This is a genomic window from Sphaerothrix gracilis Ecp01 (assembly GCF_030405905.1).
Taxonomy (GTDB): Bacteria; Cyanobacteriota; Cyanobacteriia; order Phormidesmidales; family Phormidesmidaceae; genus Sphaerothrix; species Sphaerothrix gracilis.
The window spans coordinates 1-207487 of the sequence record NZ_JASATW010000009.1; the positions used below are offsets into that span (position 1 = coordinate 1).

162 protein-coding genes, 9 pseudogenes and 3 CRISPR repeat arrays are annotated in these 207487 nt (G+C 51.6%); of the genes and pseudogenes, 83 read left to right on the plus strand and 88 right to left on the minus strand.

Annotation, left to right across the window (positions count from 1 at the left end; translation table 11 throughout):
- From QJQ48_RS11375 to QJQ48_RS11390, 4 genes and pseudogenes are all read right to left on the minus strand, one after another.
- Positions 1–107, minus strand: a pseudogene (locus tag QJQ48_RS11375) (IS701 family transposase); the annotation flags it as partial.
- Positions 108–236: 129 nt separating this feature from the next.
- Positions 237–1460, minus strand: a complete 1224-nt coding sequence (locus tag QJQ48_RS11380) for a permease (RefSeq protein WP_346291356.1) — start codon at positions 1458–1460, stop codon at positions 237–239.
- 755 nt (positions 1461–2215) lie between these two features.
- Positions 2216–2878 (minus strand): glutathione S-transferase family protein, encoded by a 663-nt coding sequence (locus tag QJQ48_RS11385; protein ID WP_346291357.1) that lies wholly within the window; start codon positions 2876–2878, stop codon positions 2216–2218.
- Between the two features lie 199 nt (positions 2879–3077).
- Positions 3078–4535, minus strand: a complete 1458-nt coding sequence (locus tag QJQ48_RS11390; RefSeq protein WP_346291358.1) for a thioredoxin-like domain-containing protein — start codon at positions 4533–4535, stop codon at positions 3078–3080.
- A 114-nt stretch (positions 4536–4649) separates the two neighbouring features.
- Here QJQ48_RS11390 and QJQ48_RS11395 point away from each other — a divergent pair, with 114 nt between their 5' ends.
- Positions 4650–5123 carry a hypothetical protein gene (locus tag QJQ48_RS11395; protein WP_346291359.1) on the plus strand — a complete coding sequence of 158 codons (474 nt, stop codon included), beginning with the start codon at positions 4650–4652 and terminating at the stop codon, positions 5121–5123.
- Positions 5124–5477: 354 nt separating this feature from the next.
- Here the strand turns inward: QJQ48_RS11395 and QJQ48_RS11400 are convergent, their stop codons facing one another.
- Complete coding sequence (locus tag QJQ48_RS11400) at positions 5478–6080, minus strand: hypothetical protein (protein WP_346291360.1); 603 nt, start codon at positions 6078–6080, stop codon at positions 5478–5480.
- A 355-nt stretch (positions 6081–6435) separates the two neighbouring features.
- On the opposite strand from QJQ48_RS11400, the gene QJQ48_RS11405 reads away from it, so the two are divergent.
- Positions 6436–7113 carry a response regulator transcription factor gene (locus QJQ48_RS11405; protein ID WP_346291361.1) on the plus strand — a complete coding sequence of 226 codons (678 nt, stop codon included), beginning with the start codon at positions 6436–6438 and terminating at the stop codon, positions 7111–7113.
- Between the two features lie 6 nt (positions 7114–7119).
- Here QJQ48_RS11405 and QJQ48_RS11410 read toward each other — a convergent pair whose 3' ends face one another.
- Entirely contained in the window at positions 7120–8862 is a 1743-nt protein-coding gene (locus QJQ48_RS11410) for a CHASE domain-containing sensor histidine kinase (protein ID WP_346291362.1), read from the minus strand.
- Positions 8863–8923: 61 nt separating this feature from the next.
- On the minus strand, positions 8924–9085 hold the full coding sequence (locus tag QJQ48_RS11415; protein WP_346291363.1) for a hypothetical protein: 162 nt from the start codon (positions 9083–9085) through the stop codon (positions 8924–8926).
- Positions 9086–9133: 48 nt separating this feature from the next.
- Between QJQ48_RS11415 and QJQ48_RS11420 the strand changes: the two genes are divergently transcribed.
- The 10 genes from QJQ48_RS11420 (at position 9134) to QJQ48_RS11465 (ending at position 20398) form a co-directional block, all read left to right on the plus strand.
- Positions 9134–10810: an ABC transporter substrate-binding protein gene (locus QJQ48_RS11420; protein ID WP_346291364.1), complete on the plus strand. Its 1677-nt coding sequence runs from the start codon at positions 9134–9136 to the stop codon at positions 10808–10810.
- Between the two features lie 15 nt (positions 10811–10825).
- Positions 10826–11842 (plus strand): ABC transporter permease, encoded by a 1017-nt coding sequence (locus tag QJQ48_RS11425; RefSeq protein ID WP_346291545.1) that lies wholly within the window; start codon positions 10826–10828, stop codon positions 11840–11842.
- Positions 11839–12684, plus strand: a complete 846-nt coding sequence (locus QJQ48_RS11430; RefSeq protein ID WP_346291365.1) for an ABC transporter permease — start codon at positions 11839–11841, stop codon at positions 12682–12684. The genes QJQ48_RS11425 and QJQ48_RS11430 overlap by 4 nt, the downstream gene beginning before the upstream one ends.
- Positions 12685–12688: 4 nt before the next feature.
- Positions 12689–13717: an ABC transporter ATP-binding protein gene (locus QJQ48_RS11435; RefSeq protein WP_346291366.1), complete on the plus strand. Its 1029-nt coding sequence runs from the start codon at positions 12689–12691 to the stop codon at positions 13715–13717.
- A 20-nt stretch (positions 13718–13737) separates the two neighbouring features.
- Complete coding sequence (locus QJQ48_RS11440) at positions 13738–14742, plus strand: ABC transporter ATP-binding protein (protein ID WP_346291367.1); 1005 nt, start codon at positions 13738–13740, stop codon at positions 14740–14742.
- Between the two features lie 206 nt (positions 14743–14948).
- Entirely contained in the window at positions 14949–16820 is a 1872-nt protein-coding gene (locus QJQ48_RS11445) for an NAD(P)H-quinone oxidoreductase subunit F (protein WP_346291368.1), read from the plus strand.
- Positions 16821–16898: 78 nt separating this feature from the next.
- Entirely contained in the window at positions 16899–18422 is a 1524-nt protein-coding gene (locus QJQ48_RS11450; RefSeq protein WP_346291369.1) for an NADH-quinone oxidoreductase subunit M, read from the plus strand.
- A 101-nt stretch (positions 18423–18523) separates the two neighbouring features.
- Entirely contained in the window at positions 18524–19810 is a 1287-nt protein-coding gene (locus QJQ48_RS11455) for a CO2 hydration protein (RefSeq protein WP_346291370.1), read from the plus strand.
- Positions 19811–19819: 9 nt separating this feature from the next.
- Entirely contained in the window at positions 19820–19975 is a 156-nt protein-coding gene (locus tag QJQ48_RS11460) for a hypothetical protein (RefSeq protein ID WP_346291371.1), read from the plus strand.
- Positions 19976–19996: 21 nt separating this feature from the next.
- Positions 19997–20398: a fasciclin domain-containing protein gene (locus tag QJQ48_RS11465; RefSeq protein ID WP_346291372.1), complete on the plus strand. Its 402-nt coding sequence runs from the start codon at positions 19997–19999 to the stop codon at positions 20396–20398.
- 143 nt (positions 20399–20541) lie between these two features.
- Here QJQ48_RS11465 and QJQ48_RS11470 read toward each other — a convergent pair whose 3' ends face one another.
- Entirely contained in the window at positions 20542–20799 is a 258-nt protein-coding gene (locus QJQ48_RS11470; RefSeq protein WP_346291373.1) for a hypothetical protein, read from the minus strand.
- A gap of 270 nt (positions 20800–21069) precedes the next feature.
- Here QJQ48_RS11470 and QJQ48_RS11475 point away from each other — a divergent pair.
- A pseudogene (locus QJQ48_RS11475) lies at positions 21070–21150 on the plus strand (DNA starvation/stationary phase protection protein); the annotation flags it as partial.
- Between the two features lie 204 nt (positions 21151–21354).
- On the opposite strand, the gene QJQ48_RS11480 reads toward QJQ48_RS11475, so the two are convergent.
- From QJQ48_RS11480 to QJQ48_RS11495, 5 genes and pseudogenes are all read right to left on the minus strand, one after another.
- On the minus strand, positions 21355–23250 hold the full coding sequence (locus QJQ48_RS11480; protein ID WP_346291374.1) for a hybrid sensor histidine kinase/response regulator: 1896 nt from the start codon (positions 23248–23250) through the stop codon (positions 21355–21357).
- A gap of 3 nt (positions 23251–23253) precedes the next feature.
- Positions 23254–23682: a response regulator gene (locus tag QJQ48_RS11485; RefSeq protein ID WP_346291375.1), complete on the minus strand. Its 429-nt coding sequence runs from the start codon at positions 23680–23682 to the stop codon at positions 23254–23256.
- Between the two features lie 20 nt (positions 23683–23702).
- Positions 23703–24965 (minus strand): annotated as a pseudogene (locus QJQ48_RS11490) (sensor histidine kinase); the annotation flags it as partial.
- A gap of 78 nt (positions 24966–25043) precedes the next feature.
- A pseudogene (locus QJQ48_RS28380) lies at positions 25044–25397 on the minus strand (response regulator); the annotation flags it as partial.
- On the minus strand, positions 25394–31111 hold the full coding sequence (locus tag QJQ48_RS11495) for an AAA family ATPase (protein WP_346291377.1): 5718 nt from the start codon (positions 31109–31111) through the stop codon (positions 25394–25396). The pseudogene QJQ48_RS28380 and the gene QJQ48_RS11495, both read right to left, overlap by 4 nt.
- A 276-nt stretch (positions 31112–31387) precedes the next feature.
- Here QJQ48_RS11495 and QJQ48_RS11500 point away from each other — a divergent pair, with 276 nt between their 5' ends.
- Both QJQ48_RS11500 and QJQ48_RS11505 read left to right on the plus strand, forming a co-directional pair.
- Entirely contained in the window at positions 31388–33016 is a 1629-nt protein-coding gene (locus QJQ48_RS11500; RefSeq protein WP_346291378.1) for an efflux RND transporter periplasmic adaptor subunit, read from the plus strand.
- On the plus strand, positions 33013–36234 hold the full coding sequence (locus QJQ48_RS11505; RefSeq protein ID WP_346291379.1) for an efflux RND transporter permease subunit: 3222 nt from the start codon (positions 33013–33015) through the stop codon (positions 36232–36234). Before QJQ48_RS11500 ends, QJQ48_RS11505 begins: the two co-directional genes overlap by 4 nt.
- A 48-nt stretch (positions 36235–36282) precedes the next feature.
- Here QJQ48_RS11505 and QJQ48_RS11510 read toward each other — a convergent pair whose 3' ends face one another.
- The 6 genes from QJQ48_RS11510 to QJQ48_RS11535 form a co-directional block, all read right to left on the minus strand.
- The gene (locus tag QJQ48_RS11510; protein ID WP_346291380.1) at positions 36283–38994 is read right to left on the minus strand and encodes a cation-translocating P-type ATPase; all 2712 of its coding nucleotides are present in this window, start codon (positions 38992–38994) and stop codon (positions 36283–36285) included.
- 170 nt (positions 38995–39164) lie between these two features.
- Positions 39165–39383 carry a hypothetical protein gene (locus QJQ48_RS11515; RefSeq protein ID WP_346291381.1) on the minus strand — a complete coding sequence of 73 codons (219 nt, stop codon included), beginning with the start codon at positions 39381–39383 and terminating at the stop codon, positions 39165–39167.
- A 14-nt stretch (positions 39384–39397) separates the two neighbouring features.
- A complete protein-coding gene (locus QJQ48_RS11520) occupies positions 39398–41665 on the minus strand; it encodes a heavy metal translocating P-type ATPase (protein ID WP_346291382.1) in 2268 nt (755 codons plus the stop codon).
- A gap of 38 nt (positions 41666–41703) precedes the next feature.
- Positions 41704–41898 carry a heavy-metal-associated domain-containing protein gene (locus QJQ48_RS11525; RefSeq protein ID WP_346291383.1) on the minus strand — a complete coding sequence of 65 codons (195 nt, stop codon included), beginning with the start codon at positions 41896–41898 and terminating at the stop codon, positions 41704–41706.
- Positions 41899–42017: 119 nt separating this feature from the next.
- On the minus strand, positions 42018–42443 hold the full coding sequence (locus QJQ48_RS11530) for a heavy metal-responsive transcriptional regulator (protein ID WP_346291384.1): 426 nt from the start codon (positions 42441–42443) through the stop codon (positions 42018–42020).
- Between the two features lie 96 nt (positions 42444–42539).
- Positions 42540–43628 (minus strand): DUF362 domain-containing protein, encoded by a 1089-nt coding sequence (locus QJQ48_RS11535; RefSeq protein WP_346291385.1) that lies wholly within the window; start codon positions 43626–43628, stop codon positions 42540–42542.
- A gap of 202 nt (positions 43629–43830) precedes the next feature.
- Between QJQ48_RS11535 and QJQ48_RS11540 the strand changes: the two genes are divergently transcribed.
- Together QJQ48_RS11540 and QJQ48_RS11545 are read left to right on the plus strand one after the other, a co-directional pair.
- On the plus strand, positions 43831–44988 hold the full coding sequence (locus QJQ48_RS11540; protein WP_346291386.1) for a low temperature requirement protein A: 1158 nt from the start codon (positions 43831–43833) through the stop codon (positions 44986–44988).
- A 242-nt stretch (positions 44989–45230) separates the two neighbouring features.
- Positions 45231–48035, plus strand: coding sequence for an ATP-binding protein (locus tag QJQ48_RS11545; protein ID WP_346291387.1), 2805 nt, complete (start codon positions 45231–45233; stop codon positions 48033–48035).
- Here the strand turns inward: QJQ48_RS11545 and modB are convergent.
- From modB to QJQ48_RS11560, 3 genes are all read right to left on the minus strand, one after another.
- Positions 48024–50087: a molybdate ABC transporter permease subunit gene (gene modB / locus QJQ48_RS11550; protein ID WP_346291388.1), complete on the minus strand. Its 2064-nt coding sequence runs from the start codon at positions 50085–50087 to the stop codon at positions 48024–48026. The two genes, QJQ48_RS11545 and modB, sit on opposite strands and share 12 nt — an antisense overlap.
- Positions 50084–50905 (minus strand): molybdate ABC transporter substrate-binding protein, encoded by an 822-nt coding sequence (gene modA / locus QJQ48_RS11555; RefSeq protein ID WP_346291389.1) that lies wholly within the window; start codon positions 50903–50905, stop codon positions 50084–50086. Before modA ends, modB begins: the two co-directional genes overlap by 4 nt.
- Before the next feature lie 128 nt (positions 50906–51033).
- On the minus strand, positions 51034–51726 hold the full coding sequence (locus QJQ48_RS11560; protein ID WP_346291390.1) for a DUF1028 domain-containing protein: 693 nt from the start codon (positions 51724–51726) through the stop codon (positions 51034–51036).
- 583 nt (positions 51727–52309) lie between these two features.
- On the opposite strand from QJQ48_RS11560, the gene QJQ48_RS11565 reads away from it, so the two are divergent.
- Positions 52310–54754 carry a M10 family metallopeptidase gene (locus QJQ48_RS11565; protein WP_346291391.1) on the plus strand — a complete coding sequence of 815 codons (2445 nt, stop codon included), beginning with the start codon at positions 52310–52312 and terminating at the stop codon, positions 54752–54754.
- 269 nt (positions 54755–55023) lie between these two features.
- Positions 55024–55230: a hypothetical protein gene (locus tag QJQ48_RS11570; RefSeq protein WP_346291550.1), complete on the plus strand. Its 207-nt coding sequence runs from the start codon at positions 55024–55026 to the stop codon at positions 55228–55230.
- On the opposite strand, the pseudogene QJQ48_RS11575 reads toward QJQ48_RS11570, so the two are convergent.
- A pseudogene (locus QJQ48_RS11575) lies at positions 55155–55397 on the minus strand (ArsR/SmtB family transcription factor); the annotation flags it as partial. The gene QJQ48_RS11570 and the pseudogene QJQ48_RS11575 sit on opposite strands and share 76 nt — an antisense overlap.
- A 108-nt stretch (positions 55398–55505) precedes the next feature.
- Here QJQ48_RS11575 and QJQ48_RS11580 point away from each other — a divergent pair.
- The 3 genes and pseudogenes from QJQ48_RS11580 to QJQ48_RS11590 all read left to right on the plus strand — a co-directional run bounded on the left by QJQ48_RS11580 (position 55506) and on the right by QJQ48_RS11590 (position 56225).
- Entirely contained in the window at positions 55506–55628 is a 123-nt protein-coding gene (locus QJQ48_RS11580; RefSeq protein WP_428843045.1) for a BrnT family toxin, read from the plus strand.
- A gap of 37 nt (positions 55629–55665) precedes the next feature.
- Complete coding sequence (locus tag QJQ48_RS11585; RefSeq protein WP_346291392.1) at positions 55666–55896, plus strand: DUF433 domain-containing protein; 231 nt, start codon at positions 55666–55668, stop codon at positions 55894–55896.
- Positions 55893–56225, plus strand: a pseudogene (locus QJQ48_RS11590) (DUF5615 family PIN-like protein). The gene QJQ48_RS11585 and the pseudogene QJQ48_RS11590 overlap by 4 nt, the downstream one beginning before the upstream one ends.
- A gap of 420 nt (positions 56226–56645) precedes the next feature.
- Here QJQ48_RS11590 and QJQ48_RS11595 read toward each other — a convergent pair.
- Positions 56646–56765 (minus strand): annotated as a pseudogene (locus tag QJQ48_RS11595) (ArsR/SmtB family transcription factor); the annotation flags it as partial.
- A gap of 50 nt (positions 56766–56815) precedes the next feature.
- Positions 56816–58042: an FAD/NAD(P)-binding protein gene (locus QJQ48_RS11600; protein ID WP_346291393.1), complete on the minus strand. Its 1227-nt coding sequence runs from the start codon at positions 58040–58042 to the stop codon at positions 56816–56818.
- A gap of 72 nt (positions 58043–58114) precedes the next feature.
- Between QJQ48_RS11600 and QJQ48_RS11605 the strand changes: the two genes are divergently transcribed.
- Entirely contained in the window at positions 58115–58450 is a 336-nt protein-coding gene (locus QJQ48_RS11605; protein WP_346291394.1) for a hypothetical protein, read from the plus strand.
- An 87-nt stretch (positions 58451–58537) separates the two neighbouring features.
- On the opposite strand, the gene QJQ48_RS11610 is transcribed toward QJQ48_RS11605, so the two are convergent.
- Together QJQ48_RS11610 and QJQ48_RS11615 are read right to left on the minus strand one after the other, a co-directional pair.
- On the minus strand, positions 58538–58900 hold the full coding sequence (locus QJQ48_RS11610; RefSeq protein WP_346291395.1) for a DUF5615 family PIN-like protein: 363 nt from the start codon (positions 58898–58900) through the stop codon (positions 58538–58540).
- On the minus strand, positions 58897–59145 hold the full coding sequence (locus tag QJQ48_RS11615) for a DUF433 domain-containing protein (protein WP_346291396.1): 249 nt from the start codon (positions 59143–59145) through the stop codon (positions 58897–58899). The genes QJQ48_RS11610 and QJQ48_RS11615 overlap by 4 nt, the downstream gene beginning before the upstream one ends.
- Positions 59146–59277: 132 nt before the next feature.
- Between QJQ48_RS11615 and QJQ48_RS11620 the strand changes: the two genes are divergently transcribed.
- Positions 59278–59484 carry a DUF2283 domain-containing protein gene (locus QJQ48_RS11620; RefSeq protein ID WP_346291397.1) on the plus strand — a complete coding sequence of 69 codons (207 nt, stop codon included), beginning with the start codon at positions 59278–59280 and terminating at the stop codon, positions 59482–59484.
- Positions 59485–59901: 417 nt separating this feature from the next.
- Here the strand turns inward: QJQ48_RS11620 and QJQ48_RS11625 are convergent, their stop codons facing one another.
- The 3 genes from QJQ48_RS11625 to QJQ48_RS11635 all read right to left on the minus strand — a co-directional run bounded on the left by QJQ48_RS11625 (position 59902) and on the right by QJQ48_RS11635 (position 62073).
- Positions 59902–61194, minus strand: coding sequence for a pentapeptide repeat-containing protein (locus tag QJQ48_RS11625; RefSeq protein ID WP_346291398.1), 1293 nt, complete (start codon positions 61192–61194; stop codon positions 59902–59904).
- Between the two features lie 367 nt (positions 61195–61561).
- On the minus strand, positions 61562–61774 hold the full coding sequence (locus tag QJQ48_RS11630) for a DUF2283 domain-containing protein (protein ID WP_346291399.1): 213 nt from the start codon (positions 61772–61774) through the stop codon (positions 61562–61564).
- Positions 61762–62073, minus strand: a complete 312-nt coding sequence (locus tag QJQ48_RS11635) for a hypothetical protein (RefSeq protein WP_346291400.1) — start codon at positions 62071–62073, stop codon at positions 61762–61764. Before QJQ48_RS11635 ends, QJQ48_RS11630 begins: the two co-directional genes overlap by 13 nt.
- A 651-nt stretch (positions 62074–62724) precedes the next feature.
- Between QJQ48_RS11635 and QJQ48_RS11640 the strand changes: the two genes are divergently transcribed.
- Together QJQ48_RS11640 and QJQ48_RS11645 are read left to right on the plus strand one after the other, a co-directional pair.
- Complete coding sequence (locus tag QJQ48_RS11640) at positions 62725–63879, plus strand: metal ABC transporter solute-binding protein, Zn/Mn family (RefSeq protein WP_346291401.1); 1155 nt, start codon at positions 62725–62727, stop codon at positions 63877–63879.
- A gap of 35 nt (positions 63880–63914) precedes the next feature.
- On the plus strand, positions 63915–64679 hold the full coding sequence (locus QJQ48_RS11645) for a metal ABC transporter ATP-binding protein (RefSeq protein WP_346291546.1): 765 nt from the start codon (positions 63915–63917) through the stop codon (positions 64677–64679).
- Between the two features lie 84 nt (positions 64680–64763).
- Here QJQ48_RS11645 and QJQ48_RS11650 read toward each other — a convergent pair whose 3' ends face one another.
- Positions 64764–65138: a four helix bundle protein gene (locus QJQ48_RS11650; RefSeq protein ID WP_346291402.1), complete on the minus strand. Its 375-nt coding sequence runs from the start codon at positions 65136–65138 to the stop codon at positions 64764–64766.
- Between the two features lie 88 nt (positions 65139–65226).
- Between QJQ48_RS11650 and QJQ48_RS11655 the strand changes: the two genes are divergently transcribed.
- Positions 65227–66060 (plus strand): metal ABC transporter permease, encoded by an 834-nt coding sequence (locus QJQ48_RS11655; protein WP_346291403.1) that lies wholly within the window; start codon positions 65227–65229, stop codon positions 66058–66060.
- 329 nt (positions 66061–66389) lie between these two features.
- The gene (cas6, locus tag QJQ48_RS11660) at positions 66390–67514 is read left to right on the plus strand and encodes a CRISPR-associated endoribonuclease Cas6 (RefSeq protein WP_346291404.1); all 1125 of its coding nucleotides are present in this window, start codon (positions 66390–66392) and stop codon (positions 67512–67514) included.
- On the opposite strand, the pseudogene QJQ48_RS11665 reads toward cas6, so the two are convergent.
- Both QJQ48_RS11665 and QJQ48_RS11670 read right to left on the minus strand, forming a co-directional pair.
- Positions 67511–67804 (minus strand): annotated as a pseudogene (locus QJQ48_RS11665) (hypothetical protein); the annotation flags it as partial. The gene cas6 and the pseudogene QJQ48_RS11665 overlap by 4 nt on opposite strands.
- A 115-nt stretch (positions 67805–67919) precedes the next feature.
- Positions 67920–68153, minus strand: coding sequence for a helix-turn-helix domain-containing protein (locus QJQ48_RS11670; protein ID WP_346291405.1), 234 nt, complete (start codon positions 68151–68153; stop codon positions 67920–67922).
- A 188-nt stretch (positions 68154–68341) separates the two neighbouring features.
- Here QJQ48_RS11670 and QJQ48_RS11675 point away from each other — a divergent pair, with 188 nt between their 5' ends.
- Positions 68342–68518 carry a hypothetical protein gene (locus tag QJQ48_RS11675; RefSeq protein ID WP_346291406.1) on the plus strand — a complete coding sequence of 59 codons (177 nt, stop codon included), beginning with the start codon at positions 68342–68344 and terminating at the stop codon, positions 68516–68518.
- Positions 68519–68665: 147 nt separating this feature from the next.
- Here QJQ48_RS11675 and QJQ48_RS11680 read toward each other — a convergent pair whose 3' ends face one another.
- Together QJQ48_RS11680 and QJQ48_RS11685 are read right to left on the minus strand one after the other, a co-directional pair.
- Positions 68666–69025: a four helix bundle protein gene (locus QJQ48_RS11680; protein WP_346291407.1), complete on the minus strand. Its 360-nt coding sequence runs from the start codon at positions 69023–69025 to the stop codon at positions 68666–68668.
- Positions 69026–69544: 519 nt separating this feature from the next.
- A CRISPR array of direct repeats spans positions 69545–70153; the repeat unit is 35 nt; unit sequence GTTTCCGTCCCCTTGCGGGGTAATGAGATTGAAAC.
- A gap of 266 nt (positions 70154–70419) precedes the next feature.
- Positions 70420–70548: a hypothetical protein gene (locus QJQ48_RS11685; protein WP_346291408.1), complete on the minus strand. Its 129-nt coding sequence runs from the start codon at positions 70546–70548 to the stop codon at positions 70420–70422.
- 176 nt (positions 70549–70724) lie between these two features.
- Here QJQ48_RS11685 and cas10 point away from each other — a divergent pair, with 176 nt between their 5' ends.
- The 11 genes from cas10 to QJQ48_RS11740 all read left to right on the plus strand — a co-directional run bounded on the left by cas10 (position 70725) and on the right by QJQ48_RS11740 (position 82847).
- Positions 70725–73127 (plus strand): type III-B CRISPR-associated protein Cas10/Cmr2, encoded by a 2403-nt coding sequence (gene cas10, locus QJQ48_RS11690; RefSeq protein ID WP_346291409.1) that lies wholly within the window; start codon positions 70725–70727, stop codon positions 73125–73127.
- The gene (locus QJQ48_RS11695) at positions 73124–73915 is read left to right on the plus strand and encodes an RAMP superfamily CRISPR-associated protein (RefSeq protein WP_346291410.1); all 792 of its coding nucleotides are present in this window, start codon (positions 73124–73126) and stop codon (positions 73913–73915) included. The genes cas10 and QJQ48_RS11695 overlap by 4 nt, the downstream gene beginning before the upstream one ends.
- The gene (gene csx10 / locus QJQ48_RS11700) at positions 73912–75150 is read left to right on the plus strand and encodes a type III-D CRISPR-associated RAMP protein Csx10 (protein ID WP_346291411.1); all 1239 of its coding nucleotides are present in this window, start codon (positions 73912–73914) and stop codon (positions 75148–75150) included. Before QJQ48_RS11695 ends, csx10 begins: the two co-directional genes overlap by 4 nt.
- Positions 75147–75581, plus strand: a complete 435-nt coding sequence (locus tag QJQ48_RS11705) for a hypothetical protein (protein ID WP_346291412.1) — start codon at positions 75147–75149, stop codon at positions 75579–75581. The genes csx10 and QJQ48_RS11705 overlap by 4 nt, the downstream gene beginning before the upstream one ends.
- A gap of 5 nt (positions 75582–75586) precedes the next feature.
- A complete protein-coding gene (gene csx7, locus QJQ48_RS11710; protein WP_346291413.1) occupies positions 75587–76438 on the plus strand; it encodes a type III CRISPR-associated RAMP protein Csx7 in 852 nt (283 codons plus the stop codon).
- A gap of 229 nt (positions 76439–76667) precedes the next feature.
- Positions 76668–76856, plus strand: coding sequence for a hypothetical protein (locus QJQ48_RS11715; RefSeq protein ID WP_346291414.1), 189 nt, complete (start codon positions 76668–76670; stop codon positions 76854–76856).
- 15 nt (positions 76857–76871) lie between these two features.
- Positions 76872–77876 carry an RAMP superfamily CRISPR-associated protein gene (locus QJQ48_RS11720; RefSeq protein WP_346291415.1) on the plus strand — a complete coding sequence of 335 codons (1005 nt, stop codon included), beginning with the start codon at positions 76872–76874 and terminating at the stop codon, positions 77874–77876.
- Complete coding sequence (locus tag QJQ48_RS11725) at positions 77873–78358, plus strand: hypothetical protein (protein ID WP_346291416.1); 486 nt, start codon at positions 77873–77875, stop codon at positions 78356–78358. Before QJQ48_RS11720 ends, QJQ48_RS11725 begins: the two co-directional genes overlap by 4 nt.
- On the plus strand, positions 78348–79391 hold the full coding sequence (locus tag QJQ48_RS11730; protein WP_346291417.1) for an RAMP superfamily CRISPR-associated protein: 1044 nt from the start codon (positions 78348–78350) through the stop codon (positions 79389–79391). The genes QJQ48_RS11725 and QJQ48_RS11730 overlap by 11 nt, the downstream gene beginning before the upstream one ends.
- A gap of 77 nt (positions 79392–79468) precedes the next feature.
- Positions 79469–82114 (plus strand): COR domain-containing protein, encoded by a 2646-nt coding sequence (locus QJQ48_RS11735; RefSeq protein WP_346291418.1) that lies wholly within the window; start codon positions 79469–79471, stop codon positions 82112–82114.
- Between the two features lie 82 nt (positions 82115–82196).
- Positions 82197–82847: a hypothetical protein gene (locus tag QJQ48_RS11740; protein ID WP_346291419.1), complete on the plus strand. Its 651-nt coding sequence runs from the start codon at positions 82197–82199 to the stop codon at positions 82845–82847.
- Between the two features lie 427 nt (positions 82848–83274).
- On the opposite strand, the pseudogene QJQ48_RS11745 reads toward QJQ48_RS11740, so the two are convergent.
- Positions 83275–83730, minus strand: a pseudogene (locus tag QJQ48_RS11745) (IS5 family transposase); the annotation flags it as partial.
- A 323-nt stretch (positions 83731–84053) separates the two neighbouring features.
- On the opposite strand from QJQ48_RS11745, the gene asnB reads away from it, so the two are divergent.
- Complete coding sequence (gene asnB / locus QJQ48_RS11750) at positions 84054–86075, plus strand: asparagine synthase (glutamine-hydrolyzing) (RefSeq protein WP_346291420.1); 2022 nt, start codon at positions 84054–84056, stop codon at positions 86073–86075.
- On the opposite strand, the gene QJQ48_RS11755 is transcribed toward asnB, so the two are convergent.
- The gene (locus QJQ48_RS11755) at positions 86072–86746 is read right to left on the minus strand and encodes an HAD family hydrolase (protein WP_346291421.1); all 675 of its coding nucleotides are present in this window, start codon (positions 86744–86746) and stop codon (positions 86072–86074) included. The two genes, asnB and QJQ48_RS11755, sit on opposite strands and share 4 nt — an antisense overlap.
- 132 nt (positions 86747–86878) lie before the next feature.
- Here QJQ48_RS11755 and QJQ48_RS11760 point away from each other — a divergent pair, with 132 nt between their 5' ends.
- Positions 86879–87409 carry a hypothetical protein gene (locus QJQ48_RS11760; protein ID WP_346291422.1) on the plus strand — a complete coding sequence of 177 codons (531 nt, stop codon included), beginning with the start codon at positions 86879–86881 and terminating at the stop codon, positions 87407–87409.
- A 421-nt stretch (positions 87410–87830) separates the two neighbouring features.
- On the opposite strand, the gene QJQ48_RS11765 is transcribed toward QJQ48_RS11760, so the two are convergent.
- From QJQ48_RS11765 to QJQ48_RS11790, 6 genes are all read right to left on the minus strand, one after another.
- Entirely contained in the window at positions 87831–88859 is a 1029-nt protein-coding gene (locus QJQ48_RS11765; protein ID WP_346291423.1) for a tetratricopeptide repeat protein, read from the minus strand.
- 130 nt (positions 88860–88989) lie between these two features.
- Positions 88990–91521: a glycosyltransferase family 2 protein gene (locus tag QJQ48_RS11770; protein ID WP_346291424.1), complete on the minus strand. Its 2532-nt coding sequence runs from the start codon at positions 91519–91521 to the stop codon at positions 88990–88992.
- A complete protein-coding gene (locus QJQ48_RS11775) occupies positions 91521–94070 on the minus strand; it encodes a cellulose biosynthesis cyclic di-GMP-binding regulatory protein BcsB (protein WP_346291425.1) in 2550 nt (849 codons plus the stop codon). Before QJQ48_RS11775 ends, QJQ48_RS11770 begins: the two co-directional genes overlap by 1 nt.
- A gap of 93 nt (positions 94071–94163) precedes the next feature.
- Positions 94164–95498, minus strand: a complete 1335-nt coding sequence (locus tag QJQ48_RS11780) for a family 8 glycosyl hydrolase (protein ID WP_346291426.1) — start codon at positions 95496–95498, stop codon at positions 94164–94166.
- Between the two features lie 379 nt (positions 95499–95877).
- On the minus strand, positions 95878–98193 hold the full coding sequence (locus QJQ48_RS11785; protein WP_346291427.1) for a tetratricopeptide repeat protein: 2316 nt from the start codon (positions 98191–98193) through the stop codon (positions 95878–95880).
- A 14-nt stretch (positions 98194–98207) separates the two neighbouring features.
- Positions 98208–100085 (minus strand): carbohydrate porin, encoded by a 1878-nt coding sequence (locus QJQ48_RS11790; protein WP_346291428.1) that lies wholly within the window; start codon positions 100083–100085, stop codon positions 98208–98210.
- 255 nt (positions 100086–100340) lie between these two features.
- Here QJQ48_RS11790 and QJQ48_RS11795 point away from each other — a divergent pair, with 255 nt between their 5' ends.
- Entirely contained in the window at positions 100341–101087 is a 747-nt protein-coding gene (locus tag QJQ48_RS11795; protein WP_346291429.1) for a hypothetical protein, read from the plus strand.
- Between the two features lie 322 nt (positions 101088–101409).
- Here QJQ48_RS11795 and QJQ48_RS11800 read toward each other — a convergent pair whose 3' ends face one another.
- Complete coding sequence (locus QJQ48_RS11800) at positions 101410–103926, minus strand: glycoside hydrolase family 9 protein (RefSeq protein WP_346291430.1); 2517 nt, start codon at positions 103924–103926, stop codon at positions 101410–101412.
- A gap of 574 nt (positions 103927–104500) precedes the next feature.
- Positions 104501–105178 (minus strand): hypothetical protein, encoded by a 678-nt coding sequence (locus tag QJQ48_RS11805; RefSeq protein ID WP_346291431.1) that lies wholly within the window; start codon positions 105176–105178, stop codon positions 104501–104503.
- A 1226-nt stretch (positions 105179–106404) separates the two neighbouring features.
- Here QJQ48_RS11805 and QJQ48_RS11810 point away from each other — a divergent pair.
- The 6 genes from QJQ48_RS11810 to QJQ48_RS11835 all read left to right on the plus strand — a co-directional run bounded on the left by QJQ48_RS11810 (position 106405) and on the right by QJQ48_RS11835 (position 110137).
- Complete coding sequence (locus QJQ48_RS11810) at positions 106405–106785, plus strand: hypothetical protein (RefSeq protein WP_346291432.1); 381 nt, start codon at positions 106405–106407, stop codon at positions 106783–106785.
- A gap of 57 nt (positions 106786–106842) precedes the next feature.
- Positions 106843–107382, plus strand: coding sequence for a DUF4114 domain-containing protein (locus QJQ48_RS11815; RefSeq protein WP_346291433.1), 540 nt, complete (start codon positions 106843–106845; stop codon positions 107380–107382).
- Between the two features lie 145 nt (positions 107383–107527).
- Positions 107528–107701: a hypothetical protein gene (locus tag QJQ48_RS11820; RefSeq protein WP_346291434.1), complete on the plus strand. Its 174-nt coding sequence runs from the start codon at positions 107528–107530 to the stop codon at positions 107699–107701.
- 193 nt (positions 107702–107894) lie between these two features.
- Positions 107895–108086 carry a DUF2949 domain-containing protein gene (locus QJQ48_RS11825; protein WP_346291435.1) on the plus strand — a complete coding sequence of 64 codons (192 nt, stop codon included), beginning with the start codon at positions 107895–107897 and terminating at the stop codon, positions 108084–108086.
- Positions 108087–108118: 32 nt separating this feature from the next.
- The gene (locus tag QJQ48_RS11830) at positions 108119–108799 is read left to right on the plus strand and encodes a Uma2 family endonuclease (protein WP_346291436.1); all 681 of its coding nucleotides are present in this window, start codon (positions 108119–108121) and stop codon (positions 108797–108799) included.
- A gap of 537 nt (positions 108800–109336) precedes the next feature.
- A complete protein-coding gene (locus QJQ48_RS11835) occupies positions 109337–110137 on the plus strand; it encodes a hypothetical protein (protein WP_346291437.1) in 801 nt (266 codons plus the stop codon).
- A gap of 8 nt (positions 110138–110145) precedes the next feature.
- Here the strand turns inward: QJQ48_RS11835 and QJQ48_RS11840 are convergent, their stop codons facing one another.
- A complete protein-coding gene (locus QJQ48_RS11840) occupies positions 110146–110460 on the minus strand; it encodes a CRISPR-associated protein Cas4 (protein ID WP_346291438.1) in 315 nt (104 codons plus the stop codon).
- Positions 110415–110783: a CRISPR-associated protein Cas4 gene (locus QJQ48_RS11845; RefSeq protein ID WP_346291439.1), complete on the minus strand. Its 369-nt coding sequence runs from the start codon at positions 110781–110783 to the stop codon at positions 110415–110417. The genes QJQ48_RS11840 and QJQ48_RS11845 overlap by 46 nt, the downstream gene beginning before the upstream one ends.
- 259 nt (positions 110784–111042) lie before the next feature.
- A CRISPR array of direct repeats spans positions 111043–112027; the repeat unit is 36 nt; unit sequence GTTTCCATTAATTCAACTTCCGAAGAAGTTTAGAGG.
- A 483-nt stretch (positions 112028–112510) separates the two neighbouring features.
- Between QJQ48_RS11845 and QJQ48_RS11850 the strand changes: the two genes are divergently transcribed.
- The 5 genes from QJQ48_RS11850 (at position 112511) to QJQ48_RS11870 (ending at position 117078) form a co-directional block, all read left to right on the plus strand.
- Positions 112511–113220, plus strand: a protein-coding gene (locus QJQ48_RS11850) for an IS1 family transposase (protein ID WP_346291440.1) whose coding sequence is annotated in 2 segments (ribosomal slippage) — positions 112511–112805 and positions 112805–113220 — 711 coding nt in all. Because the reading frame shifts where the segments join, the coding sequence is not laid out codon by codon here.
- Positions 113221–113230: 10 nt separating this feature from the next.
- Entirely contained in the window at positions 113231–114040 is an 810-nt protein-coding gene (locus QJQ48_RS11855; RefSeq protein ID WP_346291547.1) for an EamA family transporter, read from the plus strand.
- Between the two features lie 4 nt (positions 114041–114044).
- Complete coding sequence (locus QJQ48_RS11860; RefSeq protein ID WP_346291441.1) at positions 114045–114539, plus strand: SixA phosphatase family protein; 495 nt, start codon at positions 114045–114047, stop codon at positions 114537–114539.
- Between the two features lie 287 nt (positions 114540–114826).
- Positions 114827–115138 carry a hypothetical protein gene (locus QJQ48_RS11865; protein ID WP_346291442.1) on the plus strand — a complete coding sequence of 104 codons (312 nt, stop codon included), beginning with the start codon at positions 114827–114829 and terminating at the stop codon, positions 115136–115138.
- Between the two features lie 71 nt (positions 115139–115209).
- Positions 115210–117078 (plus strand): tetratricopeptide repeat protein, encoded by a 1869-nt coding sequence (locus QJQ48_RS11870; RefSeq protein WP_346291443.1) that lies wholly within the window; start codon positions 115210–115212, stop codon positions 117076–117078.
- 51 nt (positions 117079–117129) lie between these two features.
- Here QJQ48_RS11870 and QJQ48_RS11875 read toward each other — a convergent pair whose 3' ends face one another.
- The 10 genes from QJQ48_RS11875 to QJQ48_RS11920 form a co-directional block, all read right to left on the minus strand.
- Complete coding sequence (locus QJQ48_RS11875) at positions 117130–118131, minus strand: acyltransferase family protein (protein WP_346291444.1); 1002 nt, start codon at positions 118129–118131, stop codon at positions 117130–117132.
- Positions 118132–118141: 10 nt separating this feature from the next.
- On the minus strand, positions 118142–119248 hold the full coding sequence (locus QJQ48_RS11880; protein ID WP_346291445.1) for a hypothetical protein: 1107 nt from the start codon (positions 119246–119248) through the stop codon (positions 118142–118144).
- A gap of 38 nt (positions 119249–119286) precedes the next feature.
- Complete coding sequence (locus tag QJQ48_RS11885) at positions 119287–120888, minus strand: MBOAT family O-acyltransferase (RefSeq protein ID WP_346291446.1); 1602 nt, start codon at positions 120886–120888, stop codon at positions 119287–119289.
- A 133-nt stretch (positions 120889–121021) separates the two neighbouring features.
- A complete protein-coding gene (locus tag QJQ48_RS11890; protein WP_346291447.1) occupies positions 121022–121267 on the minus strand; it encodes an acyl carrier protein in 246 nt (81 codons plus the stop codon).
- Between the two features lie 8 nt (positions 121268–121275).
- Complete coding sequence (locus tag QJQ48_RS11895) at positions 121276–123195, minus strand: HAD-IIIC family phosphatase (protein WP_346291448.1); 1920 nt, start codon at positions 123193–123195, stop codon at positions 121276–121278.
- 454 nt (positions 123196–123649) lie between these two features.
- Positions 123650–124744, minus strand: a complete 1095-nt coding sequence (locus tag QJQ48_RS11900; RefSeq protein ID WP_346291449.1) for a glycosyltransferase family 4 protein — start codon at positions 124742–124744, stop codon at positions 123650–123652.
- Between the two features lie 103 nt (positions 124745–124847).
- Positions 124848–125924, minus strand: a complete 1077-nt coding sequence (locus tag QJQ48_RS11905) for an O-fucosyltransferase family protein (protein ID WP_346291450.1) — start codon at positions 125922–125924, stop codon at positions 124848–124850.
- 49 nt (positions 125925–125973) lie between these two features.
- Positions 125974–127746 (minus strand): hypothetical protein, encoded by a 1773-nt coding sequence (locus tag QJQ48_RS11910; protein ID WP_346291451.1) that lies wholly within the window; start codon positions 127744–127746, stop codon positions 125974–125976.
- Between the two features lie 76 nt (positions 127747–127822).
- Positions 127823–129628 carry an ABC transporter ATP-binding protein gene (locus QJQ48_RS11915; protein ID WP_346291452.1) on the minus strand — a complete coding sequence of 602 codons (1806 nt, stop codon included), beginning with the start codon at positions 129626–129628 and terminating at the stop codon, positions 127823–127825.
- Positions 129629–129975: 347 nt separating this feature from the next.
- Positions 129976–131115: a glycosyltransferase gene (locus tag QJQ48_RS11920; RefSeq protein WP_346291453.1), complete on the minus strand. Its 1140-nt coding sequence runs from the start codon at positions 131113–131115 to the stop codon at positions 129976–129978.
- A 492-nt stretch (positions 131116–131607) separates the two neighbouring features.
- On the opposite strand from QJQ48_RS11920, the gene QJQ48_RS11925 reads away from it, so the two are divergent.
- From QJQ48_RS11925 to queC, 5 genes are all read left to right on the plus strand, one after another.
- Entirely contained in the window at positions 131608–132483 is an 876-nt protein-coding gene (locus QJQ48_RS11925) for a class I SAM-dependent methyltransferase (protein ID WP_346291454.1), read from the plus strand.
- A complete protein-coding gene (locus QJQ48_RS11930) occupies positions 132480–133805 on the plus strand; it encodes a glycosyltransferase family 4 protein (RefSeq protein ID WP_346291455.1) in 1326 nt (441 codons plus the stop codon). The genes QJQ48_RS11925 and QJQ48_RS11930 overlap by 4 nt, the downstream gene beginning before the upstream one ends.
- A 22-nt stretch (positions 133806–133827) precedes the next feature.
- Positions 133828–135780 (plus strand): ArnT family glycosyltransferase, encoded by a 1953-nt coding sequence (locus tag QJQ48_RS11935; RefSeq protein ID WP_346291456.1) that lies wholly within the window; start codon positions 133828–133830, stop codon positions 135778–135780.
- A gap of 71 nt (positions 135781–135851) precedes the next feature.
- On the plus strand, positions 135852–136742 hold the full coding sequence (locus tag QJQ48_RS11940; protein ID WP_346291457.1) for a class I SAM-dependent methyltransferase: 891 nt from the start codon (positions 135852–135854) through the stop codon (positions 136740–136742).
- Between the two features lie 127 nt (positions 136743–136869).
- On the plus strand, positions 136870–137568 hold the full coding sequence (gene queC / locus QJQ48_RS11945; protein ID WP_346291458.1) for a 7-cyano-7-deazaguanine synthase QueC: 699 nt from the start codon (positions 136870–136872) through the stop codon (positions 137566–137568).
- On the opposite strand, the gene QJQ48_RS11950 is transcribed toward queC, so the two are convergent.
- The gene (locus tag QJQ48_RS11950) at positions 137565–138443 is read right to left on the minus strand and encodes a cyanophycinase (protein WP_346291459.1); all 879 of its coding nucleotides are present in this window, start codon (positions 138441–138443) and stop codon (positions 137565–137567) included. The two genes, queC and QJQ48_RS11950, sit on opposite strands and share 4 nt — an antisense overlap.
- Before the next feature lie 345 nt (positions 138444–138788).
- Here QJQ48_RS11950 and QJQ48_RS11955 point away from each other — a divergent pair, with 345 nt between their 5' ends.
- Positions 138789–140699 carry an acetate--CoA ligase family protein gene (locus QJQ48_RS11955; RefSeq protein ID WP_346291460.1) on the plus strand — a complete coding sequence of 637 codons (1911 nt, stop codon included), beginning with the start codon at positions 138789–138791 and terminating at the stop codon, positions 140697–140699.
- A gap of 3 nt (positions 140700–140702) precedes the next feature.
- Here QJQ48_RS11955 and QJQ48_RS11960 read toward each other — a convergent pair whose 3' ends face one another.
- From QJQ48_RS11960 to QJQ48_RS12010, 11 genes are all read right to left on the minus strand, one after another.
- The gene (locus tag QJQ48_RS11960) at positions 140703–141002 is read right to left on the minus strand and encodes a hypothetical protein (RefSeq protein ID WP_346291461.1); all 300 of its coding nucleotides are present in this window, start codon (positions 141000–141002) and stop codon (positions 140703–140705) included.
- 12 nt (positions 141003–141014) lie between these two features.
- Entirely contained in the window at positions 141015–144509 is a 3495-nt protein-coding gene (locus QJQ48_RS11965; RefSeq protein WP_346291462.1) for a DUF6519 domain-containing protein, read from the minus strand.
- Between the two features lie 23 nt (positions 144510–144532).
- The gene (locus QJQ48_RS11970) at positions 144533–146797 is read right to left on the minus strand and encodes a hypothetical protein (protein ID WP_346291463.1); all 2265 of its coding nucleotides are present in this window, start codon (positions 146795–146797) and stop codon (positions 144533–144535) included.
- A complete protein-coding gene (locus QJQ48_RS11975) occupies positions 146794–149646 on the minus strand; it encodes a putative baseplate assembly protein (RefSeq protein WP_346291464.1) in 2853 nt (950 codons plus the stop codon). The genes QJQ48_RS11970 and QJQ48_RS11975 overlap by 4 nt, the downstream gene beginning before the upstream one ends.
- Positions 149643–152120, minus strand: coding sequence for a putative baseplate assembly protein (locus tag QJQ48_RS11980; protein WP_346291465.1), 2478 nt, complete (start codon positions 152118–152120; stop codon positions 149643–149645). Before QJQ48_RS11980 ends, QJQ48_RS11975 begins: the two co-directional genes overlap by 4 nt.
- A 1-nt stretch (position 152121) precedes the next feature.
- Positions 152122–152478 carry a GPW/gp25 family protein gene (locus QJQ48_RS11985; protein ID WP_346291466.1) on the minus strand — a complete coding sequence of 119 codons (357 nt, stop codon included), beginning with the start codon at positions 152476–152478 and terminating at the stop codon, positions 152122–152124.
- Entirely contained in the window at positions 152478–152801 is a 324-nt protein-coding gene (locus QJQ48_RS11990; RefSeq protein ID WP_346291548.1) for a hypothetical protein, read from the minus strand. Before QJQ48_RS11990 ends, QJQ48_RS11985 begins: the two co-directional genes overlap by 1 nt.
- A gap of 266 nt (positions 152802–153067) precedes the next feature.
- A complete protein-coding gene (locus QJQ48_RS11995) occupies positions 153068–153616 on the minus strand; it encodes a phage baseplate assembly protein V (RefSeq protein ID WP_346291467.1) in 549 nt (182 codons plus the stop codon).
- Complete coding sequence (locus QJQ48_RS12000; protein WP_346291468.1) at positions 153613–154749, minus strand: hypothetical protein; 1137 nt, start codon at positions 154747–154749, stop codon at positions 153613–153615. Before QJQ48_RS12000 ends, QJQ48_RS11995 begins: the two co-directional genes overlap by 4 nt.
- Entirely contained in the window at positions 154742–155062 is a 321-nt protein-coding gene (locus tag QJQ48_RS12005) for a LysM peptidoglycan-binding domain-containing protein (protein WP_346291469.1), read from the minus strand. Before QJQ48_RS12005 ends, QJQ48_RS12000 begins: the two co-directional genes overlap by 8 nt.
- Positions 155062–155718 carry a hypothetical protein gene (locus tag QJQ48_RS12010; RefSeq protein ID WP_346291470.1) on the minus strand — a complete coding sequence of 219 codons (657 nt, stop codon included), beginning with the start codon at positions 155716–155718 and terminating at the stop codon, positions 155062–155064. Before QJQ48_RS12010 ends, QJQ48_RS12005 begins: the two co-directional genes overlap by 1 nt.
- Before the next feature lie 451 nt (positions 155719–156169).
- Here QJQ48_RS12010 and QJQ48_RS12015 point away from each other — a divergent pair, with 451 nt between their 5' ends.
- On the plus strand, positions 156170–157237 hold the full coding sequence (locus QJQ48_RS12015; RefSeq protein ID WP_346291471.1) for a c-type heme family protein: 1068 nt from the start codon (positions 156170–156172) through the stop codon (positions 157235–157237).
- 79 nt (positions 157238–157316) lie between these two features.
- A CRISPR array of direct repeats spans positions 157317–158028; the repeat unit is 37 nt; unit sequence GTTTCAATCCCCGTGAGGGGTTTTTGGGAGTTTCGAC.
- Between the two features lie 427 nt (positions 158029–158455).
- Here QJQ48_RS12015 and rpiA read toward each other — a convergent pair.
- Complete coding sequence (rpiA, locus tag QJQ48_RS12020) at positions 158456–159160, minus strand: ribose-5-phosphate isomerase RpiA (protein WP_346291549.1); 705 nt, start codon at positions 159158–159160, stop codon at positions 158456–158458.
- 253 nt (positions 159161–159413) lie between these two features.
- Between rpiA and QJQ48_RS12025 the strand changes: the two genes are divergently transcribed.
- The 4 genes from QJQ48_RS12025 to QJQ48_RS12040 all read left to right on the plus strand — a co-directional run bounded on the left by QJQ48_RS12025 (position 159414) and on the right by QJQ48_RS12040 (position 170559).
- A complete protein-coding gene (locus QJQ48_RS12025; protein WP_346291472.1) occupies positions 159414–165056 on the plus strand; it encodes an alpha-2-macroglobulin family protein in 5643 nt (1880 codons plus the stop codon).
- 206 nt (positions 165057–165262) lie between these two features.
- Positions 165263–169021, plus strand: coding sequence for an NACHT domain-containing protein (locus QJQ48_RS12030; protein WP_346291473.1), 3759 nt, complete (start codon positions 165263–165265; stop codon positions 169019–169021).
- Between the two features lie 160 nt (positions 169022–169181).
- On the plus strand, positions 169182–169679 hold the full coding sequence (locus QJQ48_RS12035; protein WP_346291474.1) for an REP-associated tyrosine transposase: 498 nt from the start codon (positions 169182–169184) through the stop codon (positions 169677–169679).
- Positions 169680–170325: 646 nt separating this feature from the next.
- Complete coding sequence (locus tag QJQ48_RS12040; protein ID WP_346291475.1) at positions 170326–170559, plus strand: hypothetical protein; 234 nt, start codon at positions 170326–170328, stop codon at positions 170557–170559.
- A 77-nt stretch (positions 170560–170636) separates the two neighbouring features.
- On the opposite strand, the gene QJQ48_RS12045 is transcribed toward QJQ48_RS12040, so the two are convergent.
- Complete coding sequence (locus tag QJQ48_RS12045; protein WP_346291476.1) at positions 170637–171560, minus strand: hypothetical protein; 924 nt, start codon at positions 171558–171560, stop codon at positions 170637–170639.
- Between the two features lie 217 nt (positions 171561–171777).
- Complete coding sequence (locus tag QJQ48_RS12050; RefSeq protein WP_346291477.1) at positions 171778–172728, minus strand: serine hydrolase; 951 nt, start codon at positions 172726–172728, stop codon at positions 171778–171780.
- A 75-nt stretch (positions 172729–172803) separates the two neighbouring features.
- On the opposite strand from QJQ48_RS12050, the gene QJQ48_RS12055 reads away from it, so the two are divergent.
- Positions 172804–173064: a TIGR03643 family protein gene (locus tag QJQ48_RS12055; protein ID WP_346291478.1), complete on the plus strand. Its 261-nt coding sequence runs from the start codon at positions 172804–172806 to the stop codon at positions 173062–173064.
- Between the two features lie 152 nt (positions 173065–173216).
- Here QJQ48_RS12055 and QJQ48_RS12060 read toward each other — a convergent pair whose 3' ends face one another.
- A complete protein-coding gene (locus tag QJQ48_RS12060) occupies positions 173217–173720 on the minus strand; it encodes a hypothetical protein (protein WP_346291479.1) in 504 nt (167 codons plus the stop codon).
- Positions 173721–173966: 246 nt separating this feature from the next.
- Between QJQ48_RS12060 and cofH the strand changes: the two genes are divergently transcribed.
- The 4 genes from cofH (at position 173967) to QJQ48_RS12080 (ending at position 176758) form a co-directional block, all read left to right on the plus strand.
- Positions 173967–175121, plus strand: a complete 1155-nt coding sequence (gene cofH / locus QJQ48_RS12065) for a 7,8-didemethyl-8-hydroxy-5-deazariboflavin synthase subunit CofH (RefSeq protein ID WP_346291480.1) — start codon at positions 173967–173969, stop codon at positions 175119–175121.
- An 84-nt stretch (positions 175122–175205) separates the two neighbouring features.
- Complete coding sequence (locus QJQ48_RS12070; RefSeq protein ID WP_346291481.1) at positions 175206–175949, plus strand: alpha/beta fold hydrolase; 744 nt, start codon at positions 175206–175208, stop codon at positions 175947–175949.
- A 342-nt stretch (positions 175950–176291) separates the two neighbouring features.
- Complete coding sequence (locus QJQ48_RS12075) at positions 176292–176528, plus strand: DUF7219 family protein (RefSeq protein WP_346291482.1); 237 nt, start codon at positions 176292–176294, stop codon at positions 176526–176528.
- Positions 176525–176758 (plus strand): hypothetical protein, encoded by a 234-nt coding sequence (locus QJQ48_RS12080; RefSeq protein WP_346291483.1) that lies wholly within the window; start codon positions 176525–176527, stop codon positions 176756–176758. The genes QJQ48_RS12075 and QJQ48_RS12080 overlap by 4 nt, the downstream gene beginning before the upstream one ends.
- Before the next feature lie 271 nt (positions 176759–177029).
- Here the strand turns inward: QJQ48_RS12080 and QJQ48_RS12085 are convergent, their stop codons facing one another.
- Positions 177030–177758 carry an HAD family hydrolase gene (locus QJQ48_RS12085; RefSeq protein ID WP_346291484.1) on the minus strand — a complete coding sequence of 243 codons (729 nt, stop codon included), beginning with the start codon at positions 177756–177758 and terminating at the stop codon, positions 177030–177032.
- A 32-nt stretch (positions 177759–177790) separates the two neighbouring features.
- Positions 177791–178645, minus strand: a complete 855-nt coding sequence (locus tag QJQ48_RS12090; protein ID WP_346291485.1) for a class I SAM-dependent methyltransferase — start codon at positions 178643–178645, stop codon at positions 177791–177793.
- Positions 178646–178722: 77 nt separating this feature from the next.
- Here QJQ48_RS12090 and QJQ48_RS12095 point away from each other — a divergent pair, with 77 nt between their 5' ends.
- Positions 178723–179172: a hypothetical protein gene (locus QJQ48_RS12095; RefSeq protein WP_346291486.1), complete on the plus strand. Its 450-nt coding sequence runs from the start codon at positions 178723–178725 to the stop codon at positions 179170–179172.
- 3 nt (positions 179173–179175) lie between these two features.
- On the opposite strand, the gene QJQ48_RS12100 is transcribed toward QJQ48_RS12095, so the two are convergent.
- The gene (locus QJQ48_RS12100) at positions 179176–179586 is read right to left on the minus strand and encodes a hypothetical protein (protein ID WP_346291487.1); all 411 of its coding nucleotides are present in this window, start codon (positions 179584–179586) and stop codon (positions 179176–179178) included.
- A 63-nt stretch (positions 179587–179649) separates the two neighbouring features.
- On the opposite strand from QJQ48_RS12100, the gene QJQ48_RS12105 reads away from it, so the two are divergent.
- Both QJQ48_RS12105 and QJQ48_RS12110 read left to right on the plus strand, forming a co-directional pair.
- On the plus strand, positions 179650–180624 hold the full coding sequence (locus QJQ48_RS12105; RefSeq protein WP_346291488.1) for an ABC transporter ATP-binding protein: 975 nt from the start codon (positions 179650–179652) through the stop codon (positions 180622–180624).
- A gap of 108 nt (positions 180625–180732) precedes the next feature.
- Positions 180733–181506, plus strand: coding sequence for an ABC transporter permease (locus QJQ48_RS12110; protein WP_346291489.1), 774 nt, complete (start codon positions 180733–180735; stop codon positions 181504–181506).
- 1 nt (position 181507) lies between these two features.
- On the opposite strand, the gene QJQ48_RS12115 is transcribed toward QJQ48_RS12110, so the two are convergent.
- Positions 181508–181861, minus strand: coding sequence for a DUF4864 domain-containing protein (locus QJQ48_RS12115; RefSeq protein WP_346291490.1), 354 nt, complete (start codon positions 181859–181861; stop codon positions 181508–181510).
- A gap of 236 nt (positions 181862–182097) precedes the next feature.
- Between QJQ48_RS12115 and ygfZ the strand changes: the two genes are divergently transcribed.
- Positions 182098–183159 carry a CAF17-like 4Fe-4S cluster assembly/insertion protein YgfZ gene (ygfZ, locus tag QJQ48_RS12120; protein ID WP_346291491.1) on the plus strand — a complete coding sequence of 354 codons (1062 nt, stop codon included), beginning with the start codon at positions 182098–182100 and terminating at the stop codon, positions 183157–183159.
- Between the two features lie 11 nt (positions 183160–183170).
- Here the strand turns inward: ygfZ and QJQ48_RS12125 are convergent, their stop codons facing one another.
- Positions 183171–183293 (minus strand): hypothetical protein, encoded by a 123-nt coding sequence (locus tag QJQ48_RS12125; protein ID WP_346291492.1) that lies wholly within the window; start codon positions 183291–183293, stop codon positions 183171–183173.
- Positions 183294–183318: 25 nt separating this feature from the next.
- Between QJQ48_RS12125 and QJQ48_RS12130 the strand changes: the two genes are divergently transcribed.
- Positions 183319–184272: a DUF5996 family protein gene (locus tag QJQ48_RS12130; RefSeq protein ID WP_346291493.1), complete on the plus strand. Its 954-nt coding sequence runs from the start codon at positions 183319–183321 to the stop codon at positions 184270–184272.
- Between the two features lie 19 nt (positions 184273–184291).
- Here QJQ48_RS12130 and QJQ48_RS12135 read toward each other — a convergent pair whose 3' ends face one another.
- The 3 genes from QJQ48_RS12135 to QJQ48_RS12145 all read right to left on the minus strand — a co-directional run bounded on the left by QJQ48_RS12135 (position 184292) and on the right by QJQ48_RS12145 (position 186412).
- Positions 184292–184747 carry a response regulator gene (locus tag QJQ48_RS12135; RefSeq protein WP_346291494.1) on the minus strand — a complete coding sequence of 152 codons (456 nt, stop codon included), beginning with the start codon at positions 184745–184747 and terminating at the stop codon, positions 184292–184294.
- 168 nt (positions 184748–184915) lie between these two features.
- Entirely contained in the window at positions 184916–185668 is a 753-nt protein-coding gene (locus QJQ48_RS12140) for a Crp/Fnr family transcriptional regulator (RefSeq protein ID WP_346291495.1), read from the minus strand.
- Between the two features lie 3 nt (positions 185669–185671).
- Entirely contained in the window at positions 185672–186412 is a 741-nt protein-coding gene (locus QJQ48_RS12145; RefSeq protein ID WP_346291496.1) for a Crp/Fnr family transcriptional regulator, read from the minus strand.
- 448 nt (positions 186413–186860) lie between these two features.
- Here QJQ48_RS12145 and QJQ48_RS12150 point away from each other — a divergent pair, with 448 nt between their 5' ends.
- Positions 186861–187325 carry an MgtC/SapB family protein gene (locus QJQ48_RS12150; RefSeq protein WP_346291497.1) on the plus strand — a complete coding sequence of 155 codons (465 nt, stop codon included), beginning with the start codon at positions 186861–186863 and terminating at the stop codon, positions 187323–187325.
- Positions 187326–187545: 220 nt separating this feature from the next.
- Positions 187546–188667, plus strand: coding sequence for a TRAP transporter substrate-binding protein (locus QJQ48_RS12155; protein WP_346291498.1), 1122 nt, complete (start codon positions 187546–187548; stop codon positions 188665–188667).
- Positions 188668–188816: 149 nt separating this feature from the next.
- On the opposite strand, the gene QJQ48_RS12160 is transcribed toward QJQ48_RS12155, so the two are convergent.
- Entirely contained in the window at positions 188817–189839 is a 1023-nt protein-coding gene (locus QJQ48_RS12160) for a DUF6492 family protein (RefSeq protein ID WP_346291499.1), read from the minus strand.
- A gap of 11 nt (positions 189840–189850) precedes the next feature.
- Positions 189851–191338, minus strand: a complete 1488-nt coding sequence (locus QJQ48_RS12165; RefSeq protein ID WP_428843046.1) for a sedoheptulose 7-phosphate cyclase — start codon at positions 191336–191338, stop codon at positions 189851–189853.
- Positions 191339–192247: 909 nt separating this feature from the next.
- Here QJQ48_RS12165 and QJQ48_RS12170 point away from each other — a divergent pair.
- Positions 192248–194275, plus strand: a complete 2028-nt coding sequence (locus QJQ48_RS12170) for an elongation factor G (protein WP_346291501.1) — start codon at positions 192248–192250, stop codon at positions 194273–194275.
- A gap of 98 nt (positions 194276–194373) precedes the next feature.
- Here the strand turns inward: QJQ48_RS12170 and QJQ48_RS12175 are convergent, their stop codons facing one another.
- The gene (locus QJQ48_RS12175; protein WP_346291502.1) at positions 194374–195393 is read right to left on the minus strand and encodes a hypothetical protein; all 1020 of its coding nucleotides are present in this window, start codon (positions 195391–195393) and stop codon (positions 194374–194376) included.
- 671 nt (positions 195394–196064) lie between these two features.
- Between QJQ48_RS12175 and QJQ48_RS12180 the strand changes: the two genes are divergently transcribed.
- The 4 genes from QJQ48_RS12180 to QJQ48_RS12195 all read left to right on the plus strand — a co-directional run bounded on the left by QJQ48_RS12180 (position 196065) and on the right by QJQ48_RS12195 (position 199728).
- On the plus strand, positions 196065–196829 hold the full coding sequence (locus tag QJQ48_RS12180; protein WP_346291503.1) for a class I SAM-dependent methyltransferase: 765 nt from the start codon (positions 196065–196067) through the stop codon (positions 196827–196829).
- Positions 196826–197554, plus strand: coding sequence for an iron-containing redox enzyme family protein (locus QJQ48_RS12185; protein ID WP_346291504.1), 729 nt, complete (start codon positions 196826–196828; stop codon positions 197552–197554). The genes QJQ48_RS12180 and QJQ48_RS12185 overlap by 4 nt, the downstream gene beginning before the upstream one ends.
- A 150-nt stretch (positions 197555–197704) precedes the next feature.
- On the plus strand, positions 197705–198262 hold the full coding sequence (locus tag QJQ48_RS12190; RefSeq protein ID WP_346291505.1) for a heme NO-binding domain-containing protein: 558 nt from the start codon (positions 197705–197707) through the stop codon (positions 198260–198262).
- A gap of 8 nt (positions 198263–198270) precedes the next feature.
- Positions 198271–199728 carry an ATP-binding protein gene (locus tag QJQ48_RS12195; RefSeq protein ID WP_346291506.1) on the plus strand — a complete coding sequence of 486 codons (1458 nt, stop codon included), beginning with the start codon at positions 198271–198273 and terminating at the stop codon, positions 199726–199728.
- Positions 199729–199740: 12 nt separating this feature from the next.
- Here the strand turns inward: QJQ48_RS12195 and QJQ48_RS12200 are convergent, their stop codons facing one another.
- Positions 199741–200166, minus strand: coding sequence for a hypothetical protein (locus QJQ48_RS12200; RefSeq protein WP_346291507.1), 426 nt, complete (start codon positions 200164–200166; stop codon positions 199741–199743).
- A 178-nt stretch (positions 200167–200344) separates the two neighbouring features.
- Between QJQ48_RS12200 and QJQ48_RS12205 the strand changes: the two genes are divergently transcribed.
- Positions 200345–200893 carry a hypothetical protein gene (locus QJQ48_RS12205; RefSeq protein ID WP_346291508.1) on the plus strand — a complete coding sequence of 183 codons (549 nt, stop codon included), beginning with the start codon at positions 200345–200347 and terminating at the stop codon, positions 200891–200893.
- Positions 200894–201456: 563 nt separating this feature from the next.
- Here the strand turns inward: QJQ48_RS12205 and QJQ48_RS12210 are convergent.
- The 3 genes from QJQ48_RS12210 to QJQ48_RS12220 all read right to left on the minus strand — a co-directional run.
- A complete protein-coding gene (locus tag QJQ48_RS12210; RefSeq protein ID WP_346291509.1) occupies positions 201457–205812 on the minus strand; it encodes an NACHT and WD40 repeat domain-containing protein in 4356 nt (1451 codons plus the stop codon).
- A 91-nt stretch (positions 205813–205903) separates the two neighbouring features.
- The gene (locus tag QJQ48_RS12215) at positions 205904–206341 is read right to left on the minus strand and encodes a Uma2 family endonuclease (protein ID WP_346291510.1); all 438 of its coding nucleotides are present in this window, start codon (positions 206339–206341) and stop codon (positions 205904–205906) included.
- A gap of 407 nt (positions 206342–206748) precedes the next feature.
- The coding region (locus QJQ48_RS12220) for a tetratricopeptide repeat protein (protein WP_346291511.1) at positions 206749–207487 on the minus strand (739 nt) is incomplete at its 5' end.

Genomic DNA, 207487 nt, shown 5'->3' on the forward strand with positions numbered 1-207487 from the left:
ATCTCAGCCAGTTCGCAACAGCCAGACCCTTGTGGTTGGGCCAGCAGATAGCGCACATAGAGATTGAGCGTGCAATGAGCGGTGGAGGGTTTAGTGAGAATACGCAAAGGACTAAGGGATGCAACACCTTTGAATTTCAACCCACAAATTTACTCAACTGTCAATGCGTAAGTCCTGTTCATACCCAAAATAAGTTTTTTTTGTCTCTCCTGTCCTGCCCTACGCCATATCCCTAATCAGCCCAACCATACCGCCAGCAGTCCGCCGCCTAGCCAGATATAAGAAGCGATCGCCAGCCAAAATAAGACTGTCTCCACAATACTCCGCCCGCCGCCGTGATCGTGCCCTGATTTGGATTCATCGCTGAACCGTAGTCCAGCTAGAATGCCGGTGACTGCCAGAAAGGCCAGATTGAGGAAAAACGTATAGTCAATGGCAAAGCGGTTTTCCTGACCGCTGCCACCGCTAGCCCCCTGGGGCAAAATTCCCAGCAGGCTAAAGCCGTAGTGCAGCACTAAAGAAGTAGCAATCAGCGCCGCAAACAACAGCCCCAAAATATACAGCGCCATCTTCCAGCCGTAGTATTTAGCGTTGACCCGAATGACTGGAAACACCACTAGGTCACTAAAGATGAAGGCCATGACCCCGCCAAAGCTGACCCCATTGCTGTAGAGAATCGCCGCTAGGGGAATATTGCCCATTGAGCCAATGAAGGTAAAGAAAGCCGCGATAGGGCCGATGATAATATTCTCCAATACGGCTAAAAAGCTGAGGCCACCATCCTGACCTGCCCCTATAAACAGAGTTTGAAAAAAGGCCGAGGGCACAAAAGCGGAAATAATTCCGGCGATGGTGAAGCCTACCGTCACGTCTTTCCAGACCATACCCCATTCCATGAAGTATTTGCGGGCTACCTGCTCCCAGCCTTCTTGGCTTTGCAGCTTCTCTTTCCAATTGGTTTGCCCCTCTCCGCTCTCATCTTCCCCTTCCTGCTCTCGCAGTCGCCGCCGCGCTTGGCGAATCATGTCTTTGGGGCGCGTCAGCTTGTAAAACAGCCAGCCAAATAGAATCAGCAGGATGCCGCCGACATACTCACCCACCACAAACTGCCAGCCGAGAAATACGGCAATAATGATGCCCAGTTCAATTACCAGGTTGGTAGAAGCCAGCAAAAATGCCATTGCCGGAACAAAACCCGCCCCTTTTTTAAACAGAGACTTGGTGGTGGCCAGAGCGGCAAAGCTGCAGGAACTTGAAATAAAGCCAAAGAAAGTACCGAGCGCTACGCTGCCGCGTCCGGCTTCTCCCATGACCTTTTGCATCCGATCGCGGGTGACAAACACCTGAATCATGCTGCTAATGATATAGCCTAAAACAAAAGCCCACAGCGCCTGCCAAAAATAGCCCAGAGAAGTCAGAGCTGCCTCTCCGTATAGACTCCAAAAACCGCCACCATCCATATTCTTTATTACCTCTTCGTTTCTCTATTGGGCTGGGAAAGCATCGCTCTAATCAGGACAACCGATTGGGTCAATGCCGACTGACACCGTTTCAATCCCTCGCTTCGGTTGCTGCTTGAAGCCGCATCCAAATCGCGGTAGCAGCATATCTTTTGCGCTACATGGCTGTTTTCCCCGAGCGATATCCCAGATGTAGCCGCAAAGCTGTGTCTCCTACACCCTTCTTAGGAATGAACCCATCTTTGTGCCCTAGGCGTTGTAGAAGACATACTTGATGTCACGGTCACTACGATCAGCGCTACGGTCAGCGCTTGGGAACGGAGAACCCAGATCCTGGTTTGACTTTTGCCCAAGATTGAAAAGCTACTGGCAGCGTTTGAAGGTTCTGTTCGAGATTTAGTTTCGAGATTTGGTTGAAGCACCCATCAGCCCTGAAACAAAATGCAGCTTTCATGGGCTGCATTTTGCTTTTGATGCAGCTCATAGACAAGCTGAGGGCATTAAAACAACTACGACCTTGAGAATTCCGGAATTCTCAAATTCTCATAGGTTGTAACTTAACAACTGAGTGCTATCTCACAACCGATAATCTGGCTTGTGATCTGGCTTGAACTAGAAGCCGCCTGAGCCTCCCTCTCTCGCGGCGATCGCCCCTGTGGCGGCGGCCAGTGAGATTTCCTAAAGACGTTGATGCTGGATTTCGTTTAGGGCAATGAGGGGCGCGGGTGGCTCCTTTAGGAGTGGGCTGGTAGGTTTTAGGTCCGGGCCAGTTGCCGCTGTCGTCGCTTGATCATCAGCAAGATCCAGCGTTTCCAAATGGCAAAGTCTGCCTCGTCTGGTTCCGTTTGCTGCCAGGCAGGACGAGCGGTAATGCGCTCAAACCAGGCGGCAATCGCAGGATAGGTCTGCCACTCAACGCCGAGCCGCTTCAATAGGGGAAATGTTGCTCCGGCGGTAATGTCTGCTAAAGACAGGCGATCGCCGCCAAAAAAGGCTGCCCCACCGAGTTGCTGGTCAAGAAAGCTCAGCACCGTAGCCAGATGTTGGCTGAGGGGTTCATCAAAGCCAGAAGCTTCACTGGCTAAGACCAGAGCGGGCAGCTTTGTTGTCAGCTCATTGACCGTGACCATCTGCACCATACTCATGCGGGCGATCGCCCTTGGCTCTGAGGGGCTGAGCGATAGCGTTGGGTACTGAGCTTCTAAATAGGTCAAAATGGCCAAAGACTCCAAAATGCGCTGGCCGTCGTCTATCAGTACTGGTACGTGGTGAAAGGGACTAATTGCCAAAAAGTCGGCTTGGAACTGTTCCCCGGTGAGATTGACGATTACAGGTTCAAAGGGCAGAGCCTTTTCTAGCAGCGCTAGCCAGACCCGGCGGGCAATGGGCGATAGGGGATGGTAATAAAACGTCAGCATGGCGGCTCCTAGTAAATAATGTAATCTTGCCGGTATTAAAACCGATCGGTCTTTTTTGAGTCAAAAAATTAGGCTTCTATCTTTAAGCGGTTCAGAAAAGGCACCGTAAGCCACGTTTCACCTAATCGACCAGCAATTTCCGCTGATGTTCTAACATGAGCTGCCCAAAGACAGTTCTCATCTCCTACAATAGCGATTCCTAGCAAGGGGTTTCCGGTGTGCAGACAGCGGCGATCGCCAGCGTTGTCAGGGCGCCAGAGGTTAGGTCAACTCGGTGTATGGCGTGATGGTTAGTGTCAGCAATATATAGATGATCAGCGGTAAGGGCGAGGCCGGAGGGTTCCGCTAGCTGAGCTGCCTGTTGGGGCCACTGGGTTGTGCAGGCTTGGGTTTGCAGGTTGAGGCGTTTGATTTTGTGATTGTAAGTATCGGCAATCCACAGCACTCCGCCCTCAGCGGCCACTCCTAAGCAGTGCTGCAGCCGCGCCCTAGAGCCAATGCCATCGCGATCGCCAAAGCCAAAGAGCTGGCCGCTGCCGCAGAGAGTGCGCACCGTTGGCGGCTCGGTCAGCGTGACCGCGCGGATGGAGCTAGTTTCGCTATCGGCTACGAAGAGGGTCTGACCGTTGGTGGTGAGGCCACTGGGCTGGGCAAAGGCCGCCTCGGCCACGCTGCCATCGACGCAAAATTCAGCCCCAGTGCCAATCAGGGTTTGACTGGTGCTACGCGTTAGATCAATTTGCCAAATCTGATGCGCCCCAGTCATTGAGACATAAAGGCGATCGCCTACCTGAGCCAGATCCCAGGGGGAATTTAGCGGTACCTCTAGCGCCCTGCCGCCGTGGGGAAACAGGCAGGCATTCTGAACCCCCGTCCCGGCGACGGTAGCTACCTGCTGCTGGCTCAAGTCCACCCGTCGGACAAGATGATTGCCCGTATCGGCCACATAGAGCTGCTGCCCAGAAGAGTCTAGGCTCATGCCCTGGGGCGATCGCCACTGGGCTGTGGCCCAAGTCCCATCCTGCATCCCGGCAATACCGCTGCCTACAATGGCTTTGAGCTGCCCTGCCAGCGTGGTAAGCAAAAGTCGATGGTGCCCCGTATCAGCAATGAAAAGTGTGTCGCTGGACTCATCGGCCAGCACGGCCAGCGGAAAAGCTAGCAGACTGTCTGGAACCGTCTGAGCGGCTGCACCACTAGAACTAGCCGGGGTATGAGTCGGGGCCGCTGTCATCTGCTGAATTAGCGCCTCTAAAGCTGGCCGCTGTCCTTCGCCAGAACGGGTCGCTATCACGTAGCCCGCCGGATCAATCAGCACAAACGTCGGCCAGGCCCGCACCGCATACTGATCCCACAGCCAGCCATCGACATCGATCACAACTGGGTGGGTGATGCCATAGCGCTGTATTGCCTGTTGGACATTTTCTGGCTTTTGCTCGTGGTCAAACTTGGCGCTGTGAACGCCAATTATCGTCAGGTGGTCGGCGTAGCGGCTGGCTAAATAGTGCAGGTCGTCTAGGATGTGCAAACAGTTGATGCAGCTATAAGTCCAGAAGTCGAGCAGCACTACCCGGCCTCGCAGCGATCGCAGCGACCGGGGTGAACTATTGAGCCAGGGAGCCTGCTGCGGCAGCTCTGGAGCGCGAACCCGAACCATAAATATCCGTGTTTATTTCAGCTTAGAGAATATCTCTCTGTGCAGAGAATATATTTGTTTCTAAATGTAAACATGAGAACAACAAGTAAATTTTAGAACTTTAAGGAGCTATTTATGACAAGCCAAACGATGAACAAAAACAATAGCGTGATTGCTAGCTTCAGCGATCGCCAGTCAGCTATTGAAGCCAAGAGCACCATTACGGCAGCAGGCATTCCGAACGAGAAGATCGCGATTGACGACTACATCAAACCCCGCAGCCAGGTAGCAGCTATCGGTACGACGGCAGGCGGTGAAGCCGGTCTTTGGCTCGGACTGGGCTATGGCGGCGTTTTGGGCATTATTGCAGCGGCGGCTCTATCGTTTTTCAACGGTGGCACCCTAGACAACTCCCTTTTCAATCGGCTAGTGATTCTGGGCATTGCCGTCGCCGGTGGCGTTGTTGGCGGTATCTACGGCAAGCAGCTTTTCAATGCCCGCTCTCGCAAAGAACAGCAGAAAGCCGATCCTACAATTCCTCGCCAGTTTCGCATTGTGATCAACGGTTCTCAAACCGAAATTGAGCAGGCCCAGCAAGCCCTGCAGTAATCCTCTAGATTCTGCATTGGGGTGATGAACACCCGGAGTGAGATAGCACGCGGTTAGTTTTAACGAAGGTGCGTGCTATCTCAGCGACTATCGGCGCTTGACTCAAAGGTTTCTTATGCCCGATAGTCTTTCTCAGTTCGATGTTGCCGTTGCTGCTTAACAAGAGAGCTGCGATCGCAACAATCTTACTTTTCAACAGCCCAACGAAGATCCCTCTAATGGCTACGTCGCTAGGTACGACATCAAACGGCGACGAATGCTGATTTGAACTAAGGTCGGTTGAAACATAGCAAAAAGGCGGACATCACTCTGATGTCCGCCTTTTTGGCTGAGAAGCCTATCTCAAAAACTGGCCTATCTTAGACCTTCAAAGTTGTAGCCTACTCCTAGCAGAATACTGAAGCCTGTCTCATCAGCAATGCTGAGATTGGCCTGACCATTAGCCGTAAACTGGTCAGAAATTGGCACGTCCACCCCAGCACTGATTAAACCCGCCACTTCAGAATCGTCTTCTGTAGAAATGGCAACGCCACCGCCCAAGTAGGGCACAGCGACCCGATTCCCTACCCCAACGGCTCGGTTCACGAAATTGTAGGTAACAGGCACGATGAAGGTCACATCCTCATCAATTACCGCTGCGGGTCGTAGAGAAAGGCTGTCCGTCAGGGAAAGCTTGCTAATCACCGCAAAGCCGGAGTCTCCTACGGTCGCATCGTCATCAAAGCCAATATTGCCGCCGATGCCAATGAAGTTACGGCTGACGCCAGCGCGGTTGCGCGGGATCAGCTGGGAAAGTTCTGTTTGAGATACCTCTACGGGGGCAAGCTGTAGCGGTTCAGTACCCAGGTCAGCCGCCGTCGGATTTTGAGCCTGAGCTGGCAGCGCCAAGGCCGCTAGCGCAACCGGCAGCAGTGCCCAGAAACCGACAGGATTTGTCAACAGACGTAAAACAGTCATAGCAAATGCTTCTCTAAAATTTGGTAAGGGTCTCAGTCAATGTCAGTCTTGACTTGGCAATGAGACTTATCTGCTGTCATTTTGAGGGGCTTTGGTAATTCTACTTTCTACCTAAGGAAGGAAACTTAGCTGAAAATCCAGGATTCTCTCTATTTCTGGGTGACAGTAGCGCCATATTGGGTCTGCATTGAGAAATATTTATCAATCTGGCCGCTGCTGCCGGGAGCCTTAAATCTCAGCCCGGTTTATGTATCTCACCTTACATTGTCTGGCGCTAAATCAACCCATGATAGCTAAGCAGCTAGTTTGGGCTGACGCGGCTGGTACGGTGTAGGGCAGGTAGGGGAACTTGAAGATGCGTATCCTTTTGGTGGAAGATGATAGCCATTTAGCCGCCTCCCTCTCAGAAGCTCTTGTCGCCCAGCGCTACACCGTTGATATTGCCCCCGATGGGGAAATAGCCTGGCAGCAAATTCAAATTCTGCCCTACGATTTGACGCTGATGGACGTGACTTTACCCCAGCTAGATGGGCTAGCTCTGTGTCAAAGAATGCGATCGCGGGGCATAGATTCTCCGGTTCTGATGTTGACGGCCAGAGATACCAGCCGCGATAAAGTTGCGGGTTTAGATGCCGGAGCCGATGCTTACCTGGTCAAACCCTTCGACCTGCTAGAGCTAATCGCCCAGATTCGCGCCCTGCTGCGGCGTGGCCAAACCAGCAGTAGCCTAGCCCTGACCTGGGGTGCGCTTCGCCTCAACCCTGCTACCTACGAAGTCAGTTACCAAGAAACGCCGCTGCGGCTAACCCCCAAAGAATTTGCCCTCTTAGAACTGCTCATGCGTCAGGGACGCCGGGTGCTGAGTCGTCACTTTATTCTGGAATCTCTCTGGCAGCTTCAGGATCCCCCCGGTGAGGAAACGGTTAAAGCTCACCTCAAAGCGCTGCGACAAAAGCTGCGCCAAGCGGGGGCGGCTCGCAATCTGATTGAAACAATTCACGGTCTGGGCTATCGCTTAGCCAGCCTAGATTAAGCCTGCTTATTCCATACGGGGAAGAATGACAGCAATACAGGTGCCTTCATTCACCTGGCTCTGAACCGTCAGGTGGCCGCCGTGGAGGTCAGTGCAGGTTTGAACCACCGCCAGTCCCAATCCGGTTCCGGGCACCGCGCCGACATTCTGCCCTCGGTAAAAAGCTTCAAAAATTTGTGGCTGAGTTGCGGCTGGAATCCCAATGCCCCGATCGCTGACCTGAAACTGCAGGGTTTCCGCTTCTTCCTTGACCGTTAGCTCGATCGGACTGTTTGGGGGCGAATACTTGGCTGCATTGGCCAGTAAGTTACTCAAAATAGAGTGCATCAGATTTTTATCCAAATAGACCCGCTGCTGAGGATTAACCCCTTGCAAAGTGAGCGTTTGTCCTGGCTTGAGCTGCACCTGCTCCAAGAGCTGCTGGCAAAAAGGGGCAAGTTCGACAATTTCGGGCGCGAACTCTAGCTTGCCTGCTTCGGCGCGGGTCAGCGTCAGAATATCGCTGACGAGCTGGCCCATACGTTTAGCGGCTAGCTGAATTCTGGCAATGATGTTTTGCCGCTGTTGCCAGGTTAGGCTGCCTTGATTAGCCATCAGCGATTGAGCCGAAATAGCGATTACGCTCAGCGGCGTCCGTAGCTCGTGGGAGGCCATCGAAAAAAGACGAAGCTTGAGCTGGCTCAGCTCGCGGGTTTGTTTCAGTTCGCTCTGCCAGCGAGACAGATAGATCAGCAGCGTGATGGTCATCAACGAGCCAATCAATAGGGTGGCTAAGGTACTCCAGAGAGGAGTGTGAGGACGGGTGGGCAAAAAGACAATTTGCCACTGGCGCTGACCTAAAATAATCTGCTGGGTACAGTCTGAGCGCAACGGGCAGCCAGCGATCGCGCTGAGCTGAGTAGCGCCGTTTTGGGGTTTTACCTGCTGCGTTTGCGCTTCGTAGAATCCTAATAGCTGTTCTTCTGCCCTAGCGGCCTGATCAAAAATATAAAAGTCAATTTCGGAGTCAAAATCAGCCAAGGCTTCTTCAACGACATCGGCAACTCGAAAGACGCCTAGAATATAGCCCTGTAGCTGTTGCTGTCTGGTGGTTACGGTGGCTGCCGCCTGCCGATAGATGGGCACAAAAACCAGGAAGCTGTACTGATTGCCTGCGGTTTCTTGCACTAGCTGAATGCGCCCGCTGATGGCGATCGCCCCAGTGTCTCTAGCCTGCCGTAGTGCCTGACGGCGAGTGGGATCAGAGGCGAGATCGTAACCTAAAGCGGCCTCATTAGTCTGCCAGGGTTCTACAAACGTGACGGGTACATAGCTAGAACGGACGGCGGCTGTGACTAGAGAACCGCCTTGTGGCGGGCGCTCCGTAATTTGGAAGTCGGTTCGCCCCGTTTGTACCTGCAGCCTTTGCTCATAGTCGGCGCGGTCTTTGTGCAGCACCAGCGGTGCCCATTCTAAGGCTTGGATGCCGGGAAAAGTAGTGACCGCCCGCTGCACAAATTGCCTGAAGGCTAGCTGATCAACCTGATTGTCTGTCGCGGTATAGAGATCGCTGATAGAAAGCAACAGTTCGTTGTAGCGGTTGACTGTCCGCTGTAAGGCAGTGGTGAGATTGTTGATTTGTTTTTGAAATTCAGCCTGACGGGAAAGTGACTCCCAGCGCCCCACCCAGGCAGTGGCCGTCAGCGTCAGCGTCATCCCTAAGGCTAAAACTGCGCCCGCCGGCAAATAGCGAGATAAGCCAGAATTCACGGATTTCGAGAAAGTGGATCAGGTCAGTGAGCATAAACAAACAATACTGTAGGAGCTTTTCTTAGACAAAAACTAACCCGGTTTCAAAAGCAGAGAATCTTCCCGATTTCTTCCCGACTTCTTCCCGTTTTTTTGCCGCGATCGCCCCTAAGCTAACTGCAACCTGATAGGCAAAGCCCGTTATTTCTATCTCTAAACGGTAGCATTTTTTACGTTTACTCAAAATAAATTCAGCCCAACGAGTTTACTCTTCACTTAGGTTTTAGCCATGATGAAACGCCGACATCTACTGAAAACCAGCGCGGGATTTGCGGCTGGCATGACCTTAGTTAGCAGCTTGAAAGCCTGTAGCAGTAGCCCCTCTACTACTTCTGCCGCATCGGGTACAGCGGCAGACAAAGCGACAGATGCCAAGCTGACGGTGGTTCAGGGAGGTGGCTTTCCCAACAGCTTAGATCTGCACCGGGTCGGCACCAATCGCCCTGCCTATGGTGTCTCTTGGGCTATGTACGATCGCCTGATGACCTTTGGCAAGAAAGAGCTGCCGGATGGCTCCGTTTCCTATGACTACACGGTGCTGGAGCCGGAGCTGGCGGAAAGCTGGGAGCTGGCTGAAGACGGCCTCTCTGTCACGTTCACACTGCGCCCGGACGCGACTTTTCACGACGGCGCTCCGGTGACGGCTGCGGACGTGAAATGGTCTTTTGATCGAGCGGTTTCTATTGGCGGCTTTCCCACTTTTCAGATGAAGGCCGGGGCGCTGGAGAGTCCAGATCAGTTTGAGGCGGTAGACGATCGCACCTTCCGAGTGAAGTTTTTGCGGCCTGACAAGCTGACCATGATTGATCTGGCCGTCCCTATTCCCATCATTATCAATTCGGCATTGGTCAAACCTAATCTGACCGCAGACGACCCCTGGGGCGCCGAGTGGCTCAACGCCAATGACGCTGGCAGCGGGGCCTATAAGCTGGGAGAGTTTAAGCCAAATGAGCGCATTACTCTAGTGCGGTTTGAGGCGTGGAAGTCTGGGCCGCTGCCGCAAATTCAAGAAATCATTTGGCTGAATGTGCCGGAAGCGGGCAATCGGCGGGCGCTGCTGGAAAAAGGCGATGTGGATATCAACTTCAACCTGTCGGAAAAAGATCAAAAGGAACTGGCCGAAATGGGCGATTTCAGCCTGATTTCAACGCCGGTCGAAAACTGTCTCTACTCCATCGATATGCACGCCAATCCCCAGCTCAAAGGCGCAGACAATCCCTTTGCTGATACCAAAGTGCGGCAGGCAGTGGCCTATGCCACTCCCTACGACGCCATTATGGAAACGGCGCTCTACGGTCAGGCGGTGCCGATGTACGGTGCCGGTGAGTTTGACCCCGACTCCGTAGACTGGCCCCAGCCAACTCCCTACAAAACCGATTTAGAAAGGGCCAAAAAGCTCATGGCGGAGTCTGGCTATCCTGAGGGCTTTGAGACGACGATCGCGTTTGATATGGGCAATAAAGAATGGGCCGAACCGACCGTGGTTTTGATTCAGGAAGCGCTGGCCGAAATTGGCATTCAGGCCAATATTGAGAAGGTGCCGGGCGCAAATTTCCGCTCGGTGCTGGTGGAAAAGAGCCGCCCGATGATTATCAACAACTTTGGCGGCTGGCTCAACTATCCTGACTATTTCTTTTTCTACGCCTATCACGGCCAAGATGCCACCTTCAACGGCAGTTCCTATCAAAATCCGGCAATGGACAAGCTGATTGAAACAGCCCTAGCCACCGAGCCGGGTGAGCCAGCCTATGAGGAAAGCGTCAAAGCGTTTATTGGCTTAGCCTGGGAGGAAATGCCCAGGGTACCGCTGGTACAGCCAAAGCTGTCAGTAGCCATGCAGCCCAATATCAGCGGCTATCAGTACTGGTTTCACCGGCAGCTCGACTTCCGCCAGTTGGAGAAAGCTTAGATGGCCCATCATTCTATAGCTAAGATAGCGGGCCGTCGCCTTTTGGGGGCGGTGCCCAGCGTGATTGGGGTGGTGATTGTGACGTTTTTGCTGACGCGATCGCTGCCAGGAGATCCCGCCGCCTTTTTTGCCGGGCCAGCAGCGACGCCAGCGGCGATTGAGGAAGTGCGGATTAGCCTGGGTTTAGACAAGAGCCTACCGGAGCAGTTTTTGATCTACATTGGCGAACTGGTGCGGGGGGACTTAGGCGTTTCTCTGACAACCGGGCAGACCGTAGTGTACGACCTGATGACGCGCCTGCCAGCCTCTCTAGAGCTGACGCTGGCAGGCTTGGTTTTCGCGATCGCCCTGGCGATTCCCCTCGGCATCCTGGCCGCCACCCGGCCCAACTCCTGGCTGGATCACGGTGTCCGGCTGCTGGCGACAGCGGGGGTGTCGCTGCCCACATTCTTCACGGGGCTGTTTTTGGTATACGTGCTGTATTACCAGCTAGGCGTTGTTCCGGCTCCCCTGGGGCGTCTAGACCTGCTCTATAGCGCCCCGCCTCAGATTACCGGGCTATATCTGATTGATAGCCTGCTGACCGGCAATTTAGCCCTCTTTCGCGTGGCGGCGGCCCAGCTCTTTTTGCCCGCTGTCACCCTGGGACTTTTTGCCCTAGCCCCCCTGACCAGAGTGACGCGGGCCTCAATGCTGGCAATTCTCTCTAGCGACTTCATCCGCACCGCCCGCTCTAACGGTTTGCCGCCCCGGCAGATTTTGTTGGGCTATGCTTTTCGCAATGCCATGCTGCCCGTCGTCACCACGCTGGGGGTGGTCTTTTCCTTTCTCTTGGGGGCCAACATCCTGGTGGAGAAAGTGTTTGCCTGGCCGGGGATTGGCTCCTATGCCGTAGAGGCCCTAGTTGCCTCTGACTATGCGCCGATTCAGGGCTTTATTTTAACGATGGCGCTGCTCTATGTCGTTCTAAATTTGCTGATTGATTTGCTCTATGTCGTGATTGATCCCAGAGCGGGAATGAGGGCCGGATGACGACTACCTTGCAGCATACACGCTACGTGATCCGCCAAAATCCGATTACCTTTGTCGCTTTTGCCCTGTTTGCCGGGCTGGTGCTGTTGGCTGTCTTGGGCCGGGCGATCGCTCCTTATCAGCCGCTGGCAACCAACTCGGCGATCGCCCTGCAGCCTCCCTCCTTAGCCCACTGGTTTGGCACCGACCAGCTAGGGCGAGACGTGCTTAGCCGGGTGATAGTTGCCACACAGCTAGATTTGGGTATTGCCGTGGTGGCGGTAGCCCTGTCGTTCGTTGTGGGCAGCGTCTTGGGACTCTGCGCCGGCTATTTTGGTGGCTGGTGCGATCGCCTAATTTCTCGCCTGATCGACACGCTGATGGCCTTTCCCCTATTTGTGCTGGCAATGGGACTGGTTGCGGCTTTGGGCAATACCGTCACCAACATTATTTACGCCACCGCCATTATCAACTTGCCGCTGTATACGCGGGTAATTCGCTCAGAGGTGCTGGTGCGCCGCGAAGCCGGATATGTTGAAGCGGCCCGGCTGACAGGTAATCGCGACTGGCAGATTATGGCCCAGCATTTATTCCCCAACGTGCTGCCGGTGATGATGGTGCACGTATCGTTGAATATGGGCTGGGCCATTTTGAATGCAGCCGGCCTGTCCTTCATTGGCTTGGGGGTACAGCCGCCCACCCCAGAGTGGGGCATTATGGTGGCCGAAGGGGCGACCTACATTGTTTCCGGTGAGTGGTGGTTGGCGCTGTTTCCGGGGGCGGTGCTGATGCTGGCGGTGTTCTGCTTCAACCTGCTGGGCGATGGCCTGCGTGATTTAATCGACCCCCGCATGAGGACTTGACGCCATGACCCTGCCTCAACCTGCCGATGTCTTAACTCGCCCGCATCCCGGTGCTGCGCCGCTGCTGGCAGTCGATGATCTGGCGGTGGAATTTCAGACCCGCTCCGGCGTTGTCAAAGCGCTAGAAGCCGTCACCTTTACCGTGCAGCCGGGGGAAACCGTCGGCATTGTAGGGGAAAGCGGCTCTGGTAAGTCAGTGACGGCCTTCACTCTGATGGGCGTCCTCGACCGGGCCGGACAGATCACCGCCGGACGGGCGCTATTTCAGTCTGACCAAGTGGCGGTTGACCTGCTGAAAGAGTCGGAATCAACCCTACGACAGCTCCGGGGTAAGGAGCTATCGATGATCTTTCAAAATCCTCGCCTAGCGCTCAATCCCATCCGCAAAGTTGGTAAGCAAATTACCGATGTGCTGCGCTGCCACACGGATCTTGGCAAAAGCGAGCTGCAAACTAGAGCGATCGATCTCCTCACTAGCGTTCGTATTCCCGCTCCGCAGCAGCGCTATGACGCCTATCCCTACGAGCTATCGGGGGGGCTGTGCCAGCGGATTATGATTGCGCTGGCCCTGGCCTGCTCGCCCAAGCTGCTGATTGCTGATGAACCTACGACGGGCTTAGATGTCACCACTCAGGCCACGGTGATGAACCTCATTAAGGAGCTGACCCGGCAGCGGCAGATGGCGACAATTTTAATTACTCACGATTTAGCCCTGGCCTCAGAATACTGCGATCGCGTGGTGGTCATGCACGCCGGACACGTCGTCGAATCGGCCCCCACTGCCGACCTGTTTCGCCATCCCCGCCATCCCTACACCGCCAAGCTGATTGCCGCTACCCCAGAGCCGCACAAGTCCCTTGCTGACCTGACGCCCATCGGCGGTAAGCTGCCCAACCTGAAAGCGGCTCAGATACCTGTTTGTCGGTTTAGCCAGCGCTGCGATCGCTATGAAGCAAGCTTTTGCAATCAGGCGCCGCTGGCCCGCGAGTTTTTGACCGCAGAGCATCAGGTAGCCTGCTGGAAGCCACTGTAGTACTGGTATTAGCTAAAGTCATGACTGCCTTAACTCATACCCCCGCCATCCCTGACACGCTGCTGCAGGTGCGCGACCTCTGCAGGTTCTTTTCAGTGGGCCAAAATGCTCAGCTTCATGCCGTTGATCAGGTTTCATTTGCAATTTATCCAGGGGAAAGTGTCGGATTAGTGGGTGAATCCGGCTGCGGCAAATCCACGCTGATTCGTCTGATCACGCGGCTGCTGGATCCAACGGCTGGCGAAATTTGGTTTGAAGCGACCGAACTCAGCGCGATCGCCGCTCGCCAGTTTCCCCGCCACCCCGCGCGTAAAGCGGTGCAGCTAGTTTTTCAAGATGCCAGCGACAGCCTCAATCCCCGCTTTACCGCCTACGACACGATTACCGAGCCGATTAAGCGTCTAGATAATTTTCATAGCAAAGAGCAGCTACAAACCCGCGCGGCTGAGCTGGCTGAACTGGTGGGGCTGCCGCCGGATTTACTCAGTCGGTTTCCCCATCAGCTTTCAGGTGGCCAAAAGGCGCGGGTCGGCATTGCGCGGGCGATCGCGCTCAGTCCCAAGCTTTTGGTTTTAGATGAACCGACGTCGGCCTTAGACGTGTCGGTGCAGGCGGTGATCTTGCGGCTGCTGGCAGATCTAAAAACGCGGCTGGGCATGAGCTATCTGTTTGTCTCTCACGATTTGAACGTGGTACGGCTGCTGTGCGATCGCGTTTTGGTTATGTATCTCGGCCAAATTGTGGAATCTGGCCCGGTAGATCAGGTGTTTAGTCAGCCCCGCCATCCCTACACGGAAGCCCTGATTTCAGCTATTCCCAGCTTTACGGCTAAGCCCCGTCCCATTGCCCTCTGCGGCGAACCCCGTAGCCCAATCAATCCCAGTGCGCAGGTGTGTCGCCTTTATGGCCGCTGCCCTAAGGGGGAGGAGCGCTGCCAGCAGGTGATGCCCAGCCTGACTGAGATTGACCCTGCTCACCAGGTAGCCTGCCATTTTCCGGTCAACTCGCCCGCCCCGTTTGAGTGAGGCTGCCTATGCGTGCGGCAATCCAGGCTACCCATAAATTGACTTTTCTAAGGTTAACGCTGGCGATATTAGTTAAACTCTGTGGGTGTTCTAGACTCTAATCAATAGCAAAAGCTTATAAAGCAAACAATATTTGTCTATAAATAGACTGTTGACAATGATATTTTTATTGTTGTTAGACTAATGTCTATGATTTAGAGAAAGTAATGCTTCAGTTTTTGCTGCAAACCGTCTGGCTCATTCCTTGCTATCCCTTGTTGGGCATGGTGCTATCAGCCCTATGGACGCCCTCGATTATTCGCCGTACCGGGCCGCGACCTGCCGGATACGTCAACTTGATGACTACTTTAGCCGCTTTTGTTCACGCGATTGTGGCTTTTTTAGAAGTATGGCAGCAGCCCCCTGTCTACGAGGCTTTTTCTTGGCTGCAGGTGGCGGATTTGAACCTTTCTGTGTCCATTGAGATTTCAGCCGTTACCCTAGCGGCCATCATCGTCCTGACCGGGCTGAACCTGCTGGCTCAGCTCTATGCGGTGGGATATTTGGAGATGGACTGGGGCTGGGCGCGATTTTTCTCGCTGCTGGCGCTGTTTGAAGCGGGTATGAGCGGTCTGGCCCTGTGCAATTCGCTCTTTTTCAGCTACATCCTGCTGGAGATTTTGACCCTAGGCACCTACCTGATTGTGGGCGTTTGGTATAACCAGTCCCTGGTGGTAACCGGGGCGCGAGACGCCTTTTTAACCAAGCGCATAGGGGACTTGTTCTTGCTGATGGGGGTTTTGGCTATTTATCCTTTAGCAGGCACCTGGAACTTTAACGAATTGGCGCAGTGGGCCCAGACGGCGACGGTCAACCCCACCATCATGGCGCTGCTGGGGCTGGCTCTGATGGCGGGGCCAATGGGCAAGTGCGCTCAGTTTCCCCTACATCTGTGGCTAGATGAGGCGATGGAAGGCCCGGTTCCCGGAACCATTCTGCGTAACGCGGTGGTCGTCGCCACTGGAGCCTGGGTGCTGATTAAGCTGGGGCCAGTGCTGGTGCTTTCTCCCTTTGTGCTGCAGGCCATTGTGGCTGTGGGAGCGGCAACGGCGGTCGGCGCTACGCTGATTGCGATCGCCCAAATTGATATCAAGCGAGCGCTATCTTATTCCGTCAGCGCCTACATGGGACTGATCTTTATTGCGGTAGGCACGCAGCAGATTACCGTTGCTTACTTGCTGATGCTGGCTCATGCGCTGGCGATGGCGCTATTGGTCATGAGCACTGGCTCAGTTGTGCTTAACAACATTACCCAAGACCTGACACAGCTTGGCGGTTTGTGGAGTCGTCGCCCGATTTCTGGACTGAGCTACCTAGTCGGCGCAGCGGGGCTGGTGGCGATGCCGCCTCTAGGTGGCTTTTGGGCAATCTTGGCGCTAGCAGACGGCCTCTGGCCTAGCCGTCCGGGCCTGTTTGTGACGCTGCTGGCCGTCAATGCCCTGACAACTTTTAGTCTAGTGCGCGAGTTTGGCCTGATTTTCGCTGGCAGACGGCAGCAGATGACGGTGCGATCGCCCGAAAATATCTGGTTAATTACGCTGCCCATGACGGTGCTCGCCGGTTTCACCCTGCACCTGCCGCTGATCATGCAGAGCCTCAACCTGCTGCCGCAGTGGGCCAGCTTGAATCACGACGTGGCGCTGCTGCTCACCTGGTCAACAGTGACTGGGGCAACGCTGGGCGCATTTCTCTATGTGGGGCAAACCGTTGCTAAGCCCATCCAGCTACCGGGTAAAGCTCTGCAAAGCTTTTTTGCCTACGACTTTTATACGCCCAAGCTCTATCGCTCCAGCGTCGTGCTGGCCGTGGATTGGCTCTCACGCATCACCGACTGGATTGATCGTCATATTGTTGACGGCGTGGTCAATTTAGTTGGCTTTGCCTCCCTCTTTGGCGGCGAAACGCTGAAGTATGGCAACGTCGGCCAAACCCGCTTCTACGTACTGACGATTCTCTCTGGGGTGGTGCTGCTGATTTTGTTAGTGAGCTGGCCGCTGTTTGCTTCTATTTGGACGCAAAGGCTTTGGCCTGTTTCTTAAGACTAGGCTTAACCCTATGCGCCCCAACTATTTCCGACCCTTATCTTCCATTCACCTGCCGTTGCTTAGAACTAAACTATGCTGAGCGCACTTATTTGGCTCCCTTTTGTCGGCGCGATCGCCATTGGCTGCCTACCAAAGTCCATCACAGCGCCACGCCTGAAGCTGGGATCGCTGCTGATCTCAGGCGGAGTGCTGCTGTGGACGATTTGGCTCATGAGCCAGTTTGATCTGAGCAGTCCTGCCCTCCAGTTTTCAGAAACGCTGCCCTGGTTAGAAACCCTGGGGCTAAATTATGAGCTGGGGATAGATGGCCTGTCGCTGCCGCTGGTGGTGCTCAACAGCCTGCTCACCTGGATTGCCATTTACAGCAGCCGCGAGCATACCGAGCGCCCCCGGCTGTTCTATGCCCTGGTGCTGTTAGTGAGTAGCGGCGTTGCCGGGGCGCTGCTGGCCCAAAACCTGCTGCTCTTTTTCCTGTTTTATGAAATTGAGCTAATTCCCTTCTATCTGCTGGTGTCCGTGTGGGGGGGAGAAAATCGCAGCTACGCCGCTACTAAGTTTTTGCTCTATACGGCCACTTCCGGCGCGCTAATCTTAGCCGCTTTTCTGGGCCTCATCTGGCTCAGTCAAGCGACGAGCTTTTCCTACAGCGCTCTACTAGAGCAGTCATTACCCCTCGGCATTCAGTTCTTGCTGCTGGGGGCTCTGCTGGTGGGCTTTGGCATCAAGACGCCCCTAGTTCCCTTACATACCTGGCTGCCTGATACCTATGTAGCTGCTTCTACGCCCGTGGCAATTTTGCTGGGGGGCGTCTTGGCGAAGCTGGGCACCTACGGTATTTTTCGCTTTGGTATGGGCCTGTTTCCGGAAGCCTGGGCTACCATTTCTCCCTGGCTAGCTGGCTGGGCAGCGGTCAGCGTCTTGTATGGCGCAATGGCGGCGATCGCCCAAAAAGATATCAAGCGCATGGTGGCCTATAGCTCCGTCGGTCATATGGGCTATGTGCTGCTGGGCGGCGCCGCCATGACCAATCTCAGCCTAGTGGGAGCGGTAGCCCAAATGTTTGCGCACGGCCTGATTCTGGCGCTGCTGTTTCACCTGGTCGGTTTAGTCGAAGCGAAAGTCGGCACCCGTGACCTGACAACGCTCAACGGCCTGATGAACCCCGTACGAGGACTGCCACTGGTCAGTGCCCTGCTGGTACTGGGCGGCATGGCTAGCGCCGGTATTCCGGGACTGGTAGGCTTCATCGCAGAATTCGTTGTTTTTCAGGGCAGCTATGCTGTCTTCCCGGTACAAACTCTGATCTGCGTCGTGGGGACTGGTCTGACAGCGGTCTATTTCGTTATCCTGCTGAACCGCACCTGCTTTGGTAAGCTCGATAACGCGATCGCCTATTTTGGCAAAGTCGAATGGTTCGAGCGCACCCCAGCCTTGATTTTGGCCTGGCTGATTTTCCTTTTAGGCGTTCAGCCCGGCTGGCTAATGCGCTGGAGCGAAACCACAACCCAGCATATGGCCGCCATTCCTACCCCGCGACTGGTAGAACCCACTTTAGAGTCACCCCCGCATTTGGCTCAAACTGCTCCTCGGCTGTAGCAGGCATAGAAAGTAGGGAGACGTGGCGGAGCTAGCCTAAAGGCCTCGTCTTTCCCTCTCCCGCCCCGTCCCTGACCCACATTCACGACTCATCACTCACCATGACCCCTACCCTTACCCAGCTCCCGGCCTCCCAGCATCCCTTCGCTGATATCGTGCATCGTCTGGAAGCCGGCGGAGCCATGCTGCCCGACACGCCGGAAAACCTGAAGCAAATTATTGGCATTTACAAAGCTTATGCCGTGCCGATGGACTTCTACTGGCGTAACCTGCTGTACATTGCCGAGCGGGTCTTTCTCAATCCCCTGCCCCTCTTTAAATATTTTCTGCCCCAGGAGTACCTGGATCTGCCTAATCACTATGCCGGAGACAGCGCTGATCTGCGCATCTGGCGTGGTGAAGCGACGGCTCACCCAGAGCTGCAGGCTTTTATCGCAAAAGGAGAGGTTAACCGTAAGCTGCCCAAGCTGATACACCATCTCTGGCACGATCGCATCAACATGGAGTTTGCCGAAGCCTGTATGCGCGCCATGTTCTGGCACCGAGATATGGGCGGCCAGTTTGATCCGTATTTGGATACGGATGAGTACAAAGCTAATGCCGATCGCGCCATTCGGGCCTATTTCAAGGGCAATCCGGCCATGTTGGGACTGTATAAGCTGTTCCCGGAAATGTTTATTGAGCAGGTGCGACAGCTTTCCTACTACGCCAATTTGGGTTTGTTTTGGGAAGTGATGGCGCCGGTGTTTTTTGAGATGTCCGATCTCTACGATGAGGGCAAGCTGACTAGCGTCCCAGACGCGATGAATTTCTTGGTCAACGGCATTTTCGCGGTGGCAGGTCGCCCCATCTATCACCACGTTTACATTGGGGATGACTGCTACGAAATTGTGCCCAAGTCTAAGGGCTTTACCTGGCTCTATGAAGCCGCTCTGCCCTATGTGGAGGCCATTTTTTACCGTACGACCCCCTTTCGCGGCACCAAGTCTTACAACGCCCAGGCACAGGAAGTCCCAGCCGATCAGCACGACTTTCACTACGGCATCCTCTATGCAGATGTCTTCCCGGTGGGTTCAGCCGGAATTCCTCCTACGCTGCTAATGCAGGACATGCTGCATTTCTTACCGCCTTACCTGGTGGACTACTACCAGCAGCACTGCCGGGGTGAGGATGACATGCTGATTCAGCTGGGCATTTCTTTCCAGCGATCGATGTACTGCGTCACCTCAGCCGTGATTCAAGCTTTACGCGGGGCACTACTTTATCCATTGGATGACCCAAATCCTAAACACCTCAAAGCCAATCGGGCCTTTTTTGAAGCCCAGCTCGATCGCTTCAAGCGTCCCGAAGCCCGCCTCCGGGATATTCAACATCAAGACTATCGCTAGGAGAACACAATGCGACAGATTTTAGATGAGCTGAATCCGTTTTTTTGGATGACGGCAGTTTATATTTGTTTGCTGCTTGGGGTAGAGCAGTTCCCGGCAAGCAACTCGGCTTTGCTCTGGACAGAAGGGCTTGATCCAAAAGCATTTAGTCCCATCGATCAGTAATTTATTTTGACTTGCTTTAACATGGCTGACATTGTTGATATTGCTTTGGGTACCCCAGGATTTGAAACGCTAGTGGCGGCAGTGAAAGCGGCTGACTTAGTTGAGACTCTCAAGTCACCCGGCCCCTTTACCGTGTTTGCGCCCACTGACCAGGCTTTTGCCAATCTGCCACCTGGCACGGTACAAACCCTGGTGCAAAATCCGCCGCAGCTCGCCCGCATTTTAAAGTTTCATGTAGTTCCGGGGCGGCTAATGCAGGCTGATTTAGCCCAATACCAAACGGTGACTTCGGTAGAGGGATCTCCTATTCCCATTGATATGACAGATAATTTTGAAGTTAAAAACGCGACCGTCATTACCCCCGACGTTGCCGCTGATAACGGCGTGATTCACGTCATCGATCGCGTCATTTTGATGGGATAAGCCGTCGCTATCTCTCTTGAGCCAAAATCTGAATAGGTTCTACTCAGGTTGAGGCAATCGATCTGCTCTTGGTGCTTGAAACCGAGCCGCGTGGTAAAGCGGCAGATTATCAGTCCTTGAGCACCAAGAGCAGTGATAGGTTCTTAGATCCAGGGAGCATTCTCTAGCAGGACGTTCAGCATCGCTTTGAAGTTTTGGCGTAGCAAAACGGCTAGCAGGCCACAGGTCATAGCGGTAGCCGCCATTACCCATTCAAAATGAGTCACTTGCCAAATGCCGCCAAACAGAGCGAAGGCAACCAGTCCGGCCCCGGCACCGCCGACAAAGAAGGCGCTTACTTCTTTGATAGTTGACTTGGAGATAGATGAGCTTGAGTCTAGATCTGGCTTATCATTCGTCATGGTAGTGAGTAAATAAAGGCAGGTCTAGGAATAAGTTTAGGAGAAGTAAAGCGGCTTCGTCACGGTTAGCTCTAAACTATCTGAGCGGGCACAGGGGCTTGAGAATTCCGGAATTCTCAGTAGCTTGCAGGTGGATTCTCGCCTACGCAGCACCCAGGCTGTCGGCGGACCTGCCCCCGGAACTTAGTAGGTTTTATCGAACGGGTATAGCGATCGCTGTCTGCTTTATGGGTCTTTATCTGCAATATCAAAAGCATCATTTTGTAGTAGAAAATTCTGCTAAAAACAGAAGAACGGGCCTATCATTTAGATCATTTCCTAACGCGAGACAGTCTGAAGCTGAACTGGTAAATTAGTGGCCTAAATTTCTGGCCTGTAACTCCGCATTCTTTTAATTAGGATACGGAGTTTTAGTCAGCTATGGTCGGCGTGATTAGAGCCTGGCTGGGTCAGCGTGGAAGCGTTTAACAGAAAAAACTAGTTATTGATGGGCGGCATCAGGATTGCGCCATGCTGCAAAGCCTGAAAGTATTGCTGGCTGTCATCTCTGAATTTCTACAGACCCAGCTCGCTCAGGGCATGCAGTAAAGCTTCTGGCGTATAGGGTTTGGGTAAAAAGGCTGACACGCCTAAGTCCTGGGTTATTTCCTTTTGTTCATTAGAGGCAAGGCCGCTGGTGGCAATTAGCTGTACCTGGGGTTCGATTTGCCGCAAAGCGCGGATGACGGCCTCACCGCCCATTTTGGGCATCATGAGGTCAATCAAAACGGCGCTGATCTCTGGGCCATACTGCCTGTAAAGCGCAATAGCTTCTATACCATCGCAGGCCGTGAGCGCTCGGTAGTTATAAGCTTCCAAAATGGTTTTGGTGATCTCTCGAATCGGTCCTTCATCATCTACGACCAAGATCATCTGGCCCTGTCCCGTGTCGGCCTGAGGATTGACCAAAGACTGACCCGCCTCGGCATTGACTGCGGGCAAGTATATTTTGAACTGAGTGCCCTGCCCTGACTGGCTAGCTACCTGAATAAACCCTTTATGACTTTTAAGAATACCAATCACCGTGGATAGTCCCAGCCCTGTGCCCTGTCCTGCGCCCTTGGTGGTGAAAAACGGCTCGAAGACGCGATCGAGTATCTGCGGCGAAATGCCGGTGCCTGTATCTTGAACCGTGATCATCACATGAGGTCCTGCCTGAGCCTCTGGATGTCCCTGGGTGAGATTTGGCTCCACCCAGACATTTTTAGCAGTCAGGCTCAACTGACCCCCATCTGGCATGGCGTCGCGGGCGTTGACGCAAAGATTCATCAAGACCTGATGTAGGTGAGTGGTGTCCCCGGTCACCATCCACAGATCATCGGCAACGCTGGCTGAAATTTCAACTGATTTAGGAAATGTGTGCTCAATTAGCTGATTCACTTCAGAAATCAGATTTTCCACGGGTATCATCTGATATTGCCCTTCAATGCCGCGAGCAAATGTCAGTACCTGTTTGACCAGTTCTGCGCCTCGTTCGGTGCTGTGGGTCAAAATCTCTAGGAATTCGCTGGTTTTCTGATCAATGTCGGGGATGAGGTGAGGTAGGAGCTTTGCAATTCCTAGAATGGGGGTCAGCATATTGTTGAGATCGTGGGCAATGCCGCCCGCCAAGGTTCCCAAACTTTCTAGACGCTGAGCGCGATAAAACTGAGTTTCGAGCTGCTTTTTGTCGGTTATATCCGTACTCACCACCAAAATGAACTTGGGTTGTCCTTCCTCGTCTCGGACCAGTGTCCACCGGCTCTCTACGACAATGACCTGCCCGGTTTTAGTAATCTGCTGCAGTTCGCCTTGCCACTCATTTTCAACGACTAACTTTTGCTGAGCCTCCTCAGCCTGAGTTGACATATCGTCATACAAAAGATCAAAGGAGTTTTTTTCTAAAGCTTCTTCAACCGTCCAGCCGTAAAGACGTTCGGCTCCCTTATTCCAAAATAGAATTTGGTTTCGTGCATCTCGAACCAGAATGGCGTCGGTGGCAATATCTAGCAGGGCTGCCTGCTCGCGAATTTTTTGTTCCGCTCGCTTACGTTCGATCGCATAGCGGATTGATCTCACCAGCAAATCACCCGTAATTTGACCCTTGACTAAATAGTCCTGTGCCCCAGCTTGCACCGCCCGAAGCGCCAGGGTTTCATCATTCAGGCCGGTCGTGACGATGATAGGAGTTTCGCGCTCTCTTTGCTGCAGCTGCGTAAATGTGGCAAATCCCTGACTGTCGGGTAGAAAAAGGTCTAGCAAGATCAGATCGAAGTCATTTTCTCTAAGGCTGTGTATGCCTTGGCTTAGGCAGTCAGCATAGGCAAAGGTGATGGGCACAGAATCGACTTCTCGCAGCAATTCTTGCAGCAAGCGCCGATCGCCGGGGTTGTCTTCGATTAGCAAAACTTGGATGGGGGTTTGGCTATTCACGCCTTACTCCGACGGCAACTGGACGACGGAAAACCAAAAGTCTTCAATGGACTTGATGCTTTTTGTAAACTGGGCCAAGTCAATGGGCTTGGTAATGTAGCAGTTGGCATAAAGATTGTAAGCGCTCATAATATCTTCTTCCGCCTGAGAGCTAGTAAAGATAATCACTGGAATATGCTTTAAGGCTTCGCTGGTCTTGATCATTTTCAGCACTTCTAGACCGCTACGGCGGGGCAGATTCAAGTCCAGCAGGATTAGATCTGGGCAAGCAGACCGAACATAGCGGGCAGTTCGCTTCAAAAAGGTAATGGCTTTCTCGCCGTCATCCATGACGTTGAGATGGTGACAGATGCGACCTTCTTTCAGGACTTCCTGGGTGAGTCTGATATCACCTGGATTATCTTCTACTAGCAAAATTTCGATAGGTTGCATACCGCCTCCAAAAGTCACGATCAGTTCACGCCTCGCTCTGGAATTGTGAAGTAGAAAGTTGCGCCTTTATGGGGTTGAGACTGCACCCAGATACTACCGCCGTGCCGTTCTACAATCTTCTTACAAATCGCCAGTCCAATTCCAGTACCCGCATAGCTGATCCGGTTATTTAACCGCTGAAAGATGACAAAAATTCGTTCAGCATACTGGGGATCAAGGCCAATTCCATTATCCTGGACGGAAAATAGCCATCCATCTTCCCTTTGACTGGCTTTGATCTGAATCTGGATAGGGGCCTCGCTGCGAAACTTGATGGCGTTGCTGATCAGATTCTGGAACAGCCGAGTGAGCTGGGCCGGATCTGCTTGCACCTGAGGCAAATTGTCATAGGTCACAATGGCCTCACTTTCGGCGATCGCTACCTTGAGGTTAGCAATTGCCTGCCCGACTACGTCATTACAGTTAGTTAACTCAAAGGCTTGGCCCCGAGTCCCAATCCGGGAATAGGCTAGCAAATCGTTGATCAGCGATCGCATCCGCGTAGCCCCGTCTACAGCGTATTGGATAAAATCATCCGCATCCGAGTCGAGCTTACCCTGGTAGCGACGCTCTAGAATTTGCAGATAGCTAGTCACCATGCGCAGTGGCTCTTGTAGATCGTGGGAAGCAACATAGGCAAACTGCTGCAGCTCCTCATTGGAACGCATCAGCTCCTGCCGCTGCAGCCTTTCCTGCTCTAAGAGCTGAGCCTGGGTCAGAGCGATCGCCATTTGGTTGGCGAGCTGCTGCAACAGTTCGGTTTCAAAGTCAGTCCACTGCCGGGGGCCAGCACACTGGTGGGCAATCAGCAGGCCCCACAGGTCTGCTTGGGTGAGAATGGGCACAACCAGCTTGGCTCGCACCTGTAGCTTTTGCAAAAAGCTGACCAAACAGGGCGGCACCTGCTGATCTGAATTAACATCGGCTAGCCTGCGAATCCGACCCTGCCGATACTCTGCTTTAATCTCTTCTGGAAACACCTCTTCTGGAAAGACCACTCCCATCACCTGAGGCAAATTAGGCGATACCGCTTCGGCGACGCTGCTGCCGGTGCCGTCGGGCCAGAGACGATAGATCAGCACCCGATCGGTCTGCAGAATTTTTTTGACCTCAGTGACAGCGGTTTGCAGAATGTCATCAATCTGTAGGGACTGGCGGATTTTGAGGGTGACTTCGGCAAATAGATGCGATCGCTGATTTTGGCGCTGCAGCGCCGCCTCTGCCTGCTGACGTTCCTGCACTTCCTGGGCTAGCTCAGCATTTTGGGTCTGCAGCTGCTGCGTCAGCTCCTGCAGCCGCAGATGGGTTTTAACCCGGGCGAGGACTTCTTCATACTGCAGCGGTTTAGTAATGAAATCTACCGCTCCCAAAGCAAATCCCTGCACCTTGTCCGAGGTATCCGTGAGGGCGCTGAGAAAGATGACTGGAATAGCGGCGGTGGCCTCGTTCTGCTTCAGCCGGCGGCAGGTTTCAAAGCCATCGATGCCTGGCATGAGGATATCTAACAGAATCAAATCCGGCTTGGCATAGTTAGCTTTGGCGATCGCGCTTTCTCCCTCTTCGGCAAACAGCACTTTAAATCCGGCGTTGCTCAAAAAGTCGAACAGCACGTCTAAGTTCGTTGGCGTATCATCTACCACCAAAATGGTTCCGGCTGGGGCTGTATCCTGGCTCATGGCTGTGCCCGGTAGCGTTTGATCAACTCAATCACCTGTTTTCCCTTATAGCTGCTGGCCAACTGCCGCAACGGCTCGGTAAAGGCAGCCCACTGCGGCTCTACTTGTTCTAAGCGATGGGTATGGGCGATGACAACCTTTAAATCACCCATCAGGGCCAGATCGAGCAGGGTATCCAGCTCCGCTGCCGGTGGGATGGCGGCCACCGGCAGCGGGGGCAGCGGTAAAGAAGGACTAAGAGCGGGAGCGAGAACGGCTGGGCGATCGCCCTGGTTGCTGCTATCCGGGGGAATAGATTTCGCGCTGGTAAGAACCTCCTGCTGGGAGACGGGCAGTTCTAGATCTAGCCAGAAGCAGCTCCCTTGGCCGAGCTGACTTGCAACCTGAATATCGCTGCCCATAAGCTGCACCAGTTGGCGGCTAATTGCCAATCCCAGCCCCGTTCCCTCAGTCCGGTGTTCAAGCGCATCAGCGCAGTGAAACGGCTGAAAAATCTGGGCTAGCTGCTCTGGCGCAATGCCGATGCCCGTGTCTTTGACTTGAAAGCGAATGAAGTCAGCTCTCGTTTTAGCCTGTCGCTGTGCTGGCTGATTGGCTCCGTCTGCCCAGTCATGCACATACCCGACTTTCAGCGTGACGCTGCCAGTCTCAGTGAACTTGATAGCATTCCCCAGTAAGTTCAACAGTACCTGCTGCAGCCGCTTTTCATCGGCGTAGACCGACTGAGGTAGGGATGAAACGGTTTCGTAGTGTAAGGCAATCTGCTTCTGGCTGGCGCGAATACGACAGATTGACAGGACGTTTTCTAGCAAACGGGGCAGATGAAACAGATGCGGATGCAGCTCCATCTTCCGCGCTTCAATCTTGGAGAGATCGAGCACGTCATTGATCAGAGTTAGCAGGTACTCGCCGCAGCGATGAATAACTTCTAGCCCTTTTTGCTGCTTTTCAGTCAGCGTCTGCTCCTTTTTCAGCACCTGGCTGTAGCCCAAAATGCCGTTGAGCGGCGTCCGCAGCTCATGGCTCATATTGGCTAGGAACTCACTCTTCGCCCGATTGGCGACTGTGGCGGCCTCTTCTGCCCGCTGTCGCTCTCGAATTTCTTGCTGCAGGTGAACATTTTTCTCCTCTAGCTCTAGGGTCCGGGCCGTCACCTTGACCTCTAGGGTCCGGTTGGCTTCTGCCAGATCGGCATAGAGCCGGGCATTTTCAATCGAGATGGCGGCTTGGGCGGCTAGTAGCTGCAAAACTTCCAGCCGCTCTGAGGTAAAGGCTGCTGTAGTTAAGTTGTTCTCTAGGTAAAGAATCCCCGTTAGCTTTCCCTGGTGCAGGATGGGGGCGCACAGCACAGACTGGGGCTGCTGCGCTCTGACGTAGGGATCGCTGACAAATAGCTCTGCTTCACTGGCGTTGCTGAGTACCAGAGCTGCCTGGGTTCTGGCCACATAGTTGATGATTGACCAGGGTAAGGCGGCGGGAACGGCTTCCTCCTGCCTCATTCCTGTCGCTGCCGGAACGCCCTGCTGCACAGAAATCTCATCGGCCCGGACGGTACCAGCGGCTTTGATCAAGAGCTGCCCGGCAGTTTCTAGCAGCAGCCAGCCCTGCTCGGCCCCGGCATTTTCCAGCACAATCTGCATTAGCTTGGTGAGCAAATCGCTCAAAACGATTTCACCCGACATGGCCTGTGAGGCTTTAGTGACGGTGGCTAAATCAAAACCTTTGAGGCCGCTGGTTGATATGGCGCTAGGCGTGAGCGAAGTATCGGCTGCGATCGCTGCTCGCCTATCGGTTTGGGCCTGTAGGTTGGGATATTTGGCTTCTAATGCCTGGGCTTTGGCGATCGCGCCCCACCGCAGATAGCCGTAGTAAGCTTCCGTTAGGTAAACCTGAGCTACTCTGTCTCGCCCGTAAGCCAAATAAAACTCGGCAGCTCGCTCGTTGGCTAGGGCCTCCTCCTGCAGATAGCCCTGCTCTTTGGCCCCGGCGATCGCCTGGTCATAGTGGGCCATCGCCTGCCAGGGCTGGTTCAGCAGGCGGGCTTGCTCGGCTTCTACCAGCTCCAGCTTGTGCCGAAAATTCATCGGTGCCTGAGCGGCCCACAGCCGCAGCGTGAGCAAATTCTGCTCGACTTTGCTTAGGCATGAGTCTGTGGCGATCGCGCCTGCTGCTGCTGCCGCCAGATGGGCCAGCGAGTCGTAAAAATAGAAGACGGGCACCACCAAAAAAGCCTTGACACCGTCGAGATGCTGTTCGGCCAGGGCCGCCTGCTGCAGCGCCTGGGAAGACTGACCAAACAGGTAGCTGAGGATCAGCTTGTTGAGATAGAGATAGTGCAGACCTGTGCGATCGTTGCCCGCTTCCAGCAGCGGCAACGCCTGCTGCTCCTGATAGGCACTGCCCGCTAAACAGCAGGGATCGCTCGGGGAGTCGAGCAGATTCAGCACCGCCTGCTGCACGATTTGATTCCAGCCCAGGGCATTATCCTGCTTGAGCTGCGCTAGAGTTGCGCTGATAGCGGCCATCTCAGAGGCTAGCTGAGGCAGTTCCTGCCCCATTAGATAAGCATGGTGGCAGCGCTGGATAGCGGCATAGCCGCCGTATTCAAACTGTCCTGTTTCTAGACCGCTTTGGTAGCTGTCCCATAGCAGGGGCAGGGTTTCTTTGACGTGAATTTTGCCATGTAGGGTGCAGGCTCCGGCCACAAAGCTGACGCTGGTTTTGAGATCCACGGCGTTGAACCGTTCTACCACCTCTAGGGCCAAATTGCCGAACTGATAGGCGGATTCAATATCCTGCAGAATGCCGTTAAGAATCACCCCGTAGCAGACATAGCTGTAGGCGGCAAAGGGTGAATTGCCATAGCGAATGGTTAGATTAACCTGTTCGCAAATGACCAGGGGAAACAGGTTTGGTGCCGCCTGATAACACGGCGACCCCAGACTGGTGAGCATCCGAATTGCAGCGAGCTTCTCAGCGTCAGTCACGGGGGGGAGCTGCAGCAGGTCTTGGGGGCGCTGGCTCGCTAAACAGGCAGCCGTTTGCGCCAGCGATCGCTGAATATCTTCCAGACTGGGGGACTGGGGCAAGCTGACCCCCAACCGTGCCAGCGCCTGCAGCCCAATCTCAACTGCTTCTAGCTGCTTCACCTGAGCCATACTGGCCTGAATTTTCACCTCGTACACCTTCATGGTGTCAAGGGGCGATCGCGCCTGCTGCAAAACCACGTCAGCCCAGACCTCCATCTGCTCAAAATTGCCGTTGAGGTAGGCCGTCTCAATGGCTGAGTTATGCAAGGTCAGGGTCAGCTCGTACTGCTGCTGCCAGCTAGTTGGGGGCAGCAGGCTAAGTCCCACTTGCAGATAGCGCCGGGCAGAGTCGTAGGCGGCAGCGGCTTTGGCTTTCTGACCGGCAATCTGATTGAGGGCGGCTAGCTGATAGGCTTCAGCCTCAGAGGTCAGCAGCTCTATGCCGTAGTTGAGCTGATTCACAATGGCAAAGATGTGCTCGTCTCGCTCCGCCGCAGGAATATTCTGCAATAGCAGTCTGCCAACTTTGAGATGTGTTTCCTGCCGCTGGGACGGCAAGATTAAAGAATAGGCTGCCTGCTGCACGCGGTCATGCAGAAACTTATAAACAATGGGCACATCGGCGCTCAACGAAGTGAGCTGAACCGAACTTTCAGCCGGGTGGGAGGCCGCTCCCAAGGCTAGCGGAATCTTATAGGACTGGCTGAGGGGAACGACAAATTCGGCCTGCAAAGCCTCCCACAGATGGATGGCCGTTTCTGCCTGAGAAGCCTGATTGACAATGGCTAGGGTGTCGAGGGCAAACTTGTCACCGATACAGGCGGCCAGCTTGAGCACCTGCTGGGTGGGCAAAGACAGCTTTTGGATCTGACTCACCATCAGTTCAACTACATTTTCGGTAATCTCAATGCTCTGCAAAGCGGCCATATCCCACTGCCAGCGACCCTGATCAAAGTCAAACCAGAGCTGCTGGCTTTGGTGCATCGATTTCAGCAGCTGGGTGAGGAAAAACGGATTACCCTGAGTTTTCTTGAAGACTAACTGGGCCAGGGGGTGGGCTGCCGCTGCGCTAGCATGGAGGGTATCCGCCACGAGCTGCTGGATATGATTGAGTGCTAAAGGTCGCAGCACAATCTCGCGGACGGTGGCGTCTGTCCCTTGAAGCTGCTCCAGGGTGTGCTTCAGTGGATGGGTGAGGCTGACTTCATTGTCGCGGTAGGCCCCTACCAGTAGCAAATAAGGGTTTTCCGGATTTGTCACCAGCAGCTCAATCAGCTTCAGCGAGGGCAAATCGGCCCACTGTAGGTCGTCTAGAAAAATCACTAGCGGCTGTTCCGGCTGGCTGAACACCCGCATAAACTGTTGAAAAACGCGATTAAACCGATTCTGCAATTCGGCAGCTCCCAGCGGGGGAACTGCCGGCTGCGGCCCGATGATTTGCTCCACCGCCGGAATCACATCAATGATGATCTGACCGTTGGTGCCTAACGCCTGCAGGAGCTTACTCTGCCAGGCGGCAATCTGGTCACTGCTCTCCGTCAGTAGCTGGCGCATCAAATCCTGAAAAGCCTGGGTCAGGGAAGCATAGGGCACATTGCGCTTGAACTGATCAAACTTGCCGGCGATGAAGTATCCCCGCTGCCGGGAAATGGGTTTGTGAACCTCGTTCACCAGGGAAGTCTTGCCGATACCGGAATATCCGCTTACCAGTACCAGTTCGGTCGCCCCGGCACTGACCTGCTCAAAAGCCGTAAACAGGGTTGTCACTTCATCTTGCCGGCCATAGAGCGTCTGGGGGATGAGAAACTGGCTGTAGCAGTCTAGCTGACCAATGGCAAAAGGAGCGATCGCCCCGGACTGGCTCAGCCTTTTCTGACAGGTGACTAAGTCGGCCTTTAGGCCCAATGCACTCTGGTAGCGTTCTTCCGCCGTCTTGGCTAAGAGCTTCATCACTAAATTGCCCAGGACCGGTGGCACAGCGGGATTGAGCTGATGGGGCGAAGGCGGCGTTTTGGCGATGTGGCAGTGTACCCACTCTAGGGGGTCACTGGCCTGGAAAGGTAGCTGCCCGGTCAGCATTTCGTAGCAGGTGACGCCCAGAGCGTAAAAATCGCTGCGGTAGTCGATTGTCCGGTTCATGCGTCCGGTTTGCTCTGGTGATAGGTAAGGCAGCGTCCCTTCCAGCAGGCTGGGATTGCCTGCGGTGGGCTTTTCCTGCGACAGGCGCGACGCAATACTGAAGTCAATCAGCTTGATCTGCCCGGTTTGAGGCTGAATTAGGATATTGCAGGGATTAATGTCTTTGTGAACAATCTGGCTGTGGTGGAGATCAGCCAAGATGGCGGCTAGCTGGGTGGCGATGTTGAGAAACTCACTCACGGTCAGGGGCGCTGGCTGCAAAAACTGCTTGAGCGTAATGCCGCCATAATCTTCTAGCACCAGGGCCAAACCGTTTTGATAGCTTTCTAAGGCCAGGGCTTGAACAATGCCCGGACACTCCAGACTGTTGAGAATGCTGAATTCATGTCTGAGCTGAGCGATCTCGGCGAGAGAGGGATAGTCAGCCCTCAGCACCTTGATCATGACAGGGCGCTGGTCGGACTGCCTGACGCCCGCATAAACCTGAGTGCGATCGCTCTGATGAACTATTTTTTGTAGCGCACAGCCAGCTATTTCTAAGTTCATAGCTGCCGTAGAGTCCCACATCGCAATTAGCCGTTGTTATCTGTTCATTATCGACTGGCTGCCAAAGTAATCAAACAACTTTAGCAAAAGATTAGCTTTTCACAGCAGATCGGCCTGCCGCCTTAGAACTGGGATTTGTAACCCATCTGGGCTGGCTTTTCTTTCATTTTGAGGATGTTTAAACGCTGGCTTTGGAGCAGGATCAAGGCAGGCTGGTTCAGCGCCTCTATTTACAGCGCTTTGCTTAAGTTTGTCGCATTGATTTCATCGCAGCTCATGACTCCTCCCGATAACAGCTCACCTGTTCCCACGCCAATTAGACCCTTCCAGCCTGATGCCAGCGCCCCACCTGTGGAGGCTAGAGTCACTGCCGATGGCTTAGAAACCGCCCCGTCTCCTCAGCCGGAGACGGCTGAGGTGGCCTCAGAGGCAGAGGCTGCAGAGAAATCAGCATCCGAGCGCAAATCAGGTCTGCAGCAATACTGGTGGCTGATTCCGGTGCTGGGATTGGTGATTGCGGCGGGAGGCGTCACGTTTGTGCGTCTGCGCGGTGATGAACCCGCAGCGGTGACGGAAACGACACCGCTCTCAGTGCGAGCGATCGCCGCTCAGCGAGAGCCAATCCGCGCCTGGGTGTCTAGCGAGGGCAATGTGCGGGCGGTTGAGTACCAGCACCTCACCTTTGAAACGGAGGGGGACGTTACCTACCTGGCTGATGCCGCAGGCCGCAGGCTGCGGGAGGGCGATCGCGTTAGGGCGGGAGAGCTGCTAGCCCGCATAGATGACCGCGCCCTGGTGGCGGATGTGCGGCAGGCTGAAGCCGCCGTCTCGGAAGCGCGGCAGCAGCAGGCGGCGGCGGCGGCGGAAGTGGCGCGATCGCAAGCCCAGGTAGCTCAGGCTCGCAGCCAGGTGCAGGAAGCTCAGGCCCAGTTGCAAACCGCTCAGTCGGCCCGTGATTTAGCGGCCACCAACGTCAATCGCTACCGCACCTTAGCGAATCAGGGAGCTGTTTCTGAGCTGGAGTTTGATCAGCGGCAAAATACCCTACAGGATGCGCGATCGCAGGTGACTTCAGCCCAGGCCAGAGTTGAATCGGCCCGGCAGCAGGTGGCCTCAGCCCAAGCCCAAGTCAGGGCTGCTCAGCAGCAGCTCGAAGCCCGCCAGTCCGCCATCACTACGGCCCAGGCCCGGCTGTCCCAGGCAGAAGTTGCCCTAGAAGGGGCCAGCATCTATGCCCCCTTTGACGGCATCATTGCCTATCTCAACATCTCAGAGGGGGAATACTTTACTCCCCAAATCGTTTCATCTCAGCTTGGCGGCGACTATCAGGGCATTTTAGAGCGAATTCCGATGGTGATTATTGACCCGGCCCAGTACGAAGTGCTGGTTGATTTGGCGGGACCGACGGGGGAACAGGTAGAGGCAGGGCAGTCGGCCTTTATTGCCTCAGAAACCAGCGTTAGCAGCGCCGATCAGGGTGATACCTACCGGGAAACCCTAGTCGCCAACGCCCGCGCTCAGGGCGAAGTTTTTTCGGTTAATCCCGCCATTAGTCCGGGTGGGCGAGCGATTGAAGCGCGGGTGCGGCTGTATCCCTCTACCACGGAGACGCTGCGACACGGCGAGCAGGTTTTGACCTGGATAGCTGTGGCTGCCGAAACGAACGCGGTGGTAGTTCCCCTCAATGCCGTTGTGCGCCGCGATCAGGTGCCCTATGTGTTTGTGGTCGATCCGGAGCAGGGCACCGTGGAACAGCGCCCGGTGGAACTGGGAATTACCGGCATTACAGAGCAGGCGATCGCCAGCGGTGTGACAGCCGGTGAGCTGGTGGTGACTGAGGGGCAAAACCGTCTAGTCGATGGCGCGGCAGTCCAGGTTGTCAGTGAGAAGGGAGCGTCATCATGAGTTCAGTGCAGCAAGACCGCCGCCCCCAGCCCCCCGATCAGTCTCGCAACGGCGATCGCCCCTCGGCTCCTCAGCCAGCAAAAGCGCCTAGGTTAGCCCGGTTCTTTTTCCTGGAAACCATTTTTGCCATTCTTTTGAGCATTTTGATGGTGGTGGGCGGCGTCCTGGGCTATCTCTCCATGACCAAGCAGTCCAACCCCGATATTGACATTGCCGTTGCCACCATCACCACCACCTGGGGCGGCGCTGATCCACAAACAATCGAGCAGCAGGTCACCAGCGAAATTGAAACCGAAATTACCACCGTTGAAAACGTCAGCGAAATTCAGAGTGCTTCGTACACCGGCTTTTCGATTATCAATGTGGAATTTACCTCCGAGGCCGATCCCGATCAGGCGGTGCAGGCGCTGCGGCAAGCCGTCTCTCAGGCTGAATCAGAGCTGCCAGAAGATGCTGACCAGCCAGTGGTGGAGCAGGTTTCAGTCAACGACGCGCCTATTTTGACCCTGGCACTATTTGGCGATATCGATCCCACGGTTATTTCCCAGGCGGCAGAGGGCATTCAAGATCGCCTAGAGCAGGTTGCCGGAGTGAGTGAAGTCAATCTGGGCGGTGCCCGCCAGGAAGTGGTCAGCGTCCAGATGAATCCGTTTCGCCTCGCGGCCCTCGGCATTTCACCCACCACCGTTGCCAGTGAGATCCGCACTGCTAACCGCGATGTTCCCCTAGCTGAAATTGAGAGTGACGTCATTGGCTCTCAGGTGCGTTTCTACGGGCGCTTCCGCACCCTGGAAGACCTGAGGCAGCTACCCATTGCTCGCCTAGAGGGGCGCGTGGTGCGCTTAGAAGAACTGGCGACGGTGCAGCGACAGCTAGAGTCAGAAGAGACTCGCGCTTTTATCAGCACTCAGGGAGAACCCTATCAGCCAGTGGTCAGCGTCGGTATTAAAAAGGTGCCGGGGCAAGATTCGATTGAAGTGATCGATCGCGTCCTGACCACGATGGCGCAAATTCAGCAAACTCCCAACGACTGGCCCAGCGGCCTGGAGTACAGCATCATTGCCAATGAGGCTGACATTATCTGGGAGCAGCTAGGCAATTTGTTTGTCAATGCGCTGCAGGCAATGGCGGCGGTATTCGTGATCTTGTTTATCGCCCTGTCCTGGCGAGAAGCGCTAATTGCCGGACTCTCTATTCCTCTAACCTTTTTGGGCGCAATGGCAGTGCTGTGGCTGACGGGGCAAACCCTCAACAACATGGTGCTGATCGGCATGGTGCTGGCCTTAGGCATCCTGGTGGACGTGTTTATCTTGATGATGGAGGGGATGCATGAGTTTATCTTTGTCCAGGGTCTGTCCTTTAACCAGGCCGCGCTGAAGACGGTCAGCACTTATGCGCCTCCAGCCTTTGCCGGACAGCTCACCACCATTTTGGCCCTGATGCCGCTGCTGGCTATTAGCGGTACTCTGGGCAAGTTTATTCAGCTCTTGCCCTACACGGCGATTATTTGTTTGGTGCTGAGCTTTGCGATCGCCATTCTGATTGATATTCCCCTCTCTCGCTATCTGCTAGCCCAGGTTAAAGGGACTGAAAAAACATCTCGCATCGATCGCCTCAGCGAAGTCGCCTCTCAGCGCTGGCAGCATTGGAGCCTTAAGCACACTGTCCGCACCAAACAGACTGCTTGGGCCTGGGTATTGGGCACCCTGGCTCTATTTGTTTGCGTCATGGCCTCCTTCAGCCAAATCCCGGTTGAATTTTTTCCTCAAGGGGATCAGCGCAATTTCAGCGTCAATATAGAGCTGCCGCCCACCACTACCCTGAACGTCTCGCAGCAGGTAGCTGATGACTTAGGCGAAATTCTGCAAGCAAAAGACTATCTCGACAGCGTTATTAAATACGTTGGACAGCGCAGTAACTTAGTCGCCTCCGGGGAGCTACAGCCCAGCGAGGGCAGCTATCTGGTCGGATTTTCGGCTACTTTTTTACCCGAAGACGAGCGCGATCAGCTCTCATTTGAGTATCTCGATGATTTGAGAGATGAGCTGGAAGCCGCCGTCAACCAGTATCCTGGAGCTACCCTAATACTCAATGCTCAGCAGGCAGCTCAAAGCGGCGATCCGATTCAGGTGGAGCTAACCGGCAGCAATCTGAGCCAACTGCGACAAATCTCCCAGGAAGTACAAAATGCCTTGCGCCAGATTCCGGGGGCTACGGATGTGCGAGACAGCTTAGGAGCGCTGCAGGAAGATCTGCGGCTGATTCCTAAACGGGAGGAACTGTCGTTCTACAACCTCAGTGCCGATGAGCTCTCGGCTCAGGCCCAGTACTATACGCGGGCGATTGATGTGGGAGACTATGCCCTGGGCGGCGACCAAGAAGACCTAGAAATTCGCCTCAGTACGGCATGGCCTTCTCGCAATGGCCGCGTCGGTGGCCCGACGCGCCGCGATGAGCTGCTCGCTGCCCGCTTCTTTACCAACAACCCTGATGAAGCGGTCGTTTCTGCCGGAGCCGTAGTCGATGCCGTCCAGGCAGAAGCTCCCCTATCTATTGCCCGTCGGGGGGGAGCGCGAACGGCCACGGTGCTTGCTAAAAATACTAACCGCACAGTGGGGGAAATTTTGGCAGACCTAGAACCCCGATTAGAAGAGATGCAGCCGTCTTGGCCCCAGGGGTATGACTACAGCTTCGGCGGTGAAACTGAAGATCAGGCAGAGACTTTTGGCTCGGCGGGTCAGGCGCTGGGGCTAGCTGTCTTTCTAGTGTTTGCCGTGCTGGTGCTGCAGCTGGGTTCTTTTCGCCAGCCGTTCATTATTTTGCTAGCCATTCCCTTTGCCCTGATCGGTACCGTAGGCGGCTTTTTCCTAGTGGGCATCCCATTTTCCTTCTCGGCCTTCATCGGTATTATCGCTCTGGTGGGGATTGTGGTGAATGATGCCATCGTCATGGTCGATACGATGAATAGCTATCAGCAAGCGGGAATGAAGGTGAAACAGGCGGCGGCGCGGGGCGTGAGCGATCGCCTGCGCCCGGTTCTGACCACCAGCATCACCACTATTATCGGCCTAATTCCCCTGGCCCTGAGCGACCCTACCTGGATGCCTTTGTGCAGCGCTATTATCTTCGGCCTGGTAGCGGCAACGCTGATTGCCCTAATTGTCGTGCCGTGCCTCTACCTGCTGCTCACCCCCAAAACCGCATCGCAGTCTTCTTGAAGGCCCGTAGAGCATTTTGCGGTCTGGGGTTTAACCCCCTTCTTGTCGCTACTGCAGGGGCTTTTGCCACCGCAGCAGCAAGGCCAGCAGAATGACGGGCAGCCCTGCCCCCAGGCAGAGGAGTCCCTGCGTCCAGCTGAGGGCGACGGTACTAAACAGGCGATTAAAAATGCCCAACTGGCTAAACAGCACCTGCAACCCTACCACACAGCCAATGCCGATGGCAGGAGCATAGGCCAGGGGGTCGGGCTTACCCTGCATTTTGCTCCAGAGAGACGGCATGAACCGACTGATACACAAGAGATAGAAAATCTCGGCAGACACCAGGGTCTGTACCGCCATCGTCCGGGCTAGGGCCGTGTCCGCCGTGCGCCCCATCATCCACTCAAACATGCCAAAGGTAATGGCCCAGTTGAATAGGGAAATAATGCCGATGCGCCAGAGAATATCGCCCGTCAGGAGGGGCTGATTCGGCGGACGGGGCGGCTTTTGCATGATGCCCTGAGGTCTAGGCTCAAAGGCAAGGGGAATGGACAGGGAACTGGAGCTGACCATATTCACCCAGAGAATTTGGAGCGGCAGGATGGGCAAGGCTGTGCCCAGCAGCACGCTGGCAAGGATGGTCAGCAGCTCGCCGCCGTTGACGGGCAGGACAAAGGCGATCGCTTTTTTCAGGTTCAAATAAACGGTGCGTCCCTCTTCCACCGCCGCTTCGATGGATGCAAAGTTATCGTCGGTGAGAATGATATCTGAGGCTTCTTTCGCCACTTCGGTCCCCATCTCGCCCATAGCGATACCAATATCCGCCTGTTTCAGGGCAGGGGCATCGTTGACGCCATCCCCAGTCATCGCGACTACGTGGCCTTTGGCTTGGAGGGCTTCAATCAGCCGCAGCTTTTGTTCAGGAGCGACGCGGGCAAAGACGACGGTGTCTTCTACCGCATTTTTGATAGCTTCTTTGCCCCTGTCGTGCAGGTCTTTGCCAGAGAGGGCGGTAACCTGCTCTGACCGACTGAGGTGCATCATCTGGGCGATCGCTCTGGCCGTCACGGCATGATCTCCCGTCACCATCTTTACCTGAATGCCGGCTTCCTGACAGGCCGCCACCGCTCGCATCGCTTCCTGGCGGGGCGGGTCAATCATCCCCAACAAACCCAAAAAAGTCAGACCTGATGCCGTATCCTGCCGCTCTAGGGTATCGGTGTCTGTCAACTTCTGAGCGAAGGCCAGCACCCGCAGGCCCTTTGCCGCAAAAGATTCTGCAATCTGTTCGATTTCCGCCTGATTCAGATTGGTGGTTTTCCCTTGGGCGTTTTGAGTTTTGTCACATCGGCTCAAAATCGCTTCGGCTGAGCCTTTAACGTAAATAACGCGCCCTTGTTCTCTCCCCTCGTTGAGCGTTGCCATATACTGATGCTCCGACTCAAAAGGAATCACATCCCGCCGGGGGTGGGCTGGCTCTAGCTCGTCACGCCGCAGGCCAGCTTTGTGACCCACCACCATCAGGGATCCCTCAGTGGGGTCGCCGTCGATGGTAGGCTGTCCCGCTTCTTCCGTCAGGGCAGAGTCGTTGCACAGCACCCCGCATTGCAGGCAGTCTCGCAGGGTGGGGGCTTGATCTAGTTTCACCGGCTGCTCATCCTGCAAAATGTCGCCTTCAGTGCTGTAGCCACTGCCGCTGACGCGATAGAACTGCTCCCCGGCATAGATCTGTTCCACCGTCATCTGGTTTTCGGTGAGAGTGCCCGTTTTGTCAGAGCAAATCACCGTGGCGCTGCCCAGGGTTTCCACCGCTGGTAGTTTACGAATGATGGCATGGCGATCGGCCATGCGGGAGACACCAATGGCTAAAATAATCGTCACCAGGGGCGGCAACTCTTCTGGAATGCCGCTCACCGCTAGGGCTACCGCCGTTTGAAACATCTCAATCCAGGATTCGCCGCGTCCTAAACCGATGGCAAACGTCAAGGCTGCTAGCCCCAGAATAACGTAGAGCAGCCGCCAGCTAAACCGCTCAATCTTACGGGTCAGTGGGGTAGTGAGGTTAGTCCTTTGCTGCACCATTTCAGAGATCTGACCAGTTTCGGTCGCTTCCCCAATGGCAATCACTAGGCCGCGTCCTTGCCCAGAAGTCACAATCGTACCCGCAAAAGCCAGATTGGTGCGATCGGCCAGTTGGGTATCCGCGTCAAGGGGGTCAATGTGCTTGTCTACGGGCACCGACTCACCTGTCAAAGCGGATTCATCAATATGCAGATTTTTGGCTGTAATCAGGCGCAGGTCAGCCGGCACTTTGTCCCCCGCCTCTAGGCGTACCAGATCCCCTGGCACTAGCTGATCGGCTGGCAGTTGCTGCGGTTTGCCCCCCCGGATCGCGGTCGCTTCCGTCACAATAGACTCGGCTAGGGCTTTGATAGCCTGCTCAGCCTTGGCTTCCTGGATATAGCCCACAACCGCGTTAATCAGCACCACCGCAAAGATGACCCCAGCATCGAGCCAGTCCTGCAGCAGCAGGGTAATCCCCCCGGCGACCAGCAAAATGTATAGCAACGGCTGATTGAACTGCTGCAAAAACCGCAGCCACGGGCCGGGGCCCGTTTCAGGCGTGAGCCGGTTGGGGCCAAATGTCTGCTGGCGCTGGCTGATCTCATCTGTCTCTAAACCAGTATCCGGGTCGCTATGCAACTGGGCTGCTGTCTCCTGCACTGACAGGGGGTGCCACTGTTGCTTTAGAACCTCAGGGGAGAGGGATGCTGCCATAAAGACCTCGTATGCTCAAGCCATGACGGGATAAGACCTCTCCTTCGGAGTAGTCGCGACCCACCAAAATCATGCCGTTCGCTTGTGCCGGATACGTCTCTCAAAAGGTAAGTCTTTTTGGGGTAAAGTTTTAGTGCCTAAGCAGCTACGGTGGCGCTGGAGCTGATGGTCTATTGGGCCTTGCCTTTGCTAAACAGGAACCACCACAGCTCTAAGCCAATCAGCCCGACACCAGCAGCCGTAACCCCAAGCTTCAGGCCCAAGGGCTGCTCAATCTGGCGAAACTCGCCTGTAGCGGGTTCGGCCATTTTGGCGGGGGCGGGAACCACCGTTCCCAGCAGCAGGCTGAGGCTCAGCAGGCTACCCCAACTATAGTCTCGTCGCTTCATCGTCCTGACCTCCTCTAGCGCCCTCGCTGGGGCTGAAAATTTCTCAAACGTAGGGCATTAGTGACCACCGAAACCGAGCTAAACGCCATCGCGGCTCCGGCAATGATGGGATTGAGCAGCCAGCCAAAGACGGGATAGAGAATGCCGGCTGCAATTGGAATGCCCGCCACGTTATAGATGAAGGCAAAGAAAAGGTTTTGGCGAATATTGGCAATCGTGGCTTGGCTGAGCTGAATTGCGGTGACGATGCCCTGCAGATCGCCCGAAATTAAGGTGATATCGCTGGCGGCGATCGCCACATCGGTGCCTGTCCCAATGGCAATGCCTACATCTGCCTGGGCCAAAGCGGGAGCATCATTGATGCCGTCTCCTACCATCGCCACCTGCTTGCCTTCGGCCTGGAGTTGCTTAATTTGAGCGGCTTTTTGATCCGGTCGCACTTCTGCCAGAACGCGGTGAATCCCTACTTCAGCGGCGATCGCCTCGGCTGTTTGCTGATTGTCGCCGGTCAGCATAACCACTTCTAGCCCTAACTTTTGCAACGCTTTCACCGCCTCAGCTGAGGAGGGCTTCAGGGCATCGGCAATGCCTAAAAGGGCTTCGGCTTTACCGTCTACGGCGATCCAGGCCGTGGTTTTAGCAGCGGCCTCTAGAGCCTGCCGCCGACTTTGCAACCGGCTGGTTTCAATCCCAAGCTGCTGCATCCAGCGATCGGTGCCGATCTGCACAAGCTGGCCGTTGACTGTGGCCTGGACGCCCCGCCCAGTGACTGCTTCAAAGTCTTCGGTCGTGGCTAGCTGCGATTTGCCAATGCCCTGGGATGCGGCGTAGCTGACAACGGCAGCGGCCAGCGGATGTTCCGAATTGCGCTCGACGGCAGCGGCGAGCTGTAAAAGCTTGATTTCGTTGCTGTTGGCTGTACCGCGCACTGTGAGATAGTCGGTGACAGTGGGCTTGCCCTGGGTGAGGGTGCCGGTTTTATCCAACACAATGGTCTGGAGCTTGTGAGCCTGCTCCAGGCTGCTGGCCCCTTTAATCAAAATACCGTTCTCAGCCCCTTTGCCCGTCCCTACCATGATTGAGGTGGGCGTCGCCAATCCCAGAGCGCAGGGACAGGCAATAATCAAGACCCCCACGGTAGTCAGCAGAGCCAGGGTTGGGTTGCCCATGAGATTGAACCAGAGCAGAAACGTCACGAGGGCGATCGCTATCACCGCTGGCACAAACCAGCTCGTCACCTGATCGGCTAGCTTCTGAATGGGCGCTTTTGATCCCTGAGCCTCTTGCACCAGCTTGACGATTTGAGCCAGCAGCGTCTCTTTGCCTACCCGCGCTGCCCTGAACCTAAAGCTGCCAGTTTTGTTGAGGGTGGCTCCGATTACCTCTTCCCCCACCCCCTTTTTGACCGGCATCGGTTCTCCCGTCACCATCGATTCATCCACCGTGGAATTCCCGGCGACGACTTCCCCATCCACCGGGATTTTCTCCCCCGGTCGCACAATCACAATGTCGCCCACGGCGACTTCCTGAATCGGAATATCTATCTCCTCACCCTGGCGCACTATCCGCGCTGTGTTGGCCTGCAGGCCCATGAGCTGACGAATAGCATCTGAGGTTTGACCTCTGGCGCGATCTTCCAAATATCGCCCCAGCAGCAGCAGCGTAATAATCACCACGGCTGCTTCGTAGTAAACTTCCGGGGCCAAGCCCTGAGAAATCAAAACTGCCGGCAGCAGGGTGACAAAAATTGAGTAAAGATAGGCGGTGCCAGTGCCCAAGGCAATCAGGGTGTTCATGTTGGCGCTGCGATGCCAGAAGGCTTTCCACGCGCCGACGAAAAAGGACTGACCACACCAAAACAAAACCGGCGTCGCTAGAATTAGCTGCAGCCAGGGATTGTGCAAAAACATCGGCCAGCCCGGAATGGTCAGGCCCGTCATGGCCGGAATTGATCCCACCACGATGACGCTGCTGACGAGGCCGCTGATGATGACTTTGGTCAGCAGCGATCGCTGCTCAGCGCGGCGTTCGGCCTGGGCTTGGGCATCCTCTTCCCCTAGCCCCAAGTCTTCTACAGGACTTGCTTCGTAGCCGGCTTCAGCCACGGCGGCCTGAATCTGCTCTAGGCTGGTACGCTGCTCATCATACTTAACGCTGGCTTGTTCTGTCGCAAAGTTCACCTGCACGCGCTCCACGCCAGCCACCTGCTGAATTGCGGTTTCAATGTTGCTGGCGCAGGAAGCACAGCTCATACCCCTGAGCTTGAGGGTGGTTGCAGTCATGGTAGAGTCCTCACAAGTTGACGCCAATAGCTGAGGGATCAGGCTACGGTATAGCCCGCCTGCTCAATCGCCTGACGCACAGCCCCTTCGCTGGCTGCGGTTTCAATTTCGACTCGCTTAGTTTGCGGCTCGGCTACAACCTGAGCGCTGCTATCCACGGCCTTAACCGCCTTGGTAATGCTGGTGGCACAAGCGTCGCAGGCCATATTGGGGACGTTGAACTGAATTTTCATGGCGCTGACCTAATTGACTATGACTTCTAGGTTAAAGCCTACAGCTAACTAGAGAGTCTAGGGGGCTAGCCTTAATGACCGCTATTGCGGCTGTGGCAGTGAGTGATCCAGATGCGCGATCAGGCATCCGCTAGCGGTATGGTTTCAATGAGGGGACAGATCTCACCGGGCTGGGGCCGGGGCTGATTGGCCGCCCAGCGATCGCGGTAGTTTTCCAGCTCCGCTTTAAAGCTCAGCATTTGCTGAATCTGTGCCTCTAGCTGCTCAATTTTCTGCTGCAGAATTGACTGCACCAGTTCACAGGGAAGATCTCCCTGATTGTGCACATTGAGCACTTCACTCACATCTTCCAGCGAGAACCCTAGGGCCTGCGCCTTCTTAATAAACTGCACCTGCTGTACGGTTTCTGGTTCGTAGTAGCGGTAGCTGTTTTCGCCGCGCCAGGACTGGATTAAGCCCAGGCTTTCGTAGTAGCGCAGCGCCCCCACGGCCACCCCCGTTTGCTTTGACACTGCTCCAATTTTTAATCCGGTTGCGACAGTCATCAGTTTGCCCTATAGGGTTTCTGCTAGCCTAAACCTTTTAGCTAACTTTAGGGTTAAAGAGAGCGGAAATTTGACCGAATTAGCTCAGAAACGGAATTAGCTCAGAAACGGACGTAGGCGATCGCCCATCTGCGCACTGGCACTATCGCCTGTGACCAGCTCGATCTGCTCTGGGCCGATGGCCCCCAAGCCTAGATCGGCTGCCCGCCGAATCTGGGCTTGGCTCCAGATAGAGCCGCTGCTGACGGTGCGAGTCGTACCCAACAGCCGCAAAATCGCAATTCCCACCGCGTCGATCGCAATTCGATCCGTACTTGCCAGCATCACCCCAGCGTTAACCCGCTGTCCCTGCTCCGGGCCGCCGCTGACAAAAGCCTCCACGCCGTCAATTAGATTCACCGCCGGACGATAGGTGCGGTTCACTTCCGCAATCATCAGGCGCTGGTTAGCTGAGCGGTGTAGTTCTCGCATGTAGTCGTGTCCGTCGCCCGGCACGCGGCGGGCCACCATGCCAATAGTATTCTTCAGCGACAGGGTGAAGTGACCGCCAAAGCGATGGGTCTTCAGGCAGCAGGCATTTACAATGGCGTCTGCTGCCAGTACGGGCTGGGCGATGGCAAAGCCCTGCGACCAGTGACTGCCCTCGCTAGCAAAATACTGCCAGCGATCGCGGCTCAGTTCGTCAAACACCAGCGGCGTGAAGCCATAGCGATCGGCTAGAGCAAACACCTGTCGCTGCTGCAGCGTGCGGCGCGTGTCGGCCATGCCGGAGCGATCGCCCACACTAATCTGACTAGCTCCGGCCCCCTGAATTTCCTGCACTAGGGTTTCGAGGACAGCCGGATCGGTCGAGGCCGGAGCCGGATCGGCGGTGTTGTAGTTGGGCTTGATGAAAACGCGCTTATCCTGAAAGCTCGGCGGCTGCAACAGCTCCAAGGCGCGGCGTACCCCTAGCACCCGGTCGCTGGTACTTACCAGGACGACCCGGTGTGGGTTCAGTCCGGCGGCGGCTAGGGGCGTGGCCTGGGCTAAGGCATTGAGCGGGAGTGCCGGTGTAATGGGCAGGGTCGAGGCAGGTGTTGCCCAAGACCGCAGGGCTGCTGGCAGCAGGGCCGCGCCGCTCATGAGGCCCAATCGTTTCAGCAGGCGACGGCGGGAAGGCTGGGCAGGCAGGAAATCAGGCATAGGAAATGGGGTTAATGTCAGCTCCAGGTTTCGAGTTCTAAGCTTTGGGTTTCAAAGTGTTGGCTGGGTACCAGAACTGGAAGCCTGGGCGCTGGTTGACTATTAAGCAACCAACTCCTTTCTATTGTGGCGATCGCAGATGAGAATTGCCTGAATCCGTGCGATATCTTGAGCAGTAAAGTTGCCCCCTAAAAAAATATCCATGTCTCAACCCCCTCATCCGCTGCGGCTGTACCTAGAAGCAGACCGCGAGCCCACCCGTCATGCCACCTGGCTAGAGCTGTTTTTTGATCTGGTCTTTGTTTTTGCGATCGCTGAGCTAGCCCATCTGCTGCACAGCGACCTTAGCTGGGCCGGAATTGCCAGCTTTGCCGCCCTATTCGTGCCCGTTTGGTGGCTGTGGATTGACTTTAGCTACTACGCCGATCAGTTTGATGTCGATCGCGGGCCTTACCGACTGGTGATGCTGGGCGTCATGTTTGGCATCGTGGTGATGGCGCTGACGGTGCCCAATGCCCTCAGCGGCGGCTCGGCCCAGTTTGCGGCTATCTATGCCACTTTGCGGTTAGTGATTATCTTTCTATACGTGCAGGCTTGGCGGTTTGTGCCGCCCTCACGTGAGTTAACGGCCCGCTACACAGTCAGCTTCTCAATTGCGTTTTTTCTGTGGCTGCTGTCCATTGCTGTCCCGGAACCCATACGTTTCTGGCTGTGGGCGATCGCCCTGCTGATTGAAATTAGCAACGGCCCCATCACCTATCTAACCATCCGCTCGGTACCAACCCAAAAATCCCATATGGATGAGCGTTTTGGTCTATTCGTCATCATCGTTCTCGGAGAGGCCATCATTGCGGTTGCTACCGGCGTCTCGCAGACTGACTGGCAATGGCCCAGCGTCCTGGCTGGGCTAGCCGGTTTTCTCGCTGCGGTGAGTCTGTGGTGGATGTATTTTGAGCGGGCCGATGAATCGACAATCAACTGGGCGCTGCGCAGTGGCAGGCGGGCACTGCTGCGATCGTACATCTACGGCTATAGTCACCTTCTAATCTTTATGGGTATTGTGGCGACCGGAGTCGGCATTCAGTTTGCCATTGAAGCCGCCGCTGGACACAGCTTTCCAATCGTGGCTCGCAGCGTTTTCTGTGGCGGAGTCGCCCTATTTCTGACTGGCGTAACTGCGGTTCAGTGGGCTGCCCCCCACTCTTTACCGAAGCCCGTGATTGCCGCGCGGCTAGGCTTAGCCCTGTTTGCCCTGAGCCTAATTTCCTGGGCGGGGCTGTCTGCCTGGGGGCTGGTTCTCCTCTTGAGCTTGCTGCTCATAGCGCTAAATCGATTTGACGGTATTTCTCTGCCAGCCTAGGCGAAATCTGTTGATGCTCTAGTAGCAAATTTAAGGCATGGGAGGACTGTGCCTCAATCCAGGCGATTTCGTGGTCATATTTTCTACTTTAAGACTTTAATCTAGCTAAGATGCTAGAACGTCTACAAGGCTGTCTGCAAACTGGGCAACCTAGCAGTCAGTACTTGGCAGTTGGACTAATGGATTTAGCCTGCTAGGGGTGCATTGATTATCCATCAGCCTGCTCAAATTGTCAGAAATTAATGACTAAAACTTTAGCTTCTTCACTGCGCTTACCGCGTAGCCTCAGCTCTTTAGAAACTTGGGGATTTGGGTTAACGGGTTTGCTGCTGTGGTTAGGGGTAGCCCCTGCAATGCAGCTAGAACTCGGCTGGCAGGCTTTGGGAATTTGGCTGCCCAGTGCACTTATCGGCATCTTGATCAACTTGCAGGTTCAGCGTTTAGGTGAAGAATGGCCTGACCTATCGGGTGGGACGCCCAGCTATCTCAGCCGCCTGCTGCCTACTCTTCCCTGGCTGGCAACCTACGGCGCACTGGGATACTATCTGAGCTGGGTGGCGGTGCTGCCTGTGAGCGCCATCGTGCTGACGGATTTAGTCCAAGTCAATCTCGCCCCTTTTGGCATTGACTGCCCCGTCCTGCTGCTCAAAGTTGGCTTTACGGCGATCGCTTTTGCCGTTGCTTTTAGCGGTACCCGGGCGCTGGGAATTCTACACCTGTTCTTCGTGGTGCCGGCTGTCTCGCTGCTGCTGCTGTTCTGTGTGCAAGGTTTAGGCTGGTTTGTGATTAGCGGCAACAGCCTCTCACCTATTACCTGGGGCGACTTTCATCTGGGACTTTGGGCCAAGTGGTATACCATTGCTAGCTATGCCGTCTATGCCTGTGAGAGCGGCTCTGCTTTTGTCGCCGATAGCCGCTCTCCTCGAAACACGCTCAGGGTCTTACCTTTAGCGGCAGCCCTCATCCCTTTAGTTTACCTGGCCGGCAGTTGGATTCTGCTGCGGTCGAGTCTGCCCATGACTGGAACTGACGTACCCTATGAGCAACTGGTGGCAGCTAGCCCTTTTTGGGGGCCTAGCGCGCCGCTAATTGTCACCTTTTTGCTGGCCTCTGGCAGCCTTTTGAGCTGCGCCACCGCGGTTTCTAATACGCCTCGCATCTTATATCAGCTCAGCGTGGACGCTCAGCTACCTGCGGCTTTCAGCCAAATTTCCCGACAGGGGATTTTAGGCGTTAGCCTGACGCTGACGCTGCTCCTCAGCCTGGCTTTTCTCCTATGGGGCGATGTTACCCAGATCATTTTTGTGACCGGCTTAGGCTGGCTGGGATCTTTTGCTCTCTTTCACGTTGGGCTGTGGCAGCAGCGACAGCAGGCTTATGTCCGTTGGCCTTGGATCTCTCTGGGCTTTGCTGCTTTAGAGACGCTGGTGATTGTGGGGGGCGGTTGGGCCTGGGGCTGGCAAAACCTGCTGCTGGGTCTGCTGCTGCCAGGGGCCGTTTGGGGTCTATTTCAGGCTGTTGGCCGTTTTCCTCAGCGGCCACAACTGGCTTCATCCCAGCCGTCGCCTATCATTGGTGCGGCTCAAGACTGGGCTATTGTGCAGATAGCAGGGCTGATTGGGCTGCTGAGCGGGGCGATCGCGGCTAGCTGGCTGATTCACGCGCGTGTGGCAACCTTGCCAATGACTAACCAGGTCAACCTGCTGGTGGTTGTGTTGCTAATCGGGGCGGCTGTAGGCGTAGCGATCGCCGGCTGGACAACGCTGCCTCAGATTACGGCTCTGGGCGAAGCGCGGGAGCAGGCTGAACAGTTTTTTAATTTAGCTGCGGATGGCATTTTGGTGTTAGATGCAGCGGGACAGATTCAACAGGCCAACCTAGCTAGCCAGGAACTATTGCAGGCAACTGGAATACCGCTAATCAATCAGTCTTTGCCAGCGCTATTTCCCGATCCGGCTTTTTTAGCTGGAGTGACTGTTCCTGACAGCGGCCCCTTCAAAGTTACTTTGGCTGCCAAAACCCTGGAAATTAAGCTCTCTACGCCAACCGCTCAGGCAGATATTGCCGATCGCTATGTGGCTATCGTGCGGGACATTACCCAGCGCCAAGCAGCAGAAGACGCCCTGCGTCAGCAGACAACTGAGCTACAGCGTCTACTGACAGAGCTGACTCAAACTCAGAGCCAGCTCATCCAAATAGAAAAGATGTCTAGTTTGGGCCAGCTTATTGCAGGTGTAGCCCATGAGATTAACAATCCCCTTGCCTTCATTGCGGGCAACGTAAACTTTGCTAAGGACTACGCTTTAGATTTGCTGAAGCTGATCAAAGCCTATCAAAGCGTCTATGGCGAGCCGCCACCGGCGCTCTTAGCCCAGGTTGAAGCCATAGACTTAGACTTTCTACAGGCGGACTTCCCCAAAGTTCTTGATTCTATGGAGGACGGCACCAAGCGCATTCTCAATATTGTGCAGAGCCTCAAGATTTTTTCTCGCCATGATGAATCACCCACCCGCGTCGTTGATCTCCACGACGGTCTAGAAAGTACGCTGCTGATTTTGAAAAATCGGCTCAAAGCTCAGGGCAGTCGGCCTGAAATTGAAATTCAGCGTATTTTTTCAACTTTACCGCCGCTTGAATGCTATCCTTCAGCGCTTAATCAGGTCTTTATGAATCTGATTGTCAACGCCATTGATGCTTTAGAAACGCTTAAACCCGAAGAGCAGCAAGGCCCTCCCACCATCAGCATTACAACCTGCCCTAAAACGCAGAGCGATCGCCCCGGCATTGAAATTGTCGTTGCCGACAACGGCCCTGGCATTGCTGCGGCGCAGATGGATCGGCTCTGCAATCCCTTTTTTACGACTAAGCCAGTGGGCAAAGGTACCGGACTGGGCCTGTCTATCAGCTATCAAATAGTGGTTGAGCGCCATCAGGGCTCATTTACCGTTGCCAGTGCACCGGGCAGCGGCGCTGAATTCAAAATCTGGCTGCCGCTAACTCTGACCAAACAAGCTGCTAGGTCAGAACTCTCTGAGTTAGTGAGGTAGCCTAAAACGGCTATTGAGCAGCATTAGCCGCGCTGGATTTAGCTGCACTGACCAGGGCAAGGGCAGTTGCTTTAGCCTGCCCCATTTCTCTTTAAAGACCTCGGCCTGAACATGGTAGTCATCAGCGTGGGTGGGCGGGCTGATGAACTTGAGATAGAGGGTCATGCGGTGGGGCGTTTCGCTGGTGGTGACTAGCCAGGTGAGGAAAGTGTTAGGGATTGGTTCTGGTTTAGCGATCGCGGGAGAGGGAGGGGCAATGGCGCTCTGGTTACAATCTGTAAGGTCTAAAAAGCTGAACTGGTGGGCCCGCATCCCAATATGGGTCATCTGGGCAGTAATAGGCTGAGCAACCTGTAGCGTACAGCCCCAGTCGAGAGCGTGAACTGTATGGGCGTCGTTGGGCACAGCGCGGGAGATATTTTTGCAGCCTGTCAGCCGCGCCGCGCTGACGGTTTGAGGGCAATTGAGGGCCGTATATTTGTCAGCGTGAAGGCTAGCCTGACCCTGATCTAAGACCAGCAAAGTGGCGCAGAGGCGATAGGCTTCTTCAATATTGTGAGTCACTAACAAAGTCGCCCCTGAAAACTGGGCTAAACGCCGCCGTAAATCTCGCTCTACTCGGTAGCGCAGGTGAGTGTCCAAAGCAGAAAAAGGCTCATCTAACAGCAACAGCTCTGGCCGACTCGCCAAGGCCCGCGCCAAAGCTACCCGCTGCTGCTGCCCGCCGGAAAGCTGGGCTGGCAAGCGATCGCCCAAAGCCTGCAAATGCACCGCTGCTAATTCCTGTTCAATGACCTGTCGCTGCTGCCGTTGAGAAAGCTTGTTGGGTAAACCAAAGGCAATATTTTCCGCTACTGTCAGATGCGGAAACAAGGCGTAGTTCTGAAACACTATCCCGACCCGGCGATCGCAGCTTGGCAGATTAATCCCCGCCGCCGCGTCAAACAGCACCCGACCATTGAGCACAATCCGCCCCACATCCGGCGTTTCTATCCCCGCAATACAGCGCAGAATCAGGCTCTTACCCGCCCCCGAAGCGCCCAACAGACCGAGCGGCTGACGCTCGGTGGAGAAATTGACTTTGAGGGTGAAGCCGCTGAAGTGCTTGATGAGAAAAACGGAGAGGGTGGGGGAAGGGGGAGGTGGGGGCGATAGGGAAGGTAGGGGAGAGGAGGAAGAGGGAGCGGAGGGTAGAGAAATTGGGACGTGATTAGATGTTTGTCTCAATCTTGGTTTTGAGAAATCAGGGGTTTTAGCCTGCTCGATCACAGTTTTCTGAACACCCCCATTCCCTGCCGCCTGCTTGACTCCCCCACCTCTTACATCTCCCCTATCCTCCCTATCTCCCGTATCTCCCCCATCCTCCCTATCACCCCCACTCCACCTCACTCCACGCCTCCCCCCCTGCCAGCTCCGCCACCCATTGACTCCAACCAGTCCTCCCAGGGCGATCGCTAAAATAATCCCTGTCCACAGTGCCGCTTCTCTAAAATCTCCGGCTTCGACGGCAAAATAGATTGCCATTGGCAGAGTTTGGGTTTGACCGGGAATATTGCCAGCGAGCATCAAGGTCGCGCCGAATTCGCCGAGGGCGCGGGTAAAGGCGAGCGTCGTTCCAGCCAGGATACCGGGAAAAGCCAGGGGCAAAGTCAGTTGCCAGAAGACTCGCAGTTCGGAAGCGCCCAAGGTTCTGGCAGCCTGCTGTAGGTGAACGTCAATTTGCTCTAAAGCGCTGAGGACTGTCCTATACATCAGCGGCAGGGCCACAATCACAGCCGTGAGAACGGCAGCGGCTTCGGTAAAGACGAGGGTAAGGCCAAAGCGGTCGAGCAGTTGACCTAGGGGGCCATTTTTACCCAGCAGCCACAGCAGCAAAAAGCCCAGTACTGTGGGCGGTAGCACCAGAGGCGATAGCAAAAAGGCTTCTAGCAGCGATCGCCAGCGCCCTTGGTAGCGATGCATCAGCTGAGCCGCTGCAATGCCGAGTACGCTAGTAATTAAAGTAGCGATCGCGGCGATGCGCAGAGAAATCCACAGGGGAGAGAGGGTCACGCGCCAAACCCAAACTCGGCAAAGACGGCCTGAGCGGCGTCCTGCTGCAAAAATTCGATTAGCTGGGCGGCAGCGGCAGGGTGGGGACAGCGGCTGACGATAGCAATGGGGTAAACAATGGGGGTATGCAAATTGGCAGGTACAGTGAGCAGGACTTGAACGCGATCGCTGAGCGCCGCATCCGTAGCATAGACTAAACCCAGCTCCGCATTGCCGCTAGCAACAGCGGTGAGTACGCTGCGGACATTGCTGCCAAAAACCAGCTTTTCCTGTAGCGGGGCAAGCAAGTTCAGCGCTGCTAATGCCTGTTGGGCATACTGTCCGGCGGGGACGCTGCGAAACTCACCCACGGCAAGGCGGCTAAAGCGGGCTGCGCTGAGCTGCCTCAGATCGGTAATTGCCAGCGCGGTTGTTTGGGGCGCAATTAGAACTAGACGATTGCTGACAAGGTTCCGGCGAGAGTCAGGCAGAATCAGACCTTTAGCCGCTAAGATTTCCACTGGCTGAGCGGCGGCGGCAAAAAATAGATCTACAGGCGCACCCTGTTCAATTTGCCGTTGCAAAGCGCCAGAAGCGCCAAAATTAAAATTCAAATCAACATTGGGATGGGCTTGCTCAAAGCGGGGCGCGATCGCTTCTAGCGCCTCCTGCAGACTGGCCGCGGCTGAGAGGGTGAGGCTGACTGCAGGAGCAGAAACCGAATCGGCTGTAGGCTGCCGGGAATCACAGCCGACTGCGCCGCCAAAAGCTAGCAGCCCTATTCCCAAGATGATCACAATCAAACGATTGAGCAGCAAGTGAAAACATCTGTTGGGCAAAGCAAAGCGGCCTCACTACGCTGATAGGGCCGATATGCGGCTGATCGAGCCTCCTCCTATCATATCTGAGGTAGCAACCTCAAGACGTTAGACAGGTGCTTGCTGAAAAAACTCACCGTTCAGTATCTCTAAACCGCTTCCTCTAGCCAAGCTGATTCTAGCGCTAGAACCTTGTGCTGCTCTGACGGCATCGACTGACGGAAGGACTGGTAGTAATCTTTGCTAGATTCTTCGTAGAGCGATCGCAGCGTCACAATCGGCTGTGCGTGGTGATCAACCCGCAGATCCAGATGGGGATAGACCTCCGTATCCATGACGTACAGAGCTGCTGACTGTCGCCCTCGCTTATCGCCGCCTGCTGTATCTCCAGCTTCTAGGGCCAGCAGTAGTCTGTCACAGAAGGGAGCCGTTTCGGCTTGCTCGTAAGCCGTCGCCATTGCCAGCAGTACCGCCTCGCCCACCAGCATATTCCCAGCGACGGAAAAGTGAGGAAAAGTGAAGTGTCCGGCCCAGCCTACACACTCCCGCCCTGTCCAGGCCGCCGTCTGTCCGCATCGATCTACTAGGTGAACCTGCCGCTGCTCGTGGTCGGCATCTTCTAGCAAGAGGCGCTGCAAGACTGACTCTGCCCCGTGACGCCCTCGCTCTAAGAACTGCAGACCCCGAATGCCTAAAAGCGGATTGGTTTGGGCCTGGGTGGCGATCGCCCCGACCCCAGCTTTAGCATGGGGCACTAATGCGCCCACGGCCAGATGCTTGGTAGCAACGGCCACGCCAGTCATTCCCGTCACTGCATCCCAAGCCACAATCGAGAAAGTCATAGCGCCGATACTGTCCTTAACTTTTCTTAAAAAATAATAATTAGGTTATTCTATCGGCGGTCTAAGGTTCAGACTGTGGCGTAGATAACCCTCTTCTAACTTGAGCATTTTGCTAAGTCCGGATGGGCTGCCAGTAATGGTTTCAATCATTAACCTTCAAAGCTAGATATTCCAGCTATTAGCGGCAACATATCCTCCTCGGCAAAGAGCGGTTGCTGATCGAGAGCGGCGATCGCTCTTGGTCCTAGTCCCTAACCCTGAGCGAGTTCTGTTTTTGGTTGAGACGAAGTGAGTCCGCCGGAATGTGTCAACCAGGGTGAGACAGTTCAGGCTAAGAAATAGCGTAGCCGAGACCGGTTTGCATCTTTCTGCAACCCCACCTACCGCTCAGCGCCACCTCACCTGCCCCAATCGCCAAAACACCCCACCGAAAATGCCATTTGCTTTGACAGATTTAGTAAATGATTCGATCGCTCAAGTTCCCTATCTTAATGACATGAAATGCGGCTGAGAAAGAGCGCAAATAGCAGATTCCTTCTCTTCAAAAGCCCCCTAGATCATCAACATTCTGGAGCTTGAACTCATGGTTTACGGACAAAAAGATCCCGTTGTTGCTAACACTGCTGCTGGAAACAACAATATTGATGCTTTACTCACCCAAAATCGCTGGGCTTCGCCCAACCTCAGCTTCAGCTTCACCGATAACTTTTGGAACGACTATGAAGATGAACTCGGTTATGCAAATAGCTTTACTCATGGCAGCACGTTCACTCCCTTAAATAGTGTTCAACAGTCAGCCGTATATGACTGGATGAACATGTATCAGAATGTTTCCAATCTCAGCTTTACCGATTTAACATACGCAAATGACTACGATGCAACTATTCGATTAGGAAACTCAGAACATCCTGGAATAGATGGAGCGTATGCATATGCTTATATTCCTCATAATGGTTTTGCAGCAGGTGATGTTTGGTTCGATTCTACGACTGAAAGCAATCCAGTATCTGGCAATCGTGCTTATCGGACGGTAGGTCATGAAATTGGTCATGCTTTGGGACTCAATCACGGTCATGAACCCGGCATCACTGGTGTTCCAATGAATTTTGATCGAGACTCTATGGAATTCTCGATCATGACTTATAAATCCTACGTTGGAGATACCAATCCTGGTTATCACAATGAGGAGTTTGGCCATGCTCAGTCCCTCATGATGTATGACATCGCCGCTATTCAGCACATGTACGGGGCCAACTTTGCTCATAACGCTACAGACACCGTCTATCAGTTTTCAACCAACACTGGCGAGATGTTCATCAATGGTGTAGGTCAAGGCCAATCTGGAGATAATCGCATCTTCCGCACCATTTGGGATGGCAGTGGTAATGACACCTACGACTTTTCTAACTACACCACCAACCTCAACGTTAATCTCACGCCCGGTAGCTGGAGCGACCTTGATGCTAACGGCGTGGCTCAGCTGGCATACCTGGGCGATGGCAATTATGCGCGAGGCCATATCTTCAATGCCCTTCAGTTTCAAGGTGACACGCGATCGCTTATCGAAAACGCGGTAGGCGGCAGCGGTAATGACACCCTCATAGGAAACAGTACTGAGAATGTCCTAGTCGGCAATGACGGCGATGATGCCCTCTATGGACTTGAAGGCAGCGACACGCTCTATGGCAACGGTGGCAATGACAGCTTAGATGGTGGCTTCGGCAACGACTTTTTGCTGGGCGGCACAGGCAATGATACTTATCATGTCGATAGCATGGGCGATCGCGTTATCGAAGCCTTAGGTGAGGGTCTTGATCAGGTCTTAGCGTCCACTAGCCACATCCTCAGCGCCAACGTTGAAGACCTGATTTTGCAAGGAACTGCCCTTAGCGGTCAAGGTAACAGCCTCAATAATGTTATCAGCGGCAATGATGCCAGCAACTATATAGATGCAGGTGACGGCGACGACTTTGTTTTTGGCAATGGCGGCAACGACACCCTCAGCGGCGGCAGCGGTAACGACCTCATGTTTGGCGGCGAGGGCAGCGATATTTACTATGTTGATAGCGTTGGCGATCGCATCACTGAAGCCATTGATCAGGGCCTTGACCAGGTTTACGCCTCCGTCAATCACACCTTAGACGCCAATGTTGAAAATTTAACTTTGCAAGGTAATGCCGTAGATGGCTTTGGTAACGGCCTCAACAACACCATCAACGGTACCAGTCTCAACAACTATCTATTCGGTGGCGGTGGAGACGACTTCTTGTATGGGGATGGCGGTGATGATTATATCAATGGCGGACTGGGTGACGACTTCATGTTAGGCGGAGTAGGCAATGATGATTATGTCGTTGATAGTGCAGGTGACTTCGTTGTTGAGAACAGTGGTCAAGGCCTCGACCAAGTGTATTCCTATATTGATTACGTCCTAGGGGCTAATGTCGAAAATTTAACGTTAGAAGAAACAAGTACTGCTGTGACGGGTCAAGGCAATAGCTTAGATAACGTCGTCAATGGCAATGATTTCGACAACACCCTTTATGGTCATGAAGGCAACGATTCTCTCTATGGTTACGAAGGTAATGATGGACTTTCGGGAGGGACTGGCGACGATTACCTTTTAGGCGGTGCTGGCAGTGACTACCTTCTAGCTGGCGACGGTAATGACACCCTGCTAGGTGGTGTAGGCAATGACTCGCTAGAGGGTGGTTTAGGCGCAGACAAGTTCTTTTTCGGTAGCCTCGGTGAAGGAATTGACAACATTGTTGACTTCACCCAAGACCAGAGCGACAAGCTGCTGATTAGCGCCAGCGGTTTTGGTAGTGACCTGATGGCGGGTCTGCTTGATAGCAGCCAGTTTGTCCTTGGCTCATCTGCTACAGGGGCCAATGAGCGATTTATTTATGACCAGGGTACAGGCGCCCTCTCTTTTGACGCCGATGGTTCGGGCAGTCAAGCCGCCGTTCAGTTTGCCAGCTTCTCGCCTTCCACAGCGCTCTCCCACAACGATTTCTTGATGGTGTAGTCACGCAGAGGCTTGAGCCATCTTTTGACAAACCATATGCAAACTCTATCTTTCAAGCGTAGATAAACCTCACTCAAGCCCCTATTCTGCAAAAAATACAGCGTCCTGTAGCTGCTAGAGATACTGGCAGCTTTTTCCTCTAATTCACTCTCTTACCGCTGTTGCTCATATCCCTATGAAGCATCTACTACATTACTTAGCCTTTTCCAGCTTCAGCTACTGTTTCCTAGGACATCCATCACTGTCGGTTCAAGCCCAACCCCTTCCGATTGACGTCCTCTCCCAGTTCCGGCTCAGCTCAGATAGCGCCTTTTGTTAGCTATACCAATTTGCTCGGTTTGGGCGATCGCCTCGACTTCAGCTATAGCCCCACCCGTGGCCTCAACAACTACGACTTTAGCTACACCGTTTCAGTCACGCCGCAGGATAGCACCCTCACCTTTCGGACCACTACCCGCCAATCGCGCAAAGAATAGTAAGCCAGCTTGCCGTCGTTGCGATATTTGAGAATCTGCAAGTCCCACAGTTTGCGTAGGTGGTGGGAGGCGATCGCGACTTTGACGTTTAGCAGGGTAACGATATCGCAAACGCAAAGTTCCTGGTCATTGCTGAGGGCATAGAGAATTTTTAGCCGTGAGCGATCCTCGCTGCCTTAAGAGTGAAGGACTCAGGTCATTTTCCGCACTTTACTGGCTTCAGAAACGCTATATGCAGGATAATAGAGAAAGTTCAACTGGTTGTGTAGTCTTGCATGCAGTTCGAGTGGGATGAGACAAAAATTCTCGAAAATATTCTTAAGCATGAAATTGATTTTGCCAATGTTCTCGAAGTGTTTGCAGATTCAATGGTAGTTGAGCTAGATGATCAGTATTAAAATTGCGTAAATATCAAGAACACGGTCAATCCCAAATATGAACTACAGAGACTACATCACAATCGAACCCAATAAACGCGGTGGTAAGCCTTGTGTGCGTGGTTTGCGAATTACGGTTTATGAAGTGCTTGAGTACCTCGCTTCCGAGATGACCGAAGCCGAAATCCTCGACGATTTTCCCGATCTAACACGAGAAGACTTAAAAGCCTGTATTGCTTATGCGGCTGATCGGGAGCGTCGGTTTATAACGGCTCCGCTATCTGCATGAAATTGCTGTTTGATGAAAACTTATCGCCCAAATTACCGAACCGGATGAGCGCTCTTTTTCCAAACTCACTTCATGTTCGAGATGTGGGCATGAAAGCAACAATTGACCCCATTGTTTGGGATTACGCAAAGGACAATGATTTGATGATTGTCTCGAAAGATGCTGCTATGCACGATCTAAGTTTAGTGTTTGGAAATCCACCAAAAGTTATTTGGCTTTGACTTGGCAACTGTTCAACAGTACAAGTTGAAAATTTGCTGCGTCGGGAGTTTAGCACAATCAAATTATTTTATGAAGATGCCAATTTATCGCTGCTGGCTTTATCGTAGTTCACCAATGGCTTTTGGCTATCTTTCCTAGTCTTTGAATAAACAAGGAAGCGTCATGGCGATCGCTGCACAATAAAGCCCCGTACACCGACTGTCGAAAACTGGTTAGCTGTGATGCAGAGGTTGTCAGCTGCGGGTGATGGGTAGATGGGCAACGCTACAGCCGACATTCCGCAGGTTGACAGTATATTTCTGATGTGCATATCAGCCATCAACTCTTGAAAACCTTATTGAGCAAGCATTCTAGGTTCAGGTCATATTTTTTATTGAACCACGGCCTTAATATTTCGCAATTTAGACCAGCCTCGGATTTTGAAGCATGACCAACGGGATTTCAATGACTCCAGCGACCTTAAATCTAATGCACTCCTGAAAATAAAAAGCAACCTGCGGAACGTAGGCTACAGACCTTCCCAACCCCTAAAATCGCTGATCCACAACTCGCTTCAGCGAGTAACTGAGAATCTCGGATACCCGCCGATCGCGCAAAGAACAGTAAGCCAGCTTGCCGTCGTTACGATATTTGAGAATCTTCAAGTTGCATGGGCTTATTATGGCGTATGGCCTGCGTGCTCAACGTCGATCGCGCTCTAAGCAAACGACAAGGTAGCTTTGGTGAGAGCAGGTACAATGCGATCGCAGGCTAGCTTGCCGCCGAACAAATTCCGCGCGACGGGACCTACGTGCAGAGCGGCCCAAGGTCCCATCAAAAATAGTTCACACCCTGGCCAGCGTAGGTGTTCATCCAGCACGGGCAAGCCGTTGACGGTTTCGATGGGGAATTGCGCTAACACGTCCGTCAGTAGGGGATGGGATCGCATATCCAGGGTCGTTCCCGTAGCGAGCCAGATGCGATGGATGGGTTGATGAGCAATGCAGTCATGGACTGAGTGATTGTCGCAGCACACGTTCCAGGCGTCCCCTTGCCACTGGGCATCTGCCACCTGACAGTGCTCATAAAAAGTGATGTGCCCCTGGTGCTGGAGTTGTCGCAGGCGCATCATCATCGCAGGTGTGAGCGAGCCACCATTGCGGGCTTGCTGTACCATCTGCCAGCGGGCTTGCATATCTGCTTCCTCGTGGAATCCTTTCAGATACTTGGGTCCCAGCCACCCCGGTTCAGCATCGAATAGCTTTTCTTGGAAGGTGCGCCGCGCCATCATCACTACTTTCGCGCCGCGCTTCATAGCCCCCACAGCCAGGTGGCCGCTGGTCAAGCCACTGCCCACAATGAGCACGGTTTCACCCGCGAGTGAACTGAGTTCAGGCAATCGGATTTGATGGGCATGGCCCAACCGTTCTGGTGGATAGGTGGCACTGATTTGCTCAACCCAATCGGGGAGATAGGGCTGCCCGCCTCCGGTGGCTAGCACGACCCGCCGAGCCAGCACGGTGTCCCCAGTGGATAAAGTCAACCGAAATCGGGAAGGTCTTTGCTGCAAAGGTCCTAGTCGCGTGACCGCTGCTGGCACCACCTGATTTTGCAACTGCCAGCGCTGCACCACCGTGTCGCAAAACGCTTGAAATAGGCGCGTGCCAGGACGGTCGTAGGGCGGATGCAGTTCGTGGTAGCGCCCTTCAGCAAAGGTTCGCAGAGCGTGGGCATTGGGGTCGGGATGATGGACGGCGGGCGATCGCAACTCGGCAATTTCTTGGGCGGCAAACTGCTGCTGCCACTGGGTCATCCAGGTGCCGCTAGGGTCAAAGACCTGGATGCGATCGCGCAGCTTCGCCTTCTTTTGCAATACGTGAGTGACCAGGGTGAGGGCCTGCGGGCCGGCCCCAATAACGGCAATATCGGTCTGCAACTGAGCCATAACGTCTACTTGGGTTGATCGAATCCGATGCAGGTAATATGATAATGATTATCGTTACCAGTTTGCAAGCCTATGATCACCGTTGTTGCGGGTCCCTGCGGTGCAGGCAAAACAACCTGGATTCTGCAGGAACTCGCTCAGATGCCACCCTCGGCGGTTTACGTTACGCCGGGAGTCGGCGCGGTGCCCATTGATGCTACCCATGTGAGGGCCCGCTTTCCCCAAGTTGAAATCTTCCATAGTGAGCCTGAAACAGCGCTTTTACAACGTTTAGCGGCTGGCGTACCCGTCTATTTTGAGTTGGGCTTTCAGCTAGAGACGGACATGCCGCTATTGGAAGCTTGGCCCCACCGCCGGATTGCGCTGATGGCTGAAGAAAATCGCGATGCGGGCAATTCGCATTGGTAGGCGTTCCCAGCGCATCATTCGACAAAATATTGCGATCGCTCTACACTCCCATCGTTTTCCTGCTCGCCTGTTTAGAGGGCGATCGCGCTACTCTTCTTGATAAATGCGAATCCTGCCTTTCTGGATTGTCCAAAGTTTACCCGTAATTTCCTCGCGTTCCAGGCCTCCGATTAACGTTTTCAAGGTGTCCAGTAAATCCTGGGGCTCTGGACGCGGGGGCAACCGGAGAATGGCAATGCCGCAGTAATCGGAAGGCTTGAACCGCAGAGGATTACTAAAATCGAGGTCGAGCGATACCAGACAACGCTGCTCTTGCCGACAAACTTCGATCAAGTTGTCGTCAGGGGTAGACGCTAACCCTTGTTCGACGACGGTTGCTACGTCGTGTCCGGCCTGTTTGAGCAGAGTCACTCCTCGTTGGCCAATGTTTTCATCCAGCTTGAGCCTCACGCGCTGGCCTCTAGCGGAATGTCAAGGTAGCGCTCGCGGCTCATTTCTGCACCATAGGCTAGACAGGCGTAAATATCGGCTTCTTCGAGTTCGGGATAGTCGGCTAAGATTTCGGCGATGCTACTGCCGCTAGCGAGAAAGTCTAAAATCAGCGATACCCAAATCCGATGTCCCCGGATGCAGGGCTTGCCAAAGCAAATGTTGGTGTTAATCGAAATGCGAGATAGGAGTTCTTCGCGGGTCATGATGGGTCTTGTTGATCGCTCACGTCTATTGTGGCACTCGCAGGCTTAATGCCGAGAGGATAGGGAAACTGTTCACAATGCTTTCTTTGATCGCAACTTTTATAAACGTCAGCGACGAGGTGAAGAACCCCAATGAAGATTCAATATTTTCCTGATACGGATACCTTAGCGATCGAACTCACGACAAAACTGGTTGTGGCGACAGATGCGATTACGGACGATTTGATTTTGGACTGTGACGGTGATGGCAAGGTGGCTGCCATTACGTTGGACAACTATTCTAAAAATGTAGAAACGGTTGATTTGCAAGCGCTGGGGGTTCCGCTGTTGGCGGCGTAAAGTTTATGCGGATTACTCTAACGAGCCAATCGCTCCTAGCTCTTGCGTAGCAGAAGAAAAATCGCCCGCTCCCCATCGCTCTCTACTCCCACCGTTTCGCACTAGTCCTGAATAGCAATCGCACAGGCGGCAACAGTCTTTATCGCGGCTCAAAAAGCCAAGAGCAGGCGGTTTGGCAGCGGCGGTTTTGGGAGCATCAGGTTCAGGATAAAGCTGATTTTCAGCACTATTTTGACACCACCCACACCAATCCGGTCGGTCATCAGTTGGCTAAGTCACCGCAGGATGGCTGTATTCGAGGTTTCGGCGTTATGTTTCGCAGGGGTGGTATGCGGAGGATTGGGGGACGAATGTGGGGATTGAGTTGGCAAAGGGGTATGAATGATATGTGTTGGGTTTCCTTGGCGTCAATTTAATCTACAGCGAAGAGCGATCGCACTCACTTTCAGAAGAGATAGAATTACTCAATCTAGCTTGCTTTAATTGCCTTTTTGTAAAAGGCGTTTTCTCAAGCTCAACATCACTCAATTTAGCTTCGCTCAAATTGGCAAGTGTAAATGAGGCTTGTCTAATATTCGCACCATTAAGATTAGCCTTCCGCAAATTGCAGCGAAAAAAATCTACGCCAAACAAATCTGCATGACTTAGATTCGTCCCTCTCAAATTAGCATTATGAAAAATGGCTCGCGTCAGTCTGGCATTTTGAAAATCGCTACTCTCTAAATTTGCCCCACTAAAGTCAACACCAGAAAGATCCAAGCTATTGAAGCTTGCCCATCTAAGATTTGCATTTATGAAATTTACTTCTACGCCGATTCTAGGGCCAGCTATCAATATTTCATCTCTTATAAAATCAGCATTTTCGAAGCTGGTAAATGATATCTTGACATCGCTGAAGTCGGCTCCGCCTAGTTTGGCCCCAGAAAAATCCACAAATCCAATATCTGCACCGCTAAAATCTGCACCAACCAGATCAGCACAAGTAAAATCACAATTGTATATCGTTGCTCCTACAAAGCTAGCATCCCTCAAATTGGCATCTTTAAGAGATACTTTCCATAGCTCCACTCCACTTAAATCAGCACCGTTGAGATCGATTCTGAGCTTATTAATAAGCTCAGAATCGATGAGAAAAAGAAAAATATTTTTCTTCAGTTCTGGGTCATCCTTGAATTTCCTTAGGACAGATAAAGTCCTGGCTCTAATAACATCTATGGCAGCATAAAACAGTTCTTGCTGCTCTGGAGCTGCCTCATCTTCATTTGAGTTGGAATATATCTTTGCAGCAAGAGCAAGTAAATTTTCGCCTATCAAGAGCGACGACACACTATCGAAATAGCCCTGCAAAGCATCTTCCTTCATTCCTTCTGCTGCTCTCTTTTGCTGCTGTTGCTGAAGGCCGTAGCCAATAATTAATAAGGCTGCAGGCACTACAATTAGACTTAGCCAGTCCCAAAAACTTTTCTCCTCTATTGGAATTTCTACGGATATATCAGTGATTTCCCCGCTGGGATCTCTTTCAAGTAGTACAGTCGGTTTTGATACATCTTCTCCAAATCCCGTCCAATTCATTTGATATAGCCACTCAATAGTAAAGTAGCTGACGGTTAAGGTGCTCGTTGAAATGGCTATAATCGAGGCCTTTACAAGCAGTTTTTTTGCCTTCTTTTTTATTTTTTCAAATTTATGTATAGATAGTGATACAGGCATCGTCTAATAGGTTTGAATTTTGGGAGTAGACTTAAGAATCTGAGCGGTCGTTCATCACCATAAGCTAGGTTGAATTCAGGAAACCCAGCGTTCCTAATCAAGCAGGAATATTGGTGAGGAATTGGCAACCCAAGGCAGAGAAGACACTTTCGGGTAAGCTCAGTTGAATTTGCATCATGGCTAGCACCGAAAACATGAGCCGTCGTCAATCACAATGGTAATCGGGTTGTGCGGATATCTCCTGCCGCAATCGCCCCTTCATCAACAAATCAACCAATACAGCTGTACGGAGCGATTATGTATTGGAGAGACGATATCCCGATTGGGTATAGCTTCACCTTCGAGGGCATTTCTCCCACAGGCTCAGCTATGCGGCTTTCGCCAGCTTAGCCCGCAGACCAATCACCGTCAGCCCCACCACCTCTTGGGTTGCTTCGTCGTAGCGTAATACCACCCCATCCCCAATATCCACCCCAACCGCAGGGCGCGGTTCTCCTACCGATAGATATAAGACATCGGCTTCATCGTCATAGTCCCAGTTCGCGTGATCAGATGTCTGCAAAATCTTTAGCGTGTCCATAAAACCTCTCTTTGTTGAGATGGGCGGCGGGTGAGATACGCCGTCAAAATAAAACCATCCGTTGCACTAGTCTCGCGGTAGGCAACCACCACGTATTTGCGCCCCAAGGTCGTTTTGTCGTAAAGACGAACAGCCAGCAATTCACCAGAATCGCCCGCTTGAATTAAATCAGGCATAGCAAGTGTTTCAATCACCATATCCCAACAGCCATCCATCTCAGGATGTCTCCGAATGATATGGCTCCACCGCTCGTCTGATAGGCGAATGGGAATCCCATTACGCGAAGTTGTTAGCTCCATTGCCTCATTTTAGGTAAGTCTGGCAAGGGTAGTCGATGAAGGAATTTGAGGCCGCGATCGCCCCCTCGTCAACAAATAACAAATACGGTTGTACGGGGTTGATCGCTTCCTATCCAATCGTCTTCACGGGGAATGGTTCTAGGCGGGGAAAAGAAGAGTTTGCACCTCTTCAATTCCCCTGAACATCCCGCTTAACGGTGGTTAAAACGAGACATCTGGGATCATTTTTATGATCTAGCTTCTTCGTTGCGCCTCATTTGGGAAACGCTGGAGAATTCCCCGTTTTCCTCAAACCGAAAACGGAGATACCCGTATGTTTCAATCCACCGATGGCGGCGGGGGCAATGTCCATGTAGAGGGTATCGGTATCTGGGAAATAGGTCAGCTTCATTGAGGTGCATCTCCCCTAAGTTGGCGTTGGTAAAAATTGCGATCAAAGAAGGCGTTGTGAACCGTTTCTCCATCTTCCAGCGTAACGACTCACAATACACGGCCCTCTGCTTCTGAAGCGTTGCCCCAATAAACCCTGCACCCATCGGCTTGGTAATTGACAGACAGGGGGGGAACCTCTAGCATATTAAAATTGATTAGAACGATAATCATTATCAAAAAGCTAGATCAGTTCTTTCAAGCCTTTTAGGAGAGTGCTCCATGCCCCAACTCTTTCCTTCTCGAACCGCTCTACTGCTGGCATCCTCGGTGGCGATCGCCCTTGGCCTGGGCAGTTGCGCCACTAGCGCTCCCACTGGCGAAGCAGAGTCCTCAGAGGCGACTGATGCGGAAGTGAGCGCTGCTCCAGAAGATCCGTTGCAGGTGGTGACGACCATTCTGCCCATCACGCAGTTCACCACAGCCGTAGCGGGCGATCGCGCTGAGGTCGTGCAACTGCTGCCCACAAACGTCGGCCCCCACGAGTATCAGGCCAAACCTGGTGACGCTCAGGCGCTCGCCGCTGCCGATGTGTTGGTGAAAAATGGTCTGGAAATCGAGTTTTTTCTAGATGACTTGATCGCAAATGCCGAAAACGCAGACCTGGCCATTATTGACTCCAGCGAAGGCATTGCTACGCTTACCACCGACGCAGAACAGGGTCATAGTCATGGTCACAGCGAAGGGGAAGAGCATGGTCATGGTCACGGCGAAGGCGAAGAGCATAGCCATGCTGAGGAAGAAGCCCACGGCGAAGGCGAAGCTCACGGTCACGCTCATGGTGAATTCGATCCTCATGTTTGGTTAGATCCCAAGCGGGCGATCGAACAGGTGGAAAACATTCGAGACGGGCTGATTGCCGCTGATCCAGACGGTGAAGCCGAATATACCGCTAACGCTGAAGCCTTCATCACCGAGCTAGAGACTCTAGATACCGAAATCACCGAAACGCTCGCTCCCTTTGCGGGACAAACCTTTGTAGTGTTCCACGACTTTGCCGCTTATTTTGCCGACAGCTATGAACTGCAGTCCGAAACGCTGGTAGGCATTCCTGAAGAAAGTCCCTCGCCTGAAGATGTGAAGCAAGTGATGGAAACGGTGCAGGCAGAAGGGCTGAAGACGATCCTAACCGAACCCCAGGCCGGGCAGGAATCTTTTGATGCGATCGCCAATGACCTCGACATTGAGGTCAGCGTGTTTGATCCCCTTGAAACCGGACCTGTCGAGGCGATTCAGCCTGACTACTACCTCACTACCATGCGTCAGAACGCCGATAATCTTGCGGCTTCCTTTGCGTCCTCCGAGCAGGCATGGCTGCCGCGCTGGGTGCCCCAACCTGTGGCCGTCGTGCCCCAGCGGGTGGGTCTGCGGTTCTGATTGGTGATTTTCTGGGTGTAGTCGGGAGTGAGCGCTTGAACGATCCGGTTTTAGTAGTGCAGGGGTTAACGGTGTATCGCGGGACTCACCCGGCGGTGCAGGAGATGTCCTTTACGGTACCTGCCGGGACCGACACAGCAATCATTGGCCCTAACGGAGCCGGAAAAAGTACCCTGATTCAGGCGGTGCTGGGCATTGTGCCACACCAGGCGGGGCAGGTTTCGGTATTGGGTCAGCCATTGTCTGCCAAGGGACATCTCCCGGCTGTGGTGCGACAGCAGATTGCTTACCTGCCGCAGAACTTTTTGTTCGATCGCCGTATCCCGGTCACTGTGTTGGAACTGGTGGGATTGGGCTGGGACCGGGTAGGGCCCCAACTGCCGTGGGTTGGCGGTCGGGAACGGCGTCATGCCGTGCGAGCCGCATTGACCCAAGTAGAGGTCTGGCACCTGCGCAATCAGCTAGTCAGTAGCCTGTCAGGCGGGGAAACCAAACGGGTGCTGCTGGCCTATTGTCTGGTGCGTCCCCGCTCCCTACTGATTTTGGATGAAGCTCCGGCAGGTTTGGATGTGCGCGGTGAATCTGATTTTTATCAGTTGCTCTATCAGCTGAAGCAGGAACAAGGCTGGGCCATTTTGCAGATTTCTCATGACCTGGATATGGTGCGTCGTAACTGCGATCGCGTTCTCTGTATGAACCGGCGACTGCTGTGCCAGGGACCTCCCGATCATGCCCTCGCCCCGGAGCAGCTATCACTCGCCTATGGTTCGGATTTCGTTCGTTATCATCACACCTGTTAGGTCAAGGGGGAGTGGGGAATGAGGGAGTGGGGAATAGGGGAGTGGGGAGTGGGGAATGGGGGAGTGGGGAGTAGGGGGGTGGGGTTATTGATTTTTATGGAGAGCGCGGAGGAGGGCACGCAGCAATTTACCGGTAGATTCGCATTGAGCGAGGATTGGTTGAGCTGTTTTTGTTGTGATTAATTCAACCCGCACGGCAAGCAGAAGATGAGTCTCTAGTTCTTTGAGAGAACCTTGAGCAATCCGCAGAAATCTAATGTATTCGTTTCGATATTCTCGTCCATAGCCTTCCGCGATATTGGCTGGAATTGAAACCGCTGCTCTCCGAATTTGTGAAACCATGCCATAAACTTCTTGTTTCGGAAATGTCTTCGTGATGCGATAGCAGACTTCTGCCAATGACATCCCTTTCTGCCAAACTTCCAAATCCCGATAAGACTGAATTTTCCCCGCCGCCATCCCACACACCCCAAAATCCAATTCTCCTTTCCCATTCTTCCCATTCCCTCATCCCCCATTCCCCACTCCCCACTCCCCCACTCCCCCCATGCCCCCCGAACTCACCAGCCTTATCGAACTCTTCCAACTGTCCTTCATGCAACGGGCGTTGATGGGCGGCGTTTTGAGCGGACTCATGGGCGGTTTGCTGGGCAGCTTTACCATCCTGCGGCAGCTTTCTTTCTTTAGCGAGGCCCTAGGAGAGTCGGCGCTGCTAGGCATCGGCATTGGGGTATTGTTGGACTTCAGTCCGTCCTGGTCGCTGTTGCCCTTTGCGGTGCTGTTTGCCCTGGGGGTGGCTTACTTTCTAGAACACACTCACCTTTGGAGTGATGCCTTACTGCAAATCGTTTGTTCGTCATCCCTGGCCCTAGGCATTATTCTGCTCAGTTTTCGGGACGAGTATCAGGGAGGCATCACCGATCTATTATTTGGCGATATCTTGGCTGTGCAGACCGCTGATCTAATCTTCAGCGCCCTGCTGCTGGCAGTATGCGCGGCGTTCATTGGCCTAACGCTGCGATCGCAAATTCTCCTCACTCTGAACGAACCGATGGCGATCGCCCGTGGTGTAAACGTCTCAGCCCAGCGCACCGCCTTTATTGTGCTGCTGGCCTTGGTAGTCAGCATTTCCATTAAGGCGATCGGCGTTTTACTGATCAGCGCCTTTGTAGTGATTCCCGCCTGCGCCGCCCGCCTGCTCAGCCGCAAATTTTCTCACTACATCCTCCTCTCTGCTGGCCTAGGTGCCGTCAGCGCCGTCATCGGCATGATCGTGTCCGCCCTGTTTGACCTCCCCTCTGGCCCTAGCATTGTTACTGTGCAACTGGCCATGTTTCTGCTGGCTATTCTGATTCCTAAAGCTCGCGTTTTGGTTCCTTGACTGAAGTTTCAGCAGTTCCTTGGCGATCGCCTGCCGCCAGAACTGTTCCGTATGAAGGGAATTGTCTGGTTCAGAAAAGCCGCGATCGCCACTTTTTCTAGCTCACAGACAAGCGGTTTCAGTTTGAAGACTCTGAAGTACACCGTCGACCCTCAAACTGCTGCAAAAACCGCTGCTGCGCCGTATTTGTCAAACACTAACTGAATGCTGAAGAAATATGTCATTCCCCATATCCCCACTGGGGGACTGAGACTATACTGTGAAAATCCGTCGGCATCCAGGGTCGCTTGCCGACGCTGAACCCCAGTCAGCTAATCACACTTACACCTATGCCTCGCGCCAAATCGACCACGCTTGATCTCACCACTAAAACCCTCTGGCCCAAGAAAACTGAACTGGTGGGACTGGTGTTTAATCTGCAGGCGATCGCCGATAGCCCCCTCTACCCGCAATACACCATTGGTCTACACGCCTGGTTTTTGCAGCAGATTCAGCAGTTTGACGCCGAACTCTCCGCCTATCTGCACGACGGGGAATCAGAAAAGCCTTTTAACCTCTCAGGACTCAGCGGCCAGTTTGTACCCCACAGCCGCGACCTGCAGTTGCAAAAGGGCAAAACTTATCAGTGGCACCTCAATGCCCTCTCCGCTCGAACCGTCGCTGGCTTAGAACGCTGGCTGCGGCAGCTCCCAGACGAAGTGGCACTCAAAAACACACCGCTGCAAATTAAAAACGTCCAAGTTGCCCATCCTCCCACGACCTACGCCCAGCTCTCTCGGCAAGGAAAAGAGCAATCTGGCAGCGTTAGCCTCAGCTTTCTCAGCCCCACCAGCTTCCGGCGCAAGGGGCATCACCTACCACTGCCCTGGCCCGCCAATGTCTTCCACAGCTACCTGCGCCGTTGGAATCACTTTTCGGGAGAGTCTGTGGATCAAGATGCTTTCCTCGACTGGATTGACAACCACGTCATTATCCAGCGGCATCATCTGGAATCGCAAAAAGTCGCTGCCGGTAAGCGCGGCTCGGTCACAGGATTTGTGGGGGCGATCGCCTACAGTCTGGCTCGCCGCGCAGCAGAGCAGCCCGATTTTCAAACGCTGTTTTATACGCTGACCCAGCTTGCGCCCTACTGCGGCACCGGGCACAAAACCACGTTCGGCCTAGGACAAACCCGGCTGGGCTGGCAGTCTGCTCTGTCTCTACCGGAAACGGCTTCCGTAGAAGCTCTGCTGGCGGAGCGAATTGCAGAACTAACCGAAACCTTTGCGGCCCAGCGGAAGCGACAGGGGGGCGATCGCGCTCAAAATATTGCCGAAACCTGGGCGACAGTGCTAGCGCGGCGGGAACTGGGGGATTCTTTGCAGGCGATCGCTACAGATTTGGAGATGCCCTATGAGACGGTAAAAACCTATAGCAAACTGGCCCGGCGATCGCTGCGAGGAGCAAACTCTTAAGCCGCTAAAGCCTGGTCAAGCTGGCGATCGCACTGTTGAAACAGAAAGTTGACTGCGGCAAAGAGCGCATCTAGGGCTTGGATAGAGTAGAAGGTGATGTTTTTGGTAAAGCTGGCGGCGGCAAGTTGACCAAACTGCCAGCGATCGCCGTTTGACACGATGCCAAAAACCGTGATTTCAGCTTGGTTGAGCCGCTGAGCGGCAATCATTTCGGCTAGGCACTGGGCCCAACCTTCCTCGAACTTGTCTTGTTTGGCTTCTCCCAGGAGCAAATAGGGCTGATCAAAGACACAGCTAAAATTGGAGTCTTTGTAGGTTGGTGTTGAGCAGAGCGAAACCCAAAATCGACAAGGCTTTTAAGTTTCCGCTGTTGGCCTAACCTACGTTCTTAAGCTGGTCATTCCACTAATCTGAATTTTCTGGCTGATTTGTAGCAGCCACTAAATCTTGAAACGAGCAGGCCAAAATTTCTGTAAGCTTTTGAGTCTCGACAAAGGTTAAACGAGGAGCTACAACACCGCGCTCCCAGGCGCTGACTGACTTGACCGTAACTCCCATTGCTTCAGCTAACTGGCGCTGTGTTAAACCTGCTCGCTTCCTAAGTTCTCCTAACGTTAATTGCTTATTGCCATCAGGCATACTATACTTTCAGGTGTACACCCTAGAGTTTACTTTTGCTGATTTTAGAGACAGATTTTTCAGAGCGATCGCCGCCGAAGCTCTGTCTCATTTGTTCGCCTAATTAGTCTCTCATCAAATAGCGCTGAAACGGTCACTGGGCCGTCAGTTTCTGCTGTCAATTTTTTTACTCATCGAGGAGTCAACTCATGGAATACCGCGATCGCCTCTATCCCTGGTGCATCATTCGCCTCCTACCCCGCTGCCAGCGCATCACCGTAGGCCGCTTTCGCTATTGCAACGCTGCCGAAAACCATCTCAAAATTCTGCGCCGCCTCATGCCAACTGCAAAATTTACCGTAGTGTTTGAGCCGCCGGAGAAATAAAGGCAGAAATTAGAGGGCAGAGGGATGAAGTAAAGGTAAAAATCAGAAGTCAGAAGCTGAGGGCAGGGGGGGTTGGGTAAAGGTTGTTTAAGGGAGGGCTGAGATTCCTGGTTTGTTTGGATTAGAGTAGCTCATTGTCAAATTCATTTACCCTTTTGCTTTGTTCTGCTTTGCGTTTTTGATCGAGGTGACAAAGATAGCAATGAGTTCTTGGGTTTCTGCAAATAGGGATTGTAGGCGGCTCGTTTCGAGGATGGCTGCTTCGCTCAAAAGCTCTAGCCAGTAGGCTGTTTCTTCAAGTTCCTGAAGACCGCCGTTGAGCTTGCTGACAAATTCGGCAGTGGATCTGGCCCGGTGAGCTTCTCGATAGTGAGCGCCTACGGAAGTCCCACTCCGTAAAACCTGCTTGCCAATGGTTTGAGCGACTGTGCTATTGGGTAGAGCTGTATAAAGACGGATGATCCTAAGCGAAAAAGCTTTAGTGCGCTCTTTAAGATCACTAGGCATTGCGATTGTGAAGTTTTGAATGCTTTTAAGGTGCCCAGATGAAAAGGCAGAAATCTGAGGGCAGAGGGATGAAGGGGAGGGAAGTTAGAAATCTGAGGGCAGAGGGATGAAGGGAAGCGAGAAGGCTGAAATCAGAGGACAGAAGGGAAGAGAAGGCTGAAATAGAGGCTGAAACTTGAGGTGGAGAAAGGTTTAAGGGCAATTCTCTTGGCGGGGACACTTCGTGATTGCATATTGAGCAGGGTTGCAGACTTCTCATTGCATCGGCTCCAATATCTTGCAACCTATCCCTTTCATCCTTCTGCCTTCTGCCCTCTCACTTGGTTAAGGTTTCCGTCCCCTGGATAAAGGGCAGAAATCTGAGGGCAGAGGGCAGAAATTAGCTGAAATCTAAGGTGAAGGGAGGTTCAAAGGCGATCCCATAGTGCATAGGGTCACAGACTTTTTATAGCATTGACTCCAACATCTTGTACGCCATCCCTTTCATACTTTTGCCTTCTAACTTCTACCTTGGTTAAGGTTTCCGTCCCCTTGCGGGGTAATGAGATTGAAACCCGGTTGAGCAACCAGAGGAGGGTCTCCTCCCTGGTGAAGCAGGTTTCCGTCCCCTTGCGGGGTAATGAGATTGAAACCCAGAAAATGCCCCGGCCTCTGAGGTTCCCCAGGGTTTCCGTCCCCTTGCGGGGTAATGAGATTGAAACAAGACGTCAGAACATGATGGCTATGACCATAGCTGTTTCCGTCCCCTTGCGGGGTAATGAGATTGAAACTAGGAAACTATCTCCCCTGTGCTGTACAACCATCGAGTTTCCGTCCCCTTGCGGGGTAATGAGATTGAAACCCTAATGACCTGGCAGTCCAGGGTGACACAGGAGTGCAAGTTTCCGTCCCCTTGCGGGGTAATGAGATTGAAACCCATTAGGTCAAAATTTACCGTTGACGTCAAGTTTCCGTCCCCTTGCGGGGTAATGAGATTGAAACTATCGCACGGGTTTGCTTGGGTGTTTTGGGTGTTTTGTTTCCGTCCCCTTGCGGGGTAATGAGATTGAAACTAGCCTCCTTGTGCCGGGGAGCAATGTGGAGACACCAACTGGTTTCCGTCCCCTTGTGGGGTAATGAGATTGAACCCCCCTCGATCTGGAGCCCTTGCTGGGCAAGGCCTTCAACACCCCAAATCTGAGGGGGTCTGTTTTAAGGCCAAATAGATGAGAATCACTGTCAATAACCCCTCTTCAAACAGGGCTCAAACCCTTGCACGGAAAGCAATCTGAGGGGGGCAACGAAGTTATGCGGTTTTCAAGGATCGGCAGACCCCCTCAGATTTGGGAGCTTTTGCTCGATAATACTCAAGCTTTTAAGCCATGTCCATAAAAACGACGCATTTTGCAACATTTTTATTCCTCATAGCTTGCCGTCTCCTGCCTTACCTCCTCCCCCATGCGCTGCCGCAACGCCCAAGGCGCTATCACCTCCCCCTGAGGACGCGAGTCTCGCAATCGCATCACCACCTTGACATTCTTCAAGCAGGCGCACTAGACACGCGTAATAAACCCTTTAGTTAAGTAATTATCATGTTGAATTCTCTCTTGGTATGTAAAGAGAAGTTCATACTTGCGGCGAGTAGTGGAAATTACTGGCTATCTTTAAGCAGATAAAATTGTCCCTTCAGCGTTTTCCGCTGAATTTAGTCCCAGCTTGCATGGATATCGACAGACAAAAGATTGCCAAGCAAATTAAGACTGCGATCGCGCACTGTTTGGCTTGGCAAAGCGACCTTACTGTAGATAGTGTTATTCAAGATCTTGATGCCGCTGCCGCAATTCTGCAAAATCCTTTTGATACCTTCAAAGATCAGTCTCAGCTAGCGGCCTTTACCCAAAAGCATAATCTGCTGTGGAGCCGCAAAATCGGCTTGGTGTATGGCGGGGCTACCAAAATTAAGCAGTATGTCTTCGAATCTGCCGATCTGCAAGAGATTCGCGGCGCGTCAGCCCTGCTCGATCGCATTAATCTGATCGACCTGCCTGCTTTTTTTAGAGGCGAGGAGGATGGCGATCGCTTTCAACAGTGTCGTGACGCGGCAGCCTATTGTCGCCAGATTCGGAGTGATTGGTTGCATCGCAACTTTCGCTCCTTAGAAGAGGCTCTGACTCCAGAAATGGTTGTCTACTCTACCGGAGGCAATATTCTGGCATTCTGTCCAGCCGATTTGGTAGACGATTTAACCAATGCGATCGAGAAACGCTACACCACTGAAACCCTAACCGCAAATGCCTGCGCGGTGGGTGACACCTTCAGCCCTCTGGAAGTTTACCTGGGACTGCTGGCTAGCCCCATTAAGAATGCCCTTTGGCTCGATAACCTTGAGTCTCACAAAGATAATCCAGCTTTTCGCGCCTATTTCGGCCTGTTCAAAAAGACTGACGATCAGGGGAATGAAGTCGAAGCCCTGACTCCTGTAGAAGCCTTCAGACAGCGCAAGGGCTTTAGCGAGCTGGTGGGTAAGTTGGCGAATCAGTTTAACCAACGCCGTAGTGGTTACGATGCACCCGATTCACGCCGTCCCAGTCGCCGCTATCCCCCAATGTTTGAGACCCATCCTTATTTAATGCGGGATGACAGCGACAGGCGATCGGCAGTTATGCAGGTTTCTGCTGGTCAGTTAACCAAAACTCCTAAGTTCTCAGAACCCATAGCCCGAAAATACCTTGTCGGACAAATCTCTAAGCGTGAATACTCTAGAAGTAGGTGGTATTTCAGTCCTGCTTCTGCTTTTCGACAACAGGTGCAAGGAAGAAATCAATTATGGAAACCTGGGTCGCTGATTAGTTGGGTCAGCAAGTTTGAGCAATTTATAGATGAAACTGGGTTTGTCAGCCTCTACGATGCCGCTCACCATATTTTTTATCCTCGAAGAACACGCCAGAGACTTGTTCGAGATGTGTATAGACGTGAGGCCCGCGCACTAGCAGAAATTGGAGCTGCTGATCCCAATGGATTTGTTGCGTATATTTATGCCGACGGCAACAACATGGGGCAGTACATCCGCGACAAAATCAAAACACCAGAGCAGTATCAACAGTTCAGCCAAGACGTGTTTGAAGCCACGGAGCAGTCTGTTTACTGGGCCTTAGCTCACTGCGTTAAACCTCACTACTACACTCCCGACGCCAAATCGTCTCGCGATAATAAGCGTCCCGTCTGGATTCATCCCTTTGAGATTATCGCGATCGGCGGCGATGATGTGCTGCTAATAGTGCCCGCAAATACGGCCTTGGAAGTTGCTAAGAAGATTGGTGAAAAGTTTGAGGAGATTTTGCAGAGCAAGACCGACAGAGATGAAGCTGGCAAAGAAAAGTTGCGATATGGAATTGATCCAGTCGATCAAAAAGATCCTAGCGCTTGCCATCGCTATAGAAAGGAAGAAGCTCCTCAGTCGAAATGTTGCTTGAGCATCTCCAGTGGCGTTTTGATTACCGCTGAAAACACACCGATTTATTATGCTGACAAGCTCGTTTCACAACTACTCAAATCCGCAAAGAAAAAGGCAAAAGATCTACGAGACAAGGGTTACTTTGGCGGCACGGTCGATTTCCTCACCCTTAAGGCCGTCACGATGATTTCGTCAAGTATTGAGTCGTTCCGTAATGAGGGGCTGACAGTGCGGTTCCCCGAGCGGCAGCAAGAACTGAAGCTGTATGCAGCGCCTTATACCTTGCATGAACTCAATGGTTTAATTGAAACGGTGAGAGCGGTGAAAAAGTCTGGTTTTCCGCGATCGCAGCTCTATCAAATCCGAAGCTTGCTGGAACGAGGCAAGCGCACTGCCATCTTGAACTATCGCTACTTCCGCATCCGACTTGGCAAGGATGATCAGCGACTTTTGGAAAGTCACTTTGAGACAGCATGGTGCGAAGCCGAAACCAACCGGGGCAATCTAGCTCCTTGGTCAACGGCTCAGCGCAAAAACGACAAAACCACTTATGAAACCTTATGGCGAGAGCTGGTAGAGCTATACGACTTTATTGAGGTTTCGGAAGCTCCCCCAAGAGCATCACAAGATGCCGCCGAATCAGCGCAGGGTGGGGAGGTATCAGCATGATTTCTCTCAATACACTCAATCAGCCTGCTCAAGCCAACTTAGGAGAAATCATTCCCCTGACGGCAATAATCGACACTGCGCTCTGTGTAGGAGCCGGAGGTTCTTCGGGTTCTCAAGCCGATAAACCAATCCTTAAAACCGCCAATGGTCGGCTGGTGATTCCGGCCTCACAGCTTAAAGGTCGGCTGCGCCATGAATGCGAAAAACTGACCCGTGGTTTAGGTTGGCCTACCTGCGAATCACCCGTTGCCCAAACCATGTGTCCTCAAAGGGGGTTAGATCATGCGGCATTTCAACTCAACGATTACGACCTTGAAACAACCTTTGCGGATGGTCGTAAGCAACACCACTGTCTAATTTGCCAAATTTTTGGCAATCCTGCCTTGCCTGCCAAAGTCGAATTCAGCGATTTGGTCTGCACAGAACCCCCAGAAAATATCCCCAATGTGCTGCGCCCTGGCGTCACCATCAACCGCCGTCGCCGCACTGCTGAAGAGAAAAAGCTGTACTTCTTAGAAACGTCTCCGGCCAATGCCCAGCTAGCCTTTACTGGCAGCATCACCCTGGAGGCAGGATCACCTAACTTTACCAAAGTGCTGCTGGTTGCAGGACTCAAACACATTCATGCTTTGGGGGGCGGCAAATCCACAGGGCTGGGTTGGCTGCAATGGCAGACACCGCTATTTGACGAGTCTGATATCGACCAAACTACCTGGGATTTTCTCGGTAAGGCACCTAGGCAGGATGCGAAATCCCAAGCCTTTGCTACAGCGGGAGGTGAATCATGAAGCGCATCAACCTCACAATTACCGCTCAAGCTCCCTTAGCAATCGGTCAACGCAAACCCGGTGGCTCCGTCAGCGAAGCGTTAGACTACATTCCCGGCACCGTAATTCGGGGGGCGATCGCAGGCAAACTGTTGCAGCATGGTACTCCTGAAATCGGAGATGACTTCCACAGACTATTTGTCGGAGAAGGGGCCGCAATTTTCCAGAATGCCTATCCCGCGATCGCTAAGTGTGGAGACGATGATTACATTGTCAGTCCAGGTAAAACCCGAGTTCTGCCTGCTACCGCTCTCAGTTCGAAAACGGATAGTGGCTTTAAGCCTAGGAAGGCAGGAGTTTTTGATGCTCTGATTGATAGTTTCTGTGCCAGAGAGCATGGCCTGTTCTACGAACCGAATAGCAAAGAGGGCGATCGCGTAGAGTCTTTCGATGGGTTCTACAGCAAAGTCAAGGGAAAGTACTTTTCGCATTCAGTTAGCAAACGATTGCTGACACGAGTTGGTATCAATCGCCGACGGGCCACAGCTCAAGATGAAATCCTCTACAGCCTGGAAGTGCTGAATGAGTCTCAGGGAAAAGAAAAGCGTCAGCCCACTATTTGTCACAGCTCTATTCTAATAAATGATGACAATTTGGCTGAGCAGTTGTACTTCTTTATTGGTCGAAATTGCGATCGCTTCCGATTAGGTGGTTCGACTTCCCGTGGATTGGGACGAGTCGAACTTAACGTTGATCAAGAGGAAGCTACTGTATCAACTCAGGAGATTCAGAACCGACTTGATGCGTTTAATGACTGTTTAAATCAGCGTTGGCAACAATGGAGCCTCTTCGGTACGAGTGCTCAGCCAATACAGGACAAGACATTCTTTGCCATCGGATTAGAATCTGAGGCGATTTTGGTGGAGAACTGGCGACGCACCTTTGTGCTATCTGCCAATATGTTGTGCCTACTCGCCAAACTCCCTGATAGCAAGGTCAAGCTGGAAATGGCCTACAGCAGTTATGGTTACCGCTCTGGGTGGAATGCGGCTTGGGGACTGGCCAAAGATGTAGATCTGGTAACGGTAATGGGCAGCGTCTTTCTATTCAGTATTCCAACAACTGAACAGGATGACTGGATAGAAAAATTGGCGAAGTTAGAGCAAAACGGAATTGGCGAACGAACCAGTGAAGGCTTTGGCCAAATCAGAGTGTGCGACGAGTTTCATCAGGTTATGCGAGAGGAGCCAGTGTGAATAAGACCATCAGCCCAGAACACGAACTTGAAATTCAGCGGGGCATTCGTCACGCCGAAGACGCCTTGGTGATTGCGGTTGAAGATGCTTTGAATAGCTGTGAATATCCTACCTCGGGTCGCGACAAGCTAGAAGAGTCTCAGTTTCGCAACTTGGTGAGAGTTGCCGATAGTACTGAAAGCCCCGAAGTCGTGAAAAACTTCATCCGCTATCAGGTAGGACGAGAACGAAAGTGGGGACGAGGTGAGAAATCACTGGCTGAGCGCATTATTCGAGATATTGACGGTCAACTCAAAAACTCAGCTCAAGAGATCGTCGAGACCGCTCAGGAGAAAGATGAGAAGAAACGAGTGCAGATGGAGCTAATTCGTCGATATCTGGGTTATGGTGCGCGCCATCTCAGATATTTGAACTCAAATCGTGAGGGATAAATACCATGTTTGATGTTTTCAAAAATCGCTTAGATATCACAGGTACCCTTACGACCGTGACTGCGTTGAGAATTAGCCAGGGGCGATCGCTCGAACCCATCGGTTCTGATTTGCCGGTAGTGAAAGATGCGTTGGGTAAACCGCTGATTCCTGGATCGAGCTTTAAGGGAGCCATGCGATCGCGCCTCGAAGCATTTTTACGAGGCATTCATCCTGATTTAGCTCAGGATCCTTCCGATTTGGTCAGCCGAGAAATGAACGAGCGAGTCAAAGCGTTGAAAGAGCAGCATAGCGGTAATGACGAAGCATTAACCACTGCCCTCAATAACATAACTGACGAAGTTTCTAAGATTTTTGGCACTCCCTGGCAAGCCAGCAAGTTTCAGGTACGAGACCTCACCGTTAAACCAGAAACCTGGTTCGGTCAGTATCAAGAACGGGATGGAGTTTCCATTAACCGTGACACTGAAACGGCTGAGGACGGCAGACTCTATGATTTTCAGGTGGTTCCAGCGGGCGTCAAATTTGATTTTCAAGCTGTGATCGAGAACGCTGAAGATTGGGAATTGGGCTTAATCATGATTGGTCTGCACCAATTTGAAAGTGAGCAGATTCCTTTAGGGGGCGGGCAATCGCGCGGGTTAGGTGTCGTCAAGCTTGATCTTCAAGATGTTTGGTGGATCGATTATTCTGAAGACCGCCCAGACGAACTGCTGATGTATCTCAAACGATTAATCGCCAACGAAAAAGACGCTCATTACAAACTTTCTTCAGAATCATTTACTGCTTACAAACAAGATTGGACTGAAGCCCTAATCCAGCATTTGAATCCAGATATGGCGATGCAGGAGGCTTAAATGGAGTGGCTGGGCTTTCTTTCTGATATTATTGGCAATTTCAAGTGCCCTGTTTGCTTTCTTTGCTTGGCGGAAATCTTGTCGAATAAACGCAAGAGCTGAACTGGAGGAAAATCGCTAAAACAGGAAAGTCAAAGTCATTTTACATAGTGACAGTCGAGAATTTGAGCTGCCATTTGCATTGCGTCGAATGGAATTTAGTAGGGCAGAAGTCTGTGGATGAATCGGTATGATTCCAACAAAAGCTCCTAAAAGCCGTTACTCGATAAAATTACTCAATGATCCAGAGTTTTTGCGTGAAGTAAATCGGATTTTAGATAGCCGTGGGTATGAAACACTTGTAATCAAATGTACAGAAGACGAAATTAATCAATTTGATATTTCAGAAAAAAATAGTTGGTTTAGGTTTGGTCGCTAGTTTCATCGAGTTTTTATGCATAAACGACTTGTTAATCACTGCACTATTGATCTCACGCTGATGCCTCAAGGGCCAGTCTTGGTCAAATCGGGAAAGGAAGGTGCGAACCCGACCAAGCCTGATATGGAATTTGTCGAGACGTATCATGCGGGTGGACGTTCAATCTTCTTTCCCGGCAGTTCTCTAAAAGGGGCATTGCGGGCTCACGCCGAACGTATTGTTAGAACCATTGGCAGCGATCAGCGGCCTCTCAACTTACTCGATTTAGATCCCCAAGCAGATCCCCTAATGCCGCTTTGGGCAACCGATCCTCTGGATCGAAAGAGCTATACCTATCTGGAAAAGCAGACCGATACTCAGAAAATCTATCGGTGGTCGTCGTTTACGGATCAACTGTTTGGCAGCGTGGCGATCGCCAGTCGCCTCCGCATTGAAGACGCCTACCCCGATCCTAAGAAACCTAAACCTCGATTAGAAGAACGCAATGGGGTCGCCATTGATCGGGTGTTTGGTTCTGTTGCGGTTGGTCCATTCAACTATCAAGTTTGCACCGAGGGGGAATTTCGCACCAAAATCCACCTCAAGAATTTCACACTGGAGCAGCTTGGGTTGCTAGGACTAGTGCTGCGCGATCTCGACGATGGCTGGTTTGGCTTGGGCTTTGCTAAGTCACGGGGAATGGGGTTAGTTGCCGTCAAATTCAACGAGGCTAGGGTGGAATATCCCGGCTGTGTTATCCGAGAAGAACAAATTGTCACCCTAGGCAGCAATACCCAGTGGCCATCCATCGCTTTAAAGGGAGCTGGGGCCTTTCTAACCAATAACGAGCGTCAAAGTTATGGATTTCCTCCCGATGACGTTTACTTTCTCCGAGAGTACGGCCCCAATGGTATACCGCGTCTTGAAGAGATGCAATACGGCTTGGGGGTTCAGCTTCAGTGGCCAGAAGGCAACGTCGAGGAACTATTTGAAGCGGCGGTGAGTGCCTGGAGTCGGAGACTGGTGGAGGTTACACAGTGACCCAAGCCACTGCTGAAAGCTACACTGCACTGCAAGGATTTGTCTATATCTCACGGACTACTTTGGATCAGTCTTCTCTCGATCAGTTAATGAGACGTTGCATTACAGGCAGAGCTTGGCACTGTTTGCGATGGCCCGATCGCACTAGATTCAACTCGGATTTGCCCAGTGACTTTGTCTGCACAGAAGGGCAGGTTTTCAATCAAGACAGAGAGTTCCGCTGGAAACAACGAGGCGATCGCTATGAGGTACTGTTACTGTCTAGCACTGCTGTTACAGATGCAACTCTAAAGCCACTCGTTCAAGAGCAGGAGTGGTTGATTCGTGACTTGAATGCCCACTTTTATCCTGAGACAGAAACTAAACTACCGCGAGGCATCCATTATCCAGAGGATCTTGATATTGGTCAGCGATATTTTATCGACGGTCAGACGGGCAGTGTGCAATTTGTAGCATTGAGGGGAGTAAAGCGTGGTAAGTAAACGACCCAATCGACCAATCAAGCGATCGCCTCAAACCGCTGAAGGCCCAGAGAAACCCTATGCGCTGGTACCCTTTCCCCGACAGCGACCGTTTTTGAGAGCCCCCATTGGCCATCACCGCTATGCCGATAACTGCTATCACGGAACGCTGCACCTCACCCTGAAGGTATTAACAGCTCTACATGTCTCCACTGGGGTCACGGCGCTTGGAAGTGACGTAGGCAGTCGAGTCCCCCTGATCAAAACCATGGTGCAGGGTAAAAATGAGCAACTGCTGATTCAGGGCAGTTCGCTCAAAGGCTGTATTCGCGCTATCTACGAAGCCATTACTAACAGCACCTTAGCCGTCATCACCAATCGCTATCGACAAGAGATCCCCAAAGACCGACTGCCCTGTCGCAGTAAAGAAAGTCTGTGCCCGGCTAGTCAAGTGTTTGGTGCTCTAGATTGGCAAGGTTTAGTTCGATTCACCGATGCCATCTGCGAATCCACTCAATCTGCTATAGGTTTCATGCCTTCACTTTATCGTCCCCGTCCTGAGGAACGAAATGCTTACTTTAATAGTAAACAGGCAGCAGGAAGAAAATTTTACTATCACTTTGTTAAAGCTCAAGATGCAGGGAGCAGGGGGATCCCTATCCAGCAAGCAGGAAGAGAGTATAGCTTTAATACGCATATAAAATTCATTAATCTTTCAGAAGCCCAATTAGGATGTTTACTAATAGCTTTAGGACAAGATCCTGAATATCCTATTGCTTTAAAGCTTGGATCTGGTAAGCCTATTGGAATGGGAACAGTGATAGTCACTGCCAACTCATTAAGGTTGATTAATTCTTTCCAAAACTTAAAAGAACGTTATTCATCTTTCACCCATACAGGGGAACGAATCCTAGATGGTAGGGAGCTTAAGAGCTTTATGAATCACCTCTTTAAAGAAGCTCATAAGAATTTGATTGAACAAATGCAGTTAGAAAGACTAACACGAATACTCCTCTATCCTACTGATAGGGAACCGCCGGAAGGCATGTACTAAAACAGAAAAAATACAGCTCAAAAGGCATGTTGATAGAAATCTTTAAGGATATTTGAGTGAGAGCGGAGAACTCCAGTATGGATAGCGAAGAATTACATCAAATCATTGAGGATGCTTTAGAGAATAGATTGACCTCACTGGACTTGTCCGAGAATCAAATAAGTTCCTTGCCGCCAGAATTTGCAAAGCTTCAAAATTTAACGTGCCTTTACCTTAACAATAATCGTTTGTCTGACTTCCCTGTAGAAATTTTAGGACTTAAAAATCTAAGAGAATTAGACTTGAGCAATAATCAAATAAGCCATGTATCAAAAGACATAAAAAAACTAGTTAATTTAGAAGAGCTTAATCTCAGAAGAAACAGTCTTTCTTGTATCCCACAAGAAATCGGAGGGCTTGGAAAACTTAAAAAATTAGATGTAAGATCTAACCAACTAAAGTCACTTCCCGTCGAACTTGGACAGCTTGAGAATTTAGAATATTTTTTTGTTAGCTATAACAAGATTAGAATTATACCTTCAGAAATAAAAAAGCTCCTCAAACTTCGCGAATTTTATATTCGAAATAATTTAATTGAGATATTGCCAGTAGAAATTAAAGATCTTAAAAGCATTGAGATTCTTCACCTTAGTGGAAATCAATTATTGGTGTTGCCATCAGAGATAAATAAGCTCAAATCTTTGAGGGAACTTCATTTAATTGATAACAATCTAAATGTTTTGCCAGTTACTATCGGAGAATTAGATTTAGATGAATTAACGATCAATGGCAATCCCCTTTCATCTCTTCCGCCTGAAATAAGACAACAAACGACAGCCGAAATACTCAATTTTTATAGGCAGCAATTTGAACAGGACTCTGCTTACATATATGAAGCTAAACTATTGATTATTGGTGAGCCTGGTGCAGGTAAGACTACATTAGCGAAAAAAATCATTGATCCATATTACCCACTTGGAGATGAGTCATCTACAGAAGGAATAGAAATTACTCAATGGAATTTTGGTATAGAAGAGGACAAGATATTTCGGGTCAACCTTTGGGATTTTGGAGGACAGGAAATTTACTATGCAACGCACAAATTTTTCCTGACCCAACGTTCCTTGTATATTTTGGTTGCAGACAATCGAACTGAAGATACTGATTTCTTTTATTGGCTAAATGTAGTGAAGCTTTTAAGCAATGAAAGTCCTTTGATAATTTTAAAAAACAGGAAAAACGGACGCCATCGAGAAATTAATGAGCAGCAACTCAGAGGTCAGTTTTTAAACCTGAAAGAGAATATTTCTGCCAATCTTGCAACAGGTGAAGGGCTACAAGAAGTCATTGAGAGTAGCAAGTATTACCTCAAGCGGCTAGAGCATATTGGCTCAAGCTTGCCGAGAAACTGGCTTAGAGTACGTGAAAAACTGGAAAATGATTCTAGAAATTATATTACTTTAGAAGAGTATTTTAAGCTCTGTGAGGAAAATGGATTTAAAAAACTCAACGATAAACTCCAACTTAGTAAATATCTCCATGATTTAGGCGTTTGCTTGCATTTTCAAATGGATGAGCTTTTGAAAGATATCATAATACTTAAGCCTGCTTGGGCTACAGATGCAGTATACAAAGTACTAGACAGTGAAACTGTTATTAGAAATAGGGGAGCTTTTGATCGCACGAATCTGGATGAAATATGGAATCAGAGCAATTACTTTTTTATGCAATCTCAGCTGCTAAGGCTGATGCTTAAATTTAAGCTTTGCTATGAAATTCCTAGCCGACCAGGATTTTTTATTGTACCGGCTCTACTTAGTACTGATCAGCCTCAGTATTACTGGGATGAGTCTTACAACCTACTTTTACATTACAAATATGATTTCATGCCCAAAGGAATTATCACTAGATTCATTGTGGATATGAATCCTTTGATTGAAGATCAAAAGCTTGTATGGAAAAATGGGGTAGTACTCAGTAAAGAAAAAACTAAAGCGGAGGTCGTCGAAAACTATCACTATTATAAAGGAGACGTTTTTATACGTGTTAGTGGTAAGCGAAAGAAAGAATTAATGTCAATTATTAGGCATGAGTTTGACATCATACATAGCTTATTTGAGAAGCTTAAATTTTCGGAATTAGTCCCTTGCAATTGCAGTCTCTGTACAAATAACCAGCAGCCAGAGTTTTATCCAATCAAGCTTTTATACAAGTATATTGATGACAAGCAGGATACTATTGACTGTAGGAATAGTTACGAAAAGATTCAAGTTAGAAGTTTGATTGATGATATAAACTATGAGCCCGAAGAAGATCATCAAGAATTTCAAGAAGCTCAAGGGGATATTCCGCTAAATGCCCAAAGTGACAAAAATATCGAGATTCATTTGCACAATCAAAACATTCAGGAGAACCCAATGTCTGAAATCACACAGAACCACTTTGGCAAAGGAGATAACGTTGCTCGCGACAAAAAAATGTATCAGTTTAACAACTCCCAAGATCTTGCCAAAGCATCCAGAGATATCAAGGCTTTGCTTGAGCAGTTATCAAAAGACTATCCTAATGAAACGACAGCAATGTTAGGTGCTAGGGCAGTTGACAAAATTGAAAACGATCCTAGTTTGAGGAAGCGTGTCATAGGTGCCCTGAAGGAAGCGGGAGCAACTGCTATTGAAGAAGCCGTTGATCATCCCGCAGTCAAAATAGTAGTAGCCGGAGTAAAAGGATTTACTGAGGCTTAAATCTGAGTCTTAGATCTAAGCTGTCCTTCGTAATAAGGAATGACTTCATTCTTTAAATTTATGCTATCTATTACTACAGGTCATGAAGCTTAATCCTTACGATTCGAAAGAACTTACGGATGTGCAATGGTCTATTGCTGACGCTATTGCAAGGCGATTGGTGATTGAAGGGACAGATGTTAATGAACTCTGGAAAGTCATTTCTTATCTCAGAGATAGCCAGCATGAAAGTGAGTCGAGTAGGAGACTATTTGATTACTTAAAAGTTTTGGCAAGCCATGGATACTCGATAGGGCACAGTAAGCGTACCTTAGTTTATTTTCAAAGTTTATATTCCGTATGTAGTCAGTATTTAGATGCATACCAAGATGATTTACACAAAACGCTTCAGATTTTAGGTTGGGCAGCCCGTTTAATACTGTATTACAGCAAAGGGGTTCCTACGGGTGAAATTATTGAGCGGCCAGACGATATGCTTATAATTTCAGAGAGAGAAGCCGAAATTCAAGCAATTACTAGAGCCAGTCAGTTTGCAGTGGGTCAAGAATTAGAAGCCATCGTCACCGGCATCAAAGGCAAAAAAGTAACCTACGAGATTTTAGGAAGCATAAGGCTCACTCAGAAAGAACCAAAACTGGCTAGCAAATTGAGTGAAGGGCAATTACTCAAAGTCAGAATCGAAGACTTACGAGACAATGGAACTCTCAAGCGCGTGAAAGGGTTGACTTTTTGAGCAAGAGTACCTGATGGCCTCCGTGTTCTTCTAATTGGCCCGCGTCAGAGCGTCATCAGCACCATCCATACCCTGCACGTCTTGGGCTTTGCTGAGCCGGGGCAGTGGAGTCTTTTGCTGCCGGGGCCACAACCGGGCACCGCCATCAGCATCCTGACGCGCAAAGTCAACTGAGCAATACCTTATGCTGATAGTGCTGGCTTAACTGAAGGAGGCGGCATGATTCAAACCGTAGCAGCCCAGCGATCACTCCACCTCATCCAGAGAGTTTCCTCCCTTGTTGAAATGACATGCCCTAGCAAGTCATTTCGCTAGCTTTGATAAAGGCCTGCCATCATGGAAACCATCCCAGATTTGAAACGCCTCTATGAGCAAGATTTTGTTGCCTGGTGCGAGGCGATGGTTGCTCAACTTAAGGCTGGGCAAGCTGAGGCTGCAATCTGGCAAAGAGAAGCTTCGCCCCAGCTGGGTCAGAAACATTGGCGGCAGTGACCACTACCATCAGCATCAAGCCCAGCGTATCAACGAGCAGATGCCGCTTGCGTCCTTTGACTTGCTTGCCACCATCAAAACCGACTGCTTGATGACTCAGAGAGCCAAGCTTGACCGATTGGGAATCGATGATAGCCACGCTGGCACTGCTGTGACGAGAGTGTTTCAGGCGTACCCACTGCCGTAAGTAGCGATGGATACGTTCCCAGGTGCCGTCTATGCACCAGTTACGCAAGTAGCTATAGAGTGTCTGTCAGGCGGGAAAGTCAGCAGGCAGCATCCGCCAGCTACAGCCTGAAACCAAAACATAGAAGATGGCATTGAGCACCGCTTGCATATCAACTCGGCGGGGTCTGCCGCCTAACTTGGCAGCGGGAATATAGGGAGCGATGAGCTGCCAAGTTAGGCGGCAGTGAGATTACTGGGATAGGATTTGAAGGTAGCTTTCATGCGACTGTCTAGTGTTTTTTGGACTGACAGCCTATGTCATGAAAGCTTTTTTACTTTTCAAACGCCCTCTCATGACCTTACTCCAATTTTTAGGAAATCTCACCATCTTTGAGAAGTTAAGCAAAGAGGTCTGATTTATCTATGTAGGATGCATTTCGAATTCGCTCAATGCTCAATCCGTTGCTTGGCAGAGGGTTGAGCGAAGTCGTTTGGCTCAATAGGATAGAATTGCTCGCTAATGTATTACAGCCAACAGGACTTTCTATGTGCGGCATTGCTGGCATCATGCACCATGATGCGTCTCAACCCATTGATCCAGAACGACTCGTAGCGATGGCGGCGATTCAGTTTCATCGCGGCCCCGACGGTTTCGGCTGGAAGACTCTGCCTGACTGCGGTGTGGGCTTTTCCCATGCCCGGCTCGCCATCATCGACCTCAACCCCAATCGCGGCTGCCAGCCGTTTCTGTCTGAGGATGGGCGCTACCTGATTGCCCACAACGGCGAGTTCTACGACTACAAGCGGCTGCGGGCTGACCTGACTTCGCGGGGCTATCAGTTTGCCACCAAGAGCGATACGGAGCTGGTGCTGCACCTGACGGAGCGTTTGGGCCTGAGCGAGGCGCTGCCCCACCTGCGGGGGGAATTTGCCTTTGCCCTCTACGAGCGCGATGCAGAGCGGCTAACCTTGGTGCGCGATCGCTTTGGCGTTAAGCCCCTGTACTGGACAATGACCGATGCGGGGCTGGTGTTTGGCTCTGAAATCAAGGTGCTGTTTGCCCACCCAGCCGTGCAGCGGCGCTTTGCGGCGGCGGGGTTATATCACCAACTGATGCAGACGATGGTGCCGGGGACGACCTGCTTTGAAGGCATTCAGGCGGTGCAGCCAGGACAGAAGGTGATTTGTCAGCGGCGGCAGGGACGGCTACAGGTGCAAACTCAGACCTACTGGGATCTAGATTTTCCCCATCAGGGCGATCGCCCCCAGCTCAGCGAACAGGAATACATCGAAACTCTGCGCCATCATTTTGTGGAAGCGATTCAGCTCCGGCTCGAAGCGGATGTGCCCGTGGCCTGCTACCTCTCCGGCGGCATTGACTCCTGCTCGATTCTGGGGGTGGCCGCTGCCTGTCAGCAGTCCCCCGTCAAGGCGTTCACCATCGGCTTTGACGATACGGACTATGACGAAACGGCGATCGCCCGCGAAATGGCGGCAGCGGTGGGAGCTGACCAGGACATTTTGACGGTGAGGGGACAGGATCTCTACGATCACTTTGCCCGTACCCTCTGGCACACTGAGCGCAGCATTTACAACACGTTTACCGTCGCCAAGCTGCTGATGAGTGAGCATGTACACCGGGCAGGTTACAAGGTAGTAGTGACCGGCGAAGGCTCGGACGAGCTGTTTGCAGGCTATCCCCAGCTCCGTTTGGACATGATTCTGCACGGCATGGACAGCGCCTCTGCCGCAGAGCGGGCGGAGCTGGAAACCTGGCTGCAGGAGAGCAACCGCCTGTTTCAGGGTAATCTGCTGGCTCAGGAGCGCCTTGACGATCCGGCCCTGACGGAGCGGGTCGGCTTTACCCCCAGCTGTCTGCAATCTTGGCTGGCCTCAGCCCCCCAGGTAGCCTCCCTGCTGGCAGCCGACTACCGGGCCGATCTGCGGCACTACTCCCCCGGAGCCGCGATCGCTCAAACTCTAGACTCTCAGCAGCTTGCAGGCCGTCATCCCCTGGACAAAGCCCAGTATGTCTGGGTGAAGACTCAGTTTGAGTCCCAGGTTTTGGGCTGGGCAGGGGATCGGGTAGATATGGCGAACTCGATGGAGGCCCGTCCCGCCTTTTTGGATCATCCCCTGGTGGAGTTTGCCGTCACCATTCCGCCCCGGCTGCGGTTTCGCGATCAAAAAGACAAGTATATTTTGAGAGAAACGATGCGGGCGCTGCTGCCAGAAACCCTGTATAAGCGGCAAAAGTTCGCCTTCATGGCTCCCCCGGCCCACACCGATCCGGCCAAGCAAAAGGCAATGCTGGGGCTAGCGCAGCAGTATCTCTCTCCCCAGGCGATCGCGGCAACGGGTTTGCTTAACGACGCTGCCGTTTCTGCTCTCTTCGATCGCTACCAGCAGCCTGACATTCCCGTGGCCGAACAGGTCCAGCTCGACGCCATGATCAATCACCTGCTGAGCGTCCAGATTTTGCATCAGCACTTTATCGCCGCTGATCTGCCCAGAGTGGCGGTAGAACGAGCGCGATCGCTCGGCTGGCAGGCCCAGACGGCAGCTTAGGCAGGCCAGGCGTCATTGAGAATCCAGTCCACCAGTTCCTGTACTCCCGCGCCGCGCGGCTGGGTGGTGACTTGGTGGGCGATCGCCTTTAATGCTGGCAGGGCATTCTCAACGGCGACGCCCACGCCGCAGGTCAGCAGCAGGTCGCGGTCGTTCTCAGCATCGCCAACGCCCACAACCTCGGCAGCCGATAGGCCCAACTGGTTGAGGGCAGTTTGTAAGCCGCTGGCCTTGTTGACGCCCGTGGGCAGCACCATTACGGCCCGCTTATTGAGAATCACCTGAGCCGCTAACCCCATCTCCTCAATAGTCTGCCGTACCGTCTGTTCATGGGGCTGCCAGGTTGCCACAATCACCTGTCCCTGACTGATGGGGTCAACCTGACGGGCCTTGAGCGTGGTGACAAACGGCTCAGGCAGCGGTTCCCCCAAAAGCTGTGCCTGCTCAGTCTGAGGCTGCCAAAACACCGCGCCGTTTTCCGCTACGACGCCATCGCAGAGAGTCACCGCTGGAAATACCTGCCGTAGCTCGGCCAGCTCTCGTCCGGTCACGAGCAAAAGCTGTCCCCCTGCTTCTCGGTAGCAGTGCAGGGCGTTCAGCGTGGCATCATCCACCCGGCCATCGGTGGCCAGGGTACCGTCGTAGTCAGCGGCGATCGTGCGATATTGCATCAATTTCTGAAGTGTCTGTCAGCTACATTGTGAACAAACCTGTCCACCAATGGATAGAAATTTAAAGATTAGGTGAGTCATCTTGCAGAAGCCTTGCTAATTTTTGAGGAATAGCACTTAGAGGGTGCCCTCATGAAGCAAAGTTTCTGGATAGGCTTGAGTAGCGTTTGTGCGATCGCGGCTATTACCGCCGGGGCCAGCCCTGGTCGCTCTGAAAATGTCTGCTATATGGTTGATGCCAATGGCCGCGAAATCAATCTGAATCAGCTTTGTCAGCGAGGAGATACCTCAGCCTTGCGACAGCCTTCGCTGGAAACTGAGGCCACCAATGAGTCTGCCGCTGACTCAACAGAAGCCCCAGAACCAACCGTCCGCCGCTACACCATCATTCGCGAACTGGGCCCAGCCGAAGAGGTGCCTGCAGGCGACGCAGAGTCAACTGGTGACGCAGAGCCATCAACTGTCCCGACTGGCGCAGCCGTCCCTGATGCCGAAGCTGGTCTGGATGACAGTAATTCCTCCCTAGATGCCACTTCTGATAGCGCCGCCGATCCGGCTTCTCCTGATGAGGTGCCAGAGGTTACCGGAGACTCTCCGGTAGTCCCTGCTTCGGCGTCAGAGGACGATAGTTTAGACAGCTCGGATGAGGAGATCATGAACTAGCCGCTCATGTCTGGGGCTACCCTTTGGGCTAGCCTCAGCCTACAAAGTCAAGTACATCTAGTTTGCTAAAGAGACTGAATAGACCCCAACTGTCTCATGACCCAATAGGCCTACCCCATCTCCAGCAGAGCCGGGGCAATATCATCTCTGCTGGCTCGGAAACCAGATGCAATAGCCTCGCGCAAAACACTCCCTATGGCGGCATCAAAGGCTGGACACACTCGTTTCTCTAGGGCTAGCCGACGGCGTCACTGTTGGCCAGGGACCTGTGGGTTGCCAGGTGCCAGGTGAGCCACAGCAAGAACCCGTCGGCCAGCTTTTTAATCTCAGCTACAGTCGCGCTGGTTTGGAGAACAAGACGGCAAAAAACCTGAAGTGACGATGCGATAGGCAATAAGCGAGAGGACAATTCAGGCAACTGCTAGCGCTGAGCGAGCTGAGGCGATCGCAGTTGTCGGACAATCTCCTGAAGTTCTCGGTGCTTGTGGGCCGCACGTTCATGGTTGGGGTTGAGGGCAAGAACCTGCTCGAAAGCTGCTAGCGCTTCCGGGTAGCGCTTGAGTACCTGTAGCGCTAGGCCCCGGTTGTACCAGCTTGCCTGCTCCGCAGGTGCCAGGGCGATCGCCTGATCGTAAGCGGCTAAGGCCGTTCCATAGTCTTCTAGGTGCATCAGCATATTGCCTAGCCTGAACCAGCCGTCGGCATAGTCCGGCGCTAGCTCCACCACATGCTCATAGACTTCCAGGGCTGACTGATAGCGCTCTAGCCTCGCCAGCACGTCTGCCTGGCCAATCCAGGCGTCTACTGCACTGGCCTCTAGCTGAATAGCCCGGTCAAAGGCAAGTAAGGCTTCTGGATATAGCCCCAGGCGCTCTCGCATCTGTCCTAGCTTTACCCAACCGTGATGCCAGTTGGGCGATCGCTGCGTGACACGACCAAAATCAGCCAGAGCCGCCTCGTCCTGATTGAGCCGCATGGACTGCAGCCCTCGGTGATAATAGGGCGCTGCGTGACTCGGATCAATTTCGATCGCCTTTTCATAAGCGTTCAGAGCCGCCTGAATCTGGCTAGTTTGGGATAGGGCATTGCCTAAACCGACCCAGGCTTTGAGAGCATCTGGATTGAGGGCAATGGCCTGACCATAGGCGGCGATCGCCTCTTCATAGCGCTGCAGAAAGTAGAGAGCGTCGCCTTTGCCTGTCCAGGCAGGTTCTTGCTGGGCAGCCTGGGCGATCGCGGTTTCATAGATAGCTAGGGCTGAGGGGTAGTCCTGCTGATCCATGAGCTGTTGGGCTTTGGTCAGCAAATCGGCATAGCCAGCCGGAAGCTGAGAAGTCGTAGCTTGATCAAGGGGGGCAAACAGGGGGCTAGCTGGCTGAGCTGCGATCGCGGGCGTCAATTCGGTTAGCAGCGCTACGATGATGCCCAGCCCCCAAGTCTTGAACTGCATGGCGAAAGTCCTCTTTGAAGGTGCTCTATGGCAATGTGTTTCGCTAACAGAGAGACTTATTCAATTCTGGCAAGATTGAAACGCGTGCTACGGACTGACAAAGCTCAAACAGGTTGAGTGAAGCCGAAATCTAGCTGGGCAGCACATGCAGCAGCGAATTAATTCGCTCGCTTTGACGCACATCCAGAACCTTAGGAAAAGACAGCTCTAACACAATGGCTTCAGCCGCATGGGTAATTTCATCTACTTGAGCAATGAGTCGGGTTGCCTCAGCAGTATCTTCGTCGCTAATTAGGATCCCTACAGGTTGACCTGTTGCTAGAATTTCGGGATGAATGATTGCCGCATAGCTGCTGTGCAAGATGAGCTGTAGGGTACGACTGTTAATTTGACTGGCGATCGCGGACATATAATGTCCCTGCGTATACACCTGAGCCGACACCTGAATCTGCTTGCGAATCGGTGTGGGTTCAGCGGGTTTGAAGTCCTGGAACGCCCGGGCCAAGCTAGTCAGCAAAAACACAACAGACTTTAGCGGTCTATCCACGTTTGCGCGGTGCTGAGAATACCACTCGTTGACATCAGAATAAATCACCAGGACTAACGCATCTTTCTGCGCCGAGGTCATATCTTCAAAAGCGATCGCCACGACAACTTCATCATCCCCGCGAGGAACCACTCGGGTCACGTGCCCTTTCAGAAAGGCGCGAGAAACGGTGTCGCCGTGCAGTTCAAGATCAATGCGATCGGCTAAATTAGGCCAGCTATTTAAAATCACCTGAGCTCCAGACTCGCTAACGTCCAGCGTTTTGCCGGTAAAGGTTTGATTCCCTGAATAGAGCACCGCCGATAACTCTCGCCCTAAACGATGGGCTTGACGAAGCTGCGGCTGTTCTAAGGCCACCAGTATGGCAGCCAACAGTAGACCAACATTGACGACACACCAAGCGGCGTTGATCAAAACTGCATCTGAGTCTTGTAACCCCGTCAAAAGCCAATAGGGAACCGACAGTAGCGAAATTAGGCTGAGAATGCCAACCCCCAGCAAGGCATTGACAGAGGTCCAGTCGAAGGAACGGCGAGTCACCTGGAGTCCTTTTTCGGTCACGTTAAATGAGCCTAGCCGAGGATTGATCAGGGCCATAAAAGTGACCAAGCCATCCTGAAAGGCTAAGGCATATTCAAAGATTTCGTTCCAAAAAGAAAATCGAACTCCTTTGTAAATAACGTAGTTGGCGTTGAGCGCCAAGACAATGGAGGGCAGAGCATAGGTCAGGGTCTCTAATCCCAAACCTCGCACCGCATTGACGCCAAATAGCAAGAAGGCAATCGGCGCGATCGCATACATCAAGCGCGGAAAGCCAAAAAAGAAGTGGGTCGTCGCTGAGGTATAGCAAATGCGCTGAGGCAGGGTCAGCTTACGGTTAAACAGCGGCCACTCTAAGCGCAGAATTTGAGCCATGCCCCTGGCCCATCGCACCTGCTGACCAATGTAAGACGAAAATTTTTCGGGGGCTAGGCCCGCTACCATGATTTTGTCGTAGTAGACTGTCTCATACCCTAGTTCGTGCAGTCGCAAAGAGGTATGGCAGTCTTCCGTCACGGTTTCAACCGCAATTCCGCCCACTTCCAGCAAGTGGTTTTTACGAATGATGGCAGCCGAGCCGCAAAAAAAGGCCGCATTCCAGAAATCATTTCCTTTCTGCAGAATTTTGTAAAACAGCTCATTGCCGACAGGAACCTGTCCCTGGGTCAGAAGATTGCGCTCAAAGGGATCTGGGTTGTAGAACCAGTGAGGCGTTTGCACCAGAGACACTTTTGAATTTTGAAAGAAGCCTACCGTATGCTGCAGAATACAGCGGCTGGGAATGTGATCGCAGTCCAAAATTAGAATCAGCTCGCCGCCGGTACGCAGCATGGCGTGATTGATATTGCCAGCTTTGGCGTGATCGTTGTTGTCTCGCGTCATCAAGTGACAGTTCAGCTCCTGACAAATCTGTCGCAGGATTTCTCGACGCTCCGGATATTTACGACCGTCGTCTAAGATATAGACCTGTTTTTTGTCAGAGGGATAGTCAATGGCGAGGGCAGCTAAAGCCGTTTTACGGACAATTTCGACATCTTCGTTATAGGTGGGAATGTAGATATCTACCTGAGGCCATTGCTTGAGCGGGATTGTCGATAAGTCAATCGGCTGCCGCTCGCGAATCTTGAGGGTCTGAAAATACGCCAAAATCAGCGTCACGATAGCATAAAGCTCAGCCCCGTAGAGCAGCACACTCAGCACTGAGTTCAGCCAGCCATCAAAGTTGAGAGTATTGAAGGTGCGGTAGTAAAGGTAGCGCAGCGTTACTAGAATGCTCAGCCAGATCAGCGTCAGGTGTAGCCGTTCGCTCATCCGCTTGCTCAACTGCCGCTGCTCAAGCCCAACTAAGAACCAGCCCGCCGCAATCAGCAGCACCATCAAGAAACCTTGTTGGCCCAGGGAAAGGGGCGTCACGATCAGCGGAATGGCTAAGATGAGAGCAATCAGCATTAGCCACACCACGTTGAGGCGTCCTCGGCCACCTAACGTCTTTTCGATCCAGTGAGGTATGGCGTCAATCAGGCGCGCAATCCACTGCCCAGGACGATTGCGCAAGGAGGAAGATAGGTTAGACATTAAGCGCCCTCAGAATGACTTAAGCGATTGAGGTAAAGCTGAGAAACTCCGTAGAACAGGAGGGCAATCAGCACTAGACCTCCTGGAACTAAGAACCAGTTGGCCTGCAACAAGGCGATCGCCCGGCGTAGAGGATTACGACGATCTAGCGTGGCGGGGGTATTTTGACTCAGCGTAGTGACCTGAAAGCTATCGGTGATAAGCCCTGCGCCCTGCTCAGCCTGCTGCTGCACGAGCAGCGTGTCCCCGGCCAGCTGCGAAAAGAGGGAGTCACGGTAAAAGACCTGCTGAATCTGAGCTAATCCCACGTCGGACTGGCTGGTCAGGCCCAGCAAAATTCGCTCTGAGTTCCAGGGAGAAATCATAGCTTCGATCACGCCAGCGTTGTCAGGCAGAGCCTGAATTTGGCTGCGATCCTGGCGGCGCAGAAACTGCTGCCCCAGGGTGAACCCCGTTTGCTGCTCAAAGAGCACCGGCAGCGGAAAGCGATCGCGGCTACCAATGCCGATCAAGTGATGATTGCGACGTACCGATTCTGGCAGGCTTGTCGCTGAGTACACCTCTAGCTTGACGGCCTTGGCATCACTGAGACGACCGAGACGACTACTAGTCTGTAGCAGCGTTAGCAGATCAGCGCGATTAGGACGTTCCGGTAGCACGAAGGCAGTTTGAGCCATGTCCTGAGGGGCGGTTAGGGGATACCCCGTTTGCAGCAGTTTTAAGTTGGGCAACTGGACGATACTGGTGCGGTTGAGCTTAAAGCTGCTGTCTCCGTGTACCGTTCCCCACATGGGCTGATCAGGGACGTCACCGCAGCTGATGGCGGTTTTGGGGTAGGTCAAGAACTGTACTTCTAAGATGGATGTTGGCTTTACGAAGTCTGGCGGAATATTGACCGTTAGAGAATCGCTGCCGCCGTTGACGTTGCGTAGCCGCTCACCCCCGAGTCCCTGACCGTCAAGCCGCACCGAAACTGAGGAGCGGGCGGGATTAATATTTGGCCCATAGCTGTAGTGCAGCGTGAATGTACTGCCTTTAAGGAGCTGGGTGTCCGGCAGCGCCTTAAAAGGAATCTGCACTGCGGGAGGGATAGGCAGGCCGTTGACCGTGACGTCCTGAAACGCCTGCTGCTGGGTGTTTTGGAGGTCAGTGAGCTGAAAGCGCTTGGCCTGAGGCAGATAGCCTGACCAGGCTTGGTCATCGGGAGACTCCACGTCAGCAACTTCGCTGACGAGGGCGGCCTGGCCGGTCAGGAGCGGGCGATCGCTGTCTTGAACCAAAGCCTGAGCTGCTTTGAGGACGCCTTTGGCATCATTTCCCGTAATCACCAACACGGGGCTGCTGCCGTCGGCAGTCGTCGTTAACATCACCACCCCTACGTCATTGGGTAAAACGTTGTTGGCACCGTCTAAAAGCTGATTATTTTTGAGGGCAAACGGCAGCGCGAGTTGAGATAAGAGGGGCTGATTCGTCGGCGTGCCAATGACGATGAGGCGTTCTCCCGGCGTCAGGCTCTCTAAGTCTTCAACCAGACGCGTTTGAATGGAGCGGAAGTTGGTGAGGCGAGCGGCTGCGGCCTGATAGCGGGCTGCGGCTGTCAGCCACATGTCGTCAGACTGCTGTGGCTGCAGATAGGCAAGCTGGTCGGCATCTAGCCCTAGCTCGTTGAGAAAAGGATAGGGATAGTTGGCTAAATCGAGCGCGATCGCCTGAGGGCGATAGTTCATGATGATGTGCGAGTCCGGCAAAATCTCCGTCCATAGCGCTGGATCGGTTGGGTCCGTACACTCAGCCGATGTGTGTTGCTGAACCTGCATCACCAGGGTGTTGTAATCCTGCAGGGACTCTGCCGGAATCTCAAATAGAACATTGCCAATCTCATCAGCGCTGCGGTTGAGAGGCAAACTACCCAGGTGGACATTGTTCAGCCGGACAGTGAGGTTAGAGCGCTCAGCGTAGAGGGCAGCCGAGTGACGAAAGCGAATTTGCACCTTAGCCGATTCGACCTGCCAGTGCCGAGGCCGCGTAAAGCCCAGCCGGGCCTCTGACAGCACTCCCTCCATCTGCAGCGCATTACCGACAATCGGTGAGCGATTAAACTGCAGCACATACTGGCTCAGAGGAGTGAGGGTAGCAGAGTCGCTTGAGGTAGAAGCCTCTGGGGTAGGATCGGCCTCAGCTGTCGGCGCAGCAGCCTCAGGTTCAGCGGTGGCGGCAGGCGGGGTTGGCCGAGCCGCCGGACGGGGGGCTGGGGAAGCCGGGCGCGAGGGGCTGGCCTGAGGCCGAGGCTGAGCTGCCGGAGCCGGAGCCGCCGGTCTTGAAGGACTCGGTTGGACCACAGGTGCTTTGGGAGCTGGTTTGGGCAGCGCGTACTGCTGAATGACAGCATCTTCCTGTTTTTCAACAGTATCTTCTGACTGAGCCAGTCCAGGAGTGAGCTGAGTCAGCAGGACTAAACCTAGACAGGCCAAGCCCAATCCTCCAGTCCAAAGTCGCTTTGCCGGGCGATAACGCTGCCCCAAGATGATTTTTTTAAGCCAACCGCTCATAGAACTAACCTAATTAGAAAGCTGATCAAAAGAATTTATGCCATCCCTAGGGAGGCTAACCGAGTGAGGGAGCGTTAGAAATTAACGCTGATGTCAGAAGAGGTCTTGCAAATCTGCTGCCGGAAAAAGGCCAAACCAGGCCAGATTTTGGACGTAATAGGCTTCATCACCGTCCCAAATACCGTCTTGATAGCTGGGGAGCAGCTTCTGTTGGTACAGGGCCTGAGCGATCGCTGGATCAAATTGCTGGAAAGCTGGATACAGCATGGCGTATTGTGCGGTTGCCTCATACGGCGTCAGAGGCTGCCCCGACAGATCCATCACGGCCGGAATCTGTCCTTGGGTCTGCCAAAGGTCGCGTAAATAAGAAAGGTGACTGCTCAAAAACTGCTGAGCCCGGACATCTGCAAACCAGACCGCATCCCAGGCAACCCGCCACCACACTCGGTAGGCATCAAAACCGTAGCGACTCTGAAGTGTTTCTCCTGCTGGAGCCGCTAAGAGCGTAGATTTCGCTAAATCTAAGACTACCCAGTCTGCAGGTAGCCCTTTAACCGAAAGCTTTTGAGTTTGCTGCAGAATGTCGTAACTGCTGTCAACCAAAGACATCCAATCGCGATCGGGATCTGTTTCTACGGCGGCAAAGAGCCGAAACGCATAGGGGGCTAGATAGGAGGGGTTGACATAAACCTGTCCGGGGCGAAGCTGAAAAGCGGCTAACGGTCCCGGCAGCAGATAGCGCCGCGTTTGACTGGCCTCTAAAGCCGGAACTGTTATGGTGGACTGGGCCCACAGGTCATCCAGCTTCTTTTGCGCTAGGTCTGAGTAATCAGACCGCTGCCAACGTCTCGCCGCTAGAATTAGAGCCGTTATTGCATCGATATCTGCATCACTGGCAAAGTTACCGTCCTGAATGCCCCAGGTTCCATCAGGGCGCTCCCCCCACTTCCAGGCCCAAAGATAGTCCCGACCATCAGCATCACTCGGCAAGGCCGAGCGCTTTAAATTGTTTTCAGCCCACTGCAACGTGCGCTCAAAAGTGTCCGGATCGTCGCTCAAGACAGCCCGCAGCATCGCGTAAGCCTGACCTTCGGAAACCGTTCTGCTATTGCTTTCCCAGTCAATGACTCGACCATCCGGCTGAATAAAGCGCTGGCGGTAAACCTGCCAGCTTTCACTCAGGAGTTCTGGACTAGAGATCGCTGATGCAGGATCAGACAACGGCTGCGGAGTAGGCGTAGACGAAGAAACCGTCCCTGAGGCAGAAGCCGCCGTGGACGGTGAGGAGACTGAACTGCAGCTCAGGCTGAGGCCAAGCAGCATCCAGCCTAGACCGTAAAGAAGCGGGCTGATGATTCGGGGAGTCGGTAAGCTAGAGCTGTCCCTAAAGACTCCAGTGGAGATGGCACGACGACAGGAAGGCAGCATAGGTTTGAAGAGCCAACACAGGAGTAGTGTGTAACGTGTCTAAACAGATCTGGGCAGGTCTGAAAGCGGGAACTTGCCGCAGCATCAACGGACTATTGAGGGGAAACGCAAAGAAGGGAGAGCGAACGACGGGTAAGCGATCGCGGTTACCGGAAGCCGGTCGTCGGGCTGTGGTTCATCACAGCATCACGTTTGCAAACTCAGTGACAGTATGTTTTCGGAGAATGACCTGCTATACGCCTGTGGGCTAACAGAATTTGTGCGTATAAGCAGAAAATCAGGGTAGATGCTTGTTGAACAATGTTACGACCTCCGTGTAATCCCTGTGTGACTTGGTAGAGCAGCTTCAGCAACGCTTTAAAGTCTAGGGTCTCCAGCTTTAAAATCTTTCCCAATAGGGCTGAATGCCGCGCTGCTGCAGCAGGCTTTCGCCAATTTGCTGAATTTGTTCTGCCACTTGTGGATTGAGCGTGCCCTGAGCCTGCTGAGTTTGCTGCCAGCGGCGCAGCTGCTGAATGGCCAAGAGGGGATACCCTTGGACCGCGTTTAGGGCCGCGAGAGAGGTCAGGGCCGTACTGCTATCTGGGTTGACGGCTAACACCTGTTCATAGAGCGCGTCTGCCTGCTGATAATTGCCGCGCTGAAACTCAAGTCCAGCCAGCGCTAAAAGGGCGTCAAGATTATTGGGCTGCTGCTGCCGAATTGCGAGATAGCTCTGCTGGGCCAAGTCATAATCCCCCACCTGCTGAGCAATTTCGCCCTGCACAAAGTAGAAATCTATCGCAGTTGGATTTTGAGCAATGAGCTGAGCAATCTGGGCCTGGGCCTGACGCGGGCTAGCTTCTGCTAAAACCTGCAGCGATCGCAGCTGGAGCTGTGCATTGCTGGGGTCAACGGCCAGTAGCTGTCGATAGAGGCCGGCGCGACTAGCACTAGGAGGCAGCGCGGTTGCTAGCGCCACTAGCTCTGCAGATTCGGACGGGGTTGCCTGCTGTAAACCCTGCTGCAGGACAGCTTCAGCTTGCGCTTCCGTAATCAGGCCCGCCTGATAGGCGGTGGCAGCCCGGTTGATCTGATAGGCAAAGTTTTGCGGATTTTCAGCAATGAGCTGATTGTAAATCGCGATCGCCTCTGACCACCGCCCCTGACCTTGATAGAGAGTCGCCAACCCTTGCGCAGCCGCATTTCGGACCGTCTGGGTAGGAGCACTGGCCAATAGGGCCTGATACCGCTGGGCGCTCTGAGCTACGTTGCCCGCCCTGCGATCGAGGTCTGCTAGCAGAAGCTCCGCCGTAGGAGTATCCTGGCGACCCGCTGGAGTAGCTGTGTACGCCGCTAAAGCGGAACGGGCATTGGCATACTGTCCCTGCTGAGCATAGAGTTGGGCCAAGCGAAAGTTGAGAAACGGCTCGGTGCCGCTAGTAGCTGCCAAACTTTGGTAGAGAGGCAACAGTTCAACCAGCGGTGGGTCAAGCCGGCTGAGGGTTTGAGACATATACCGCACCTGAACCGGGTCCGCAGGCAGATTGGGGAAGGCTGCCCGCACCTGCTGCACAAAATTAGCCTGGCTAAGGCTGCCGGTTTGATAAGCCAGAACCTGCTGCTGCAGCGCTAAACTGCTGTCTTCGGGAAAGGTTTGAGCCAGCTGCTGAGCTAGCTGAGCCGCCGCTGCCCGGTAGGCGGGCAGAGTACTGAAAACGGACAGGGCTTCCCGCTGCAGGCCAGGCGTCACCCCATCGCCACTGGTCAGGACGGCCTGGTAAAGAGCTGCGGCTTCTCGACGATAGTCAGCTTGGTCGCTGTAGCTGCCAACCGCATTTAAGGCCCGGGCCAGCGTCAGGCGTGAGTCTGTGCGGCCTCGCAACGGCTGAACAATGTTTAGGGCTGCCTGAAATTGGCGACTGGCGGCATAGGTGCTGGCTAGGGCCCCGCGAAGGCGAATTTGCAAAGTATTGAATTCGGGAGTGCGGCGAAGTTCTTGCTCTAAAACCTGAGCCGACTGAGAGAGCTGACCGCTGTCGCGCAGAGCTTGGGCGTAGGCGATCGCTGTATCTGCCTGAATTTTGCCGCCCGCGGCCAGATAGCGCTCAAAAAGGGCCAGACCGGACGTCGGATCACCGCTAAACGTATAGGCTTCCGCCGCAGGACGCAGCACATTTGGATCTGACGTTCGGGGCAACACCAAGGCATAGTCGGCCAAAGCCTGGGGAAAGCGTCCCTGATAGTAGTAGAGTTTGGCCCGCTGGGCTCTTGCTTCTAGCGCGTTAGGCGTAATTTGCAACAGGCGAGTGAGGGCACTGATGCCGAGGGGCTGCCACTCTGGCCGAAATTCACCCAGATATCCCAAAGTGCTCAAAGCCAGCTGATTATCGGGATCGATTTCAATAATTCGCTGGTAGGTTGCCAGGGCATTGGCATCTTGCCCAGCTCGACGATAGGCAATGCCCAAACCTTGCAGCGCCTCGACACTGTTGGGACGCTGCCGCACAATGCTTTCAAAAAGGGCGATCGCGTCGCTAACCCGGTCTTGGGCCAGCAGGCGGTAGCCCTGAGCTAAGCTTTCCTCGTTGGTCTGAGCGTAGGCGGCTAGGGGCGCTGTGCCGGTTTGAGAAATGCCCAGGGTTACGCCCAGAAGGGCAACACCGCAAAGGCAGAAATGATAAGCGCGAAAACGTTTTGGGGAGCCTAGTTTCATCAAAGTACCTTCATCTAATCTAAAGACAGACTGGGGGTCAAATCCAAGTCCCCTTTGATGCGAAAGCCCGCAAAGGACTCACTTAAAGCATCGCGTTGCTGAAACGTAAAGCCGAGACGGATATCAGGAATTAGCTCAAAGTCATAAAAAACTTCCAGCACGTCAGGCGTCTCGCCATCGTCGCCGTTGAGATCCAGGTTGCGACCGTAGCCTACCCCCAATCGGTCATCTTGCATGAAAACATCTAGGAGATTGAATCCCACGCTGTAGGTATCTGCGTCAAAATTAGCGCTAGCGTTATCAATGCGGCCATAACGACCAAAAAGACCTAGATTTAAGTAAGGAATAAACCACTCGGCATTGACACCGTAGGCTTCCAAGCGATCGCCGGTATTTTGAAATTGCGTATCACGAGAGCTGATGAAGGTGCCTCGCATGATTAGGTCGCCTGTGCGAAAACTGACTTCTCCGGCAAAGCCATCTAGGGCAAAGTCGGTAATATCAGAATTTGAAGAGAAAACAGCCGCACTCAGGGCAATATCATCCGTAACGGCCCACTGTACTAAACCTCCCGGACGAGAGGCGGTGACATTGGCCCCCGCAAACAGCGCTGGGTTGGTTTGAAAGGTGGGGTTGAAGAAATCCCTTGAGATATCCTTGGCAAAACTATTACGGTCAAAATATGAGGTCAAATCCAGCTGACCAAACCGAAGCCTTAAGCTAGGCACCTGCGGCAATGCAGCGGCAACATACAGCTCAGTCAGCTGAACGCCATCGTCATCGGTCAAATCGGATCCGGTGACCACATCTAGAACACCCCCCACTAAAACACTGGGCGTTAGAAAAGTTGAGCCACTCAACCGCGCCCGCGCCGATGATTCTTCCCCCTGCAGCACATAGAGCCCCTGAGCATCCAGATTGGGTTCGGTAATAGGTTCACTCACCCGCTCTAGAGCAGGTGTCGGCAACCCACTAGGCACCTGAGTCAGCGGCGTTGGGGTAGAAATTGCCGGGGGCAGCGTTGAGGGGACCGTCGAGGTTCCAGGGTAAAAATTAGCTGGATAGGTCGGTAGCTCAACAGGGGGAGGGCTGGGTAAGAGGGGCAAATCGCCTGAACCGCTGGGGGCTATGGGAACGGCTAGAGGCTGCTCAAACGGCGCGGCAGGTACAGCATAATTTGGATACCCCTGAACCGAATAGTAGGGGGTTGAGTAGGGCTGTGGCTGAGCAGCATAGGGCTGTGGCTGCACAGCGTAGGGCTGCGGCAGCCCTGGAGCAGGTGGAAACGCTCCAGTCGGGCTCGGACTCCCATAAGGATAGCCATAGCCGTTGGGGAGAGCTGCCGGACTCCAAGGGCTGCCCCCAGCAGGTGGAACGGCTAAAGCCGGATTGACGCTGCCATAGGCTCCCGTATTAAAGGTGGGGACGCCAACGGGCTGATTGGGCATTGTAGCCGGCATCCAAGCCGGATAGTAGGCCTGGGGCGGTATTGCCGTCGGGCCTGCTGCCGGAGTCCCATAGGGAACCCAAACCATGACCCAGTTTCCGGCTCCAGGGGGAGCAGCGATCGCCTGAGGAGGAGCACCAGGTAACTGAGAAGCTGCCCACGGGACAGGCTGCCCCATCGGCGCTGCGTTGCTGTTTGGCAAAGCGGGGCTGGCTTGAGCAATCACGTCCCCGGTAAAACTATTGCCTAAAGTTTCTAGATTTTCTGAAGCTTCCGGGAACTCTTGTTCCAGCACTCTCGTCTGAACGTTTTCTGAATTTGCCAGTGCCAGAACCGCAGGAAAATCAGCAGAATTTGCTTCAACTGCATCAAAATTTTCCAGCCTAGCTTCCGGCAAAAAACTTGAGTTTTGCGTATTAGCTTGGGCTAATTCTGCATGACTCATGAAATAGCCGACCATCATGAGAAAAAGCGCAGATTTAGCTGTCAACCAGTTACTGGAGTAAAACCTAGGTGAACAAGTCATAGGGGCTGATTTCTCCAAAACTTTATAGGGGGGAAAAGAAAAATGGCATTTATCAAATATTGATGTTTAAGCGAAGTAATTAACAACTACTGCAGCAACGCCTCACAAAAGTTTAATATCAATAGGAACATCTTTTATTTTTTTCATCCAAGCTGTAGTAGCTTAGGCAAGCTTATGAATCAGTTTTTGACCTCTATAGTTCTCGTCTTTTTGTTACTGCTAAGTTCGGGATGTAGTCGTCTTCATGCTGCTTGGAACGGCTATCTGAATCGGGATACTGCTATTAATCTGCGGATTGATGAGATTCAGGCTATTGGTCAATCAGGTGACTTTAGCGTGCGGGGTACGACCTCTTTACCAGAAGCTACACGCCTAACCGTTGCTGCTATACGCCCTCTGACAGATGACTTGACTTCAGATACGTCCAATGGACGCCTGACCTACACCATTCTCGATCGCCGATTTACTGAGGTTGAAGCCGGACAGTGGCAGGCAGAACTGTCGCTACGGCAACCCAACGCTCAGGGATCACCGTTTGAGCCTTGGCAGCTCACAGCAGCTTTACTTCAAGAAAAGACGCTGCCCAGTCCGACGCTTTTCTTTACCGTAACCCTAGAACCTATTAGCTTGTCTCCCAACATTCAGCAGCTTTTAACCGAAGCCACCATCAATAATGGAGAATCTCAGGTGAGCTATACGGCTACGGGGGAACCGTATCTACAAATCAGCCAGTCCATGAACATTCAGGTGCCCTCCGGGTCGCTGCCTCAGCTACATGAATCAGTATTGGCTCAAACAGATCCGCTCTGGCAGCAGCGCTCTAGCTATAGTCCTAAAGTTGATGATCTAGATAATGCAGCAGTACTTCCCTTTGCTGAAGCTGATAACTTACCGTTACCCGAATCTCATATGCTGCAGTAGGCTGCCAAAGTGAAAATTCTCAGTCAAACAACTTAATATTTTGCGCCTTCAGGATACGGAGAAGACTTGTGAGTAAAAACTCATTTTTCATGATTCGGATATTTGCAATTGAAAGCTCAGTCAGACAGCTTTAATGAACAGCAATATTATAAAAATTGAGCTGAATTTTCACTGAGTTTTAGTGTGTTAATTGCTACCTGAAAATTGAATTGAGTAGTGCTAGTGGCGTTTTGTAATTATCACCACTCTTGACGGTAAAAAAAGGCACGGACTGACCAGTCCGTGCCTCACTATTCATCAGTAGTGAATCGAGCAATATTTTTTAGACAGCATCAACAACAATGCCAGGTAAAGCATTGAGTTCGCTATTGCTGAGGGGGGTACCGCCAAAAGCATCTACCAAGCGAGCTAGAGCACCGGTCAGACCAGCATTGTAGTCTAGCGCCACCTCGTTGGCGATGTAGTCTGTCCGGCTGTCTTGATAGGCAAAATCATCGGGCTTGTTCGGTCCGCCTACCAGCGCCCCAAACAAAATATTTTGGTTGGCTTCTGGACTATCGAAAGTATCCCAAGCCCCGCCATGGGCAGATCGGTGATGGGGCTGTAGCGGCGAATTATTGCCAAAACCCACCATATAGCTGGCATTGCGGGGATTATCTCCCAGCAGGTAATCAACTGTAGTTTCAGCTAGCGTACTGAATTTCTGCCCCGGATCGTCTACGGTATCGGCATAAACACCTGCAGCAAAGGCAGTATTAGCGGCATAGCGCAGTGAACCCCACTGACTGATCCAGCGCAGCCCGCCTTCTGTCACGTTGACACCCTCACGTCCCTCAACCCAGGCATTTAACCAGCCTTCAACGTCTTGCTGATAGCGGGCCTTATCGGTTTGCTGAGCTAGGAGGACGGCCACGCCGTAGGACTTGTCATCCCAATTGAGGGTCCAACCCGGATTCAGACCGTCAAGGTGATTTTGGTAAATCGATTCGGCCTGCTGCAAGTAATCTGTGTTGCCCGTGGCCTGATAAAGCCAGGTTGCTCCCCAGGCAAGTTCATCGTTGTAGCCGCTCCAAGAGTTATAAAAACTTTGGGCATCAGGAATGGCATCAGAATATTTACCGCGATAGGCATCGGCGAAGGCGTAAAGCTGCTGAGAATTCGTCAGTAAGGTATCCGCATAAGCCGCATCGGTAGGCCGAAAAATGATAGAAGCCGCAGCTAGAGCAGCAGCAGCTTCAGCGGCAAGGTCTGTGCCAGGATTTTGGCGATCGATCTTAAAGGCAGGACGTTCTAGCGTCATCGCTTCGGGACTTCCCCAATAGCTATGATCCGCATTACCGTCTCCAACTTGTCCCCAAAAGGTTTGGGTTCCGTTAGCATCCGTGACGTGAGCTTTGAGCAGGTAATCGGTTCCCCACTTGATGGCATCGAGCGCTTCATCGAGCTGACCGATTTGGTCATAAGCGCCGCGATATTCGTGAACGCCCCAGCTCAGCATCGTCATGGAGTAGGCCATAGGCAGGCCAAACTTAACATGATCGCCAGCATCGTAATATCCCCCGCTAAGATCGCGCCCAACGGTACTGCCGTCTTGCAGCGCAGAGTCGCCCCGCCATTCAATCCGGTTTGTAGCAGGTAAATCTCCAGAACGCTGAGCTTCGTAAAATAAAAACGACTTTTGTAGGGCTTCCGCATAGTTGAAGGCCCCTGTTGCAGGTGGAATCGGCTCAGGAGAAGACGGCGGTACTGGAGCGGCAGGCGGAATCGGCTCGGGAGAAGTTGGTAGTACTGAATCGATAGGCGGAGTTGAAGGGACCGTAACCGGGGGAGTGAGAGTAGCCCCGTCGAGGGTAAAGTTAACCGGCTTGGGGGCGATGTTGGCCGCTTTGGCGCCAACAAAGCCAAAAGTCGCGCTCTCGCCTGGAGCTAGAGTCTGATTCCAGTCTAAAGGCGTGATGCTGAAGGCTCCGTCAGTCGGTTGAGCAGAGCGTGCATTCCAGATCTGTTCAATAGAAAAGGGAGCTTCAAAGCGCAGCGTCCAGCCATTGATGGCCTGGGTGCTGGTGTTTCGAAGTGTAATATTACCCACAAAGCCATCACCCCAGTCATTGGTGACTTCGAAGCTGATAGCGTTACTTGGAGTCGGAGCCTGAGCCGGCGGCGGCGGCGCTACGTCGTCATTTTTGAGAGTTGCAGTAGCTGCTGTTGTGGCTAAAGTCCCGTTGCTGGGATCTTGCAGGCGTAGCTGAAATGTTTCGTCTGTTTCAACTTGGCGATCGCCGAGAATTGGAACGGCGATAGTTTTGAGCGTCTCGCCTGGCGCAAAGGTGAGGAGACCGCTGGTCGCTGCATAATCTTGCCCAGCGATCGCGCTGTCATTTTCAGTCTCATAGCGCACAGTAACCGGCTTTGCACTAGCGCTGGATAAACGTACCTGAAATTCAGCCGTTTTGGCACCGTTACTCTCCGGTAAAGCAATGTCGGCAATCGTCAGCGCTGGCGGCGGACTCGGCTGGGCCACAGGTGGAGGCGGCGCTGCCGCACTTGTGAGGTTAAAGTTTGTCAGCTCAGCTACAGAGTCACTTGATTTGCGACCATTAAAGCCGATTGCAATACTGCTGCCAGGAGCAATGCTGCCGTTCCAATCAGCTTGCGTAATGACATAGCTGCCATTATCTTGGCTTAGCAGTTCACCGTTCCAAAGATGCGTAATGGTAAAAGGCGCATCAAATGTCAAGCGTGACCAGTCTAAGGGCGTGTTGCCTAAGTTAGTGATGATTAAATTAGCAGTAAAACCGGTTCCCCAATCGTTAATGACGGCGAAGTCAGCTGTGTACATGAATTTTTGGTGTAGTAATGAATTCAGGCGATGGACTGATAGACACGCTGAAGACTGTGAGTTGCCCCGGATGAGGGCCAGTCAGCATTCTGAGGGTTTAGTACTAAAACGACAGGCTCTTGCAGCCAGGAACCTAACTAATGCTTCTGCTCAGACGTTTTGAATGGAGACCTAAATCGAGCTGCTGAGACAGAAAACCTGAGGCCAAACAACCTACTGAGAACTGGGGCGGTTCTCGGCAAGCTACATCACAAGATGATATTCCTCAGTTTAGGTTCCTAAAATTGCCTTGGCCTGAATACCACACCCTTCTTCTGAGCTGGTAAACACAATCAGGATAAGAAATTTTTATCAGAAAATCGCATTTAGAACTTTAGCCTTGACGCCGTCACAGATGCTCAGACCCTAGGGCCAAAATTGCCTGAATTCTATACACACGGGGGAACTGATCTCGCCGCTTTAAGGCGATCGCACAGTTTTACTGCTTGCCATCATGCAAAAATGCTTGTGGCATCTAAAACAAACCCTACAGCAACTCTTAGGATCAGAATGTTGTCGCTGCAGGGTCTTGAAATCAAGCAGCCATTTTGCCAGAGTTGTTGGCTCGCAAGTGTTCAACCTGGGTGGCCAGATCCTGCAGCTGGTGCAGCAGCAAATCAATCTGGTTCTCAGAGGCGGCAGACTGAGTGGAACGAGATGGCAAATCCGCACCCTCTATTTTGGGAACCATTGTCAGTGTTTTTGGGTCGTGACTTATAGCATCACTGGATACCGCGACTGCTGTCGGCTCTACCAGCGGAGCTTCGGAAACAGTGGCACTAGAAAATCGGGATGCTGGTGTTGCCGCGAGTTGAGCAACAGGCGCAGGCTGAGGCTCTAAAAAGTCTTCTAGATTTTGAGCTTTCAACCGTGCCTCAGAAAACTTAATTCGCTCTAACTCGGCTTGGTAAGAGGACAAACTACGCTCTAACTTAGATGACTTTTCTTTCTCTACTTCGGATTGGGTAGCCGCCAACCGCCAGCCGTTAATGCCCAAAATCCCTGATCCAATTGCGAGGCTAAAAGCTCCGGCAACCCCTAAGTAAGGACCTGTAAGAGCATTGAGTTCAGATGAGAAAATCGACTGATTTTGCATCTGAACTTCAATAGGTTGAGAACGAAAGATAGCTAAGGGAGCAGTAGCAATTGTAAATAGAGCACCACTAACACAGAGAGAAGAAATAAACGTCTTTTGCAGAGATGATAACGTCATAGGTTTTCCTAGCTGACAGCACTAAACACAACACTGAAAGCAAAGCTTCTGGTAGAGAGCATCCCAGGCTTAGCCGGCGAATTTACTGAAACGTTAGTTCACTTTTAATCTGATCGAAGCGGACTACCGTACCAAATTTGAATGGTTTATTTTTCAGATTCACCCTTAGACAAATACTATCCGTATACGAGATATTAAATATTGATGTGACGTAAAAAAAAGCAGTAAATTGTTAAAGCTTACGTAAATATGGCATCAATAAAGCTTTAAACAAAAGTGATTGATTTTGTTCTGCGATCGCTCAAATTCATAGCTATCAATAGTTTTAGCGCTTTTTGAAAGCTCAAAAATCAATAAATTGTCAACGTAAATTTGCTCTAGAAGAACTAATTGATAGTACTGAAGCAAGCCTATTTCTGAAGGAAAATAATTTTTGCCCTCGTCAATCTACCTTTAGGCATAAATCAGCGCTAGACGGCTTTAAATTCAGCAGCAGCCGCGCACCGTCGCTCAAATATACCTTTATCTAGCGCTATGATCGCAAAGCTGACTAGGCGCAATTGGGTCATGGCGTCAGCAACTTTCAGTTTGAAAACTCAGCTGGGTTTAGGGTTGACTCCAGCTTTGGCCCTTCGCTCATGAAAGTGAGCAGATGAAGTATTTTTCTATCTGAGCCCTCCATCTGCTCGCCAGCAACTTTAGGGTTAATAGTCTTGAAAACTAGTGAGGCAGACAATCAAGAACCTAGCGGACTGACACGCCTAAAACAGTGCAAATTTTTGAAAGGCTGAAACTCTTGTATCCAATGCGTTACGCTAGCACTAACAGCGCCCTATTCAATGCCTTATTTTAGCTGTGTTGTGGCACTAAGTTCCGCAGGTTGACAGGTAATGCCAAATACGGGGTGCTGTAGGCCGAGAAATCATCTGCCGGGGCTATTCCAGAGGCCAGCGCCCGGACCTCAAGCAGTTTTTTGAGAAAATTCTAGTTTATTTTTGTCAGAAAGTGCGCTGCTTAGATTTTTTACTGCGTACGGGATCGATTGGGAGATAGTCTCAAATCGCAGCTGCGCTACTTTAGGACCTATTTTTGCCGGATACTTAGAGTAAGGTCTGCCCCTTTTGGAGAAATAAAGATTTTGTAATCTGCATAAAAGCATTGAGCTTTCCCTGATGAAATACAGAACGATTTAGGTCAACTGTATACGCTTCAGGAGGCAAATTCCTATGAGCACGTTTAGTTTTCTGTTTAAGAAAAGGCTTACTTCAAAGGCAAAAGACCAAACAGCACAGAATGAATCTGAACGCTTGCTGAAGCAGGCTTACATCCTAGAGCCTATTTTGACTCCAAGTGGTCTCCCGTTCGAGCTTGAGACCGAAACTAATGAAATTTCAGTTGATGAAGTTGATTGGGCAGAGTTGGAAGAAAATATTTCAGACTTTGATTTTGAGTCTGATGATTCAAAAGATATTGCTCTAGATAATGCTGAAGTTCATAAAGTGTTTGTGTCAGAAGATTTGCCTTACGATTTTCTTGATCCACAGACAGTTGGGTTTGAGTCTGGTACCTTTTGGGTTCATGAAACTGGCGAAGTTACTATTGACTGACTATCTCTTTGATGGAGGTGGTTATCAGGGGGAATTAGCTTTTTTAGTCTCGAAGGGATGTCACTACCTGGTACTGATGATTTTGTTCCAGAAGATTTCATTCATGAGGCGGCAAGTCGTGCTTTGAGTGATTCTGAACTCGGTCATATTGCTGTTAGCGATCGCACTGAAGGTGCTCGCTTCAGCGGCCATATGTCTGGTGAAAATAGAGATCTCAATGCTGGAGATTATTTGGGAGCAAAAACGTTTAAGATGCGCCCCGGTGATGAAATTGGCTTCATGCTGGTGCCGAATGGCCGGGTACAGGAGGTGCTGGATAATCCTGAAATTGGCGGGGCAAAAAGGCCGCTGTTTTCCCTGGACACTCTTAATCCCAATGGCATGTTTCACACAGGGCAAATTGCCGATGTTACGGGAGATGGCAACACTTTTGTATTTGAAGATTTACGAGTTGATGGCAAATCAGACTTGGACTACAACGATCTGATTTTTCAGGTACGAGGAGCTGAAGCTCGCAATGTGATGAGAGTGGAAGAAATCACAGGCGCTCCCCCTGCCTGGATGAATACTGATTTGGGCCAAGCCATTGTTGGTTGAGAAAGACGGCGAGTTAGTATAGCAATAGATCCAATTATGAGACGATGCTGAGACAGCGCTGTTTTGCGACCCACTAAGCGACCTAGATGTGGCCCTGATCGAAATCTGATAGTCTCCTTCAAACCCCTTTAAAAGGAGAACGACTGTGCCGACTGTGTCAGATACTGCCTACCCTCGCCTGAAGAGCTATCCCATGGAACGGGAACTGGAAATCATCCATAGCCCGACTGCTGAAGAACGCGATCTGGCCCAGCAGTTCACGAAAGGCCAAGCTGCCTACATTAGGTTTCTCATTTGCTTAAAACCTTTCAGCGCCTAGGTTATCCTGTTTCAGTATCCGATGCACCAGCAGCTATCGTTCAACACATTGTTGTCACCACTCAAACGGCAATTACCCGTGCCGACTTAGCATGAATGCGGGATTGACTTCCATAAGAGAGACAGACTACTCAGAAATTTCACCTTTGGCGGCTATACTACGCCCAGCAGGCTGTAACAGGCAGGAAGATGCGATGAGTCAGCAGGCCCAGCTAGTTGAATATCTACAGCGAGAACTGGCGGTTCCGTCAGAAGCGATTGCTTTGGGACTGCGGCAGTCGGCTGCGATGCCGAATCTGTTGCCAATGGTGCTGTGGCAGTATGGATTGGTGACAACGACTCAGCTAGAGCAGATCTTTGACTGGTTGGAAGCGAGGGTAAGTTAGATTGGACAGGAGTGGGTCGCAGGAATTAGATTATGGTTCAAACTGCCGCAAGCCCTGATGTCTTATATCCTGATGCCGACGGTCAACCAATGGCAGACAACACTCAGCAGTACCGTTGGATTGTTCGTCTGGTGACTAATCTGAGGCAGCTGCTTAAAGATAAAACTGCTTTTGTCGCGGGAGATTTACTGTGGTATCCGGTTAAGGTAGACAGCCCCCCTGTGCCAGCGCAAGCTCCTGATGCGATGGTCGCGCTCGGTCGTCCAGCGGGCGACCGGGGTAGTTATAAGCAGTGGGAGGAGGCAGGCGTTGCGCCACAGGTGGTGTTTGAGATTATTTCGCCGAGTAATACAGCGACGGAAATCTCTCAGAAGCAAGCTTTCTATGACCGATACGGCGTGCTGGAGATGTACTTCTATGACCCTGATAGTTTTGAGTTTTTGGGTTTGACGCGGCAGAGCCAAAAAGAGCGGCCTACGTTACTGACGCCGCTGAATTTGCCCTGGACTTCGCCGATACTGGGTATCCGGTTTGAGATGTTCAAGGATGGGCTAGCGCTGTTTTCCCCTGATGGAGAACTGTTCAAAGATCCTGAGGAACTTTTTCAGGAGCGTAATCAGGCTCAGCAAGAACGTGATCAGGCTCAGCAAAAACTGGAACGGGCGATCGCCAAACTACAGGATCTGGGAATTGATTTGGATGAAGTCGAGTAGGACAATCCTCATTTTCAGTCGTCAGCCACGATTTAGCCTGATTAAACCCGTTTACCGTTCAAAAGCTTCAGAATGCTTTATTTCTTCTCGGAGTCTAGCGATTGCCGAAACCCTCATTCTTTCGTTAAACCCAGCGGGTGCACTGATACACAAGAGATACAGGCGTTTTCCACAAGCCCTTGCTGTGATTGTTTCTCATTTGCAAGGTCAAGGAGTAGACCCCGACGAAAATGGAGGTGTAGAATGCAGGTAGAGCAAGGGTTCTAGAACCCGACCCTTTGAACTTCTTCGGAAGTCGAACTAATGGAAACAATAAGTCTAGCAGTATGATTGAAAGGAATGGGTCTACGCCTTTGAACTTCTTCGGAAGTCGAACTAATGGAAACGGTTCAGCAACAGGCTCAACGGGCACTTCAATCACAGCCTTTGAACTTCTTCGGAAGTCGAACTAATAGAAACAGCCTTCAAAGATAGCGTCGCCATAATCTGCCAAAGCTTACCTATAATGCAGGATGGCCCCTTGCCAATAAAACTGCTATGGACTGGCTATTCTATGGACTCAACGCTGTCGCACAAGCCACTCCTAGTCCGCCGACGGCTGACGAGCTAGAACTGATCAAGCAGCAAATGGCATTTTTACAAGATGCCAATGCTGCCCTCAACGCTACCTTTGATCGCTATGTCAGCATGGTGCAGCTTACCCTAGCCACCGCCGGTGGCATTGTGGGTGTGGTGGCGGTGCTCGGGGCGGCTGTTTCCATCAAAAGCCTGCAAGATTTCTATGGGACGCTGCGCAGCATTGAAGGGAAAGTTCGCGAAGCCGTCGATCGCCAAATTGCGGTAGCCTTACGCAGCGATCGCAATCGCCTCAAGCGTTTAGAAGCAATCTTGGCTAGAGAAGACATTCCCGAACGAATGCGGGTGGATTATGTGGTGCCGATCGCAACGCCTCAGCAGCGCCCCCAAAGCCTGAGCTTTTTGCTAGAGGTTTTGCAGCGACGCGGATTTCAGCCGATTTTGAAATATGAGCCGGCGTTTCAAGATCCGGTGGCAGCCCGGCAGCGGCCTTCGTTTAAGACGGATATTGTAGTGCTGGATCTACACCATGCAGGGATTGACCAAGATTTGGATCAGGCGAATGCGGTAATTCAGGCGATCGCGGCTAAGGTACCGTCTCAGCGAGCAGCGCTGGTGGTATATGGCAGTGCGCGTTTCTATCAGGCGATCGCGGATTTGACTCAGCGGGGTGACTATTGCGGCGCATCGAATAATCCGCTGTCGTTGGTGGCGCGGGTGTTGGAAGCGGCTTATGTGGTGGATGCGGTGAAAATGACTTAATTGCTTTTTCAGCTTGTTCGAGAATGCTTGCTTAGTAAATGGCGTGGAGTGAGGCGGTTGGTTCCAGGTAAGCAGACTGAGGCGAGTGAGCAGCGATCGCAGAGATTTTGATTTTGAGTAATGGGTGGACGAGTGGAGGTGGCTTGGAGCTGTTGGGCTTGAGTGATTGCAGCTGATAAGTCTTGGCGGCCTTGCTGATCAAGAGAAACATGCACCAGCACGTTGTCGGTGTGGTAGCGAATGCGGCCTTCTGGGATGGAAACGCCGAGTTCGGCTTCTAACAAGCAGGCATAGGCGAGGATTTGGAGGCGATCGCTTTCCAAGCTTGGGGTTGATTTTGGCTGTCGCGGTATGAACGTCCTTTTTTGTGTTCGTAGGGGATGATTTGTCCGGCTCTGGTTTTGAGGGCATCTACCTTGCCGCGTAGACCAAGCTCGGTATTTTCTAATATGAAGTTATGCCATTCGTCAGTGCTTTCTTTTTCGAGTTTGGCGTGAAGCCTGAGTCCTTCATAAATATCGGCATTGGCTTCGCGTAAGCCTTCAACTTCTTGCAGATAAAAAAGCCGTTTACAGTAGGCTAGGGCGTTGAGTGAACTGACGCAAATGGTTTCTGAAGCGGGAACAGAAGCTGCTGATTTCTGCATAGAGTGGCGAGTTCAGGAGTTGGTTTGATAAGTGTAGAAGGCACGGACGGTTTGGTCTGTTTATTTTTCTATTTATAGTTTTCGCTAGGTTTATTGACCCCAATTAGTCTGGTTTGTTTCACTGTCGGGATCACGGAACTTTTGATGGCAATACGCCTGTATTTCCTGGTTATTGTGGAGATGCAAATGAACTATTGAGTTCTAAAGATACACATATATTTAAAAGAGAAACGGGAGTTTTGATCACATCAAAACTCCCGTTTCCATTAATTCAACTTCCGAAGAAGTTTAGAGGGATCGCAGCAGGATTAAAGCAAACACTAGAGGATGTTTCCATTAATTCAACTTCCGAAGAAGTTTAGAGGTGCAGATAACTCTTCTAGCTTCTGGGCCATCTATTACTACATGTTTCCATTAATTCAACTTCCGAAGAAGTTTAGAGGCAGAGGTTAGTACATGAGTATTCAAGACATTCTGGCTAAGGTTTCCATTAATTCAACTTCCGAAGAAGTTTAGAGGGATGGGTAGAAATGCAACCCCTTTACCTATAATTGAGTTTCCATTAATTCAACTTCCGAAGAAGTTTAGAGGGACTTATTTAGAGCAAGAAACAAAGAGACTTTCAAAAGTTTCCATTAATTCAACTTCCGAAGAAGTTTAGAGGTTCTTGATTGGGATTATATTCCCTCTCTTGATGTGTTTCCATTAATTCAACTTCCGAAGAAGTTTAGAGGATGAATTTCTAAAACTTTCTCTAGAAAAAAGAATTGGTTTCCATTAATTCAACTTCCGAAGAAGTTTAGAGGAATTCAATTAGCTACAGCTTGCTTTACTTCACGGAGTTTCCATTAATTCAACTTCCGAAGAAGTTTAGAGGAAGTTGATTTAGAGCCGTTCAAAAAATATGACCACTTGTTTCCATTAATTCAACTTCCGAAGAAGTTTAGAGGTACCATTTCTGTAGAAAATATTCGGGCGGTGGTGAGTTTCCATTAATTCAACTTCCGAAGAAGTTTAGAGGCTAACTCGAAGTAAGGTTGATTTATATCTGATTGACGGTTTCCATTAATTCAACTTCCGAAGAAGTTTAGAGGGCGCCGCTTCAAGGTTACGGAAAATCTGAGATTCTTGAGTTTCCATTAATTCAACTTCCGAAGAAGTTTAGAGGGCTCTGAAGTACCTTTGATACTGCAATAGGTCTAAGTGTCGTTTCCATTAATTCAACTTCCGAAGAAGTTTAGAGGAGCGGACTCCAGGACTCCCTCCCTACAAGCATTCTACAGCGAATTTGCAAGGTGGACTTGTGTAATATCAATAAGCTGCCTCTATTCTCAATAAGGATGTCCTTAAAATAGCCAAAAGCCTTATTCTGCAAAGAATGCAAGGTGGATAACCTCATCATAGAGATCATGGCCATACCGCAAAGGTGCTTGCCATCAGCATTCCCAGCTCAGCAAACCGCCCAAATCGTCATAGTCAACGCCAACACCCAGAGATGCTTGCAACCCCTCATCCTTCCAGCGCGATCGCATTGTCCCTGCCAAAATTCTCTATCTGTAGACTGAATCGGCCAATTTCTTCAGTTTCATCTCCGGAATTAACCGAAGACATTCTGAAGATTATCAGCAACCAGAGAAAAGCTTGCTTAGGCTAGAACAAATTTTGGTAGTGCCCCAGGGGTAATGATGTGTTTGTTAAGGTGATCAAGAAGAAACCCTTGACGACTCATGCCGACCTGCCCTGAGTGCCAAGCCACTTATATCGTCAAAAACGGCCACATCCATACGGGTAAGCAACGCTATCTCTGCCGCCAATGCGGCTACCAGTTCGTTGAGGAGCCGACGGATAAACGCATCGATCAGGCCACGCGAGAGCTGATTGACCGGCTGCTGTTAGAACGGATCTCGATGGCCGGTATCGCGCGAGCGGTACAGGTTTCTGAGCAATGGCTCCAGGATTACGTCAATGACAAAGCCGCACAAACCGCGACTCGGGCTGAGGTAGTGCCCAAAAAAAGGGGCCTTTGAGCGTGCAGTGCGACGAACTCTGGTCCTTCGTTGACCGCAAAGGCTACAAGCAGTGGGTGTGGCTGGCGCTGGATGCGCAAACTCGAGAAATCATTGGAGCGCATGTTGGTAGTCGGGGGCGAGACAGCGCTCAGCAGCTTTGGCAATCGCTGCCGCCGCTCTATCGTCAGTGCGCCGTGGTTTACACCGATGCTTGGGAAGCATATCAGGGAGTCCTGCCCTCCAAGCGCCATCAGGTGGTCACCAAAGATAGCGGCAAAACTAGCTATATTGAGCGTTTCAATTGTACACTTCGGCAGCGTGTCTCGCGGTTTGTGCGGCGGAGTTTGGCGTTCTCAAAAAGTCTACGCAATCACATCGGACTGCTGTGGAACTTCATCCACCACTACAACGCATCATTACCTGTGTAGCACCACCGATATTTTTAGCAAGCGCAGCCTCAATCAGCTCAATGTCTACCTAGTGGCTTGGGCCTGGCCGGTTTTGACGACGGTTTGCCTACTACCCGCGATCGCCTGGGACGGACTGCCCGCCCTTCAGCCTGGCTTCTGGATAGCACTGGTCGCCGGGGGACTGCTCAACACCCTAGCGTTTCTGCTCTATATCAAAGCTATCTCCACTTCAGACGTTTCCCTGACAGTACCCTACGTCAGCTTTACCCCTCTATTCTTGGGTCTGACCTCTCCTTTTATTGTGCAGGAGACCGCAGGCTGGGCCGACGTGATGGGAGGGCTGCTGATTGTACTAGGAGCCTATGTGCTGAACTGGCGATCGCAGCATCGCAGCCCGTTTGCGCCTTTTCAGGCTTTTTGGCAGGAGCCGGGGCCAAAGCTAATGCTAGGCGTGGCCTTCATTTGGAGTATTACCGCCAACATTGATAAGGTTGGGGTGCAGAATTCATCCCCGCTGTTTTGGCTGGTAGCGCTGCACGCCTTTATTGGCGTGGGCATGTTGCCCATCGTGCTGCAGCGAGTCTCGGCGCCGGTCAATCAGCTGCAGCGCCATTTCAAGCTGCTGTTGCCCATTGGCCTAGCCCAGATGATTGCCACGACCTGTCAAATGAACGCCCTGCAGCTCACCCTAGTGGCCCATGTGATTTCGGTGAAGCGCACCAGTACGCTTATAGCAGCTCTGATGGGACATCTGATTTTTCAGGAACCAGGAATTCGCAAGCGGCTGTTGGGAGCAGGGATCATGCTAGCTGGTGTATTTCTAATCTTGGGACAGTAGATTGATGACAACGCAGCTCCTTCTCTTTCGCCACGGTAAATCCGATTGGAAAGCAGACTTCGATCACGACCATCAGCGCCCGGTTGCCAAACGCGGCATCAAGGCAGCTAAAGCCGTGGGTAAATTTCTGGCGGCTGCCAACCAGATACCTGATCAGGTGATTACCTCATCAGCGGTGCGGGCTAAAACAACGGCAGAACTGGCGATCGCGGCGGGTAGCTGGCCGGGTTCCCTGCAGGTAACTCATGACCTATACGCAGCCTCTGCCGATCAGGTTTTACAAGTCATTCATCGCGTATCTGATAAAGTTGAGCGCCTAATGCTAGTAGGCCATGAACCGACCTGGTCTAGTCTCTCTAGCCAGCTCATAGGCGGCGGTCTGCTATCGGTTCCGACAGCGGCAGTTGTTCGCATTGACTTTGAGTCAGCCTGGGATCAGGTTGCTTATGGTCAAGGGACTCTGATTTGGCTGCTGCCACCTAAACTTTTGATGGGTTGATGGCTTTTCCGTGTCAGGGACCAGTTTTGGGTATCGAAAACTGGCAAGACATTTTTTTGACTGGATAATTACCTAAGCATGATGTATATTTTAATGCAAAAGGTAAAGTTTTATGACTCAATTGGGGCATCGCAGCATCGCTGATATCCCTTAAAAAAGGCGTCTTCCCTGTCAGATGTGCCTAATTATTTTTTGGCAAGTTGAATAGCCATAGGTCAGCTAGATAGAGATATCTATAGAAATCTACAAATATTGATGAAATGGTAAACCTGCTGGAGGTTTAACTTGTGCATCCTCAACTTTTTGTCCGCATTTTGCTAACCGCACCGATAGAGATATTGGCAGCTTTGATTCATCAGGCGATCGCCGCTCCCCTTGATCTTCCCCCTGAACAGATCAAACCCCTAATTGACTTGGCCTGGCAGCAGTTTGATCAAGATCAGCTAGAAGCGGCTATGACAACTTTCTACCAGCTCTTAGTTGTCGCTGAGCAGTATCATCACGCCAACGGTATTGAGGTTGCGCTCAATGGACTGCAGTTTACGGCTAAAGAGATTTCGCTGCGCTGGTTAGCAACTTATTGCGCCTCTACTGCCTGAAGCGAGTCCCTATTAGTAAGAGATGCATCCCGATCGAATTTACCTCACCCAAATGACTTAGATGCGCTACTGTGACAGTAAATCATTTCATCAGTCAGCTCTTTGACTCAGGCTGGCTGTCGCCAAGTCAGACCGAGGGAGCGCCATTGGACAATACCTATCTCACCCTGATTGATCAAATTGTCGAGCAGACGCTCAAAGGTAAAATCCGCTCCAAGTCCCAGGTCAAAACTTTGCTGACGAGAGGACTACAGCCGGGAACCGGAGAGCTATTTGAGCGTATCTTGAGTCAGCGGATTGAAGCAGCTCAGGCAGATACCTCGCTCAAGGCGTCTCGGATCTTACGAGCTTTGCAGACAATTCAGGGAGAGTGGGAGCATCTACAGCAAGAGCAAGTAGCTGATGATGAACTCACCCAGGCCACGACCGCATTGATGACAGCGGCAGTTGAGCAAAAGCCTCAGGTTTTTCTGCAGCTCATTGATCCTAACCAGCCCCATCATCTCAACCGGGAGTCGCTGCGGCAGCTAGTTCGACGACTGAAGCAGGCCGATAGCGGAGGAGGCTTAGCGATCGCCCAGGGTATTGAAAGTGGCCTCTCAGATTTTGACAGTTTAGAGCCAGAACTGGTGAGCTGGCTTTACCGACCTGTACGAGGTGCTCTGGGCTTCGGTGGTGAGAAACAAGGGCCTTGGGCCATCTGGGCTAAGCAGGTCAGGAGTCCGCTGGCGCGTCAGTTGTTTACCGTATTAGCCGAAGCAGACTCAGTAGCGGGCTTTACCCAAACTCTAGAGTCTTTAGAGCTAACCGGATGGGTTGAGCTAGCTGTTCTCTTACAAATCCTGCAGCGTAGCCTGGTCGCCTGGTTTGATCAGCAGCCCTACGATTCTAAGGCGGGGCGGCGACTGTCCTACAGCAGCTTCTTAATTTTTGCTCAGATTTGGTGCCAGCTTTGGGAAGGTTGGCGCGATCGCCGCTCCGATCTAGCCAATGGCTCATTTCAGATGATGCTGCAGGTTTTGCGCCGCTTTGCCCAGCGCGAAGATTTCCCGCTCTACGGCGGCGTCTTTGCCTCCTTTACGGGGGACTATCTCAAAGAAACCCTTAGCTACTTCAGCGATCCGCTGCAGCAGGTCGAATCTAGTCGTGAAAAAGCCCGGCTGCTGACCTTGCTGGGCTATTCGCAGCGCACCCTAGGACGCTACGAACGGGCGATCGTCTTTCATGAAGAAGCGCTGCAGATTGCTCGTGACGCCCAGGATGTCACCTGCGAGATTGCTAATTTCAATCATTTAGCTAGAGTCTACGTTCTTCAGGAAAACTACCAGCAGGCCATTGATCTAAGCCAGCGGGCTTTGATTCTGGCGAGACAGCAGGGCGATCGCCTGGCTGAAGCCAATGCGCTGGTGAATTTGGGCTATAGCGAAGTGTTTGCGGCGCAGGCTGCTGAGCGCATGGAACCTGAGTCGATTGAACGGGCTATTCGCTACCTAGAGCAAGGACTTGCCCTAGCTGAGCGCCAAGGCGATCGCCAAAGTCAGGCTTTAGCCTACAACAGTTTAGGAATTGCCTATACAATTTCGTCCCAGCCGGGAGCCGCCGTCACGGTTTTAGAAAAAGGACTGCCCATTGCTCAGATTTCTGGCAATGCCTACCTGCAGGGACTAAACGCCACTTATCTAGCTGAAGCTTATTACGCCCTGCAGAATTCAACCAAGGCGATTCACTATAGCTGCCTGGGCATGTACTGGCTAGAGCAAATGGGCGCTCAGGCTTGGCGGCAGGCCGCTGGACTGGTGACAATTTTACAGGGACAGTTAGGCCAGGAGAGCTTCAATCAGGCGATCGCCCAGCAGCGCGCCGAATTTATTCGACTCATTGGCGTTGAAGGATTTGAGCACTTACCGCAACTCTGGCAGCGCTACCAGGGATCTGCCTAATTACATAGAGGATTAGCCGACTATCGACGCATTCAAGTTCAGAACAGTAGCTCATGTAGAGGACTGTTCTAGCTTGGCCTGCTTGAGCCAGCTCATATTAGGTTCAACTAAAAACTTAAAAACGCTTCTTACCCTTTCTAATGCACATAACCAAAGAATAAGGAACGATAAGGCCAAAAATATAAGCTCACTCAATCCTCTTGTGTAGGGAACATACTGGCAAAATGCTTCCACAAACAAGTTATGCAACAAGTATGGATAGATGGAGTACATTCCTAACTTTGCCATGAACTTGCTCTCTGGGACAGTGTTTAAGAAGCAGTATCCTAAAGTCACTGCACTCACTATCGCCCCCATACGCACTACAGGCATAACCATTGAGTAGGCTCCAAATGCACCGTAGGGTTTCCAAAAGAAATGGAAAATAGAACCGCCTGGTATCAACCAATATTTACCTAAAACAAGGCAAATGATACCGGCAAAACAAATGATAAAGGCAGCCGCAACGGACAAAAAACTGGGGTTCTTAGTTTTCTTGAAGGAATGAAAATAGCCTAAAACAAAGAACGGCAGATAGCCAAAAGCCTTATCCAACCCAGGACCGAGCTCAAAAAATCCGGAAACTATAGAAATCAAGATGGCAATTGCAACGGGAGCCTTGATTTTGCGAAAGTATGGGATGAAAGTTCTCCAAGCAAATAGAGCAAAAAGATACCAAAGATGGTCGTTGGGCTGAAAAGGATTTAGGCTCGCTGGTTTACCCAAGCTTTGAAAATAAACAGCATAAATAGCCTGGAATATTACATACACTGCCAATAAACTACCAATTTCTTTGAATCTAGGAGAAACTATCTTTTTAGAGAACAAGCCTGAAATAAATATAAATACAGGCATGTGAAAGGCGTAAATGAAAGTAGTTAACCCACTCAGTGTAGCGCTATATTCTAGCTGGCCTTTTGTAAAATGGCCTAAAATAACTAGATACAAAAGCCAGGCTTTAGCAGAGTCCCAGTAAAGATCTCTTTTAGTGGATGTCGTATTTACTGTTTGCATGCACTTAAGTTCAGTTAGCCTTCTGAGAAGAAGCAATAATGCGCCCATTTAGATCAAGTTCTTTCAGCCAGCTAACAATTTCAGGATTTTCTTGCTGCCAGCGATCGCACTGGGCCTTGACGCTTTTCAAATGTGCATCGACATTATCCGAAGTGACATATACGCCAAAGCTGCCCGCTTCTTTTGTGGACAACTCTTCAAACATCTGCTTAATTAACAGATTGCCAACTTTGTAGGTGTAGTGAGAGGGATCCTCGTAATTTTTCATTTCTGGACTGATCATTTCAGAAGTAACGCTGTTACAACCTGAAAAATCCCATACTGGATGAACCGCTACAACCTCTTTCATCCACTGTTGATAAAGCGACCACCGCTCAGAGAACATGGCCGAGTAAAACAGCGTAACGTGCATTGGTGGAATGAAAGGTTTCAAGTCAACGTTTTCAGCTTGAGCAACGGTAACCATCTCGGAGAAATAGCTGATGTTTTCTTGAGAAAACTGATATTCCCAATACATCTCCTCTTCTCTAGAAAAATCCTCGAGCAGTTCGGTTGCAAATATAGACTGACGCTCCTCTGGCTCAATGTCGTGAGCATATGTACCATTCTTGTGAAAATAGCGACCTCGCTTATCTGCATTGAAAACCAGCTTAAGCGAATCAATTGAGAAAAAGAGACCAAACAAATCTTCAGGAGCTATGCTCTGATTTTCTAGGCGAGACTCAGAAAACCCTGGACGCACATCTCGAATACCATTAAATGCATAAAAATCTAAGCTCACAACTGCCGTATCTAGAGATTCAGCAGCAGTAGCATGCTGAAAATAACGTAGAAGTTCGTAAATGTTGGCACCCAAAATACCCAAGTTATAGGTTTTTCCTTGCTTAGTTAAAGTTGGATGCTCTGGGTTCAAGCCACGAGCAACGCCAGAAGAGCCTAGCAAAACAATATTCGGCCTAAGATGATTGACTCTAATTGCTTTAACAACTCGATCGTTATTAACTCTGCCGCCTTGCTTACGCAAGCCATAGGGATCAACAAAGAAATTTGTGAGAAAAACAGTTCCTAGCAGGATAGCTGAGAAAGCAAAGAAGTTTTTGAGAAAGCGACTGTACATGGGTACAAAACAATTTCCTAGGTGTTGAACGTAACTTTTTAGAACTGAAAGTATATGAACTCGCTGACTTCAGAGAGTCCTAAAAAGGCTGCGACTGCGAGTGTGGCAGTAATAGCTGCCCAAGCCCTATTAGGCCGCCAAGCAAAATGTTGCCAAAGCTGCCCAAGTTTTGGTCTATATTTATCAGCAGGATTGGGCTGAACACCAAGGGCAGGCTTATAGTTTGCCAACCATTCCTGAGTATTTGGAAAACAGAAAGCGATAATCGATAGAGTAGCTAGCAGCAAAACTCCAAACTGAGGACTTTCTAAAAGTTGATTTGAGAATAAAGCCCCGTCTGTAAAAGCTATGCCGTTAGCACCAACCATCGCCGACAAAACCGTAAGCGCATTGCGAACGCTAGGGGCTCGGAAAAACACCATGGCAACCATGACACATCCGAAAGTTAATACCTGACCAATCCTCAAATGCCACCAAGAGCTTTCCTTTGAGCTGATTCCCATAGATTTGCACCACATGCGCCAACCGTGGTGTATAGCTAGGTAAAATCCATGCAAAAGACCAAACACGATATATTGCCAACCAGCTCCGTGCCACAGTCCTGACAGAAACATTGTCAGAATGGTAGGAAAAGCTACTAGCTCCAAGAAAGCAGCAGGTGTACCCACTCCCTTTTTGATCAGGCTCTTCCCCTGCTGAATCCGACGGCGAGAAAAGTTTAGGACAATCGGATTGTAAAGATAGCGAGTTAAAAAGCGCGTTAGAGTAATATGCCAGCGTTGCCAGTAGTCAACTATGTTAACTGCTTTATATGGCGAATTAAAATTAACAGGCAGCTTAAAGCCCATCATTCGCGCTGCACCAATTGCCATATCTGAGTATCCGGAGAAATCAAAGTAAATCTGCATGGTGTAAGCCAAAGCACCCATCCAAGCCTCAGCGAACGTAAGTGCAATACCCCCATCAGCAGCTTGAAAAATAGGGGTTGAGTACAGAGCAATCTGATCTGCTAAGATAACTTTCTTAAACAGCCCCATTGAGAAAATTGTGAGACCGACGACTAAATCTTCTGGATCAAATTGAAAACCAGCCTTCTTTGAGAATTGCGGCATCATTTCCTGATGCGACACAATTGGGCCGGCAATGAGCTGTGGAAAAAACGATACAAATAGACAGTAATCGATGAAACGATAACCTTTAGTTTCTCCTTCCAAACTATCAACAAGATAAGAAATCTGCTGAAAAGTGTAGAAAGAAATTCCTAGTGGCAGGAAAATTTCTCTGACCAAAAAAGAAGTTCCGGCTATTCCATTAAGACTATCTACAAAGAAATTAAGGTACTTGTAATAGCCAAGCAGCGCTAGATTAAACGCTATGCTCAAAGCCAGCAAAACTTTTCCTAGCTTTTCCCGATCAGTAGCTTGAGTTTTCGCTAATAGCTGGCCGAGGATATAGTTTATTCCTATTGAGATGATTAATAAGACTGTATAAGGAGGATTCCAATATCCGTAAAAAAATAGAGAGGCCACTACTAACCAAGGAACGGCTAGTTTTCGCCCGCCAAACTTAGCTAGTTGATAAAAAACAAATACTGCTATAGGTAGAAATACCAGAATAAATTCGTAAGAATTAAACAGCATATTAAATATCCGCCAAGAGTATAGTATGTAGTCGCAGTTGAAGTAGTTTTAGCTTCTACTCCGAAAACAAAGATGAAACCAAAAAAGCAGGCAAATTATTTTAGGGAAATCAGCAAGCAGCTTGTTCAGACCCTCACTGATTTAGTTTGGCTAAAATTAGATCCACAAATTCTCCCACGTTAGCCAGTTGTGCTACCTCAGCCGTCTTAAACTTAACGCCAAACTCTTGCTCAGCTCCTAAGACTAAATTGATATGATTCATTGAGTCCCAACCGGATACATCTTTAGCAGACGTACTATCTTCAATTTCAATATCGTCGTCATCAAACACGTCTTGAAAAACTGTCGTTAGCTGCTGATAAACTTGTTCGCGGTTCATGGTTGTCCTCATTGACAAAAACTAGATTGAATAAATGTATTAAACGGCTTATAAGTTTCTAAGTCTAGATGCCAAAGACTCCGAAACTCATTTTCTGCGCCTAGCTTCTCCGACAACAAACTAAAGCCTAGATTGGCATAGTGCTGCTTGACCATCTCATTTTTCTTGGTCTGGACATATTCACCGAGAAGAAACTGCTCCCCTCGCTGTTGCGACTGCTCAACCAAAACGTTCAGCACTGCCTGTTCAACCTGACGGCCCAGAACCCGGCAACTCATTAGCCAGGTATCAACGTGCAGACCTTTCTGATTGTCAAGCTGGGCGGGTTTAGCAATAATGACGCTAATCAAGCCATTGTCTCCAAAGGCATCCTGCAAGCGCATTTGGAGGCAGAGAATATCGGGGTCATCGCTCATTTGTTGCATCTGAGCTTCCGTGTAGCGATGGGTGGTGAGATTGAACTGATTGCTGCGATTGACTAGCTGAGTTGCCCGTTGCAAAGACACGGCATCGACAGGAGCAACTGTCAGCTGCATTTTGAGACTTTCTAGAAAACTGTCAATGCTATGGGCTTCCTGCATCAGCGCCTGCCGTTGGCTATTGGCACGATATTGATCAGCCCGCTGAGCATCATCTTTAGAAAAGGAAACAGCCTCAAAATATCCTGCATCTGATAGACAGCGGCGATACCAAGCCGGATCTTCAGGCACTTCCGGAACCGCTACGGTATCAGCAAACTGGCGCACGATCGCCCGTTCTGCTGGATTGTCATCAAAGAAAACCAGTGAATCAAGACCAATATTGAGCTGGGCTGCAATGCGCTTCAGGTTAGTTGCTTTGTCTTCCCAGTTGGCCACGAATGCAGCAAAGTCTTCCAGCTTCAGCACCATTTCTGGATGCTTTTCAAAGGGTTCTCTGGCCGTTGCGTCGTTGTTTTTAGAACAGACGGCGAGGATAATGCCTCGCTGTTTAAGAGATTTGACGTAGTGCTGAAAAGCTTGAAAAGCTTCTCCAGGGCCTGTGCCCTGACCCAGTTCAATCCCGCTTAAACCGTCATCACCAATAACGCCGCCCCAAAGCGTATTGTCTAAGTCTAGGACCAGACATTTGGATGATAACCCCCGCAGAGCTGCTAGGATGCGGGAAACTTGCTCACCATAAAGAGGCGCATAAACTGGGGAAACGGCTTGTTTTGCATGGTGCCACAGGGTTGGATCAGCCCAAGATTGATAGCTAACCTCGGCGGCTAGATCAGCCACGTCTAGCAGTAAGGTTCGGTGTTCAGCAGCGCGCTGACGCAGTTGCGCATTAACCTGATGTAAGACATTGACAGGCGAAGCGGGTACAAGCGTGTCGTAGTTACCAAACAGTCGCTCAGCTGAGGGAACAAAAGTTTGCTGAATAACAGCAGATCCTAGCTGGGTGGTAATGACTTGCCAAAGCTGTTCCCACTCAGCTACGCGCTGAGAAACAGCCTCTTCCACTTCCAAACGGCTTGCTTCTAACGATAACGGTAAACCAATAGCTGAATTATCTAAGGACAGTAGCACCGCGTCAGGTCCAAACTGATAAAGCTGGGAGGCGGGATTTAAGATGGCCTGACGATACTGGCCGTAAGGAGCGACATAAATATCTGCTAGTAAACCACGGCGCAGAGCCGCAACTCGGATTGCAGCTTGTAAATGCTCTACGGTGGATGATGCTAAAACGGCCAGTTTTACTTGAGGCAGACTAGTCGCGATCGCTGCCTCTTTTGTCTTGAGAGCCTGCAAACGCTTATCAATGCGAACTATCTGATTGAAATCAAGCTGATGTCCTGATAGCCAGCGAAGATAGCTAAGCTGATCTGCCGGAAGCTGAATATCAGACAGCTCTCGAATTGCTTGACGAATATCTGGATGTTGGGGTAGCCAATGCAGGCTGTTCATGACCTATCCTCGCTGGTGAGAAGCATCGTGAGACATGTTGGAACTATGGCTACTGAGCATTCCGCGCTGCTTGAAAATTCATTTGCCACTGACAGCCAGCACAGTAAATGTACTGAACTAACTGAGATAAGAACAATATGCATCGTGTAACCGCCTAAATCCAATCAATATAAAGGCAGTTAACCGGATCTTTACGGTTGAGCCTTCGTCTAGAAAGTTTGGATAAACTCTTAATTTTGAATAAAGTTTAAGGATAGCAATGATTTACCTCGACTTGCGCAAGAGCAAAAAAATAATATTTACGACTAGCTTTTGTCAAAACTTCTAGCTGAAGATTCTTAGTTTTATGCAAAATATAGATAATTTAAATGCTGATTTTTTTAGAACTAAGCTAAAACTTGACAAGCGCAGTTTGGGTTAATCAGTAGCTAGAGAAGCCAATTAAAAAGCGGACTTAAAGAGATTGATATAGCTCAACCGTCTGATCGGTTGTTCTCTGCCAGCTAAACGACTGTGTTCTTTCATAACCCTTTGCGATTAAGCGATCGCGCTCAGCAGGATTGTTCAATAAAGACAGTAAAATGTCCGCGAGCTCTACTTCTGAATGAGGATTAAAAAGCAAACCGGCATCATCAACTACTTCAGGAAAGCAAGAAGCATTAGAGGCCACCACGGGTGTTCCACAGGTCATCGCCTCTAATAAAGGAATACCAAAACCCTCATACAAAGAGGGATACACGAAGGCAACGCTGCATCGATAAAGCTTTGCCAAGTGGTGATCAGTCACATCGCTATAGATCTTAATCGATTTACCTACGTTTAGATCGTTGGCAATAGACTGCTCGGCTGGACTAAGATCTTTACCCACAACGCAGATTAGGGAGTCTGATTGAGCAGTTAAAACTTTAGAGAAAGCTTTTAGCAAAACCTCAAAGTTTTTATAATTTGAGTTGCGGGAACCGACATATAAGAAATATGGCTGAGGCGGAACTGGTTCGGCTCCATGAGCCATGCTTTGACTCAGATCAGCGGCATGATAAATAACTTTTACTTTATCTTCCGAAATTGAGTATCTTGTCAGTACGTCTTGTTTGGTATTTTCAGATATACAAATTATTGCATCTGCAACTTCCGCTGCTCTACGCTTTACTTTAGCAAGCTGGCCACTGGGATCCATTTGCGGTGCAAACAGCTCGTGGATCATGTCATGAAAGGTCACAACTATAGGCTTACGGTAGCTTGTCAGATCCTTTCCTGTGTGTAGCCAGTAATAGGTTGGATGAATCAGATCAAACTGAGTCATCGTCGTTACTAAATGAAAAAAGTACTGTCCAAGTGGTTCTGACAATCGCTTCGGATTTACGCCAGCAAGCGGGTAAAGATACTTCTCGAGATTTGAGTGAGTCGGATAAGTCAGCTTTTTTGACTGGTAGCCCGTAAGCAAAGGATAAAACTGATCGGGCAACGAGCTTACGAGGTTTTTGAAATATCGGCTGATGCCCCCCTGAGTTTGAAGCTTGTAAACTAAGCCGTCATATAGAATACGCATAAGAAAAATTCTAGAAGAATCAGCTCAACAGCAAGCCGATCTGGAAGCATACTGATCGGCTATATATCATCAACTGAAAGCTAAGTTTTAGTCACGTACTAATTCATGATTGACTCGCTTTGGCATGTTTGGGCAAAGCGTAAAACAGTGATTCAAAATGAGCTGAATCGAAATCACCCTCTTGATTGACCACAACCCACTCTTTTTCATCTAAATCAAACATATGGAAATGCGGCTGGTAGAGCTTAATTCCATAAGATAGAAATCCCGGCCAGTGAGAAAAAGAGCTGTTTCCAACAACTAGAATATCTGCGATCGCCATGTGATGAATTGCTTCCATCGCTGGCTCATTTAGGTGATAAACAACGCGGTCAGAAACCTGACTGATTGAATCTTTTACTTGTCTCATATCCTCTTCTGCGCCTGAAGAATAAACATGAAACGTGTATGGTCTGTCTTGAAAAACATGCTTTAAGTTACTTAATACCTTTTCATAGTATGAAAGCGGCAAAAAGCGCTGGTTTTCAGCAGATGCGTCATCTCTTCGCACATGAACCGCAATGTTTATTACATTAGGTTCAAAATATGAAAACTTTTTGGGATGTTTTTTGCTAAAATACTTACACCTCAGTTTATTAACAACTTTGGAGTAAATTTCAGGATCAATATGATCTTTTTTACCCCAATCATGAACTTGGTAAAGCATCACTCTGATTCCCCTCTGGAAACAGAAAATGGCGCTTTTGTTTGCAGTTCTATGTTGAAATACCTGTTGAAAATAACTCAAGGGTGAACCATCCCAAAAATTAGGGGATCGCCACTGACGAACTTGTTTAACCGGGACTCTTTTAAGTAAAAAGCGCGCCCTATACTCTGTCCACTCAATATATCTCAGCAAAAATCTTTGCCGAGGAGATAAGCATCTAACTCCCAGAAAAGGTGTACATGAAATAATAGGCGAATCCTGCTTGAAACACTGTGAGAATTGAACCTCACCTTCGCCAAATCCAAAAAAATCTTCCCACTTTTGCTCAGGAAGCGGACTGTGAAGATACTTTACGTTATACCATTCTGCTAAGATAAATCCAGTGATTAGATCATCGAGTTTATGCCCAATTCGGTGGCCAGAATTCGGAATTACAGTCAAATAAACTTCTTGCGAATCTTGATGTTGCTGCATAAAATTAAGCCTTTGCTTTTAACTCAAATCGCTAAACTTTATAACTCGCCTACTCCCACCAATCTTTAGAAGAACGACCAAATAATGATTTAGTCTTCATCCACAGGCTCCTCAACTGCCAAAAACTGCTAGTTTTTATTGATGCAATAATTTTCTTTTGCTTTTTCAATTCGTACTGCAATTCTAAACAATTTGTTTGTGAACTGCTCTCAATCTGAGCCTTCAAATCCGCAACTTCTTCCCATAAAAAATTACTCTTTGGAAAACTTTCATGTTTCGCTTCTTCAGCCAGGCTTAAAACAGTATTAGTTAGTTGATGAATTTGAGAAATCTTTTCTTCCTGTAAGTCAAGCTCTATACTTTTACTTACCTTGAAGCTCAATTCAGGAAAATACGTTTTAATTTTGTTTAAGCCTACTTTTGAAAGAGAAACGATCCAAGAAGCGTGCAGCAGGCTATAGCGTTCCTTATCAAGAGCCTCAAAATTTATGTTTTCTGACTGAATAATTTTTACTGAAGGAGTACGTGTGGGAATACTAATTCCAGTTGAAACGAATAGCGAAACTGAATTTTGCTCGCAAAGCTTCTGAATTCGCTTGGAATCTATTCCTATTTTTGACTCATTAAACAGTGGTACAGAGCAATAATGTAGATTTTGCAGTCGGGGTGATGTACCTGCTCGATCAATGAGCAAGAAATGCTTTGAAAGATCGTTGTCAGCCCAGAACTGTAGTGCAAGATTCCAAAACTCTGCCTGCTCTTTATTAGCTGTTTGAAAACTAACGCAGTCAACAGCAATTTTAGGTATTGAGACAGCTTCTTGAGAATAAGCGTCTTTAACTATTGGATTTTTTACGAAAAACCAGCTATTTAGAACTGTATCCTTTTGAGCTATCGGAACTACGCCGCAAACTTCAGCACTATCAACCAAAGTATCGTCTTCAACCCAAGACAAATACTTACTTAGTTTCACTGGAAAATTAGTCTCTTCCTGTAGCAATTTCCAGCCCTTCAAAGCGTCTTTGTATCCGTAACAATGCTCTTTGAATGTTAGCTGAGGCGGCATAACATAAGCAAAATGCTGAAAAATTAAGCCGTTTTGTTCTGTTTCTTCATGTAGAAAAGGATTGATTTCTGCAATATTTTTGCTTTCTCCATCCTCTTCTTTTGTAAAAAGTCGAGGAGGCGAGTGACTTTTCCAAGCTGCACCTGGCTTAAATCGCCAAGTGCGCAGCCATTCATAGTTAGGATTTTGAGAATAACAGTTTCGCGTACTGACAACCAAATTGCGGCCTACAAAAAAGTGACACCAATAGTAGGCTGCCGTTTTGTATGGATTTTCTAGAAAAAGCCGTCTAGATGTTCTTATTTGTTCAGCAGTCCACAACTCATCAACATCGATTTGCCATAAAAGACATTCTTGCTTGATGTTTGGTATAGGAGCACTGACCATCTCAATGCGGCCATCCCAGAATACGTTTTTAGGTTTGCGATAGATAGTTATTTTGTTGGGATATTGCTGCGATAGTTTATCTAAATATTCACTAGTTCCATCATTACTGCGGCCCTCAAAATGCATTTCGTCAGTAATGTGTCCACCATTTTTAAGACTCCAGCTATCGCAGTGTTTAATAGCTGCTACTCCCTCTATAATATGCCAATGCCATTCAAAGGATAGCTGCTGGAATATATCGATGTGATATTCGATGAAGGGCTGACCGTTTAGTACAATTGTAAAGAAATGAACTGGTAGCTGTTCAACACAATCTTCTGTGCCATCAGAGCGTTCATCCTTTAGCTCGTCACTCAAACTGATGCTCATAGCTTTTCTCCCCAAATAAGCTTTGAATAACAGATGGTTCTTAGATAAATTTTATTGAGACTGTTTCTTTTGAGGTCTAAGAGCTTGAAGCTACTTGTTCTTCTAAAACGACTTCTCGGTAGTTTCCTGATTGTACAATCTGGCCTTTTTTCATGCGGTAAATACGATTACAGTGTTTCACAGTTGAAAGGCGATGCGCGATAATAATCATTGTTTTCTGACCGCTAAGAGAACGAATAGCCTCAGTTACTAGCTGCTCGGTTTCGTTATCGAGCGCAGAAGTGGCTTCATCTAAGACTAAAATTTCTCGCTCGTGATAGAGAGCTCGCGCGATGCCGATACGTTGTCTTTGTCCGCCAGAAAGACAAACGCCTCTCTCACCAATACGGGTTTTTATACCCTCAGGCATTCTTTCGATTAAATCTGTTAGCTGTGCCGCCGCAATTGACTGCTGCAAACGCTCAGCATCAATGTGTTCATCGGGAACTCCGAAGGCAATATTGCGCTCGATCGTATCGTCGATTAAAAAGATTGACTGCGGAATATAACCAATAAGGTTCTGCCAAGCCCGTAAATCTCGATAAATAGACTGTCCATCAACTTGAATATCACCGGACTGCGGATGGAAGAGTCCCAGAATCAAGTCAACCAACGTAGTTTTTCCTGCACCTGATTTACCAATCAGGGCAATAGATTCTCCCTTGCGCAGCGTTAAGCTAACTTGGCGTAAGGCTAACTCCTTAGCACCTTCATATTGAAACGAAATACGCCGTAGCTCTACTTTGTGATTGAAGGGTAAAACTGCTGGCCGTTTTTGAGATATTGACTGTTTTTGGTGGCTCAACCTTTTTGCAAATCCACCTTTCAGTTTTTCAATCTCTTTAAGATCCCAATAGAGCTTATCTACGACGTAAGCAGAACTGCGAAGATTGGTAAGGCCGGAGGTTAACTGAGTAGCAACGGGCATCAGTCGAATAGCAACAACTCCAAAAATACCTAGTGTTGCAATCAAGCTATCAGTATCTCTACCTGCTAACAAAGAAACCGACGTCAATCCCAAAACAAACGTTATTATTAAAGCCTCAATTAAAAGCCGAGGCACCATACCAAAACTCATTAGAGAACTGCAGGCTCTGGCGTAGCGCTGAGCCTGCTCATCCAATTGATCCTTGAAGTAAGGTTCACAACCAATGATACGAGTTTCTTTCACGCCGCCTAAGCTGTGATTGATGACGCGAATCATCTCTGCCTTGGATGTTGAAGAGGCTTTCCCCCAGCTAGCAATTTTCTTCCGAAAGTAAACTACCAGCGCGAATGCTAGCGATAGGACCAGTGACATCACGACGGTGGCAGTTGCATCAGTTGCTAGCAGCAGCCCAACTAAAACCACCATCATGACTAAGCTAACGGTGGAGTTGAGAATTTGTAAGAGAGTGCCGTTGCAAAAAGTATCGGCTTCATTAACAATATTCTGAATCAGAAAGGCAGTATTGTTCTTTAAGTGAAACGAATAAGGCAAACGCAAATACGAGTCTAACAACCTAAGCCGTAGTTCTCCTTGATGAGAGAGGCCGAACAAGAAAATATATTCTCTGACTTTGAAGCTGAAAAAAGTTTTTGTATAAAAGATAATTAAAATAGCAACGGCAGCAGTGATTACAAACTGATTGAATGATCTGAAGTTGAGTAGCTCATAAATACGGCTCAACCAAGCTGTCTTTTCAACTAGGTCTGGGCTGCTGACTAAAGCAATAAAAGGCCCAATAAGTCCGATACCTATTGCTTCCAAGAAGGACGTAATCAAAATTGCTAAAAGCAATATTGCAAGCTTACTTTTGCGATCTCCAAGAATGTAAAAGAACTTATAAAGATAATGATTCATATCAACAGGTACATTTCACTAAGGCTAGTCTAGGTCAATACAAGATGCAGGATAAGTCTTCAATAATGAGACTTTACTTAATCTTCAATTCTTTGCCTCTTTACTAAAGAAAGCAAGATTCAGACTTAGAAGTAGGATTTCTTTTCATCAGGCGGCACCTATAACTTTTGACCGGGTAGCAGATGCAAACAGGCAGTGCTAGAAGATACTGTTAGGCAGAGACACTGTGAAAGTTCAAAATCTGAGCGTTACCTTGCTGCTTCAGCGCGGCCCAGCGCAGCTCTGCCGCAGGCTATTGCTCGCAACGCTAGATGTAGCCTATAGGTCATCTGATCTAGGTAAGAGTTTCAAGCTAAGCAAATTGAGCTATCCAGCAAACTTAAATACTGCTTGACAGAAGCTTCGATTTTGAACTGATCCAGCCAGCAGTCAGGAATCGGTAGAGGCTTTTCCTGCAGCGCAGTCAACATTGCTTGAGCAAGCATTTCAGCGTTTCCAACAGGTACCAAGTAACCGCATTGGCCATTCGCCAAAATTTCTTGAGGGCCGCTCTCACAGTCGGTAGAGACTATAGGTATTCCTAAAGCCATCGCCTCTATCAGCACCGTGGGTAAACCTTCCCAGGCAGATGAAAGCGCAAAGAGATTTGCCCGCTTCATATAGCTATAGGGATTATCTACATAGCCTAGCAGAGCTACTGCTTCACCAACTCCCAAATCGGCAGCTAAAGCTTCGAGCGCATCTCGCTCTGGCCCCCAGCCTAAAATGACCAATCGGCACGGCATCTGCGCATGGAGTTTGGCAAAAGCTCGAATTAGAGTCGCAAAATCTTTTTGAGCTTCCAGTTTGCCAACCCCCAAAATCACAGGCGGAGATTCTGCTTGAAACCAGGGATGATCAACTGCGATCGCCGCTTTTTCATAAAGATCAGCCGTAATCACCGGATTGTAGATGGCTTCAACTTTGGCCTTATCAGGATTGAACCACTGCTGCAAATCGCTGCAGGCCCCCTTTGAAACAGTCACGATGCTGTCTGCTAAGGGGTATAAATACTTAATTCCAAGCGGAATCAACCGCCGCTTTAAGCCCTTGACATGGCCGAGAGAGCGGGACAGCGTATTATGTTCTGTCACAATCACCCGAGTAGAAACGCCCGCCAACCGTTTCGCCAGGACTGCAATCTCATTGGCATAGTGCATGGCTGATAGCAACACACAGGGCTGTTCTTGCTTCAAATATTTTGCTAGCTTAGGCAAGCTCAGCAGAGGTCGAGAGGCCCCCAGATCAACTATTCGCACCGAAGCCGGAACCTTCCATAAGTGAGGTCCCCAAGCTTTAGCTAAGACCAAATCTACCTGAAATCCTTGTTGAACAAAGCCTTCAGCTAAATTCAGCATGACTCTCTCAGCACCGCCGCCGCCTAAATAGCTCAGAAACAGCGATATCCGGTTTTTGCCCTCTAGCATCGAAGCTGGCTCCTCATCCATTATTTCGCTTCATCACTAATCGACATCATCATTGCTGCTTGACGGTTCGAGAATAGAAAAGTAGACAACCCGAAATGTCATTTGAGCAGAGGTGACCTTTGTCCCTTATCCAACCAGCGATCGTTCACAGGCAACCTAGCAAGCTAAAGGTTGGCCTAGAGACTAAGGCGGAGACAGCCAGTAATCATCAGGATTCCCCGACAGACCCTCGTTTCTAGCAAGATTGCTGTTTTGAGAATAGCTTCTCCCTCGTTAAATTCTTTAGAACCTCTGTAGAGCTTTAGTGAAGTTTTAGGTAAATTCACTAAAATCCTACGAAGCCTCAGCTCGTTTTAAATTTCAGTAAAATCAGTTCCTGCAAAAAACCTATTTCTAACGAGTGCCGTAGTATTGATGAAATTGAGATCAAATTGAGCTCGATCAATTACGGAACAAGTAGGTGTAGCTGACTGCTGCTAACAAAATTTCTTAAAAGTCTGAGGACTTGAAGCAATGATTGCAAATGATTCTGAAGAAAGAATTAATGAACCTGAGACTCGAAATTCTGCGCAGACGAAAGAACACTATCTGCTTGAGAAATCTTTGGCAAATTGCCTGAAGGCATCGACTAGATCAGAGCGGCTTGAACAAAGACTCTATACTAAGCTGTATGACGAGCTTTTTCAGAAAATTCCTTATCATACGCAACTGAGTCGGCCAGCTAATGAGAGAACAGATTATTTAATTAGACAGAGAGTTAACTTTTTAACTCACTTTTTTGAACCTGAAACAACTTTTTTGGAAATAGGTTGTGGCAGTGGTCATCTCACTTCAAAAATTGCCGCCCAAGCCAGCAAAGTTTACGCAGTTGATGTTTCAGAAGAACTCACTCGAACGCTAAATCTGCCAGAAAATGTAGAGCTTATTATTTCTGACGGCGTTAGTATTCCCGTCCCAGAAGCAAGTATTGACGTAGCTTATAGCCATCAGCTTATGGAGCATTTGCATCCAGAGGACGCCATAGAGCAGCTACAGGCTATTTACCGAGCGTTAAAGCCCGGTGGGGTCTATGCCTGTGTGACGCCTAACCGACTCTGTGGTCCGCACGACATTTCTAGATACTTTGATCAAGTCGCCACTGGTTTTCACCTGAAGGAATACTCGGTGAGTGAGCTTAGCGTCCTGTTTCGTCAGGCCGGGTTTACGCAAGTTGGGCTATGCAAAGTCTATAAGCAGACCCAGATCTTTCATCTCCCGCTACTGCCAGGATTATCCAGTTTATTCAAGCTGAGCGAGTTGCTCTTAGAACGCCTGCCGTTTCGACTGCGGCGGCGGCTTGCTAACTCGCCAATTTTCTTCAGAAGCATCACGATGGTAGGCAAGAAATGAGTTCATTAATCAAATCGCAGCCAGAACAATCAGCGATCGCCAGTCAGGCTGCTTTAGCAGATCCTTCTGAACCGAAAAACTCAAACTCTGGGGGCGATCGCCCCTTAATGCTGTTTGATCTATCTGTACGTGGCCATCATCCAGCCTACATTCAGCATTTAATTCAATATTTTATTCATGAGGCTCTGCCCGGACGCTTAGTCATCGTTGTTTCGCCGCGCTTTTTGATAGAACATAGCGAAGTTGTGGAAATTGCCCAGCAGGCTGCGCCTGAGCGAGTCCAGTTTCAGGCGATTTCTCAGGCTGAAGTCGATAGGCTGGGGGGGCGAAAAACCGCATACCAGCGGCTACGGCGTACGTTTAGAGAATGGCAGCTTCTGCGAAAATATGCCCAAGCTTTACAGGCTCAACACTGCGTGGCCCTATATTTAGACACCTGTTTGAGGCCGTTGACCGTCAGCCAGCCTTTGCCCTGTCCGGTATCGGGCATTTATTTTCGACCCACATTTCACTATTCCACATTTGCGCAGCACCCGATTCAGAGCCAAGAACCTCTGCAACGCTGGTGGGAGCAGGGACTACTGTGGCTGATAGGACAGCGATCGCAGCTACACACCGTTTTTTCCTTAGATCCTTTTGCTGTGCCTCAGCTCAATCGGCTCCTCCGGCAATCTAAAGCGGTTCATCTGCCTGATCCAGTTGCGCTGGAAAAAGCACCATCTGAGCGGGTACAAGAGCTGCACGCAGCGTTGGGGATTGAGGCCGATCGCACTGTAGCGCTCATTTTTGGAGCTCTCACCCACCGTAAAGGCGTTCCTCAGCTTCTAGAGGCGATCGCGGAGCTGAGCGCAGCAGACTGCCAAAAGCTCTGCCTGCTGCTGGTAGGAGAATCCAATTTAGAACAGCAGCTAGAGGCTCGCATTGCAACGCTAACCGCGCAAAAACCGATTCAAATCCTGAGACATTACGAATTTGTGCCGGAAGCCGACGTTGCCGCCTATTTTCAGCTAGCAGACCTGGTAATGGCTCCCTATCAACGTCATGTAGGCATGAGCGGTATTTTGTTGCAGGCAGCGGCGGCTGGGAAACCTGTACTTAGCTCTGACTACGGCCTGATGGGAGAGCTGGTCAATCGCTATCAGTTAGGACTTGCCGTCGATTCGACTCAGCCAGCGGCTCTAGCTCAGGGGCTGCATCAGATGCTCAATCAGCCTTTGGTAACTTTTGGCGATCGCGCCCAAATGCGAACTTTTGCTGAACAAAATTCGGCTCAGCAGTTTGCCAAGGTGATTTTTCAACGTCTTCTATCCACCTCCGTCTAATCGCTTACTCGAGAAATCGGCCATGCCTGTTATCCTCCCTTTTCTGGGGCTTGCCTTCCTCTTTATTTGCTGGCAGCAGCGTCTGCAAGACTGGCGACGAGCCGTTCTGCTCGCAGCGCTAAGCTGGGGCGTCCTCATCACACTGACGACTGAAGTTCTCAGTTTATTTCGGGGTTTGAGTCTAGTCGGACTCTTGCCAGTTTGGTTGGGTATTGATGCCTTGTTGATCGCGGCTGTCTTGCGGCAGAGACAGTCGGAAAAACCGGCGCAAAAACTGTCTTTGCAGCAGTTTCCCCTCGGCCTGAAGCTGATGCTGATCGGAGTAGCCGTCATCATACTGGTGATAGGCTTTATTGCTATTTCGGCTGCCCCCAACAACTGGGACTCCATGACCTATCATTTGGGCCGGGTTGTCCATTGGATCCAGAACCGCAGCGTTGCCCATTATCCAACTGCAATCATTCGGCAGCTTCATCCCGGTCCCTGGTCTAGCTTTGCGATCGCTCAGCTACAGGTCCTCAGCGGCGATGACTATTTCGCCAATATCGTCCAGTGGCTGAGCTTCGTAGGCAGTTTGGTGGGAGTCTCCCTAATTGCCCAGCAGTTGGGGGCTAACCTGCGGGGACAGGTACTGGCCACTGTGGTCTGCGTCACGATTCCTATGGCAATTTTGCAGGGATCGACGACCCAGAGCGATCATGTTGTTGGCTTTTGGCTCGTTTGCCTCGCTTTTTGCGTATTGGCAGCGATTCAGGCTAAGTTTGCCGGACACTGGATGACGGCAGCCGGGGTAAGTTTAGGGCTAGCCCTGCTTTCTAAGGGAACTGCCTATCTGTATGCCTTCCCGTTTTGCTTATGGCTTGTCTTTTCCGGCTGGCGGCGGCTTAAGTGGCAGCTCTGGCGACCGCTGGCCACTTTTGGAGCGATCGCTTTAGCAATTAATCTGGGACACTATAGCCGCAACTGGCAGCTATTTGGCTCTGTCCTGGGTGAGTCAGGGCAGGGGATGGAAGTGATGGGGCCGCGCATTCTTCTGTCCAATATCATTCGCAATCTGGCCTTACATCTGAGTACGCCAGTACGCTCTATTAATTTGATCATTATCCGTTTTGTCGAGGGGTTACACGCCCTTATTGGCCTAGACGCTAGCGATCCGCGCATCAGCTCTCCCCCCGGTCAGGGATTTGATATTCACAGCCTGATCAACCATGAAGATTTGGCAGGCAATCCTCTGCATCTGCTGCTGTTTTTGGCGGCGACGATTGTCTTCTGGATGGTTAGACGGCGATTGCGACAGCGACAGCAGTATTTCTTGGCGACTTATTGGCTAGCTGTGGTCGTTGGTTTTCTGCTGTTTTGCGGCCTGATTATCTGGTCGCCGTGGCGTAGTCGCCTGCATCTCCCCTTGTTTGTGCTGGCCTCCCCGTTTGTGGGCGTTGTGCTAGCAGAAATGATTGGCCGCCGAGTGGTCAACGCGGTCGCCGCTCTTTTACTGAGCGCTTCTTTGATTTGGGTTGGCTTCAGCGAAAATCGACCTTTGTTTGCCAACAGCCAAATTGTTGAAACTGATCAGGTGCAGAACATCTTTAATCAGAGCCGGACTGAGCAATACTTCTTGAGTAATCCCGATGCCCAGGAAGCCTACATAGAGGCCGCTAATTTCATTCAGTCTCAGGCTTGCTCTAAGGTGGGTCTGAAGCTCTCTGGCAACACCTGGGAGTATCCTTTGTGGGTCATGCTCAACAATCACGCAAAACCAACGCTGCAAATTGAGCATGTAGATGTTGACAACGCCTCAGTTGCTAAGGCTGAGGTCACGGGCGATCGCCGCTTTGTGCCCTGCACCATCGTGGCTGACAATGTCATGACTAGCGATCGCCCGCAGCTCAGCATTTTTGAAAATACCTACGAGCGTCAGTTACAGGTCGGTGCTCTCAGTATCTATACGGATCAGTCTTTCAGCCAACAGCCCTAGCCAAAGTATCAAGGGTGCTTGCTGTTCAGGTCAAACGTTTGTTTCCCCCCGCGTCGGAGATTTTATTCTCAATGAATGCTATCGAAACTTCGCCCTTAGTCCCCTTTCTCAAGCCCAATCATCAGATTGATTTTCTGCGGCAAGTGCCAACCGATCTAATTCGGAATCCAACGCCTGAGCTACAAGCCAATCAGCACTTCTTCGACACGCCGCAGTGGGCTAAGAATTACTTTGAGGCCTGTCACCGCTCTGCAGCCTTCAGAGAGCGGTGGCTAGCGGCAATCGGCAGTTGGGATGATCAGATCGTTGTAGACATTGGCTGCGGCCCCGGCAACCTCTATGCAACGCTAGGAGGACATCCTCAGCTCATCATTGGCGTAGATGTAGCAGCGGCGTCTTTAGAAATGGCGCAATCCTTAGGCTACGTACCGCTTCTAGCTGATGCCCACGATCTGCCTCTGAAGTCTGAGTTTGCTGACATCGTTACTCTTAATGCGACGCTGCACCACTGTAAAGACATGCAGCAGGTTTTACAAGAAGCCGCTCGCCTAGTGCGACCGGGCGGGCTGCTGGTAGTAGATCATGATCCGCAGCAGTATGCCTGGAATTATCAAGGGCTGGGAATGGCTTTCTACCGTTTACGCCATCTAATCTACCGCTACTTTTTACCCAGTCTCGATATGGAGAAAGAGGAACGTCGCCATGCCCTCGCGACTGAGATTCACCATCATCCCGGCGGTGGCGTGACAGCAGAACTGTTTATCAAAACGCTGTTGCCGCGCGGCTTTAGCCTCAATCTCTATCCCCATAACCAGACAGTGGGAGCGGCAGTGCTGGAAGGCTGTATAGGCCATCCCCCCCACTGGCGCTACCGGCTAGGGCAGCGCCTATCGGGCCTCAATCCGGAGCTGCCAGAGGCGGCGCTGTCGCTGATGTGTATTGCTCGGCGTAACCCGCTGTAGCCCTGGGGACGGGGGCGTTACGGCTGTGTCTAGCAACACCCTGCAGCATCCCCTGTTTGTGTTTACCTACTTAGCTGGAGGTTGTAACGTAGGAGGTGCCTAATTCAATCACTCTGCAACCTCCGTAATGACAACGTCCAAAGCGATTATTCTGCTCTCTGGTGGTCTTGACTCGGCTACAGCTGCCGCTCAGGCGATCGCGGACGGGTATACCCCTATTGCCTTATCCCTCAACTACGGGCAGCGGCACGAGCGAGAATTGATCGCAGCTACAACTATTTCAGCCCATTTGGGCATCCAAAAGCACCATGTTTTGGCGGTTAATCTAGCCCAGTGGGGCGGCTCATCTCTTACCAATGCCTGTGAACCTTTACCCCAAACGGGGCCGACTGCCGCTATTCCGTCTACCTATGTACCGGGGCGTAACACCGTTTTTATTGCGATCGCCCTCTCTTTAGCTGAAGCTGAAGCCGCCACCGCCATCTATCTGGGCATCAATGCCGTGGATTACTCCGGATATCCAGACTGTCGGCCAGAATATCTGGCCGCCTTTCAGCAGTTGGCAAATCTATCCTCTAAAGCCGGTATTGAAGGCAAAGCCCCCCAGCTCATCGCACCCCTCGTTACGGCGTCTAAGGCCGATATTGTGCGGCGGGCGCTGCAGCTAGGGGTACCGATTGAAGCTACCTGGTCTTGCTATCAGGGGGGAGAAGTCCCCTGTGGTCGGTGTGATTCTTGCCGCATTCGCGATCGCGCCTTGATAGAAGTAGGACGCCCAGATCTGGCAACGCCGGAGGGGCGGCAAGCAGCCAGCAATAAAGCTTAAGAGGCGATCGCAGTTTTGAGGTCGGTGGGCTGCGAAGTGGCAGCGGGGGCATCAATGATGGGACGGTCAGCAGCGGTCAGAGGTCGCCGCGTATCGAGATCAAAGCGATAGCCGGCGGGCAAAATGTGTAGCCTGACATCGCATAGCGCTAGCGGTTCATCTCGCAGGGTTTCGCTGAGGTTATCGTGGGACAGGTCAGCTACATCAACCACTGTAACGGAGCCTGACCCTAAAACCTCTAGTTCATTACCGCTGACGGCGATCGCCGTATTTTCGTCAATGCCAAAGCCCAAAACGACGGGCTGCTGGGCGATCGCCGCCAATAACCGTCCCAAGCGGCCTCGCTCAGCGAAATGCTGGTCGATGACCACGCCCGGCAAAAAGCCCATGCCCTGATCCATCGTCACCACTTCGACCCGAGGATTAGTTTCTGCCTCACCTTCTAAAATCATCATATCTGGCATCATCGCCGCACCGGCGCTGGTACCGGCAATAACGGCCCCTGCCTCGTAGCGTTGATGCAGAACACGCTCTAGCTCAGTTCCTTTCAGCACCTCAGTAATGCGGGACTGATCGCCCCCCGTAAAGAAAATACCTGTTGCTGCCTCAATTTGAGCGATCGCTTCTGGGCGATCGGCCTGATCGCGCTCAGCCGTATCTAAAATCTCAATCTGCTCAACGCCCAAACGCTCGAAAATGCGGCGATAGTCCTCTCCCACTTCTCGCGGCAGGCCAGTGGCCACAGTCATCACCACTAGATGCGCCCGTATGCCCCCAGAACGGCGGACAAATTCTCGCAAGATAGCGCAGTCGTCCCGTTTGTCTTCTGCACCGCCAATAATGACTAACTGACCCAGTGCTTTGCTGACAGCCATAGGTGGCCCCCTTGTAGGTTAAGCGTTGATTAATTCTTTTCTCATGAAAACATGACATTTGTCTGATTCATTACGTTCTGAAGATAGATTCTGAGCAACACAAAGATTAAGATTCGTTAAATTGGAGGGCCTAAAATAGCGCGATCAACAGCTCTTTAGACGGGACTAAATTGGCACTTCAAAGATTAGTCGAAATAGCAGTTATGCCCTGGTTTATCGCGGCCGCTAGCTAAACTAGCAGCGCCGAAAAGCCTGTCAATTCTAAATCCCCTACTCTAGGCAGAAGCTCTTTAAACTAAATTAGACTAGGGTAATTTTTTATCTAAAAGACTTACAAAAATTTCTATGACTCTCAGCTCTGACGCTACTTTTCCACTTATTAATGCTAGACGAGGTGATGTTTTTGACCTCTACGATCTGTGCTTTTATGGAGGGCCTAACCCCTATTTAGAAACAATTGCTTTAGTCTTTGACTTTGCGCTCACCAATCGCTCTCAGCCTCTACCCGTTGCTGAATATGTCAAGGCAATTAGCGATCGCTACCCAACTTTAAGCGACGCGCAGCCAACTTCCTACGGCCAGTTGTTTGCCCTGGCAGCGATCGAAGTGAGCCAACTCGATATGGGCCTGCATTTTCGTCACTGGAGCGTGACGCCTCAGCCCCAAGCCGAGCGGATTGCGATCGAATCTCTGCACGAATACACCACCCATGCCGTGATTTACACCGTTTGGGACTGGCTTGAGGCCATCACAGCCGCTCAGCCTTTTGACATCGACGCCCAAATAGAGAGCCTACAAAATAGCTTTCGCAAGTCAATCTACGGCGGGCCGACGAACTATGCACTGCTGCGCACTGCCTACGAAAAAGGTATTCCTACCAGCTATTTGTGGGACGAGCGGCTGATTCAGTACGGCTATGGCCGCCAGCAGGTGCGCGGCTTTTCCACCACGTTTGACCAAGATAGCCACTTAGACTCGGACTTTACGACTCAGAAAGATGAGTGCAAAGCCTTCTTGCAGACTTTAGGCTTTCCGGTGCCCAATGGGGATGTGGCTTATTCGCCAGAGGAGGCGATCGCCATTGCCGAAGAGATTGGCTATCCGGTGGTGGTCAAGCCTGTAGATGGGCACAAGGGGCAAGGGGTGACCACTGACATTCGCAACCCCGATGAAATTACCGCAGCCTACGAGGAAGCCAAACGGGCGATCGCTGAGGAACAGCCTGGCCGTGTGATTGTAGAGCGCAGCCTGCAAGGTCGCGATTTCCGGCTGCTGTGTGTCAACGGTCGATTCGTGGCGGCGCTAGAGCGGCAGCCAGCCTCGGTTGTGGGAGATGGGGAATCCCCGCTAGCGGCGCTCATTGAACGGGAAAATCGCCGCTCCGCTCGCCGCGACACGCCGACCTCGCCCCTCGGCAAAATTCAGCCGGATGAGGCCATGACGGCCTATCTGGCCCAGCAAAAGCTCACCTTTGACGACGTTCCAGAGGCCGGACAAAAAGTTTACCTACGCAAAGCCGCCAATCTCTCTGCTGGGGGACTCAGCATTGATGCCACACGCACGATTCACCCCGAAAATATCGTGCTGGCTCAGGATATTGCCCAGCACTTTCGACTCACCTGCTTGGGCATTGATGTGGTAGCTCACAATTTAGCAGAATCTTGGAAGGCGGGAGAATTTGGCATTATCGAAATGAACGCCGCTCCGGGCATTTATATGCACCTCAACCCTGCTGTGGGCGAGCCAGTAGATGTCACCTCGCCTATTTTAGAGACTTTCTTTGCTTCCGGCCGGGCGGCCCGGATTCCCATCATCACGTTCAACCACATCGGCAAGCGGGATCTCCAAGAAGTGATTGACCATATCCTGCTGCGGCGGCCTAACTGGCGGATTGGGGCCGTGTGCCAAAGCGGCATTTTTATTAATCGGGCCGAGAAGTGCCTGCATCCGCGCTACAACATCAATGTGCAAAACCTGCTGCGTAATCCCAAGGTCGATCTGCTAATTGCCGAATATCCAGAAGCGACCCTAGAAAGTCGAGGCATGTTTTACTACGGTAGCGACTTAGTGATTCTAGAAAATCCTACTGAGACTGAACAAATGCTGGCCCGCGACGTATTTGACGACTCCACCGTCGTCATTCGCCGGGACGACAGCATCTTTATCCGTCGTCAAGGGCTGGTCGAGCAATATGCCCTGGGCACCCAAGAACCCTTTTCCAGAGCCTATCTCAAAGAAATCTCAACTATCTTATAGAAATTAGCCCTCGTCTTGGCGTTCCCGCCGGGGTTGGACTTTATCAGTTGTTTTGATCTCTTCTTTTATTCGGGCGATCGCTTCTTTGTAGCGGCGAATATCATCGTCGTAGCGGCGCATAGCGGCAGCTTTAGCTGCGGTCGTAGTGCGTAGGCGCTGCTCGAACTGCTGTAGCTGCGTTTTCTTGTCAGGTACGGCAATCCCTGAGCCTACCTGCTGGCTAAACTGCTGCATCTGCTGCTGCATCTGTTTAGTGAAGCTCTGCTGAGCGTTTAAAACGTCTTCAATGCGTTTAGCTTTCATAGCGTCTCCTGATTAGGGATAGATATTAAAGTCGCCGGGATTAGCCGGAGTGATGCCGGAACCAAAGTTGAAGATGGCGCCAGTGGCGATATTGCCCATCAGCGTGACGCGTTCAGGATTGTCCAAGTCTATAGAGGGGAGATTGGGATTGTCAGCTTTGATTTGATTGCCCATCACCACTAACTGTCGGCCCCAGGTTGAAACAGTTGAGCTACCTGAGCGGACATTGATCGCGGTGAGGCCGATGGGAGGCTGCTCGGCCAGAGTACGCAAGTGGAAGCATTGGTTATGGCTAAAGTTTACCTGCTCTAAGCCAGCCTGGAGCAGGCTGGGATTTTTGACAAACTCAACTAGGTGCGGAAACCCAATGCCCTGAAAAACATTGTGGGTGACGAGGGCATTGCCCAATTGCGGAAAGCGAATATCGTTGGTAACAGGCGACAGCCAGCCCACAAGCAGCAGCGCCCGGTGAAGCTGAGCTAGACCAATTCTAGCCAGATTTTCAATGTCGCTGTAGTACACGTCATTGTTTCTGATTTCGCAGGCTAGCACCAGCCCAATGGCAATGCCCCAGAAAGTACCTGCGGGGGTAACTTCACCCTGGCGCGAAATGCCCGTATTCATTACCTGGCAAGACTCAACTGTGAGATTACCGAGCACTGAAATAATGAAAAATCCGGCTCCGATCGCAGGACTGGCAGCCGTCCCCGGAAAGCTAGAAACTGGGGGCCGATAGCCACAGTGATCGAGGCGGTTGTGCGTTAGATAGGCGCTTTCAATCAGGTTGACAGCGGCAAAGCCTGCCAGGGTCATATTTTCAATCAGGTTGCCGGAAACCTCCAAAGCTGTCTCTGAGACAGCCCCAATCCCGTAACTACCGTCGCTGATGTGATTGTCGAGTAGGCGGTTCTGAATGCCCTCAGCGGGCGGATCGCCTAGCAGAAAAATGCCTATATCTGCGCCGCGAATTTGATTATCTTTGACTAGCGTGTCGCGCGCGTTAGCGAGGGCTACGCCAATTGAAGGCAGCGCAACTGAATCGAAAATGCCGATCTGATTTTCTAGAATCTCAACGCCTTCAGCATTGGCAACGCCAATCCCCGTAAGCGTGCCCATCAGCTTATTGCCTTTGACGACGCTGTAGTTAATGTCTAAATCCTGCTGCTCATCCTCTTCAGCGATTTGCCCTACAAAAATAGAGAGGGGCAGTTGAGTGCTGCCGACCAGCAGCTCCCGCGTTAGCGCCGACTGCAGCGTGTTGTGTTCAATCCGGGCAAACGCGCCAAAGGCCCGAATACCGCCGTAGGATGGACTATTGAGTTCGAGATAGTTCTCTGCGATCGCATTGTGAGTGCCATAGGCAATAATGCCGTAAATGAAGGGTTCGCTGCCCGCTAAATATTGATTATTAAATTCTTCGATTTGGAGCTGATTGATCGCTTGACGACGAATTTGATTATTGAGAATCTGACAGCGATCGCTGCGTACCCCTGCCGCTATGCCGATGAGGTAATCTTGCAGAGCGTTAGCGGCAATCTGACAGTCTTGGCCTATCAGCACATTTTCTGAGGGCAGCAGGTTGAGCAGAATGCCAATGTAGCCCACCGAGATCGCCAGCAAGTCTGTGACTTGAAAAACAGGCCCCACAAGCTGATTGCCCGCGATTTTGCAGGCCGTACAGCCCTCAGCCCAAATGCCAATTAGGGCCAGGCTGATTGTGTTCTCTAACAGGGCAACCTGACGGCTATTGACCACAGCAATACCCAAAGCCGCCGCAATCGGCAGAGTCGAACCTGACTGGTTATCTGGCGATTCGGCTATTTCGAAATGGCAATGCCGCACTCGTATATTCAGACCGTTGCCGATGACTAACAGAGTCAGGTTCAGCAGGTTGCCAGCGTCAGACTCACTCCCGGCCGCCTCAAAATGGATTTGCTCCACTTTGACATCGCGAATGAGCTGCAGGCGTGGCTGAGCGATGATCAACAAGCTCAAACCGTTATTGCGGATGACGTGAGTACCGGGACTTTCCCCTTTGAGCACAACGTTGGATTTTTCGATGCGAATGGGCTGACGAATTTCGTGAACTCCAGTTTTAAGACAGACACAGCCGCCCGCCTGCGGCAGGGAATCGAGGGCTGATTGAATGCTCTCGCCTGGTTGGACGACAACCGTGCAGCAGGCCGCTCCCGGATCTAGTTCGGTTAGGGGGCAAAAGCTGTGATCGCAAACTTCTAGCAGATCGAGCTGGCCCGTATTGCTATCTGGATCGTTGCTGGGCAAAAGCTGGGCGATCGCCAAGCGACAGTAGTGATGCTCAATCCCCAGGGGCAACTGAGGGATTGGAGCCGGAACCGCCGCCGTCGTCAGTGGCCATTCAATCTGACCCGTGGCAGTGCGGGCAGGAATTAACCAGTAGTCTCCAGTTTTGTAAGTGCCCTCAGAAAACTGAACTTGAATCCCCCCTTCTAAGTTGACCCAGCCTGCGGCTACTTCCACCCCTATAGCCGTGGCGCTGGGGCCGCTGTGATCCCAGCGGCGTAATTTGGGATGGCGATCGAGACTAATCGAAACGGTCGGTGCGCTCGCTAAAACAATGATGGGACTGCCGGCCGCGCTGGTGGTAAAGTCGTCAATCTGCAGCAGTTCACCCGGTAAGCCCCTCAGTTCTAGCGCATCATCGGAAATTTCAATCCACTGGCCTTTAGTAAAGCCCAGCACCTGATCGCGGCCCAAATCAGCCACCGTAATTTCATTGCCGCTAATAGCCTGAATCTCCGTCACGATTGAGCCATTGTCCCGCGACCATTTGAACGTAACGGCACCTGTCTCACTGCCCTGATGAATTTCCACCCGGTAGAGCTGATTTTCTAGGCGTAGATAGCCTGCCTCCGGCGGAATTAGGCAGGGGCTTTCGGTCTCATCGGGTTCAGCGGTGCGGGCCGCAAGTGTGCCGCTGCTGGGGGCAATCAGGTCATTCCACTGAGGCAGCTCACTGTCGCAGGTAACTTCCTCAGCTGGTTCATCTAGCGGTAAAACCTTGACCTGCCAGATAGTTTTTAGCCGCGTGGTGGTATCGGGATCCCCCAGGGCCACCTCTTTTATCTGCGGGTCGTCTAAAGCGGTGAGATGGCGCTTCCAAACGTCTAGATAAATCAGGCCAAGCTGACCGTTTGCTAGCAGCGTCTCTAAAGGTTCAGGATCAGGCAAATCCGGCTGCTGGCTGTAGCGTGTTGGCGCTTCGTTTTCGCAGAGAATACCATCAACATAGAAGCGTCCGGCGCTAAGGTCAAAGTCAGCTCCCACAGAGGTGATGCCAAATCCAGCCTCGTGCTTGGGCGCGCCACATTTGCCGATGACGTCGATCGCTTCGGTTTCAACCCGGTTTTGGGCGATCGCCTGCTGCTCGTTCCAGTCAGCATCAACTTGCACCCGCCCCTGCTGCATCAGCACCGCGCTGTAGTGCTTGGCGCGATTAAAGGTATATCGGCTAAAATCACCCTTCATGGGGGCCTCCGTTGGATAAATCGCTATGTGATGTAAAAAATACCGGCCTCTAAGCCAAACCGCAGATATTCGTCGAGTCGCACCCGCAAGTTCGTTTCTCGCTGGGGCTGATAGAGATCGTGAAAGACGCCCATTTCCGCTTCATCATCCGCTCCCTGACGAATCTCCATCGCGCAGCGCTGGCTAAGCTGTGCGTAGGCCGGATCGCCGTAGCGCTTGGAAGTGAAGTCAGGCGAAACCCGCCGCTCTACCTGCTCCTGCTGCATGGGATCGGTAATTGCTTTCAGCTTGAGGGCTTTAGCCAGTTCCTCTAAGGCTAAATTTGGCTGGCAGCGGTAGCGGCGCGGCGCTTGAGACGCTAGGGGCAGAAAAGAAAAACGGACGCAGCCTGTTTGACGGCGCTGCACGGTCACGAGCTGGGCAAAAATGCTGTTGCTGGCCTCCAAGCTACGTACCTGGGTAGTTCCCAAAAGGGTGCTGGTTTGGATTTCAGCCGGTGTTGCGTCAGCCGCGATCGCGATCGCGGCGGCCCCATCCACTAAGCTAGTCACCACCTGAAGCTGCTCAATGGTGGCTGCAATACTGATTGGACCAATGAGGCAGTGATCGAGCCGCAGCGTTAGCAGCGAATTGTCGGTAGCGACAGTGAGGCTATTGACAACTGGGGAACTGCGGGTAAAGGGGACTAGCGTGCAGTGATCGAGCTGTAGCCGATCTAGATTGCCGGACTGCACCGTAAGCGCTCCTTCTATCAGCAGACCGTTGAGAATCACATCTCCGGGAATGTCGCTGCCATCGGGGGCGGTGCCAACTACGCTCAGATCGCCCCGCAGATGCGGTCGCAAAAATTCTGGGGTGACCTGTCCAATTTGTCGCTGCGGGGTGGGGGAATCAGGCACAGGCACCAGCGGCCATTCTGCCGCCACGATTAAGAGCTGGCTGCCTGCGGGGATCGTAATCGTGGGAAAGGCTTCGGCGTAGGTTTGGCTGTCTAAAATCGCAATGAGGCCAAACGTGCCGGGAGGCTGACTATTCCACTGGGCGATCGCGCCGCTGAGGGTATCTACGACCGCTGGGTCTGCCGGAGCCGCGTCTACGCTGACGCCGAGCTGCCAGGTGACGGGGCGCTCTAGCAGCGGCAAAACCGAGTCGCCGCGATCGTAGGGGCCACCGCCCACATCAGCACTAAAGCCATAGGTATAGCGCAGCCGGATTTGTTCAGGAACGACGGCTGCCGGAAAAGCAATGCGGCCCAGCAGCGGATCCACGGCTACCTGAATCGGCAATGAAACCGGGGACTGGGTCGGCTCAACTGGCATCGGCTGATAGTCTTGGGTCATAGGCGGACGCCGCCAGTCAGACAGATCGCAAATTAGAATTTCTGGCGGCGGTATTGGCTCAGCCGCCCCGTCTACAAAAATGTCGAATACCCGCTGGCGATCGCCCATCTGGGCCAAAGTACCCGATGTCTCAGCAAAGTAAACTGGCTGGAAAGATTGCCCATTGGCGATCGCCTGCCGCCAGCTTTCTAGCTCCTCATACAGCACTCGCCGCCGCAGCGGTTCCGGCACGTTAATCGGCTGGGCCAAGGTAAAGGCCAGTTCCGGCAGGGGCGGGTTAAACAGGGGTGCGTCTAGGCCCACCGGGTGAAAGGTGTAGCGGCCATCGGCGGGGTCTGCGACAGGGCGGGCGGTGCTGGGAAACAGGCCAATCGTGTACGGCTCTAAGCGCCAGAGAAACAGGCCAATATTGGGAATGTTGTAGCGGCCTCGCTTCGGCGGAATGCGGCGCATCTCGGCGGTGTGGGCGGTACTCTCAAAGGGGCTGCCGAGATATGCCAGCGGCTGCCAGCGGCGCAGATCAGGCGTTGTCAGGTTGTGGGGTCGCAGGTGGTTCATGTACTGCGTCGTCGCCAACAGCTCAAAGAACTCCACAACGCGGGCGGGCCAGCCCGTCACGTCTCGCCCTAGCTGCTCCAGCATGGCCGCTGTTCCCTTGCGGCGACGATAGCCGATGGTGTTAGCCACAGCGGCGCGGGCGCTGGGGAAGCCTGGCAGATTGGTGTAGAGGGGGCGATCGCCAATGAGATCGCCAATATAGGGCACCACCCACTCAGCGCAGGTTTCAATGAACTGATCGTCGTAGAGCTGATCTAGATCAGTCTCTAGCACGGCGATCTCACGCGCGAGCACCTGCACCAGCGCCTGCAGCGGTTCTCCCTGCTCTAAATCGCGGCTGCGATAGATAGCAGGCAGGAGCCTATAGAGTGTCTCAGCGTCAAACGTCATGGCAGTTCTCCTAGCTGGTCGAAGGAGGCCGGATCCAGCGTTAGCAGTTCGGCACTGAGCAAGTTATTGCCCTGCCGCAGCGGGACTGCTGACGGCAAGGGTGAGTGCAGCCCATTGACGGCTGAGCCATCCCGGTTGAGTTCATCTATATCCACATGCACCACGCCGGGAACGGCCTGGATCACCGCCAGCACTTCACTCAAGGCCACCCCCTGCCCAAAAGCGCGAGCTTCAAAGGAAAAAGCAGCTTTTAGCGCGTCCTTGACAGCACCCAGCACCCGCTCACTTTGATAGTCGGCATCGACTTTGAGGTTGCCCCTGAGCTTAAAGAGCGCTTTGCGATAGGACTTGACCAACAGCGGCACATACGGATCGCCGGACTGCCGTAACTGACTCATCAGCTTGTCAATCAGCTTCGCCTCGATTGCCGCCCCCTGCGGCCCCGCCACCGTTACGAAAACGCCCCGCCGCTGGCCCATCCAGGTCCAAGTGGCGAGAGCTTTAGCAATGCCGCCAAAGGCGCGGGCAAAGTCTTCATAGTCTTGCAGCGAAACGGCGCGATCGAGGGTTAGCACTGTCAGCGGCGCATTTTGACGGGCATCGGCGAGGACTTCCCCGTCTTCTCCCCCTGTGGCTGGCAGCGGATTGGTCACTGCCTTCAGCCCTAGCGGACGCGACATCAGGGCTGTGAGCTGGTTGGCTTTGACGTTACCGGCTAGACCAATTCCTTTGCGGTACGTGGCCTCCACGTTATTCGTACCCGTCAGCAATCTGGCCCCGGTTTTACCATCACCAAACTTCACTTCAGTTTTGCCGTCTTCGGTTTGGCGGGTCATGTAAATGCGATCGCTGGGCTTTTGGCCGTAAAGCATAGGGGCTTCATGCCAGCGGATATCGTTCACCCGTACTTCTAGGGTTGAAAGAGCACCGCTGGGAGCAGCATCGCTGCTGACATAGGTGAGGGGCGGCTGCCGCAGGTTGAAAGCCTGGTAGGGCTGGCTGGCATCGCCGCTGCCTAAGATTTCTTGGACGGTTTCGCCGTGGGTAGCGGGAGCAATGTTGGCGTTGATTGTGACCGTATTTCGTTTGTAGGGATGAGCCAGTTCGGCCTGCAGCGTGATCTGGGTATAGCCGCTCTGAATAGTAATGTCTTTCAGCGTCAGCGTTTCGCTCTGGGTGACACCTTCGAGGTCATGGCGCTCGCCGCTGAGGATGAGAAGCTGCCCTGGCTGCAGTCCCAGGTAAAAACCGTCGAGGGTGATGGTATTGCCGGCAACTGTGTCGGTAATGGGCAGCGCGGCTAGGGTGAGCTGTTCACTTTGGGCATAAACAGTAGCTTTACGAATCGTTTTTCCAAAGGCATCATTGGCATTGTGATTCCACCAGGCTTGATTAAGAGTAATTTGGGTGGTTTTACCACTGAGGCCGTAGGCTGTGCGCGATCGCTCTAGCACACTCTCAACTTGGTAGCTTTTAACGCTAGCGGTTTCCGCAAATAAGTTGAGTGTCGTGTTGGGAGCGTCAGTGATAGAATCTGCCGCCAGATTATTTGTCGTGTTATTTGTCGTATTGATTAGTGTGGCTAAAACGGGTGCTCCAAAGCCAAACGCATTTGTCTCCAACGCGCCCGCCGTTAAATCGTCAATGGGCGATGAGATTGTTCTGATTGCTACATAGCTATCTTCAGTAATTTCTTTGTAGGCATTGTCGAGAAAGAGAATGTCATCTAGCTCATCATCTGCTGCCTGCCACTCGGTAAACTTCAGTTCCCCGCCAGAAGTATCAGGCTTGCCTACATTGTCTCCTGACGTTAAATAGACCACTTTCTTAGCTGCGTTATAGCCAAAAACAGCCGCCGTCAGGCGAAAAACATACACTTCTGCTGGCTGGTCTATTTCCGCGAGCTGAGACATGACACTTGCAGTCAGATCGGCTTGATGCCAATCTTGAATTTCGGTAAAGGCGACTAAATCTTTTTGTGACCAGCTTTTACCAATGATTTGATTCTGAACTGCAGCTTGATTAAGGACGATCGCCCCCGTAGGCATGACAGCGACCGGAAATGTCGGCTCGCTAAACGTAGGGAGTTGTGGCGGCGATCCCTTAACTAAATCGAGCCGAGTCGTCCCTGCGTCCTGATTGACCGTGACCCGGAAGACAGTCACAAAGTCAGACTCCGTTGCGCTGCTAGGATAGACAATCAGCAGCTTGTCACCCTGCTGAATACGGGTCGCTGTGCCCTGAACCGTCAGGCTTTGTTGGAGAGAAGCGGCTGTCTGCGGCTGGGTGAGACGAGGCCGCATCGCATTCCAGGCTGTTCGCGCTGCGATCGCACTCACCGTCTCAAACATCTGGGCCTGTTCATCTTTCCCCGGAATGCTCTGTACCTTAGTGCCTACCGCCAGCGTAATTTGGGGCGGGGAGGTGGGGGCCGTATCCAGCGTGAAGGCCAGCGGGGTACTGGCCGCGACGCCGGGGCGAAGCTGATAGCCAATCAGGCGAGCTAGCTCACGAATTGATAGCCGCTCAGTAGCCGTGCGCAGGTAAGACTCTTGCGCAATCCGCTCCTGGTAGAACGTCAGCACGTCAGCGACGGTGGCCCAGGCGTCCAGCAGGGCGATCGCAAAATCATCTTCATCCCGCGTCGTTAGCGATTGCAGAGCAGGCAGCTCAGCCCTAGAGAGCTGGGCCAGCAAACTCTGCTTAAACTGGTCGTGGGTACCGACGCGGTAGGCGATCGCCGCCAGCCCCGCTCGGTTAAACACCCCAACGGGAGTCCGGTAAGTGATGCCCTCACAGCAGCCACAGTCATTCAGCTTCAGTAGGTCACGGGCTAAAAATGCCTTCATTTACCGCCCTCCATCTGCAAGCGCAGCACGCCGTGTTCGGGAAAGTCCGGATCATTTGCTAAGCGGGCGATCTCCAGCCGTTCAATTTCTAAAACGCCCGTGTCTAGGGCTACCGAGCTAGGGCTACCCTGCCGCTGAAAGAGCTGGATTTGGACTGAGGCCACTCCGGCGACGGCCTGGGCGATCGCGTAGATTTGGCTGAGATACACTGCCTGCCCAAAAGTGAAATTATCCGGGTGGAACAGCCCCCGGCTGCCGTCGGCCAGTGCTCGGCTGCTCAGCACCTGCAGCAGCGCCACCTTCACCTCGCTGCGAAAATAGCTGGGCTGCACACAGATAATCATGTCGATTTCCAGCGAGACATAGCGTGGCCCGTCTACTTCCAGGTCATAGCCTGCCATGCGAAACGGTTCTAAGTGCTGCCGCAGCTCCGTTTCAAAAGCGGCATCCACCGATAATCCCCCCAGCCGATCCACCGTGACAAACACCGTCCGCCAGCTCCCCGTCCAGCGAAATGTAGCCGCTGCCTTTTGCACCCCTGGGTGTCGTTCCGCCGCTGCCGCATAGTCCGCTAGCGTCACCGCCCGCTGCTGTACTCGAAAAGCATAGGGGGCCGACTGCCGCACTTGCTCTAGGCTTTCGGGTTCTCGCCCTCCTTGGGCAGGCAGAGGATTGCGAACTTGCACAATGGCGCCCTGCTCGCTGACCGCGTGGGCTAGCGTGTCTGCGCCGATGTTGCCCTGAGTGCCGTTGCCAATGCGATAGGTGGCGCTAAAAACAGTGCCGGGACTGGGCCGCAGCCCGTAGCGATCGTCCCCAAAGCGGACAAAAGCGCTGCCGTCGGCCTCAGTTTCCACCACAAAGTTGCGGTCTTGGCGATCGCTGTTGAGCAAGTCCCGCACGGGCGACCAGCTTGCAGTTTGACCACTCAGGTCGCTCTCTAGGGTGATGGCTGGAAGAGCCGCTCCAATTTGGCGCTGAAAGGCAGCCTGGGCAGAGACAGGTGGCGATGTATAGGGTTCAGCCTGAGTCAGCGGCCTCTGGCTAAGCTGGGGCTGGAAGCGAGGCATCACCGGATCGGGAACAGGAGGCTGACAGCGATCGCCGAGGGTAGTAGGCACTCTAAATAAGGTCGGTTCCGGCACGACACCGAGAAACTCAGTGGCGATTGTGGCCCCGTGATCAGCCAGAACGATATTGCCTAAAGCCACGCTGACCTGTTCTATAAACGCCTCCCCGTGGGCCGCATCGGTCTGAGCCGATAGGCAAAGGGCAAAGGGCAGCGCGTCCGCCCCATCCCACTGAATCCGCGTCACGTTGACAATATCGTCATTCGGCGGCTCGGCAAACTGGCCGCCAATCGGATCGTTCATCAGCGTCACTGCCGTCAGCCGCACCGCCCAGCGATGGCTTAGATCCGCGTCTTCAGGCTGTCCGGTGCGAGGCCCCACAACTTCTGCAAAAATCAAAATGTCGCCCGCTTGCAAATCTGGGTAGTGACCGCGCAGCGTGGCCTGGGTACTGCCCTGAGGCAAACAGCACTCCTGATCGCCCCAGGTGTAAAAACTGAGCTGATTATGGGCCTGAAACAGGGTTGCCGCCGTCACCGTCTCGAAGATTACGGGCTTTTGCTGCAGCGCGGCCTCATAAACCGACGAACCGGGCGCAATCAGCAGTGGCTGGCCGTCAATCCGGGTCAAGAGCGGCGTGCCCTGAGGTAACTCGACATTATTAGCGCTCACCTGCACCTGCACCCAAACGCGGGCATTGCCGCCATCATGCATAAAGTAGTCCACTAGGCGAGCATGACGGCGCACCGAAGTTCGGCGACGGGCAGTACCCAAATAGGCTTCAGTGGCGATCGCGTCCTGCTGGTAGCTGAGGTGATCCCCCACATAGGCCAGCAGCTCCACCAGCGCAATGCCCACATCTGCCGGATTACGCTCAAATCCCTGGGGCATCAGCACCGCCAGCCGATCCAGCATCAGCCGCCGGAAGCTGGCATAGTCTTTCGCTAAATAGTTAATGACGGCAGGGGGTGTCGGCTCTGGCGGACAAATTCGCTCTGGCTTACAGTCGAAGTCGCTGGGACAGTCCACCTTAAAGGAAAAGTTGATTGCCGCTAGAATCGGATCCAGCCAGCCCGGTTCCCCTTCGTTGCCTATAATTTGTAGCGTATAAGTTGAATAATCCCCCCACTGGTTCAGCCGCAGCCGCACCACCCGCGAGTCAGCGAAGGTCGTCACTGCAGTGACCTGAATATCGCGGATGCGATCGCCTCCTGCAATCGAAAAGTTCTCAACCTCAAGGCTGACCGCGCCCAGGGGCTTAATCAGATAAAGCAGCAAAATGAGCTGGCGATCGCTTTCACTGGGAGCGTCACTATCCAGCACCTCAATATAGTCAATACCGTTGAGTGGGCTAGCTTCTACAGCCGCGCGGCGACGGCGATCGCAGCAGAAATAGCGCAGCATCTCACACCTCCCGCCTAAACTGAGCCACCTGCGGCTGCTGGGTGCGCCGGATCCAGTAGCGCACCGTTACCCGCAGCGTTGAGTCCTCATTTTCGACCACCACCGCATCCACCTGAATCAGGTTGCCTAGCCACTGCTGTAGGGCACTCTGGGCACCGACCTGGGTTGCCGCCGTCAAGGTATCGCTGTTGGGGGCAAACACCAACTGCAACAAGCCACTGCCAAAGTCGGGCCGATTCACTCGCTCTCCCGGCGAAGTAAACAACACCTGCTCAATCAGGTCGCGGATATGGTCGGCCTCATCGGTGCGGGCGATGCGACCTTGATTGTCAATTTGTAAGGGAAAGTTGGTATACATCACATCGCACTCACACGAACTTGGGTAGCAGCGATCACCAGCGGCGTCCCGGTCGGGGTACAGAGCGCCTGACTGTCGAGCAGCAAAACTGGGATGCCCATTGAAGTCACCCGCGTCGCCGCCGTCACCCACTGGGCGGTGACGCAGGGGCCGTTAGCCGCCGGAGGTGTCGGTAGAGTGCAGCCGGCGATCGCGTAAACGCTACTTTGCATCACAATTGGCTGGCCGCTGACCGTAACGCGGGGATTGACGACCGTGGGCTGAGCCTGTCCAGCGTGGCTGCAAAGAACGGTGGCATTTTGGTGGAGGAGGGGACCGGGCATGGGGTGAGAGGGTAGAGGGGTGGAGGGGTAGAGGGGTGGAGGGGTGGAGGGGTAGAGGAGAGCTTGTAGGGTGGGCACTGCCCACTGGCCGTAAGCGAAGTCGAACCGGATGAGGGGAGAGATGGGGGAGCTTGTAGGGTGGGCACTGCCCACTGGCCGTAAGCGAAGTCGAACCGAATGGGGGAGAGATGGGGGAGTCTGTAGGGTGGGCACTGCCCACTGGCCGTGATCGAAGTTGAACAGGGTGGGCATCGCCCACGAACGGGCTAGGTAACTTTCAGCGCACCCGCATTGATGTCGGTGATGCCCGTAAGGTTGATGTTGGCGGCGCGGAGCGTGATAGTCGGCGCGGTGAGGGTGATACCGCTGGCATCCACAGTGATGTAGGAAGCGGGGCCGCTGTTAAGCATGACGCCGGGGGCACTCATGGGCGGAACGGGGACATCGCTGATGACCAGGCTGCCTTGACTAACGCTTTGAATGACGACAACCGGCAGGCCGGGCGTGGTTTGAGCCGAAGCTGTAGTGGGTACCTGGGCCGTAGCCGTCGAGTCATCGCCCCACCAGCAGCCCACCCAGATAGGAAAATCCGGGTCGCCCTGCTCAAACTCCACCCACACCCCCGCCCCAATTGGCGGGATAAAGTACATGCCCATTTGCGGCCCAGCCCACGGGAAACAAGGCAGCGCCCACGAAGAAGGAATCAGGCCAACGACGTCGGACACCGTCACCTGCAGCCGACCCAGCCGCAGCGGATCGACATTGTTAGTCACCGTGCCGCGATATTTGCCGTAGAATCGTTCGCCGTTGGTCATGCGGGTACCTGGGAAACAGTAGAAACAAGGCCGTTGCGAGCCAGCTGAAAACTTTGCTTGTAACTTTCACGGGTGAGGGTATGGGTGACGCTAGTGACGTAGTAGAGGCCGTCAAAGGCGGTGCCTGCTCCGCGCACGCCAACCAGCTCTCGTGCTTTGAGGATGCGGCCATAGCGCAGTACGTCTAGGCTGCCAGAGCCAAAGACGGCATCGGATGAGCGAGCCGCTTTAGCCAGGCCAATTAGGGCCGCGCGAACGGGTGAGTATTTAGCCGAATCTGAAATGATCTCAAACCGCTGGGGAATGGGCGGAATCGCGCCTAAAGGTGGATTGAGCGGCGTAATATCTGGAATAGGAATGGGGATCGGCACTTTGCTAGCGGGCTCCTGAACTACCACAATCGGCAACACTTTAGCGCTGCCGTCAAAGCGGAAGCTAAGAGACTCCACATTGCTATAGCTGTCCATATCCACGTTCAGAGCCGGTTGGGGCTGACCTACCTTAATCTCTGGCCCCCAGTAGGCGCGGCTGGTCAGCGGCGCAGGACCAGGATTGAGATAGAAGACATAGCCCACCTCTTCAGCTAGCTGGCGGATATAGGCTAGATCGGTGCCCTGCTGCTGGGGAATGCGATCGGTAGGAATGGGCACGTCTACCAGCACGCTGGGGATCACCAGCGGGATGATGCCAAAGGCGGCATATTTCGCCAGAATTGTCAGCACGCGGGTAAAAGGGGGCATGGCTGGGAAAGGGGTGCCCTGGGGATTGCTAAAGAGCTGGTAGTCCATCACTTCGGTGAGATCTTTCCCCGTGAGGGTGAGCGTCGCCGGGCGATCGCCCACGCCAGGGGAAATCTCCTGATTGGTAATCACTCCGTCCATCAGCACTTCTGGGCTACCGCCAAGCGTGGCAATAATCACCACCCGCAGCAGCGGTATGGTGGCCCCGCCAGAAATTAGAAAAATGGTTTGCAAAGGCGATCGATTGCTCAGTTCAAAGCTGAGCTGAAAACCACTGGCTGCTCGCGCTGCCACCGTCACCGTCACGCCGGTCAGCGCCTCCAAAACGGCTTGGGGCACCGGCACCGGCACCGCTGGCCCTACCATTAGCGTCAGGTACAGCCCTTTAAGCATCAGTTGCCCCCGGAATACCTGCAGGTAGGGTAATTCGCAGCTTACGGCCAACAGGTTCTACAAGCTGATTCGGCTGGAGAATGGCGTTAGCGTCACAGAGCTGCCAGAACTGTTCTGGATCGCCCAGGTACTGAGCGGCGAGGAGATCGGGGCGATCGCCCGCCCGCACCGTATGTTCTTGCAGCAGCGCAAACTGCGCTGGCGGTGGAATGAACCGTCGCCGTAAATAGGCAATTGGATCGCCCTGAGAAGGGGTGTAGGTAGCCACCTCAGTCAGGTGATAACGGCTGGTGGGGGAAAACTGTTCTAGCATCAGGGCAAACCTCCTAGGCCAAAAGCGCCGATCGCGCCGCTGCTCTTTTGGGCTAGCTGCTCTTTTTGACTTAGATAGGTCATAAACAAGCCGCCGCCGTAGCTGCTGAACGGAATGTCATCAATGCTGAGTACCCGCATACCCAAGCTGATTTTGGCCCGCATCGGGTTAAGCGAGGGGTCAAAGGCTTCTTCTGTGACGCTGAAGTCCGTCAGCCGCACTGGCACAATCCGGGTTTTGCTCCAGACGAACAGCGTCAGCGGGGCCAGCATCGGAATAATTTCTAGAGTGCCTGCCTGGGCTAAGCTTTCGTTGGTCTGAAGCTGGCTGCTGGTGGGGTAGACAATCGTTTCTAGGGCGGCGAGCTGAGGATAGATGCCTAGCTCAACTGCATTCGGATTTTGATCGGGAAACTCTAGCTGATCGGCAATGTCAATCTCGGCTTCAAGATTAATTGTTTCAACGGCTGGCCCTTTAAGACGCAGGGCCTGAGAGCGATCGCTGCTGCCAGTTTCTATCCCCTGTACCTGAAGCGTGCGGCTGAGGGTTTCCGGGTTGTATTGCAGGTTAATCACTCGCTGGGGCTGACCGTTGTTGGCATCAACCAGAACAAGTCCTCCTTTTAACAACCGAGGTGAACCGGGAAAAGTCGTCATTTAATACGCCTCCCCTAAACATTACTCAAAACCCCGAAACTCAATGCCGTATTGAATAGGTCTGCCGCACTTAGGAGCGCACTTTTGCAAACAGCCTCAAACTCTAGAGTCCTAGCCGACTGTGAAGGTAGATGGTCAATTGGCTAAGCACCTGTCTCTAACTTGCGAGTCTTGACAGCAAACATCGTATCTTTCTGAAAAATAGCTGCTGTGCTGCGAAACTAAACGAAACCGTAACCTATTGCACCAATCCGTAACGGTCTTTAACCGGATAGCGATCGCCCATCAAAGTACACCAATTTCCTGTTTGGCCTGTCTGTAGCTGAAGGTTTGATTAACCTGGCGTGATGCATAACGACGGGGCAAACCTTTTCGGGCACTCTACAGGACAGCGAGTTTAGCAAAAAGCGGCGCGGCTAGATTGACGGATTTTCTCAAGCAGGTAGGTACCATGATCAAAAAACTTAGGCTTGGACTGAAGTTTTCGCTCATTTTGGGGCTAGTCTTCATCATTAGCTCAGTCCTCAGCGGTCTTTTGCTCTCACGTACGGCCTATGCTAGCGCTCAGGCTCAGGTCACTAATCAAGCCCTGCTGCTGATGGAAACCATGAACTCCGTTCGCAGCTACACTAATAGCCAAATTAATCCGCTCCTCACCGCCAAATACGACGCAGAAACCAACTTTATCTCCGAGACCGTCCCGGCCTACTCGGCCCGCGAAGTTTTTGAAACGGTTCGCACCGCTGGCGGCTATAAAAATTTCCTCTACAAAGAGGCTTCTGACAATCCTACTAATATCCGCGATCGGGCAAATCGCTTTGAACTGAGCCTGCTCGAACGCTTTCGCCAGCAGCCAGAGCTGACTGAAATAGAAGGGCTACGGGGCATGAAGCAAAACGCTCTGTTCTTTGTGGCGCGGCCCATGCAGGTCAATAATGAGAGCTGTTTGGTCTGTCACAGCCAGCCGGATAGAGCGCCTAAAAGTATGGTCGAAAAGTATGGCAGCGAAGGCGGCTTTGACTGGCACTTAAATGAAATTGTGGCGGCTCAAATTATGTATGTGCCTGCCAGCACTATTTTTTCTAGCTATCACCAGCAATTTATTTTGATGATGGCAGCTTTTGTCGGTAGCTCGCTAATTGTCATCCTCCTGATTAACTGGCTGCTGCAGCGCAATGTGGTTCGGCCAATCGTACCGCTAGCTAGGGCAGCGCAAAAGCTCTCGAATGCTCAGATTGATACTGAAGCCAGTGAGATTAAAGAGATTGAAAAGCTCAACAAAGTGACTCAGCGGCAAGACGAAATCGGTCAGCTTGCTAGGCTCTTTCAGGAGATGGTGGAGTCGGTTTGCGGTCGTGAACGGAGCTGGCGCGAAACGCTCAATAAGCTGCATTACGAAACTGATGAGAGCAAACAGCTAGCTATGCTGAAACAGATGACCAGCAATCTCAACAATAAAAACTTACTGGATCGATCGCAAAAACTGCGCGATCGCATTAATAGCCAATCTAATTCGTAAAAGCCTTCGTTTAGCTTCAAAGTTTTGCAGTTTGCACAGAAAAGCGATCGCATTTATTCCAGACGCAGTCACAAAAAAGATTTTAATCCCCGTGAGGGGTTTTGGAGGGTTTCGACTGCCTATATAAAAAGCAATGTCCAGCAGTACTACCTGTTTCAATCCCCGTGAGGGGTTTTGGAGGGTTTCGACATCTTGTTCGCGATCGCCTCGACAATTATCTCCCTGTTTCAATCCCCGTGAGGGGTTTTGGAGGGTTTCGACCCATTTCTCTAGTGTTGCTGGCCTGAAGTTATCAAGGTTTTAATCCCCGTGAGGGGTTTTGGAGGGTTTCGACCCCAAATGCGCCTACCCATCTTGGGGTTGCTGCACTTGTTTCAATCCCCGTGAGGGGTTTTTGGGAGTTTCGACGGCAAACACACTCATTCGGTCATGGTCGAAGTGATGCGTTTCAATCCCCGTGAGGGGTTTTTGGGAGTTTCGACCCTTCAAAGTCTTCTCACTATCGCTACAAAGCCCAGATAGTTTCAATCCCCGTGAGGGGTTTTTGGGAGTTTCGACCGCGATAGTAGTCGAGTCTTTCGTAATCCTCCCAATCTAGTTTCAATCCCCGTGAGGGGTTTTTGGGAGTTTCGACCGGTAGGCCGATGGATAAAGCAAAACAGCAATGTCTTTACGTTTCAATCCCCGTGAGGGGTTTTTGGGAGTTTCGACTAGGAGCCCCACAGAAGATGCTCATCAAAGCAGTGAAGATGATGTTTCAATCCCCGTGAGGGGTTTTTGGGAGTTTCGACGGCGGGGGCTGAAAAAGTAGAGCTGACGCCCATTTCAGACCTCGTTTGCGCGAACCTCCAGAAATTAGATAGAAAAATACGATTTAGGCTCATGAAACAAATTGCCTAAATCGGGGAAAGCATTGAAACATATCAGCTACAGCGATCGCGCGGAACCGCCCAAGCCTCAAAATCGCTCAAACCCAAGACCCGTCGGCCTTTGGCTCAATAATTTATCCACCTAGTTACAAACAGCTCCCCACTCGCGCTACAGCGCTTTCCCATCAAACAGCTCAAACTATTTACTTTTCTAGGTACTAACGCCGCCAAAACTGGCCGCTTTTTGACCAGTCTAGTCATTCCCATCCGTCTTGTCTACCCACTGCCGCAAAAGCAATCAGCTAGAGAGAATTCGACAGGCCAAACCCTGACTGAACGCCAGCTCTACCTACATCGATCGCACCTTAGCCTCACCGTCAATCACCTCACCAATAAGAATTTCATCCGCAACCCCGGCAAAAATCCCGTTTTCTACCACGCCAGGAATATTGTTTAAGGTTTTTTCCAGCTCCGCCGGATGGTCAATGCCGCCCTCAAACTTGACATCAATAATCAGATTGCCGTTGTCAGAAACCACCGGCCCCGCTTTCTTCACCCCCATCCGCAGATCCGGCTGGCCGCCCATCTGCCGAATTGCCCGCATCACCGGCGCCACCGCCATCGGAATCACCTCCACAGGCAGCAAAAACGTCGTGCCCAGCTTATTCGTCAGCTTGCCGCTGTCCACCACCACGATAAACTTCTCCGCCAGAGAATCCACGATTTTCTCCTGGGTGTGGGCCGCCCCGCCCCCCTTAATCAAATTCTTATCGGGATCCACCTCATCCGCGCCGTCAATGGCAACATCAATGTGATCCACTTCGTCTAAGCCCACCAGGGGAATGCCATAGTCGCGGGCCAGCACAATCGCCTGAAATGAAGTGGGAATACCCTTGATATCTTTCAGCTCACCGGACTTGAGACGCTCCCCAATGAACTGAATTGCATAGGCCGTGGTCGATCCCGTTCCCAAGCCCACAATTGAGCCAGACTCCACCTGATTGGCAGCGGCCCGTCCCACTTCCTGCTTCATCAGCTTGACGGCATCAGACATAGTTAAACCTCCGGTAATCTCCCGGTTTCTAGGATGCCGCAAAGTGGCGGTCTTGCATAGCGCTACCGCGCCGTTAAGAATTGTGGGCTTTTCCGCGATCGCCCGTAGCCGTTCGGTATGACGAGAAATGAGTTCACTTTGTCGAGGGATCCTTGTGTTTAGCCGTCGCCGCGTCCTCAACCGCCTCTTTTGTTTTGTGCTGGGATTGGCGATCGCGTTAGGCATAGCCGCCTGTGAGTGGAACAATCTGAGAATGCCTTCGCTACCGGGGCGGCTAGACATTGCTGAATCCTTCCCTACGGTGGAGCCGCTGCCTGACCCCGAACTGCCAGAGTGGATTGAGCAGATCAGTCCCCAAGGCCAAGCCGATTCCCTGGCCCAGATTCGCATTCGCTTTGAGTCAGCGCTGATTCCGGTCGAAAGCTTAGAGAGCACCGAGCAGCGAGACATTCTAGAAAAGTTTGAGCTAACCCCCGCTCTGCCGGGGCAGTTTCGCTTTCTGACGCCGCGAATGGTAGGGTTTCAGGCCGATCAGGCATTGCCTAAAGCCACTCGGATGCGGGTAAAGCTGAAAGCAGGGCTGGCGGACTTGGCCGGACATGAACTCTCCGAAGATTTAGCCTGGACATTTAATACAGAGGAGATTGGGATTACCAACCTGCCCGGATTGGAAGGGCACAGCGGCACCGAAGCCAATCCGCTAGAGCTGACGCCCACCCTAGAAGTGATGTCCAATGTGGAGCTAGACATTGACTCGCTCAAGCGGCACGTCAACTTTTCGCCTGCTGAGAGCGATCGCCGTCTAGCTTTAGAGGTGGCTTTAGTAGAAGACGAGTCGCCTGATTCCCCAGCAACCCAGTTCAACCCTGATAAAACCTGGCTCTACGCCCTGACCCCCCAGCGATCGCTCGACAAAGCCAGCACCTACACCCTGGAATTTGAGCCGGGAATCAAGCCAGTACGGGGCAACCTGCCCAGCGACGAAAGCTTTGAGAGCGAAGTTGTCACCTACGCACCCCTGGCCTTTGAGGGCATTGAACAAATTGGGGCCGGGGGAGCCGGGGGAGCCTACGGTCGCTTTGAAAACGGCCTGCCCCAGCTCCGGTTCAATAACGGCCTTGTGGCAGAAACCGCCGTCGAGCATGTCAGTATCAGCCCCCCAGCGAAAGCCGAACCCCAGCTGGTGCGGGCCTATGACGGCGATCGCCTCATCAGCCTTAACCCCTGGGCCTTAGAACCCGCCACTCAGTACACCTTGACCCTGGGCGCAGACCTAGCGGATCAGTTCGGCCAAACTCTGGGAGAGCCGGTCACAGTGGAGTATGCCACCGCTGATCTAGCCGCCGATTTGTGGGCACCGTCAGACCTGCATATCTTTCCGGCCAGCCAGGATTTGCAGCTCAATGTCTCCACGGTTAACTTGCCTCAGAGCAGCTACCGAGCTGCGTTTCAGACGGTTCAGCCCACCGATCTGATTTTTGCCGAGTCGGCCTATCCGCGCGACGAAGGCCGCGATTTGCTACCGCCACCGGAAACCTGGGACACCGTTGCCGTAGAAGCGGCTAAAAACGAAATTACCGAAACTGCTATTCCGCTGCGGGAGCGGCTCGGCGGCACCACCGGGCTGCTGGCCTACGGTGTCCAAGCCCGCACGACTGCCTACGAAGAAGACGGTCAGCAGCAGTGGCGCGAACCCAGCTTTTATGGGCTGGTGCAGCTCACCAACTTGGGCGCTTTTGCCCAGTGGTTCCCAGAAGCAGGGCTAATCCGGGTGCACCATCTCTCAGACGGCGCGGTGGTACCCTCGGCCCAGGTGGAGGTCTATCGCTCTCAGCTAGAGGGCAGCAGCGGCAGCACTCAGCCCTGCGCCGTCGGCCAAACAGACGAAAACGGCACGCTGCGGCTGGAAAATGTGTCCTTACAGGCTTGTCACGCGGGCACAGACAGCTTCACTGAGCCGCCCGAACTGCTGGTCGTTGCCAGAGAAGGCACAGACTGGGCTTTTGTGCGATCGCAGCCCTACAGCGGCAGCTATGGCTACGGCCTCTACGCCGACTGGGAAAGCCAGGAACCGCGATCGCGGGGCACCATCTTCTCTGATCGCCAGCTCTATCAGCCGGGGGAAACCGCCTGGCTGACGGGAGCGGCCTACTACCTGCAGGACGGAGCGCTCAAGCAGGACAAAAATGTGGCCTACACGGTAACGCTGCAGGATCCCAATGGCAGCAAATTTGATCTAGGCACCCAGACAACCAATGAGTTTGGCACCTTCTCGCTGGAATGGAAGCTAGGCCCGGATCAGCCCCTAGGCTACTACTCCGTCAGCGCTAAAGCCGACAGCGGTGCTGAAATTTTGGGTGAATTCAGAGTCGCTGAGTTCAAGCCGCCCAATTTTAAGGTGGACTTAACTCTGGCAGCAGAGACAGCCACTGCCGGCGAGACGATTGCGGCTCAAGTCCAAAGCAACTATCTCTTCGGCCCGCCAGTGCAGGAAGGCCAGATAGAATACTACGTCACCCGTCGCCCTGCCGATTTTACGCCAGCAGGCTGGCAAGGCTTTAGCTTTGGTCGCCGCTGGGACTGGCCGGAGGAAGAACCGACAGTGCCTTCAGATGTGCGCCAGGAAAGCCAGGTGCTGAGTTCTGAGGGCAGCAGCGATCTCACGGTGAGCGTCAGCGAAGACTTACCCTACGCCATGACCTACCGGGTAGACGCCGAAGTGGTAGACGCCTCCAATCTCTCCGTCACCAATTCGCAAACCTTTACGGCCCTGCCCAGCGATCGCCTAATTGGCCTCAAAACCGACTTTGTGGCCCAGGCCGAAGATCCGCTTGAAGTCAGCGTCGTGGTCAGCGATCCGCAGGGCAATGCGATCGGGGGAGAGTCGGTGCGGCTGGAGCTGCAAAAGGTGACCTACAGCAGCGTAGTGCAGGTGGTAGAAGGTAGCCGCCTATCGCAAAATCAGGTGGAGTATGAAACAGTGGCAACTGCGTCAGTGCGATCGCGCTCAGCCCCTCGTACCGTCACCCTGACGCCACCAGAATCTGGCACCTACCGCCTGCGGGCCAACTTTACCAACAGCCAGGATGAGCGCACCGCCACCGATGCTCGCTTCTGGGCCACCGGGGCTGAACCTGTCTACTGGGGCGGACGCTACCGCAACAACCGCCTAGAGCTACAGCTCGACCAGGAAAGCTATCAGCCGGGAGAAACCGCTACCGTCCTAATCCAGTCTCCCTACGAGCAAGCCGAGCTGTATTTTTCAGTGATTCGCCATGACACCCTTTACCAGCAGATTGTGCCCGTCACAGGCAGCGCCCCCCAGATTCAGTTCACCGTCACCCCGGACATGCTGCCTAATGCGGCAGTGGAAGCGGTCCTGGTGCGCCAAGGAGAACCGCTAGAGGCGATTGAACCCAACAGCCTAGACAGCTTAGTCAGTATTGGCTTTACCCCTTTCAACACCAGCTTAGAAAATCAGTACCTCACCGCCGAGATCACAGCTCAGGCCGACACTCTCCAGCCCGCCGCCGAGCAAACCCTCCAGCTCAGCCTGCAGGATAGCCAAAACCGCCCGGTACGGGGCCAGTTCACGGTGATGGTGGTGAATGAGGCGGTGCTGCAGCTCAGCGGCTACCGTCCGCCAGACCTGGTGGAAACAGTTTACGCTGAGCAGCCCATTTCCATGCGCTTTGTAGACAATCGCCCGGACGTGGTGTTAGTGCCCTTTGCTTCCCCCATTGCTAAGGGCTGGGGCTATGGCGGCGGCCTCTCTGGCGGTGCGGCCAATACGCGGCTGCGACGCCAGTTCCGGCCCCTGGCTTATTACAACGGTTCTGTCATTACCAACGAGCAGGGACAGGCTGAAGTCACCTTTGCCCTACCCGATGACCTCACCACCTGGCGGGTAATGGTAGTCGCCACCGACGGCGATTTGCGCTTCGGCAACGCTGAAACTACGTTCGTCACCACCCAGCCCCTAGTCACCAATCCGGTGCTGCCCCAGTTTGTCCGCGTCGGCGATCGCTTTCAGGCAGGTCTGGCCGCCACTAACAACACCGACAGCGCCGAACGGCTGACCCTCGCCGGTGATCTCAGTCCGGGGCTTGCCTTTGTATCAGGCGACGGCACCCGCCAAACCCGCCTCGATCAAGAAACCGCAGCCTATCGGTTTGAAATGGTGGCGCAGCAGCCCGGCACTGCTGAGGTTCAGTTTCGTAGCCAGTTGGGAGACGTGGGAGACGCTTTTGAAGTGACGTTTCCGGTAGAGCCGCTGGCGGTGACCGAGCAGGTGGTAAAAACCGGGGTGACTAAAGACAGCGTTACGATGCCGCTGCGTATAGCTGAGGACGTGATCCCGGATACAGGTGGACTCGATGTCACCTTAGCCAGCACCCTAATTGCTAATTTGCAGGCACCGGCAAAGTCGGTCTTTGAAACCACCTGGCCCAATCTAGAAACGGCGGCCAGTCGCTTAGCGATCGCCGCTAACCTGCACGTACTCAACCAGCAGTATGGCCAAACCTTTGCGGGGCTAGATCCGTTGGCCCAGGTTACCCAGGCGATCGCCCAAATTGAGGAACTGCAGCAGCCCGATGGCGGCTTTGCCAACTGGCCGGGAGCAGCGCGTTCAGATGCCTTCACCACGACTTGGGCCGCACAGGCGATCGCTCAGGCCACCCAGGCCGGGTTCGAGATTGACGCCAACCTCACCAATCGGCTCAAAGGCTACCTCGACAAGCTGTTAGCCAATCCGGGGCAGTACGATTTCTGTCAGTCAGACCTGTGTAAGCGACAGCTCAGGTTAGAGGCGCTGCTGGCGCTGGAGGCACTGGGCGATCGCCGCAATCAGTTCCTGGCTGATCTCTACGAGAACCGCGAGCAGTTCGATGAGGTAGATTTGATTCGTCTCGCTCGTTACCTATCCCAGTTCCCCGACTGGCAGCCCCAGGCTGATGCGCTTGCCAGCCAGATACAAGAAACTGTCTACGAAACCGGGCGCAGCGCGACGGTCAACCTGCCAGAGCAGTGGCGCTGGTTTAGCTCCACCACGACGGCCCAGGCCCAGGCGCTACAGCTTTTTATCACCCGCAATGCCAGCCCAGAAATTCTCAGCCGCTTTGTGGAGGGGCTGCTGGCCCTGCGGCGGCAGGGTACCTGGCAGACCCCCTACGATAATGCTCAAGCCCTGACGGCCCTGGTGGACTACGCCCAGCTGCAACCGACGCCGCCTAACTTTGAGGCGACTGTGCGGCTAGATCAAAACACCCTCGCCACTGAGCAGTTCACGGGCTACGAAGATCCCACGGCTCAGATTGTAGTGCCCATGACCGAACTGCCTCAGGGAGCCTCCAACCTTACCCTGCAAAAGTCCGGTGAGGGTTCACTGCATTATGTAGCTGCCTATCGCTATCGCCTAGCCGGAATGCCCCCCGGACAACTCAGCGGGCTGCGGGTGACGCGGACGGTACACCCGGTGAATCAAGCAGAGGTGCTGTATGAGCTAGGACTGCGATCGCCCGACAATCCCTTAACGCTTGAAGCGGGTCAGGTCTTTGACATTGGCCTGGAAATTATCAGCGACCATCCGGTCAACCACGTCCTCATCACCGATCCGCTGCCGGGAGGCTTAGAACCGATTGACACCAGCTTCCAAACCGCTACCCCCTACTATCAGGCCCAGCAGGATAGCTGGCAAATTGGCTATCAAACGCTTTACCGCGATCGCGTTTTGGCCTATGGCGATCATCTAGAAGCAGGAGTCTATGGTCTGCATTACTTGGTGCGATCGGTGACGCCGGGGACGTTCCTTTGGCCAGGGTCAGAGGTGCGTTTGCAGTATGCGCCGGAAGAGTTTGGCCGCGCCGCAGCGGCGGAAGTGCGGATAGAGGAGTAAAACCTCAGTAGCCGCGCCTTGAGTCGTAGCCAAACTCGGCTAGAATTTCGTCGGTATCCTGAAGCATCCATAGATCAAGCAAAACGTAGGATGGGCAAAGGGCCTAGCCCGTGCCCATCAAGGTTTATCTTCTGAAATATTTATCTGTCGCCTAAAAGAATTCGCCATAATGAAGCAAATCGTTATGGCGGAGTAGGGATAGCGTGATGCAGTGGCAAAGATGGCAAAAGCGATACCTCAGCAGCTTATTTGCTTTGTCTTTAGTAATTACGATCGCTTTTAGTTCAATCATTCCTATTTGGTCGCAAACATCACCTCCAACACAAGATAGTCTGATTGCTGAAATTGAAGCGACAGCAGAGCGCCATGCCAAGACTAACAGTCCCATGCAGACACGGCATGTTGTTGAGCTATATGCGGAAGATGCTAGTCAGGTTGGTCTCTCAAACCGCAAAATTGCTGCATTCTATGAAACAGCCTATATCAAGTTTCAATCATCTCAGAGACCTGATCCATGGAAAACTTTTAGGCCACAGGCTGGCTGGACTGTAGCGACAATTTTGTTTGTCTTACTAGCTTTTCGAGATGCGCTCAAAGATTGGATTAAGACTAATAGCAAGCGCTTAGAAGATTGGATTTATAACCAGTTCGCCGGCAGTAAGCTCTTTCAGGCTCAGGCCCTCGAACGCTATCGCCAAGCTTTGGTTGAAAAGCATCAGCGGCTCAAGATTCCCTTCCGGCCTAATCGCCCACTGGAAGTTCAGGAGGTGTTTGTCCCACTGAAGGTAGCAGATTCGGCTAATTCTACCGACCAAATCGATGCCTATTGTGCATTAGCTGAAAATCGACGGTTGATGATTAAAGGACAACCGGGTTCTGGTAAAACCATGTTCATAAAACACATTGTCTTTACTTACGGTCGAGAACAGTTCAACGTCGCGTCTGAGTGTCCAACTCCAATTCTGCTAGAACTGCACCGTCTCAGTAATCCAGAGCTAACCCAAGAGGGACTGATCAACGAAATAATTGCTGCATTTGGTCGATATGACTTCCCCAAAGCGGAGCGTTTCGTGCAGCAAAGCCTGAAGCAGGGCAAACTTATGCTCTTACTAGACGGGTTAGATGAGGTCAATAGCAGTGTTCGTCAGCAAGTTGTTAAGCAAATTCAAAATCTACTAGATATCTATGGTCAGTGCCGAGCTGTGATCACCTGCCGTACAGCGGTTTATAACGGTGAGTTTGATCAGCTTGCGAATCAAACGTTGGAGGTAGTTGAGTTTAGTGATCAACAGATTCGTCGCTTTTTGGAAGCATGGAAAGAACAAATGCCTGCGAACAAATCGGTTGATCATCTCATGCAAACGCTACGCGATCGTCCTCGCATCATGGCATTGACCCGTAATCCGTTGGTGCTAACAATTGTTGCTTATCTCCATACTGATACAGCTTTCATACTGCCTCACTCACGCGCCGAGTTCTATCAGCAATCTACTCAGATTCTACTGGATCAGTGGCGAGGAGAATTTAATCGGTATAAAGCTACCAGTAAGCGCCGAGTATTGCAACACTTAGCTCTTTATGCTCAAGACAATGCGGATCGGCAACAAAAAGATCGTCGTAGTCTTGGCCATTTTGATGTTATAGCTCAAATTAAACAGCTTTTACCCAACATTAACCTTGATGCAGAAGAAGATACTGAACCTATCTTAACTGAGATCATTGAAAGAAGTGGGCTACTACTCAAAATCGATGGTGGTGAGCGTTACCAGTTTGCTCATTTGACCATTCAAGAATACTTTTCGGCTACTGCCCTAGTGGAAGACTCAATGGGATTAGTTCAGCGCTGGGAAGACGATCCTAACATGTGGAGAGAGACAGCCAAACTTTGGTGTGGCCTGTCTAATGATAGTACTAATCTTATTCAGACAATTGCCAAGAAAGATAAGCTAACTGCTTTTGAATGTTTAGCAGATACTCAACAAATTGATCTAGCTGTAGCTACTGATTTAATTAATCGTTTTCAAAATAATTTTAAAAGCAAGCTTAGTCAAGATACATTAAAAGCTTTTGGCACCGTTGCTGCTGATACTCGCCCCAGAGGACAAGACGTTTTTGATTTTTTAAAAAATGTATTAGAAACCAATCAAGATATTGAGCATAGATTAGCTGCTGCCAAGGCACTCTCTTTTACAAATTTGCCTAATGCTGCTGAGGTTTTAGCAACATATTTGACGCCAGAAGTTATTGGAAAGCAGATCATAAGAATGGGGGATGTAGCGGTTCCTGTTTTAGGAAAAACAATTGAGAAGCCAAATGCTAATCGTCATCTTGCAGTTGATTACTTAATTAAAATTGCTACCCCAGAAGCTGCTTGTAAACTAGTCCCCTTAATGTGGGACGAGAACAACGACGTTGTTGTTCAAGCAGCCTGGGGCTTAGCAAGTTTAATACCTTTGCCGGGTGTTGAAGATGCACTAAAGCAGATTAACATTGAACCAAAATATTCAAAAGAAAATATACTTGGTTGGCTTTTAGATCCTTTTGATGAAACTACTAATTCTCTTGTCATTATTTACGGAAGAATTGGCTATATCATTACCTATTTGATTGAACTGCCAAGGCTCCAGAGTCAGCGACCAATATTACTTGATCCTCGTATTGTGATCTCTTGTTGTGGAGTTGAACTAGCAGAGCAGATTACAATCTCTGAGGATTGGGATCCAGGTTATATTGATGCTCTCTTAGCTATAACAGATGAAACTTCTGAGTGGCAAGACAAGGCGCAAAATTTGGTTGAAAATATAAGCACTTCAAATAACTTTAGTTCTCGATGGTTATTTCTCTTGAAGGGATTACCCTTAAAATTACAGTTGGGATTACTAAAATGCTTCATGGAAGCAACCCATAAACCAACAGTTTTCAATTGGCAAAACCTTTTTAATGTCGTGAATTACAACTTTCAATCTGGAAAAAGCTACTTTAATGTGTTGCTGATTTCAGGCTCTTTGTCTGCTATTGCTATTGGTCAAATGTTCTTTTTGATCAATCAAAATATTAAAGAGTGGTGGAACGGAGCTATTTTTCTTGGTATTTATATTTTATTGATTTTCTGGCTAAGTTTATATCAAAACGAAGAGCAGAGGTTTGATGCATCACTCTTTGAGAAATTTGGACTATGGGGAGCAACTACATTTTGGATACAAATACGTCAGTTGCTTTTTAATAGAGTTGCTTGGCCAGAAATATTTTATGTTTTCCAAGCTGTAACTATAGCTGGGACTACAGCTGGAATAGCAGCTATAGCTATGGCTGTGGCTGGGGCTAAAGGATGGACAATAGCAGTGACTGGCACGTTTGCAATGGCCGGAGCGGGGGCATGGGCGGGGGCATGGGCGGGATTTAGAGCTGTTCTCTTATCTGGAGTTGTAGCCTTGGCTGGAGCATGGGCATGGACTGGGGCGTGGGCAATAGCATGGGTATGGACGGTAGTTGTTGCATGGGCCGGAGCATGGGCATGGAGCGGGGCATGGACTGTAGCTATGGCTGTAGCTGGAGGTGTGGCTGTAGCTGTAGCTGTAGCTATGGTTGTAACAATAACTTGGGTATGGACTGCAGGGATATTTGGGGCTTTAGCTGGGGCAGCAGCAGGGTGCTTCTCAATAGCTAGCGTTTTGTCTGGAGTTGCTTTAGGTGCTTGGTATAGAACAAACAAAACTATAGATAAACGCCACTTTTTAGCTGTTTTTGCCTTTCCTTGGTTTTGTGCTGCACCAATTGTTTTAGTCTTTTCCACTCTAGGATTGCACAATCTTTTTACTTGGCCTCAGACTTTAGCTATTCAAGCTGTCCTATTAGGTACCTGCTGCCTTCTTTGGTGGAACGGTCAGCGCCGCCACCGCCAAGCGCAAAATCCTCTGCAAGGCGGCATCATTGAAGAAACGCTGCGGCAATATAAGCGCACATAACACGACATTTTAGAAGTTCAAGGCAGCGAATAGGGCAATCGCACCTTTTTTGCCAACCCAGCCCCCGATCGGCCAGCTTTAACAGCCAAGTTTATGATGGGCACGCTTTGCTTTGCCCATCCTACGCGATCGCTTCACACTTACCGGGTATTCATAATCTATGGAATACCGACGCTACTATCAACCTGGCGGCACCTACTTCTTTACCGTTGTCACTCAGAATCGACAACGGCTGCTAATTGAACACATCGATCGCCTACGAACAGCTTTTTGGCATGGCATGCAACGCTATCCATTTACCATTGAAGGCATTGTTGTTCTACCGGATCATCTGCACACTATTTGGCAGTTGCCGGACAAAGATGACAATTTTTCGATTCGCTGGATGGTGATTAAACGTAAATTTTCCGCTGGCTTTCAAACAGAATTTGTTAGCGCATCAAAACAAGCGAAGCGAGAGAAAGGCATTTGGCAGCGGCGATTTTGGGAGCACCGTATTCGTAATGCGGAAGATTGGCGACGGCACCTGGATTATATTCATTACAATCCGGTTAAGCATGGGTATTGTTCAATCCCTGCAGCATGGCCTTACAGCTCTTTTCATCGCGCAGTCAAGCAAGGTTTGTACAACGTGGATTGGGGTGGAGGGCACTATTAAATTGATGGGATGAGCATGGGCCGAAATCTATTGTTTAATCCTTTGATGGGCATTTTTGGATGGGCACGCTTTGCTTTGCCCATCCTACGCCGCTACGCCGCTGACTGGGGCGTCAAGGGAGGGGCTAATTTTTGTAGTGGGGAGCGTCAGGCGATTTTTGCGGGTTTTTGCCGTAGATCAAGCACAACGTAGGATGGGCAAAGGGCCTAGCCCGTGCCCATCAAGATATATTGCCAAGTTTATGATGGGCACGCTTTGCTTTGCCTATCCTACGCCGCTGTACCCACGGTTGACTGCGATCGCCCGATCGCCTATATTCATCCATTAAGCTGCAACGGTTCAAACGTTACGGCTTGTTCACATTCAGGACTCAAAAACCTAGCGGCCCCTGAAGGTGCGGACACACCAACAGGAGCCTAAACCCCCAAACTACGAGGCAGTTCGGGATGGTCTAGGGGTGATTTTAACCTTTAGCCACCTCGCTTTGCGCTGCAATGTCACGGGGTTGGCTAAGTTTTTGGTTCTGGATTGCCGGAAGTCAGAACGGAAGCGACGAAAGGGTAGGTAGCCAAGTGCGCCTACTCCAACAGTCATTCTCCCCACTTCTGACTTCCCATCCAGTCCCACCCAAACAAGGAAAATCACCATGTTTCAATCCAGCGATCGCTCCGCCGAGCCGATTACAGTAGCTGCTGCCGACGAATCGGGTCGCCGCGAATCTGTGCGGCACATGCTCCTCGGTTCTGATGATGCCGTTCTCGCCGAGATCAAGAACCTGCACAAACGCGGTCATTCCGAACCCAACGACTGGAGCAAACTGCTCCCCACCGGACGCCCCGGCGAAGTCATGGCGATTTTAACCCGCCGCCTCTGGCTGTAGCTTTCAGCCTAAACAGACATAAAATAGGGCGGACAAAGGAGCTAGCCCTTTGCCCGCCCTACGCTCAGATTTTAGGTTTACTCAAAGAAGATAGGCAGATTGTAAGCTACGCCCAAAATCAAGCCTGCCGAGAAATCATCCGTAATCCGGAAATTGGCCTGACTGTTGAAGGTAAACTGCCGCGAGAGAGGTACATCTAAGCCGCCGTTGAGCAGCAGACCCGTATCCCCATCAAAGGCAATGTCAACCCCGGCACCGATAAAAGGAGCCACCGTAAAGCGGTTCTTCTGTACGGGTCGGAGGTTATAGGTGAGCGGCACTGCGAGAGACGTATCGTTTTCACTGACCAGCAGGGAAGGACGCAGGGCAAAGCGGGGGCCGAGAGAAATCTTGCTGATAGCGGCAAAGGCAAAATCACCCACAGCAGAAGCATCATCATCACCAACGCCAATATTACCGCCGATTCCCAAATAGAAGGGGGCGATACCTCGGTAGAAAGGACGGGTTCCCTGAGCAATAGTTTGAGACGTTTCAATCGGTTTGGCTTCAGCCTCAGCCTGATCAACTAAAGCAATTTCTGCCTCAGAAGCATTGAGCAGAGTTGTGGCAGAAGTTGAAATTGACTCGTCAGTAATCTCAGCAAAAACAGGGGTTGTTTCAGCAACTTCAGTCTCTGTCAGCTCAGATTCTGCTGCTACCACCGCATCGGTTAGCTCAACCTCAGTAGCCAAAGGTTCTACAACAGTTTCTGCGGCATCAGCGACTTGCTCATCTAGTTGGGCCGTAGCCTCAGCCGCCGTCTCGGCTTCGCTAGATTCGACAGCGACATCAGCGGCGATCGCCTGAGCCATCAGCCCTTCCGTCTCAACCACTTCTGCTGCAGAGGCAGCCTGAACATCTACCTGTTCGGCCATCACCGCAGCTTGAACAGGCAAACCAGCGGCGATCGCCGCCATAGAAACCATTCCCGTTAGCAAAGAAATTCGTTGCATAGAAGCCATTTGTTCGTTCACTCCTCAAAAAAGTCGTTTGCAATCACTCAACACCAAAGGCAAAAGCACTAGATTATCTCTAGTCCAGATTTACTCAAAGCAGGTCAGACAGAGTGTTTAACCTGCTGCAGTAAAAATAGAGAATTGTCAGCGATTCTACCACTTCCTCCCAGAATCGGAAGGTATACAATCATGCGATCGCGCTGCAAAGCTGTAGCTAGCTAAGTTAGGAGGCCGTCTGCGAGAGCCTAGCCATTGCTTGCCACACCTGCTGCGAAACAAACGGTAAAATCGCCTCATTTTGGCTGTGGGCCGTCCCTTCTGTAAAAACCACTAGCAAATAGGGCGATCGCCCTGCCGCTTCCACATACGCCACGTCATGACGCACCTTGCTGGTGAGTCCCGCTTTTGACCAAACCTGAGCTGACTGAGGCACACCTGCCCCCAAAAAGCCCGTCACCTGATTTTCTGGATCGGCAGCCAGGGCTTGAGGATCTAGGCGGCGCTGCATGAGCTGCATCATCGCCTGCGATCGCGCTGAAGTCACAGAAACTCCACCAATAATGCTGTGAACCAGGCGGGCCGTGGCGTCAGTTGTCAGCAGATTGCGATTCTCAAAAGCGTCTCCCAAAAATACCCGCTCCCGACCATAGGGGCCATCACACCAGGTTTTCTGATTGACGTTAATAGTTGCCAGTTCGGGCCACTGCAGCGATCGCAAATAGCGATTGACCAGATTTCGCTGTTGCTGCCAAGTTTCAAACGGGCCAGCCGTCAACTCCGGGCCGCTGGTGGTGCCGGTTAAAACGTCAACCACCAAGCCCGTGGCGTCATTGCTAGAGTCAACAATCATGTCACGCATAGCCCGCTCTAGCTCTGACGAGGTGGGAATCATGCCCTGTTCTAGCCACTCCTGCACAGCCACTAGATAAAACAGCTTCACCACGCTGGCCGGATAAATCAGCTCAACGCCTCGATAGGCAACGCCCCGTGGCTGGTACTGCCAAAAAGTTTCTGGGCTAATCGCCCCGCCTGTGTTGACGATGACGGGCGGATCGTAGATCAGCCAGGTGAGGGCAATCTGATTTTGAGCCAAAGCCGGAAATTTGGCCCAGGTAGCGGCCAGTATGTCGTTAACCGCAGCCTGCAGCTCGGCATCTGCCTGAAAAAAGGTCATGTTGATTCTGACTATCTATAGTCTGCGATTCTTTGTAGCGTGATTTACCATAGATGAAGAGATTTATTAAGAACTATGAAGCTGCCACCTTTAGAGTCTAACGCGATCGATCGCGTGATTGAAATGGCTTGGGAAGATCGAACGCCGTTTGATGCGATTGAAATTCAGTTTGGCCTGAGTGAAAAAGAAGTCATTGCCTTAATGCGACGAGAGATGAAGCCGTCGAGCTTTCGGATGTGGCGCAAGCGGGTGTCAGGGCGTTCAACTAAGCATCGGCAAAAACGAGATTTTGTCGCCGGACGCTTTAAATCTAGCAACCAAAAACACTATCTCTAATGTGCATGACAAAGATAGGTTGATGAATAAGAGCTTGTTTGTTTGACGTTGCTATCTCTGCTTTTTTTGGCGCAAAGCCGCCGGCTCTAGAGTCGGCGGCTTTGTTCAGTTAAAGTTTGTTCAGTTAAAAACTGAGGCATTTTGCCCGAAGATTAATAAACAAACAGTTCTCCATTAGGACGCAGCGCCATAGCCCCTTGAGTCGTGTCTATGGAATTACCGGGTAAGACCGTCATCTCAATCACGCCGTTACGAGTAACGCTGACATCAAGGTCAACTAAACCTTCATCGCTGCGAGTCACTAACATATTGAGCGGCAGAGGCAGATCCATCAGCATGGCATTTTCATTCGCCATCAGCATTCGATTTGGGGTAGAGCTAACAGCCTCGTAGCTAATCATCGCACCAGTTTTATTGATAACGCGCACGTCTACCTGATTGTCGCTATTAATTGCGCCGCTAATATCTTGATAAGTTCGCTTACTTTGATCAACTTGTTCAAGCTGAGAACGCTGCTTAAATTCAGATTCCCTAATCAATCTCTGACTTAATTTCTGTTTGCCTTCGACTTCTACAGTGCTGGCAGATGCGGTTAGAGCACCTAACAAAACTCCGGCTAAAGCGCTGAACAAGGCAGTGCCAAATCGGTATGTCATAACAATACTTCCTGCGTACTTCTCACTTACAGTCGAAACCTTTTTTGATTTCTGTTTTTAGCTTATTCAATGGGTTAAAGAAGATTCTTCTCACATGAGGTAGAAGTGATTTTAACCAAATAGCGAGTTTCCATCGCGGAGTATCAGCGTCTTTTATAAATTCATCCTTCTTTTGAAATATCTTTGCTGGCAGTCCCTATAAGTCAGCTCAAATCCTGTCACAATAAATAGAAAACCAGACAAACAATGAATGTTGAGCAGATTTTAGATCAAGCCCTAGCAGGGGCAGATATTTCAGCGGCAGCCGGCGTAACGCTGCTAAAACAGCAAAGTGCCGAAGCGATCGCGGCTATTCAGCAAACCGCAGACATTCTCAGGCAGCGGCAGGCGGGTGCAGTGGTAACGTACGTTATCAACCGCAATATCAACTACACCAATATCTGCGAGCAGCACTGTAGCTTTTGCGCCTTTCGCCGCGATGCCGACCAGGCCGGGGCTTATTGGCTAGAGTGGGAGCAAATCCTGGCAAAGACCGCCGACGCCGTGCAGCGAGGCGCGACTGAAATTTGTATGCAGGGGGGCCTGAATCCAGAGGCTAAGGTATCCGGCAGTTCTTTGAAATACTATGTGCAGCTGGTTGAAACGATCAAGCAGGCGTTTCCGTCGCTCCATCTTCACGCTTTTTCGCCGCAGGAAGTCCAGTTCATTGCCCGTCAGGACGGCCTGACGTACCGGCAGGTGATAGCCGCCCTACGGGATGCCGGAGTCGGCTCTTTACCAGGTACGGCGGCTGAGGTTTTAGACGATGCCGTGCGCAAAGTGCTGTGCCCCGAAAAGATCAATAGCGCCACCTGGTTAGAAATTGTGGGGCTGGCCCACGCCGAAGACTTGCCCACGACTAGCACCCTCCTTTCTGGGCATATCGAGACGCCAGAGCAGCAGATTTATCACTTTGACCAGCTTAGACGGCTTCAACAGCAGTCTTTAGCTCAGGGCTATCCAGGGATTAGCGAATTTATTTTGCTGCCTTTCATTGGTCAGGAAGCTCCCAAACCGCTGCGCCGCCGCGTAGGGCGTGACCAGCCCGTGCTGGCGGATGCGCTGAAGCTGACGGCGGTGGCACGCATTTATTTGGGCAACTGGATTGCGAACCATCAGCCCAGCTGGGTGAAGCTAGGGCTGGCCGGGGCGACTGAGGCGCTGCGCTGGGGCTGCAACGACATTGGCGGGACGCTGATGGAGGAACACATCACCACGATGGCGGGGGCACAGGGCGGCACCTGCATGGAAGTAAGCGATTTGCAGGCCGCGATCGCTTCTGCGGGCAGACCTTACCAGCAGCGAGACACGCTTTATCAGCAAATCGAGGTTAAAGATCCGGTCAGGGCGATCGCTCGTTAAGCTAAGTAAAGGTCTATCGATTGCCGGTATGAAGCCAATAGGGCTATCTGCAACGATGAACTGACGGCAAACTAAAATTCTTTGATGACACCGAACCCTCCACTGGAGCTAATTTTGCTCCCCGGTATGGATGCAACCGGGCTGCTGTTTCAGCCCCTGCTCGATGAGCTTCCCGATGAAATTGAGGCCGAGGTGATCGACTACCCCACCGACGAGGTCTTGTCCTACAGCGAACTGGCTGACCTGGTTGAGTCTCAAATTGCCGATAAGCCAAACGTGGTGCTGCTAGCGGAGTCTTTTTCGGGGCCTTTGCCCATCAAGCTGCTAGAGCGAGAGCCGGGAAACATTCGCGGCGTGATTTTCTGCGCTACTTTTGTAGAGCCACCCCGCCCCACCCTGCTGCGCATAGTCCGCTTTTTGCCCCTAGAACTGTTGTTTAGTATGCCTTTGCCCAGGTGGCTAGTGAGGCTATTTTTTCTAGGGGCTGATGCCATTGACGATCTGTTTGATAGCTTCCAGCAGGCGCTCAAACAGGTAAATCCTAAAGTCATTGCCAACCGCATGTATGCTATCAGCCTGCTTGAGCAAAATACGGCTGAAATTGATATTCCCTGCTATTACATCCAGCCCACCCGCGATCGCCTAATTCCTGCTCGCGCTGTCAGAACGCTAAAGCGAGTTGCGCCTCAGATTGAGGTGAAGCCAGTTGAAGGGCCGCACCTGATCCTGCAGGTGAATCCCGCAGCGTGCGCGGCTATTATCAACGAGTTTCTAAATAAAGTTAAGCAGTCGCTGCTGCCGCCGTCATCTTCCGCGATCGCCAACTAAGCTTCTTACCTTAGCCAATCTTAAAAGTGAGAGGGCAGCGCATTCCTGCGGCAGATCCTGGCTGTCAGCCGTATTTTAGCCAATGGGCAGGCAGTTTACGCTGATGTTCTAACCGGGCGGGCTTGATCACTGACACAGGCATAGCGTTTGGCCTCTGCAGGCGATCGCCGCAGTCGTTTTGCCTACTGAGGGAGCGGGAATAATAGCGAGGACTGTCTCGACGCCGGGATGAACTCAGGGGCGATCGCGAGCGATCGCTATAGAGTTGTGACGAGTTTCACCCGCAAGGTTAAGATCAGGTTAAGTTTAGGCAGAAAATGATTTAATATTCGCGCTAGTAAAATGCACTCTTCTGAATTTTTATTTCCCCGCTCCCGGTACTACGGACCCGCGACCTCAGAAAATATCGCCTTCGACGCCGAGCTACAGTTTTTCTCGCAGCGCGTCGGCTATATCTTCAATCTGCAAACAGCAGGCAAGCTATCTCCGCAAGAAGCCTATCAGGAAGTCAAAGCCGCTTGGAAAGCCCTGAAGCAAAAGAAAAAACAGCTAGGCTTGCAGTCCAATGAAGAGGCATGAAAGCAGGTGATATGGTGCGTCTCAAGCGCCCCTTCTACCCTGTGGCAGCCAGTTCTCGCAGCTATGACTACGGCATTGTAGCCGAGATGATTACTGCTGCGTTTCCGGCTGCCGAAACTGAAGTTCTAGTCTATTTATATGACCTAGAAACCGCCGCTCTCTATACTGACGAGACTGGTCAGCCTATGTATTGCTTCTATAAAAATGAACTTTCACTCGTGGAAGATTGAGCAGGCTAAAAACCACCCCGGCTTCTCGGTTTACCAGCGTCTTGCAGGCCCAGGCTGATACGGGGCGCTGGGGCAGGAAGATGCAGCATACCCCAGACGGGGGTTGGTGTATGGCCTCAACCACAGCCTACTGTCGTGACACAGCTAAAATAAGGTGCTGTTGGCGCTGGCGTAACGCACCGGATACAAGAATTTCAGCCTTTTAAAAATTTGCACTGTTTTAGACGTGTCAGTCTACTACCTTTACTCCTGTTTAACTGCGCCTACCGACTTAGTCAATTGCAGGCAGAGCCAAGGCCGGATCATAGATGCCGCGAATATAGTCAAGATCAACTTCAAACAGATAATCAACGGCCCAGTTAGCCCGCCGATGCATCATCCGAAACGGGTAGGTATGTGCCACACCCACAACGCGCATTCCTGCCTGCTTTGCCGCCTCAATGCCCGCAAAAGAGTCTTCAATCGCCAAGCAGTCAGCCGCCGTCAGCGCCAGCGCTGGAAAAGCCTGGTTTAGCTTTTCAACCGCTAGCTTGTAGCCATCGGGCTGCGGCTTGCTGGCGGCAGTTGTCAAATCATCTCCCGCCACAATCACGGCAAAGTGCTCTGCCAGGTTAGCCCGCTCTAACACCGTTTCAATTTCAGCCCGCTGCGCCCCGGAAACAATCGCCATTTTGAGCTGAGCCGATCTGACTTTGAAGATCAAATCATCGACGCCGGGAAACAAAGGCAGCTTTGCCATCGCGGTTAGCCGCTCTAGGTAAGCTTTAGACTTTTGCGCCACCAGGCGATCGAGATAGGCAGGCGTCACCACCCGGCCCCGCTTGGAGAACAAAGCCGTCAAACAGGCGCGATCGCTGCGGCCCAGGCAAAGCTCGGCATATTCAGCTGGATCAGGCCGCATGTTCTCGGCAATCAGCAGCTCCTGGATTAGCTCCTGATGCAGTGACTCATCCTTGAGAATGACGCCATTGAAATCGAATAAAACGGCTTTGAGGGGCATTGCAATCGGCTAGTTTTGGCGATGAAATCAGCTTAAACGGCAGCACCTACCATTGTTCCAGTCTCAACTGACCACTGAGGCGTTTGGCTCATCAGTGGCTTAATTCCCTGGCTCACCTGATGCACCCACCAAAGCGTCTCTGTCCGAACCGCACCAAAGCCCGCAGCCCCCAGCCAGGCATCAACGCTGTGCTGGGCATAGTCTTGAATATAAGGTTCTTCAAAAATATCCATTAGCCAGGTGGTTTGCCGCAGCGTTGTCTGACTGCCATCGAGAATCAGCACCTCCCCCCCCGCCGTCAGCAGGCGAAAAGCTTCCTGCAGAATCTGCTGGGAAACGGCTGGCGGCGTCTCATGAAAGAGGAGACTGGCTGTTACCAGATCAAAGCTCGCTGCCGGAAATTCAGTCGCCTCGGCCTGACCATGCGTAAAGGTGATATCTAAAGCTTGGGTTTGGGCCTTATCTGCCGCTACCTTAAGCATATAGGGGGAGAGATCTAGGCCAACTACCTCAGCTTCAGGAAATGCCTGCTTGAGCAGCAGCGTCGTCGAGCCAGTGCCGCAGCCCAGATCTAGAATGCGCCGGGGCTTGGTTTTGACCTGCTCCACGAGAGCCTGTCGCACCCAGGTTTCGTTGGGAGGCAGTACGTACCGGGTGATGGGATCGTAGGTGACGGCAGCGTCAGCAGTCAGGTAGCCGCCTTTGATGCCGTGAAAGTTTTGCTGCTGGTAGTAGCTGGGATAGATAAAGTCGGGCCGCTGGCGGCGATCGCGCTCCTGCTGCCAGTCAATGCTGTTGCGATAGCGGAGCAAAGCCTCGCGATCGACGAGGAAATTAAAGGCGGGTGCCAAGAATCGCTCGAATAAAGTGTCTTTAGCGGCGGCCATAGGAGGTAAATAATTGCATCTCTCAATAAATTTTAATAAATTAGCGATGAATAGCCGAGATCTTGAGGCAGTTTTCTGTGAATACCGAGGCAGATAGCAGGCTGGCTCAAACGCCATTGTTTACGCCTGAGCGAATTGAGCAAATTTTGAGCTGGTGGCAGCAGTCTATGACGGCCCAGTCGGCTGCCAGCTTGTCACCCGCCCAGACAGCGACCTTAACGCAGCATCACCGTCACCTGATGGAAGTTTTTTGCGTGGTTAAAGCCGGGGGGGTTGCCGGACAGATAGAAGCGGCCCAGGCTTTGCTACAGCGTGAACAGGCTGAGTTAGAAGCAGATTTAGCCGCTGCCGCTGCTGCAGCCGATGCCGACAGGGTCAGCGCGGTGAATCAAGAATTACGAGAACTGCATCGCTCTATTGGCTGGCGGATTGACCTACTGCAGACCATCCATCCCCAAGATGAAGCCTTAGTTCAGACTCATCTCAGCCACATTGAACGGGTATTCGCTGCCGTGGCTCAGTCCTGAAGCTTATTCAGCTTCATCTGGGTGCTGAATACGGTATTCAATGTCGTCGATAGTTTGGATTACCAAGCGGCGAGCCTGTAGATTCCAGCCCCATTTTTGAATTTGAAACGCGGCGTAGAAGCCGATGCCAGTGGCAATAAAGTCTAAAGGCTGCGTCCATGAGATGCCCAACAGCAGCCCCAAACCGCCGATGCCCCAAAACGGCAGGGCCACGGTTTGTCGGTTTTCTTCGACCAGTTGCGCCACAAAGTTCTTGGGCATTTCCGCCGCAATTTCGGCTCGAATCTGCTGCTGCTGCTGCCGCGAGACAGCAAAACTAAACTTACGGCGCAGCTTTTCAATTTTGCGAGCGTCGGTGCTGTATTCGGTCAGCTCGTCTTCGGCCATCGCAATTAGCTGCTCTTTTTGGCTCATGGTTTCACGTTAGGATAATGAGAGATTCTTAAGAAAGGTTAAGGCATTACGTGCCCCGACGCTATGACGCTGGATTTACCCTCGTTTCCTACTACCCATTCTGAGCTGAACCTGCCATCAGCGGCGATCGCTCTAGAAGCTCATCACCTACGCAAAGGCTATGGTCGCGGCAAAAAGCGCTTTGAGGCAGTGCGGGATGTCAGCCTGACTATTCATGCCGGGGAAGTCTTGGCTTTTCTAGGCCCCAATGGGGCAGGCAAGACCACCACAATTAAGATGATTGCCGGACTGATTCGCCCCGATAGCGGCAGCGTCCGCATTGCCGGACTCGATCCCCATCAGCAGGCCCGCGCCCTGAAGCAGGTCGGGGCTGTTTTAGAAGGCAACCGCAATCTCTACTGGAAGCTGACCGCCCTGGAAAACTTAGACTATTTCGGCGTGCTGCGGGGCCTCTCCAGTCGGCTCGCCCGCCAGCGCGGCGCTGACCTGCTAGACCAGTTTGACCTGGCAGACAAACGCCATACCCCGGTGCAAAAGCTATCGCGGGGGATGCAGCAAAAACTGGCGATCGCCGTTGCCCTGATCCATCAGCCCCGCCTACTGCTGCTCGATGAACCCACGCTGGGCCTAGACGTGGAAGCTGGCGAAACCGTCAAAGCCCTGGTGCGGCAGATTGCTCAGTCCGGCTGCGCGATTTTACTGACGACCCACCAGCTCGACGTGGCTGAAGAGCTGAGCGATCGCGTTGCGGTCATTCGTCAAGGCCAGATTATCACCGAAAAACCGACTCAAGAGCTGATCCGCCAGTTTTCTGGTTCTACCTATCGCATCACCTTCGAGGGTGACCTGACAGCAAGCCAACAGCAGGCGATCGCCGCTCTTGGTGCCACCATCCACCTCGATCATCTCACCTTCGCTGGCGAACCCGCTCAGCTTTATAGCCTCCTCAATCTAATTCAGCCCCTCCCCCTGCTCGAAGTGACGCAAGACAAAGCTGACCTCACTCAGGTTTTCCTCAAACTGATCCGCGATCGGTAATCTTGTCCTGCTCCGTTCGGCTCCGCTCACGGGAGCGCTTCTATCTTCCCCAATCGCCCTCATCTCCTCTACCTAGCCATTACCCATCCACCCACCCACCTACCCAAAATGCTGCCCCTCCTCCTCGGCGAACTCAAGCGCACCTGGATTCAGTTCATCCGCTACCCCGCTGAAGTCATTGCCGGACTCTTTATTATCACCACTGTTTTCTATGGCCTGTTTCTCAGCGCTCAGTACATGGCCGGACCCAGCATGGGTTTTGGCGATCGCCTTGATGCCGTCGTCATTGGCTACGTAGCCTGGACGCTGATTCTCTATATCGTCAACGACATCGCCATTGGCCTGCAGCTTGAAGCGCAGACGGGCACCCTGGAGCAGGTTTTTCTCTCACCGTTTGGGGCACCTAAAGTTTTCATTGCTCGCGCTTTTGCTAGCTTGGCCCTGCGGATGAGTTTGATTGTGCTGATTTTAGCCATTTTGATCGGCATTACGGGCAGCCGCTTGGCCTTCCCCCCCACCCTGGTTTTACCCCTGGCGACGATGCTGCTGGCTGGCTATGGTCTGGCTTTCTTTATGGGAGCCTGTGCCTTGGTGTTTAAACGGGTGCAGCAGGTACTGGGTGTATTTCAGTTTGCGCTGCTGTTTTTGCTAGCAGCTCCGACTGAAGAATGGGCAGGAGCAGGCTATTGGGTGGCGCAGCTTTTGCCCATGCTGCCCAGTACAGGGCTGCTGCGAGATCTGATGGCGCGGGGTGAAGGGCTTGATCCGCTACAGTTGGGCATTGCGATCGCCAACGGTGGCTTTTACTTTGGGGCGGGACTACTGGTGTTTCGCTGGGCAGAACGACAGGCCAAGGCCAAGGGACTGCTGGGTGGCTACTAAGCTACTCTTCTACCTGAAACCAGTACCAGTCAAGGATTAACCACCTTCTCATGGACTGTTTTTCCATCAGGTATATCGCTCGAAATAGCTCTGAGCGCTGGGATAAAAACATCACTAGCTGAGTCGGAATATTTTGAAAATACGTCAGGCTTTCAAAGACCACTGAGCGGGGCTGACAGAGCGGCGGGTAGTTTGTGCGGATAATGCGGACAAAATTGGCAGCGCTCTTATACCTCTGCTGCAGCGGTCGAGCCGTCAAGGCAAAAGCCCTGCTGCCCTGGCTGGCCTGTAGGGCTTGCAGATGCTCGCTAATAACGGTACGAATAGCCATCTGATCTGTTTGAGTAAGCACCATCATAATGAGTCAAATCAGCCTCAATTATTGCTTTCTTTTTGCAAAAAAGGGTAAATTCTCAGCGAATTCTCAGCTAAATTTGCAATAAAGGGATATTTTCGGTGTTTTACGGCAGTTTTTTGAAGAATACGTGAAATATCTCACCTGTTTGCCCCGCTAACCGTAGGGTTTGGGGGCTGAGCCACAGAGAATATCGCTAAAATACTGGACAGTTAGATACAGAGCAGCGAACCCGTATGAGTCAGTCTTTAGCCACTCTGCAAACTCAGGCAGGGGCCACCTTCGACAGCAGCCAGACTTTACCGCTCAGCTTTGGCAATGATGCTGCAGCTTATGAAGCGGCTCAAACGGGATTAGCGATCGCCTGTCGCTCTCACTGGGGAAAAATTCGCGTTACTGATAGCGATCGCCTGCGGTTTTTGCATAATCAAACCACCCATGATCTACAACAGCTCCAGCCAGGGCAGGGCTGTGACACAGTCTTCGTCACCTCAACGGCCCGTACTCTTGACTTAGTATCGACCTATGTAAAGCAAAATTCGGTCTTGTTGCTAACATCTCCGGAAATGCAGCAAAAACTTATTGACTGGATGGATCGCTATATTTTCTTTGCCGATAAAGTCAAGCTTGAGGATGCAACCGCAGAAATAGCGGCTTTTAGCCTGCTGGGGCCTCAGAGCGATCGCCTAGTTGCGCAACTAGGAGCGCCAGAGTTAGTGGGTCAGCCTCACGCTAGCCATCAAACTGTTGAGCTTGATCAAGCTGAGGTGCTTGTGGCGGTAGGCAGCGGCCTATCTAGTCCGGGGTATACCCTATTGGCAGCGGCAGAGCAGGCAGCTCCCCTGTGGCAAAAGCTAGTCGAGGCTGGAGCCGTTCCCTTAGGAGAGCAGGTTTGGCAGCGATTGCGGATTGAGCAAGGACGGCCCATGCCCGGTAGCGAACTGACCGCAGAAATCAATCCCTTAGAAGCAGGACTCTGGCACGCGGTTTCCTTTGAAAAAGGCTGCTATATCGGGCAGGAGACGATCGCGCGGCTCAATACCTATCAGGGCGTCAAGCAGCAGCTTTGGGGAATTCAGCTCGATCGCGAAGTACCTTTGCAGTCGCCTGTCATGCTGAATAACGAAAAAGTGGGCCTTCTTACCAGCTTGATCAATACTCCCGCTGGGGTAAAAGGCTTGGCCTATATTCGCACTAAGGCAGGCGGCAGCGGCCTCTCGGTTACCGTAGGCGCAGCCAGCGGCACCACCGTTGATCTACCTTTTCTTTCGCGTGGCTACCTTGGCTCTCAGCCATAAACGATCGTTTTTTAAGCAGCGATCGCAGTAGTCAAAGGACAGCGCCTTTGCTGAGGATCAAAGCCCAGGAAGCTGAAAAGAGACTGAAATTCTGTCGGCTTGTCTGACAGCGTGACATAAGCTAACTGCATCATCCATCTTGCTTTGAGGACTGTGGCTATGACAGCTTCTGTTGCGGATTTGCCTGCTGATAGCGTTTGGCCTGCTTTACCGCTGGCCGCTTGGCAAGACACCTATCAAACCCTGCACCTCTGGACGCAAGTTGTTGGTAAAATCCGCATGGCGCTCGCCCCTAAGCTCAATCACTGGTGGCAGTCTACGCTTTATGTCACGCCGCGTGGCCTCACCACTGGCGCAATTCCCTACGGCTTCAGCAGCTTTCAAATCAGCTTTGACTTTTTGGATCATCTGCTGCGGATTGAAACCAGCGAGGGCAATCTTCACAACCGCGCCCTAATCCCCTGCTCAGTGGCAGACTTCTACAGAAACCTGATGAGCGCCCTAATGCAGCTAGGCATTGAGGTCAAAATCTGGACAATGCCGCAGGAAATTGCCAACCCAATTCCATTTGAGCAAGATGGTCAGCACAGCACCTATGATCCTGAGTACGCCCAGCGGTTTTGGCGGATTTTAGTTCAGAGCGATCGCGTCATGAACGCCTTTCGAGCTCGCTTTTTGGGCAAATGCAGTCCAGTGCATTTTTTTTGGGGCAGTTGCGATCTGGCGGTGACGCGGTTTTCAGGGCGGCGGGCACCAGAACACCCCGGCGGTGTTCCCCACATGGCTGACTGGGTGACCCGCGAAGCCTATTCTCATGAAGTTAGTAGCTGTGGCTTTTGGCCCGGTGGTAACGGCACAGAAGCGCTTTTCTATGCCTATGCCTATCCGGCCCCCGACGGATTTGCTGATTACCCAGTCCTGCCAGAAAGCGCTTTTTATAGTCCTGAGCTGCAGGAATTTGTTTTACCCTACGCAGCGCTGCGTCAGGCAGAACACCCAGACGCAGCCCTCCTAGCTTTCTTGCAAAGCACCTACGAAGCTGCCGCCAACCTGGGTCACTGGGAGCGAGCAGAGCTAGAGCGCAACCCGACGATGGCCCTGACATCCCCATAGCCCCAGAAAGATCGCCCAGTTAGTTAGCGACTGAAACCGTAGGATACTCGTTGAGCTGTAGCCAGTAAGCATCGATGACTGAGATCATCGTTGCCAGTGAATCAAAGCTAACAGGTTTGACCAGATAAGAGCTAACGCCCAAATCATAGGAACGATTGATATCTGGGCTTTCCCTAGAAGATGTCAAGACAACAACTGGAATGCGCTTGAGAGCCGGCTGCTGTTTTATCCACTCTAGAACCTCGACTCCAGAACGACGGGGCAGCTTCAAATCCAGCAAAATTAGGGCTGGTAAAGGGTAGCGATCGCGATCGGCATAGGTCCCTACACCCGCTAGATAATCAACGGCAGCATCGCCATCCTTAACGATTTGAATGGAATTGGTCGCATTGACCCGACGAAAGGCCCTCTGGATAAACAAAATATCGTTCGAGTCGTCTTCTACCAGTAGAATGCTGTGCCTGTTAAAGGCCATTTCAGGCTCCCTCTTGACTTGCTAAATATGCTATTTACTAAAAACTCGCAGCTTCGGTAGCTTGACCATAGAGGGAATTTCTCAATAGCTAGCCCTATCTAATATGCCATGACTCACTGTCTTTATGTGTACGCTAGCGTACCTAGCTTTTGGCCCTAAATTTTGCAGCTATCTGATTTGGGCGTCAAGCAAGCGAGCATATTCCGCCTTGACCAGGCTGTAGCACTCACAGGTAGCCGATTCCAGCGCTGTGCGATCCAAAATTTTGATTTGGCCTCGGTTGTACTGGATGATGCCAGCTTTTTGCAAGATGCCGGCTGCGACTGTGACGCTGGCGCGACGGGTACCCAACATGCTGGATAAAAAGTCTTGAGTAAGGTCTAAGGTATCCAATCGTACAGAGTCCTGTGACTGCAAAAGCCAGCGGGCTAGTCGTTCTTCTGTAGAATGAAAGCGATTGCAGGCGGCTGTTTGACTGACTTGTGACAGCAGCGCCTGGGTATAGCGCAGCAGCAACTTTTGCAGTGCCCCGCCTCGCTCAAACTCGGACTTAAGTACAGAGGCGTCCAAAGCGATCGCGCTGCCTGCAATTTGCACAATGGCGCGGCTAGAGTCGTACTGCCCGCCCAAATAAACCGGATAGCCGACTATGCCATCATTGCCCACGATACCCGCTTCAATAGTCGAGCTGTTTTCCATGATTTGTACCAGTGAAACCATGGACTGGCTAGGAAAGTAGACCGTTGCAATCGGTTCAGTCGGTTCGTACAAAATCTGTCCTAGAGCCAGATCTACCCGTCTAAAATGAGGCGACAGTCGCAGATAGTCTGCTTTGGGTAGAGCCGCCAGCAAATAGTTCGCCACATCTGATAGGGGAGACTCAGACTGGCTTTGATCTGGTCCGTTGGGAGAAAAAGGCATAGCCTACGCCTCATAGATTGTGCGGCTAATAGTCTGTAGCCGTACCTGTTCTGCTTGCAGTAGCGCATAGCATTTACACGCACTCTGCTCTAGCGCTGGGCGATCGACGATAGTGATCTGGCCTCTGCTGTAGCGAATCAGGCCAAGCTGCTGCAAATGGCCTGCGGCTGTGTTGATTGTGGCCCGCCGCGTACCTAGAAGTAAAGCGATATATTTTTGAGTCATTGGCATTTCATTACACTGCAGGCGATCTTGAATGGAGAGGAGCCAGCGAGCGAGGCGAGGCTCAACTAAGTGGTGTATCCGGCAAACAACGTTCTGAGCTGTTTGGGTGAAAGATAGCTGTAGATAAAGCAGTGCTTGCTTATTGAGAATTTCTCCTCGCTCAAACTCGGCCTTGAGGGTCTGAGCGTCAATCTTCATGGCGCCATCAGCTACCTGCACAACCGCCCGATTGATGGTGGAACCGCCGCCCAGTAAGGCAGACATGCCGACCAACCCTTCATTACCTACTAGATTAAATTCGGTTGCCGCCGGCTCCAAACCTGAACTAACCAGCGAAACCAGTGAATTGAGCGGAAAGTAAACGTGTTCAATCGGCTGGCCGCTTTCGTAAAGGACTTGCCCCAACGACAGCCTGACGTGCTCTAGGTGGGGATGAAGGCGCTGATACTCTGCGGTAGGCAAAGAGGCAAGCAGACGGTTCTCTAAAGCTATGGGGCGCTGCGGTCGGTTATGGGACATGTTTTGGCGAAAAATCTGTAAAAAATATTGGCGTACTTGATTAGCCAATCGGTATAGCTGTGCCAGTAAGGCTCCGTATCGTCTAAAGAATTTGTCTTTAACCTAAAGAGGGAAACTAGCTTTGTACGATACCGTACTACATCAAATTAAATAAGTTCGGTCAAACTGTAATCCTATGCAAGGTAGATCAAGCCCTGTTGTGCCTACCTTCCGCCCACACGCTGAACGCCGCGACGTTAGCCCATCTGGGTTTTAGCAACTCTAAACCATTTAGATCGGGCAGCAGCTGCAACATCAGACGCTTAGTTCTTTGCCTACCGTTTTATTAAGTGAACAGCATTATCCTGCCTGAAAGGCTGGCGGCATCAGCTTTATTCAAAGGCAGGAATGACTGCTATACAATAGCGATAGGGCCTTATTTTAACCTTTTCTTAACCCAGGAGCTTCTTTGAATTCGGGATCGCAACTGCTGCTACCGCTGACATGGCCAAATCTATTGGCGCGACTGGGATTGGCGCTGCTGTTCGGCGCAGTCATTGGCTGGGAGCGGGAAAGTCACAACAAGCCAGCCGGACTACGCACCCACATGCTGGTTAGCTTTGGTTCTGCATTGTTTGTGCTCAGCAGTATTCAAACCGGGGCTGTCGCCCAAAGTGCCGATGTGCTCAGCCGGGTGATTCAGGGCGTGGCTTCCGGTGTTGGCTTTCTGGGAGCCGGGGAAATTGTGCAGCAGTCTCGCAGCGAGAGCGATCGCATTCGCATTCGCGGACTCACTTCCGCTGCCGCCATCTGGACCTCTGCCGCTATTGGTGTCGTCTCCGCCTGCGGTTTGTGGCTGATTGGCCTGATTGCCTGCGTTGTGACGCTGACGATTCTGTTCGTGTTTAGACGCTTAGAAAAGCTGGGTCAGTAGGAGGACTGGCTGGGATGCCATCAGGGGCGATCGCCTCTAGCCTCAGGGCTCTGTTGACCCTGGTTGACCGGGAAGCGGGCAATCTCAAGCTCATCTGTATCAGGCAACGCAAACAAAGCCAAAGGCGGTATAGTAGGCTACCCCTTAGTGTGGTGTAGAAAGCAGGCCGTTGCGTCTGCTGTATCACCGATTGTTCAATAATCGGGATGAGAGTGAACCTATGAAACGCAGAAAGTTTGTCACTGGCGCAGCGCTAGGCGCGGCCACTACAGCTACTGTTGCAGCCTGTGGTCAGCAGAGTAGCAGCCAGTCTACCGGCAGCGGCCCGGCTGTGCAGGTCGATGAGAGTCAAAGCGTGCAGTGGCGTTTAGCCTCTAGCTATACCCCCAGTCTAGACACGGTTTACGGCGGCAGCGAAGCCTTTGTCGAGCGGGTGAGGGAACTGACAGACGGGCGGTTTGAAATCACCATTTCGGCGGCGGGGGAGTTGGTGCCCGGTCTGGAGGTACTAGATGCGGTGCAGCAGGGCACCGTCCAGGCCGGACACACCAACTCTTACTATTACCGGGGTAAGAACGAGGCGCTGGCTTTCGATACGGCAGTGCCCTTCGGCCTCAACTACCGTCAGCAAACCGCCTGGCTCTACGAAGGAGGCGGTCTAGAGCTAATTCACGAACTGCTCTCCGACTTCAACATTATTAGTTTCCCCGGCGGCAACTCTGGCACGCAGATGGGCGGCTGGTGGAAGCAAGAAATCAATACGCCGAGTGACCTGCAGGGGGTCAATATGCGGATTCCTGGTTTGGGCGGCGTGGTGTTAGAGCGCTTGGGCGTCAACGTGCAGAACCTGGCCGGGGGCGAAATTTTTCAGGCGCTGCAGCTTGGCACCATTGACGCAGCTGAGTGGGTCGGCCCCTATGATGACGAAAAGCTAGGGCTGTACAAAGCGGCTTCCATTTATTACTATCCCGGCTGGTGGGAACCCGCTTCTCAATATTCGTTCTATTTCAATTTAGATGCCTGGAACGACCTGCCGCCTAACTATCAGCAGGTGCTTAAAACGGCAGCATCAGAGGCCCATGCCAATATCATGGCTCGCTATGATGCCCGCAACCCCGGCGCTCTAGCTAGCCTGCTGGATCAGGGAGTTGAGCTGAAGCGCTTTTCGGATGAGATCATGGAAGCGGCCCGCACAGCATCTTTTGAGCTGTACGAAGAGTTAGCCGCGGCTGACAGCAGCTACAACAAGATCTACTCTGCCTGGAATGAATTTCGAGAAAACTCTAACCGCTGGTTCTCCAGCTCTGAGCTAGGTTTCACCGATTTTGCCGCTAAGAGCTAAGACTCGGTTCGGCTTGGCCCTCGATTGAGCCGAGACGCGGCGGGAAAAATATAGGGAGACGCGATCGCTCACCAATAGAGCTTCTTCACGTCTCCCTAATTGTGTCTTCCAGCGATTCCCTAACAAGGTCAATACGCCAGTGAAGCAAGTCAGCTCGCCTGCGAGGCCGCTACGCGAGGATTCCAGCGCGATCGCAGCTCCTCAATATGCATGTTCTGCTCATCTTTTTTGAGATGGCGGGGGCTGCTTTCAAATGAGAGGGAAGAGGGCAGCGCCTCTGAGCCGTACTGAGCCTGAATAAAATTGGCCAGTTCTACGTAGGAAGGCGTAAAGCGATCGCTCACCTCCGGCAGCGCCTGCAACTGCTGCTTCAGCGTGGCTGAAAACAGCCCTGTCCCATCGTCAAAAAATCGCTCGGTGGTCACTCCGTAATGCTCATAGGGATGAAACACTAGGTCAGCTGGTGCTGTTGCGGCTACCCAGGAAACATAGGCCCAGTATTCGCTGAAGGTGCCTAGCTCGTTGGCTGAGCGCATCATCAGCAATAGCCAGTGATCATCTGACTGAAAATACTGTTTGAGTTGCTGCTTGAAGGAGTTTAGGTGTGACTGCTTAAACCACATATGATGGGGCACAAACGTGCCTTCATGGTCAGTTAGAGGTTCTACTCCCAGCACTGAGCGAATCCACTTGTCCCAGGTAGAGACAATCTGTGGGTTGCCCCACTGCTTGTGCTGCAGCAGTGCAAAGGTGCGCTGAATAGCGGCTTTCTCTTGGCGGATCAGGGGCCAGGTTTTCACTGGCAGCAGGTCGCTGTCCCAAACCACATACCACTCGCTCAAATCATCAATCCCCTCGGAGGCTCCCAGCTTCAAGAGCTGCTGATAGAACCAGCCAGGCGTATACAGAGATTTGCCTAAATCCAGTTCCGCGCAGATTTCATCTTTGGTGAGTTCGCAGTTTTTTTGAAAGAAAAATTCTTCCTCGTGTACACAGATTGGCGAAACCTGCCAGCCCGTGACCTGCTCCCGCAGCGATCGCGCCTCGGTTGCCGGTGTAATGATATGAATCTGGCGCGGCTCGTAGTGAGAAGTGATGCCCTCCAGCACCGCTCGCGTATTCCAGCGCACCCGGTAGAGTGGGATAACAAAGTCGAAAACGTCTTGTGACACAGCTAGCCCTCCTAAACACCCGACAGCAATTCTTCTGAAGCCAGTTCCTCTGGAGCTTCGGTATACACCTCAGCAGACGACAGGGGAATGTGGTGCGCCACCGTTGAGGGATCTTCTAGCCCTACATCGGCGCAGAGCGGCTCAATGCCCACTCCTTTTCTAGGCAAGTCAGCGCAGACCTGCTGGTACTCAGCGATCGCCTGATAGAGCTGTTCACGGGTCAGGCTATTGAGATAGCCGCAAGCACCAATTTTTCCTTTGGGCAGCGGAGCAGCCAGGTTGCCGCCGCGCTTCTGCACCATCTTCTCGTGCGCAGCCCAGAGAGTTTCTTGATTGAGTAGAACATCATGCCAGAGGCTAAGGCCAAAAGAGCTAATCAGCCGCAGAATCCGGTGAAACTCATCAACGCTAATCCAGTCATGGCGGTAGCTCAGGTAAGCGCCAAAGCCCATGCCGATCGCCACCGCATGACCGTGTAACAGTCCCGCCTCAATCTCAAAACCAGGTGACCAGGTATGCCCATAGGCGTGGGGACGGCACTGATGAGTTTCATAGAGGTTGTCATACTCAGCCTCGACGTAGCTACGCATAGCCGCGCCCAGAATTTTCTGAGAAAGCTGGCTCATCTCATCTCCTGGCTCGCAGTTCAGCGTGCCAAAGCGCGTAGTGATAAGCCGTGGGCCAGCCTGTTCTAAATAGGCAAACAGCTCTGCGTTTTTAACCGTCGCCATTTTGATAATTTCAGCGATGCCGTGGCGCAGCCAGCCTGCCCGCAGGGTTTTGAAGAAGGAGCGATCGGTAACTGAAAGCACAGGGGCATGATAGGCCCCGAACAGGTTTTTGTAGCCAAAGCCATCGCAGCAGGTCCGAGGGGAAGGCCCAGCATCAATCCCGGCCACAATTGAGGTGGAGAGCATGACATAGGGCGTGTTGCGGTGGTAAAGGGCACAGGCCAAGCCTCCCGTATCCGTGAGAACCCCACCCCCCACAATCAGTACCGGCTCATTGCGAGAAACGCCTAGGCGCTTAAAATCCCCCAGCATCCGCTCAACGGTATGAATGCCTTTATCGACTTCCATTGCCCGGTAGACTAGCTTATCTAGCCGAATCCCGTGGTGATGGAAATAGTGCTCAACTTGTTCGCCATAAAAGCGCTCAACATTTTGGTCAATCAGGCAAACGCAGCGTCCTAATGGCCGATAGACATCTCTCAACAGCGCTTCTTCTGGATTCAAAGAGTTCTCAACTACGCGAATTGAGGTAAACGTGCTGGAGTGCATCACCGCTTCTACGGCCTGATCGTCATCAGTACTCACCACGTAGCCGCGACTTTGGCGATAGCTAGACGTGGGATAAATCGCGTGCGGATTGGTGGCAACTAGCTGATTTGCCAACTCTGAGTAGAAGGTCTTTTCAGGACTGTTCAGCAGCGTATCTAAGAGCTTTTGCTGGCCCAAGTCAGATGCGTACAGGCGCTGAACAAACTTTGACCATTCCATACCTGCAGCTAAATCAAAAGCTGACAGCATTTCAGCTAGTAAGCTGAAAAAGTGACGGAGTGAAAAGTTCAAACCGCTGCGCAGTCTGCGACAGGCTGATAGTCCTTTAATAGCCCCTACTGAAGCAAATTCGCTACCAAGAGCTTCAGAGAAAGCAGAACTACTAATTAATGAAAGCAGTAGTTTTCTAAATTGGGGGCTGCAACAAATAGATTCAACGGCACTCTCTAAGTTCTGGTACGTCAAAGGCCCACTGCTGTAGGAGGCGATGAAAGCCTTAACCGCCGAGGTCGTCTTGGTCATTATGCGTAGTGAGGAAAACCGTATTTGCAATATTTAGCTAAGGTATAAAAAACCTTGCCTACAGTAAGCTAACACAAACTTCCTAAAAGTTAAAGAAAAGCTTACAAAAACGATTTTCTGGCATATTTGTGGTATAGAAGAATACTTTTGAGCGGTAAAAAGGCAGGTATGCTTGTAGACGGGTAATTCTGGGCGGTCCGTTTCCTTTTGAACCGCGGCCACAGGGGATCAGTTGATTTAGCCAAATTAAACCCGTATTAAACGGCTATTTCTCCGATTGCCTTGACCTGTTACTTAAGCGCTTAGAAACAGTTAGAAATAAAGGCACTACAGCGACCTTGAGGATAAATCAGTGTCGGCCCTGGTTTATTCCGGCTGCGTTCACAATATGTCCAATTGAAAACTTTGCGATATAAGTCGCAATACCGCCTTACTTTTCTTAGCTAGATAAACTTTTTCAAACGGGTCAATTTTCTAGGTTATGAACAGGTTAATCTGAGGCTAAAGCAGGCCGGGATCACTGCAAAGTTCCTGGCTGGGGCGATCGCGCTGCAAAGAGCGAGATGGCTTCTGCTTTTTGTTTCTTAGTAATATAAGGGGCGAATTATGACCCAGAAAGCATTATCGGGATCACGAAACGTGGCGATTGTGGGTCCCTATTCTAGCGGTAAAACCACTTTGCTAGAGAGTCTGCTTCATGTCACAGCAGCCATTTCTCGCAAGGGCAGAGTTGAAGACTGCAACACCGTCGGGGATGGTACGCCAGAAGCCCGCGATCGCCAAATGAGTGTAGAAATTAATGCCGCCAGTACTGAGTACGGCGGCATTCGTTTTACGTTTCTAGACTGTCCCGGCTCCGTAGAGCTGCCGCAGGAAACCTACAATGCGCTGATTGGCGTAGACGCGGCGGTGGTGGTTTGCGAAGCCGACCCCACCCGAGTCCTGACCCTATCGCCGCTGTTTCAGTTTTTAGACGAGTGGGAAATTCCCCACTGGATTTTTGTCAACAAGATGGATCGAGCCACGGCCAGCTATTCAGCTATTCTCGACGCCCTCAAGACCGTCTCTAGCCGCCCCATCGTGCCCCACCAGTATCCAATTCGCCAAAAACAGGAACTGGTAGGCTTTATCGACCTCGTAACTGAGCAAGCCTATCACTATCATTCCGGTGCCCCGGCTGACCCCGTGCCCCTGCCAGATTCGCTACAGGCAGAAGAAAAAGCGGCCCGCACCGAAATGTTAGAAACTCTAGCCGACTTTGACGATCACCTGCTAGAAGAACTGATCGAAGAAATTGAGCCGCCCCAGGAAGAAATCATTCAAGACCTGAAAATGGAGCTGGGGGCTGACCTCATTGTGCCTGTATTCTTGGGCATGGCCAATCAAGACTACGGCGTGCGCCCGCTGCTAGACGCGCTGCTGAAAGAAGCCCCCGAACCGGAAGTGACGGCGGCGCGACGCGGCCTTGAGGCTGCCGATGACGTATTGGCGCAGGTGCTGAAAACCTACTACACACCGCAAGGCGGCAAACTCTCCCTGGTGCGAGTATGGCAGGGAGCGCTGCGGGATGGCGACAGCCTCAACGGTGAGCGCATGGGCGGTATTTATCATCTCATGGGCCAGCAGCAGCAAAGTCTGACAACAGCCGAGGCTGGCTCAATTGTGGTGGTTGCTCGCTTAGAAAATGCCCAGACCGGCGATACTTTGACGAACGGCGATGGCCAGCCAGAAGCGGCGCTGCCTAAAGCTGAGCGCTTAGATCCGGTCTATGCGCTGGCGATCGCGCCGGAAAATCGTAGCGACGAGGTAAAGCTCAGCGGTGCTCTGAACAAGCTGCTAGAAGAAGATCCGTCTTTAGTGTGGCAGCAGCACGGCGATACCCATGAGGTGATTCTCTGGGGCCAGGGCGAAATGCACCTGAAGATTGCCCTCGATCGGTTAAAGCGCAAGTACAACCTGCCGATGAGCACCCATGCCCCCCGCGTTCCTTATAAGGAAACTATTCGCCGGGCCAAAGCCGCCATTCACGGACGCTATAAGCACCAAACCGGCGGTCACGGCCAGTTTGGCGATGTCTATCTGGATATTAAACCGCGCGATCGCGGTGAGGGCTTCAGCTTCAGCAATACGATTGTTGGCGGTGTGGTGCCGAAGCAGTATATTCCCAGCGTGGAGACAGGGGTGCGGGAGTTTCTCAGCCACGGACCGCTGGGCTTTCCGGTAGTAGACGTGGAGGTTGTGCTCACCAACGGCTCGTACCATGCGGTAGATAGCTCGGAGCAGGCATTCAAGCAGGCAGCTAGAATTGCCATGCAGGAGGGCTTACAGGCCTGTGAGCCAACCCTGCTAGAGCCAATTGCCACAGTGGAAATTTCGGTGCCCAACAGCTTTACCTCCAACGTCCTGAAGCTGATCAGCGGTCGGCGCGGTCAGATCTTGGGCTATGAGGCCAAGGCTAAGTGGCAGGGCTGGGACTGCGTATCTGGCTATCTGCCAGAGGCAGAACTGCAAACGCTAATTCTAGAACTGCGATCGCTAACGATGGGAGTCGGCTTCTTTAACTGGAAGTATGACCACCTTGATCCGGTACCAGACAGGATCAAAGAGCAAATTCTAGCGTCCTATAGTGAATAAGCTCAGCCAATAAAAACCGGGTTTTTGAGATTCAGAGCTATATCTCTACTGACCTCAAAAACTCGGTTAAATACTCAGCGCTTAGATTTTGAGTCAGGTTAACTCTCGAATAAACTCACTGTTCGATAATTACGGATATAGAGTGGAACATTATTGCCAGCCTGCCGGGCTTGGCGGGCTGCTGCCATCGTTTCATCAAACACCAGCAGCGTCTCTTTACCAGCTTTCAGCCAGTCCTGATAGGGTACGCTCATGTCTTGTTCGAGTGCTTGACCGATAGGCGGTGTCATAGCCTCGGCTGGAATCATTGATCGATATTTTTCATTGAACTTGCGGCGAAAGCGAAAGTCAATGGAAATTCTCAGACCGCTAGAAACCCGGCGCACCGTCTGATGCAGACCGCGAGCATCATTAAAGTACAAAGTGCCGTGCTGCAGCCTCGCGTTTTCATAGGCAACAACCATAGGAATATCGGCGCCTTCGTTGAAGTCAGACATCAGGCGCATAGAGGGTAGCTCTAGTTCACGGGGCATTTCACCCGCCTCAATCGTAATATTATCGATATCCCCAAATAGCGGCAGCACGACAACTGTGGCATCTGGATGTACCCCGTTCCAGACATCGCTGTGACGTTTCATGCTGGTGAAGGGAATTTTCATCACGTCAGGATGGGTTTCTCCAAACACCATCCGCAAGTTAACCGGCAAGTCCACCGCATCAATCAGATCATTGGCCCCTAGTTGAGAAAAGGCATCGCCCACACTTCTCTGCAGAGCATTGAAGGCTAGGATATGCTCTCGCTTGGGCATCAGCAATCCAGTCCCTAAATAGTTGGGCAACTGTCCCTTCTGCCTAGCCTCCAGAAGCTGAGAAATCATTTCTGCCTCAGACAAAAGATGAGGACTTTCTAGGACAGCGGAAATATAGCTAGCCGCTGCCAGTCGGATTTGAGCAAATAAATCAGGCTGCAACCGATGCTCGAATAACAGCCTATATTCCCGATGCGTTCCTATGCGCGCAGCAAGTTCGTCAAAGAGCTGGTCGCCCAGCTCCGAAAATGCCATTGCTCTGTCATAGCTAAATGATTCGGGGGTAGTTGCCAATAAACTTTGCGACATAACCGTTTTATGGAAGCTTTGGATATCAAAACTATCTTTCCTAAACCCGCAATCAAACTCGCAAAAAGCTCCATCAAGTTTCAAGACTTCATTAATAGTCTAAAAATTTAGATATTTCTTTAAATAAAAACGATATTTCGTGGTCAAAGATTGATTGCCAAAATTCAGTGTCAGCCCGACAACGAGTAAATAACTCTACGAATTAAACTCAACTTCTCCACTCATCAATATTGTCATCATTGAAGGAGAAAACAGGGATCGTGTCCTTATTTAGTTTGGACTGCTTAACCACAAGCTGAATAAAAACAAAAATCCGGGTTTAGCCGACGATCAGTAATGTCACTGAATAAACAATTTTTTCGGACTTAACGTAATTAAAACGGCGAAAAAGCAACTATCTAATTGTTTTATCTTTAAGCCAGCTTAAATTACTTCAGGGGCTTGCGAACTAAAACAAACAGCGAGCTTTAGTAAATTGTTTATAGCCTACGTATTTTCAACACTAAGCATATTTGTCCTTCAGTTTAATAGGCAATAAAATCAGCCATTTCGATCATTCCTAATCAAAACAGCAGTTGTCACAATGATAAAAAGACTGATTCTAAAGCTTTATTAGCCCGAAGCAGCTGCTGGGAACAATATGCGAGAGGCAGTCGATTAGGAGCATTACTATGTCGGATCGCTATCAATCTACAAAGGCGCTATACGATCAGTCGGCCCGTGATTGGGTACGTCGCAACCCGAGTTCTCTATCTGACTTTACAGCTCGTCCGATTGTCTTAAACCTGTGTGAACCTGTTCTAGGTCTCAACGTTCTTGACTTGGGCTGTGGTGAGGGTTACTGCAGCCGGGAATTGAAGCAGCGAGGCGCTAGAGAAGTATACGGTATTGACCTATCAGAAAGGATGATTGTCGCGGCTCAACAACAGGAGCAAGCGGAACCACTCGGAATTCAATACGAGTCGAGGTGTGCTACAAACCTGAGCCATATTGCTGACCAGTCTTTTGACTGTGTACTGGCTGTTTTTCTGTTCAATTACCTCACTATTGAGCAAATGAAACAGTGTATGAAAGAGGTTTTTCGCATACTTCGACCCCAGGGTCAGTTCGTATTTAGCGTGCCGCATCCAGCTTTTCCCTACATGCGACAGGCGGAATACCCTTTTTATTTTGAAGTTGATGGCGCTGGTTATTTCAGTCAGTCTGATCAGCAATTTCCAGGACGTATCTGGAAGCGAGATGGTTCTTGGCTACCCGTCCAGCTAGTACACAAGCCTTTAGAAGCCTATTTCGATAGCTTACTGACTGCTGACTTCAAAACAATGCCTCTAGTCAAAGAACTGCGAGTTACCCCTGAGCATCTACAGCTTGATCCGAATTTCTTCCAGTCCCTCGTTGACTATCCACTCCATTTAGCGATTCGCATATCTCGATGAACACACAAATCTCTTCTACAAAAACTTTTTGTCGTCTAGCTCAAAATCATGCGTTGTGGAATCACCCTTTTCTACAACACTGTCAAGCGGATGGACTGACCCTATTGGAAGTTCAGATTCTAGCCGTCCAAATGTACAAATTCTCCAAAGAATTTAATCGTATTTTAGCTAGCATCCTGTCACAGTGCGCAGACGAAAGAGCACAGTGGGTTATTTTGGATAACCTGTTTGATGAAATGGGCAGAGGTGACCTGAATCAGGCCCATCCGGCTTTATTTCGTCAATTTACCCGGGCACTCGGCATTAGTGACACTGTCCTTGAGGCCATTCCCGCAGAACCAGAAACAAGTGCCATGATTGAAACCTACCTGAGTTTTGCTAACCAGTACGGATATCTTAGTGCTTTAGGAGCAGTTTGCTTTGCCTCTGAAGGCATTGTTAATACTCTATATTCGCAGCTATATCGAGGAATTCAAGGTCTTGAGTCTCTATCTAAAGAGTCACTGGTTTTCTTTGAAGTTCACATCAATGTTGATGATAGTCACGCAGCTAAACTTTCTCAGCTAATTGAGACGCGCCTTCATACCCGCGATCAGGTTACAGAAATGAAAAAGGCTATTTTAGCCGCTATGGATGCGCGCGCTAACTTTTTTGATGGCATTCAACGGCAAGTTACCGAAAGCAGTGGCTACCAAATAGCTGCTTTAGAGCTGACTTGCGCTTGAATTCGCTCAAATGTTGCTTTTCAAGTCAATAGAATTCAGCTTAATTCAGGCAATGCCGGCGTTGTCTTAGCTGAGCTGAAAGAGGACTGAGATTGATCAAAGTTTAAGCCATTGAAATTTACCGGAAAAACTGATTTTTAGGAGATAAAGATGTACGGATTAGTCAATAAGGCGATCGCAGATATGGTGCAATCGCAGTTTGGAGAAGAAATTTGGCAGGAGATTTGTCAGAGAGCGGCGATAGAGCAAGAAGCCTTTCTCAGCCTTGAAGGCTATCCTGATGATATTACTCATCGCTTAGTCAAGGCCGGTAGTGAGGTATTGGGATTGTCTCCGGCTGAGATTATGCAAGCCTTTGGTGAATTTTGGGTGCAGTATACGGCAAAAGAGGGCTATGGCGAACTCATGGATATGAGCGGTGATGATTTGCCAGAGTTTTTAGAAAATCTGGATAATCTTCATGCTCGCGTCGGCGTGACGTTTCCCCAGCTCAAACCGCCGTCCTTTGAGAGCCACGAACATGACGAGAACGAAATCACGTTAGAGTATCGTTCAGAGCGAGAAGGACTGGCTCCGATGGTTGTAGGCTTAGTTAAGGGCCTTGGTCATCGGTTTGAAACCGAGGTGGATATTGAGCAAACTCAGCATCGAGGTGACAGCTCAGACCACGACGAGTTTTTAATTAAGTATAATCAGCCAAATAAGTGAGAAAAGCGATGTCTCATTGTGTTACGCTATCGCCTCAGATGCTAGCGATCGCTTTCCCTTTTCACTTTGTGATCGATCGCAAGTTGAGAGTTATCCAAGCTGGAGATGTGCTCCAGCGTCTATGCTTCAAAGCATTAGTAAATGGCAAAATAGAACACCACTTTCGTATCTATCGCCCAGCCAATATCAGCTTTGACTTTGATGTATTAGTCAAGCGACTCAAATCTCTGTTCATTGTGGAATCGCTGCATAGTGAAATGCAGCTGAAAGGACAGATGATGTATTCAGAAGAGCAAGATTTGATCTTTTTTCTAGGCTCGCCCTGGGTAACTGATACTAAAAGTCTGTCTCCTTTGGGCGTCAAGCTCAAAGACTTTGCTGTTCATGATCCAGTCGTGGATTTTGTATTTTTACTGCAGGCCAGTCAAAATTCACTGAATGAAACTAAGGAATTAACCCAAAAGTTAACTCAGCAAAAAGCGCAGCTCAGCAATGCCTTATTGATTAAAGACAATTTAGCTAAAATCGCGGAAGCTCAGGCAAGACGCCTGGAAGAAACTATCAAAGACTTACAAAAAACCCAGGCGCAGCTAGTTCAAACTGAGAAAATGTCTAGCTTAGGGCAGATGGTTGCTGGCGTTGCTCACGAGATCAATAATCCAATTAATTTCATTCATGGCAATTTAAATCACGTTAAGGAGTATACCCACGACTTACTAAAATTGATTAATCTATATCAGGAAAAAAGTCAGGAAACAGATCAGGAGATTCAGGATTTTGTCAACGAAATTGACCTGGATTTTCTGATTGAGGATTTGCCTCAAATTATTAGCTCAATGCAGGTAGGCACACAGCGAATTTGTGAAATTGTCACCTCTTTAAGAACATTTTCTAGACTAGATGAAGCAGAGCATAAAGTAGTTGATATTCATAGTGGAATTGATAGCACTTTAATGCTCTTAAAGCATCGCCTCAAGGCTAACAGCAGTCGCCTAGCTATTAAAGTCATTAAAGACTATGGCGATCTGCCTAAAGTGGAGTGCTATGCTGGTCAGCTCAATCAAGTTTTTATGAATTTGCTTAGCAATGCTATCGACGCTTTAGAAGAGTGGGACAGCCAGCGATCGCCAGAAGAAAAGAGACAAAATCCAAGCACGATTCACATCACCACGATTTCAAATCCTAATAGAACAGTCACTATTAAGATTGCTGATAACGGTCCGGCTATTCCTGAAACGCATCAAAAGCAGCTATTCGACCCGTTCTTTACCACCAAGTCTGTAGGCAAAGGTACGGGACTAGGACTTTCTATCAGCTACCAGATTATTGTTGATAAACACAGTGGAAAACTATGGTGTCAGTCAGAGCCTGAACAAGGCGTCACTTTCTACATAGAGTTGCCTCAACTGCTACCACAAAATTCTAGATGTGCAGAACTAAAACAGTTAATGGTTTTGCCACAGTAAAAAGTCGCTGCTCTACTCTGCTAACCGGAGCCGATCGCCGCTGAGATCTGTGCGATAAGTCCATGTCTTCTCTCCATTCGATCGCGTCACTTCAAACAGCCAGCCTTCGACTAAAGCCTGAGTACACAGCTCATCTGGGTTGGCTAACCCTAAACAGCCGTCCGGCCAGGTTTCGCGGCTGTAGCGGGCGATCGCTAGCTCCGAAATCGGCACGTCTGCGGTTTCAGCCGTAGTCTGCAGCACCTGGTTAATTAATTCTTCTGGGGGGCTATCTGGTGTCGGTGTCATCTCAGGCTGTACGGTCGGATTAGTACTCTCAGCCACATCAGCCACGGACGGGCAGGCGATCGCTTGCCGCCCCGCCACATAGCCCAGGCCAAATACCACAATGCCAATACCGACCAAAATAAGCCGCTGTACTGCCTTAGACGCTGCCATCTTTCAACTCAGTATTTGATACTTTACGCATTATCATTCTGGCATAAACTATCTCTGACAAGGAAAACTGCTGGCTTAGTTGCGCGATGCCATTATGAAAAGGCTCTAACGCGAAGGGAAGCTGCCAGGGCGATATCAGGGGTTAAGGGATCAGAAAGTAGGTTGAGGGGAGTGGCCAATGTCAGCGCAACTTCTAGGCAGGTATTTGACGCTGGAGGAGTTTTGCATCTGCACGCAGACCTACCGGAAGTATGCTGATCAGATTGATCCCTACCCGAAGAACCGGGAGGAGACGATTCCGGCGTTGGCGGCATTGTGTCAGCACATCATCGATCCGGTGATTGATGCGTTTGGTCGAGAGCGATTTCAGCTCACCTATGGGTTTTGCTCAACAGATTTTAAGCGGTGGTTGGCAAAGAAGGACCCGGTAACGGGGGTGAAGAATGGCCGGGTGAGCCCAAATCTGGATCAGCACATGGCCCACGAGGTAAATCGCAATGGGAATTACTACTGCTCGCGGTTGGGGGCGGCGTGTGATTTTAGGATCATGGATTTGCCGAGTGATGAGTTGGTGGAGTGGATTGTGGCGCAGGGGTTGCCGTTTGATTCGCTGTATTTTTATGGGGCGGAGCGACCGATTCACATTAGCTATGGGCCGCAGCGTAAACGTGATATTTGGGCTTTCACAGAAAAAGGTATCCCACAATCAGCAAAAACTAAGCATTAGCAGAAAGGTGTACAAGACGTTTAGTCCCGACATTCCGCAGGTTGACAGTATATTTCTGATGTGCGTGTCTGCTACCAACTCTTGGAGCTCTTATTGAGCAAGCATTCTAGGTTCAAGCCATATTTTTTGTTAAACCACGGCCTTAATATTTCGCAACTTAGACCAGCCTCGGATTGTGAAGCATGACTAACGAGATTTTAATGACTCCAGCGACCTGAAATCTGATGCATATCTGAAAATAAAAAGCAACCTGCGGAACGTAGGTTAGTCTTGTACAATAAACCTGTTGAAAAATATTTGTAGAACTCGCCAAAAGCTCTGACACATGGGAGATTTGGGGATTTTCACTGAAAAATATTGAAAACCTTGCTGAGAAGGAGCTTCAACGATTTTGGAGCTTATCTCTCTTTAGTCAAAGCCGCTGGAGAATAAATAGCTGGCTGATTTTCGTCCATACTCCTATTTTTGCGCGAAGGAATAATTTTCCATAAGAAGGAGAAATGGTCGTTTCAGCTATTCTCTGGCTAGAGTCACTAAAGAGCATTTTTTCCCGACAACTCTAATTATTTTTCAACTGCTCCGAGAACTTTTAGCCTTTCTATTTGTTTAGGATCTAATCCTTTGGCACCACTAATATTTGTTCCTGCATAAGGACGATTACTGAGAGTTTTTATACACTTTCCATTTTCGATATCCCAAATACGAACCGTTTCGTCATAGCTACAGCTTATTAAATGATTATTAATTTGATTAAATACGATGGACTGAACACGATTTGCATGTCCTTCTAAACTTCTTAAGTGCTGTCCTGTATATGGATTCCAAAGGTTTATCACCCCATCAAGTCCAGCAGTTGCTAAAAATTCACCATTTGAGTTAAACGTAACCGAATTTACTCGACTTTTGTGATATCTCAATGTCTTAATACATTTTAGATGAGTTGAATCCCAAATTTTTATATTGCAGTCATCGCTCCCGCTCGCAAATAAATCACCAGAGGGAGAAAAAGCCACAGTCCAAATACAATCTTCATGGCCGGAAAGTGACTTAATACAGTTTCCACTTTCTATGTCCCATAACTTAATATTTTTATCGCTACTTCCACTAATCAGAGTCAAAGAATCTGGATTAAAGCTCACCGAATTCACCCAGTCTCTGTGACCTAAGAGCAATTTGACTGGTTTCTCAGAGGTAGCAGGGTCAAAATTCCATAAAGCTATAGTATTGTCTCTACTCGCACTCGCGAGTAGAGAACCGCTATTATCAGCAGCTAAAGCATGAATATTACCTTCATGCTTTTTGAAAGTTGTGAGACAATTACCATCGCGTATATTCCAAAGCTTAATCGTATGATCGCCACTGCCACTAGCAGCAATTTGCCTTTTAGGATTTATCACAACAGAGCTTATCCATCTCGAGTGTCCTTGAAGATATTTATCAAGTTTTCCTCCTGAATCGTATGGGGACCAGACTCGAAGCTTTAAGTCTTCTCCACCTAAAACTACGTGTTTTCCATCACTGCTTACTGCAACTGAGTTCACCCAATGGCTAGAACCTCGGCAAGTTTTTATACAATCTCCAGTTAGGAAATTCCATAATCTTAAATCTGTGCTACCAGCGCTAATAAAATACGTATTATCTTTACTAATGTCTAAATCTCTGATTTTGCTTGTATGCTTCTGAAGCGTTTCCACACATCTGCTAGATTCAATGTCCCAAATCTTTAGAATTCCATCATCGTCACCACTTATAATTTTTTTGCTGTCTGATGAGACTTTGACAGCGTTGACATACGTTTGATGTCCTTGTAAAACTTTTATGCGTTCTCCCGAATGAATATCCCAAATCCGGATAGAGTGATCATCGCTTGCACTAATTAAAAACTGATTATCGGGCGTAACGTCAATTGAGCTAATCCAGTCTGTGTGTGCAAGGAAGTGTTTGAAACATTCACCCGTTTCAAGACTCCAAAATCTGACAGTCTTGTCATTGCTACTACTAGCAACTGACAATCCGTCAGGAGTAGGTATTACAGAGCGAATCCAGCCTTTATGACCCTCTAAACAATGAAGGCATAAACCATTTTCAGCATCCCAAACTCGTATGGTTAAATCATCACTACCACTGATAATTTTTTTCCCATCAAGAGTGAATGCAACTGCTCTGACTTGTCCAGTATGCCCAAAGAAGCTCCTTAACAGTTCGCCTGTTTCAATATTCCAAAGCTTTAGTGTGCGGTCATGACTCGCCGTTATTAGTAGTTTCCCATCAGGACTAAAGTCTACTGCGCTTACCCAATCGGTATGTTGAGTCTGTATGATGATTTGGCTATCGTCAGACATGGCCCATAGGCGAACGATGCCATTAGCTTCACCGTTAACGAAATAACGACTATCAGGACTAAATTTAACTGACAAACTAGTTCCTAATAGAGCAGAAAAGATTACTTCTGAAAGATCTGACTCAGATACATCAACATTGCGTAAGGAAATATTAGACCAATCGGAACCAGCAATAACTGTTTTACTTAAGTCAAGATTTTCAATGAAGTACGGATTTATCCTTAGTAAGATAGTTAAAGCATTTCCACCCACATATCTCACTTCAAACTTTGATTTATGTTTGGTCTGCAAGATTATTTCAAGTAGCTTTGTACTGGATGTTTTTGTGTTTAGCATGGGCAATATGAGGTCTAGAATGGCCTTTGGAAGTGGTGAAAGGCCGAAGGTCGAAGATAAGTCAAAGTTGTCTGAGAAATTGAGCGAGTCAGTCAATTCTGAGAAGTCTTTGGATAAAATTTTGAGTTCTCTTGCAAACTTATAAGCCACGAAGAACTCTAGCAGCGAGCGATGCGCTGGAGTGTAGTCGCCTTCAGCATTACGAATGAGCATTGTCTGCCCCATCATGTCGTAATGCCAATGGTCGAGATCCTTCTCCTCTTCAACCGCAGGCCCAAACAGCTTGCGAATGCGGTCTGGAAACTCGCGGTAGTTGATGCTCATGCGATCCGTGCTGAGCATTTCCCACGACAGCTCACACATGAAATAGAGCTTGTCCGCCATTGAGGTAAACGTGCGCTCGGCTTTGATATCTCGCTCCATCTTGTGGCGCACGGCATAGAGATACACCCGCGACATATCCACCGGCTTGCCCGCCTCAATATCCGGCAGCGCTTCTAGAATCAGCTCTGTCAGCACCGGGCGACGAGCCAAATCCAGTAGTTCCGGATTGCCCATGATTTGCTCCACCGTGGCGGGTTGAGCTTGGTGAGAAAGCACCTGGCGAATCTGCTCATCGTTGAACTTCTCCAGCTCCAGCACTTCAAACTGAGGCGTTTCTCCCGTTAAGTCCTTAGTAGACGCTTGCAGTTCTGCATTCAAGAGGGCTCGCCCTTCCTTCGCTTCTGGGAAATGCTCGGTACGACAGGTGAGGATGACCTTTGCTCCCGGCACCACTACCTTCGCCAACTCCCAGAAGTTGTTGATCATTTGCTGGCGATCGACACGAGCCGCCATTTCATCAAACCCATCAAAGATCAGCAGCAGCTTGCCCATGCGGTTGAGCTGTTCAAAGGCCGAATAGCCCGGAATGGGAATCTCGTGCTTGCGGAAGAAGAACTCCGAAAACAGCGATTCCACACTGACTGCTTTGGCATAGTCTCGCAGCGGCACCACTAGCGGTAGACGAGGTCGCTCCAGTCCTCTGCGCTGAGCGTCACGATAGCGCTGCAATGCTTTCCAGGCATAGTGGAAGGCAAACCAGGTTTTCCCCGTGCCGAACTCGCCCAGCACCGAGATATGCTCTTTGGCCGGATCATCGAGCCAGAGGTCGATGTAGCCGTCAATCCAGCCGTCCCGGTCATCGTATCGACTCACCCCAATCCGCTGGCGAGTATCCGGGTCAATTTCTTCCTTCAGGCAAGCCAGGGGCACATATTTTTGGTCAATCCCTAGCTGCTCAATCTCAGATTCCAGCCAGGTGAGATAGCCACTAAAGTCAGCATCCTGATCCAGCAGTTCATCAAAGGTGAAACAGCCCAGTGCGTCATTTTCTGGTTTTTCAACCTCGTCTCGGGCGGCTCGACTAATCCGTCGTGCCGTGACTAGCCACCCTTCATCAGTGCGGTGAGTTGCTACCGCCTGCCGTAAGTCCTGCACATCCGGCAGTCCGGCCTCTCCATCAATGCCGCGCACCAGGATGCGATCGTACCGCCCGCGCCGCACCGGGATGTTGACGATCCATTCAAAATAGTCGTCCTGCCAGACTTCATGGGACTCGAAGCGAAAGCCCAAAGTCTCGAACCAGCCGCGCATCTGTTGGGCCAACGCAAAGGCTTTGCACTGTTCAGCGCTGAAGGTTGCGGGGGCGATCGCGACTCTGGGTAAAGCGGGATAGTCCTGAGCCGCCAACCGGGCCATTTCGGTCCGCATTCCTTCAATGGTAGGCAGACGATTCAGCCGCTCTTGCAGGCTGCCAATTTGCCGATGTAGAGATTCCAGCTTTTGCTCGGCTAAGATCTCAGCCGGAGTGCGGGTGCGTTTGGCCACTTCGATAAAGACGGCAGCAAAGGCGTAGAACTCTCGCCGGATATCGACGTTGTGGGCTTGCAAATCTGCTTGAAGGGGATGATCGGCAAGAAAGTCTTCACCGTTCTTCAGTAAAATAGTGGGCGTGTTGCGCTCCAGGGCTTCTCGAAAGAGTTCTTGAATCTTGGTCTGGCGAAAGATTTCTATTACTGGACGCGATTTGCCTACACCATATTCCACCAGGGCATATTGATAGACGCCGGTGAAGTCGGCGGGCGGATGATCTGGATTAAGGTTGAGCCGTTTGAGCAACTGAATGACGCGCTCATTGCGGTTGATGCTCTCCATCGCGGTCTCGAAGAGCATATCAATCAGGTTATCCAGACCAAACACAGGCGTTCTCCCGACACTTTTCTCTAGTGAAAACCAACTTGCTCAAAAACGCTCGAAAGTTTACGAAGTGCTCAATAAAGCAGTGGATACTTCACCGTTCATACAGTAGCCGCTTTGCACCCAAGTCATCCTTAAAGGTGCTGCCGCTAATCTCAACTGCTAAGGTCGGTGGCCCAAATACATTCACATCAATCGGTGCATTATCCTGAGGCGGAATCTGGAACTCTGCGCCAGTGTAGAAAGCCATGTCAGGCTGGCAACTTCGCTCTCCAGGTTTGTAAATGCTGCAATTCATTAAACCGACAACCCGAAGGTTACGAAGCATCCCATAAAGACTGATGACTTGAGAAATTAGTGTGTTTTGTCGCGCATGTCCTCGACCGAGCGGGGCCATCTCAATTCTCATGGTGCCATTGTCAAAGTAGCCGCGACTTTTCTCGTACTGCGGGTCATCCATAGCCGCTGCAAACTCATCCCAGGTCGCTTTTACCCAGGTATCGGTTTGCATCTGAGAGGTTGATAAAGTCATAGCTTGATGCTCGAGATCGAGCCTGTGAACTTGATTCTAGTTTAATGCTCTGACTGAGAATGAATGGTCATGATCCGCAGGATGTGTTGGGTAAAACGGAGCATCGGGGTAATGAGTGGCTTTTAGAGATTTTGCCGGATGGTAGTGTGCAACCGTTTTTATTTTCAGGGTTGTGAAGTTTTATCCTTTGTCTTCAGAGTTCTTTGGCAACTGGTTTACTTGCGAAGCTGAGAGTAAGTAAGCGAAACCTAAATCGAATTTATGAAAAAAGAAAAACGTTACAGTGTAAAAAATGAGTAGATACAGCATTTCCGAGATTGGTAAGGTACACCTAATCCCCAGAAGCAAAAGCGTTTCAGCCCTTGGTTTGTACCTCACGAAAGCAAGAAACGCTGTATCAGATACTTTTATTCTTCAATAAAAGTATCTGAGTCATTTGGTGTATTAGCAATGTTTTCCAAGTTGTTCAAAGCCTCTTGTTCAACCTCCTGATCACCAATTTCGCGGCTGATGACAAGCTGCTGTTCATATAGAGAGACAGCACGTTCGTATTGTTCGAGGGCCGCATACACGTCACCTAAACTCCCGAGGACATGCATTTCTCCAGCGCGGTTGCCAATCAAACGAACGATATCTAGAGATCTTCTGTATAGAGATATAGCGTCGTCAGTTCTTCCTGAGCTTTGATATAGCCTAGCAAGGCTGTTCAGGCTTGCAGTAATATTAGGATGGTTAGGTCCTAGTTGTTGTTCGAGAATTGCTAAGGCTTCTTGATAGACGGATTCGGCTTCCCCATAGTGACCCTGGGCTTCATACAGCGCTGCCAGGTTGTTGAGGCTGCTGGCGACAGCGGGATGGCGCTCCCCCAACTGCTCACGGCGAATCGCCAGGGCTTCTTGATAAAGGGGTTCGGCTTCCCCATAACGACCCTGCTCACGATACAGTCCGGCCAGGCTGTTAAGGCTGCTGGCGACATCAGGGTGGCGACTCCCCAGCCGCTCGCGCAGAATCGCCAGGGCTTCTTGATAAAGGGGTTCGGCTTCCCCATAGCGCCCCTGCTCACGATACAGCAGGGCCAGGTTGTTGAGGCTGCTGGCGGCACCAGGGTGGCGACTCCCCGACTGCTCGCGCCAAATCGCCAGGGCT

What these genes read in the sequence shown, in the direction of transcription:
- QJQ48_RS12205 (WP_346291508.1), top strand. Translation starts at nt 200,345, where the DNA reads ATGTCAGCGCAACTTCTAGGCAGGTATTTGACGCTGGAGGAGTTTTGC.
- QJQ48_RS12175 (WP_346291502.1), bottom strand. Translation starts at nt 195,393, where the DNA reads ATGTCGCAAAGTTTATTGGCAACTACCCCCGAATCATTTAGCTATGAC.
- QJQ48_RS11450 (WP_346291369.1), top strand. Translation starts at nt 16,899, where the DNA reads ATGCTGAGCGCACTTATTTGGCTCCCTTTTGTCGGCGCGATCGCCATT.
- QJQ48_RS11405 (WP_346291361.1), top strand. Translation starts at nt 6,436, where the DNA reads ATGCGTATCCTTTTGGTGGAAGATGATAGCCATTTAGCCGCCTCCCTC.
- QJQ48_RS11825 (WP_346291435.1), top strand. Translation starts at nt 107,895, where the DNA reads ATGAGTCAGCAGGCCCAGCTAGTTGAATATCTACAGCGAGAACTGGCG.
- QJQ48_RS12190 (WP_346291505.1), top strand. Translation starts at nt 197,705, where the DNA reads ATGTACGGATTAGTCAATAAGGCGATCGCAGATATGGTGCAATCGCAG.
- QJQ48_RS11505 (WP_346291379.1), top strand. Translation starts at nt 33,013, where the DNA reads ATGAGTTCAGTGCAGCAAGACCGCCGCCCCCAGCCCCCCGATCAGTCT.
- QJQ48_RS11905 (WP_346291450.1), bottom strand. Translation starts at nt 125,924, where the DNA reads ATGCAGCAACATCAAGATTCGCAAGAAGTTTATTTGACTGTAATTCCG.
- QJQ48_RS11460 (WP_346291371.1), top strand. Translation starts at nt 19,820, where the DNA reads ATGCGACAGATTTTAGATGAGCTGAATCCGTTTTTTTGGATGACGGCA.
- QJQ48_RS11615 (WP_346291396.1), bottom strand. Translation starts at nt 59,145, where the DNA reads ATGACCCGCGAAGAACTCCTATCTCGCATTTCGATTAACACCAACATT.
- QJQ48_RS12100 (WP_346291487.1), bottom strand. Translation starts at nt 179,586, where the DNA reads ATGAGCCAAAAAGAGCAGCTAATTGCGATGGCCGAAGACGAGCTGACC.
- asnB (WP_346291420.1), top strand. Translation starts at nt 84,054, where the DNA reads ATGTGCGGCATTGCTGGCATCATGCACCATGATGCGTCTCAACCCATT.
- QJQ48_RS11960 (WP_346291461.1), bottom strand. Translation starts at nt 141,002, where the DNA reads ATGAAAGCTAAACGCATTGAAGACGTTTTAAACGCTCAGCAGAGCTTC.
- QJQ48_RS11540 (WP_346291386.1), top strand. Translation starts at nt 43,831, where the DNA reads ATGTCTCAACCCCCTCATCCGCTGCGGCTGTACCTAGAAGCAGACCGC.
- QJQ48_RS11925 (WP_346291454.1), top strand. Translation starts at nt 131,608, where the DNA reads ATGATTGCAAATGATTCTGAAGAAAGAATTAATGAACCTGAGACTCGA.
- QJQ48_RS11440 (WP_346291367.1), top strand. Translation starts at nt 13,738, where the DNA reads ATGACTGCCTTAACTCATACCCCCGCCATCCCTGACACGCTGCTGCAG.
- QJQ48_RS11675 (WP_346291406.1), top strand. Translation starts at nt 68,342, where the DNA reads ATGGAATACCGCGATCGCCTCTATCCCTGGTGCATCATTCGCCTCCTA.
- QJQ48_RS11885 (WP_346291446.1), bottom strand. Translation starts at nt 120,888, where the DNA reads ATGCTGTTTAATTCTTACGAATTTATTCTGGTATTTCTACCTATAGCA.
- QJQ48_RS11715 (WP_346291414.1), top strand. Translation starts at nt 76,668, where the DNA reads ATGATTCCAACAAAAGCTCCTAAAAGCCGTTACTCGATAAAATTACTC.
- QJQ48_RS11775 (WP_346291425.1), bottom strand. Translation starts at nt 94,070, where the DNA reads ATGAGCGGTTGGCTTAAAAAAATCATCTTGGGGCAGCGTTATCGCCCG.
- QJQ48_RS11790 (WP_346291428.1), bottom strand. Translation starts at nt 100,085, where the DNA reads ATGAGTCATGCAGAATTAGCCCAAGCTAATACGCAAAACTCAAGTTTT.
- QJQ48_RS11395 (WP_346291359.1), top strand. Translation starts at nt 4,650, where the DNA reads ATGACAAGCCAAACGATGAACAAAAACAATAGCGTGATTGCTAGCTTC.
- QJQ48_RS12050 (WP_346291477.1), bottom strand. Translation starts at nt 172,728, where the DNA reads ATGACCTTTTTTCAGGCAGATGCCGAGCTGCAGGCTGCGGTTAACGAC.
- csx10 (WP_346291411.1), top strand. Translation starts at nt 73,912, where the DNA reads ATGAAGCGCATCAACCTCACAATTACCGCTCAAGCTCCCTTAGCAATC.
- QJQ48_RS11530 (WP_346291384.1), bottom strand. Translation starts at nt 42,443, where the DNA reads ATGACTGTCGCAACCGGATTAAAAATTGGAGCAGTGTCAAAGCAAACG.
- QJQ48_RS12090 (WP_346291485.1), bottom strand. Translation starts at nt 178,645, where the DNA reads ATGGCCGCCGCTAAAGACACTTTATTCGAGCGATTCTTGGCACCCGCC.
- QJQ48_RS11900 (WP_346291449.1), bottom strand. Translation starts at nt 124,744, where the DNA reads ATGCGTATTCTATATGACGGCTTAGTTTACAAGCTTCAAACTCAGGGG.
- QJQ48_RS11640 (WP_346291401.1), top strand. Translation starts at nt 62,725, where the DNA reads ATGCCCCAACTCTTTCCTTCTCGAACCGCTCTACTGCTGGCATCCTCG.
- QJQ48_RS12070 (WP_346291481.1), top strand. Translation starts at nt 175,206, where the DNA reads ATGACACCGAACCCTCCACTGGAGCTAATTTTGCTCCCCGGTATGGAT.
- QJQ48_RS12005 (WP_346291469.1), bottom strand. Translation starts at nt 155,062, where the DNA reads ATGCTAGAACAGTTTTCCCCCACCAGCCGTTATCACCTGACTGAGGTG.
- QJQ48_RS11535 (WP_346291385.1), bottom strand. Translation starts at nt 43,628, where the DNA reads ATGCCTGATTTCCTGCCTGCCCAGCCTTCCCGCCGTCGCCTGCTGAAA.
- QJQ48_RS12045 (WP_346291476.1), bottom strand. Translation starts at nt 171,560, where the DNA reads ATGGCTTCTATGCAACGAATTTCTTTGCTAACGGGAATGGTTTCTATG.
- QJQ48_RS11500 (WP_346291378.1), top strand. Translation starts at nt 31,388, where the DNA reads ATGACTCCTCCCGATAACAGCTCACCTGTTCCCACGCCAATTAGACCC.
- QJQ48_RS12135 (WP_346291494.1), bottom strand. Translation starts at nt 184,747, where the DNA reads ATGGCCTTTAACAGGCACAGCATTCTACTGGTAGAAGACGACTCGAAC.
- QJQ48_RS12185 (WP_346291504.1), top strand. Translation starts at nt 196,826, where the DNA reads ATGAACACACAAATCTCTTCTACAAAAACTTTTTGTCGTCTAGCTCAA.
- QJQ48_RS11635 (WP_346291400.1), bottom strand. Translation starts at nt 62,073, where the DNA reads ATGGAGCTAACAACTTCGCGTAATGGGATTCCCATTCGCCTATCAGAC.
- cofH (WP_346291480.1), top strand. Translation starts at nt 173,967, where the DNA reads ATGAATGTTGAGCAGATTTTAGATCAAGCCCTAGCAGGGGCAGATATT.
- QJQ48_RS11845 (WP_346291439.1), bottom strand. Translation starts at nt 110,783, where the DNA reads ATGCAGAAATCAGCAGCTTCTGTTCCCGCTTCAGAAACCATTTGCGTC.
- QJQ48_RS11580 (WP_428843045.1), top strand. Translation starts at nt 55,506, where the DNA reads ATGCAGTTCGAGTGGGATGAGACAAAAATTCTCGAAAATATTCTTAAG.
- QJQ48_RS11780 (WP_346291426.1), bottom strand. Translation starts at nt 95,498, where the DNA reads ATGCTGCCTTCCTGTCGTCGTGCCATCTCCACTGGAGTCTTTAGGGAC.
- QJQ48_RS12130 (WP_346291493.1), top strand. Translation starts at nt 183,319, where the DNA reads ATGACAGCTTCTGTTGCGGATTTGCCTGCTGATAGCGTTTGGCCTGCT.
- QJQ48_RS11970 (WP_346291463.1), bottom strand. Translation starts at nt 146,797, where the DNA reads ATGACGTTTGACGCTGAGACACTCTATAGGCTCCTGCCTGCTATCTAT.
- QJQ48_RS11995 (WP_346291467.1), bottom strand. Translation starts at nt 153,616, where the DNA reads ATGACCAACGGCGAACGATTCTACGGCAAATATCGCGGCACGGTGACT.
- QJQ48_RS12000 (WP_346291468.1), bottom strand. Translation starts at nt 154,749, where the DNA reads ATGCTTAAAGGGCTGTACCTGACGCTAATGGTAGGGCCAGCGGTGCCG.
- QJQ48_RS11430 (WP_346291365.1), top strand. Translation starts at nt 11,839, where the DNA reads ATGACGACTACCTTGCAGCATACACGCTACGTGATCCGCCAAAATCCG.
- QJQ48_RS11520 (WP_346291382.1), bottom strand. Translation starts at nt 41,665, where the DNA reads ATGACTGCAACCACCCTCAAGCTCAGGGGTATGAGCTGTGCTTCCTGC.
- QJQ48_RS11545 (WP_346291387.1), top strand. Translation starts at nt 45,231, where the DNA reads ATGACTAAAACTTTAGCTTCTTCACTGCGCTTACCGCGTAGCCTCAGC.
- QJQ48_RS12125 (WP_346291492.1), bottom strand. Translation starts at nt 183,293, where the DNA reads ATGATGCAGTTAGCTTATGTCACGCTGTCAGACAAGCCGACAGAATTT.
- QJQ48_RS11650 (WP_346291402.1), bottom strand. Translation starts at nt 65,138, where the DNA reads ATGGCGGCGGGGAAAATTCAGTCTTATCGGGATTTGGAAGTTTGGCAG.
- QJQ48_RS11620 (WP_346291397.1), top strand. Translation starts at nt 59,278, where the DNA reads ATGAAGATTCAATATTTTCCTGATACGGATACCTTAGCGATCGAACTC.
- QJQ48_RS11380 (WP_346291356.1), bottom strand. Translation starts at nt 1,460, where the DNA reads ATGGATGGTGGCGGTTTTTGGAGTCTATACGGAGAGGCAGCTCTGACT.
- QJQ48_RS12165 (WP_428843046.1), bottom strand. Translation starts at nt 191,338, where the DNA reads ATGGAATGGTCAAAGTTTGTTCAGCGCCTGTACGCATCTGACTTGGGC.
- QJQ48_RS12040 (WP_346291475.1), top strand. Translation starts at nt 170,326, where the DNA reads ATGTTTCAATCCAGCGATCGCTCCGCCGAGCCGATTACAGTAGCTGCT.
- QJQ48_RS11810 (WP_346291432.1), top strand. Translation starts at nt 106,405, where the DNA reads ATGAGCACGTTTAGTTTTCTGTTTAAGAAAAGGCTTACTTCAAAGGCA.
- QJQ48_RS12155 (WP_346291498.1), top strand. Translation starts at nt 187,546, where the DNA reads ATGAAACGCAGAAAGTTTGTCACTGGCGCAGCGCTAGGCGCGGCCACT.
- QJQ48_RS12035 (WP_346291474.1), top strand. Translation starts at nt 169,182, where the DNA reads ATGGAATACCGACGCTACTATCAACCTGGCGGCACCTACTTCTTTACC.
- QJQ48_RS11950 (WP_346291459.1), bottom strand. Translation starts at nt 138,443, where the DNA reads ATGGCTGTCAGCAAAGCACTGGGTCAGTTAGTCATTATTGGCGGTGCA.
- csx7 (WP_346291413.1), top strand. Translation starts at nt 75,587, where the DNA reads ATGTTTGATGTTTTCAAAAATCGCTTAGATATCACAGGTACCCTTACG.
- QJQ48_RS11880 (WP_346291445.1), bottom strand. Translation starts at nt 119,248, where the DNA reads ATGTACAGTCGCTTTCTCAAAAACTTCTTTGCTTTCTCAGCTATCCTG.
- QJQ48_RS12055 (WP_346291478.1), top strand. Translation starts at nt 172,804, where the DNA reads ATGAAGCTGCCACCTTTAGAGTCTAACGCGATCGATCGCGTGATTGAA.
- ygfZ (WP_346291491.1), top strand. Translation starts at nt 182,098, where the DNA reads ATGAGTCAGTCTTTAGCCACTCTGCAAACTCAGGCAGGGGCCACCTTC.
- queC (WP_346291458.1), top strand. Translation starts at nt 136,870, where the DNA reads ATGACAACGTCCAAAGCGATTATTCTGCTCTCTGGTGGTCTTGACTCG.
- cas6 (WP_346291404.1), top strand. Translation starts at nt 66,390, where the DNA reads ATGCCTCGCGCCAAATCGACCACGCTTGATCTCACCACTAAAACCCTC.
- QJQ48_RS11920 (WP_346291453.1), bottom strand. Translation starts at nt 131,115, where the DNA reads ATGGATGAGGAGCCAGCTTCGATGCTAGAGGGCAAAAACCGGATATCG.
- QJQ48_RS11975 (WP_346291464.1), bottom strand. Translation starts at nt 149,646, where the DNA reads ATGAAGGCATTTTTAGCCCGTGACCTACTGAAGCTGAATGACTGTGGC.
- QJQ48_RS11770 (WP_346291424.1), bottom strand. Translation starts at nt 91,521, where the DNA reads ATGTCTAACCTATCTTCCTCCTTGCGCAATCGTCCTGGGCAGTGGATT.
- QJQ48_RS11980 (WP_346291465.1), bottom strand. Translation starts at nt 152,120, where the DNA reads ATGCTGCGCTATTTCTGCTGCGATCGCCGTCGCCGCGCGGCTGTAGAA.
- QJQ48_RS11420 (WP_346291364.1), top strand. Translation starts at nt 9,134, where the DNA reads ATGAAACGCCGACATCTACTGAAAACCAGCGCGGGATTTGCGGCTGGC.
- QJQ48_RS11910 (WP_346291451.1), bottom strand. Translation starts at nt 127,746, where the DNA reads ATGAGCATCAGTTTGAGTGACGAGCTAAAGGATGAACGCTCTGATGGC.
- QJQ48_RS11965 (WP_346291462.1), bottom strand. Translation starts at nt 144,509, where the DNA reads ATGAAGGGTGATTTTAGCCGATATACCTTTAATCGCGCCAAGCACTAC.
- QJQ48_RS11785 (WP_346291427.1), bottom strand. Translation starts at nt 98,193, where the DNA reads ATGAAACTAGGCTCCCCAAAACGTTTTCGCGCTTATCATTTCTGCCTT.
- QJQ48_RS11400 (WP_346291360.1), bottom strand. Translation starts at nt 6,080, where the DNA reads ATGACTGTTTTACGTCTGTTGACAAATCCTGTCGGTTTCTGGGCACTG.
- QJQ48_RS12015 (WP_346291471.1), top strand. Translation starts at nt 156,170, where the DNA reads ATGATCAAAAAACTTAGGCTTGGACTGAAGTTTTCGCTCATTTTGGGG.
- QJQ48_RS12195 (WP_346291506.1), top strand. Translation starts at nt 198,271, where the DNA reads ATGTCTCATTGTGTTACGCTATCGCCTCAGATGCTAGCGATCGCTTTC.
- QJQ48_RS11985 (WP_346291466.1), bottom strand. Translation starts at nt 152,478, where the DNA reads ATGTATACCAACTTTCCCTTACAAATTGACAATCAAGGTCGCATCGCC.
- QJQ48_RS11670 (WP_346291405.1), bottom strand. Translation starts at nt 68,153, where the DNA reads ATGCCTGATGGCAATAAGCAATTAACGTTAGGAGAACTTAGGAAGCGA.
- QJQ48_RS11515 (WP_346291381.1), bottom strand. Translation starts at nt 39,383, where the DNA reads ATGAAGCGACGAGACTATAGTTGGGGTAGCCTGCTGAGCCTCAGCCTG.
- QJQ48_RS11390 (WP_346291358.1), bottom strand. Translation starts at nt 4,535, where the DNA reads ATGGTTCGGGTTCGCGCTCCAGAGCTGCCGCAGCAGGCTCCCTGGCTC.
- QJQ48_RS12060 (WP_346291479.1), bottom strand. Translation starts at nt 173,720, where the DNA reads ATGACATACCGATTTGGCACTGCCTTGTTCAGCGCTTTAGCCGGAGTT.
- QJQ48_RS12215 (WP_346291510.1), bottom strand. Translation starts at nt 206,341, where the DNA reads ATGACTTTATCAACCTCTCAGATGCAAACCGATACCTGGGTAAAAGCG.
- QJQ48_RS11485 (WP_346291375.1), bottom strand. Translation starts at nt 23,682, where the DNA reads ATGCAACCTATCGAAATTTTGCTAGTAGAAGATAATCCAGGTGATATC.
- QJQ48_RS11625 (WP_346291398.1), bottom strand. Translation starts at nt 61,194, where the DNA reads ATGCCTGTATCACTATCTATACATAAATTTGAAAAAATAAAAAAGAAG.
- QJQ48_RS11830 (WP_346291436.1), top strand. Translation starts at nt 108,119, where the DNA reads ATGGTTCAAACTGCCGCAAGCCCTGATGTCTTATATCCTGATGCCGAC.
- QJQ48_RS11465 (WP_346291372.1), top strand. Translation starts at nt 19,997, where the DNA reads ATGGCTGACATTGTTGATATTGCTTTGGGTACCCCAGGATTTGAAACG.
- QJQ48_RS12010 (WP_346291470.1), bottom strand. Translation starts at nt 155,718, where the DNA reads ATGACGACTTTTCCCGGTTCACCTCGGTTGTTAAAAGGAGGACTTGTT.
- QJQ48_RS11720 (WP_346291415.1), top strand. Translation starts at nt 76,872, where the DNA reads ATGCATAAACGACTTGTTAATCACTGCACTATTGATCTCACGCTGATG.
- QJQ48_RS11935 (WP_346291456.1), top strand. Translation starts at nt 133,828, where the DNA reads ATGCCTGTTATCCTCCCTTTTCTGGGGCTTGCCTTCCTCTTTATTTGC.
- QJQ48_RS12140 (WP_346291495.1), bottom strand. Translation starts at nt 185,668, where the DNA reads ATGCCTTTTTCTCCCAACGGACCAGATCAAAGCCAGTCTGAGTCTCCC.
- QJQ48_RS11560 (WP_346291390.1), bottom strand. Translation starts at nt 51,726, where the DNA reads ATGACTTTCTCGATTGTGGCTTGGGATGCAGTGACGGGAATGACTGGC.
- cas10 (WP_346291409.1), top strand. Translation starts at nt 70,725, where the DNA reads ATGGATATCGACAGACAAAAGATTGCCAAGCAAATTAAGACTGCGATC.
- QJQ48_RS12105 (WP_346291488.1), top strand. Translation starts at nt 179,650, where the DNA reads ATGACGCTGGATTTACCCTCGTTTCCTACTACCCATTCTGAGCTGAAC.
- QJQ48_RS11915 (WP_346291452.1), bottom strand. Translation starts at nt 129,628, where the DNA reads ATGAATCATTATCTTTATAAGTTCTTTTACATTCTTGGAGATCGCAAA.
- QJQ48_RS11525 (WP_346291383.1), bottom strand. Translation starts at nt 41,898, where the DNA reads ATGAAAATTCAGTTCAACGTCCCCAATATGGCCTGCGACGCTTGTGCC.
- QJQ48_RS11385 (WP_346291357.1), bottom strand. Translation starts at nt 2,878, where the DNA reads ATGCTGACGTTTTATTACCATCCCCTATCGCCCATTGCCCGCCGGGTC.
- QJQ48_RS11795 (WP_346291429.1), top strand. Translation starts at nt 100,341, where the DNA reads ATGAATCAGTTTTTGACCTCTATAGTTCTCGTCTTTTTGTTACTGCTA.
- QJQ48_RS11680 (WP_346291407.1), bottom strand. Translation starts at nt 69,025, where the DNA reads ATGCCTAGTGATCTTAAAGAGCGCACTAAAGCTTTTTCGCTTAGGATC.
- QJQ48_RS11815 (WP_346291433.1), top strand. Translation starts at nt 106,843, where the DNA reads ATGTCACTACCTGGTACTGATGATTTTGTTCCAGAAGATTTCATTCAT.
- QJQ48_RS11765 (WP_346291423.1), bottom strand. Translation starts at nt 88,859, where the DNA reads ATGCAGTTCAAGACTTGGGGGCTGGGCATCATCGTAGCGCTGCTAACC.
- QJQ48_RS12145 (WP_346291496.1), bottom strand. Translation starts at nt 186,412, where the DNA reads ATGTCCCATAACCGACCGCAGCGCCCCATAGCTTTAGAGAACCGTCTG.
- QJQ48_RS11895 (WP_346291448.1), bottom strand. Translation starts at nt 123,195, where the DNA reads ATGAACAGCCTGCATTGGCTACCCCAACATCCAGATATTCGTCAAGCA.
- QJQ48_RS11655 (WP_346291403.1), top strand. Translation starts at nt 65,227, where the DNA reads ATGCCCCCCGAACTCACCAGCCTTATCGAACTCTTCCAACTGTCCTTC.
- QJQ48_RS11955 (WP_346291460.1), top strand. Translation starts at nt 138,789, where the DNA reads ATGACTCTCAGCTCTGACGCTACTTTTCCACTTATTAATGCTAGACGA.
- QJQ48_RS11495 (WP_346291377.1), bottom strand. Translation starts at nt 31,111, where the DNA reads ATGAACTTAGAAATAGCTGGCTGTGCGCTACAAAAAATAGTTCATCAG.
- QJQ48_RS12030 (WP_346291473.1), top strand. Translation starts at nt 165,263, where the DNA reads ATGCAGTGGCAAAGATGGCAAAAGCGATACCTCAGCAGCTTATTTGCT.
- QJQ48_RS11605 (WP_346291394.1), top strand. Translation starts at nt 58,115, where the DNA reads ATGATCACCGTTGTTGCGGGTCCCTGCGGTGCAGGCAAAACAACCTGG.
- QJQ48_RS11755 (WP_346291421.1), bottom strand. Translation starts at nt 86,746, where the DNA reads ATGCAATATCGCACGATCGCCGCTGACTACGACGGTACCCTGGCCACC.
- QJQ48_RS11445 (WP_346291368.1), top strand. Translation starts at nt 14,949, where the DNA reads ATGCTTCAGTTTTTGCTGCAAACCGTCTGGCTCATTCCTTGCTATCCC.
- QJQ48_RS11930 (WP_346291455.1), top strand. Translation starts at nt 132,480, where the DNA reads ATGAGTTCATTAATCAAATCGCAGCCAGAACAATCAGCGATCGCCAGT.
- QJQ48_RS11940 (WP_346291457.1), top strand. Translation starts at nt 135,852, where the DNA reads ATGAATGCTATCGAAACTTCGCCCTTAGTCCCCTTTCTCAAGCCCAAT.
- QJQ48_RS12080 (WP_346291483.1), top strand. Translation starts at nt 176,525, where the DNA reads ATGAAAGCAGGTGATATGGTGCGTCTCAAGCGCCCCTTCTACCCTGTG.
- QJQ48_RS11510 (WP_346291380.1), bottom strand. Translation starts at nt 38,994, where the DNA reads ATGGCAGCATCCCTCTCCCCTGAGGTTCTAAAGCAACAGTGGCACCCC.
- QJQ48_RS11695 (WP_346291410.1), top strand. Translation starts at nt 73,124, where the DNA reads ATGATTTCTCTCAATACACTCAATCAGCCTGCTCAAGCCAACTTAGGA.
- QJQ48_RS12075 (WP_346291482.1), top strand. Translation starts at nt 176,292, where the DNA reads ATGCACTCTTCTGAATTTTTATTTCCCCGCTCCCGGTACTACGGACCC.
- QJQ48_RS11875 (WP_346291444.1), bottom strand. Translation starts at nt 118,131, where the DNA reads ATGCAAACAGTAAATACGACATCCACTAAAAGAGATCTTTACTGGGAC.
- rpiA (WP_346291549.1), bottom strand. Translation starts at nt 159,160, where the DNA reads ATGTCTGATGCCGTCAAGCTGATGAAGCAGGAAGTGGGACGGGCCGCT.
- QJQ48_RS11435 (WP_346291366.1), top strand. Translation starts at nt 12,689, where the DNA reads ATGACCCTGCCTCAACCTGCCGATGTCTTAACTCGCCCGCATCCCGGT.
- QJQ48_RS11860 (WP_346291441.1), top strand. Translation starts at nt 114,045, where the DNA reads ATGACAACGCAGCTCCTTCTCTTTCGCCACGGTAAATCCGATTGGAAA.
- QJQ48_RS11890 (WP_346291447.1), bottom strand. Translation starts at nt 121,267, where the DNA reads ATGAACCGCGAACAAGTTTATCAGCAGCTAACGACAGTTTTTCAAGAC.
- QJQ48_RS12170 (WP_346291501.1), top strand. Translation starts at nt 192,248, where the DNA reads ATGACCCAGAAAGCATTATCGGGATCACGAAACGTGGCGATTGTGGGT.
- QJQ48_RS11760 (WP_346291422.1), top strand. Translation starts at nt 86,879, where the DNA reads ATGAAGCAAAGTTTCTGGATAGGCTTGAGTAGCGTTTGTGCGATCGCG.
- QJQ48_RS11565 (WP_346291391.1), top strand. Translation starts at nt 52,310, where the DNA reads ATGGTTTACGGACAAAAAGATCCCGTTGTTGCTAACACTGCTGCTGGA.
- QJQ48_RS11455 (WP_346291370.1), top strand. Translation starts at nt 18,524, where the DNA reads ATGACCCCTACCCTTACCCAGCTCCCGGCCTCCCAGCATCCCTTCGCT.
- QJQ48_RS12115 (WP_346291490.1), bottom strand. Translation starts at nt 181,861, where the DNA reads ATGGTGCTTACTCAAACAGATCAGATGGCTATTCGTACCGTTATTAGC.
- QJQ48_RS11800 (WP_346291430.1), bottom strand. Translation starts at nt 103,926, where the DNA reads ATGTACACAGCTGACTTCGCCGTCATTAACGATTGGGGAACCGGTTTT.
- QJQ48_RS11470 (WP_346291373.1), bottom strand. Translation starts at nt 20,799, where the DNA reads ATGACGAATGATAAGCCAGATCTAGACTCAAGCTCATCTATCTCCAAG.
- QJQ48_RS11735 (WP_346291418.1), top strand. Translation starts at nt 79,469, where the DNA reads ATGGATAGCGAAGAATTACATCAAATCATTGAGGATGCTTTAGAGAAT.
- QJQ48_RS11585 (WP_346291392.1), top strand. Translation starts at nt 55,666, where the DNA reads ATGAACTACAGAGACTACATCACAATCGAACCCAATAAACGCGGTGGT.
- QJQ48_RS11630 (WP_346291399.1), bottom strand. Translation starts at nt 61,774, where the DNA reads ATGGACACGCTAAAGATTTTGCAGACATCTGATCACGCGAACTGGGAC.
- QJQ48_RS11835 (WP_346291437.1), top strand. Translation starts at nt 109,337, where the DNA reads ATGGACTGGCTATTCTATGGACTCAACGCTGTCGCACAAGCCACTCCT.
- QJQ48_RS12025 (WP_346291472.1), top strand. Translation starts at nt 159,414, where the DNA reads ATGCCTTCGCTACCGGGGCGGCTAGACATTGCTGAATCCTTCCCTACG.
- QJQ48_RS12180 (WP_346291503.1), top strand. Translation starts at nt 196,065, where the DNA reads ATGTCGGATCGCTATCAATCTACAAAGGCGCTATACGATCAGTCGGCC.
- QJQ48_RS11805 (WP_346291431.1), bottom strand. Translation starts at nt 105,178, where the DNA reads ATGACGTTATCATCTCTGCAAAAGACGTTTATTTCTTCTCTCTGTGTT.
- QJQ48_RS11740 (WP_346291419.1), top strand. Translation starts at nt 82,197, where the DNA reads ATGAAGCTTAATCCTTACGATTCGAAAGAACTTACGGATGTGCAATGG.
- QJQ48_RS12085 (WP_346291484.1), bottom strand. Translation starts at nt 177,758, where the DNA reads ATGCCCCTCAAAGCCGTTTTATTCGATTTCAATGGCGTCATTCTCAAG.
- QJQ48_RS12200 (WP_346291507.1), bottom strand. Translation starts at nt 200,166, where the DNA reads ATGGCAGCGTCTAAGGCAGTACAGCGGCTTATTTTGGTCGGTATTGGC.
- QJQ48_RS11990 (WP_346291548.1), bottom strand. Translation starts at nt 152,801, where the DNA reads ATGCCCGGTCCCCTCCTCCACCAAAATGCCACCGTTCTTTGCAGCCAC.
- QJQ48_RS11600 (WP_346291393.1), bottom strand. Translation starts at nt 58,042, where the DNA reads ATGGCTCAGTTGCAGACCGATATTGCCGTTATTGGGGCCGGCCCGCAG.
- QJQ48_RS12110 (WP_346291489.1), top strand. Translation starts at nt 180,733, where the DNA reads ATGCTGCCCCTCCTCCTCGGCGAACTCAAGCGCACCTGGATTCAGTTC.